Origin of the sequence: Methylobacterium mesophilicum (assembly GCF_022179445.1) — a bacterium.
GTDB lineage: Bacteria > Pseudomonadota > Alphaproteobacteria > Rhizobiales > Beijerinckiaceae > Methylobacterium > Methylobacterium mesophilicum.
Genome location: NZ_BPQU01000003.1, coordinates 1 through 225,560, shown reverse-complemented (window position 1 = coordinate 225,560; position 225,560 = coordinate 1). Strand labels below are relative to the sequence as shown.

General features: G+C 69.3%; 211 protein-coding genes, 3 tRNA genes and 1 pseudogene (1 of these 215 running past the window's edge). 106 read left to right on the top strand and 109 right to left on the bottom strand.

The window, feature by feature from the left end; genetic code table 11:
- From dctP to MFF40_RS05535, 4 genes are all read left to right on the top strand, one after another.
- Window positions 1-372, top strand: the final stretch of a protein-coding gene (gene dctP, locus MFF40_RS05550) for a TRAP transporter substrate-binding protein DctP (protein WP_147854124.1). Its footprint begins 651 nt before the window's first position; 372 of the gene's 1,023 nt are visible here — the last part of the coding sequence; its start codon lies off the left edge, out of view; its stop codon occupies window positions 370-372.
- A complete protein-coding gene (locus MFF40_RS05545) occupies window positions 369-1,058 on the top strand; it encodes a TRAP transporter small permease (RefSeq protein WP_147854125.1) in 690 nt (229 codons plus the stop codon). Before dctP ends, MFF40_RS05545 begins: the two co-directional genes overlap by 4 nt.
- Window positions 1,058-2,410: a TRAP transporter large permease gene (locus tag MFF40_RS05540; protein WP_147854126.1), complete on the top strand. Its 1,353-nt coding sequence runs from the start codon at window positions 1,058-1,060 to the stop codon at window positions 2,408-2,410. The genes MFF40_RS05545 and MFF40_RS05540 overlap by 1 nt, the downstream gene beginning before the upstream one ends.
- Window positions 2,411-2,485: 75 nt before the next feature.
- Entirely contained in the window at window positions 2,486-2,749 is a 264-nt protein-coding gene (locus tag MFF40_RS05535) for a hypothetical protein (RefSeq protein WP_147854127.1), read from the top strand.
- Window positions 2,750-3,246: 497 nt separating this feature from the next.
- On the opposite strand, the gene MFF40_RS28805 is transcribed toward MFF40_RS05535, so the two are convergent.
- Window positions 3,247-3,378 (bottom strand): hypothetical protein, encoded by a 132-nt coding sequence (locus MFF40_RS28805; protein ID WP_283206086.1) that lies wholly within the window; start codon window positions 3,376-3,378, stop codon window positions 3,247-3,249.
- A 59-nt stretch (window positions 3,379-3,437) separates the two neighbouring features.
- A complete protein-coding gene (locus MFF40_RS05530) occupies window positions 3,438-3,650 on the bottom strand; it encodes a hypothetical protein (RefSeq protein ID WP_147854128.1) in 213 nt (70 codons plus the stop codon).
- A 282-nt stretch (window positions 3,651-3,932) separates the two neighbouring features.
- Between MFF40_RS05530 and MFF40_RS05525 the strand changes: the two genes are divergently transcribed.
- A complete protein-coding gene (locus MFF40_RS05525; RefSeq protein WP_238259869.1) occupies window positions 3,933-4,400 on the top strand; it encodes a YbaK/EbsC family protein in 468 nt (155 codons plus the stop codon).
- A gap of 16 nt (window positions 4,401-4,416) precedes the next feature.
- Here the strand turns inward: MFF40_RS05525 and MFF40_RS05520 are convergent, their stop codons facing one another.
- The 7 genes from MFF40_RS05520 to MFF40_RS05490 form a co-directional block, all read right to left on the bottom strand.
- Window positions 4,417-5,052 carry a PIN domain-containing protein gene (locus tag MFF40_RS05520; RefSeq protein ID WP_147854130.1) on the bottom strand — a complete coding sequence of 212 codons (636 nt, stop codon included), beginning with the start codon at window positions 5,050-5,052 and terminating at the stop codon, window positions 4,417-4,419.
- Window positions 5,049-5,264, bottom strand: a complete 216-nt coding sequence (locus MFF40_RS05515; protein WP_238259868.1) for a hypothetical protein — start codon at window positions 5,262-5,264, stop codon at window positions 5,049-5,051. Before MFF40_RS05515 ends, MFF40_RS05520 begins: the two co-directional genes overlap by 4 nt.
- A 58-nt stretch (window positions 5,265-5,322) precedes the next feature.
- Window positions 5,323-6,135 (bottom strand): enoyl-CoA hydratase/isomerase family protein, encoded by an 813-nt coding sequence (locus tag MFF40_RS05510; RefSeq protein WP_147854131.1) that lies wholly within the window; start codon window positions 6,133-6,135, stop codon window positions 5,323-5,325.
- Between the two features lie 26 nt (window positions 6,136-6,161).
- Window positions 6,162-7,382, bottom strand: coding sequence for a CaiB/BaiF CoA transferase family protein (locus MFF40_RS05505; protein ID WP_147854132.1), 1,221 nt, complete (start codon window positions 7,380-7,382; stop codon window positions 6,162-6,164).
- Window positions 7,383-7,389: 7 nt separating this feature from the next.
- Complete coding sequence (locus MFF40_RS05500; protein WP_147854133.1) at window positions 7,390-8,682, bottom strand: MFS transporter; 1,293 nt, start codon at window positions 8,680-8,682, stop codon at window positions 7,390-7,392.
- Window positions 8,683-8,903: 221 nt separating this feature from the next.
- Window positions 8,904-10,148 (bottom strand): nitrate/nitrite transporter, encoded by a 1,245-nt coding sequence (locus MFF40_RS05495; RefSeq protein ID WP_147854134.1) that lies wholly within the window; start codon window positions 10,146-10,148, stop codon window positions 8,904-8,906.
- A 482-nt stretch (window positions 10,149-10,630) separates the two neighbouring features.
- Window positions 10,631-10,840, bottom strand: coding sequence for a hypothetical protein (locus MFF40_RS05490; protein WP_147854135.1), 210 nt, complete (start codon window positions 10,838-10,840; stop codon window positions 10,631-10,633).
- Between the two features lie 359 nt (window positions 10,841-11,199).
- Here MFF40_RS05490 and MFF40_RS05485 point away from each other — a divergent pair, with 359 nt between their 5' ends.
- Window positions 11,200-12,144 carry a L,D-transpeptidase gene (locus MFF40_RS05485; protein ID WP_238259867.1) on the top strand — a complete coding sequence of 315 codons (945 nt, stop codon included), beginning with the start codon at window positions 11,200-11,202 and terminating at the stop codon, window positions 12,142-12,144.
- 115 nt (window positions 12,145-12,259) lie between these two features.
- Window positions 12,260-13,215, top strand: a protein-coding gene (locus MFF40_RS05480; RefSeq protein ID WP_147856683.1) for an IS630 family transposase whose coding sequence is annotated in 2 segments (ribosomal slippage) — window positions 12,260-12,605 and window positions 12,605-13,215 — 957 coding nt in all. Because the reading frame shifts where the segments join, the coding sequence is not laid out codon by codon here.
- 12 nt (window positions 13,216-13,227) lie between these two features.
- Here the strand turns inward: MFF40_RS05480 and glpX are convergent.
- From glpX to MFF40_RS05465, 3 genes are all read right to left on the bottom strand, one after another.
- On the bottom strand, window positions 13,228-14,205 hold the full coding sequence (glpX, locus tag MFF40_RS05475) for a class II fructose-bisphosphatase (protein ID WP_147856682.1): 978 nt from the start codon (window positions 14,203-14,205) through the stop codon (window positions 13,228-13,230).
- Window positions 14,206-14,349: 144 nt separating this feature from the next.
- Window positions 14,350-15,666 carry a homoserine dehydrogenase gene (locus MFF40_RS05470; protein WP_147897908.1) on the bottom strand — a complete coding sequence of 439 codons (1,317 nt, stop codon included), beginning with the start codon at window positions 15,664-15,666 and terminating at the stop codon, window positions 14,350-14,352.
- Between the two features lie 98 nt (window positions 15,667-15,764).
- Entirely contained in the window at window positions 15,765-16,451 is a 687-nt protein-coding gene (locus tag MFF40_RS05465; RefSeq protein WP_147897920.1) for a ceramidase domain-containing protein, read from the bottom strand.
- A 133-nt stretch (window positions 16,452-16,584) separates the two neighbouring features.
- Between MFF40_RS05465 and xth the strand changes: the two genes are divergently transcribed.
- On the top strand, window positions 16,585-17,379 hold the full coding sequence (gene xth, locus MFF40_RS05460; protein ID WP_147857404.1) for an exodeoxyribonuclease III: 795 nt from the start codon (window positions 16,585-16,587) through the stop codon (window positions 17,377-17,379).
- Between the two features lie 338 nt (window positions 17,380-17,717).
- Here the strand turns inward: xth and MFF40_RS05455 are convergent, their stop codons facing one another.
- Window positions 17,718-18,332 (bottom strand): NIPSNAP family protein, encoded by a 615-nt coding sequence (locus tag MFF40_RS05455; protein WP_147857405.1) that lies wholly within the window; start codon window positions 18,330-18,332, stop codon window positions 17,718-17,720.
- 135 nt (window positions 18,333-18,467) lie between these two features.
- Between MFF40_RS05455 and MFF40_RS05450 the strand changes: the two genes are divergently transcribed.
- From MFF40_RS05450 to MFF40_RS05440, 3 genes are all read left to right on the top strand, one after another.
- Window positions 18,468-18,974, top strand: a complete 507-nt coding sequence (locus MFF40_RS05450; protein WP_147897909.1) for a peptide deformylase — start codon at window positions 18,468-18,470, stop codon at window positions 18,972-18,974.
- Between the two features lie 112 nt (window positions 18,975-19,086).
- Window positions 19,087-19,710, top strand: a complete 624-nt coding sequence (locus MFF40_RS05445; RefSeq protein ID WP_147855979.1) for a glutathione S-transferase family protein — start codon at window positions 19,087-19,089, stop codon at window positions 19,708-19,710.
- A 124-nt stretch (window positions 19,711-19,834) separates the two neighbouring features.
- On the top strand, window positions 19,835-20,458 hold the full coding sequence (locus MFF40_RS05440; RefSeq protein WP_147855980.1) for a glutathione S-transferase family protein: 624 nt from the start codon (window positions 19,835-19,837) through the stop codon (window positions 20,456-20,458).
- 31 nt (window positions 20,459-20,489) lie between these two features.
- Here MFF40_RS05440 and MFF40_RS05435 read toward each other — a convergent pair whose 3' ends face one another.
- The 10 genes from MFF40_RS05435 to MFF40_RS05390 all read right to left on the bottom strand — a co-directional run bounded on the left by MFF40_RS05435 (window position 20,490) and on the right by MFF40_RS05390 (window position 32,303).
- Window positions 20,490-21,392 carry a tetratricopeptide repeat protein gene (locus MFF40_RS05435; protein ID WP_147855981.1) on the bottom strand — a complete coding sequence of 301 codons (903 nt, stop codon included), beginning with the start codon at window positions 21,390-21,392 and terminating at the stop codon, window positions 20,490-20,492.
- Window positions 21,379-23,109, bottom strand: coding sequence for a dihydroxy-acid dehydratase (gene ilvD, locus MFF40_RS05430; RefSeq protein ID WP_147855982.1), 1,731 nt, complete (start codon window positions 23,107-23,109; stop codon window positions 21,379-21,381). The genes MFF40_RS05435 and ilvD overlap by 14 nt, the downstream gene beginning before the upstream one ends.
- A 494-nt stretch (window positions 23,110-23,603) precedes the next feature.
- Complete coding sequence (gene eutC / locus MFF40_RS05425; protein ID WP_238259866.1) at window positions 23,604-24,389, bottom strand: ethanolamine ammonia-lyase subunit EutC; 786 nt, start codon at window positions 24,387-24,389, stop codon at window positions 23,604-23,606.
- A complete protein-coding gene (locus MFF40_RS05420) occupies window positions 24,386-25,765 on the bottom strand; it encodes an ethanolamine ammonia-lyase subunit EutB (RefSeq protein ID WP_147854379.1) in 1,380 nt (459 codons plus the stop codon). Before MFF40_RS05420 ends, eutC begins: the two co-directional genes overlap by 4 nt.
- 65 nt (window positions 25,766-25,830) lie before the next feature.
- A complete protein-coding gene (locus MFF40_RS05415; protein WP_147854378.1) occupies window positions 25,831-26,691 on the bottom strand; it encodes a transglutaminase-like domain-containing protein in 861 nt (286 codons plus the stop codon).
- Between the two features lie 70 nt (window positions 26,692-26,761).
- A complete protein-coding gene (locus MFF40_RS05410; protein ID WP_147854377.1) occupies window positions 26,762-27,370 on the bottom strand; it encodes a LutC/YkgG family protein in 609 nt (202 codons plus the stop codon).
- Window positions 27,367-28,980 (bottom strand): lactate utilization protein B, encoded by a 1,614-nt coding sequence (locus MFF40_RS05405; protein WP_147854376.1) that lies wholly within the window; start codon window positions 28,978-28,980, stop codon window positions 27,367-27,369. Before MFF40_RS05405 ends, MFF40_RS05410 begins: the two co-directional genes overlap by 4 nt.
- A complete protein-coding gene (locus tag MFF40_RS05400; protein ID WP_147854375.1) occupies window positions 28,977-29,720 on the bottom strand; it encodes a (Fe-S)-binding protein in 744 nt (247 codons plus the stop codon). Before MFF40_RS05400 ends, MFF40_RS05405 begins: the two co-directional genes overlap by 4 nt.
- A 66-nt stretch (window positions 29,721-29,786) precedes the next feature.
- Window positions 29,787-31,517 (bottom strand): ubiquinone-dependent pyruvate dehydrogenase, encoded by a 1,731-nt coding sequence (gene poxB / locus MFF40_RS05395; RefSeq protein WP_238259865.1) that lies wholly within the window; start codon window positions 31,515-31,517, stop codon window positions 29,787-29,789.
- Window positions 31,518-31,703: 186 nt separating this feature from the next.
- On the bottom strand, window positions 31,704-32,303 hold the full coding sequence (locus MFF40_RS05390; RefSeq protein WP_147854373.1) for a cysteine hydrolase family protein: 600 nt from the start codon (window positions 32,301-32,303) through the stop codon (window positions 31,704-31,706).
- Window positions 32,304-32,614: 311 nt separating this feature from the next.
- On the opposite strand from MFF40_RS05390, the gene MFF40_RS05385 reads away from it, so the two are divergent.
- Both MFF40_RS05385 and MFF40_RS05380 read left to right on the top strand, forming a co-directional pair.
- The gene (locus MFF40_RS05385; protein ID WP_147854372.1) at window positions 32,615-33,007 is read left to right on the top strand and encodes a DUF2267 domain-containing protein; all 393 of its coding nucleotides are present in this window, start codon (window positions 32,615-32,617) and stop codon (window positions 33,005-33,007) included.
- Window positions 33,008-33,227: 220 nt separating this feature from the next.
- A complete protein-coding gene (locus MFF40_RS05380) occupies window positions 33,228-33,446 on the top strand; it encodes a hypothetical protein (protein WP_238259864.1) in 219 nt (72 codons plus the stop codon).
- Window positions 33,447-33,468: 22 nt separating this feature from the next.
- Here the strand turns inward: MFF40_RS05380 and MFF40_RS05375 are convergent, their stop codons facing one another.
- Together MFF40_RS05375 and MFF40_RS05370 are read right to left on the bottom strand one after the other, a co-directional pair.
- Entirely contained in the window at window positions 33,469-34,380 is a 912-nt protein-coding gene (locus tag MFF40_RS05375; protein ID WP_238259863.1) for a hypothetical protein, read from the bottom strand.
- Between the two features lie 84 nt (window positions 34,381-34,464).
- Window positions 34,465-36,540 carry a M3 family metallopeptidase gene (locus MFF40_RS05370; protein WP_238259861.1) on the bottom strand — a complete coding sequence of 692 codons (2,076 nt, stop codon included), beginning with the start codon at window positions 36,538-36,540 and terminating at the stop codon, window positions 34,465-34,467.
- A 184-nt stretch (window positions 36,541-36,724) separates the two neighbouring features.
- On the opposite strand from MFF40_RS05370, the gene MFF40_RS05365 reads away from it, so the two are divergent.
- The 3 genes from MFF40_RS05365 to MFF40_RS05355 all read left to right on the top strand — a co-directional run bounded on the left by MFF40_RS05365 (window position 36,725) and on the right by MFF40_RS05355 (window position 39,474).
- Entirely contained in the window at window positions 36,725-37,621 is an 897-nt protein-coding gene (locus MFF40_RS05365; RefSeq protein WP_238259859.1) for an extensin family protein, read from the top strand.
- Window positions 37,622-37,710: 89 nt separating this feature from the next.
- The gene (locus tag MFF40_RS05360) at window positions 37,711-38,814 is read left to right on the top strand and encodes a L,D-transpeptidase family protein (protein ID WP_238259857.1); all 1,104 of its coding nucleotides are present in this window, start codon (window positions 37,711-37,713) and stop codon (window positions 38,812-38,814) included.
- A 270-nt stretch (window positions 38,815-39,084) separates the two neighbouring features.
- Window positions 39,085-39,474 (top strand): response regulator, encoded by a 390-nt coding sequence (locus MFF40_RS05355; protein WP_147856550.1) that lies wholly within the window; start codon window positions 39,085-39,087, stop codon window positions 39,472-39,474.
- A gap of 72 nt (window positions 39,475-39,546) precedes the next feature.
- On the opposite strand, the gene MFF40_RS05350 is transcribed toward MFF40_RS05355, so the two are convergent.
- Together MFF40_RS05350 and rsmI are read right to left on the bottom strand one after the other, a co-directional pair.
- Window positions 39,547-39,924 carry a YraN family protein gene (locus MFF40_RS05350; protein WP_238259855.1) on the bottom strand — a complete coding sequence of 126 codons (378 nt, stop codon included), beginning with the start codon at window positions 39,922-39,924 and terminating at the stop codon, window positions 39,547-39,549.
- Between the two features lie 3 nt (window positions 39,925-39,927).
- Window positions 39,928-40,914, bottom strand: coding sequence for a 16S rRNA (cytidine(1402)-2'-O)-methyltransferase (gene rsmI / locus MFF40_RS05345; RefSeq protein WP_147856552.1), 987 nt, complete (start codon window positions 40,912-40,914; stop codon window positions 39,928-39,930).
- A 133-nt stretch (window positions 40,915-41,047) separates the two neighbouring features.
- On the opposite strand from rsmI, the gene MFF40_RS05340 reads away from it, so the two are divergent.
- On the top strand, window positions 41,048-42,334 hold the full coding sequence (locus tag MFF40_RS05340) for a penicillin-binding protein activator (protein ID WP_187278115.1): 1,287 nt from the start codon (window positions 41,048-41,050) through the stop codon (window positions 42,332-42,334).
- Between the two features lie 17 nt (window positions 42,335-42,351).
- Here the strand turns inward: MFF40_RS05340 and hemW are convergent, their stop codons facing one another.
- From hemW to rph, 3 genes are read right to left on the bottom strand one after another with little or no spacing between them, the layout of a single operon-like run.
- A complete protein-coding gene (hemW, locus tag MFF40_RS05335) occupies window positions 42,352-43,527 on the bottom strand; it encodes a radical SAM family heme chaperone HemW (RefSeq protein ID WP_187277769.1) in 1,176 nt (391 codons plus the stop codon).
- 38 nt (window positions 43,528-43,565) lie between these two features.
- Window positions 43,566-44,195, bottom strand: a complete 630-nt coding sequence (gene rdgB / locus MFF40_RS05330) for an RdgB/HAM1 family non-canonical purine NTP pyrophosphatase (protein WP_147855470.1) — start codon at window positions 44,193-44,195, stop codon at window positions 43,566-43,568.
- Window positions 44,192-44,905, bottom strand: a complete 714-nt coding sequence (gene rph / locus MFF40_RS05325; RefSeq protein WP_147855471.1) for a ribonuclease PH — start codon at window positions 44,903-44,905, stop codon at window positions 44,192-44,194. Before rph ends, rdgB begins: the two co-directional genes overlap by 4 nt.
- Window positions 44,906-45,071: 166 nt before the next feature.
- Here rph and hrcA point away from each other — a divergent pair, with 166 nt between their 5' ends.
- Window positions 45,072-46,127 carry a heat-inducible transcriptional repressor HrcA gene (gene hrcA / locus MFF40_RS05320; RefSeq protein ID WP_147855474.1) on the top strand — a complete coding sequence of 352 codons (1,056 nt, stop codon included), beginning with the start codon at window positions 45,072-45,074 and terminating at the stop codon, window positions 46,125-46,127.
- A 16-nt stretch (window positions 46,128-46,143) separates the two neighbouring features.
- Here the strand turns inward: hrcA and MFF40_RS05315 are convergent, their stop codons facing one another.
- Window positions 46,144-48,144: a methyl-accepting chemotaxis protein gene (locus tag MFF40_RS05315; protein WP_147855472.1), complete on the bottom strand. Its 2,001-nt coding sequence runs from the start codon at window positions 48,142-48,144 to the stop codon at window positions 46,144-46,146.
- 348 nt (window positions 48,145-48,492) lie between these two features.
- Window positions 48,493-49,320 (bottom strand): DUF1236 domain-containing protein, encoded by an 828-nt coding sequence (locus tag MFF40_RS05310; protein ID WP_238259852.1) that lies wholly within the window; start codon window positions 49,318-49,320, stop codon window positions 48,493-48,495.
- 240 nt (window positions 49,321-49,560) lie between these two features.
- Between MFF40_RS05310 and MFF40_RS05305 the strand changes: the two genes are divergently transcribed.
- The 3 genes from MFF40_RS05305 to MFF40_RS05295 all read left to right on the top strand — a co-directional run bounded on the left by MFF40_RS05305 (window position 49,561) and on the right by MFF40_RS05295 (window position 52,529).
- Window positions 49,561-50,925 (top strand): MFS family transporter, encoded by a 1,365-nt coding sequence (locus MFF40_RS05305; RefSeq protein WP_147853138.1) that lies wholly within the window; start codon window positions 49,561-49,563, stop codon window positions 50,923-50,925.
- A gap of 94 nt (window positions 50,926-51,019) precedes the next feature.
- Entirely contained in the window at window positions 51,020-52,192 is a 1,173-nt protein-coding gene (locus MFF40_RS05300; RefSeq protein WP_147896664.1) for an alpha/beta hydrolase, read from the top strand.
- A 55-nt stretch (window positions 52,193-52,247) separates the two neighbouring features.
- Window positions 52,248-52,529 (top strand): DUF2312 domain-containing protein, encoded by a 282-nt coding sequence (locus tag MFF40_RS05295; protein WP_058193308.1) that lies wholly within the window; start codon window positions 52,248-52,250, stop codon window positions 52,527-52,529.
- 21 nt (window positions 52,530-52,550) lie between these two features.
- Here MFF40_RS05295 and MFF40_RS05290 read toward each other — a convergent pair whose 3' ends face one another.
- Window positions 52,551-53,558: a phosphoribosylaminoimidazolesuccinocarboxamide synthase gene (locus MFF40_RS05290; RefSeq protein WP_147853136.1), complete on the bottom strand. Its 1,008-nt coding sequence runs from the start codon at window positions 53,556-53,558 to the stop codon at window positions 52,551-52,553.
- Between the two features lie 516 nt (window positions 53,559-54,074).
- Between MFF40_RS05290 and MFF40_RS05285 the strand changes: the two genes are divergently transcribed.
- Entirely contained in the window at window positions 54,075-54,827 is a 753-nt protein-coding gene (locus MFF40_RS05285; protein WP_238259850.1) for a Crp/Fnr family transcriptional regulator, read from the top strand.
- 14 nt (window positions 54,828-54,841) lie between these two features.
- Here the strand turns inward: MFF40_RS05285 and MFF40_RS05280 are convergent, their stop codons facing one another.
- The 6 genes from MFF40_RS05280 to MFF40_RS05255 all read right to left on the bottom strand — a co-directional run bounded on the left by MFF40_RS05280 (window position 54,842) and on the right by MFF40_RS05255 (window position 58,537).
- A complete protein-coding gene (locus MFF40_RS05280) occupies window positions 54,842-55,459 on the bottom strand; it encodes a PAS domain-containing protein (RefSeq protein WP_147853135.1) in 618 nt (205 codons plus the stop codon).
- Window positions 55,460-55,685: 226 nt separating this feature from the next.
- Window positions 55,686-55,895 carry a hypothetical protein gene (locus MFF40_RS05275; protein ID WP_147853134.1) on the bottom strand — a complete coding sequence of 70 codons (210 nt, stop codon included), beginning with the start codon at window positions 55,893-55,895 and terminating at the stop codon, window positions 55,686-55,688.
- Window positions 55,896-56,003: 108 nt separating this feature from the next.
- Window positions 56,004-57,053, bottom strand: coding sequence for a ketopantoate reductase family protein (locus MFF40_RS05270; protein WP_147853133.1), 1,050 nt, complete (start codon window positions 57,051-57,053; stop codon window positions 56,004-56,006).
- Between the two features lie 464 nt (window positions 57,054-57,517).
- A tRNA-Phe gene (locus tag MFF40_RS05265) sits at window positions 57,518-57,593 on the bottom strand.
- Between the two features lie 105 nt (window positions 57,594-57,698).
- Window positions 57,699-57,887 carry a DNA gyrase inhibitor YacG gene (locus tag MFF40_RS05260; RefSeq protein WP_147853132.1) on the bottom strand — a complete coding sequence of 63 codons (189 nt, stop codon included), beginning with the start codon at window positions 57,885-57,887 and terminating at the stop codon, window positions 57,699-57,701.
- Entirely contained in the window at window positions 57,884-58,537 is a 654-nt protein-coding gene (locus tag MFF40_RS05255; protein ID WP_147853131.1) for a Maf-like protein, read from the bottom strand. Before MFF40_RS05255 ends, MFF40_RS05260 begins: the two co-directional genes overlap by 4 nt.
- 522 nt (window positions 58,538-59,059) lie before the next feature.
- Between MFF40_RS05255 and MFF40_RS05250 the strand changes: the two genes are divergently transcribed.
- The 11 genes and pseudogenes from MFF40_RS05250 (at window position 59,060) to MFF40_RS05200 (ending at window position 69,575) form a co-directional block, all read left to right on the top strand.
- Window positions 59,060-59,269 carry a hypothetical protein gene (locus MFF40_RS05250; RefSeq protein WP_147853130.1) on the top strand — a complete coding sequence of 70 codons (210 nt, stop codon included), beginning with the start codon at window positions 59,060-59,062 and terminating at the stop codon, window positions 59,267-59,269.
- 162 nt (window positions 59,270-59,431) lie between these two features.
- A complete protein-coding gene (locus MFF40_RS05245) occupies window positions 59,432-59,677 on the top strand; it encodes a hypothetical protein (protein WP_147853129.1) in 246 nt (81 codons plus the stop codon).
- A 127-nt stretch (window positions 59,678-59,804) separates the two neighbouring features.
- Window positions 59,805-60,477 (top strand): annotated as a pseudogene (locus tag MFF40_RS05240) (phosphohexomutase domain-containing protein); the annotation flags it as partial.
- Window positions 60,478-60,742: 265 nt separating this feature from the next.
- Window positions 60,743-61,951 carry a polyhydroxyalkanoate depolymerase gene (locus MFF40_RS05235; protein ID WP_147853128.1) on the top strand — a complete coding sequence of 403 codons (1,209 nt, stop codon included), beginning with the start codon at window positions 60,743-60,745 and terminating at the stop codon, window positions 61,949-61,951.
- Between the two features lie 136 nt (window positions 61,952-62,087).
- Window positions 62,088-64,724 carry a TIGR02302 family protein gene (locus tag MFF40_RS05230; RefSeq protein ID WP_147853127.1) on the top strand — a complete coding sequence of 879 codons (2,637 nt, stop codon included), beginning with the start codon at window positions 62,088-62,090 and terminating at the stop codon, window positions 64,722-64,724.
- Between the two features lie 157 nt (window positions 64,725-64,881).
- The gene (locus MFF40_RS05225; RefSeq protein WP_147853126.1) at window positions 64,882-65,067 is read left to right on the top strand and encodes a twin transmembrane helix small protein; all 186 of its coding nucleotides are present in this window, start codon (window positions 64,882-64,884) and stop codon (window positions 65,065-65,067) included.
- Between the two features lie 169 nt (window positions 65,068-65,236).
- Window positions 65,237-65,863, top strand: a complete 627-nt coding sequence (locus MFF40_RS05220) for an acyloxyacyl hydrolase (RefSeq protein WP_147853125.1) — start codon at window positions 65,237-65,239, stop codon at window positions 65,861-65,863.
- A 94-nt stretch (window positions 65,864-65,957) separates the two neighbouring features.
- Complete coding sequence (locus MFF40_RS05215; protein ID WP_147853124.1) at window positions 65,958-66,530, top strand: cob(I)yrinic acid a,c-diamide adenosyltransferase; 573 nt, start codon at window positions 65,958-65,960, stop codon at window positions 66,528-66,530.
- Between the two features lie 196 nt (window positions 66,531-66,726).
- Window positions 66,727-67,476 (top strand): electron transfer flavoprotein subunit beta/FixA family protein, encoded by a 750-nt coding sequence (locus MFF40_RS05210; protein ID WP_147853123.1) that lies wholly within the window; start codon window positions 66,727-66,729, stop codon window positions 67,474-67,476.
- Between the two features lie 73 nt (window positions 67,477-67,549).
- On the top strand, window positions 67,550-68,503 hold the full coding sequence (locus tag MFF40_RS05205) for an electron transfer flavoprotein subunit alpha/FixB family protein (protein WP_147853122.1): 954 nt from the start codon (window positions 67,550-67,552) through the stop codon (window positions 68,501-68,503).
- A gap of 190 nt (window positions 68,504-68,693) precedes the next feature.
- Window positions 68,694-69,575: a 3-hydroxybutyryl-CoA dehydrogenase gene (locus tag MFF40_RS05200; RefSeq protein ID WP_147853121.1), complete on the top strand. Its 882-nt coding sequence runs from the start codon at window positions 68,694-68,696 to the stop codon at window positions 69,573-69,575.
- A gap of 61 nt (window positions 69,576-69,636) precedes the next feature.
- Here MFF40_RS05200 and MFF40_RS05195 read toward each other — a convergent pair whose 3' ends face one another.
- The 4 genes from MFF40_RS05195 to upp form a co-directional block, all read right to left on the bottom strand.
- Window positions 69,637-69,942 carry a flagellar basal body-associated FliL family protein gene (locus MFF40_RS05195; protein WP_147853120.1) on the bottom strand — a complete coding sequence of 102 codons (306 nt, stop codon included), beginning with the start codon at window positions 69,940-69,942 and terminating at the stop codon, window positions 69,637-69,639.
- 99 nt (window positions 69,943-70,041) lie between these two features.
- Window positions 70,042-71,055, bottom strand: coding sequence for an NAD(P)H-quinone oxidoreductase (locus MFF40_RS05190; protein ID WP_147853119.1), 1,014 nt, complete (start codon window positions 71,053-71,055; stop codon window positions 70,042-70,044).
- Window positions 71,056-71,164: 109 nt separating this feature from the next.
- Window positions 71,165-72,406: an ABC transporter substrate-binding protein gene (locus MFF40_RS05185; protein ID WP_187277599.1), complete on the bottom strand. Its 1,242-nt coding sequence runs from the start codon at window positions 72,404-72,406 to the stop codon at window positions 71,165-71,167.
- Between the two features lie 156 nt (window positions 72,407-72,562).
- Entirely contained in the window at window positions 72,563-73,198 is a 636-nt protein-coding gene (gene upp, locus MFF40_RS05180) for a uracil phosphoribosyltransferase (RefSeq protein WP_147853118.1), read from the bottom strand.
- Window positions 73,199-73,638: 440 nt separating this feature from the next.
- Here upp and MFF40_RS05175 point away from each other — a divergent pair, with 440 nt between their 5' ends.
- Complete coding sequence (locus tag MFF40_RS05175; RefSeq protein WP_238259848.1) at window positions 73,639-75,330, top strand: methyl-accepting chemotaxis protein; 1,692 nt, start codon at window positions 73,639-73,641, stop codon at window positions 75,328-75,330.
- Window positions 75,331-75,385: 55 nt separating this feature from the next.
- Here the strand turns inward: MFF40_RS05175 and MFF40_RS05170 are convergent, their stop codons facing one another.
- Together MFF40_RS05170 and MFF40_RS05165 are read right to left on the bottom strand one after the other, a co-directional pair.
- Entirely contained in the window at window positions 75,386-75,856 is a 471-nt protein-coding gene (locus tag MFF40_RS05170; protein ID WP_147853116.1) for a DUF2852 domain-containing protein, read from the bottom strand.
- A 57-nt stretch (window positions 75,857-75,913) separates the two neighbouring features.
- Entirely contained in the window at window positions 75,914-76,564 is a 651-nt protein-coding gene (locus tag MFF40_RS05165) for a TetR/AcrR family transcriptional regulator (protein WP_147853115.1), read from the bottom strand.
- 193 nt (window positions 76,565-76,757) lie between these two features.
- Here MFF40_RS05165 and MFF40_RS05160 point away from each other — a divergent pair, with 193 nt between their 5' ends.
- From MFF40_RS05160 to MFF40_RS05150, 3 genes are all read left to right on the top strand, one after another.
- Window positions 76,758-77,054, top strand: coding sequence for a hypothetical protein (locus tag MFF40_RS05160; RefSeq protein WP_147853114.1), 297 nt, complete (start codon window positions 76,758-76,760; stop codon window positions 77,052-77,054).
- A gap of 120 nt (window positions 77,055-77,174) precedes the next feature.
- The gene (locus MFF40_RS05155) at window positions 77,175-77,567 is read left to right on the top strand and encodes a thioredoxin family protein (protein WP_147853113.1); all 393 of its coding nucleotides are present in this window, start codon (window positions 77,175-77,177) and stop codon (window positions 77,565-77,567) included.
- A 112-nt stretch (window positions 77,568-77,679) separates the two neighbouring features.
- Window positions 77,680-78,855, top strand: coding sequence for a glycosyltransferase family 2 protein (locus tag MFF40_RS05150; protein WP_147853112.1), 1,176 nt, complete (start codon window positions 77,680-77,682; stop codon window positions 78,853-78,855).
- Here MFF40_RS05150 and MFF40_RS05145 read toward each other — a convergent pair whose 3' ends face one another.
- The 3 genes from MFF40_RS05145 to MFF40_RS05135 form a co-directional block, all read right to left on the bottom strand.
- Entirely contained in the window at window positions 78,856-79,812 is a 957-nt protein-coding gene (locus MFF40_RS05145; protein WP_147853111.1) for a helix-turn-helix domain-containing protein, read from the bottom strand.
- Window positions 79,813-80,032: 220 nt separating this feature from the next.
- Window positions 80,033-80,989, bottom strand: coding sequence for a helix-turn-helix domain-containing protein (locus MFF40_RS05140; RefSeq protein ID WP_147853110.1), 957 nt, complete (start codon window positions 80,987-80,989; stop codon window positions 80,033-80,035).
- A 550-nt stretch (window positions 80,990-81,539) separates the two neighbouring features.
- Window positions 81,540-82,316: a zinc-ribbon domain-containing protein gene (locus MFF40_RS05135; RefSeq protein WP_147853139.1), complete on the bottom strand. Its 777-nt coding sequence runs from the start codon at window positions 82,314-82,316 to the stop codon at window positions 81,540-81,542.
- Window positions 82,317-82,554: 238 nt separating this feature from the next.
- On the opposite strand from MFF40_RS05135, the gene ftsE reads away from it, so the two are divergent.
- The 3 genes from ftsE (at window position 82,555) to MFF40_RS05120 (ending at window position 85,147) form a co-directional block, all read left to right on the top strand.
- The gene (ftsE, locus tag MFF40_RS05130) at window positions 82,555-83,247 is read left to right on the top strand and encodes a cell division ATP-binding protein FtsE (protein WP_147853109.1); all 693 of its coding nucleotides are present in this window, start codon (window positions 82,555-82,557) and stop codon (window positions 83,245-83,247) included.
- Window positions 83,244-84,212, top strand: a complete 969-nt coding sequence (locus MFF40_RS05125) for a cell division protein FtsX (protein WP_147853108.1) — start codon at window positions 83,244-83,246, stop codon at window positions 84,210-84,212. The genes ftsE and MFF40_RS05125 overlap by 4 nt, the downstream gene beginning before the upstream one ends.
- Before the next feature lie 152 nt (window positions 84,213-84,364).
- Entirely contained in the window at window positions 84,365-85,147 is a 783-nt protein-coding gene (locus tag MFF40_RS05120) for a YdcF family protein (RefSeq protein ID WP_147853107.1), read from the top strand.
- Between the two features lie 225 nt (window positions 85,148-85,372).
- Here MFF40_RS05120 and MFF40_RS05115 read toward each other — a convergent pair whose 3' ends face one another.
- From MFF40_RS05115 to MFF40_RS05105, 3 genes are all read right to left on the bottom strand, one after another.
- Entirely contained in the window at window positions 85,373-85,693 is a 321-nt protein-coding gene (locus tag MFF40_RS05115) for a hypothetical protein (protein ID WP_238259845.1), read from the bottom strand.
- Window positions 85,694-85,698: 5 nt separating this feature from the next.
- Window positions 85,699-86,166, bottom strand: a complete 468-nt coding sequence (gene ptsN / locus MFF40_RS05110) for a PTS IIA-like nitrogen regulatory protein PtsN (RefSeq protein ID WP_238259844.1) — start codon at window positions 86,164-86,166, stop codon at window positions 85,699-85,701.
- 134 nt (window positions 86,167-86,300) lie between these two features.
- Window positions 86,301-86,897 (bottom strand): ribosome hibernation promotion factor, encoded by a 597-nt coding sequence (locus MFF40_RS05105; protein ID WP_147853104.1) that lies wholly within the window; start codon window positions 86,895-86,897, stop codon window positions 86,301-86,303.
- Between the two features lie 158 nt (window positions 86,898-87,055).
- On the opposite strand from MFF40_RS05105, the gene MFF40_RS05100 reads away from it, so the two are divergent.
- The 7 genes from MFF40_RS05100 to MFF40_RS05070 all read left to right on the top strand — a co-directional run bounded on the left by MFF40_RS05100 (window position 87,056) and on the right by MFF40_RS05070 (window position 93,854).
- Window positions 87,056-88,633 carry a glucan biosynthesis protein D gene (locus MFF40_RS05100; RefSeq protein ID WP_238259843.1) on the top strand — a complete coding sequence of 526 codons (1,578 nt, stop codon included), beginning with the start codon at window positions 87,056-87,058 and terminating at the stop codon, window positions 88,631-88,633.
- Between the two features lie 38 nt (window positions 88,634-88,671).
- Window positions 88,672-90,855 (top strand): glucans biosynthesis glucosyltransferase MdoH, encoded by a 2,184-nt coding sequence (gene mdoH / locus MFF40_RS05095; protein ID WP_438804097.1) that lies wholly within the window; start codon window positions 88,672-88,674, stop codon window positions 90,853-90,855.
- 194 nt (window positions 90,856-91,049) lie between these two features.
- Window positions 91,050-91,271 (top strand): DUF6894 family protein, encoded by a 222-nt coding sequence (locus MFF40_RS05090; RefSeq protein WP_238259842.1) that lies wholly within the window; start codon window positions 91,050-91,052, stop codon window positions 91,269-91,271.
- 43 nt (window positions 91,272-91,314) lie between these two features.
- On the top strand, window positions 91,315-92,229 hold the full coding sequence (locus tag MFF40_RS05085; RefSeq protein WP_147853376.1) for a LysR family transcriptional regulator: 915 nt from the start codon (window positions 91,315-91,317) through the stop codon (window positions 92,227-92,229).
- Window positions 92,230-92,349: 120 nt separating this feature from the next.
- A complete protein-coding gene (locus tag MFF40_RS05080; RefSeq protein WP_238259841.1) occupies window positions 92,350-93,096 on the top strand; it encodes an SDR family NAD(P)-dependent oxidoreductase in 747 nt (248 codons plus the stop codon).
- Window positions 93,097-93,129: 33 nt separating this feature from the next.
- On the top strand, window positions 93,130-93,528 hold the full coding sequence (locus MFF40_RS05075; protein WP_238259840.1) for a (R)-mandelonitrile lyase: 399 nt from the start codon (window positions 93,130-93,132) through the stop codon (window positions 93,526-93,528).
- Window positions 93,529-93,695: 167 nt separating this feature from the next.
- Window positions 93,696-93,854 (top strand): hypothetical protein, encoded by a 159-nt coding sequence (locus MFF40_RS05070; protein ID WP_238259839.1) that lies wholly within the window; start codon window positions 93,696-93,698, stop codon window positions 93,852-93,854.
- Between the two features lie 11 nt (window positions 93,855-93,865).
- Here the strand turns inward: MFF40_RS05070 and MFF40_RS05065 are convergent, their stop codons facing one another.
- Window positions 93,866-94,066: a hypothetical protein gene (locus MFF40_RS05065; RefSeq protein WP_147853379.1), complete on the bottom strand. Its 201-nt coding sequence runs from the start codon at window positions 94,064-94,066 to the stop codon at window positions 93,866-93,868.
- Between the two features lie 350 nt (window positions 94,067-94,416).
- Between MFF40_RS05065 and MFF40_RS05060 the strand changes: the two genes are divergently transcribed.
- Window positions 94,417-96,732, top strand: a complete 2,316-nt coding sequence (locus tag MFF40_RS05060; protein ID WP_147896671.1) for a Tex family protein — start codon at window positions 94,417-94,419, stop codon at window positions 96,730-96,732.
- Window positions 96,733-96,823: 91 nt separating this feature from the next.
- Here MFF40_RS05060 and MFF40_RS05055 read toward each other — a convergent pair whose 3' ends face one another.
- The 3 genes from MFF40_RS05055 to MFF40_RS05045 form a co-directional block, all read right to left on the bottom strand.
- The gene (locus tag MFF40_RS05055; RefSeq protein WP_147896672.1) at window positions 96,824-98,017 is read right to left on the bottom strand and encodes a flagellin N-terminal helical domain-containing protein; all 1,194 of its coding nucleotides are present in this window, start codon (window positions 98,015-98,017) and stop codon (window positions 96,824-96,826) included.
- Between the two features lie 669 nt (window positions 98,018-98,686).
- Window positions 98,687-100,774, bottom strand: a complete 2,088-nt coding sequence (locus MFF40_RS05050) for a tetratricopeptide repeat protein (RefSeq protein WP_238259838.1) — start codon at window positions 100,772-100,774, stop codon at window positions 98,687-98,689.
- Window positions 100,775-100,990: 216 nt separating this feature from the next.
- Window positions 100,991-101,080: transfer RNA gene (locus MFF40_RS05045), tRNA-Ser, on the bottom strand.
- A gap of 167 nt (window positions 101,081-101,247) precedes the next feature.
- Between MFF40_RS05045 and MFF40_RS05040 the strand changes: the two genes are divergently transcribed.
- Window positions 101,248-101,321, top strand: a tRNA-Gln gene (locus MFF40_RS05040).
- A gap of 262 nt (window positions 101,322-101,583) precedes the next feature.
- Here MFF40_RS05040 and fabF read toward each other — a convergent pair.
- The 4 genes from fabF to MFF40_RS05020 all read right to left on the bottom strand — a co-directional run bounded on the left by fabF (window position 101,584) and on the right by MFF40_RS05020 (window position 107,928).
- Window positions 101,584-102,873 (bottom strand): beta-ketoacyl-ACP synthase II, encoded by a 1,290-nt coding sequence (fabF, locus tag MFF40_RS05035; protein ID WP_378995463.1) that lies wholly within the window; start codon window positions 102,871-102,873, stop codon window positions 101,584-101,586.
- A 139-nt stretch (window positions 102,874-103,012) separates the two neighbouring features.
- Window positions 103,013-103,561: a TetR/AcrR family transcriptional regulator gene (locus MFF40_RS05030; RefSeq protein WP_147853383.1), complete on the bottom strand. Its 549-nt coding sequence runs from the start codon at window positions 103,559-103,561 to the stop codon at window positions 103,013-103,015.
- 177 nt (window positions 103,562-103,738) lie between these two features.
- On the bottom strand, window positions 103,739-106,846 hold the full coding sequence (locus tag MFF40_RS05025) for an efflux RND transporter permease subunit (RefSeq protein WP_147853384.1): 3,108 nt from the start codon (window positions 106,844-106,846) through the stop codon (window positions 103,739-103,741).
- Complete coding sequence (locus MFF40_RS05020) at window positions 106,843-107,928, bottom strand: efflux RND transporter periplasmic adaptor subunit (RefSeq protein ID WP_238259837.1); 1,086 nt, start codon at window positions 107,926-107,928, stop codon at window positions 106,843-106,845. The genes MFF40_RS05025 and MFF40_RS05020 overlap by 4 nt, the downstream gene beginning before the upstream one ends.
- Before the next feature lie 373 nt (window positions 107,929-108,301).
- Here MFF40_RS05020 and MFF40_RS05015 point away from each other — a divergent pair, with 373 nt between their 5' ends.
- The 8 genes from MFF40_RS05015 to MFF40_RS04980 all read left to right on the top strand — a co-directional run bounded on the left by MFF40_RS05015 (window position 108,302) and on the right by MFF40_RS04980 (window position 116,839).
- Complete coding sequence (locus MFF40_RS05015) at window positions 108,302-109,618, top strand: O-antigen ligase family protein (RefSeq protein ID WP_238259835.1); 1,317 nt, start codon at window positions 108,302-108,304, stop codon at window positions 109,616-109,618.
- A gap of 388 nt (window positions 109,619-110,006) precedes the next feature.
- Window positions 110,007-110,705 (top strand): glycosyltransferase family 25 protein, encoded by a 699-nt coding sequence (locus MFF40_RS05010; RefSeq protein WP_308447700.1) that lies wholly within the window; start codon window positions 110,007-110,009, stop codon window positions 110,703-110,705.
- Window positions 110,706-111,148: 443 nt separating this feature from the next.
- Window positions 111,149-112,831: a hypothetical protein gene (locus MFF40_RS05005; RefSeq protein ID WP_238259833.1), complete on the top strand. Its 1,683-nt coding sequence runs from the start codon at window positions 111,149-111,151 to the stop codon at window positions 112,829-112,831.
- Window positions 112,828-113,229: a DCC1-like thiol-disulfide oxidoreductase family protein gene (locus MFF40_RS05000; protein ID WP_238259831.1), complete on the top strand. Its 402-nt coding sequence runs from the start codon at window positions 112,828-112,830 to the stop codon at window positions 113,227-113,229. The genes MFF40_RS05005 and MFF40_RS05000 overlap by 4 nt, the downstream gene beginning before the upstream one ends.
- Before the next feature lie 205 nt (window positions 113,230-113,434).
- Window positions 113,435-114,196, top strand: a complete 762-nt coding sequence (locus MFF40_RS04995) for a LamB/YcsF family protein (RefSeq protein WP_238259830.1) — start codon at window positions 113,435-113,437, stop codon at window positions 114,194-114,196.
- Window positions 114,193-114,930 carry a 5-oxoprolinase subunit B family protein gene (locus MFF40_RS04990; protein ID WP_147896677.1) on the top strand — a complete coding sequence of 246 codons (738 nt, stop codon included), beginning with the start codon at window positions 114,193-114,195 and terminating at the stop codon, window positions 114,928-114,930. Before MFF40_RS04995 ends, MFF40_RS04990 begins: the two co-directional genes overlap by 4 nt.
- Window positions 114,927-115,943 (top strand): 5-oxoprolinase subunit C family protein, encoded by a 1,017-nt coding sequence (locus MFF40_RS04985; protein WP_147896678.1) that lies wholly within the window; start codon window positions 114,927-114,929, stop codon window positions 115,941-115,943. Before MFF40_RS04990 ends, MFF40_RS04985 begins: the two co-directional genes overlap by 4 nt.
- Before the next feature lie 107 nt (window positions 115,944-116,050).
- On the top strand, window positions 116,051-116,839 hold the full coding sequence (locus tag MFF40_RS04980) for an aldolase (protein WP_147854065.1): 789 nt from the start codon (window positions 116,051-116,053) through the stop codon (window positions 116,837-116,839).
- Between the two features lie 7 nt (window positions 116,840-116,846).
- On the opposite strand, the gene MFF40_RS04975 is transcribed toward MFF40_RS04980, so the two are convergent.
- Window positions 116,847-118,130: a lytic murein transglycosylase gene (locus MFF40_RS04975; protein ID WP_238259829.1), complete on the bottom strand. Its 1,284-nt coding sequence runs from the start codon at window positions 118,128-118,130 to the stop codon at window positions 116,847-116,849.
- A 236-nt stretch (window positions 118,131-118,366) separates the two neighbouring features.
- Here MFF40_RS04975 and MFF40_RS04970 point away from each other — a divergent pair, with 236 nt between their 5' ends.
- The 3 genes from MFF40_RS04970 to MFF40_RS04960 all read left to right on the top strand — a co-directional run bounded on the left by MFF40_RS04970 (window position 118,367) and on the right by MFF40_RS04960 (window position 120,628).
- Window positions 118,367-118,864 (top strand): SRPBCC family protein, encoded by a 498-nt coding sequence (locus MFF40_RS04970; RefSeq protein WP_238259828.1) that lies wholly within the window; start codon window positions 118,367-118,369, stop codon window positions 118,862-118,864.
- A 138-nt stretch (window positions 118,865-119,002) separates the two neighbouring features.
- The gene (gene pyk / locus MFF40_RS04965) at window positions 119,003-120,415 is read left to right on the top strand and encodes a pyruvate kinase (RefSeq protein WP_238259931.1); all 1,413 of its coding nucleotides are present in this window, start codon (window positions 119,003-119,005) and stop codon (window positions 120,413-120,415) included.
- Between the two features lie 84 nt (window positions 120,416-120,499).
- Window positions 120,500-120,628, top strand: coding sequence for a TFIIS helical bundle-like domain containing protein (locus MFF40_RS04960; RefSeq protein WP_092042423.1), 129 nt, complete (start codon window positions 120,500-120,502; stop codon window positions 120,626-120,628).
- Between the two features lie 56 nt (window positions 120,629-120,684).
- Here MFF40_RS04960 and MFF40_RS04955 read toward each other — a convergent pair whose 3' ends face one another.
- Window positions 120,685-121,872 (bottom strand): patatin-like phospholipase family protein, encoded by a 1,188-nt coding sequence (locus tag MFF40_RS04955; protein WP_238259827.1) that lies wholly within the window; start codon window positions 121,870-121,872, stop codon window positions 120,685-120,687.
- A gap of 442 nt (window positions 121,873-122,314) precedes the next feature.
- Here MFF40_RS04955 and MFF40_RS04950 point away from each other — a divergent pair, with 442 nt between their 5' ends.
- Window positions 122,315-122,842, top strand: a complete 528-nt coding sequence (locus tag MFF40_RS04950; RefSeq protein WP_147854068.1) for a GcrA family cell cycle regulator — start codon at window positions 122,315-122,317, stop codon at window positions 122,840-122,842.
- A gap of 10 nt (window positions 122,843-122,852) precedes the next feature.
- Here the strand turns inward: MFF40_RS04950 and MFF40_RS04945 are convergent, their stop codons facing one another.
- A complete protein-coding gene (locus tag MFF40_RS04945) occupies window positions 122,853-123,773 on the bottom strand; it encodes a TAXI family TRAP transporter solute-binding subunit (protein ID WP_238259826.1) in 921 nt (306 codons plus the stop codon).
- Between the two features lie 300 nt (window positions 123,774-124,073).
- On the opposite strand from MFF40_RS04945, the gene cysK reads away from it, so the two are divergent.
- The 5 genes from cysK (at window position 124,074) to MFF40_RS04920 (ending at window position 126,869) form a co-directional block, all read left to right on the top strand.
- Window positions 124,074-125,048, top strand: coding sequence for a cysteine synthase A (gene cysK, locus MFF40_RS04940; RefSeq protein WP_147854070.1), 975 nt, complete (start codon window positions 124,074-124,076; stop codon window positions 125,046-125,048).
- A 427-nt stretch (window positions 125,049-125,475) separates the two neighbouring features.
- A complete protein-coding gene (locus MFF40_RS04935; RefSeq protein WP_238259825.1) occupies window positions 125,476-125,973 on the top strand; it encodes a hypothetical protein in 498 nt (165 codons plus the stop codon).
- A 106-nt stretch (window positions 125,974-126,079) separates the two neighbouring features.
- Entirely contained in the window at window positions 126,080-126,406 is a 327-nt protein-coding gene (locus tag MFF40_RS04930) for a hypothetical protein (RefSeq protein WP_147854072.1), read from the top strand.
- Window positions 126,406-126,720, top strand: coding sequence for a hypothetical protein (locus MFF40_RS04925; protein ID WP_147854073.1), 315 nt, complete (start codon window positions 126,406-126,408; stop codon window positions 126,718-126,720). The genes MFF40_RS04930 and MFF40_RS04925 overlap by 1 nt, the downstream gene beginning before the upstream one ends.
- A complete protein-coding gene (locus tag MFF40_RS04920) occupies window positions 126,717-126,869 on the top strand; it encodes a hypothetical protein (protein WP_187193374.1) in 153 nt (50 codons plus the stop codon). Before MFF40_RS04925 ends, MFF40_RS04920 begins: the two co-directional genes overlap by 4 nt.
- Window positions 126,870-127,049: 180 nt before the next feature.
- On the opposite strand, the gene MFF40_RS04915 is transcribed toward MFF40_RS04920, so the two are convergent.
- Window positions 127,050-127,271 carry a DUF2188 domain-containing protein gene (locus MFF40_RS04915; RefSeq protein WP_147854074.1) on the bottom strand — a complete coding sequence of 74 codons (222 nt, stop codon included), beginning with the start codon at window positions 127,269-127,271 and terminating at the stop codon, window positions 127,050-127,052.
- A gap of 143 nt (window positions 127,272-127,414) precedes the next feature.
- A complete protein-coding gene (gene typA, locus MFF40_RS04910) occupies window positions 127,415-129,241 on the bottom strand; it encodes a translational GTPase TypA (protein WP_147854075.1) in 1,827 nt (608 codons plus the stop codon).
- A gap of 835 nt (window positions 129,242-130,076) precedes the next feature.
- Here typA and MFF40_RS04905 point away from each other — a divergent pair.
- The gene (locus tag MFF40_RS04905) at window positions 130,077-132,725 is read left to right on the top strand and encodes an ABC transporter ATP-binding protein (protein WP_238259824.1); all 2,649 of its coding nucleotides are present in this window, start codon (window positions 130,077-130,079) and stop codon (window positions 132,723-132,725) included.
- Window positions 132,726-132,810: 85 nt separating this feature from the next.
- Window positions 132,811-134,247, top strand: a complete 1,437-nt coding sequence (locus MFF40_RS04900; RefSeq protein ID WP_187277710.1) for a cytochrome P450 — start codon at window positions 132,811-132,813, stop codon at window positions 134,245-134,247.
- On the opposite strand, the gene MFF40_RS04895 is transcribed toward MFF40_RS04900, so the two are convergent.
- The 5 genes from MFF40_RS04895 to minC (MFF40_RS04875) form a co-directional block, all read right to left on the bottom strand.
- Window positions 134,237-135,121 carry an alpha/beta fold hydrolase gene (locus tag MFF40_RS04895; protein WP_147854820.1) on the bottom strand — a complete coding sequence of 295 codons (885 nt, stop codon included), beginning with the start codon at window positions 135,119-135,121 and terminating at the stop codon, window positions 134,237-134,239. The two genes, MFF40_RS04900 and MFF40_RS04895, sit on opposite strands and share 11 nt — an antisense overlap.
- Before the next feature lie 156 nt (window positions 135,122-135,277).
- Window positions 135,278-135,616: a cell division topological specificity factor MinE gene (gene minE / locus MFF40_RS04890; protein WP_147854821.1), complete on the bottom strand. Its 339-nt coding sequence runs from the start codon at window positions 135,614-135,616 to the stop codon at window positions 135,278-135,280.
- Entirely contained in the window at window positions 135,613-136,428 is an 816-nt protein-coding gene (gene minD / locus MFF40_RS04885; protein WP_147854822.1) for a septum site-determining protein MinD, read from the bottom strand. The genes minE and minD overlap by 4 nt, the downstream gene beginning before the upstream one ends.
- Before the next feature lie 30 nt (window positions 136,429-136,458).
- Window positions 136,459-137,187, bottom strand: a complete 729-nt coding sequence (minC, locus tag MFF40_RS04880) for a septum site-determining protein MinC (RefSeq protein WP_147854823.1) — start codon at window positions 137,185-137,187, stop codon at window positions 136,459-136,461.
- Window positions 137,188-137,563: 376 nt separating this feature from the next.
- Complete coding sequence (minC, locus tag MFF40_RS04875) at window positions 137,564-138,319, bottom strand: septum site-determining protein MinC (RefSeq protein WP_147854824.1); 756 nt, start codon at window positions 138,317-138,319, stop codon at window positions 137,564-137,566.
- 114 nt (window positions 138,320-138,433) lie between these two features.
- On the opposite strand from minC (MFF40_RS04875), the gene addA reads away from it, so the two are divergent.
- The gene (gene addA, locus MFF40_RS04870; RefSeq protein WP_238259823.1) at window positions 138,434-141,922 is read left to right on the top strand and encodes a double-strand break repair helicase AddA; all 3,489 of its coding nucleotides are present in this window, start codon (window positions 138,434-138,436) and stop codon (window positions 141,920-141,922) included.
- A 464-nt stretch (window positions 141,923-142,386) separates the two neighbouring features.
- Window positions 142,387-142,710 (top strand): thioredoxin, encoded by a 324-nt coding sequence (gene trxA / locus MFF40_RS04865; protein ID WP_007561219.1) that lies wholly within the window; start codon window positions 142,387-142,389, stop codon window positions 142,708-142,710.
- A gap of 118 nt (window positions 142,711-142,828) precedes the next feature.
- Here the strand turns inward: trxA and MFF40_RS04860 are convergent, their stop codons facing one another.
- The 4 genes from MFF40_RS04860 to trpA all read right to left on the bottom strand — a co-directional run bounded on the left by MFF40_RS04860 (window position 142,829) and on the right by trpA (window position 147,087).
- A complete protein-coding gene (locus tag MFF40_RS04860) occupies window positions 142,829-143,728 on the bottom strand; it encodes an outer membrane protein (protein ID WP_238259821.1) in 900 nt (299 codons plus the stop codon).
- Between the two features lie 206 nt (window positions 143,729-143,934).
- Window positions 143,935-145,260, bottom strand: a complete 1,326-nt coding sequence (locus MFF40_RS04855) for a bifunctional folylpolyglutamate synthase/dihydrofolate synthase (RefSeq protein WP_147857240.1) — start codon at window positions 145,258-145,260, stop codon at window positions 143,935-143,937.
- An 8-nt stretch (window positions 145,261-145,268) separates the two neighbouring features.
- Window positions 145,269-146,165 carry an acetyl-CoA carboxylase, carboxyltransferase subunit beta gene (accD, locus tag MFF40_RS04850; protein WP_147857239.1) on the bottom strand — a complete coding sequence of 299 codons (897 nt, stop codon included), beginning with the start codon at window positions 146,163-146,165 and terminating at the stop codon, window positions 145,269-145,271.
- An 82-nt stretch (window positions 146,166-146,247) separates the two neighbouring features.
- On the bottom strand, window positions 146,248-147,087 hold the full coding sequence (gene trpA, locus MFF40_RS04845) for a tryptophan synthase subunit alpha (RefSeq protein ID WP_147896891.1): 840 nt from the start codon (window positions 147,085-147,087) through the stop codon (window positions 146,248-146,250).
- Between the two features lie 191 nt (window positions 147,088-147,278).
- Between trpA and MFF40_RS04840 the strand changes: the two genes are divergently transcribed.
- The 3 genes from MFF40_RS04840 (at window position 147,279) to MFF40_RS04830 (ending at window position 151,192) form a co-directional block, all read left to right on the top strand.
- Window positions 147,279-147,515: a hypothetical protein gene (locus MFF40_RS04840; RefSeq protein WP_147854163.1), complete on the top strand. Its 237-nt coding sequence runs from the start codon at window positions 147,279-147,281 to the stop codon at window positions 147,513-147,515.
- An 83-nt stretch (window positions 147,516-147,598) separates the two neighbouring features.
- The gene (locus tag MFF40_RS04835) at window positions 147,599-148,264 is read left to right on the top strand and encodes an HAD-IA family hydrolase (protein WP_147854164.1); all 666 of its coding nucleotides are present in this window, start codon (window positions 147,599-147,601) and stop codon (window positions 148,262-148,264) included.
- 276 nt (window positions 148,265-148,540) lie between these two features.
- Complete coding sequence (locus tag MFF40_RS04830) at window positions 148,541-151,192, top strand: MGH1-like glycoside hydrolase domain-containing protein (RefSeq protein WP_147854165.1); 2,652 nt, start codon at window positions 148,541-148,543, stop codon at window positions 151,190-151,192.
- Between the two features lie 39 nt (window positions 151,193-151,231).
- On the opposite strand, the gene MFF40_RS04825 is transcribed toward MFF40_RS04830, so the two are convergent.
- The gene (locus MFF40_RS04825) at window positions 151,232-151,639 is read right to left on the bottom strand and encodes a Ros/MucR family transcriptional regulator (protein WP_147854166.1); all 408 of its coding nucleotides are present in this window, start codon (window positions 151,637-151,639) and stop codon (window positions 151,232-151,234) included.
- A gap of 304 nt (window positions 151,640-151,943) precedes the next feature.
- Between MFF40_RS04825 and MFF40_RS04820 the strand changes: the two genes are divergently transcribed.
- Window positions 151,944-153,041 (top strand): NAD(P)/FAD-dependent oxidoreductase, encoded by a 1,098-nt coding sequence (locus MFF40_RS04820; protein ID WP_147854167.1) that lies wholly within the window; start codon window positions 151,944-151,946, stop codon window positions 153,039-153,041.
- A 4-nt stretch (window positions 153,042-153,045) separates the two neighbouring features.
- Here the strand turns inward: MFF40_RS04820 and MFF40_RS04815 are convergent, their stop codons facing one another.
- From MFF40_RS04815 to MFF40_RS04785, 7 genes are all read right to left on the bottom strand, one after another.
- A complete protein-coding gene (locus MFF40_RS04815; RefSeq protein WP_147854168.1) occupies window positions 153,046-153,762 on the bottom strand; it encodes an LrgB family protein in 717 nt (238 codons plus the stop codon).
- A 3-nt stretch (window positions 153,763-153,765) separates the two neighbouring features.
- On the bottom strand, window positions 153,766-154,167 hold the full coding sequence (locus MFF40_RS04810) for a CidA/LrgA family protein (RefSeq protein ID WP_147854169.1): 402 nt from the start codon (window positions 154,165-154,167) through the stop codon (window positions 153,766-153,768).
- A 17-nt stretch (window positions 154,168-154,184) separates the two neighbouring features.
- Complete coding sequence (locus MFF40_RS04805) at window positions 154,185-154,646, bottom strand: tellurite resistance TerB family protein (RefSeq protein WP_147896889.1); 462 nt, start codon at window positions 154,644-154,646, stop codon at window positions 154,185-154,187.
- A 109-nt stretch (window positions 154,647-154,755) separates the two neighbouring features.
- Entirely contained in the window at window positions 154,756-155,409 is a 654-nt protein-coding gene (locus MFF40_RS04800) for a DJ-1/PfpI family protein (protein ID WP_147896900.1), read from the bottom strand.
- A 151-nt stretch (window positions 155,410-155,560) separates the two neighbouring features.
- Window positions 155,561-156,247, bottom strand: coding sequence for a thiaminase II (gene tenA / locus MFF40_RS04795; RefSeq protein WP_238259818.1), 687 nt, complete (start codon window positions 156,245-156,247; stop codon window positions 155,561-155,563).
- A 31-nt stretch (window positions 156,248-156,278) separates the two neighbouring features.
- Window positions 156,279-156,953 (bottom strand): response regulator, encoded by a 675-nt coding sequence (locus MFF40_RS04790; protein ID WP_007561188.1) that lies wholly within the window; start codon window positions 156,951-156,953, stop codon window positions 156,279-156,281.
- Entirely contained in the window at window positions 156,950-158,401 is a 1,452-nt protein-coding gene (locus MFF40_RS04785) for an ATP-binding protein (protein ID WP_246689916.1), read from the bottom strand. Before MFF40_RS04785 ends, MFF40_RS04790 begins: the two co-directional genes overlap by 4 nt.
- Before the next feature lie 436 nt (window positions 158,402-158,837).
- Here MFF40_RS04785 and MFF40_RS04780 point away from each other — a divergent pair, with 436 nt between their 5' ends.
- Entirely contained in the window at window positions 158,838-159,683 is an 846-nt protein-coding gene (locus tag MFF40_RS04780; protein ID WP_238259816.1) for a hypothetical protein, read from the top strand.
- 146 nt (window positions 159,684-159,829) lie between these two features.
- Here MFF40_RS04780 and MFF40_RS04775 read toward each other — a convergent pair whose 3' ends face one another.
- Complete coding sequence (locus MFF40_RS04775) at window positions 159,830-161,614, bottom strand: DEAD/DEAH box helicase (protein WP_147896887.1); 1,785 nt, start codon at window positions 161,612-161,614, stop codon at window positions 159,830-159,832.
- Window positions 161,615-161,900: 286 nt separating this feature from the next.
- Here MFF40_RS04775 and MFF40_RS04770 point away from each other — a divergent pair, with 286 nt between their 5' ends.
- Window positions 161,901-162,992: a calcium:cation antiporter gene (locus tag MFF40_RS04770; RefSeq protein ID WP_238259814.1), complete on the top strand. Its 1,092-nt coding sequence runs from the start codon at window positions 161,901-161,903 to the stop codon at window positions 162,990-162,992.
- Here MFF40_RS04770 and MFF40_RS04765 read toward each other — a convergent pair whose 3' ends face one another.
- Entirely contained in the window at window positions 162,993-163,730 is a 738-nt protein-coding gene (locus MFF40_RS04765) for an FAD-binding oxidoreductase (protein ID WP_238259811.1), read from the bottom strand. It lies immediately after the preceding gene.
- Window positions 163,705-164,310: a sulfite oxidase-like oxidoreductase gene (locus tag MFF40_RS04760; protein WP_147857793.1), complete on the bottom strand. Its 606-nt coding sequence runs from the start codon at window positions 164,308-164,310 to the stop codon at window positions 163,705-163,707. The genes MFF40_RS04765 and MFF40_RS04760 overlap by 26 nt, the downstream gene beginning before the upstream one ends.
- A gap of 163 nt (window positions 164,311-164,473) precedes the next feature.
- Here MFF40_RS04760 and MFF40_RS04755 point away from each other — a divergent pair, with 163 nt between their 5' ends.
- Window positions 164,474-164,779, top strand: coding sequence for a hypothetical protein (locus MFF40_RS04755; protein ID WP_147896884.1), 306 nt, complete (start codon window positions 164,474-164,476; stop codon window positions 164,777-164,779).
- Here MFF40_RS04755 and MFF40_RS04750 read toward each other — a convergent pair.
- The 3 genes from MFF40_RS04750 to MFF40_RS04740 form a co-directional block, all read right to left on the bottom strand.
- The gene (locus tag MFF40_RS04750; RefSeq protein WP_147857390.1) at window positions 164,749-165,714 is read right to left on the bottom strand and encodes a DMT family transporter; all 966 of its coding nucleotides are present in this window, start codon (window positions 165,712-165,714) and stop codon (window positions 164,749-164,751) included. The genes MFF40_RS04755 and MFF40_RS04750 overlap by 31 nt on opposite strands.
- Entirely contained in the window at window positions 165,714-165,989 is a 276-nt protein-coding gene (infA, locus tag MFF40_RS04745) for a translation initiation factor IF-1 (protein WP_007561169.1), read from the bottom strand. Before infA ends, MFF40_RS04750 begins: the two co-directional genes overlap by 1 nt.
- 312 nt (window positions 165,990-166,301) lie before the next feature.
- On the bottom strand, window positions 166,302-167,444 hold the full coding sequence (locus MFF40_RS04740) for a branched-chain amino acid ABC transporter substrate-binding protein (RefSeq protein WP_238259810.1): 1,143 nt from the start codon (window positions 167,442-167,444) through the stop codon (window positions 166,302-166,304).
- 259 nt (window positions 167,445-167,703) lie between these two features.
- Between MFF40_RS04740 and MFF40_RS04735 the strand changes: the two genes are divergently transcribed.
- The 3 genes from MFF40_RS04735 to MFF40_RS04725 all read left to right on the top strand — a co-directional run bounded on the left by MFF40_RS04735 (window position 167,704) and on the right by MFF40_RS04725 (window position 172,349).
- Complete coding sequence (locus tag MFF40_RS04735) at window positions 167,704-168,909, top strand: amino acid aminotransferase (RefSeq protein WP_147853743.1); 1,206 nt, start codon at window positions 167,704-167,706, stop codon at window positions 168,907-168,909.
- A gap of 4 nt (window positions 168,910-168,913) precedes the next feature.
- Complete coding sequence (locus MFF40_RS04730; RefSeq protein WP_147853744.1) at window positions 168,914-169,951, top strand: hydroxyacid dehydrogenase; 1,038 nt, start codon at window positions 168,914-168,916, stop codon at window positions 169,949-169,951.
- 286 nt (window positions 169,952-170,237) lie between these two features.
- A complete protein-coding gene (locus MFF40_RS04725; RefSeq protein WP_238259809.1) occupies window positions 170,238-172,349 on the top strand; it encodes a TonB-dependent siderophore receptor in 2,112 nt (703 codons plus the stop codon).
- Window positions 172,350-172,361: 12 nt separating this feature from the next.
- On the opposite strand, the gene MFF40_RS04720 is transcribed toward MFF40_RS04725, so the two are convergent.
- The 3 genes from MFF40_RS04720 to MFF40_RS04710 all read right to left on the bottom strand — a co-directional run bounded on the left by MFF40_RS04720 (window position 172,362) and on the right by MFF40_RS04710 (window position 174,981).
- Entirely contained in the window at window positions 172,362-173,159 is a 798-nt protein-coding gene (locus MFF40_RS04720; RefSeq protein ID WP_147896879.1) for a hydroxypyruvate isomerase family protein, read from the bottom strand.
- A gap of 3 nt (window positions 173,160-173,162) precedes the next feature.
- A complete protein-coding gene (locus MFF40_RS04715) occupies window positions 173,163-173,834 on the bottom strand; it encodes an aspartate/glutamate racemase family protein (protein ID WP_147896878.1) in 672 nt (223 codons plus the stop codon).
- Between the two features lie 106 nt (window positions 173,835-173,940).
- The gene (locus tag MFF40_RS04710; RefSeq protein ID WP_147853748.1) at window positions 173,941-174,981 is read right to left on the bottom strand and encodes a LacI family DNA-binding transcriptional regulator; all 1,041 of its coding nucleotides are present in this window, start codon (window positions 174,979-174,981) and stop codon (window positions 173,941-173,943) included.
- Between the two features lie 150 nt (window positions 174,982-175,131).
- On the opposite strand from MFF40_RS04710, the gene MFF40_RS04705 reads away from it, so the two are divergent.
- The 8 genes from MFF40_RS04705 (at window position 175,132) to MFF40_RS04670 (ending at window position 185,178) form a co-directional block, all read left to right on the top strand.
- On the top strand, window positions 175,132-176,439 hold the full coding sequence (locus MFF40_RS04705; RefSeq protein WP_147896877.1) for an alpha-hydroxy acid oxidase: 1,308 nt from the start codon (window positions 175,132-175,134) through the stop codon (window positions 176,437-176,439).
- Between the two features lie 13 nt (window positions 176,440-176,452).
- Window positions 176,453-177,514, top strand: coding sequence for a lactonase family protein (locus tag MFF40_RS04700; RefSeq protein WP_147896876.1), 1,062 nt, complete (start codon window positions 176,453-176,455; stop codon window positions 177,512-177,514).
- Window positions 177,515-177,554: 40 nt separating this feature from the next.
- Entirely contained in the window at window positions 177,555-178,850 is a 1,296-nt protein-coding gene (locus MFF40_RS04695) for an MFS transporter (RefSeq protein WP_147853751.1), read from the top strand.
- Window positions 178,851-178,865: 15 nt separating this feature from the next.
- The gene (locus MFF40_RS04690) at window positions 178,866-179,705 is read left to right on the top strand and encodes an NAD-dependent epimerase/dehydratase family protein (protein WP_238259808.1); all 840 of its coding nucleotides are present in this window, start codon (window positions 178,866-178,868) and stop codon (window positions 179,703-179,705) included.
- Window positions 179,706-179,734: 29 nt separating this feature from the next.
- On the top strand, window positions 179,735-180,436 hold the full coding sequence (locus tag MFF40_RS04685; RefSeq protein WP_147853753.1) for a molybdate ABC transporter substrate-binding protein: 702 nt from the start codon (window positions 179,735-179,737) through the stop codon (window positions 180,434-180,436).
- Window positions 180,437-180,585: 149 nt separating this feature from the next.
- On the top strand, window positions 180,586-181,911 hold the full coding sequence (locus MFF40_RS04680; protein WP_147853754.1) for an MFS transporter: 1,326 nt from the start codon (window positions 180,586-180,588) through the stop codon (window positions 181,909-181,911).
- A 133-nt stretch (window positions 181,912-182,044) separates the two neighbouring features.
- Window positions 182,045-183,676 carry an ABC1 kinase family protein gene (locus MFF40_RS04675; protein ID WP_147853755.1) on the top strand — a complete coding sequence of 544 codons (1,632 nt, stop codon included), beginning with the start codon at window positions 182,045-182,047 and terminating at the stop codon, window positions 183,674-183,676.
- Window positions 183,677-183,930: 254 nt separating this feature from the next.
- The gene (locus MFF40_RS04670) at window positions 183,931-185,178 is read left to right on the top strand and encodes a sensor histidine kinase (RefSeq protein WP_147853756.1); all 1,248 of its coding nucleotides are present in this window, start codon (window positions 183,931-183,933) and stop codon (window positions 185,176-185,178) included.
- Between the two features lie 3 nt (window positions 185,179-185,181).
- On the opposite strand, the gene MFF40_RS04665 is transcribed toward MFF40_RS04670, so the two are convergent.
- Window positions 185,182-185,529 carry an Hpt domain-containing protein gene (locus MFF40_RS04665; protein ID WP_187277648.1) on the bottom strand — a complete coding sequence of 116 codons (348 nt, stop codon included), beginning with the start codon at window positions 185,527-185,529 and terminating at the stop codon, window positions 185,182-185,184.
- Between the two features lie 164 nt (window positions 185,530-185,693).
- Between MFF40_RS04665 and MFF40_RS04660 the strand changes: the two genes are divergently transcribed.
- From MFF40_RS04660 to MFF40_RS04630, 7 genes are all read left to right on the top strand, one after another.
- Entirely contained in the window at window positions 185,694-187,157 is a 1,464-nt protein-coding gene (locus MFF40_RS04660; RefSeq protein WP_238259807.1) for a sensor histidine kinase, read from the top strand.
- A complete protein-coding gene (locus tag MFF40_RS04655) occupies window positions 187,142-188,551 on the top strand; it encodes a sigma-54-dependent transcriptional regulator (protein WP_238259805.1) in 1,410 nt (469 codons plus the stop codon). Before MFF40_RS04660 ends, MFF40_RS04655 begins: the two co-directional genes overlap by 16 nt.
- 147 nt (window positions 188,552-188,698) lie before the next feature.
- Window positions 188,699-190,024, top strand: a complete 1,326-nt coding sequence (locus MFF40_RS04650; RefSeq protein WP_238259804.1) for an MFS transporter — start codon at window positions 188,699-188,701, stop codon at window positions 190,022-190,024.
- A 20-nt stretch (window positions 190,025-190,044) separates the two neighbouring features.
- Window positions 190,045-191,346: a metallophosphoesterase family protein gene (locus MFF40_RS04645; protein WP_238259803.1), complete on the top strand. Its 1,302-nt coding sequence runs from the start codon at window positions 190,045-190,047 to the stop codon at window positions 191,344-191,346.
- 68 nt (window positions 191,347-191,414) lie between these two features.
- Entirely contained in the window at window positions 191,415-192,683 is a 1,269-nt protein-coding gene (locus MFF40_RS04640) for an arsenic transporter (RefSeq protein WP_187277641.1), read from the top strand.
- Window positions 192,684-192,756: 73 nt separating this feature from the next.
- The gene (locus MFF40_RS04635) at window positions 192,757-193,695 is read left to right on the top strand and encodes a DMT family transporter (RefSeq protein WP_147853627.1); all 939 of its coding nucleotides are present in this window, start codon (window positions 192,757-192,759) and stop codon (window positions 193,693-193,695) included.
- A gap of 330 nt (window positions 193,696-194,025) precedes the next feature.
- Window positions 194,026-195,039 carry an acyltransferase family protein gene (locus MFF40_RS04630; RefSeq protein ID WP_147896872.1) on the top strand — a complete coding sequence of 338 codons (1,014 nt, stop codon included), beginning with the start codon at window positions 194,026-194,028 and terminating at the stop codon, window positions 195,037-195,039.
- Window positions 195,040-195,077: 38 nt separating this feature from the next.
- On the opposite strand, the gene MFF40_RS04625 is transcribed toward MFF40_RS04630, so the two are convergent.
- Window positions 195,078-195,293, bottom strand: coding sequence for a hypothetical protein (locus MFF40_RS04625; RefSeq protein WP_147853625.1), 216 nt, complete (start codon window positions 195,291-195,293; stop codon window positions 195,078-195,080).
- Between the two features lie 168 nt (window positions 195,294-195,461).
- Here MFF40_RS04625 and MFF40_RS04620 point away from each other — a divergent pair, with 168 nt between their 5' ends.
- The 3 genes from MFF40_RS04620 to eda all read left to right on the top strand — a co-directional run bounded on the left by MFF40_RS04620 (window position 195,462) and on the right by eda (window position 199,368).
- Window positions 195,462-196,583, top strand: coding sequence for an asparaginase (locus MFF40_RS04620; protein ID WP_147853624.1), 1,122 nt, complete (start codon window positions 195,462-195,464; stop codon window positions 196,581-196,583).
- 305 nt (window positions 196,584-196,888) lie between these two features.
- On the top strand, window positions 196,889-198,715 hold the full coding sequence (gene edd, locus MFF40_RS04615) for a phosphogluconate dehydratase (protein WP_147853623.1): 1,827 nt from the start codon (window positions 196,889-196,891) through the stop codon (window positions 198,713-198,715).
- A 23-nt stretch (window positions 198,716-198,738) separates the two neighbouring features.
- Window positions 198,739-199,368 (top strand): bifunctional 4-hydroxy-2-oxoglutarate aldolase/2-dehydro-3-deoxy-phosphogluconate aldolase, encoded by a 630-nt coding sequence (eda, locus tag MFF40_RS04610; protein WP_187277640.1) that lies wholly within the window; start codon window positions 198,739-198,741, stop codon window positions 199,366-199,368.
- A gap of 78 nt (window positions 199,369-199,446) precedes the next feature.
- On the opposite strand, the gene MFF40_RS04605 is transcribed toward eda, so the two are convergent.
- The 3 genes from MFF40_RS04605 to MFF40_RS04595 all read right to left on the bottom strand — a co-directional run bounded on the left by MFF40_RS04605 (window position 199,447) and on the right by MFF40_RS04595 (window position 202,446).
- Window positions 199,447-199,743: a hypothetical protein gene (locus MFF40_RS04605; RefSeq protein ID WP_058194694.1), complete on the bottom strand. Its 297-nt coding sequence runs from the start codon at window positions 199,741-199,743 to the stop codon at window positions 199,447-199,449.
- Between the two features lie 119 nt (window positions 199,744-199,862).
- Window positions 199,863-201,974, bottom strand: a complete 2,112-nt coding sequence (locus MFF40_RS04600) for an ABC transporter ATP-binding protein/permease (protein ID WP_147853622.1) — start codon at window positions 201,972-201,974, stop codon at window positions 199,863-199,865.
- 151 nt (window positions 201,975-202,125) lie between these two features.
- Complete coding sequence (locus tag MFF40_RS04595) at window positions 202,126-202,446, bottom strand: hypothetical protein (protein ID WP_147853621.1); 321 nt, start codon at window positions 202,444-202,446, stop codon at window positions 202,126-202,128.
- Window positions 202,447-202,736: 290 nt separating this feature from the next.
- On the opposite strand from MFF40_RS04595, the gene MFF40_RS04590 reads away from it, so the two are divergent.
- A complete protein-coding gene (locus tag MFF40_RS04590; RefSeq protein WP_147853620.1) occupies window positions 202,737-203,369 on the top strand; it encodes a 2OG-Fe(II) oxygenase in 633 nt (210 codons plus the stop codon).
- A gap of 98 nt (window positions 203,370-203,467) precedes the next feature.
- Window positions 203,468-204,130 carry a peptidase inhibitor family I36 protein gene (locus MFF40_RS04585; protein ID WP_238259802.1) on the top strand — a complete coding sequence of 221 codons (663 nt, stop codon included), beginning with the start codon at window positions 203,468-203,470 and terminating at the stop codon, window positions 204,128-204,130.
- Between the two features lie 209 nt (window positions 204,131-204,339).
- On the opposite strand, the gene lpxB is transcribed toward MFF40_RS04585, so the two are convergent.
- From lpxB to MFF40_RS04540, 9 genes are all read right to left on the bottom strand, one after another.
- The gene (lpxB, locus tag MFF40_RS04580) at window positions 204,340-205,539 is read right to left on the bottom strand and encodes a lipid-A-disaccharide synthase (RefSeq protein ID WP_147896893.1); all 1,200 of its coding nucleotides are present in this window, start codon (window positions 205,537-205,539) and stop codon (window positions 204,340-204,342) included.
- A gap of 11 nt (window positions 205,540-205,550) precedes the next feature.
- The gene (locus MFF40_RS04575) at window positions 205,551-206,414 is read right to left on the bottom strand and encodes an LpxI family protein (RefSeq protein ID WP_147896871.1); all 864 of its coding nucleotides are present in this window, start codon (window positions 206,412-206,414) and stop codon (window positions 205,551-205,553) included.
- 10 nt (window positions 206,415-206,424) lie between these two features.
- A complete protein-coding gene (gene lpxA / locus MFF40_RS04570; protein ID WP_147896870.1) occupies window positions 206,425-207,243 on the bottom strand; it encodes an acyl-ACP--UDP-N-acetylglucosamine O-acyltransferase in 819 nt (272 codons plus the stop codon).
- Window positions 207,240-207,716 carry a 3-hydroxyacyl-ACP dehydratase FabZ gene (fabZ, locus tag MFF40_RS04565; protein WP_147855074.1) on the bottom strand — a complete coding sequence of 159 codons (477 nt, stop codon included), beginning with the start codon at window positions 207,714-207,716 and terminating at the stop codon, window positions 207,240-207,242. Before fabZ ends, lpxA begins: the two co-directional genes overlap by 4 nt.
- A 122-nt stretch (window positions 207,717-207,838) precedes the next feature.
- A complete protein-coding gene (gene lpxD, locus MFF40_RS04560; RefSeq protein WP_147896869.1) occupies window positions 207,839-208,909 on the bottom strand; it encodes a UDP-3-O-(3-hydroxymyristoyl)glucosamine N-acyltransferase in 1,071 nt (356 codons plus the stop codon).
- A gap of 50 nt (window positions 208,910-208,959) precedes the next feature.
- A complete protein-coding gene (gene bamA / locus MFF40_RS04555; protein ID WP_147855076.1) occupies window positions 208,960-211,530 on the bottom strand; it encodes an outer membrane protein assembly factor BamA in 2,571 nt (856 codons plus the stop codon).
- A 407-nt stretch (window positions 211,531-211,937) separates the two neighbouring features.
- Window positions 211,938-213,092: a M50 family metallopeptidase gene (locus MFF40_RS04550; protein ID WP_147855077.1), complete on the bottom strand. Its 1,155-nt coding sequence runs from the start codon at window positions 213,090-213,092 to the stop codon at window positions 211,938-211,940.
- Window positions 213,093-213,283: 191 nt separating this feature from the next.
- Window positions 213,284-214,867 carry a DHA2 family efflux MFS transporter permease subunit gene (locus MFF40_RS04545; RefSeq protein ID WP_238259801.1) on the bottom strand — a complete coding sequence of 528 codons (1,584 nt, stop codon included), beginning with the start codon at window positions 214,865-214,867 and terminating at the stop codon, window positions 213,284-213,286.
- 8 nt (window positions 214,868-214,875) lie between these two features.
- A complete protein-coding gene (locus MFF40_RS04540; RefSeq protein ID WP_147854625.1) occupies window positions 214,876-216,117 on the bottom strand; it encodes an HlyD family secretion protein in 1,242 nt (413 codons plus the stop codon).
- A gap of 138 nt (window positions 216,118-216,255) precedes the next feature.
- Here MFF40_RS04540 and MFF40_RS04535 point away from each other — a divergent pair, with 138 nt between their 5' ends.
- The 4 genes from MFF40_RS04535 (at window position 216,256) to MFF40_RS04520 (ending at window position 220,817) form a co-directional block, all read left to right on the top strand.
- Complete coding sequence (locus MFF40_RS04535; RefSeq protein ID WP_147854626.1) at window positions 216,256-216,894, top strand: TetR/AcrR family transcriptional regulator; 639 nt, start codon at window positions 216,256-216,258, stop codon at window positions 216,892-216,894.
- Window positions 216,895-217,106: 212 nt separating this feature from the next.
- Window positions 217,107-218,354 (top strand): MFS transporter, encoded by a 1,248-nt coding sequence (locus MFF40_RS04530; protein ID WP_238259800.1) that lies wholly within the window; start codon window positions 217,107-217,109, stop codon window positions 218,352-218,354.
- Window positions 218,351-219,055, top strand: coding sequence for a siderophore-iron reductase FhuF (fhuF, locus tag MFF40_RS04525; RefSeq protein WP_147854628.1), 705 nt, complete (start codon window positions 218,351-218,353; stop codon window positions 219,053-219,055). The genes MFF40_RS04530 and fhuF overlap by 4 nt, the downstream gene beginning before the upstream one ends.
- A gap of 10 nt (window positions 219,056-219,065) precedes the next feature.
- Window positions 219,066-220,817 (top strand): ABC transporter ATP-binding protein, encoded by a 1,752-nt coding sequence (locus MFF40_RS04520; RefSeq protein WP_147854629.1) that lies wholly within the window; start codon window positions 219,066-219,068, stop codon window positions 220,815-220,817.
- 64 nt (window positions 220,818-220,881) lie between these two features.
- Here the strand turns inward: MFF40_RS04520 and MFF40_RS04515 are convergent, their stop codons facing one another.
- The 4 genes from MFF40_RS04515 to MFF40_RS04500 all read right to left on the bottom strand — a co-directional run bounded on the left by MFF40_RS04515 (window position 220,882) and on the right by MFF40_RS04500 (window position 223,379).
- Window positions 220,882-221,766, bottom strand: a complete 885-nt coding sequence (locus MFF40_RS04515) for an NAD(P)H-hydrate dehydratase (RefSeq protein WP_147854630.1) — start codon at window positions 221,764-221,766, stop codon at window positions 220,882-220,884.
- 38 nt (window positions 221,767-221,804) lie between these two features.
- Window positions 221,805-222,569 (bottom strand): histidine phosphatase family protein, encoded by a 765-nt coding sequence (locus MFF40_RS04510; protein WP_147854631.1) that lies wholly within the window; start codon window positions 222,567-222,569, stop codon window positions 221,805-221,807.
- 84 nt (window positions 222,570-222,653) lie between these two features.
- A complete protein-coding gene (locus MFF40_RS04505) occupies window positions 222,654-223,142 on the bottom strand; it encodes a CinA family protein (RefSeq protein ID WP_238259798.1) in 489 nt (162 codons plus the stop codon).
- Between the two features lie 15 nt (window positions 223,143-223,157).
- Entirely contained in the window at window positions 223,158-223,379 is a 222-nt protein-coding gene (locus MFF40_RS04500; RefSeq protein ID WP_147854633.1) for a hypothetical protein, read from the bottom strand.
- A 136-nt stretch (window positions 223,380-223,515) separates the two neighbouring features.
- Between MFF40_RS04500 and MFF40_RS04495 the strand changes: the two genes are divergently transcribed.
- On the top strand, window positions 223,516-223,803 hold the full coding sequence (locus tag MFF40_RS04495; RefSeq protein WP_415623774.1) for a hypothetical protein: 288 nt from the start codon (window positions 223,516-223,518) through the stop codon (window positions 223,801-223,803).
- A 111-nt stretch (window positions 223,804-223,914) separates the two neighbouring features.
- On the top strand, window positions 223,915-224,187 hold the full coding sequence (locus MFF40_RS04490) for a hypothetical protein (RefSeq protein WP_147854634.1): 273 nt from the start codon (window positions 223,915-223,917) through the stop codon (window positions 224,185-224,187).
- A gap of 347 nt (window positions 224,188-224,534) precedes the next feature.
- Here MFF40_RS04490 and MFF40_RS04485 read toward each other — a convergent pair whose 3' ends face one another.
- Window positions 224,535-225,296: a DUF2076 domain-containing protein gene (locus MFF40_RS04485; protein ID WP_147899168.1), complete on the bottom strand. Its 762-nt coding sequence runs from the start codon at window positions 225,294-225,296 to the stop codon at window positions 224,535-224,537.
- Between the last annotated feature and the right edge of the window lie 264 nt (window positions 225,297-225,560).

Genomic DNA, 225,560 nt, shown 5'->3' with positions numbered 1-225,560 from the left:
TCCACCAGCCTGATCTCGTTCCGTTTGGAAGAACTCGCGAAGGCGCTGACCTCGGGCCGCGAGCGCTCCTACTGGTTCATGCTCGAGCCGATCATGATGTCCAAGACGGTGTTCTCCGGCCTGCCGAAGGATCAGCAGGACCTGATCATGGCGGTGGGCGCCGAGCTCGAAGCCTTCGGGCAGGCCGGCGCGAAGGAGGACGACACCCGGGTCGAGCAGATCTTCTCCAAGGCCGGCGCCAAGGTCTCGCAGCTCGACGAGCAGTCGCTGAGCCAGTGGCGGGAACTAGCCCGGGAGACCGCCTGGAAGGACTATGCAGGCCGCAACGCGAGCTGCGCGGAGCTGCTGAAGCTGGCGGAGCAGGTCGCGTGAGCCACGGCTTCGACGCCGCCACCGCGCTGCCCGACGCGAAGGGCGCCGAGGAGCCGCGCCTTCCCGGCCTGCTCGGCCTGTTCGACCGGGCGCTGCGCGGCATCAACCGCGTGATCCTCGGCCTCGGCGGGCTCTGCCTCGTCGGCGCCTGCCTGGTGCTGAGCCACAGCGTCGTGGTCCGCTACCTGCTCAAGGAGCCCACCGATTGGCAGGACGAGATGGCGGTCTTCCTGATCGTCGGGGCGACCTTCTTCTCCGCCGCCGGGGTCCAGGCCAAGCGCGGCCACGTCGCGATTGAGGCGCTGACCGGCCTGCTGCCGCCGGCGGTCAACCGGGTCCGGCTGCTGCTGGTGGACGTGATCAGCCTGATGTTCTGCCTGTTCTTCGCCTGGAAGAGCTGGTCTCTCGACCACGAGGCCTGGATCGACGGCCAGACCTCGCAATCGACCTGGGGTCCCCCGCTCTGGATCCCCTACACGCTGATGGCCGCCGGCATGAGCCTGTTGTGCCTGCAATTCATCCTGCAGATCGCCGAGGCTCTGGTCTACGGGCCGCGGGCGGCGGGCTGGGCCAAGCCGAAAATCGGCATCGGCGCCGACGTCAACAAGGATATGCGCGACGCGCCCGGGGTCACCCCCCAGGGGCCCGATCCGATGGGCCGGACCGTCGACGCGAGGGTCAAGTGATGAGCACGGCGGCGATCGGCTTCCTGTATGCGGGAGCCACCCTCGGGGCGATGCTGTCGGGCATCCCCATCGCGTTCGCGCTCGGCGCGGTGGCGCTGGCCTTCATGGTCGCGTTCATGCCGAGCGCCTCCCTCGATACGGTGGCGCAGAACGTCTACGAGGAGATGGCCTCGATCACCCTGCTGTCGATCCCGCTGTTCATCCTGAAGGGCGCGGCGATCGGGCGGTCCCGGGCGGGCCAGGACCTCTATTCGGCGATGCATGCTTGGATGCACCGCATCCCCGGCGGCCTCGGCATCGCCAACGTCTTCGCCTGCGCGCTGTTCGCCGCCATGGCGGGCTCGAGCCCGGCCACCTGTTCGGCGATCGGCTCGGCCGGCATCCCGGAGATGCGCAAGCGCGGATACTCTCCGGGCTTCGCCGCCGGGATCATCGCGGCCGGCGGCACCCTCGGCATCCTGCTGCCGCCCTCGATCACCATGATCCTGTATGCGGTGGCCTCCGAGCAGTCGCTCGGGCGCCTGTTCCTGGCCGGCATCGGGCCGGGGCTGCTGCTGGTCGCCCTGTTCGCGACCTGGGCGATGTACCGGTTCCGCTCGGAATTCTCCGCCGCCAAGGCGGTGCTGGAGCGCGGCGGGCCGGCCTCGCCGATCCTGGCCGACGAGCAGTACAGCATGGCCCAGCGCTTCTCGACGCTGCCGCGGGTGCTGCCCTTCGTGGTGCTGCTCACCGGCGTGATGGTGGCGCTCTACGGCGGCTACGCCACGCCCTCGGAGACGGCCGGTCTCGGCGGCCTGCTGGCGCTCGGGCTGATCGCCGCGATCTACGGCGTGTGGCGGTTCCGCGACGTCAGCCCGATCCTGATCGCGACGCTGCGTGAATCGACCATGCTGATGCTGATCATCGGGATGTCGCTGCTCTACGCCTACGTGATGAGCTACCTGCACCTGTCGCAATCGGCGGCCGCCGCGATCGTGGCGATGCAGCTCTCGCCGTGGGTGCTGCTGGTGACGATCCTCGGCCTGGTGATCGTGCTCGGCTTCTTCCTGCCACCGGTCTCGATCATCCTGATGACCGCCCCGATCATCCTGCCGCCCCTCAAGGCCGCGGGCTTCGACCTGGTGTGGTTCGGCGTGGTCATGACCATCACCATGGAGATGGGGCTGATCCACCCGCCGGTGGGCCTCAACATCTTCGTCATCAAGAACATCGCCCCCGACATCCCGCTCTCGGACATCATCTGGGGCACCCTGCCCTTTGTGATCCTGATGGCGGTGGCGATCCTGATCCTGTGCCTAGTGCCGGGCATCGCCATGTGGCTGCCGGACCTGCTCCTCGCGACGACGCGGTAGTGCCGGACATCCAAGCCAACGGCAGCGCCGGTCATCGTGGCTGCGTGACCGGCGCCGCTGCCCTATCTATCCGGGATGACCGACCTTCAGACCATCCAGATGCTGCACACGGCGAACGTGATCGCCGAGGACGAGATCGACGCCAGCGTCGAGGCGTTCCTCGCCGGGGCGGTGGGCGAGCCCTACCGGTTCCGCAGCGGCCACCGACTGAACCTCGTCAAAGCGGTGCGCAGCCACCCTGGTGCCCAGGAATTCGTCGGGCGCGCCAATATCGGCACGCAATTGAAGCGGCCGTTCGTGCGCGCGGCGATCCTGCAGGCGCGGCCGTTGAAGGGGTGACGCCGGGACGGGGAGTCTAGGGTCGGTTCGACCAGGCTGTTCCAACCCCATCCGGCCGTCCCAAAAGACGTGCCGTTGCAGGGCTCGGAAGGGTCGGCTGGACGTCCACGCGAGCCCTTGAGCGTATTGGAGTTCTTCTCCCGCGCGGGCAGGCGGATTCACCGATCGGGCCGGGCAGTACGGGCACAGGATTCAGCGGGAGTCGCCTTTCCGATGGGACTCCGGATCACTTAGCTTGGGATGTTCATCTTTTCAGCGGGTGGGAAAAGCTTTGTCTTTTCTCCATGCGGTGGCTGAATCGAAGCTGCCAAGCGCCGTCATCCCGGTGCCGCGCCGCGGTGCCCGGAATCCACGACGTGTCACGATCGAAGCTCAATGCACCGTCGATCGGAAGCCCCTCGCAAACGGATCTTGCGAGACGTGATTGACACGCCTCGCACCGCTGCCGGCGTCGCGCGAAGAGCGATGCCGCCGCGCGAAGCCCGATCCGACGGAATTCAGCGTCCCTCGGACTTCTTCACGGCCGCGGAGACGGGGTTCTTCTGCGAGGGCGCCGCCGCATTAATCTTCGGCACCGCCTTCTTGGGCTTCTTCGTCTCGCGGTTGCTACGCTGCTTCTCGGAGGCCATGCGGTCGATCCTTGGGTTCAAGACGGGTGACGTGACGGAGCGGTCGCGGCGGCGATGGCCTACGGTTTGACATGCGCGATGAAGCGCCCGCGGGCCCAGAGCTCGATGCGGTGACCATCGAGCAGGGTGGTGGCGTGGCGCTCGGCCGCGTCGTCGTCCAGGGCGTCCACCGGGACCGTGGAGCGGACGCTGCCGTTCGCGGCGAACCGGTAGGCCTGATAGGTCGTCGCCGCGCCGGACGGCGTGGCCGGGAATGCGAGGAGGGTTGCCATGTTTTCGTCCGCCGATCACAGGCGGGGACATGCCGTCCTCAGTCACCGGAGCCTGTTGCCGCTCTTCCGGTAATGCGGCGAGCCTGCGCCCAAACCGCCACGAAAGATAGTCGCTTCGCAGCGGCGCATCCCGATTCGGCGCGCAGTTGGCTGCAGGTCGAACCGCAGCGCTTTCTCGGCCACGCTCGCATCCTCTATGACCGGCGACGCGGATGGTCCGGATGCTTCGCTGATCTACCGGCCGCCCTCGCCGCGACCCGCGTTACTCGAAGGACACCTTCCATGAGTCTTGAGACGGTCCGTGCGTTCTTCGCCGACAAGGCGCCCGACATCACGGTCATCGAGCTGGCCACCAGCACCGCGACCGTGGCGGAAGCCGCAGCCGGCCACGGGGTCGCCCCGGCGCAGATCGCCAAGACGCTTTCGATCCGCATCGGCGATCAAGTCGCCCTGGTGGTGACCCGCGGCGACGCGCGCCTCGACAACAGGAAGGCGAAGGCCGTGTTCGGCGGCAAGGTCCGGATGCTCGATCTCGGCGAAGTCGAGTCGCTCACCGGCCACCCGGTCGGCGGGGTCTGCCCGTTCGGGCTTGCCGCGCCGCTGCCGGTCTATTGCGACATCTCGCTCCAGGCCTTCGACGAAGTGTTTCCTGCGGCCGGCAGCACGAACAGCGCCGTGCGCATCCCCCCCGACCGCATGGCCGAGTTGACCGGTGCCGCCTGGGTCGATGTCTGTCAGGAGCCGGGGTGAGCGGCGGCCCGGCGCATCAGGGATAGCGCTGGCGCAGCGAACCTGGGTTCGGCCGGCATCCGTTCGCGAGCCAAGCAACCGCATCGATCGGGTGGGCCACGACGAGCGATACACCGTCGGCGCGCTCATGGAGCAGGGTGAAGAGCTGGCGGGTCGTCCCGTTCGAGCGGCCGACGCGCTGCGTGTTGCGACGCTCGGAGTCGTTCGTGACGAAATCCACGAGGTTGTCGGTGACAAGCAGATCGACCCGGTCAGCGATGCAGAAGGCCAACACGCCCGCATCCTCGCGGTCGGTCATGGCGAGCTGGTCGCGCCCCGCCGTCAGCACGGCCGGATGCAGCCGTTCCGGACCGCAGCGCATCAACCCGTCGACGACCTGAGGAAACCCTTCGGCGAGGTGGTCCGGCAGGCCCTGCCGCTTCAGCACCCGTTCGAGGGTGCATAGCATCTCGCGCGAGACCGTCAGTTGAAGGGATATGTCTCCGGCTGCGTAAGCTTGCACCATCGCGACCAAGCGCATGGGTGCAGTACCGGTTCGGCCGCGCTGCAGAGCCAGCAGATAGGCGATCCAAACATTCACATCGAGACAGATACGCAGCACCGATCGCGGCGGCGCGCGGCCGCCATCGGCAGTCCCGATGCCTGCGCTCACGTCCTCTGGGTGCTGAGCGCGGTGGCAGCCTCGAGAAGGTCGAGGTCGCTCACAGCGTCCGTGTCGGTGTCCAGCGGGTTTGCGGCGGCGATCAGCGCGGCGACGCGCTCGAAATTTCGGCGCGCTGTCTCAGCCCGAGCCGCATCCTCCCCCGCGCCTGTTCGGGCATCGGGCTCCGTCGGGCGGGTACGGGGGAACTCGGACAGCGCCATAACAGAAGGGCCGTATCTCTCATGTGCCGCGCGAATGTAACGCTACGCGGTCAGGCATTCAACGGCCGCTCCAGTCCGGCGTGCGCTTGCCCAGGAACGCCTCCATGCCCTCGCGGAAATCCTGGCTCATGTAGCACAGCAGGATGAGGTCATCGCCGGGATGCGGCGCGCCGTCGGCGGTGGGCTCCTCCTCGGCGAGGCGGCGCAGGCCTTCCTTGGTGGCCTGCATGGTGAGCGGCGCGTGGCCGGCGAGGAGCTGCGCCAGGGCGTCGACCCGGTCGGTCAGGGCTGCGCGGTCGTCCACCACCTCGCCGACGAGGCCGATGGACAGCGCCTCTTCGGCTCCCACGAGGCGCGCGGTGAAGATGATGTCCTTGACCCGCGCCGGCCCGATCAACCCCGAGAGCCGCTTGAGGTTACCCTGGCTGAGGCAATTGCCGAGCGTCCGGGCGATCGGAAAGCCGAATCGGGCGTCACGGGTGGCGATCCGCAGGTCGCAGGCCGCCGCGATGGCGGCGCCGCCACCCGTGCAGGCCCCGGCGATCGCCGCGATGGTCGGGACCCGCAGCCGCTCCAGGGCGCCGAGCACCCGGTCCATGAAGCGCTCGTAGCCCAGCGCGTCCTCGGCGGTCTCGAAGCTGCGGAACTGGGCGATGTCGGTGCCGGCCGCGAAGGCCTTGTCGCCGGCGCCGGTGATGATCAGCGCCTTTACGGCCGGATCGGCGGCGATCGCCTCGCAGCAGGTGATCAGCCCCTGGTACATCGCGAAGGTCAGCGCGTTGCGGGCCTGCGGCCGATTGAGGACGATCCGGGCGATCCCGGCCTCGTCCGTGGTGAACAGCAGCTCGTCGGTGGCGGGCGTGGCACTCATCGCTGCGTCTCCGGGTACGGGAGGGATCAGGCCGCGGTCTCGCGGACCACGCCCCTGTCGATCAGTCCGTCGATCTCGGCGGCGGTGTAGCCCGCCTCGGCCAGGATCGCCCGGGAATGCTCGCCGAGCAACGGCGCCGGGCCGTGGACCCGGCCGGGCGTGTCGGAAAACTTCACCGGCAAGCCGAGCGTCTTCATCCGGCCGACCCGGCTGTGCTCGACCTCCACCACCATCTCGCGGGCGAGCGTCTGCGGGTCTTGGTGCATAGCGTTGACGTCGAGCACTGGCCCCGCCGGGACGCCGCCGGCTTCCAGGCGCGCCAGCCAGACCTCCGAGGTTTCCGCCGAGAAGATCGGCGCCAGGGTGGCCGCGAGTTCGTGGCGGTTGGCCATGCGGTCGCGGTTGAGGGCGAAGCGCGGATCCTCGGCCAGGGCCTCGGCATCGACCGCCCTGAGCATCCGCAGCCAGTTGGTCTGGTTGGCCGCGCCGATGGTGATCCAGCCGTCGGCGGTCTCGAACGCCTCGTAGGGGGCGTTCAGCGGATGGGCCGAGCCCATCGGCCCCGGCGCGATCCCAGTGGCCATGGCGATGGCCGATTGCCAGTAGGTGTGGGTGATGCCGGCCTCGAACAGCGAGGTGTCGACCGCCTGGCCCCGCCCGGTCTTCAGCCGGTGGGTATAGGCTGCGAGCACGCCCATGGCGGCCAGGATCCCGGCGGTGATGTCGGTCACCGGCGGCCCGCACTTCATCGGCGGCCGTCCGGGCCCCTCCCCGGTCACCGACATCAACCCGCTCATGCCTTGCGCGACGAGGTCGAACCCGGCGCGGTCGGCATAGGGCCCAGTGCGGCCGAAGCCCGAGAGCGAGCAGTAGACGAGCGCCGGAAACTCCTGCCGCAGGGTTTCATAGCCGATACCCAGGCGCTCCATGGTGCCGCCGCGGTAATTCTCGATCAGCGCGTCGGCGGTCCCGAGCAGGCGGCGCAGAACCGCCACGCCGTCCGGGTTCTTGAGGTCGAGGCTCAGCCCGCGCTTGCCGCGGTTCATCATCATGTAGGCGGCGCTCTCGCCCTCGAGCGCCGGCGGGACGGTGCGGCGGGTGTCGTCGCCGTCCATCTTCTCGACCTTGATGACCTCCGCGCCCATGTCGGCGAGCATCAGCCCGCAGACCGGGCCGGCCATGATGTGCGCCAGCTCGATCACCCGCATGCCGGCGAGCGGCCCGGAACGTCCGGCTGTCTCCACCATCGCGGCGCTACTCCCCGGCCGGCGCAGGCGCCACGGGGCCCACCGGCCCGGTGACGGGTTCAACGAATTCGCGCTCGGGATGCATCGTGAAGGCGAGGGCCGCCCCGAGCAGGCATAGGCCGACCGATCCGACGAACGGCAGCGTCCAGCTCCCGGTCAGGTCGACGATGAGCCCGAACACGATCGGCGAGACGATCGCCGCAATGGCCGAGCCGGTGTTCATCAGCCCGCTGGCGGTGCCGGCATATTTCGGCGCGATATCCATCGGCACCGACCAGATCGGCCCGATCACCAGTTCGGCGAAGAAGAATCCGGAGGACAGCAGCAGCGCCACCAGGGTCAGGTCGCGGGTAAGGAACACACCCGCCAGGCTCGCGGCCGCGCCCAGGAATCCGACGACGATCACCGACAGGCGGGCGAGCTTCACGTTGCCGGTGCGATGGAGGATCGAGTCGCTCAGCATGCCGCCGACCGTATCGCCGACGACGCCGGCGAAGAAGACCCCCGACGCGAACAGGGCCGAGTTCTTGAGGTCGAGGCCGTAATTCTCCTTGAAGAAGCTCGGCAGCCAGCCGAGGAACAGCCACAGGGTCCAGCCGTAGCAGAAATACGTGATTGTCACCGGGAGCATGCGCCGGGTGAGCGGCCCCCACGGCACCGATTGCTTCGCCCCGACCTTGCGAGGCGGCGGCAGCGCGTCGAGCTCCGCGGCGGTGATCTTCGGGTGATCGGAGGGGTCGTCGCGGAAGTACAGGTACCAGATCACCACCCAGATGAAGCTGATTCCGCCCAGGATCACGAAGCTGGCGCGCCATCCGAAATGGTACATCAGGAACGCCACGATTGGCGGCGCCACGGCGTTGCCGAGCCGGGCGAAGGCGTGGGTGATGCCCTGCGCGAAGCCGCGACGGCCCGGCGCCGTCCAGTTCTGCATGGCCCGGGTCGCGGTCGGGAAGGTCGCGCCCTCGCCGAAGCCGAGCAGCACGCGAGCCAGGAACAGGCTGACGAGGCCGCCGACCAAGCCGGTCAGGATCGTGGCCGAGGCCCAGATCATGCCGCAGACCAGCAGCGTGCGCCGGGCACCGAACTTGTCGCCGACCGATCCGCCGATAACCTGAAAGATCGCGTACGGGTAGGCGAAGGCCGACAGGATAAGACCGAAGTCGGTCTTCGACATGCCGAATTCGCGGATGATCTCGGCACCGGCGGTCGCGATGTTCACCCGGTCCAGATACGTGATGAAATACATCACGCAGAGCAGGCCGAGCACGGCGTTGGTGGCGCTGACGCGCTTCAACATCGACCATTCCTCCCTAGCAAACGCCGCGTTTCGCGGTCGCCTCGCGCCGCATCCGAAGGGACGTGCGCGTTTTGGTATTCGTTATTCAAACGCCTCTTGCACCGGAAGGCAACCATGCGTCGAGGGGGCTCGGCACGAATTCAATTTGAACGGCGGAAACGAAAAACGGGAGCCTCGCGGCTCCCGTCGGACGTTTGCGGGTCTGGATCGTGTCGACCCGCTCAGACCGTCGCCGGCTGGAGCTGACCGGTCTCCGCCTCGCTGCCCAGCGCCTTGCCGCGCGGACCGACCCAGCTGCCGACCCACTTGCGCTGCCACAGCATCAGGCAGCCCAGCACCGCCGCGGTGAACACCGCGTAGCCGACGAAGCCGAGCGAGAACGATCCGGTATACTGCTTCGACAGCCCCATGACGTTCGGCAGGATCGCGCCGCCGAGCGCGCCCACCTCACCGATCATCGAGCCGGCGACCGCCGTGTTGGCCGGCCAGCGCAGGGGCACGAGCTGGAACAACGCGCCGTTGCCGGCGCCGAGCGCCGCGAAGCAGAGCATGAACAGCAGCGTGGTCACGGCGAGCGAGGGCGTCGCCATCAGCGACAGGAAGGTCGCGATCGCCGCGAGCAGCACCACCGACAGCACCGCGATCCCGCCCATCCGGTCGGCGAAGTAGCCGCCGACGATCCGGATGCCCGAGCCCATGAAGGCCGCCAGCATGGTCAAGCGGCCGGCCTCGACCTTCGTGACCGAGAACTGCTCGTAGAAAAAGGTCGGCAAGAAGTTCGACAGGCCGACGAAGCCCCCGAAGGTGATCACGTAGATCAGCGAGAACGCCCAGCCGTCCTTGGTGAACAGGCAGGAGACGTGCTCCTTGAACGACTGGTGCGCGGTGTCCGGCGGCTCCTTGGCGAACACGATCATGACCGCCAGCGGAATGAGCATCACGACGCCCGCGAAGGCGTAGGTGGTCTGCCAGCCGTAGGCCTGCGCCAGCGGCGGAGCGAACAGCACGGCCAGCACGGTCCCGGAATTGCCGGCCCCCGCGATGCCCATCGCCAAGCCCTTGTGCTCCGGCGGGAACCAGCCCGATCCGAGGGACAGGGCCACGCCGAAGGAGGCACCCGCGATACCGAGCAGCACGCCCATGGCGAGCACGTCGTTGTACGAGGAGACCGCGAAGAAGCCGTAGGCCATCGCCATCATGATCACGGTCATCTCGGTGATCGCGGCGTTCTTGCGGCCGATATACTGGGCCAGGATCCCCAGCGGGAAGCGCATCAGCGCACCGGCGAGGATCGGCAGCGAGATCATGAAGCCGGTCTGGGCCGGCGTGAGCTTGTAGGTCTCGGTGATGAACGGGCCCATGGCGCCGTTCAGGACCCAGATGGCGAAGCAGAAATCGAAATAGAGGAACGCCGCAAACAGGGTCGGGGGGTGACCCGACTTCATCGCCGTCTTGAAGCTGGCCATAGCTGGTGCTCGTCTAAGTGAGGCGAACCGCCAAGCGGTCGCTCATGCCGGGGATCCGGACTCACACCGTCCGCTGTTTGGAGCGTCGTTGCTCCGCCGCCGCAGCAGGGCGCGGCGCTTCGGCAAAGCAGCATGCGTGCCAATTCGCTTGGAGGAAGGACGTTCTGATGAACGCGCCGGCCGGTACGGCCTCCGGTCGGCCGACGCCGTCTTTGCGAGCGCAGCGAAGCAACTCAGTGCGGCGCGCGGTCTCCGAACCTGGCGTTTCCCCAGGTTGCTGCGCTGCGCTCGCACTGACGAGGCGGATCGACGGGACGGACGGCAACCCAAACCCGCCATCCCGACGTCAGGGCTCAGATAGGCCGTCTTCTAAGATCGGAAAAAGTTGGTCCTGCTGCAGAACATGCTCTCGCCCGAATGCGGGATTGCCGCCGATACAGGCACCGCTGCTTCGGAATCGTGCGGCACCTGGAACCACCCCATCAGCGGCACGACACCACAGTACGGACGATCCAGCCCTCCTGGGGCACCCAGAACTTGCGGCGGGCGCGGCCGCAATCGCGCTCGGGCTGGGTCCCCGAGGTCCAGGTTCCGGCCGGCTCCGTGACCTTGGGCGGTTCCGCCGTCACGGCGCGGCGGGCCTGCGCGCCCGGTCCGAGAAGCAGGGCCGCAACCAGAATTGTAGCGCTCACCAACACACGCGCGTGCACGGCCAAGACCCTTCGCCCGGCGGGGATGCCGGTGGGTGGCATCAACCGGAGGTTGCCGGCCGGCGCAAGGCCGATGCCGCTCGGAACCGGATTCGTCCCGCCCGTTCCTGCATCAGGGTGAACGCGCGGGCAGGCGGTTGAGGCAGGAACGCAACACAAGTGCGGAGAAGTACACGCGGCGACATCAGACTTCGCCCGGTGAGGACTCGTGCAACTTGGCGATGCCGCGTGATCTTTGCTAAGGCCTGGAATGAGCTTGGCCGTGTATTCGTGCTGGCCTGCTCGATCGCGCGCCGCCGCACGCTCCCGGTGACGCCGCGCCATCCAGGGAAAACCGCGCCATGTCCGCCCCGATCCGCCGCCTATTCCTGGCCGGCTTCACCGTCCTCGCGCTCGCCTCGACGGCCCACGCCCAAGGTCGCGGCCCGGTCGCCGAGTCCGGGATCGACGGGCTCGGCGACGACGGCCAGCTCTATCAGGACCAGAACGGCGCGTTCTACGTCCGCCGCGGCGACCGTTATCTGCCCTATACCGGCCGCCCGCCGGTGGTCCGTCCCGTTCCTCAGGCCGCTCCGGCGCCGCAGGCGGCCCCGGTCTACGCGCCGGATTTCGACGACCCGACCGCGCCGCCCCGGCGCGCCGCCGGAACGCCCCCGGCCGAGGGTCTTTCGCCGATCGAGGCCGCCAAGGCGAAGGCCGTGCTGCGCGCGCCCGACGACGGGCCGATCGACTACGCCAAGGCGTATGGGCCGATCCCGGACGACGTGTTCCCGGTCCAGGCCTTCAACTACAAGAAGATGAACCCGGCCTATCTCCGGCAGGAGATCGCCTATAGCGGCCCCTACGAGCCGGGCACGATCATCGTAGACCCGCGCGCCCACCAGCTCACCCTGGTCGAGCAGGGCGGGCGCGCCCGCCGCTACGGCGTCGGCGTCGGCAAGCAGGGCTTCTCGTGGTCCGGCACCGCGACGGTGAATTCCAAGCAGGCCTGGCCGGATTGGTACCCGCCCAAGGAGATGATCGCCCGCAGCCCGAAGCTCGCCAGCGAGGTGGACAAGTTGCAAAGCGGCCTCGGCGTCGCCGGCGGTCTGCGCAACCCGCTGGGCGCGCGCGCCATGTATCTCTGGCAGGGCAACAAGGACACGCTGTTCCGCATCCACGGCACCCTCGAGCCGTTCTCGATCGGCAAGAGCGTGTCCTCGGGCTGCATCCGGATGATCAACCAGGACGCGATCGACCTGTTCAGCCGGGTCAACGTCGGCTCCAAGGTCGTCGTCCTGAACTGATCGCTCTCGGGGGCGCCGTCGCGCCTAGAGCCGTGCCCTGGCGGGTTGAATCGCGCGGGGTAGGCGATCTGGCTGGCGTGTGATTCACTGGATGGGCTTGTGATGGAGGATCGCCATGCCTTCAGCCCTGTCGGTGGATCTGCGCGAGCGGGTGGTCGCTGCGATTGAAGCGGGTGCATCGCGGCGTCAGGCGGCCAAACGCTTCGGTGTCGGGGCGGCCAGCGCGGTCCGTTGGTACGAGCGCTTCCGTCAGGACAGGCAGATCGCGCCCAAGCCCATGGGCGGCGACCGCAACTCGCAGCGTCTGGAAGCGCAGGCGGCCCTGATCCTTCGACTCAACGAAGAACACCCGCTCTCCTTCTTGCGGGAACTGCGCGACAGGCTCTCGGAACGCGGCGTCCGGGCGAGCACGAGCAGCCTGTCACGCTTCTTCGCCCGGCATGGGATCACCCGTAAAAAGGGGCTGTCCACGCGGCCGAGCAGGAGCGGTCGGATGTGAGGGCCGCGCGCGAGGACTGGTTCGATGGGCAACCCGATCTAGATCCGGATCGCTTGGTTTTCCTCGACGAGACGGCCGCCACGACGAAGATGGTCCGCCGCTATGGTCGTTCTCCGTGCGGTCAGCGCTGCCGGATCGCCGTGCCTCACGGGCACTACAAGACCACCACCATCACCGCCGCCCTGCGCGCCACGGGACTGATCGCCAGGACCGTCTTCGATGGAGCCACGAATGGTATGCGCTTCCGCGCCTACGTCACCGACATCCTGGCTCCGGTGCTGAGGCCCGGTGACACTGTCATCCTCGACAATCTGAACGCCCACAAGGTCGCCGGGGTGCGCGAGGCCATCGAGGCGGTCGGCGCACGGGTTCTCTACCTCCCGCCCTACAGTCCCGACTTCAATCCGATCGAGCAGGTCTTTGCCAAGGTCAAAGCCCTCCTCCGGACGGCTGCAACACGGACCGCCGCCGACCTGACCATCGCCATCGAGGACGCGTTCGCCGCCGTCCGACCGGATGAGTGCCGAAACTACCTCACCGCTGCTGGATACGATGCCTATGAGCCAACCTGAAAGGACACGGCTCTAGCTGCGGCGGTGCTCTCCCAGGATCCGCCGGACCGTGCCGGCCTCCGAGCGGTAGACCACCGTCTCGGTCTGGATCCGGTCGGGCCGGAAGCGGACGCCGCGGAGGAGCGCCCCGTCGGTCACGCCGGTGGCGGCCACGATCACGTCGCCGCTGGCGAGATCCACCAGATCATATTTCCGGTTGAGGTCGTCGATGCCCATCTCGGCGGCGCGGCGGCGGCGCTCGGCCGTGTCCAAGATCAGCCGTCCCTGCATCTGGCCGCCGATGCACCGCATGGCCGCGGCCGCCAGCACGCCCTCGGGGGCGGCACCGGTGCCGAGATAGATGTCGATGCCGGTCTCGCCCGGGCTCGCCGTGAAGATGATGCCGGCGATGTCGCCGTCCGAGATCAGCCGGACTGCGGCGCCGGCGGCGCGCACCTCCGCGATCAGTGCGGCATGCCGGGGGCGGTCGAGGATCAGCGCGGTGATCTGATCGGGCTCGACGCCCTTGGCCCGGGCCAGCGCCGCGATGTTGTCGGCGGGGCTGGCGTCGAGGTCGACCAGGCCGGGCCGGTAACCGGGGCCGATGGCGATCTTCTGCATGTAGACGTCGGGGGCGGCGAGCAGCGAGCCGCGCTCGGCCATGGCCATCACGGCGATCGCGCCCGGCATGTCCTTGGCGCAGAGGGTCGTGCCCTCCAGGGGATCGACCGCGATGTCGACCTCGGGCCCCTCCCCCTGGCCGAGTTGCTCCCCGATGAACAGCATCGGCGCCTGGTCGCGCTCGCCCTCGCCGATCACCACCGTCCCGCGGATCGGCAGGCTGTTGAGTTCCGCCCGCATCGCGTCGACCGCGGCCTGATCGGCGGCCTTCTCGTCGCCCTTGCCCCGCAGCCGGGCCGCCGCGATGGCGGCGCGCTCCGTGACGCGGGCGAGTTCGAGGGCGAGCGTGCGCGGAACGCCACGCGGTTCGGACTTGGGGGCCACGGCCATCGCTTCCTGCCTTTGTCCGGGTCCGATCTTGAGTCGGATCCCGGTTTGATCGTCGTCGACCAACGCCTGTCAGCCTACGCGCGCCGCAAAAGTATCACTTATCTTGCATCAACATTGCGGCACATGACGCGACTTTGTGCACTCTTATTCACGCTCGATGCGGATGACCTGCGGCGGCTCGGCCAGCAGCCCGTCGGCGCCGATCGCGTCGAGCGCGTCGCGGATGTTGCCCTCGGTGGCCGCGTAGGTGATCAGCACCAGGGGCACCGGCCGGCCCGAACGCCCGCGGGGATCCGTCCCGGCGCCCTCGGTGCGGCGCTGGAGGATGCTCTCCAGGGAGATCTCCCGCTCGGCCATCCGCTGGGCAACGCCGGCGGCGACGCCGGGGCGGTCGTGGACGGTCAGCCGGATGTAATAGCCGCCCTCGTGCCGCTGCATCTCCACCCGCTCGCTGGCGCGCATCGACGCCGCCGGCACCCCGAAGGTCGGGCGGACGATACCGCGGGCCACGTCGGCGATGTCGGCGACCACTGCGGAAGCCGTCGCCTCGCCGCCGGCGCCCGGGCCGATCAGCGTCAGCTCGCCGACCGCGTCGGCGTCGATGGTGACGGCGTTGGTCACGCCCATCACCTGGGCGATGGCGGAGGATTTGGGCACCATGGTCGGGTGGACGCGCTGCTCGATCCCGGCCTCGGAGGCCTGGGCGACGCCGAGCAGCTTGATCCGGTAGCCGAGTTCGTCGGCCATGCGCAGGTCGAGGGGCTGCACCCGGGAGATGCCCTCCACCGACACACCGTCGGCGTCGATGGTGGTGCCGTAGGCCAGACTCGTCAGGATCGCGAGCTTGTGGGCGGTGTCGAAACCCTCGACGTCGAAGGTCGGGTCCGCCTCGGCGTAGCCCAGCGCCTGCGCATCCTTGAGGCAGGCCTCGAAGGTCAGGCCCTCGCGCTCCATGCGGCTGAGGATGTAGTTGCAAGTGCCGTTGAGGATCCCGTAGACGCGCGCCACGGCGTTGCCGGGCAGGCCCTCGCGCAGGGTCTTGATCACCGGTATGCCGCCGGCCACCGCGGCCTCGTAGGCCAGCGCGACGCCGTTCGCCTCGGCGAGCGCCGCCAGCGCCGCGCCGTGGCGGGCGAGCAGGGCCTTGTTGGCGGTCACCACGGTCTTGCCGGCCTGCAGCGCCGCCTCGACCACGGCCTTGGCCGACCCCTCGGCGCCGCCGATCAACTCGACCACGCAGTCGACCTCGCCGGAGCGGGCGAGCGCCACCGGATCGTCGAACCAGGTCACGCCGGCCAAGTCGAGGCCACGGTCGCGGGTCCGGTCGCGGGACGACACAGCGGCGACGCGGATGTCGAGGCCGGAGGCGGTCAGGGTGTCATGGCGGCGGGCGATCATCCGGACGACGGACGCGCCGACGGTGCCGAGCCCGGCGACGCCGATGCGGTAGCTCACTGTCATGATTCCTTCCGTGCACGGGACTCGCGATGAGCCGGGTCACCGATGCGGCGCATCTGTGCAAGAATTCCGTCCGGCCCGCAACAAAACCGGCCGCGCCCTCACGGGACCGCGGCGCGGTGCCGGATCGCCGTGACCACGAGGGCGTAGAGCACGACGGCGTTCAGGACGTGCCAGAGCGCGTGCGTGCCGATCGGCAGCGCCGCGCAGACGGATCGGTCGAGGGTGCGCGCGGTCAGCGAGACCAGGAACAGCACGCCGATCTCCGTGAGCCTCCGGCCGGTGCCGACGAAGCGGTGCTCCGGACGATCGAGCGCCGCCACGGTGAAGAGGGCGAGCGCCGCGGGCACGTAGTCGATCGATCCATGGGTCAGGGCGGAGATGTCGGACCCGCTCAGTCCGTCGAGGGTGGGGACCAGCGTGAAGCTGAACAGGACGAAGCCCGCGGTGGCCGCCTCCACCCGGATGCGCGGCAGCCTCAGGAACCGGTGCAGCGCCAAAGCCAGGTAGGCGACGATGAACAGCGTGATCGGGATGATGTCGGCATACATCGCCCAGGTCACCGCCAGGGTGTGGAACAGGAACGAGCCGCACCCCACGACGGCGATCAGCCCGGCCAGCCCCAGGCAGGCGCGGTCCGGCGGCCGCGCGGCGTGCGCCCGGCGTGCCGCGGCCGCGGCGGCCAGCAGGAAGGCGGCGTTCGACGCCGCGTTGACCGGCTCGGCCCAGACCTCCGGCCCGGTCCGCTCGCAGTAAGCCATGACCGGCTCGAACCACCCCATCGTCATCCTGGCGTCTATATCGCCCCGATCTTGCGCCGCCATGGCCTTGTCAGCGCGGCGCGAAGCGCGGATGACGCTTCGGCCGCTCCGGGAACCACTTCGGCGGCGAGCGCTCCAGACGGCGACCGGAAGCGAGGCGATGCGGATCACGACCTGGAACGTCAACTCGATCAAGCAGAGGCTGCCGCACCTGCTCGGCTTCCTCGACGAGGCGAAGCCCGACGTGGTCTGCCTGCAGGAGCTGAAATGCCAGGACGAGGCGTTCCCGCGCGCCGAGGTCGAGGGGGCCGGCTACGCGGTCGAGACGCTCGGGCAGAAGGCCTATAACGGCGTGGCCCTGCTGGTGCGCGCGCCGCTGGAGATGAGCGAGATCCGGCGCGGTCTGCCGGGCGACGAGACCGACGAGCAATCGCGCTACATCGAGGCGCTGATCTCCGGCGCCGAGTCCAAGCCGGTGCGGGTGGCCTCGATCTACCTGCCGAACGGCAACCCGGTCGACAGCCCGAAATACCCCTACAAGCTCGGCTTCATGGAACGCCTGCGGATCCACGCGCGCATCCTCATGGAGGACGAGACCGCCGTGGTGCTCGCGGGCGACTACAACGTCATCCCGGAACCCGCCGACGCGGCCGACCCGGAGGCGTGGCGCTCCGACGCGCTGTTCCTGCCCGCCACGCGGGCGGCGTTCCGCGCCCTCCTGGCCGAGGGCTACACCGACGGCCTGCGCGCCTGCGATCCCCGCGACGGGCTCTACACATTCTGGGACTACCAGGCGGGCTGCTGGCAGCGGAACGCGGGCATCCGCATCGACCACCTCCTGCTGTCGCCGCAGGCCGCCGACCGTCTGGTCTCGGCCGCCGTGCAGAAGCACCTGCGCGGCCTGGACAAGCCGTCCGATCACGTGCCGGTGACGGTGGAGCTGACGGCTGGGTAGCGCGGATGCGGGTCGTCTCGCCGCGGCCTACGATGTCCAGGCATCGGCTCGTGCAGGGCGCAAACGCATGTTTGTTCGCCGGACAGGGAGCCGACCAACGTCGTCGCACACCGTCGTCCCGAGGCCGCCAAGCGGAGCCCGGGATCCAGAAGCACCGACGTTCCAGCGCCTTACACCGACAACGGTTATGGATTCCGGGTTCGCCCGCGGCGACCCGGAATGACGGTGCGGGGTGCCGGATCGGGAGGGGCAAAAGCTCGGGCGATGAGCTGACCGGGGTGCGAAACCCGTCCGCCTGAATCGCAGACAGGCATGTCCTGCACCCGCCGACCGGGAATTCAGCTTAGCGGCGACACCCCCTGCGGCAGCGCGATCACCGAGGTCGCTTCCGCGATCTGGTCGGGGCCGCCCTTCGGCGGCCAGACGCCGTCGCCATAGGCTTGAGCGCGCAACGCGGCCCGCTCCTGAAGGCTGGCGAAGGCCCATATATGCGTGATCCGCGGCGCCCCATCGAGGGCGTACAGGTTCACAACAAGATGTTCGGTGTAGGTTCGGGCCGGTTCGATGGCCGCCTCCCAGGCCGACAGCGTCGGCGCCAGGCCGCCGGGTTTGAGGCGGTAGGTCCGGATCTCGTACAGCCCGCCGCGCTCCCCGGTCCGGATCGGCGCCAGGAACGGGAACGGCGCGTAGCTGTCCATCTCCAGCGCGGTCACCACGCCGCCCGCATTGAACGGGTTGGCGCTGAGCAGGGCGCGTCGGCGCTCGGCCGTCATGTCCTCCGGCGCGGTGAACCCCCGCAGCACGATGAGCCGGCCCAGCATGCCGACTTCCGTCCGCCAGCAGCCCATGAGTTGTCCCTTGGCTTCGCTGTCGTCCACCCAGGCATGGACGCCCTCGGATGCGTGTCCGAGCGCGAGCAGGGGGCAGGAGAGCGTGGCGAGTTCGTACAGCATGGGAGCCTCAGTCTGTTCGAGGCTTCAAAGCCTGGAGCGGCCATTCGGTTTCCGACGCAGGAAGCGGTTGACTGCGCCCCGTGGTTCCGGTGGAGGACAGAGGGATCCCGAACCGTCACCGGTGGACTCCCCGACATGCCGGCCCGCCCCCTCGTCCAGTTCCCCGACCGTCGCCTGTCCCTCCCGGCCGACCCGGTCGATGCGTTCGGTCCTCGCCTCTCGGCCCTCGCCGACGACGTGCGGGACACGCTGCTGGCCGTCAGCGCCATCGGCCTGACGGCACCGCATATCGGCGTTCCGGAGCGCGTCGTGGTGATCCGTCTGTCGCCGGACGAGGATCTGCGCGTCTACGTCAACCCGGTGATCCTCTGGGCCTCCGCGGAGACGACGCCCCATGAAGAGGGCAGCGTCAGCATGCCCGGCGTGCGCGAGCGCATCACGCGGCCGAGCCGGATCCGCTTCGGCTACCGCGACCTTGATGGAGCCGCCCACGAGGAGGAGACGGACGGCTTTTCGGCCGCCGTGATCCAGCATGAAATCGATCAACTCGACGGTATCTTTTGGATCGACCGCCTCTCCCGTCTGAAGCGAGAGCGTCTCATCAAGCGGTTCGAGAAATCGAACGCCGCTTCATCAAGATGAAACCCGGGCCGAACACGATGAAATGGCCAACTCAACACGACGACATCGGCATCGATTGCACCGCTGCCGGCATCGGCTCTAGACCGATGCCGGTTCATCGGGGGATTCGACCATGATCGTCTACGGCAGCAGCCTCTCGCCCTTCGTGCGCAAAGTGCTCGTGGCACTGGCCGAGAAGGGTGTCCGGTACCAGCACCGGCCGGTGGCGCCGCAATCGGACGATGCCGCATTCCGGGCAGCGAGCCCGATGGGCAAGATCCCCGCAATCGAGCATGACGGCTTTCGGCTGGCCGATTCGAGCGCGATCCTCGATCATCTCGAGCGCCTCACCCCGCAGCCCGCGCTGATCCCGGCCGATGCGCAGGGGGCCGCCCGCGCCCGCTGGTTCGACAAGTTCGGCGAGGTCGAGCTTGATCGGAAGCTCTCAGTCGTGTTCGCGGAGCGCTTCCTGAAGCCGCGGGTGCTCAAGGTTCCCGGTGACGACGCGCTGGCGCAGCAGGCGCTCGACACGGATCTGCCGCCCCTGTTCGACTACCTCGAATCGCAGATCACAGGGCCGTTCCTGGTGGGCGACAGCTTCGGGATCGCCGACATCGCGGTCGCGGCGCCGTTCCACAATCTCCGACTCGCCAAGGTTCAGGTGGATTCCGCGCGCTGGCCGAAGCTCGCCGGCTGGGTCGCGCTGACGCTCGACCGGCCGTCCTTCGTGACGGCGATCACCGCGCCGGCCTGGTGAGACGACAGGGGCACGATCACGGAGCAGTGACCGTGACGCGGTCGGCGCACCGGCGATCGGCCCTATCTGCCATGCAGGGGCCGACGGATCGATATCCGGTCATCGCGTCCCCGATGGAGTTGTAATGATCGTCTACGGTACCGGTTACTCGCCTTACGTCCGCAAGGTCCTGGTCTCGCTCGCCGAGAAGAACGTGCCCTACGAGCACAGGCCGGTGATGTTCCACGCGCCCGATTCGGATTTCCAGGCGGCCAGCCCGTTGGGGAAGATCCCGGCGATCGAGGATGGCGGGTTCAAGCTCGCGGATTCCTCGGCGATCCTCTGGTATCTCGAGCGCAAGCACCCGACCCCGGCCCTGGTGCCGTCCGACCCGCAGGTTCTCGGCCGCGCGGTCTGGTTCGACAAGTTCGGCGATACCGAGCTGTTCGGGAAGCTGATCGTGCCGTTCGTCGAGCGGATCCTGAAGCCCAACATGATGGGCAAGCCCACCGACGAGGCCGCCGTCACGAAGGCGCTCGACGCGGATCTGCCGCCGCTGTTCGATTATCTGGAGCGGCAGATCTCGGGCCCCTACCTCGCGGGTGACGCCTTCAGCATCGCCGACATCTCGATCGCCACGGGCTTCTACAACTTCCACGTGGCCGAGGCACACATCGATGCCGGCCGCTGGCCCAAGCTCTCGGCTTATATCGCCGAGACCCTGGCGCGCCCGTCGTTCAAGACCGCGCAGGACGCGAAGAAGGGCTGAGGAAAGCCGGCGGCGGTGTCAGAGCAGGGCTCTAATGCCGCCGCCGGATCGAACCGACGGTCTGGAGCTGGCTCTGCGCCTCGGCCCGGTCGTCCTCGTTGGCCGCCGCCCAGTTCTTGTCGTAGAGGGCCACGATCCAGTCGTCCTTGCGGCCCTCCGCGCCCTCGCGGGCGAGCGACAGCCACATCAGGCCCTTCACGCGCTGGACCGGCACGCCGCCCAACCCGTTCATCAGCATGTCGCCGAGCAGAGCCTGCGCCGGGTGGTGCCCCTTCTCGGCCGCCAGGTTGAACCAGCGCGCCGCCTGCCGGGGATCCGTCTCCACGCCGGTGCCGTCGAGGTAGAGCCGGGCGAGGTTGTACTGCGCGTTCGGCTCGCCGTAATACGAGGCCGCGTAGTTGAACATGTCGTAGGCGCGCTCGGGGTTCGGGCGCACGTAGGTACCCTTGATCCCCTCAAGGAAGTAGGTGCCGAGCGCCGTGAACGCGCTGCCGGTGACCGCCGAGTTCTGCGGATCGGGGCCGTCGTCGGTGCTAGCGTCGGCGATCCGGGAAAAGAACTCGAACGCCTTCAGGTCGTCATGGGGCACGCCGTCGCCCTCGGCGTACATCCGGCCGAGCTTCCACAGGGCCAGGGCATGGCCCTGCCCGGCGGCGTATTCGAGGGCGCGGGCGGCGCCCTGCTTGTCGCCAGCATTGTACTCGCGGACGCCGGCGCGCAGCGCGTCCTTGGCCGACCTGTAGCTCTTGTCCGCCACCGGTACCTGGACCGGCGCGCGGACGCTGGCATCGAGCGCCCGCGGCGCCTCCGTGGGCAGGGCGAGCAGGATCAGGACGCCGGCCGACGCCGCGATCCTGGCGATCAGGCGGGACCGACCGGGATCGGCCCCGGCCGGCGCCCTGCGCCGGCTGAGGTCAGTCCTAGACGTCCGCATAGCTCTCCAGCTCCTTGGCGCCGCCCGGATGGGTGACGGCGCCGTACAGCGCCGGGCCGACGCCCTGCGCGTATTTCCACAGATACCCGGAGGTCGCCGTGTTGGTCCTGGGCGCCCAGGCCTTGCGGCGCTCGGCGAAGTCCTGGTCCGACAGGGCGACGCTGAGCGTGCCCTGGATCGCGTCGAGGGTGATGATGTCGCCGTCGCGGATCAGGCCGATCGGCCCGCCGACCGCCGCCTCGGGGCCGACATGGCCGACGCAGAAGCCGCGGGTCGCGCCGGAGAAGCGCCCGTCCGTGATCAGCGCGACCTTGTCGCCCATCCCCTGCCCGTAGAGGGCCGCTGTGGTGGACAGCATCTCGCGCATGCCGGGGCCGCCGCGCGGCCCCTCGTAGCGGATGACGAGCACGTCGCCTTCCTTGTAGGTCCGCGACTGGACGGCCTCGAAGCAGGCCTCCTCGCCATCGAACACCCGGGCCGGGCCGGTGAAGACCTGTTTCTCGGCCGGCATGCCGGCGACCTTCACGATCGCGCCCTCGGGGGCGAGGTTGCCCTTAAGGCCGACGACGCCGCCGGTCGGGGTGATCGGCCGGTTGGCCGGGTAGACCACGTCCTGGTCCGGGTTCCAGGTCACCCGGTCCATGTTCTCCGCGATAGTCCGGCCGGTGACCGTCAGGCAGTCGCCGTGCATGAAGCCGTGGTCGAGGAGGGTCTTCATCAGCAGCGGGATGCCGCCGACCTCGAACATGTCCTTGGCGACGTAGCGCCCGCCGGGCTTCAGGTCGGCGATGTAGGGCGTGCGCCGGAAGATTTCGGCGACGTCGAACAGCGTGAACTCGATGCCGCATTCATGGGCGATCGCCGGCAGGTGCAGGGCCGCGTTAGTCGAGCCGCCAGAGGCGGCGACGACGGTGGCGGCGTTCTCGAGCGCCTTGCGGGTGACGATGTCGCGCGGGCGGATCTGCTTGGCCAGCAGCTCCATCACCTTCTCGCCGGCGGTGGCGCAGAACTTGTCCCGGATCTCGTAGGGCGCCGGGGCGCCGGCCGAGTAGGGGAGCGCTAAACCGATCGCCTCGGAGACGGTCGCCATGGTGTTGGCGGTGAACTGCGCGCCGCAGGCCCCGGCCGAGGGGCAGGCGACCTGCTCCAGCTCGTCGAGGTCTTCCAGGCTCATGTCGCCGACCGCGACCTTGCCCACAGCCTCGAAGAGATCCTGGACGGTGACGGGCTTGCCGCGGAACGAGCCGGGCAGGATCGAGCCGCCGTAGATGAAGATCGACGGCACGTTGAGGCGCACCATCGCCATCATCATGCCGGGCAGCGACTTGTCGCAGCCGGCGAGGCCGACCAGGGCGTCGTAGGCGTGGCCGCGCATGGTCAGCTCGACCGAGTCGGCGATGACCTCACGCGACGGCAGCGAGGCGCGCATGCCGCCATGGCCCATGGCGATGCCGTCGGTGACCGTGATGGTGCAGAACTCGCGCGGGGTGCCGTGGGCGGCGGCGACGCCCTTCTTCACTGCCTGCGCCTGGCGCATCAGCGAGATGTTGCAGGGGGCGGCCTCGTTCCAGCAGGAGGCGACACCCACCAGCGGCTGGTGGATCTGCTCCCGGGTCAGTCCCATCGCGTAGAGATAGGAGCGATGCGGGGCCCGGTCCGGCCCCTCCGTGACGTGACGGCTGGGCAGCTTCGACTTGTCGTTCAACCGCGTGTCCATCAACCCGAACCAAGCCTTCGCGCCGCCAGTCCCGAGGGTGCAGGAAGCCGCGGCGCGTCGCCGTTCGCGATGCGCCGGATGGGCCGTCCGCGTGCTCGGGAAAACCTCGTTTCGAAACGGTAAATCGTTGTCGAACTTGCCGTTTACCGCGGATGGTGAGGTGGGCCCGGACTATGGCGGGATCGCGGCGTTTGCGGGCAGGTCTCGGGGCGGACCCGGGTTCGTTTTACGGTGTTGCGACCCCGCCACAGCCACGCTTGGGGTCCATTGCCGGCACGAGATTAGGTTAAGGATAATCCTTCGGTCACCTGCCCCACCGGATAAGGCTCAATCGACACGGGTTCTAAGGCTCAGTGCCGCGCCGTATCACCGGCACCGTGCCACCAACCACCCGCCGCCGTCATCTCCGGACCGCAGACATGGCCCTTGAACTGCTATCCGCATGACTGAACCGATACCCCGTTCGGCGCAGAGCACGAAACACGTGCCCCCGTTCAGCCGCGGCCCGGCTCCGGCAAGGCGGCCGACGCGGCACCGGTTTCCAGAGCACGGTCGCTCTCGTCCTTGAGGGTCACGCCGCTGAGGCCAAGGGTCAGCGCGCGGGCGAGCAGCCAGTGCAGCTTGAACGCCGCCTTCTCGTGGGTGAGGCCGGCCGTTCGCACGTTCGAGATGCAGTTGCGCTCCGCATCCGAGCGGCCGATTTTTGGATTCAATGTCAGGTAGATGCCAAGGCTGTCGGGGGAGGACAGGCCCGGCCGCTCGCCGATCAGCACCGCCACCGCCCGGGCCTTCAGGGTCTGGCCGACCGCGTCGCCGAGCGCCACGCGCGCTTGCCGGGCGATCACCACCGGCGCGAGGCGCCAGCCGGCCTTCTCGGCCAGGGGCTTGAACGCCCTGAGCAACGGCGCCGCATTCTCGTGGACGGCCCGGGCCGAGAGCCCGTCCGCCACCACGACGGCGAGATCGGCGGTATCCGCCGCGGCTTCGAGCGTCAGCAGGTCGTCCGGATCGAGCCGTCGGCCGAGATCGGGGCGGCGCAGGTAGGTCGCCCGGTCCGGGGCCTGCGAAGCCACGGCAAGCGTGGCGAGGCCGAGTTCCGCGATGGATGCGGCCAGCGCCTCCGCATCCATCGGCGCGTGCACGGCGTCCCGGGCCTGGGCATGGTCGAGGCCGAAGCGCAGCACCTCCCGGGTCGGCAGGCCGCTGCCGGCGCGGCCGAGCCCGATCCGGGCCGGCGTCAGCCCGGCGAGCCTGGCCCAGATCTCCCGCGAGTCGCTCACGCGGCGAGGTCCGGCGCGGCGGTGAGGAGCGGCGCGCCCGATCCCGGCAGCAGGGCGCCGGCCCCGTCGGTCAGCCCGATGCCGTGCAGCCAGGCCTCGAATTCGGGGGCGCGCTTCAAGCCCAGCACCTCGCGGAGGTAGAGGGAATCGTGGAACGACGTGGATTGGTAGTTCAGCATCACGTCGTCGGCCCCCGGGACGCCCATGATGTAGGTGCAGCCGGCCGCGCCGAGCAGCGTCAGCAGCGTGTCCATGTCGTCCTGATCGGCCTCGGCGTGGTTGGTGTAGCAGACGTCGACGCCGAGCGGCACGCCCATGAGCTTGCCGCAGAAATGGTCCTCCAGCCCGGCCCGGATGATCTCCTTGCCGTCGTAGAGATATTCGGGCCCGATGAAGCCCACGACGGTGTTGACCAGGAGCGGCCGGAACGGCCGGGCGACCGCGTAGGCCCGGGCCTCCAGGGTCTGCTGGTCGATGCCGTGATGGGCATCGGCCGAAAGCGCGGAGCCCTGCCCGGTCTCGAAATACATGCAGTTGTCGCCGAGCGGGCCGCGCTTGAGGGCGAGCGCGGCCTCGTGGGCCTCCTTGAGCAAAGCGAGCGTCACCCCGAAGCCGGCATTGGCCTTCTCGGTCCCGGCGATCGACTGGAACACGAGGTCGACCGGCAGGCCGCGCTCCATGGCGGCGAGCGTGGTGGTGACGTGGGTGAGCACACAGGCCTGGGTGGGAATCGCGTGCTTCCGGATCACCCCGTCGAGGAGGTGGAGCAGGTCGCCGAGCGCCTGGACCGAATCCGAGGCCGGGTTGATGCCGATTACGGCGTCGCCGCAGCCGAGGGTGAGCCCGTCGAGGATCGCTGCGGTGATCCCCTTCGGATCGTCGGTCGGATGATTGGGCTGCAGCCGTACCGCCAGCGTGCCCGGCAGCCCGATCGTGTTGCGGAACCGGGTGACCACCCGGGCCTTGCGCGCCACGGAAATGAGGTCCTGGTTGCGCATGATCTTCGAGACCGCAGCGGCGATCTCCGGCGTTACGCCCGGTGCGATCCGGGTCAGGACCGCCGGGGTGGCGGTCAGCAGGAACTCGCGGAAATCGCCGACCGTGAGGTGGGCGATCTCCCGGAAGGCGGCGGCATCGTGCGTGTCGAGGATCAGCCGGGTGACGTCGTCCTGCTCGTACGGGATCAGCGGCCGGGCCAGGATCTCGGAGAGCGGCACCTCCGCGAGGCACCAGCGCGCCGCCGCATTCTCCTCGGCGGATTCGGCCGCGACCCCGGCGAGCCGGTCGCCGGAGCGGACAGGCGTCGCCTTGGCCATCAGGGTGGCGAGGTCACCGAAGACGTGGGTGCGCGGGCCGACGACGTGGCGGTAGGCCATGCGGTTTCACCCCGTCCTTGCTTTCCGAGGATCACAGGATAGCGTGATCCGATGCTTCTGTCCGTTCAGGCCGCACCGGCATTCGGTGCGGGGACCTCTGTGGAGATGGCATCGACGGTGCGCGGCATCGGGCTGCCCTGCCCGTCCGTGCGCTGGATCCGGACCTGCTGGTTGACCGGCTGCATGTTGCCGAACGGCGTCGAGAAGGCGATCTCGGCGGCGTCGCGCCCGACGCCGATGCGCACCAGCCCGTCGAGATCCGCCTGACGGGTCGCGTCGAACAGCCACCAGCGCCCGTCGAGATAGGCTTCGAACACCGCATGGAAATCGCTCGGCACGAGGCCGTGCGCATAGCAGCTCACGAACCGGGCCGGGATCCCGAGCGCCCGGCAGAACGCCGTGCCGATATGCGCGAAGTCGCGGCAGACGCCGGCCCGCTTCAGGAGCGACTCGTCGGCCGTGGTCTCGCCGTCGCTCGTGCCGGGCTGGTAGGTGATGTGGTCGTGGATCCAGTTGCAGATCTCGTTGACCCGGCTGTGGCCCTTGGGCAGCGCGCCGAACTCGGCCTGCGCGTAGGGCGTCAGCCGATCGGAGGAGACGAACCGGCTCGGCAGCAGGAACGGCAGGATGTCGAGCGGCAGTTCGCCGATCGGGGTCTCGCTGATGGTCGCCGGGTCGGCCCGGTGGACGGTCAGATCGACCTCCGCATTATACTCCAGGGCGAACTGGCCCATCGGCACGTTGACGCCGAGATAGCGGTTCAGAAGGTCGGGCGTGGTGTAGAGATCGCGCTTCAGGTTCGGCGTGAGCACCAGGCTCTCGCTGAGGATCTCGACGCTTCTCAGCTTGGCCACCTCCAAATTGAAGATGAAGGTCGTGTCCGAGAGAATATTGTACGACAGGCTGCAGCCGAGGGTATAGCGCATCGGATCTCCTTGCCGGGCGACGAGATGATCGCTGTCCAAGCAAGGTGCGCGCCTTATCGGCGGTTCCGGCTCAGGAGACCGATCTTTCTGCGGCGCGCGGCAGCAACAGGACGGTGAGCGAGCGCACGCCCTGCGCGCCGTGGATCAGCACGCCCTCGATGTCGGCGGTGGCCGAAGGTCCCGTATGCAGCACCGCGTAGGCGGAGCGGCCGAATTCCGGTCGCTTGTAGGCCTCCTGCACGTTGGGGAGGATGTCGGCGGGATCGAGCAGCACGATCAGGTGCTGGGCCAGGTAGGCGACGGCGTTCACGATCAGCTCGCCCTCCGTGAACAACACCGAGCCGGTCTCGGCGATGCCGAACACGGCGCGCACCACCGCCACGTCGACGTCCTCGACCTCCTGCGGGTACCGCACCGCCCGAAGGTCGCGGTTGCCGTCGATCTCAGGGACCGCGGAGGCGATCACCTTCGATTCCGCCAGCCGCCCGCGCACGCCCGCCAGCGGGTCGCCGGTGCGACCGTCCTCGATCCGGCCGCCCATGCGCTTCAGCCGGTCGCCGAACTCCTCGATCAGATCGTCGCCGACCAGCGGCGTGAAGTCCGGGACGCTCGGCAGCGGATAATCGCCCGCCGGACGGTTCGCCTTAAGCGCCGCCAGGATGTCCGCGCGCGCGCTCATCGGGCCGTGTCCTTCGCAGCGGTCTCCTTGGCAGCGGTGTTTTTGACCGCCTTCTGCATCCGGTTCTGCTTGTACCAGGCGTGGAAGGTCTGGCGCGGCGCATCCGGCATCTCGCGCTTCTTCCCCCAGGTGTTGAGCGGGTTGTAGACGGCGAAGCGCGGCAGCACCTTCAGCGCCGAATCCGCGGCGCCGATCGCTGCCCGATAGGCGGCGGGCCGAGACAGGACCGCACCTGCGGCCTTCATCATTCCCTGCTTGAGCGCCGGGATGTGATGCTCCTCGACCAGGACCTTGCGCCAGGCGAAGATCTGCTCGTGGATGTTGATCTTGACCGGGCAGACGTTGGTGCAGGAGCCGTTCATCGTCGAGGAGAACGGCAGGGTCGAGTATTTCCGCTTGTTGAAGGTCGGGTCGATGATCAACCCGATCGGGCCCGAATAGGTCGCCCCGTAGGAGAGGCCGCCCGAACGCCGGTAGACCGGACAGGTGTTCATGCAGGCGCCGCAGCGGATGCACTTCAGCGAGGTCCAGAACTCCTCCAGCCCGAGCCGGGCCGAGCGGCCGTTATCGACCAGCACCATGTGCATCTCGGTGCCCTTGCGGGGTCCGCGGAAATGCGAAGTATACTGGGTGATCGGCGAGCCGAGCGCCGAGCGCGACAGCAGCCGGATGAACACCCCGAGATGCTCGACCTTGGGGATGATCTTCTCGATGCCGATCGAGTGGATCTGCAGCGGCGGGACGTTGCCGGACAAGTCGGCATTGCCCTCGTTGGTGCAGGTGACGACGGTGCCGGTCTCCGCGATGGCGAAGTTGCAGCCGGTCATGCCGGCATCGGCCTTCAGAATGTAGGGCCGTGTCGTCTCGCGCTGGCTTTCGGCGAGGTAATGGGCGTCGTCGTTGTCCGGGTCGGTGCCGAGCGTCTTGGCGAAGACTTCCGCCACGTCCATCCGGGTCTTGTGGACCGCGGGCGCCACGATGTGGCTCGGCTCCTCGTTGTCGAGCTGCTGGATGCGCTCGCCCAGATCGGTCTCGATGATCTCGATGCCGTTGGCCGCCATGTGGTGGCGGAAGCCGCATTCCTCGGTGAGCATCGACTTCGACTTCACCAGGGTCTTGGCACCGCGGCTGCGCAGGATCTCCAGGACGATGCGGTTGTGGTCGGCGCCGTCCGCGGCCCAGTGGACCTGCACGCCGTTGGCCTTCGCGGCGGCCTCGAACTGCTCGAGATACTGGTCGAGATGGGTGAGCGTGTGCGCCTTGATGGCGGAGGCGAGTTCGCGCAGCTCCTCCCATTCCGGGATGCCGTGGGCCGAGGTATCGCGCTTCTTGCGCAGGTCCCACAGGCGCTCGTCGTGGGCGGCCTGGTGGAGCGGCGCGGCGAGGAAGCGCTCGGCGGCTTCGGCCTGGTCGATCGGCCGGTCGCCCCGGATCTTGGCGCCGCGCGGCTGCTTCTCGCGGGTCTGCGGCGCGCGGATCGGCTTGGTCGCGGCCTCCGCGTGCTGGAGGCGGCCGCCATCCTGGCCGCGCTCGCTCTCGTCGTCGTCGGCGCGGACTTCCGGATGGATGATGCCCTCGCGGGCGCGCGGGTTCAGATCCTCGACGCTCATGCGGCGGCTCCGTTCAGCACTTGCGCGATGTGGATATAGCGGAGCGGCAGGCCGAGGCGCTCGGCGCAGCCCTTCTGGTGCATCAGGCACGAGGAATCGGCCGAGACCACGTACTGCGCCCCGGCCCGGTTCTGGTCGGCGACCTTGTCGTAGCCCATCTTGGCCGAGACCGCGGGCTCGAAAACCGAGAAGGTGCCGCCGAAGCCGCAGCACTCGTCCGGCCGGGCGAGGTCGACCAGCTCGACGCCCTTCACGAGGCGAAGGAGGTCGAGGGGCTTCGAGAAGTACGGCTTCACGATCTCGGACGGCCGCGCATGGTGGATGCCGCGTAGCGCGTTGCAATTGCCGTGATAGGCGACCTTGTGCGGGAACTCGGCCCAGGGCAGCGCCTCGATCTTCAGCACGTCGTGTAGGAACTCCACGAGTTCGTAGGTGCTGGCCCGGACCTTCTTGACCTCGTCCGTCTGCGGGATCGCAGTGAGGTGCTCGCGGACCTGGTGCACGCAGGACCCGGAGGGCGCCACCACGTAGTCGAAATCCGAGAAATTCTTTACGAACAGGGCCTCGGTGGCGGCGGCCTCGGCGTGGCAGCCGGTGTTGGCCATGGGCTGGCCGCAGCAGGTCTGGTCGAACGGGTATTCCACCGTACAACCGACCCGCTCCAGCAATTCCAGCGTGGCGATCCCGACTTCCGGCTCGAAAGCGTCGACGTAGCACGGCACGAACAGGCCGACCCGCATGGTCCGGAACCTCCCTGGATCGCCCGCTCCCTTGAACTGGAACGGGTCTAGAATACCAAGTGAGGTCTACCGGATGAGGTTGGTTTTGGCGAGGTCGAGAACTGCGTCACCGCGCCCATCCATCACGGCCCGCAGCACGTAGAGGCTGAAGCCCTTCACCTGCTGCCCATCGATCTTGGGCGGCATTGAGAGCTCGTTGCGGGCGGTTCGCACATCGAGCAGCGAGGGGCCGTCGAAGGCCAGGAACTCGCGCATGGCGCCCGGCAGCTCGGCCGGGTCCTCGACCCGCAGGGCGAAGATGCCGGCGGCCCGCGACATCGCGGCGAAGTCCGGATTGTCGAGCGCGACGCCGGTCTCGAGGTAACCCGCCGCCTTCATCTCCAGCTCAACGAAGCCGAGGGTGCCGTTGTTGAACACCACGACTTTCAGCGGTAGCCGATGCTGGCGGAGCGTTAGGAAATCGCCCATCAGCATGGCGAACCCACCGTCGCCGCAGAGCGCGATCACCTGCCGGTTCGGCTCCGCGGCCTGGGCGCCGATCCCATGCGACAAGGCGTTGGCCATCGAGCCGTGGACCCAGGAGCCGAGAAGGCGCCGTTTGCCGTTCATCGCCAGGTAGCGCGCCGCCCAGATCGTCGGGGTGCCGACGTCGGCGGTGAAGATCGCGTCGTCCGCGGCCGCCTCGCTGATCGTCTTCGCCAGATATTGCGGATGGAGCGGGCCGCCGGGCTTGGCCGTAGCGAGGTCGTCGAGGCCGGCGCGGGCCTTGGCGTAGTGCTTCAGGCTGGCATCCAGGAACGACCGGTCGGCCTTCGGCTTCAGGCGCGGCAGCAGGGCGCGGATCGTCGCGCCGACATCGCCCACGAGCCCGTGCTCGATGCGGCAGCGGCGGCCGAGTTCGGAGGGGCGCAGGTCGACCTGGGCGATCTTCGCGTCCTGCGGGTAGAATTGCTTGTACGGGAACCCGGTGCCCAGCATCAGCAGGGTGTCGCACGCCATCATGGCGGCGTAGCCGGACGAGAACCCGATCAGTCCGGTCATGCCGACATCGTAGCGGTTGTCGAATTCGACATACTCCTTGCCGCCGAGCGCGTGCACGACCGGGCTCTTGAGCGCCTCGGCGAGTTGCAACAGTTCGGAATGGGCGCCGGCGCAGCCGCGTCCGCACAGCAGCGTCACGCGCTTGCCGGCGTTGAGCAGGGCCGCCAGCGCATCGAGTTCGGCATCCGCCGGGCGTACGACAGGCTTGGCCGGGATAAGCCCGGCCCGGGTGGCCGGCGCGCGCTTGGGCGCATCGCGCAGCGCCACATCGCCCGGGATGACGATGACGGCGACGCCCCCCTCCCCGACCGCGGCGCGGATCGCGTTCTCGAGCACGAACGGCATCTGCGACGGGTCGGAGATCAGCTCGCAATAATGGCTGCACTCGCGGAACAGCTCGGTCGGGCGGGTCTCCTGGAAATAGCCCGAGCCGATCTCGGCCGACGGGATCTGCGCGGCGATCGCCAGGACCGGGGTCCGGCTCCGGTGCGCGTCGTAGAGCCCGTTGATCAGGTGCAGGTTGCCGGGGCCGCACGAACCCGCGCACACGGCGAGCTTGCCGGTGACCTGCGCCTCGGCGCTCGCCGCGAAGGCCGCCGCCTCCTCGTGGCGGGTGTGGATCCAGTCGATCTTTCCCCGCGCGCGCAGCGCCTCGGTGATGCCGTTCAGGCTGTCGCCGACAACGCCGTAGATTCGCGCGACGCCGGCCTCCTGAAGGGTCTCGGCAATCAGGTCGGCGACGTTCTCGATGCGCATGGTTCAAGCTCCGCATTTTCGGAGCCGAACTGTGCGGCCGGCGGTGATGTTCCGCCGCTCTCGGCCCGATGCTGCATCGCACACATGTCCGATGCAGCAGTCAAGGCGGCAGAACCGGAGATTTCGGAGTCTAACCCCGAATGTTCGCGCCCGGGTTTCGGAGAAAATACTATCCCCGTCGAACGATCAGGGGCGGACCGCGTCCACGTCGCGGGCGATCACGGCGAACAGGTCGCCGAGGCCCGCGAGGCTTGCGGCCTGTAGCTGGGCCGCCGGCACCACCGAGCCGTCGGGCGCCGGCAAATCGCGCGTCGCGGTCGCCGAGGCGACCACGGTGGGATGGAAGCCGAGGTTGAAGGCGGAACGCGCCGTCGAGTTGACGCACATGTGGGTCATGAAGCCGGCCAGGATGAGGTCGGTGACGCCTGCCCGCTTGAGCCGATCCTCCAGATCCGTGCCCACGAAGGAGCTCGGGAAGGCTTTGGTGATCACGGCCTCCCCGCCCTGTGGCGCGACCTCCGGTGAGATCTGTCCGATCTCCGCGGTGATGTCGTAGGGCGAGCCGGGGCCGGCATTGTGCTGGATGTGGAAGACCGGCACGCCGGATTCCCGGGCCCGCTTGAGAAGGATCGCGGCCTCCGCGACGGCCGGCTCGACGCCGGACAGGCGCATCACGCCCTCGCGATACGTGTTCTGGATGTCGATGAGGACAAGCGCGGCCTTCTTCAGGCTGGCGGGCTCGGGGCTGAGGCCGGAGAGGCCGCGTAGGGTCTTGAGATCGCTCACCCGTGTCTCCCGATGCGCGCGTGATCGATCCGCCGGAGTGGTCCCGATCGGGCCACGGCTGGAGCCGCGGCGGACCTTCCGAGGATCGACTCTGTTCCTGCCTGTTTCGCCGTCTACGAGGCCACGGCTCGCCGTGAGTCGCAATGCCGCGTCGGCGCCTGCGCTGACTCTCGGGGCGCCCGGATGTTCCGCGCATCGTCCGGGCCGGTGTTTCCCAGCGAAGTCGGGAGCCGCGCTTGATTTCCGGCGCCCCAGAGTCGAAGGACGTCTGGAAACGTTCCTAAGAGATCAGCGTCGAAGAGATCAGCGTCATGGAAGAATTGCTCGCCCGCGTCACCGCCCGCACCGGGCTCGACGCCGCGACCGCGCAGACGGCAATCGGGCACATCCTGGCCTTCCTGCAGAAGGAGGGGCCGGAATCCGAGGTGGGCCAGCTCATGGCCGCGCTGCCCGGCTCCGAAGCGCTCGTGGCCGAATCGAATGCCGGAGAGAGCGGCGGCGGCGGCCTCATGGGCATGCTCGGCGGCATGATGGGCGGCGGCGGCGTCATGGCGCTGGGCCAGAAGCTGATGGGCGCCGGTGTTCCCATGGGCCAGATGCAGCCGCTCGGCCAGGAGCTGTTCGCCTTCGGCCGCGAGAAGGTCGGCGAAGATGCCATGGGACCGATCATCGGTTCGATCCCGGGCCTCAACCAGTTCGTCTGACGAACAAGGTCCCGGGGGCGGGCAAACGCCTTCGGGACCCGGTTTTCGCCGGCGGCACGTGCGCCGCCGCACCGTTTTCGCGCCGTTCCTGAACGATCGTAAAAAAGTGGTTTCGCCGTCAGAGCTTGGCGGAACCCGTCCACGCGATCCCCGTTATTCGGGATGCAATTCGGGTCATCGCCTTCGGCAGGTGACCGGATTGCACTCAGGTAGGCCGGCCATGCCCGTCTTCGAAGCCAAGAATCTGGATACCGCCTTCGAGGGCCAGGCGCTGCTTGCGGCAATCCTGCACCCGACCCGAGCCGCTCAAACCCGCGCCCTGCGCCACGGTCGGCGCCGGGCCGAGCGCGCGTCCGCCTTGGCCGATCCGCTGACGATCGAACCGCGCTTCCCCGGCACCAGCGACGAACTCGCCTCGGCGACCTTCCAGGGACGCTGACGCAGCGTATTAAGCATCCGGCTTACCAGGGCTGGGACGTGACGAGGCCCTGACGGGTCACCACGACCCACTCCCGACCGCGGCGCTCGACGCCCTCGACCCGGCCGATACCCGGCAGCAGGTCTCCCGGCCCGACCTCGACGATGCGGCGGCGTCTGTTCTCCAGAATCGCCGCCCCGTCGTAGACGTCGCGGACAGCCCAGCCGTCGATCACCGGGGGTTTCTCGGCCGCGACCGCCTTCGGCTTGGCCTCCGAAGCCTTCGCCTCCAAAGCCTTAGCCTCTGCGCTCTTGGCCTCCGCGCTTTTGGCATCGACGGCTTTCGCCTCGGCGACCTTCGCGTCGGCCGGGCGGGTGTCGGCGAGGCTCCCGGTCTGTGTCGGCTCGGCCTTCACGGCCGACGCCGCGACGGACGCGCGACGCTCCAGTTGCGCAGCGAGGTTGGCGATCCGCCCACTGTGCTCGCGCTCGGCCTGCTCGAGGCGCTCGCTCAGGGCGGCGGTCTTGGCATTCAGGTTCTTATCGATCTGGGTCAGGCGCTCGCCCAGGGCGCCGCTGCGGCTGCCGGCCTCCTTGCGGGCGGTGTCGATGGCGGCGCGCAGGTCGGCGAGCACCTGATGGAGCTGGGCGATGTCGGCGCCGAGCCGGGCGGTTTCGGTCCGGCCGGCATCGACGGTCGTGCTCAGCGCCAGGACGGCGTCGCTCGGCGCGCCGCCGGAGCCGGGACGTGCGGCGAAGCCCAGAACCAGACCGAGCGCCAGGGCGGTGCCAGCGATCGCGTAGCGCCGGACCTCTGGACCTGCCAGGGACGGCATCGCGAATCGCGCTGCCGCAGGTGCGGCGACGGGCTCGGGCTTCGGAACCGCCTTGCCCGCCACGACGGCCTTCAGCAGCTCGTCGGGAGAGAGGGCCGGCTTGGCTTCCATCTTCGTCATCGCCCCCAACTCCGTCTGCAGGGTCCGCCTGCAAGCGTTCGTTAAGGACGTTTGTTTACGAAACCCTTACCGGCCGTCCCCGCCTCAGGCCGCGAGACCCCGCTTCTTCAAAAGCGGCGCGATGCTCGGCATCCGGCCGCGGAAGGCGGTGTAGGCGTCACGCGGGTCGCGCAGGTTGCCGGCGCCGTACACGAAGGTCCGCAGCCGCTTCGCCGTCTCCGGGTCGAAGATGTCGCCGGCCTCCTTGAAGGCATCGAAGGCGTCGGCATCCAGCACCTCGGACCAGAGATAGCTGTAGTAACCGGCCGCGTAGCCGTCCCCCGAGAAGATGTGGGCGAAGTGCGGCGTCCGGTGGCGCATGCTGATCTCGGCCGGCATGCCGATCCGCTGCAGGGCGTCCGCTTCGAAGGCCGGCACGTCGAGGCCGGATTCGCCGCCTGCCGAGAGGTGGAGCGTCATGTCGACGATCGCCGAGGCGGTGTATTCGATCGTGGCGAAGCCCTGGTTGAAGGTGCGCGCCGCCAGGAGCTTGCGCAGCAGCGCGTCGGGCATCGGCTCGCCGGTGCGGTGGTGCCGGGCATGAGCCTTCAGCACCTCGGGCTGCTCCAGCCAATGCTCGTAGAGCTGGGACGGCAACTCGACGAAATCGCGCGACACCGATGTCCCGGAGAGCAGCGGGTAGGTCACGTCCGACAGGAGGCCGTGCAGGGCGTGGCCGAACTCGTGGAACAGGGTGCGGGCGTCGTCGAAGGACAGGAGCGCGCTCTCGCCGGCGGGCGCCTTGGCGAAGTTCATCACGTTGACGATCACCGGCGTGACGGTGCCGTTCAGGCGCTCCTGCGAGCGGAACGCGCTCATCCAGGCGCCGGAGCGCTTCGAGGAGCGGGCGAAATAATCGCCCAGGAACAGCCCGACCTCGGACCCGTCCGGGTTGCCGACCCGCCAGACCCGCACGTCGGGGTGGTAGCGCGGCACGTCGGACAGCTCCTCGAAGGTCAGCCCGAACAGCCGGGATGCCGTATCGAAGGCCGCCTGGATCATCCGGTCGAGGGGCAGGTAGGCCTTCACCTCGCTCTCGTCGAGGTCGTGCTCGGCCCGCCGCAGCTTCTCGGTGTAGTGGCGCCAATCATGCGCCTGGAGCGCGAAGTTGTGGCCCTCCTGCTGGACGATCGCCTGGAGCCGCTCGCGCTCCTCGCCCGCCCGCGCCCGGGCCGGGGTCCAGACGTCGCGCAGCAGCTCCATGGCGGCGTCGGGGCTCGCCGCCATCGTGTCGTCCAGCTTGAAATGCGCGAAGCTGTCGAAGCCGAGCAGACGCGCGTGCTCGGCGCGCAGGCCGACCATCTCGACGATGATCGCGCGGTTGTCGGTGGTGCCGCCGTTCTCGCCGCGGCGGGTCCAGGCCGCGTAGGCCTTCTCACGCAGGTCGCGCCGGGTGGAGAACACCAGGAACGGCTCGATCAGCGAGCGCGACAGGGTGATCACGTGACCATCCAGGCCGCGCTCCCGGGCCGCGCTCTCGGCGGCGGCGCGCAGGAACGGCGGCAGGCCGGCCAGGTCGTCCTCGCCGGTGAGCGGCAGGGTGAAGCTGCTCTCGTCGGCGAGCAGGTTCTGGCTGAACTGGGTCCCGAGTTCCGACATCCGGGCGGCGATCTCGGCGATGCGTGCCTTGTCGTCCGAGCCCAACTCGGCGCCTGCACGACGGAAGCGGATGCGGTAGCGGTCGAGCACCCGGCGCTCTTCCGGCCCGAGCTCCTCCGCTTCGGCGTCGACGGCCGAGATGCGCGCCCAGAGCTGCGGGTTGAGATAGATGGCGCTGCCGTGCCGGGCGAGCTTCGGGCCGATCGCCCGCTCGATCGCCTGCAGATCCGGGTTCGTGTGGCTGCCGGTCAGGTTGTAGAAGACGCCGGCGACCCGCTCGAGGGCCTGACCGGCCCGCTCCATCGCCGCGACGATGTTGGCGAAGGTCGCGGGCGCCGTGTCGGCCGCGATGCCCTGGATCTCGGATTCGTGGGCGGCGAGCGCGGCCTCGAAGGCCGGCATATAATGCGCGGCCTGGATCCGCTCGAACGGCGGCAGGCCGTAGGGCGTGCTCCACTGGGCGTCGCGGAAGGGATTGTCCTGCGGCAGGCTCGGGAGCCCGGCATCAGCTACGTCCGCCATTCGATCCTCGGTGGTGCGTCGGCCGGACCGTGCCTTCGGTCCGCCCCGTGAGGCCGCGAGATGGGGTCCGCGGCCGCGTCCCGGAAGACAGAGGCCCGATAGGCGGCCCCGTCAACAGGGTCGGAGCGATCCGAATGCGGTTCCGTTCGTTTCCTCCCGTCCCACGCCCACGCTTCGAGGTCTCATGCCGCTCCTCCGACCGACGACTCTTTTGGCGCGCGGCGTCCTCGCGCTGGGCCTGTGGGCGCCGGCTGCCCTCCCCGGTGCGGCGGCCGAGGCGCCCGCCGCACTCCCGGTTCCGCCGCCGCTCCCGCCGGAACGGCCGGACGCGCTGAAGCCCGCACAGCCGGCGGAGCAGAAATCCGCGCCGACAACCGAGGCCGCAAAGCCGACGCCACCGGCCCGTCCTGCCGAGCTGACGCCGCCGAAGGACGCCGCCGCGGAGCCTCAGAAGCCCGAGATCCCGACACCGCCGCCGACACCGCCGGAGCGACCGCCGGAACTGTCCGGCGAGGCGGCGCTGGCCCTCAAGGTCGCGCCGCCGGACGACACCGCCTGCCGGGTGCGGCTCAAGCGCCTCGGCGTGGAGTTCGAACCGCTGCCGCCCATCGCCGAGGGCCAATGCACCGCGCCGCTGCCCCTGAAGGTGACCAAGCTCGCCGACGGCATCGCGTTGCCGGGGGGCGCGACGCTGACCTGCCAGGTCGCCGAGTCCTTCGCGCGCTGGGCGACGGAGGTTCAGGTCGCGGCCGAGCGCACGCTCAAGCATCCGCTCACCGGCCTCGAACTCGGCGGCACCTATGTCTGCCGGGGACAGAACCACGATGTCGACGCCAAGCTCAGCGATCACGCCTTCGCGGCCGCCGTGGACGTGATGGGCTTCGCCTTCGCGGGTCGCGCGAGCATCCCGGTCAAGGCGATGCTGGCGGGGTCCGAGGAGGCGGAATTCCTGACCTCCGTCCGCGGGAAGGCCTGCGGGTTCTTCCGCACCGTTCTGGGCCCCGGCACCAACGCGGCCCACGCCAACCACTTCCATTTCGACGAGCGCGAGCGCACCGCCGGACATCGGCTGTGCGAGTGATGGGGCGGAGTCGGTTCGGTGCGGAACGTTCCCGCACCCTCGAAGCTTGTGCGACCGGAGCGCGCCCGCTCCCGGAGACTATGACGTCGATGATGCGGAGACCTTCGTTGCCGGTTTGCGCGGCTCTGCTGGCAATCGGCGTCGCCGCGCCGGGTCACGCCGCTCCCTCCGACAAGGCGCCCGCCCTGACCGCGGAGGCGATCAACGGCGCGACCTTCAAGGCGCCCGATGCCGGGAAGCCGGACGAGACATCGGCCAAAGCCACGAAGGCCGACAAGAAGGCGCGGGCCGGCAAGAAATCCGATGCCAAGCCCGACCCGCTGATCGTGAAGGCGCAGGTGCTTCTGGACCGGGCCCGGTTCTATCCGGGCGCCATCGACGGCCTGAAGGGCGAGAACTACCAGCACGCCCTCTCGGCCTTCGCGGTGGCGCAGGGCCTGCCCGCGAGCCAGGACCTGACGCCCGAACTCTGGGACAAGCTCCAGGCCTCGAGCGACAAGCCGGTGGTGTCCGACTACGCGGTCACCGACGCGGACGCCTCCGGTCCCTATACCGAGACGATCCCGCCGAAGATGGAGGCGCAGGCCGACCTCAAGGAACTCGGCTACACCAACCCGCGGGAGATGCTGGCCGAGCGCTTCCACATGAGTCGCGACCTCGTCAGCGCGCTCAATCCGGACAAGCCGCTCGACAAGGCCGGCACGTCGATCACGGTGGCGGCCGTCGAGCCGATGGGCACCGACAAGCCCAAGGCGAAGGACCTGCCGAACGAGCCGAAGGTCGACCGGATCGAGGTCGACAAGGCGAGCCGCGACGTGCGTGCCTTCGGGGCGGACGGCAGGCTCCTGGCCTTCTACCCGGCCTCCATCGGCAGTTCCGAGAAGCCGGCGCCGAGCGGTGAGACCAAGGTCAAGGGCGTCGCGTTCGACCCGGACTACACCTACAACCCGAAATACGCGTTCAAGGGCGTGAAGACGAACCGCAAGTTCTCGATCAAGCCGGGGCCGAACAATCCGGTCGGCTTGGTCTGGATCGACCTCGCGATCCCGAGCTACGGCATTCACGGGACGCCCGAGCCCGAGAAGGTCGGGAAAACCGAGTCCCACGGCTGCATCCGCCTCACCAACTGGAACGCCCGCGACCTCGCGGCACATGTCTCCCGGGGCGCGAAGGTGTCGTTCAAGGACGATTGAGGCGGCCCGCGAATCGCCCTCCAAGGCCTGCCGTGTGGGAGAGGCGACAAAAATGTATCGTGAGTTAACATCGCGGCCACCATTGATGCCGGAACGGGCCGCGAACGCTTGACACGTCCGGTATTCCGGGCGACGCCACAGGTGGTCTCGCGGACCGTCCGGCGCGCCGCCCCGGCGCTTCCAAGCGCTGCTGCTGCGGTTCGCGAGGCGATACCAACCGCACGGCAAGATCCCCGGTGACGGGGGCGTTCGAAGGGAAGACGGCCCGGCGTGACTGCTGACCCCAACGATGAAGTCCTGAACGGCGTCCGCGTCCTCGTCGTCGAAGACGAGGCGGCGATCTCGATGCTGCTCGAGGACATGCTGCTCGACTTCGGCTGCGCCGTCGTCGGGCCCGCTGCACGCCTGTCGACCGCCCTCGAGATGGCCGCCCAGGAAACGTTCGAGATCGCGATCCTCGACGTGAACGTGGCCGGCGAACCGATCTACCCGGTCGCGGAAGCGATCGTGCAGCGCGACCTGCCGCTCGTATTCTCCACGGGCTACGGCGGCGCCGGAATCCGGGAGCCGTTCCGCGACCGGCCCGTCGTGCAGAAGCCCTTCAGTCAGGCCGACCTCAAGCGGACGCTGATCAGCGCGATCCGGGCCGCCCGCGGCTGACAGTCCACATCGTCCCGCCACGGGGCTGCCGCCTTCCGGCGCCCGTTGACGCGATCCGAAAGACCGGCCTCGTTACAAGCCCTCGATGGTGAAGACGCCCGGCACATGCGCCGGCCATGCGCCGTCGCCGACGAAAACGGCGTCGGCCCGAAGCGTCATGCCGGCGCACCAGGGATTGCGGCCGACCCACGCACGCACCGCACGGGAAAAGCGCCGACGCTTCGCGGCGTCGATCGCCGTTCGGGCATCGTCCAGCCGCGATCGCGCCTTGACCTCCACGAACACGATGGTGCGCGGACGGCGAACGATCAGGTCGATCTCGCCCCCGGCGAATCTCACCCGTCGGCCGATCGGCCAGTAGCCTTTGGCCAGCAACGCCGCCATCGCCAGCCATTCGGCCCGGTGCCCGCGCAGGTAGGCGGCGCGGCGCTGCAGGATGCGGTCCGGCACGGCTCAACCCTGGCTGTCCCGGGCCAGCGCCAGGGCCCGGGTGTAGATGGCACGGCGCGGCTGCCCGGTCTCGTCCGCGACGAGGCTCGCCGCATCCTTGATCGAGTGCCGTTCGAGGGCGGTGCGGATCAGCCCGTCCAGGGCGGCGTCCCCCTCGGCCGTACGCTCCGGCGCCGTCGCGGCGCCGATGATGACGACGATCTCGCCCTTCGGCGCGCCCTCCTGCCCGAACCGCTCGCTCAGCGAGCCGAGCGTGTCCCGGCGGATCGTCTCGTAGAACTTGGTCAGTTCCCGGGTCACCGCGGCAGGACGGTCGGCGCCGAGCACGGACGCGGCGTCGGCCAGCATCTCCGGCAGGCGATGGGGCGACTCGAACAGCACCAGCGTGCCCGGGACCTGGATCAGGGCTTCGAGGCGGTTGCGCCGGGCCCCGGCCTTCTGGGGCAGGAACCCCTCGAAGAAGAACCGGTCGGTGGGCAGGCCCGCGGCCACCAGCGCAGTCATGACCGCGGAGGGCCCAGGCACGGGCGTGATCGCGACCCCGGCCTCGATCGCCGCCTGGACGAGCTTGTAGCCGGGGTCCGACACGAGCGGCGTCCCGGCATCCGAGACCAGGGCCAGGGCCTCGCCGGCCCGGAGCCGGGCCACCATCCGGTCGCGGACAGCCTCGTTCGAATGCTCGTGATAGGCCAGCAACGGGGTCGTGATCCCGTAATGCGCCAAGAGCGTCCGGGTCACCCGGGTATCCTCGGCCAGCACGGCGTCGGCCGCCGCCAGGGTCGCGAGCGCCCGGATGGTGATGTCGCGCAGGTTGCCGATCGGCGTCGCCACGATGTGCAGGCCCGGCGCCAACGGCTCGGTCTCGCTGGCCAGGCCAAAGGCCGTGAACGTGGTGTTTCGCGGGCGGTCCGCACCGGGCCTCTGGGACGGGGGTGTGGAAGTCGGTTTGGTTGAGATCGCTGGCCCCGGGGCATCGAATCGACGGTTCATCGCGGGTGATCTTGCCACAGTGCCGGCCCCGCGTCGCGGCTGCGCGTCGAGTCCGGGGGCAAGTCGGCACCGGCGCGTTTACATTTGAAAAATGCTCGGTCAGGTTGTTCGAACCTGCCCGAAGGAGACCGCCATGGCGCGTCCGAAGTGTGGGCGGAACCGTCTCGTGCGAGTCACCGCCCTGACCGTTGCCCTCAGTGCCTTGGCGCTGGGCGGCTGCGTCGGCGGATTCGGGGACGGACGCGCGACCCGGCGCAGCGCACAGCCCCGGGCCGAACTATCGCCGCCGGCCGACGTGCCGCAGGGCGGCGCCCCATCGGTCGCGGCGGACCCGAACGCTGCCCCCCTCACCCCGGCGGCGGCCGGCGGCAACCGCATCGGCTCGGGCGCCGTGAAGGTCGCGCTGGTCCTGCCCCTGACCGGCACCGGGGTGGCCGTGGGGACTGCGATGCGCAACGCCGCGCAACTCGCTTTCGACGAGGCCCAGCAGCCGGACCTGACGATCCTGATCGAGGACGACCGGGGCAGCCCGGACGGCGCCCGGGAGGCGACCCAGGAGGCCCTGAAGGCGGGTGCCGACATCGTGCTCGGGCCTGTCTTCGCCGCCAACGTCCAGGCCGCCGCCGTGCCGGCCCGGGCCGCCGGCAAACCGGTGATCGGATTCTCGACGGATGCCTCCGTGGCCGCCCGGGGGATCTATCTCCTGAGCTTCCTGCCGCAGCCCGAGGTCGACCGGATCGTCGACGAATCCGTCGCCGACGGCCGACGCTCCTTCGCGGCCCTGATTCCGGAGACCGCCTACGGCAACGCCGTCGAGGCCGAGTTCCGAGAGGCGGTCGCCCGCAAGGGGGCCCGGGTCGCGGCGGTCGAACGCTATCCGTCCGGGGCGCCCGGACCGGCGGTGGAGCGGCTGGCGCGCGTCATAACGGGGGCCGGCGCGACCGCCGACACGCTGTTCATCCCGGATACCGCGGAGGCGATGCCGGCGGTGGCGGCGGCGCTGACCAAGGCGGGTTACAACCCCAGTCGGGTCCGGCCGATCGGTACGGCCCTGTGGAACGAGCCGTCGCTCTACGCGCTGCCGGCGCTCCAGGGCGGGCGGTTCGCCTCGCCGGACCGGAACGGCTTCTCCAGTTTCAGCGGTCGCTACCAGGCCCGATTCGGTGCCGTGCCGCCGCGTGTCGCATCGCTGGCCTACGACGCCGTTATGCTGTCGGCGGCGCTGAACCGGCAATACGGATCGCAGCGTTTCGCCGAGACGACGCTGACCAACGCCTCCGGCTTCTCCGGAACGGACGGCACCTTCCGGTTCCGGCCGGAGGGGCTCAGCGATCGGGCGCTGGCGGTCTACGAGATCCGCAACAACGCCGCGAGCGTAGTCAGCCCGGCGCCACGTGTCCTGGCCAAGCCCGGGACCTGAGAGAGCCGGCGGCCCGATCAGGCCGCGAGTTCGGCCACCAGGGCGTTGAGGACCGGCGCGCCCCGCGGCGTGGCGGCGATGCGCCCGCCGGGCAGGCGATGGAGTAAGCCGTCGCCGACCAGCATGCCGATCCGGTTGCCGTTGAGCGGTCGGCCCTTCAGGGCGGCGTAGCGCTCGGGATCGATCCCCTCAGTCAGCCGCAGGCCCATCACCAGGAACTCGTCGGCTTGGTCTGCCGCCGCCAGGGTCTCGGTCTCGACGATCCCCTGGCCGTCGCGCTCGACGCGGGCCAGCCACGCTTCCGGGTTGCGTTCGGTGACGGTGCCGATCCGCCCGGCCGGGGTGACCAGGCGCCCATGCGCCCCGGGCCCGATGCCGGCATATTCGCCGTAGCGCCAGTAGAGCAGGTTGTGCCGCGATTCCGCCCCCGGGCGGGCGTGGTTCGAGATCTCGTAGGACGGCAAGCCAGCCTGCCCGCAGACCTCCTGGGTCACGTCGTAGAGGACCCGGCCCACCTCGTCGTCGGGCGTCACCAGCTTGCCGGCGGCGGCGAGGCCGTGGAACGGCGTGCCCGGCTCGATGGTGAGCTGGTACAGCGACAGGTGCTCGGCGGCGCGGGCGAGCGCCTCGTTCAGCTCGGCCCGCCACAGGGCGGGGGTCTGATCGGGGCGGGCGTAGATCAGGTCGAACGAGGTCCGGTCGAACACCGCCTGCGCGATGCCGATCGCCGCGAAGGCCTCCTCGGCGTTGTGCAGCCGCCCGAGCTTCTTCAGGGAGGCGTCGTCCAGCGCCTGCACGCCGAGCGATACCCGATTCACCCCGGCGGTCCGGTAGCCGCGGAAGCGACCGGCCTCGACGCTCGACGGGTTGGCCTCGAGGGTGATCTCCACATCCCGCGCCACCGCCCAGTGCTCCGCCACCGCGTCGAGCAGGCCCGCCACCGTCGCGGGATCCATCAGCGACGGCGTGCCGCCGCCCAGGAAGACGCTGGTGACGGTGCGGCCGGGGGTGCGGGCGGCGCTGTGGGCGATCTCCGCCCGGAAGGCGTCGAGGTAGCGCGCCTGATCCACGCCCGCGTGCCGGACGTGGCTGTTGAAGTCGCAATACGGGCACTTCGCGGCGCAGAAGGGCCAGTGCAGGTAGATGCCGAAGCCCGCGTCGCGGGTCGGATGGTCCGGGCCGGTCGAAGTCATGATCGCCGGGATGTGAGGGTGCCGGCCGGGTTTGGCAATCAAGCCGCCGGTGCCAGGCAAGCGCGGCTCAGCAGCACGAAGGCCCGGGCGCGGTGCGACAGCCCCTCCCCCTTCTGCCAATCGACCCCGTGCTTCTCCTCGGCGCCCATCTCGCCGAAGGTGCGGCCATGGCCATCCGGCTGGAAGATCGGATCGTAGCCGAAGCCGGCATCGCCCCGCGGCGGAACGAGCGTGCCGAACACGCGGCCCTCAAACAGCTCGGTATGGCCGTCCGGCCAGGCGAGCACGAGGGCGGAGACGAAATGCGCCGTCCGGTCGCTCGCCTGACGCTGCTCCAGCTCCGCAAAGATCCGCGCCATCGCGCCGGAAAAGTCCTTGGCCGGGCCGGCCCAGCGGGCGGAAAAGATGCCCGGCGCGCCGTCCAGCGCAGCGACGCACAGACCGGAATCGTCCGCGAAGGCGGGTAGCCCGGTCGCCTTCGCGGCGGCGTGCGCCTTGATGGCGGCGTTCTCGGAGAACATCGTGCCGGTCTCGTCGGGCTCGGGCAGCCCCAGTTCGCCGGCCGAGACGGCCTCGATCCCGAACGGCGCCAGCAGCTCACGCATCTCGGTGAGCTTGCCCGCGTTGTGGGTGGCGATCACCACCTTGCCGGTCAGCTTGCGGCTCACGCGATCGTCTCCTTCTGGAGGGCCACCAGCCGGTCCGTGCCGGCGCGGGCCAGCCGCAGCAATTCGAGGAGCTGGGCCTCGGAGAACGGCTCCATCTCGGCGGTGCCCTGCACCTCGACGATGCCGCCCTTGCCGGTCAGCACGAAGTTGGCGTCGGTCTCGGCCGCCGAATCCTCGGCGTAGTCGAGGTCGAGCACCGGATTGCCCTTGTACAAGCCGCAGGACACGGCCGCGACGTGATCGCGCAGCGGGTCCACCGAGATGATCGAGCGGGTGCGCATCCAGGCGAAGCAATCGTAGAGCGCCACCCAGGCACCGGTGATCGCCGCGGTGCGGGTGCCGCCATCGGCCTGGATCACGTCACAGTCGACGGTGATCTGGCGCTCTCCCATCGCGGGCAGGTTGGTGACCGCGCGGAGCGAGCGGCCGATCAGGCGCTGGATCTCCTGCGTGCGGCCGGACGGCTTGCCGGAATTGATCTCGCGCCGGGTCCGGTCGTGCGTCGCGCGCGGCAGCATGGCATACTCGGCGGTGACCCAGCCCTTTCCGGAGCCGCGCAGCCACGGGGGACCGCGCTCTTCGAGGGAGGCGGTGCAGAGCACGCGGGTGTTGCCGAAGCTGACCAGGCACGAGCCCTCGGCGTAGCGCGAGACCGCGCGCTCCAGGGTGACGGGCCGCAGCTCGTCGGCGGCGCGCTTCGAAGGCCTCATCGCGGGCCCTTTCTGATGAGAGAGTGAGGGCCGGGCTCTTAGGCCGCGGAGCCTGCGCGGGCAAGCATCGCCGTACGGATTGATCCCCGGACACCGGGCGGACATGATCGCACGACAGGATGACCGCGTGACCGACTCCAACAGCCTCTTTCCGCAAGACCCCTCGATGCAGGCGCTGGCCGCCCTCAACGAGCGCGCCCGCGAGATCTTCCGGCAGATCGTCGAGAGCTATCTCACGACCGGAGAGCCAGTGGGGTCACGCAACCTGGCGCGCATCCTCCCGATGGCGCTGTCGCCGGCCTCGATCCGCAACGTCATGGCGGACCTGGAGCATTCCGGCCTGATCTTCGCGCCGCACACCTCGGCCGGCCGCCTGCCGACCGAACTCGGGCTGCGGTTCTTCGTGGACGCCATGCTCGAACTCGGCGATGTCGGCCAGGAGGAGCAGGCCCGGATCGAGGCGGAGATGCGCGCGGCCGCCTCCGGCCACACCTTCGATTCGGCGCTGGCCGCGGCCTCGACCATGCTGTCGGGCATCTCGCGCGGGGCCGGCGTGGTGCTGACCACGAAGGCGAACGTCCACTTGAAGCACATCGAGTTCGTCCGCCTCGATCCGGCCCGCGCCCTGGTGGTGCTGGTCTCTGACGACGGCTCGGTGGAGAACCGGCTGGTCGACCTGCCGCCGGGCCTGCCCGCCGGTGCGCTTCAGGAGGCCACGAACTTCCTCAATGCCCGGCTGCAGGGCCGCACCCTCGGCACGCTGCGCGCCGAGATCGAGGCCGGCCGCAAGGCGATGAAGCGCGAGCTCGACGCGCTGACCGAGCGCCTGGTCGATGCCGGCCTGGCGACGCCGGTTGGCCCGAGCGAGGCCCGGCAGCTGATCGTGCGCGGGCAGGCGAACCTGCTCGACGACCTGCGCGCCGTCGAGGACCTCGAACGCATCCGCCTGCTGTTCAACGACCTGGAGACCCAGAAGGACGTCATCGACCTCCTGGCCCGTGCCGAGGGCGGCGAGGGCGTTCGGATCTTCATCGGCTCGGAGAACAAACTGTTCTCGCTGTCCGGTTCGTCGCTGATCGCCGCGCCGTTCCGCGACGGTTCGCAGAAGATCGTCGGCGTCGTCGGCGTGATCGGGCCGACGCGGCTGAACTACGCCCGCATCGTCCCGATGGTCGACTACACCGCCCGGGTGGTCTCGAAGCTGCTCGACGGCGGCCGCTGACAGCTGCCCGTCGGGCTCAAGCGGCCCGGACGGTGTGCAGGAAGTCTGCGACCTCCCGAGTGAGCTGCGCCGATTGCCGCGACAGCGCGGAGGCCGCGTCCAGCACTTGATGGGCGGCCGTGCCGGTCTGCTCCGCGGCCTCGGCCACGCCGGTGATGTTCGTGGTCACCTCGTCCGTCCCGCTCGCCGCCTGGCTGACGTTGCGCACGATCTCCTGGGTCGCCGCGCCCTGCTCCTCCACCGCCGCCGCCACCGCGCCGGTCACCTGGTTGATGTCGCGGATGCGCGTGACGATCCCGCCGATCGCCTGCGTGGCGTGGTCGGTCGAACCCTGGATCCGGCCGATCAGGCCGGTGATCTCTTCGGTGACGCGCCCGGTCTGGGCAGCCAGTTCCTTCACCTCGGAGGCCACGACCGCGAAGCCCCGCCCCGCATCGCCGGCGCGGGCGGCCTCGATCGTCGCGTTCAGGGCGAGGAGGTTGGTCTGAGCCGCGATGCTGGAGATCAGCCCGACCGCGTCGCCGATCTTCGCGACGGCCTGGGCCAGGTCCTGCACCAGATGGCCGGTCTGGTCCGCCTCGCCGACCGCCGCCTGCGCCAGGGTGGTCGAGCCCTCCACCTGCCCGGCAATCTCCCGGACGCTGGCACCGAGCTGCTCCGCGGCGGCCGCGACCGTGCGAACGTTGGTGGCCGCCTCCTCGGCGGCGGCCGCGACGCTGGTCGATTGCGCCGCCGCCTGGGTCGCGCTCGCCGTCAGGGTCTGGGCCGTGGCCTCCAGCTCCGTGGCCGAGGACGAGACCATGCCGACGATCGCCCCCACAGCCTGCTCGAAGCCGTCGGCCAACGCGACCATCGCGCGCCTGCGCTCGGAGGCGGCGGCCTCGTCGGCCATGCGCTTCGCCTCGGCCTGGTCGCGCGCTCGCTGCGCCACCAGCGCCTTGATGCCTTCGACGGCCCGGCCGACCAGCCCGATCTCGTCACTGCGCCGGGCCTCGGCGATCTCGGCATCGAGCTCGCCCTGGCTCATGCGCTGCAGGACGCCGACCAAGCGGTTCAGCGGGCGCGAGACGGTGAGCGTCATCAGCCGGCCGACCACGATGCCGAGCACGAGCAGAACCAGCAGGGTAGCCGCCGCCAGGTTCGTCGCCAGTGCCGTAGTCGGAGCCAACGCCTCGGCGCTGTCGACCGAGAGGGCGATGTACCAGTCGAGCGACGGGGGCAGGTTCGGGACGCGGGCGAAGGCGGTGAAGGTCGCCCGGTCGCCCTCCCGCGTCTCGGCCAAGCCACCGCCGATCTTCGGGAGCGGCCCGGCAATCAGGTCCGAGAGAGGCTTGCCGATCAGCTCTGGGCGCGGATGGACCAGTACCGTTCCGCCGCCCGACACCAGGTAGGCGTAGCTTTTGCCGCCCGCTGCGACCTCTGCAATCATCCGGGTCAGGGCCGAGCTGTCGAAATCGCCTCCGATGACACCGAGGATCGCTCGATCCTCACCGAAGATTGGCCCCGCGGCGGTGATGGTGATGACGTTGGTTCCGGCATCGGTGTAGGGCTCGGTCAAGACAGCTTGCCCCGCCGCCATGGCATCCTTGTACCAGGGACGTTGCCGCGGATCGTAGCCGGCGGGCAGCTCGGATTGAGGCATCTCCGTGTAGAAGCCGTCCGGACGGCCGAGATAGGCACTTATGAAGAGGTCTCGCGCCATCGGCAGACCGAGGACGTCGTTCGCCTTCGGCCCGACGCCGACGAGCGCGATCTGCTGCGCCATGAGCTGCGTCACTTCGAGCTTGCCGCGCAACCAGTTCCCCACGCTCCGCGCCGATGCGGCGCTCAAGCTCGCCATGTTGGCATCGAGGTTGGCCCGCAGGGCGGTGGATTGCGTGGCGTAGAGATAGGCGGAACTCGCCCCGAAGGCGGCACAGACCACACCGAGGATCAGGAGTATGGCGCGGCCGGATACACCGAGGCGCGGGCGCCAGCCGCGCGCAAGTCGAGCCGCGTTGAGTCCCTGTCTCGACATGCCTTGCCCTCATCAGCCGATAATCGATCGATCACCCCGCAGGTACCGCACCCATAAACCGACACCAAATCCTATTGTCGATCACTGGAATACTGTCCGCGGGCACCGGACGTTCGATTTACATCGAGGCGCCGCAGCTGCTGATTCAGAGGCATCAACCGTGCCGACCGCTCTGCTATCCTTCACAGCTTTCGGTCGTCTTGCAATCGCTTGCTGCGCATCGCAGTGAGCACCAAGGCATTCTTGAAATCTCTTATTGCGCATTTTACCGCCGGGATTCTTCATCCCGGCGGTGAAGGTTTTCAGCGCCGTACACTTGAGCGCGAAGAGAGGCGACTATCCAGCAACTTACGCAGGAATCACGTCGACGATCTCGTAGGTATCGGGATCGATGATTACGATGTCGTCGCGCACGAGGACGAAGTCGTAGCCTTCGTACTCCGGCACGATCTCGATGATCGCGGGCGGCAGCCGGTGAAGCCTTACGGAGCGCGGAATTGCCGTTCCGATCGCGAGTCCGAACGCGACGTCGCGCAGCGGCGAGACGCCGAGCCGGGTGATCGAGCCGCGGAACTCCGTGCGCTGACGGGTGTCCAGACGACCGACCGCACCGCGGGCCGAACCGCCGCCGCGACCGCCGCGGACACCGTCGCGCCCACCACGATCGCCCCGCTCACCTGCCGCGCCGCGATCGCCGCGCTGGTTGGGGCCGGTCTCGTCCCGGCCGCCGCGATCGCCGCGCTGGCCCGGGCCGGTCTCGTCACGCCCGCCGCGATCGCCGCGCTGGCCCGGGCCGGTCTCGTCACGCCCGCCGCGCTGCTCGGCCGGGCCGCCGTCGCGGCCGCCGCCCCCCCCGGCCTGACCCGGCCGTCCGGGCGCGTCGGCACCGCGCGAGGCTGGGCCGCCGGGTTCGGCACCCCGCGCTCCACCGTCCGCGCCGCCGCGCATACCGCCGCCTTCGGCTCCGCCAGCCCCGCCGCGCATACCGCCGGCTCCCGGTCCCGCTCCGCCGCCCGGTCCCGCTCCGCCGCCCGCCGCCGGACCGCCACCGCCGCCGGGGCCACCGCCGCCACCGCCCGGGCCGCCACCACCGCCGGGGCCTCCCTGCGCAAACGCCGTCGCCGCGCCGGCGATGAGGATGGCGGCCGCCACCGTGTCCCTGAAGATCCGCGTCATGGCCTGTCGTCCCGTTGTGGTTGTGGCGCCTTCGGCACCCGTGCCGGGCCGCAACGGGGTGCCGCGCGAAACCGTTCCGTACACGGCGGCGGACGGGGCCGACGACAAATGACACAGTCAGCTGCTGTCCCAGCCAAAGTCCGATCACGGACTTGCGATCACGGTCGTCGCCTGTAACGTCGCCGCCATCGAAGAATAGGCCGGCTGTTACCGGCCGATGAACCACAAGACGGAGACGCCATGTCCGCCCTGAGGGACGATACGATCGGTATCGCACCGAGTGCCGCCGACGACGCGGCCGACCGCAAGCGACGGATCTGGGCGATCGTCGGCTCGTCCTCCGGTAATCTCGTCGAGTGGTACGACTTCTATTGCTACGCGTTCTTCGCGCTCTACTTCGCGCCGGCCTTCTTCCCCAAGGGCGATTCGACCAGCCAACTCCTCCAGACCGCAGGCATCTTCGCGGTCGGCTTCTTCATGCGCCCCGTTGGCGGCTGGCTGTTCGGGCGCATCGCCGACCGGGTCGGACGCCGGACCTCGATGGTCGTTTCGGTGCTGATGATGTGCTTCGGCTCGCTGCTGATCGGCATCCTGCCGACCTATGAGCATGTCGGCACGCTGGCCCCCGTCCTTCTGCTGCTCGCGCGCATGCTCCAGGGCCTGTCGGTGGGCGGCGAGTACGGCACCTCGGCGACCTACATGAGCGAGGTGGCGATCAAGGGGCAGCGCGGGTTCTTCGCCTCGTTCCAGTACGTCACGCTGATCGGCGGCCAGTTGCTCGCCTCGCTGGTCCTGGTGCTGCTCCAGACGGTGATGACCGCCCCGGAGCTGACCGCCTGGGGCTGGCGCATCCCGTTCTTCATCGGCGCCGGGTTGGCCGTGGTGGCGCTCTATCTCCGCCGCTCGCTCGCCGAGACCAAGGAAGCCGGCGACAAGGAGACAGCGGGCACCTTCGCCGAGCTGTTCAAGCACTGGCGGGCGTTTTGCGTCGTCCTGGCCTACACGGCCGGCGGTTCGTTGAGCTTCTACACGTTCACCACTTACATGCAGAAGTACCTGGTCAACACCGCCGGCATGCCCAAGACCTCGGCGTCGCAGGTCATGACCTGCGTGCTGTTCGTCTACATGGCGATCCAGCCGCTGTTCGGCGCGCTGTCCGACAAGATCGGCCGCAAGGCGAACATGCTGCTCTACAGCGGCCTCGGCACGCTGATGGTGGTGCCGCTGATGACGGCGCTCGGGACCAACAAGGACCCCTACCTCGCCTTCGCCCTGATCACCCTCGGCCTGTCGGTGGTGTCGTTCTACACCGGCATCAGCGGCATCGTGAAAGCCGAGCTGTTCCCCACCAACGTGCGCGCCCTGGGCGTCGGCCTCTCCTACGCGCTGGCCAACGCCCTATTCGGCGGCACCGCCGAGTTCGTCGCCCTGTGGTTCAAGGATGCCGGCATGGAGAGCACGTTCTTCTGGTACGTCACCGTGCTGATGGCGGTGGCGTTCGTCGGTTCGCTGATCATGCCGAACCCGAAGGTGCACGGCTATCTCGACGGTGCCGGCACCGTGGAAGAGGCGCTCGGCAAGAAGCGCCGCTTCGCCCACGCCTGAAACCGGTGGGCCGGCTGCCCGGATGAGGCGGCTGGCCCATACGTTTGACGGCCGGCCTCCCGCCGGTCGAGCGAGACGATGGCGGGAGGACACGATGCTCAAGATCGTCACTGCGGGCGCCCTGGCGCTGCTCTGTCTCGGGGCCGCGCACGGCGCCTGGTCCGAGGAAGCCGGGCCGTTCAAGCCGACCCGACCCGCCGGCTACTTCTTCGTCGGCGGCCGCTACGAGATCGCGAACAACCGGACCACCGCCCACGGGCAGATGTTCGTCGCGTATCGCGCGCCGGAGCGGGTCACGCAGCCCTATCCGGTGGTGATGGTTCACGGCACGGCGCAGACCGGGACCAACTTCCTCGGCACGCCCGATGGACGACCCGGCTGGGCCGACCGTTTCGCCGCCAAGGGTTTCGCGGTCTACGTGATCGATCAGGTCGGGCGCGGCCGGTCGGGCGGCGATGCGGAAACGTACGGCCCCTACGCGCGTCTGCCCGCCGAGGACCTGGAGACCGTGTTCACCGGCCAGGAACGCTCGGAACTCTACCCGCAGGCGAAGCTGCATACCCAATGGCCGGGTGGGCCGGGCCTGCGTGGCAACGCCGCCTTCGACCAGTTCTACCGCTCGCAGGTGCCCTACATCGCGAGTGCCCTGAAGAGCGAGGAGCTGGTCGATCCGGCGCTGATCGCGCTCCTGGAAAAGATCGGGCCGGCGATCGTGCTGACCCATTCGCAGGCCGGCGTGTTCGGCTGGGCGGTCTCGGATCAGCGCCCCGACCTCGTCAAGGCGCATGTGGCCGTCGAGCCGAACGGGCCGACCTTCTTCGATGTCCGGTTCAAGGGCGGCACCGACTGGTACGAGCGGGTCGGGGACGCCCGGGCCCGTCCCTACGGCATCACCCGCGTGCCGCTGCATTTCGAACCACCGGTGAGCAGCCCGACGGACCTGACCGTTGTCCAGGCCGAGCGCGCGGCCGGGCCGGACAAGATCCGCTGCTGGCTGCAGGCCGAGCCCGCCCGAGCCCTGCCGAACCTCGCCAAGGTGCCGGCCGTGATCGTGACCGCGGAGGCCTCGTTCCGGGCGACCATGGACGATTGCACGGCGGCCTTCCTCACCCAAGCCGGCGCCAAGCCGGACCGGCTGGCGCTGGCCGAGCACGGGATTCACGGCAACGGCCACATGATGATGCTGGAAACGAACAGCGATCAGGTGGCGGACGCGATCGTCGGGTGGATCGAGGGCCGGATCGGCGCCGGCAATCCCCGGCCTTAACCCCCTGCTTACCCTCTGCCGCGAGGGTACGGCCCGTCATACGACGAGGCTTTGCATGACCGACATGACCGACACCGTGGGCGTCGCGGGCGACCGTATCCGCTCGATCATCGAGCGCGTGGAACGGCTGGAGGAGGAAATCAAGGACCTGATGGAGGCGAAGAAGGAGGTCTTCGCCGAGGCCAAGGGCGAGGGCCTGGACGTCAAGATCCTCAAGGAGATCCTGAAGATCCGCAAGCAGGACAAGGACGAGCGCGACGAGCACGAGACGCTGCTCGACGTCTACCTGCGCGCCATGGATGCACCCGCCCCGGCCCCGATCAAGGCGGCCGCCTGACGAGACCGGAGGGGGCGGCGCTCAGGCGCCGTCCCGCGCTCGGACGATCGGCTCGGCCGCCAGATAGTCGCCGATATTGCGCCGGACACGGTCGAGCGGCACCTCGCCCGGGTCGGGGAGCGTGAAGCGTGCGCCGGTGATCGTCTCGTAGGCCCGGATGTAGACCGCAGCGGTTTCCAGCACGATCTCGGCCGGGATCTCGGGGATCGGGTCCTTATACGGGTCGCATCGGGCCACGACCCAGTTGCGCACGAAATCCTTGTCGAAGCTCTCTGGGGCGGTCCCGGCTTCGAAGCGCTCGGGGTAGCTCTGCGCGAACCAGTAGCGGCTGCTGTCCGGGGTGTGGATCTCGTCGGCGAGCACGATGCGCCCGTCCGGATCGGTTCCGAACTCGTATTTCGTGTCGGCCAGGATCAGCCCGCGCTCGGCCGCCAGTTCCTGGCCGCGGGCGAACAGCGCCAGGGCGGCCTCGGAGACGGTTCGCCATTGCTCCGGGGTGAGCAGGTTGCGCTCCAGGATCTCGGCTTCCGTCAGCGGCTCGTCGTGCCCCCCATCGAACGCCTTGGTGGTGGGGGTGATGATGGGCTTCTCCAGGCGCTCGTTCGGCCGCATGCCGTCCGGAAAGCGATGCCCGTACATCTCCCGCTCGCCGGCCCGGTAGCGCGTGAGCACCGAGGTCGAGGTGGTGCCCGCGAGATAGCCGCGCACCACCACCTCCACGGGCAGGATCTCCAGGCGGCGGCCGACCACGACGTTCGGGTCCGGGTAGGCCAGGACGTGGTTCGGACAGAGGTCGGCCGTCCGTTCGAACCAGTAGCGCGCGGTCTGGGTCAGCACCTGGCCCTTGAACGGGATCGCGGCGAGTGCCCGGTCGAAGGCGCTGATCCGATCCGAGGTGATCAGGATGCGCCGCCCATCCGGCAGGTCGTAATTGTCCCGGACCTTGCCGCGGTAATGGTTCGGCAATTCGGACAGCGTCGCCTCGCGCAGGACCTGGTGGGCATGCGGGGCGAGATCTGCCGTGTTCATCGGACCGTTCCGTCAGGCTGCACGGCGACCGCGCCGCATCGCGTGTGTGCGCGGAGAGGCGCGAGATTTCCAGCCCCCACGGCCCATTGCGCCGGGCCTGCCCGCCCGCCGGGTGACCGATCAGGCGGCCCGTACCGTGTCGAGGAAGTGCGCGACCTCGGCAGCGAGGTGCTATTGCTGGCTTGGCGATGCCGCGGAAGGAGACTCACTGGTCTGGCTGAGATGCTTCCCGCTTGCGCTACCGCTGTTCAGCATCCTGAATCCTTAGCCGTGCGATGTCTCGGGCTTCACCCTTACCGTCTACACCAACACGCACTGTATGCGGCCGCGCGGCTTGCGCGGGGCCTCGACCGACCGATGTATTTCGACGCCTTGGGGGGCGGTCCACCGGTGAACACCCGTCATCCGCCTATGGTCGAGGCCATAGGCTGCTGCTATGCCGTCCCCGGATCAGCCCTCGAACGCGAGCGCTGAGGGCTGCGAGACTGGATACGCTCGCCAGCCGGTGGGGGTATGATGACGGGAGCTCTCGACCAGACCAATCGCCATCCCTTCATCCGTCGCATCGAGAGCATCGCCCTCTTCACCTTGACGGATGACGAGCGGGCCGCACTGAACGCCCTGCCCATGCAGGTTGTGCAGTTCGAGGCCTATCAGGATATCGTGCGTGAGGGTGACCAGCCGGGGCGCTGCTTCGCCCTGCTCGAGGGTATCGCCTGCACCTACAAGTCCACGCAGGGCGGCAAGCGTCAGGTGATGGCCTATCATGTCGCGGGCGACATCCCCGACATGCAGAGCCTGCACCTGAAGGTCCTCGATATCAGCATCGCCACCGTCGGCCCGAGCAAGGTCGGCTTCGTCCAGCACGAGGCGGTTCGAGCTATGCTGCGCGCGTTCCCGCGGCTCGGCGATGCGCTGTGGCGGGCGACACTGATCGACGCTGCGCTCGTCCGCGAGTGGATGCTCAACACCGGGCGACGGGAGGCCTTCGCGCGCATGGCCCACCTGTTCTGCGAGTTGATCACACGTCTGGGCGTCGTGGGCCTCGCCCCCGATCTGACGTGCGACCTGCCGATGACGCAGCCGGAATTGGCGGACGCCCTCGGGATCACGCCGGTCCACGTGAATCGCACGATCCGCGACCTGAAGGCCGCCGGATTGATCACGCTGCGCAGCCGCCGCCTGACGGTTCACGATTGGGACGGGTTGCGGGCGGCGGCGGAGTTCGACCCGACCTACCTGCACATCACCGATCCGGACCCGGCCTGACGCGTCCGCGCGGCTCAGTTCATCTGCGCACGATGGGCACGCCGTTCCTTTTCGGCCAGCCTGCGGCCCAGATCGAGCAGGAGCGCGTCGGCCCGCGCCCGCAGGGCCGGATCCTCCAACTCGCAGATCGCGCGATGGGCCGCCATGGCGAAGTCCGCCGCGCGTTCCAATGGCGTCTCCGCCTCATGGTTATCATGCGCGCCGAGGGCCCCGGTGGCACGATCACCGCTCCGCACGTCGGTAATGTCGACGATGATCCCCCGGCCGCTGATAGGCCTTCCGCGATGATCGGCCAGGAACCGGCCACGGCCGAGCACCCACCGGGTGTCGCCGTCCGCCGAACGGACCCGGTATTCGATGACGTAGAGATCGCCGTCGCGGACGCGACGACGGAGGAGTCCCAGCACCCGGTCCCGATCTTCCGGGTGGATACCGGCCGCAAAGGCCGCTGCCGGCAGTCCCAATTCGGCCGCCTCGGGATCGACATTGAATAGGAGTGCCACGAACATGTCCGCGCGGACGCGGTTCGACGCACCATCCCAGGACCAGCTGCCGGTCACGTCGAGCGTGTCGAGCGCCGCCCGGAAAGGTGTCGCGCAAGTCTGGCATTCGAGCGGCTTGAATTTCGGCATCGCAGGATCTGGTTCCGAACCGGAATTTAACCTGGTTTAGTGGAACAGGCCGCAACTTCAATGAGCAAGAATCCGCATAAGCTCAACTTTTGCGTGTTTGTAACCGCTTGAACACACCGCGTGTTCCTCCGCGATAAAAGGGCCTTCCTTTCGTATCAGAGACGAAGGGTCACCGTCCGGCGGGTCGTCGACGGATGGCCCTGCGGCCCGCGATGCTCGGCCTCCGTCAACCGGTTCCGGTGCTCCGCCGCGCCAGCCGTTCGGCCTCGGCCCGCCAGGCATCGCGCTCGTCCTGGACCGCCTCGATCCGGGCATGCAGATGGCCCGCATCGATCGCCGTCTCCATCAGCATGTCCTGGGCGGCGGCGAGCTGCGCCCGCAGCTCGGCGTTCTCGGTGGCCAGCGCCAGGAGGAGAGCGGCCACGTCGTCGCCCATGCATGCCCCTCGCCGCACCCGTCAGAGCGAGCGGATCTACCTAAGCGCGGGGCCAGCCACAACCGTATCCGGCAAACCATCCAGTGATCGTACTGCCGCCGCGTCCGGTCAGCCCTCGATCACCCGCTCGTCGAGCTTCCGGTCCACGATCTGGACGGTGCGGTCGATCTCGGCATCGGGCATGCCCAGCTGGTGCGAGATCAGCTTCACCAGCAGGTCGACACGCTCGATGAACGGCGTGCCGTTCGCCACGGCTCGCGCCGCGGAGGACGGCTTGAGCAGGCTCTCGGCGGCCTTGGCGTATTTCTCGAACGGCACCTGGTCCTGCGGGTCCGCACCGAGCTTGCGCGCGATGGAATCGACGTGCTCGTAGATGGCGCGGGATTTGGCGAGGTCGCCGTGCACGGCGTCGCGGATCGATTGCGGCTCCTTCGGGGTGATGCACCGGTAATTGCCGGTGAGCAGCATCGACCATTTCGCCAGCGGGACGAACAGCGAGTCGAACACCTTGAGCTTCACCGGCACGTCGTGGCCGTCGAGGCGGACGGCGTCGATATCCGCCTCCAACTCGCGCAGCAGCCGGTTGTGGGTCTCGTCGGCGAAGGTCGCGGCCTTGAAGTTGGTGGGAAGGCCGACATGGAGCACGTTCGCACCCTCGTCCGGCGGACGGAACGCCTGCGGGTCGGGCGAGCAGAGGGACACGAGGCCCGGCTCGAAGCGATCCCAGACGCCGGCATTGGTGAAGGCGTTGTCGAGGTCCATCGCCGCCAGGGCCGGGATCCGCTTGAGATACGGCAGCGGCGGCATGTTCATGATCGACAGGCACGGCAGCCGGGCCGCGGCGATCTTGATCATCAGCACCCGGATCGTGTGGTTGTTGTACTGCGGCTCCTGCATGGCGAGACCGACGAGGTCGTAGCGCGACGGATCGATGTCCTCCGGCGGCGCGGCATCCAGGGTGCCCGGCAGGTCGCGCGAGTGGATCGCGCGGTGGTTCGGTTCGTCGCGCAGCTTGATGCGGACCTCCGTCCCCTCCTGGTTGATCAGGTCGGCGGTCTTGCGGCGGCACACCAGGGTCACGTTGTGACCGGCCATCAGGAGCTTGGTGCCCAGCAGGGAGCCGTATGAGGCGCCCAGGATCAGGATGTTGCGCGGCATGCTTCCACTCCCACCATTCGGCTTCGTCTTATCGCGCGACCGGCCCGCTGGCGTACGGGCTGAGGCGGTCTACGGGTCGGCTCGAGCCATGTTGAAAGCAGCGTAGCGAAGCTTGCCGGGAGATGCCACCGCACTGGTATACCAAATAATTTTCGGTGCGATGCACGAAACATTTTCGGTGGGTGACCGCCCGCGCGGCTTCCATGCGGGATCGAATCGCAACCCACCATGATCGCCGAGAGCGCGAAGGCGGACGATCCGGCGTTGTCGATGGTCCCGAGCGCTTACTCGGGCGGCTAATGCATGCCGACACGCGTCACGACGATCCAGGAGCCGTGAAGCTTCACCGGAGACGTTGAGCCTAGCGCCAAACGCGTCCGGCGGCCCGACGTCTTGCGAGGTTGGCGAAGGACTTGGAGCGAGAGAGTGATTACTTCGGCACCATCCCACGCCTAGCGGGATGATGGTGCCCAGGGGCGGGATCGAACCACCGACACTGCGATTTTCAGTCGCATGCTCTACCAACTGAGCTACCTGGGCGTCGTCCGGGCCGCTGTGCGTCTCGGACGCCGCGGGGTATAGTGAGGAGTTCGAGGCCTGTCCAGCCTTGCCGTGACATCGGTGTGACCTGGGCGCCGGAAAATTTCAGCCCTCGTCATCGGGCTCCGGCGGCGGAGCATCGGGATCGAGTTCCACCGGGATCGTGTAGCGCTCGTTGAGCCAGCGGCCGAGATCGACATCGGCGCAGCGCTGCGAGCAGAACGGCCGGAACGGCTCGGTGGAGGAGCGCCGGCAGATCGGGCAGCGCTCCGGGTTCGTCGGCCACGCGCTCATGCGAGGCTCCCCCAGGCTGCGCGGACCGGATACCCCTCGCCATCGAGCAAGCTCATCGTCTCGTAGAGCGGCAGGCCGACCACGGCGCTGTAAGAGCCGACGAGCTTCACCACGAAGGCACCGGCCAGGCCCTGGATCGCGTAGCCGCCCGCCTTGCCGCGCCACTCGCCGGAGGCGAGATAGCCCTGGATGTCGCGGCCAGAGAGGCGCTTGAAGCGCACGCGGGTCTCGACGATCCGCTCCCGGCGGCCGTTCGGCGACAGCAGGCAGATCGCCGTGAAGACCCGGTGCGGACGCCCGGACAGAAGGCGCAGGCAATCGGCGGCCTCGTCCGGCCCCTCGGCCTTCGGCAGGACGCGTCGCCCGACCGCCACGACCGTGTCGGCCGCGAGCAGCCAGGTCGGGATCTTATGGTCCTGATGGTGCAGGGCGGCTTCCGCGGCGGCGAGCTTGGTGCGTGCGAGGCGTCGGGCCAGTTCGCGCGGCGGCTCGGCCTTGCGCGGCGTCTCGTCGATGTCCGCGGGTAAGAGCGAATCCGGCTCGATGCCGATCTGCTGCAGCAGCGCCAGGCGGCGCGGCGATCCGGAGGCGAGCACGAACCGGGTGGCCGGCCCCTGCGTCGCACCGATCGCTTCGGGTATGGCGTCCATGGTGTTCCGCTCGCATATTCGGCCTGGAGCATCCGCCGCCGTCGGAAAGACCGATCGGCGGCAGGCGCATCACGACAAAGGCATGGTCCGAGAGCGGTACGGGTAGGTCGAGGCCGCGCCGCAGCGCGGATGATCGCGCGAAAGGGTGGCGCGTCCCCATTCCGCCGGGACCGTCTCGATCTCCCCCGCCTGATAAGGGATGGGGTCGGGCTTGTGAACCGGAGCAATCAGAACGCGCGCGACGACAGGGCCTTCGACGCGCACCGGATATCCGAGGCGGCCCGAGGCGCTAGCGTCTCGATTGTCATGCACGCTCCGCGAAAAACCGGCCGCCGGTGGATCGCCGAAATCAAGAGTCGTCGGGCCGGGGGTCGTGGAAGGTCTGGCGCCATCCAGATATCACCGGTCGGCCAAGGCATAGTTCGTCCGGCTCAAGACAAAGTGAAGGTTTGCGGTGATCGCGTAACCACGCGTTAACCAAACCCGGCGGAGTGTGCACGCACCGAAACGGGGTCGACACCGATGCTGAACGCTGATCCGCTGCTGGCACGCCCGAAGCTCGTGAATGCGACGCTGCTCGCCCACACGCTGGATGGGCTGAGGCCGCAGGTCAGATCCTCGGCCGAGATGTGGCGCGTGCTGACCGACCATTACGTGGTGGATCTGGACGACGTCGCGGCGCTACTGCCGGCAGCCGAACCCGAAACCCAGTGGCTTTCGGCCCGGGATTGAACCCGGCGAGATCCAGTCCTTCGAGAGCATTCGATACGGCTGGCACGCCGCGTGCTTAGAATCGGGCGGTATAGGCGAGGAAACACCCAGGCAACGACAACGCGGCGGCTCGGACGCCAGAGCACCCCGCGGACCCTTCGATCCACGAAGCCGAGGTCCGTCATGTCCGAACTGTTGTCCGTCGCCCTCATCTGTGCGGGCACCCTGCTGGCGCAGGATTGCTCCCGCGACACCGCCCTCGACATCATCATCGCGCCGGCGCACTCGCCGATGGAGTGCCTGATGCACGCCCAGACCATGGCGGCCCAGGCCGGCTTGCCCGGCGGCGGCGACCGCTACCTCAAGGTCGCCTGCGAGCATCGCCGGACCGAGGCCGAGCCCGTCCGGGTCGTCCGCCGCGCCTCGTAGGGCGGACGGACCTTTCCCCGGACCGGAAGCTTCGTTCGGCCCGCCGCAGATCTGAGGTCGAGCGGGGCCGAGCGATGTTTCCCAAGCCTGAAGCGGGCCTGGTTCCGAATACCTTCGCCTTCGAGCAGCTGCCAAGATCGGCGTGATGCTGGCGCGCGACCTCGGCAAGCTCCATCCCGGCTCGACCTTCGTGGTCGACGTGAAATCAACCGGTCTCTACCACACCGACCCGCAACTGCAGGCCCAGGCCATCAAGACCGATGACTGGAAGACCGGCCACAGCTACATCAAGCGGCGGGTGAACGAGCTCGGGGCGCTTGCGGGCTTCGAGGAGTCCGGCCACTTCTTCTTCAACGAGCCGATCGGGCGCGGCTACGACGACGGCCTGCTCACCGCCATGGCGGTGCTGGAGATGCTCGACCGCAACCCCGGGACGTCGATGGCCAACCTTTACCGGGCGTTGCCGAAGACCTGAGGCTCGCCGACCATGTCGTCCCATTGTGCCGACGATGTGAAGTACGGGGTGGTAGAGACCGTCACCGCGCGCTTCCGCGCCATGAAGGACGCGGGCGAACCGATCGCCGGCTCGAAGATCGTCGATCTCGTCACCGTCAACGGCGTGCGCATCACCACCGAGGACGGCACCTGGGGGCCTCGTGCGCGCCTCGTCCAACAAGCCGGAGCTGGTCGTGGTGATCGAGAGCTCGGCTTCCGAAGAGCGCCTGCACGCCATGTTCAAAGCCGTCGACGCGGTCTTGCGGGAGAATACCGAAGTCGGCGCCTACAACCAGACGATCTGATCCGGCCGGCACCTGACCTGATCCGCCGCGCGGTGCTTTTCAGGTCGGGTGCCGGGCCGCGCGGTGGGTGTCCAGTTTAGAGCTGGTACATCAAAGCCACGGCCTCCGCTTTCCTGTTGGAATGCACCCTCTGGGCGGTTGCAGCCTCCGTGCAGCGGGCAGATGCTCTCCGGCCATGCTGATGCATTCCTCATCCCGGCATCCGCCCGAGTTTGCCGTCCCGATCGCCCGCGTGTCGGGCCGGGCGCCCGCGAGTGCCCGCCCGATGATGTACGACGCGTTCGACCTGCAGACCGACCTCGCCGCCCAGACGCGGGCCTGGGGACGGATGTTGAACGATGCCTGGTCGCCCTGGATCCGCTGGAGCGAGCCCGCCCGTTGGATGTCGGCCAACGCGCGCATGATGATGCGGACGGGCCTGACCTTCGCGCGGCCCGCCTACGGGATCGACTCGGTCACGGTCGGCAACCGGAGCGTGCCGGTCAGCGAGGAAGCGGTCACGGTCACGCCGTTCGGCACGCTGCTGCACTTCAAGAAGGACATCCACACCGAGCAGCCCAAGGTGCTGCTGGTCGCGCCGCTGTCGGGCCACTTCGCGACGCTGCTGCGCGCCACCGTGCGCGTGATGCTGCCCGATCACGACGTCTACATCACCGACTGGCACAACGCCCGGGACATCCCCCTCTCGGCTGGCCGGTTCGGCTTCGACGAGTATGTCGCGCACCTGATCCAGTTCCTCCAAGTCATGGGCGAGGGATCGCACGTGGTGGCGGTCTGCCAGCCGACCGTGCAGGCGCTGGTCGCCGCCGCCGCGATGGCGCAGGCGAAGGATGCGGCCGCCCCGCGCAGCATGACGCTGATGGCCGGCCCGGTGGATTGCCGGATCAACCCGACCGGGGTGAACGAGCTCGCGACCTCGAAACCGATCGCATGGTTCGAGAAGAACCTGATCGCCACGGTCCCGTCGCGTCACAAGGGCGCCGGCCGGAAGGTTTATCCGGGCTTCGTGCAGGTCTCGGCGTTCATGTCGATGAACGCCAAGCGGCACGTGCAGGGCCACAACGACTTGTTCTGGCACATGGCCAACGGCGAGGATGACAAAGCCGAGGCGATCGAAACCTTCTACGACGAATATTTCGCCGTCCTCGACCTCGCGGCCGAGTTCTACCTGGAGACGGTCAAGACCGTGTTCCAGGACTACACGCTCGCCAAGAACGAGCTGAGCTACCGGGGCGAGCCGATCGACCTGGGCTCGATCAAGCGCACCGCGCTGATGACCGTCGAAGGCGAGCGGGACGACATCTGCGCCCCCGGCCAGACCATGGCGGCGCACGATCTCTGTACCGGGCTCGCCCCCTACATGCGGACGCACCACCTGCAGGCCGGCGTAGGCCATTACGGCGTCTTCGCCGGCAAGCGCTGGGAGACGCAGATCTACCCGCAGGTGCGCAACTTCATCCAGGCGCACAACTGATCGGCTGACAGACCGGCGGTCGCGCCGATTTGACCCGCCGACCAGCGCGGCCCACCATGCTAGCCTCGCGTTGTCGGAGCCCGGATCTCCTCGGGCACTTACAGCAAATCCTCGAGATTGAGGCGGAACGGTCGGCGTGAACGACAGGGACGGCTTCGACAGCAGCACCGGGACGGGACAGGCGGCTGCCGCGCGGCTCGACCGGCTCGTCGCCCAGGCCCGGGCGGCATCCCTTTGGGAGCAGGCTTGGCCGGTGCTGTGGCGCGGCCTCGGCGTCGGCCTGTTGTTCCTCGCTCTGTCCTGGGCCGGCCTGTGGCTCGACCTCGGCCCGCTCTGGCGGCAGATCGGGCTCGCCATTCTGGCCGTCATGCTGGTCGTCGCGCTGCTGCCGCTGGCGCATCTCGCGCGGCCCGATCGCCGGGTCGCCCTGGCTCGGCTCGACCGGGAGGCGGCCGCGCGCGATCCAGCCCTGCGTCATGGACCAGCCTCGGCGGCGCAGGATACGCTGGCGGTCGGCGCCGCGGATCCTGGCAGCCGGACCCTTTGGGCGCTCCATCAGCGCCGGGCCGCACAGGCGGTCGCGGCCCTACGGGTCGGATTGCCGCGCCCCGGCATGACGCGACGCGATCCCTATGCCCTGCGGGCCGGGATCGTGGTGGCCGCGGTGGCCAGTTTGTTCGTGGCCGGCCCCGAATGGTGGGCGCGCGTCGGAGCCGCGTTCGACTGGCACGAGCCGGTGGCTCCGGGGCCGAATTTCCGGGTCGACGGCTGGATCGATCCGCCGCTCTACACCCGCCTTCCGCCGCTCCTGATCGCGATGGATGGCAGCGACCAGCACCTGCGGGCGCCGGTCAACGCGCAGTTGATCGTACGCATCGCCGGTCAGGGGAAGGCCGCGGCGAACACCACGCTGACGCCGAATGCCGGGCTCAAGCCGATCCCCGGCCAGGAGGAACGGCCGGACCTGCGCGAGGAGCGCTATCGCATCGTCGGCGGGGCTGAACTTGTCATCGTCACGCCCGCCGGCCGACAGACGCTGACCGTGGACGCAATCCCGGACCGGCCGCCCGAGGTGACGGCCGTCGGCGGCCCTGAAGTGAACGGTCGCGGCACCTTCAATCTCACCTACCGTGCCAAGGACGATTACGGGATCAGCTCCGCGGAGGGTGTGATCGAGCCCCTGAAGGCCGGCCGCTCGCTGGCGCCGGTCCCACGGATCAACCTTGCGTTGCCGGCCGATGCCTCCGGCGAGACCGACACAAAAACCCTGGTCGATCTCACCGACAGCCCGTGGTCGGGCGCCCGGGTACGTTATCAGATCGTCGTCAAGGATGAGGCCGGCCAGGAGGGGCGTACGGCGTCCGCCGAGATCACGCTCCCGGCGCGGCAATTCCGGGATCCGCTGGCCCGGGCACTCGCCGAGGATCGCCGCCGCCTCGTCACGGCGCCGGATACGGACCGCCTGTGGGTGCAGGGTGCCCTCGACGCGCTCCTGGTCGCCCCCGACATGTTCACGCCGCAGCCGCCGGTCTTCCTCGGCCTTCGGACCGCAACGCAGCGCCTGCGCCGGGCGAAGTCCGATGCCGACCTAATCGAGGTCGCCGATCTCCTGTGGGAGATGGCGTTGAAGATCGAGGACGGCGACCTGTCGGATGCCGAGAAGCAGCTGCGGCAAGCCCAGGATCGGCTGAAGGAGGCGATCGAGCGCAACGCCCCCGACGACGAGATCAAGCGCCTCACGCAGGATCTCAAGCAGGCCCTCGACAAGTTCCTCTCGCAGATGGCGGAGAAGCAGGGCCGCCAGCCGCGCGATCCGGGCGAGAAGGGTCAGAGCAACCAGCAATCGAAGACGGTCACGCCCGAGGATCTCGACAAGATGATCCAGGACATGGCCGAGGCGATGAAGCGTGGCGACACCGCCGAGGCGCAACGCTTGATGGAGCAGTTGCGCAACATCCTGGAGAATCTTCAGACCGCGGAGAAGGGCGGCAAATCCGATCAGGCCAGCCGCGAGATGCAGAAACAGATGCGCGACCTCGACGCGATGGCGCGCGAGCAGCAGGGCCTGCGTGACGAGACCTTCAAGGACGGGCAGGAGCCCGGCAACGGCCAGCAGCGTCCGTCGAATCGCGGGCAGCAACAGCAGCAGGGCAACCGCGGGCAGCCGCAACAGGGCCAGGGGAAGCAGAGCCCGGGGCAGCAGGGTCAGCAGGGACAAGGCAAACCGGGTCAGAAGCAAAAGGGCCAGGGCGAGCGGGGCCAAGGCGAGCAAGGCAATGTCGGCGATCGGCAGCAGTCCCTGCGGCAGCGCCTGGAGGAACTCGAGCAGCGCATGAAGGAGAACGGCATGCGCGGCGAGCAGGGCCTGTCCGACGCCGAGGACGCCATGCGCGAGGCCGAGAACGCCCTGAAGCAGGGCGATGCCGACGAGGCGGTGGATGCCCAGGGCCGCGCGCTCGAAGGCCTGAAGAAGGGCGCCGAAGGCATGGCGCAGCAGATGCAGGAGATGGCCGAGGGCCAGGGCGAGGGTCAGCAGGAAGGCGGCCAACAGCCCGGTCAGCAGGGCCAGGCCGGCGCCCGCGACGACGACCCCCTCGGTCGTCCGACCAAGGGCCGGGACATGAGCGACGGCCGGGTCCGGGTGCCGACCGCCGACGAATCGGCCGTCCAGCGTGCGCGCCGCATCATGGAAGAGCTGCGGCGTAAGCTCGGCGATCCCACCCGGCCGCGGGAGGAGCTCGATTATTTCGAGCGCCTGCTCCGGCGCAATTGACTGCGAGGGCCGGCTTCCCCTGGGTTAGCCGGCCGTCGCGGTCGCCTCATGATCGGTGCGCCAGACCGGCTCCTCGTCGGCCGTGCGTGCCGGATGCTTCTCGTCAAGCGGCGGCGCGCCGGATCCCGGCGCCCGTCGGGTTCGGATTTCGCTTGCCATGTCCTCCAATCTGCTTGTCTTCGTAGCCTGTGCGGCAGTCGCCGTGGTCCTGCTGTTCGGCCTCGCCAACATGATGCGGGGTGGCAGCGCCAGCGTCTCGCAAAGACTGATGCGCCTGCGCGTGCTGCTGCAGTTCGTGGCGATCGTGGTCATTATGGGCGTGGTCTGGTGGCGCTCGGCCTGAACGCGGCTTCCGGATCCGACAGCCACATTTCGAAACGCCGCCTCACTGTGTCCATGTCGCCGCACCGCGCGCCTTTCGCGGGGGACCGGGATGAATTGGGCGCCGGCGTCCTGAGGGGGCGTGCTACGCTCGGTAGAGACAGACCGACTTGCCCAACCGGCCGAGCCCCATGATTGCCGCCCTCCGCACCTGCGTCGTCAGCCTGATCATCGGTGCGGCGATCCTGCCAGCCTCCGCGGCGGACGTTCCCGCCCTGCCTGCGGCTTACGCGGCGCCGGCCCAGCCGCTGAGCATCGTATCGGAGGTGCGCATCGGCGGTGCAGTGCAGGATCCGGGTAGCGCCGAGGGCAAGCTCCCGGGCTTCAGCAAGGCGAACGTCAACGGCGAGATCCTGTTCGCCAAGCCGCAGGTCAGCGCCGACCCGTTCTGGCAGGCCTTCGTACCGCGTCCGACGGTGGGCGGCAGTTACAACACCGGTGGCCGGACCAGCTACGCGTATCTCGGCGCGACCTGGACCGTCGATATCTTCCCCGAGACCCTGGGTCGGCGCGTGTTCCTCGACGGCTTCTTCGGCGGCGTCGCCCATAACGGCTATACCGGGCCGAAGGCGCTGACGCCCTACGGCTTCAACACGTTGGGCTGCTCACCGATGTTCCGCGAGGCGGCGGCGCTCGGCTATCGCCTGACCGAGCATTGGAGCGTCATGGCAACGGTCGAGCACATGTCGAATGCCGGCCTCTGTGCGAACAACCGGGGCCTGACCAATTTCGGCGGCAAGATCGGCTACACGTTCTGATCACCGGGCCGATTGCGCGGCCGACGGAAGGGCTCTAGGCCCTACGGGTCGCGAGCCCGCCGGGCTTCGCCAGCCGTTGTGAGGCGCAGGTCCCGTGGTCAAGCTCAACCGGATCTACACACGCACCGGCGACAAGGGCACGACCGCCCTGGCGGACGGGCAGCGCCGGTCCAAGGCGGACCTCCGGGTCGAGACCTACGGCACGGTCGACGAGACCAATGCCTGCATCGGGATGGTCCGCCTGCACACGGAAGGCGCCCTCGACGGGATGCTCGGGGCGATCCAGAACGACCTGTTCGATCTGGGCGCCGACCTCGCGACCCCGCCGAGCCCGGAGCCGCTGCCCTACGAGCCGCTGCGCATCGTCGCCAGCCAGGTCGAGCGGCTGGAGCGCGACATCGACGCCCTCAACGCGTCGATCCCGCCGCTGAAATCCTTCGTGCTCCCCGGCGGATCACCGGCCTCGGCGGCGCTTCACCTCGCGCGCACCGTGTGCCGGCGTGCCGAGCGCCTGGCGGTGAGCCTAGCCGACCGCGACGACGAGATCGTCTCGCCCCAGGCGATCCAGTACCTCAATCGCCTCTCGGACTTCCTGTTCGTGGCGAGCCGCACCGCCAACGCCGATGGGGCCGACGACGTGCTCTGGGTGCCGGGCGCCAACCGCTGAGGCGAATCGGAACGGGGCATCGCTGCGTCGAAGACCAGTCCGGCCCGGCAGCACCATTACCCGCCCCGCGTTGACAAGGCGGAAATGTGGCCGTTACGGTCCGCCCGCTTCGCGGACCCGCCGTCCCCACGCGTCGAACGTTCGAAGGCCTGGCGGGTCCGGCAACAAGAATCCACGGGGAAGGATCGAGACCGCCATGAAGGTGCTGGTGCCCGTCAAGAGGGTGGTGGACTACAACGTCAAGATCCGCGTGAAAGCCGATGGCTCCGGGGTCGAACTCGCCAACGTCAAGATGTCGATGAACCCCTTCGACGAGATCGCCGTCGAAGAGGCGATCCGCCTGAAGGAAAAGGGCACCGTCACCGAGATCGTTGCCGTGTCGATCGGCCCGCAGCAGGCGCAGGAGACGCTGCGTACCGCCCTCGCGATGGGCGCCGACCGGGCCATCCTGGTCAAGACCGACGTCACTTGCGAGCCGCTGGCGGTGGCCAAGCTCCTGAAGGCCGTGGTCGAGAAGGAGACGCCGCAGCTGGTGATCCTGGGCAAGCAGGCGATCGACGACGATTCGAACCAGACCGGCCAGATGCTGGGTGCATTGCTCGGCTGGCCGCAGGGCACCTTCGCGTACAAGATCGAGGCTTCCGAAGGCAGCCTCGACGTGACCCGGGAGGTCGATGGCGGCTTGCAGACCGTAACGCTCAAGCTCCCGGCGATCGTCACCACCGATCTGCGCCTCAACGAGCCGCGCTACGCCTCGCTGCCGAACATTATGAAGGCCAAGAAGAAGCCGCTCGAGGAGCTGAGCCCCGAAGCGCTCGGAGTCGACGTGACCCCGCGGCTCAAGGTGCTCAAGACCGCCGAGCCGCCGGGACGCTCCGCCGGCGTCAAGGTCGGGTCGGCCGCGGAACTCGTACAGAAGCTCAAGGTCGAAGCCGGCGTGATCTGATTTTTTCCGAGCTGAGCCGCGTTCCCGTCGAGGCGGTCGAGCGCGGCCAGCCGCAACCGAGGTTCACACGCACATGACGACACTCCTTTTCGTCGAACACGGCAACGGCCAGATCAAGGACGGCACCCTGAAAGCGCTGACCGCCGCCAAGGATATCGGCGCGCCGGTCCACGCCCTCGTGCTCGGCGCCGGCTCGAAGGCGGTCGCCGAGGCGGCGGCCAAGCTCGACGGCGTCGAGAAGGTGCTGAACGCCGAGGACGGCGTCTACGACCACGACCTCGCCGAGCCGGTCGGCGCGCTGATCGCGTCGATCGCCGGGCCCTACGACATCATCATCGCGTCGGCCTCGACGACGGGCAAGAACATCCTGCCGCGGGTGGCCGCCCTGCTCGATGTCGCCCAGGTCTCGGACATCATCAAGGTGATCTCGCCCGACACGTTCGAGCGTCCGATCTACGCCGGCAACGCCATCCAGACCGTGCAGATCCCCGCCGGCAAGACGGTGATCACGGTGCGTACAGCAGCGTTCAAGGCGTCGGAGCAGGGCAGCGCGGCAGCCCCCGTCGAGGCCGTCTCCGCGGCGGCGCCCGAGTCCGGTGGGTCCGCCTTCAAGGGCGAGGAAATCGCCAAGTCGGATCGGCCGGAGCTGGCCTCGGCGCGGATCATCGTGTCGGGCGGCCGCTCGCTCGGATCGTCGGAGAAGTTCCACGCGCTGATCGAGCCCCTGGCCGATGCCCTGGGCGCCGCGGTCGGCGCCTCGCGCGCGGCGGTGGATGCCGGCTACGCGCCGAACGATTGGCAGGTCGGCCAGACCGGCAAGGTCGTGGCGCCGGATCTCTACGTAGCGGTCGGCATCTCCGGGGCGATCCAGCACCTCGCCGGCATGAAGGACTCGAAGGTCATCGTCGCGATCAACAAGGACGAGGACGCGCCGATCTTCCAGGTGGCGGATTACGGGTTGGTCGGTGACCTATTCCAGGTTGTGCCGGACTTCCAGGCGGAGATCGGCAAGGCAAAGGGTCAGTAACGGTCGTGCTCGCCCGGCCTGGTTCACCGGGCGAGCATTGTCGCAACGCGCCTGCGGGCGGGTTCCTTCTGCGAACAAGAATGGTCTAGAAGTCAGGGACGGCCCGTCTTCGCGCGGGCCGCGGCGTTGGCGCAGTCCACCCCCTCGGGCAGTCGCGCAGCAACGGCCGTATGGGGGCACAGGTCGACAGATGGACATGGAGATCAAGCGGGTCGGCATCATCGGCGCGGGCCAGATGGGCAGCGGCATCGCGCAGGTCTGCGCCGCCGCCGGCCTCGATGTCCTGCTGAACGACCGCGACCCGAACCGTCTCGAGACCGGCCTGTCGTCGATCGACGCGGGTCTGTCGCGGCTCGTGTCCAAGGGCACGATCGAAGAGATTGAGAGCCGGGAGATCCGGTCGCGCATCAAGCCGGCGCACGGCTTCGCCGACCTCGGCCCCGCCGACCTCGTGATCGAGGCGGCCACGGAGAACGAGGCGACCAAGCGGGAGATCTTCTCGACCCTCTGCGCGTCCCTGCGCCCGGATGCGATTGTGGCGACCAATACGTCGTCGATCTCGATCACCCGGCTGGCCGCGGCGACCGATCGGCCGGAGCGGTTCATCGGCATCCACTTCATGAATCCCGTGCCGGTGATGCAGCTCGTTGAGCTGATCCGCGGCATCGCCACGGAGGATTCCACCTACGAGTCGGCCAAGGCGTTCATCGCCAAGCTCGGCAAGATCTCGACGATGTCGGAGGATTTTCCGGCCTTCATCGTCAACCGCATCCTGCTGCCGATGATCAACGAGGCGATCTACACGCTCTACGAGGGCGTGGGGTCGGTCGAGTCGATCGACACCGCCATGAAGCTCGGGGCGAACCACCCGATGGGGCCGTTGCAGCTGGCCGACTTCATCGGGCTGGATACCTGCCTGTCCGTGATGCAGGTGCTCTATGAAGGCCTGGCTGATTCGAAGTACCGGCCCTGCCCGCTTCTGGTGAAGTACGTGGAGGCCGGTTGGCTGGGTCGCAAGGCCAAGCGCGGGTTCTACGACTATCGCGGGCCGACGCCGATCCCGACGCGCTGAGCGCCGGGTCGAAGCGAACGGCTCATGGGACGGCGCCGGGCGCCGTCCCAAATCACCAGACTTACTTCGCCGTCCCGCCGTTCGCGTTCGGCTGAGCCGGCTGCGGGTAGGACGGGTTGCCCCCCGGGACCGCGCTGCTGTTCGACGGTGCGGCGCTCCCGGACTGACCGTTGACCGAGCCGGTTACCTCGCGCCGCGACGCATCCTGGCTCTGGCTGGCATAGTCCTTCGGAGAGTTGGCGCCGTTCCAGGTCAGCAGGCCGACCGTCGCGATCGCCAGCAGAACGAGACTGCCGACCAGGACCCACAAAACCGGCTTGCCGCGCTGGCCCTGCCGGCTCTCCTGCGGGTTCAGTTTCTCCACCATTCTCACACCCTCCCCACCCGGACGCGACGCACGCGACACGATTTCGTTACCGGCCGCCAACGCGGCGTCGCCGAAGCGGGTTCCTGTCGAGCGCGCCGGTTACCGGCCGGTGGTGAGGAGGATCTTGCCGAGGTGGGCGCTCGATTCCATCAGTTCGTGGGCCTTCTGCGCCTGCTCCAGCGGGAAGGTGGCATGGGTCACCGAGCGGATCCGGCCGGCCTCGAGCTCCGGCCAGACATCCTTGCGCAGGCCCTCGGCGATCACGGCCTTGTCGGCTTTCGGGCGGGGCCGCAGGGTCGAGCCCGTGAAGGTCAGCCGGTTGCGCATGATCGGGGTGATGTTCAGCCCATCCACCTTGTAGCCGCCCATGAGGGCGATCATCACCAGTCGGCCGTCCGGGGCCAGTGATTTGATGTTGCGGCCGAGGTAGCTCGCGCCGATCATGTCGAGGATGACGTCGACGCCGCGGCCGTCGGTGAGACGCTTGATCTCCTCGGCGAAGTCGGCCTGCTTGTAGTCGATCGCCGCATCGGCGCCGAGATCCTCGCAGAAGCGGCACTTCTCGGCCGAGCCCGCGGTGGCGAAGACCCGGGCGCCGACATGCTTGGCGATCTGGATCGCCGTCGCCCCGATGCCGCTCGACCCGCCATGGACCAGGAAGCTCTCGCCCTTCGCGAGACGACCGCGCTGGACCACGTTCGAATAGACCGTGAAGAAGGTTTCCGGCAGGCCGGCTGCATCGACCAGCGAGAGCGCCTTGGGGCGGGGCAGGCAATGGGAGGCCTCGGCCACTGCGAACTCGGCGTAGCCGCCGCTGATCACCAGGGCGCAGACCTCCTCGCCGATGGCGAGACCCTGGACCCCCTCCCCCAAAGCCGCGATGCGGCCGGCCACTTCGAGGCCCGGGATCTCGGTGGCGCCGGGCGGGGGCGGGTACAGGCCGGCGCGCTGCATGACGTCCGGGCGGTTCACGCCGGCGGCCACCACCTCGATCAGGACCTGGCCCTGTCCGGGGCTCGGCAGCGGCGCAGTCTCGACGGCGAGGACCTCCGGCCCGCCCGGTCCCGTGAAGTGGATCCGGCGCATGGTCTCGGGCAGGGCGGTGCTGGCCATCGAAGCGTCCTCAACGCGTGCGTGTTCCGGGCCACGCCCCTGGGGACGCGGTCCGGCTGTACTTGCGGCAACGGGCGCGCTTGGCAAGCGCGGCGCCGAGGCGGCCGGCCTATCGCACCGCCGCCTTCACGGCCGGGGGCAGAACGATCTTGCCTTGCGCCAGGCTCGTCGGCCAGATCGCGACCTGCTTGCCGTCCTGCCACTGCGCCATCAGCCCGGTGACGAAGCCCGGCCCGTACTTGATCGAGTGCGTAAAGGGGTCGTCCTTGCCGTAGAACTGCGTCCGGCCCACCGTGCCGACCCAGTCGGTCTTCTCCAGGGCTTCGACGAGCTTGTCGGCCTCGGTGGAGCCCGCCCGCTTCACCGCATCGGCCGTGTAGTAGACCTGATCGTAGGCCATGTAGCCGGCATAGGACGGATCGCTGCCGAAGCGCTTCTTGAAGGCCTCGCTGAAGGCCAGCGACTTGTCGGTGATCGCGGCGCCCGGCACCGCGATGCTCTGGAAGATCACGCCCTGGGTCGCCCCGTTGGTGTTGGCCCAGAAGGTCGAGGAGGTCGCCTGCGAGTTCATGCCGGTCATGGCCAGCGGCACCTGCTGGTTGCGCCACTGCACGGTCGGCTGCACCCCGACATGCGAGATGCCGGTGACGATCAGGTCCGGCTTGCCGGCCTCGATCTTGTTGTAGATCGGCGTGAAGTCGCCGGTATCCGGCGAGAACCGGATGTGATCGACCACCTTCACGCCGATCTCGGGCAGGCATTTCTCGTAGGCCGCGTCGAGCGGACGGGTCCAGGCCGCGTCCTCGCTCATGATCGAGGCGGTCTTCACCTTCATCAGGTCGAGGAGCATGTCCTTGGTCGAGTCGCAGATCGACTGGGCCAGAGCCGCCGAGGTGAGATAGCCGTGGAAGGTGTACTTGTTGCGGGCGTAATCCTTGTGGACCGCGAGGCTGATTTCGTTGGAGGCGGCACCCGGGGTGATCATCGGGGTCTTGAGCCGGGCAGCCCAGGGCATCAGCGCCAGCACGACTTCGGAGATGTAGCTGGCGATGACGACGTGGGCCTTATCCTCGGAGACCGCCCGCTGGAACGCCCGGACGGCGTCGGAGGCCGAACTCTTGTCGTCGTAGGAGACCACCTGGATCTGGCGCCCGTCGACCCCGCCCTTCGCGTTGATCTCGTCGGCGGCGAGCTGGACAGCCTGAGGGATCGAGGCCCCGACCACCGATTGCGCCTCCGCGATCACCCCGATCTTGATCGGGTCCGCCGCCCGGGACTCACCCGCGGCCAACAACCCGGCCGCTGCCAGCAGGGCCGCCGCCCGGCTCGTCACGCTGCGATCCATCGCCATGCTGATTCCTCCTCCGGGCCGTGCGGCTTTTGGCGCCGCATCGGGGGTCGGACGATTTTTGTAGCATTCGGCGAGATGAATACAATGTGCATCCAGCCAATGTGCGAAACAGCGGCGGACTGATCGATAGAATTGGCCCAGCCGGGGGCTGTTCGATCAGCGGGTGCCGTACATCCGGTCACCCGCATCGCCCAGGCCCGGTACGATGTAGCCGTGGTCGTTCAGATGGCTGTCGATCGCCGCCGTCCAGATCGGGACGTCGGGATGCGCGGCCTGGAACTTCGCCAGACCCTCCGGGGCGGCCAAAAGGCAGACGAAACGCAGGTCGGAGGCGCCCCGGGCCTTCAGCCGGTCGAGCGCCGCGATGGCGGAATTCGCGGTGGCGAGCATCGGGTCGAGCACCAGCACGGTCCGGTCGGCGAGGTCGGACGGGGCCTTGAAATAATACTCGACCGCTTCGAGCGTCTCGGGATCGCGGTACAGCCCGACATGGGCGACCCGGGCCGAGGGCACCAGCGACAGCATCCCGTCGAGGAAACCGACGCCCGCCCGCAGGATCGGTGCGAAGACCAGTTTCTTGCCCTGGATCTGTCGGCCTTCCATCGGCTGGATCGGCGTCTCGATGGTAACCGGTTCCAGCGGCAGGTCCCGGGTCACCTCGTAGGCGAGCAGCATGCCGATCTCGTTCAGCAGCTGGCGAAACCCCTTGGTCGAGCGGTTCTTGTCCCGCAGATAGGTGAGCTTGTGTTGCACCAGGGGGTGATCGACCACCGTGACCCGACTCGCCGGCATCGCACATCCCTCCACCCCAGAGGGGCAGGAATGCCGGAGCGAGCGCCGGGGCGCAACGTGACACGGCGCGAATACACCTATTCGAACCCGATCGAGGCCACGCGTTCACCGGACCCCGGAACTACATCGGCACGGGGCAGCGGTCGGGTGACGACGCGCATGCGCGCCCGACCCTCACAAAATCGTCCCCGGTTGCGGCAGAAACCCACGCTCATTTTTGCGTGATGTGATCACTATTCGATCGAACTATAAATTCCTTGATTTGTTTCCTTGATCTAACCGCCAAATATACAAACTCAATGTCATGATTGTTCTATAATATGCGAAACAAACTTACGCCCACTTGAAACATAAACTGCCCTCAAACATTTTCGAACGACTTTTCAAAGACACACCCGGTCTGCTAGCTGGCGCCATCACCGCGGTATCGGTTCAAAGCCATGCGCCTCACCGTTTCACTCAAGACGACGCTTGCAGCGATATTTGGATTGTTCGCCGTTATTGCGGCAGGTCAGGGTAGTCTATCGATTATCGAGCTAACCGACATTCGGCATGCGATGACGAAGGTCGCGAACAACTGGCTTCCGTCAGTGTCGCGGATCAACGAAGTCGAGGTCGCGGCCTCGGAGGTGCGGATCAAGCAATTCCGCCTGATAACCCTCTCCAAGGATCCCGACAGCCTCAGGGCCGGCGAGACGCAACTCGCGGCGACGCTCACGCAGCTCGCCGAGCGGCGCAAGACCTACGAGCGCCTGATCTCCACGCCCGAGGAGCGGGGCCTTTACGACGCGTTCGCCGCCCTATGGAGCCGCTATGAGCAGATCGACGGCGCGATGCGGCGGCTGATCGCCTCCGGCAAGCAGGCCGAGGCGCTCGCGCAGCTCGGCGGACCCGACACGGTGAAGATCTACGACGATGCGCGTGCCTCGCTCTCGCGTCTGGTCGCCCTGAACGAACGGAACGCCACCCGGGAGGTCGACGAGGCGGTGGATCGGGCCAAGACCGCGTCCGCGGCCGCCTGGGGCAACGTCATCCTGTCGGTCATCGCGGCGCTCGCGGCGGCGGCCTTCTCCCTGTTTCGGATTTCGCGTCCGATCCAGCGGATGACCGAGATCATGTCCCGGCTCGCCGGCGGCGATACCGGCGTGACGGTGCCGGCCCGTGACCGGCACGACGAGATCGGCGCCATGGCGGCGGCCGTGGAGGTGTTCAAGGACAACCTGATCCGCACCTGCGCTCTCGAGGCCGAGACCGCGCAGGCACGTGCCGCCGCCGAGGAGCAGCGCAAGGCCGGCATGCGCGAGATGGCCGACAAATTCGAGAAGGCGGTCGGCGGCATCATCGGTCAGGTCTCGTCCTCCGCGACGGAACTGCAGACCACCGCGAGCGCGCTGTCGGCCATGGCCGGGCAGATATCGGCTCAATCCGGCGCGGTCGCGTCCGCAGCCGAGGAGGCGGCCAGCAACGTCAACACCGTGGCTGCGGCCGCCGAGGAGTTGGGCTCGTCGGTACAGGAGATCGGCCGGCAGATGGACGCATCGGCCAAGCTGGCCCAGAGAGCCGCCGACGAGGCCGGGCAGACCAGTGCGCTGGTGCACGAACTGAGCGGTGCCGTGGCCCGGATCGGCGACGTCGTCGGGCTGATCTCGTCGATCGCCGGCCAGACCAACCTGCTGGCGCTCAACGCGACCATCGAGGCGGCCCGCGCGGGAGATGCGGGGCGTGGCTTCGCGGTGGTGGCGTCAGAGGTGAAGGCGCTGGCCGAGCAGACCGCCAAGGCGACCGAGGAGATCGCCGGCCAGATCGCCCGCGTCCAGGGATCGACCGGACAGGCCGTGACGGCGATCGGGTCGATCACCGGGCGGATCCAGGACATCAGCACCGTCGCGACCTCGATCGCCGCCGCCGTCGAGGAGCAGGGCGCGGCGACGCAGGAGATCGTCCGCAACGTCGGACAGGCCGCGATCGGCACCGGCGAGGTCACCAGCAACATCGCGGGCGTCGCAGAGGCTGCCGAGGCGACAGGACGATCGGCGGCGCAGGTGCTCGGCGCGGCCTCCGAGCTGTCGCGGCAATCCGAGCATCTCACCGCGGAGGTGTCCCGCTTCCTCGATACGGTGCGGGCAGCCTGAGACCTCATAAAAACGGGGCCCAGCCGTCCGGCCGGGCCCCGCATCTGGCTCGCGTTCAGGCCGTGTAGGAGCGGTCTTGGCCGCCCTCGCCGCGGCGCTTGGCCATGAAGGCGTCGAACTGTTCGCGGTCCTTGGCCCGCTTCAGCTCCTCGACGAAGTCGGTGAAGGCGCGGCTCTCGTCTTCCAGGGCCTTCCGCTGCGCTTCGAGCCGATCGAGCTCGGCCCGGCGATAGGCGTCGAACGCCGCATTGCCGGTTCCGCCACGGTTGGCGGCCTCGAAGGTTCGGGCGAAGCGCGAGGCCGAGCGTCCGCTGCCCTCGAAGCCGGCCACGCCCCGGCGTGCGGCGTCGCGCAGTTCCGAGAAGGCGGGATAGCCGGCGATCTTCCAGGCGACGAGCGCGAGGCCGACCGGCCACCAGTAGATGAACCCGACGACGATCGCGCCGATTTCGAGGGACCGACGGGGGAATGGGCCGGAGCGGCAGAGCTTGCCGGTCGCCCAGGGGGAAGAAGATTGCGTGGTCACGGCTTGGCTCCGCTGCTCATGTGAACGGAGTTAACATGCGGGTGCCGGGGCGCGCTTTCAAGACCGGGCTCGTTCACCTGGTTGCGCAACGCCATGGACCAGCGCCAGCACGCCAGCGCGCAGGAGTTCGTACTTGTCCGGAAAGCCCGGTCCCCGCGGCAGGTGCCCGGCGGCCGACAGGGTCGCGATGCCGTGTGCCAGCGCCCAGACCTCGAGGGCGATGAACCGGGGCGCCACGCCCCCGAACCCGTCCGCGAAGGTCGCCTGCAGCGCCTCGACGAGCAGGTCGAACGGAGATGGGCGGCCGGGCGCCCCCGCCTCCGTCTCGGACGGCTCGGCCACGGCGCCGCGGGTCTCGAAGATCGCCGCGTAATAGGCCGGCTCCTCTTCGGCGAAGGCGAGGTAGGCTTCGCCCATCCGGGTGAAGCGCTCGAGGGGCGTACCCCGGGAGGTCAGCGCCCTCGCCAGCCGGGCCGCGAGTTCCGCAAAGCCGCGCCCGGCCAGTTCTTCGAGCAGCGCATCGCGGCCGCGGAAGTGCCGATAGAGGGCGGCCGGCGTCACCCCGACCAGGCGGGCGGCATCCACCAGCGCGAATCCGCCGATCCCGCGCTCGGCGATGAACCGGCGCGCGGCCTCGATCAGGGCCTCCTTGAGGTTCCCGTGGTGATAGCTTCGCCGGTCACCCGGTCCGTCTCGCCAGGGTCGCAAGTTTTCATGTCCTCTGCGCGCGCGCAGGCATTACGGTCGAGCACGACGTTTGTTTCGGTCATGAACGGGGGCCGACTGCTTGACCCGCCCTGAAAGGCGCAACACGATCGGCTCGTAATCGGTCGAATCGCGTCGCACCCTCTAAAAGACGGGCATAGTACTGCCGCGTTCGCCACAGGGAAAACCATTCGGCATGGCTTTCGTGAGTCTGAAAGCGTGGCGCACGCGCTCGGCGGAGCGTGCCGGGATCGCCGCGCGTCTCAAGCAGGAGCTGATCGTTGCGCTCGGCCTGAGCGAGGCCGACGCGCTGGCCGTGAACGAGATCGCCTGCGCGGATCCCGGCTGCCCCGACATGGAGACCATCGTGCTGGTGATGCGGGCCGGTGTCGCCACGCGGGCACTCCGGATCCGGCGTCCGATGGACGCCGTGGACGCGCAGGACATCGCGGATCTGATCGAACAGGACCGGTCGGGCGATGCCTCTCGATGATGTGACAACGCGCCGGCGCCTGATCCCACCTTCGGCGCCGCGTTCCGGACCCCATCGTGTAACGACACCGGGGAGGACGCCGAAAGACCATCAAGGCCCTGGCGCCGGAGGAAATGCATCATGAAGAGCCGACGCGCCGCGCTTGCGCTCGCCTGTCTCGCCCTCGCCGCCAGCCTGTCGCCGGCCCTTGCCGGTGAGACGATGCCGTTCTCGGCGGCGTCGTTCGAGGCGGCGCAGAAGAGCGGCAAGCCGATCCTGATCGAGGTCAGCGCCCCCTGGTGCCCGATCTGCAAGACACAGAAGCCGATCCTGGCCAAGCTCGCCGGGGAGCCGCGTTTCAAGGATCTCCAGATCTTCGATGTCGATTTCGACAGTCAGAAAGAGCTGCTGCGGCGCCTCAATGTGCGGATGCAGAGCACGCTGATCGCCTACAAGGGCGAGACCGAGATGGGCCGCTCGGTGGGCGAGACCCAGCCGGAATGGATTGAGGGCCTGCTCGAAAAGACCCTCTGATCGATCGATCCGGGCGGTGCTGCGCTTTCCGGTTTCGTTCAGGCGGCGTCGGGCATAGCCGGGAGGCCCGCGTCCGGTCCCATCCGTGCGGGCCCAGACGGAGACCGCCCCGGTGACGCGCACCACCCAGCCAGCCGATTCCACGCCCTCCGCGATCATCGCGATCCCGGTGCGCAACGAGGTCGAGCGGATCGAGGCCTGCCTCCGGGCCATCGACGCGCAGGTCGGGCTCGCCCCCGGAAGCCTCGGCCTCGTCCTGTTCCTGAACAACTGCACGGACGGCACCGACGCCCTCGTGGATCGGCTGGTGCCGACCCTGTCGATCTCGGTACGGGTCGCGAACGAGGACTTTTCCGGCGCGCATGCCGGTTGGGCACGGCGCAAGGCCATGGATCTCGCCGCCGCCTGGCTCGGGGATGCGGGGAATACGGGGATGATCCTGTCGACGGATGCGGACAGCCGCGTCCCGTCGAACTGGGTCGCCCGCAACCGCGCCGCCATCGAGGCCGGCGCCGACGCGGTCGCCGGCCGGGTCGAACTCGACGCCGCGGAGGCCGCGCTCCTGCCGCCATCCCTCCCCGCCCGCGGGCGCCTCGAGGACATCTACGATGCCCTGATCACCGAGGCTGAAGCGCGGATCGATCCGGACCCGAACGACCCATGGCCCTGCCACCGGACCGCGATCGGCGCGACCTTGGCGGTGACCCGGAACGCCTACCGGGCGGTCGGGGGCATGCCGGAGATCCCGCTCGGTGAGGACGGTGCGTTCATCGCGCGGCTGATCGAGCACGGCCTGCGGGTCCGGCACGCCACCGATGTCTGCGTGACGATCTCGGCGCGGCTCACCGGCCGGGCTCCTGGCGGCGTGGCCGACACGATCCGCTCCCGCTGCGAGGAGCCGGACGCGCTCTGCGACGCCCGGATGGAGACCTTTCCGCGGGTGGTGCGCCGTCATCTCTGGCGGCGGCGGTTCCGGCGTTTGCACGGCTCGGGCAGCCTGCGGAGGAATGACGCTTGGGCGCAGGCCATCGGAATCGACCGGGCGGAGGCCGTCCGGATCGCCGAGCTCCCCCTCGGTCAGGCCATCGCGGAGGCGGAGCGCGCCAGCCCGCGTCTGGCGTACCGGCCGATCGGTCCGCGTCAGTTGCCGGGCCAGATCCGGCTCGCGCGGATAGGCATCACCGGGATCCGAATGGCGCAGCGCCTCGCGGGCCTGACCCGGTCGGCCGCCGGCGGGGCGACGGCGACGGCACAGCCGGTCGCCGATTCGCAGGCCGGGCGGATCTGATCATCCCTTCCCTTGAGCGAGCAGATCCCGGGGCGATAGACCGAAGCGCTGCCGGAAGGCCCGGCTGAACGCGGCTGCGTCGGTGAAGCCGCAACTCGCCATGATCGATGCGATCCGGGCGCCCGCCGTCCGCATCATGACGATGCGGTCGTGGGCGCGGTCCAGCCGTGCGTCGCGGATCGTCGCCGCGATCCCCTCCCCGCCCGAAAAGGCCGCGTAGAGCCGGCTTCGGGAGATCTGCAGGGATGCGGCCAGCGACAGGGGGCCGAACCCGGGCTCGTGCAGGCAGCGCTGGATGTGGGCCAGGGCCAGGGAGCGCACCGCGTCGGCGGACAACTCACCGTCCTCGGTCGTCCGCCGCCCATGGACGATGCCGCGGAGGATGTGGAGGGCGCCTTCGATGGCGATACCGGCCTGGGCTTCCGACATGCCGGAGACAGAGGTCGCGAAGGCGTCGAGATGAGCGCTCAGCAGCCCGCGCAACGGCGTGGCGCTCAGCTTCGTGCCGATGAGATCCTGCGGGTCGCCGACCTGCGCCGCGAAGATGGCGCGGGGCACCGAGAGGCGGATCTCATCGTAACCGACGCTGCTGCCGGCGATACCGGGCTTGCCCGTAGCGTGGAAGGCGACATCGCCGACGCCCAGGATCGCGCCGTTGGTGCCCTGCTCGATGAAGCCTCGCCCGGCCGCCACCAGCATGATCGCGATGTCGTCGTGCCCGTCGCGGCCGATATGACGCGCGGTGCGATCCACGCCGACCGGCGCGCTGACGGTGCGCAGCAGCGTCCCCCTCGCGGAGGGCGCGACCGTGCGGCTGGCCGAGAAGGCGGCGGCCGGATCGAACGGCGTGATGGTCGCGGCGCTGAGCACCGCGTCCCGCCAATATGCGAACGCATGCTTCGGCCCGACCACATCCGTCGTCTGAATGAAGATGGGGACCTTCGCCTCGACACTCACGGCGCCCTCGCCTCGCAACGCCCGATCCCGCCGACAACCCGCCGCGTGACGTGTGCTCCCCCGGTGGGAATCGTACTCGGCGGTCCGCTATCGGCTTCACCGACGCAGGAAGCAGCGCATCGTGCCGCCTCGAGCCGCGCTACGGTTATGAACCGGGCCGTCGCCCGTCACCGTGTCCGACCGCACCCTCGCGGACAGCGTCATGGCGGCCCGGACCCGTTCAGGCGACAGCCTGGGCGAGGAGGTCGCGCGGCGAGAAGCCGAAGCGCTGTCGGAAGGCGCGGCTGAAGGCGGCCGGGTCGGTGAAGCCGCAGGTCGCCATGATCGACGACACCCGGACCCCGGCCCTGCGCATCATGACGATCCGGTCGTGGGCCCGGTCGAGCCGCGCGTCGCGGATCGTCGCCGCGATTCCCTCTCCGCCGGAGAATGCGGCGTAGAGGCGGCTGCGGGAGATACGAAGGTCGGCTGCCAGGGCATCCGGGCCGAACGTCGGATCGTGCAGGCGATGCTCGATCCGCGCCAGCGCCAGGGACCGCAGCGCGTTGGCCGACAATTCGTTGTCCGCGCGGGCATTCTGGCCGTTGATGACACCCCGGAGCAGGTGGAGCGCACCTTCGACCGCGATCCCGGTTTCGGCATCCGACATCGATTCCACCGACCCCGCGAACGCGCGCAGATAGGCCGCGAAGAGTTCGTTCAGGGGGCCGGCGGCGAACTTCCTCGCGGCGAAGTCGTCGACGTTGCCGATATGCGCCAGGAAGGTCGCACGCGGCACGGCGAGACGGATTTCCTCGTAGTCGGACAGGCTCCCGCCGCCGCCCGGCCGTCCCCAGGTCTGGAAGGTGATGTCGCCGGCATTGAGCAGCGCGCCGTTGTTGCCTTGTTCGATGTAGCCGCGGCCGCGGGTGACCAGCATGATGCCCATCTCGTCCCGACCGTCGCCGCGGACGTGGTGCGGCTTGCGCTCCAGGCTGAAGGGTTGGCTGATCGTCCGGAAAATCGATCCGTGGCGGGATGCCGCGACCATGCGCGAGGCTGCGAACGGAACCTCCGAGTCAAGTCGTTCGAGGTCGGTGCCAGCCATGACGGTGCTGCGCCAATAGTCGAACGCCTGTTTCGGCTCGACGGCATCTGTCGTTCCGAAGAAGATCGGGACGGTTTTCTTGGCAACCACGGCGGACCCGCCCCACAACCTTAAATTCGAGTGCTGGCGATCGCTCGCCGTACGACAGCAGACCTAGAGTTTCAGATCCGTTCTCAAGAGGCAATAGGCAAGCAACAGCTTCCTTCCGACGCCGATCGCGGCGGAAGGAAACACTTTCCAAACTTTAAACGCCCCGTTGCGTCAGCTGAAATTCGACGAGAAACCCTCGACGAGTTTCGAAAACCGCCGACCGTTACAGATTACCGCTGCCGCCCAAATCTCGTCACATGGCATCCCTCGCGCGCGCTACCCGGACGACGAGATCAGGATCAGCCGTTCTTCGCCACCGACTGATCCTGTCCGTGGCAGCGGCACCGGAGACAGATCTAGCGCCGCCGCAGGCCGTGCGATGTGCGGATCGTTCCGGGGTGACGACAGAGAACGCCGGGCAGATGGATTTGGTCTGCCGTCCTGACGGGTCCGCAAGTCAATGGCTGCCAAGAGAATCCCGCGGCGGCGTCCCCACGCACGGTGTCGATCGATCCGACGCCCGGCCGACCGTAGCCAACTTCGATTCTCTTCAATGACCGCCGGTCGGGGTTCGGGCGTCGTCGCGCGCCGGTTCGGAATCGGCAAAGTGCAGCACCACGGCCCGGCCTGAGGCGGGCGGGCTTATCAGCGTGCCACGGAACCGCGCGGTCTCGGCCGTCCCGAGCACGGCCCGCGGCGGCGCGACCGGGAAGGACCGGATCACGCGTCCGGCGGCGTCGCGGATCTCGGCGCTCAACGTCGCCACCGGCACATCGGTCCGGGCGATTCCGACGAGGTCGCCCTCGACGACCAGCTCGGCCGGACGGCCGTCCTCGGACGGATTGCTGAAGGCCACGACATCGCGGATCTCGATGCCGCGGAGGTTCACCGGCAGACCGACCCGGGCGAACAGGGCGGCGCTCTGCGGGACCGCACGGACCACGCTGTCACGGGCGAGGCAGATCAGAGGCACCGCCGCCAGCAATGTCAGCCCGACGGCCAGGGACGGCGACAGACCCTGCACGCTGCGCCAGCCCTTGGCTCGGTCGGCCCGCGGCGGTGCGCGCCGGCGGACCCGCGGCGGATCAGGCGCGTCGGTTGCCGCCCGGACCGTGGCGGAGGCTTCCTGCCAGGCTGCGTCGGCGACCGGATCGGGCTCCGCCTCGGCCCGCTCGGCCAACTCGGCCTCGTGGCCGGCCAGCACGTCGGCGGGGGTGATGAACCACGTCTCGCGGCAGGCGGCGCAGCGAACCGAACGGCCCTCCATGCCGACCTTGCCGGCATCGAGCCGGTATTCGCTGGCGCAGCTCGGGCAGACGATCAGCATACGCAAGCCATTCGCTCAGGGCGCTCGCCTCCGGTCGGGCGGGCAGGTTCCATCCGGGATCGAGTCCCGCGTCCGATCATCCCGGACGGAGCCGGACGGCAAAATCGGTTGCGAAAGCGTGCCCGAACAGGGTTAAGCGTCAGTGAAAGCTGACCGGCCTTGAAAACGCCCGCCCATCCGGCGATTTCGGCACCATGAATCGGCGAAACCCGGCACGGCTTTGAACGTACAGGCGAGCATGAAGAGCCTGCTGCCAGGCGCGGAGCGGCCGGTGGTGCAGTTCGAGAATGTCGGCATGCGCTACGGCCTCGGGCCAGAAGTGCTGTCGGACGTGAGCTTCCGGATCGCGCCCCGCTCGTTCCAGTTCCTCACCGGTCCGTCGGGCGCCGGCAAGACGACGCTGCTGCGCCTGATCCTCCTGTCGGTGCGTCCGACCCGCGGCCTCGTCTCGATCTTCGGCGAGGAGGTCAGCGGCATATCCGCGAAGGCGCTAACCGGCCTGCGGCGGCGCATGGGCGTCGTGTTCCAGGATTTTCGCCTTCTCGACCACCTCACCACGTACGAAAACGTAGCGCTGCCGCTCCGCGTCCAAGGCCGGTCGGAGACCAGCTACCGGGCCGAGGTGGTGGAATTGCTGCGCTGGGTCGGCCTCGGTGAGCGCATGCACGCCCTGCCGCCCCTCCTGTCGGGCGGCGAGAAGCAGCGCGCCGCCATCGCCCGGGCGCTGATCGCCCGTCCGGACCTGCTGCTCGCGGACGAGCCCACCGGCAACGTCGATCCCAGCCTCGGGCGCCGCCTGCTGCGGCTATTCTTGGAACTCAACAAGCTCGGGACCTCGGTGATCATCGCGACCCACGATTTCGGTATCATGGACGCCGTCGACGCCCGCCGCATGGTGCTGGGCGAAGGCGGGCTGCGGATCGAGGAATGAGCGCCCCCGCGACGGCCCGGCCCAAACCAGACTCCGCGTCCGGACCGGCGGATCCGGTCCTGCCCACGGGCCTACGCCGCAACGCCGCCCTGGTCCCCACCGACACCGCGGCCGGGCGGTCGCTGGCTGCCGTCATCGCGATCCTGACATTCCTGGCGGGCCTGTGCGCGGGCGCCGCCGAGATCGTCGCCACCAATGCCGGACAATGGCAGGGCGACGTCGCCCAGGAAGTCACGATCCAGGTACGGCCCGGCCCCGGCCGGGAGGTCGACGCCGACGTCGCCCGGGCCGAGACCATCGCCAAGTCCGAACCCGGTATCGCCGAGGCGCGGGTCTTCTCCAAGGCGGAGGCCGAGCGGCTCCTGGAACCTTGGCTCGGCAGCGGCCTCGATCTGTCGGACCTCCCGGTTCCGCGCCTGATCGCACTCAAGCTCGCCGACGACCGGAGCGCGGACCTGAAGCGCCTGCGCACGCGCCTCACCGAGGCGCTTCCCGGCGTGGCGAGCCTCGACGACCACGCGCTCTGGCTCCAACGGCTCTCGACGGCGGCCAACGCGTTCGTGGGCATCGGCATCGGGATGGTGGTGCTGGTGCTGGTCGCCACCGGTCTGGCCGTCACATTCGCGACGCGGGGTGCCATGGCGGGCAACCGCGAGGTGGTGGAGGTGCTGCACTTCGTCGGCGCCGACGACGACTACATCGCCCGCGCGTTCCAGCGCCGGTTCTTCGGACTGGGTTTGCGCGGGGGTGCGATCGGCGCCGGCCTGGCGATCCTGGCCTTCGCGATCGCCGGATTGCTGGCCCGGGCGGCCCGTTCCGGCCCGGCCGGACAGGAGGTCGAAGCCCTGTTCGGCGCGGTCCAGGTCGGGCTGCGCGGTTATGCCAGCGTGATCCTGATCGGCGTGATCGCTTCGCTGGTCACGGGAATCGTTTCGCGGATCACCGTCCGGCGCTTCCTGTCCTGAGCGCGTAACAACATGGGCATGCAGGGGAAACAGGGGGTCACGGCAAACCGTTAAGGGTTGGGAAAGGTTATCGCGGCGGTGTGGATGTGGTCGATCGGGCCGCCTCCGGGCCGCCGCATTCGACGCCGATCCTCCGGAGGATGACCACGCGGATGCAACGCGCACCGGCCCCCTACCCGACGGACGCCCTCGGCTGGGCCTGGAACGAGTGGGTTCTCCCGCGCCGCGTCTTCGTACCGGCCCGGTCCCATCCCCGGCACCGGCTCGCCGTATGGGCCTGTGGCCTCGCCGCCGGCGCCGGCAGCCTGGCCCTCTTCGTCGGCTTCCTGATCTTCGTCAGCGCGCTGGCCCGGCACGAGCGGAGCCCGGCCGATCGCGCCGACGGGATCGTTGCGCTGACCGGCGGGGCGCAGCGGATCGGCGACGCGATCGACCTGCTGGCCGGCGGCTACGGGCGGCGCCTGCTGATCACCGGCGTCAACGAGCGCACTAGCCGCGACGAGATCACCCGGCTGAACCCCACCCAGCGCGCCCTGATCGCCTGCTGCGTCGATCTCGACTACAGGGCCCGCAACACGATCGGGAACGCCATCGAGACCCGTCGCTGGATGCGGGCGCACCGCTTCAACACCGTCGCGGTGGTGACCTCGAACTACCACATGCCGCGCACGCTCATCGAGCTGGACCATGCGCTGCAGGACAGCGACCGCGTCCTGCCGCATCCGGTCGTGACCGAGGGTCTGGATGCCGACCGCTGGTGGCGGAGCCCGCCCACGGCCAGGCTTCTGGCCTCCGAATACGTGAAGTTCCTGGCGAGCTGGGTCCGCACCCGCTTCGAGGAGGATCCGGAGCGCTCCCGGGCGGCGATCCTGATCGGCCGCGGCAAGCCGGTGAAGATGGTCGCCGAGCCGCTCATGATGCGCGGACTCGATTGAGGTTCTCCGGTTAGGTTTCGTCGGCCGATCGATCGAACCGACAGGGTCATTGCGCGGCGCCGCAGGCAAGCCCTGAATCCCGAGCCGCCGACCGAGCAAAACCTTGATCTGTCTCAGTTATGGATCCCGGGCGCCGCTGCGCGGACCCGGAATGACAGGGCGGGTTTTCGAGCGAGAAGCAGCTGCGGCGACCACTACCCGAGCGCGTGTTCTCGATACCAGACCTCAATGCGCGCCGCAGCGCGCCTTGATCGCCGCCGAGAATTCTCGATCCGAGCCTTGCACCTGGGCGAGGCTCTGGGCGCGCTCAGAACCCGAAAGGCACCGTCCGTAGACGCTCGCGACCCGGCGCATCGTGTCGACGTGACGGCGCCAAACGCGGCAGTTCTTGGCATCGTCGCCATCCGCCTGCTCGAGTTGCTCCAGGGCCTGTCGCTGCATCGATTGCGCCACTAGGACATCTCGGCCGCACGTGGCTTCCCCCTGAGCCAGCGCGATGCCGGGTGCTACCCCGAAGATCACGAGGATCACGGCGTGACGGAACATCGGCATCAGGCGGCCTGCGGCGCCGTCGAGCGGGTCAGCAGAGCGTAGAGCGCGCTGGCATCGCGGGCGGCGCGGATGTGGTTGAGCATGCCAGGCTCGCGCAGGATCCGGGCGACCTGGGCCAGCGCCTTCAAGTGGTCTGCGCCCGCGCCCTCGGGTGCGAGCAGCAGGAACGCGATGTCCACGGGCTGCCCGTCGAGGGCCTCGAAATCCACCGGCTTGTCGAAGCGTGCGAACAGACCGAACAACCGGTCGAGGCCCGGCAGCTTGCCGTGCGGGATCGCCACGCCGTCACCGATCCCGGTCGAGCCGAGGCGCTCGCGCTGGAGCAGCGTATCGAAGACCGGCCGCTCTTCGAGCGCCGGCAGCCGGCGCACGGCCTGTGACGCGAGTTCCTGAAGCACTTGCTTCTTGGCGCGCGCGCGCAGCGACTGCACGACCGATTCGGGGTCGAGGAATTCCAGAATTGGCATCGATCGACCGTTGCCCCGTCACCCATCCACGTCGGAACGGGCCTCGTCGCAGAGGCGTCTCGGGCGACGCCTCTGACTATCAATGGGCCGGAGAACGGGCCGGTTCCGGCTCCGTTCCTCCCGGTCCACACGCGTCAGTCGACGGCGCCCGGCGGGTCCACCCAGCCGATCGCGCCATCGCTGCGCCGGTATACGACGTTGACGCGCCCGGTGCCAGCGTGGACGAACACAACCACTGGGGATCCCGTCATGTCGAGCGCGGTCACCGCCTCGCCGATGGTCCGGCGCTGCAGGGTCTTGGTGCTCTCGGCAACGATCGGCGGGTGAGCATCGCCGTCCTCCGGCTCGTCCTCGTCCACCTCGTCCGGCGGGGCGAACACTGCGTAGGCAGCCTCGATCGCCGCGGGATCGTTGGGGCCAGTGGCGTGCTGCTTCAACCGATGCTTGTAGCGGCGCAGGCGCGTCTCGAGCTTGTCGGCGGTCTGCTCGAAGCTCGACCGCGCGTCGTGGGCGACGCCGACCGCCTCGATGGTCAGCCCCGACACGAGGTGCAGGACGCAATCCGTACGGTAGGCCGTTCCGTCGCGCCGGAGCGTCACGTGGCCGGTGCAGGAATCGCTCATGTGCGAGTCGAGATACTTCGTCAAAGTCGCGGACATCCGCTCATCGACACGGCCGCGCAGACTCTCTCCGAGATCCACGCCGTGGCCTGTGACCCGCAACGATCCCATGCTTCCTCCCCCGTGCGATTCAGTCCCGAGAATTAGAGAGCCGGCTTGCTCTAAGTCAACGGAGTCGGGTCCGTTCCGTCCGGACCGCGGCTTAACCCTGGGTTCAGCCGGCCTCCCGGTATACAGGCACCGTTCCGACACCTGAGATGCAGGCCCGCATGACCACCGCCGACGGATTCGCCGCCGCCCCCACCCGCCGTGCCCTTTTGGCCGGAGCCGTGGGTATCGCCGCGGGATCCCTGCCGGCGATCGCACACGCGGCCGAGCCGGCCGGCGCCAACCCGGCGACGACCCTGCCGGGCGCCGGCGCACCGTTCGAGGCCGGGACCCTCGCCGACATCGCCCGGGCCCGGGCCTCCGCTCCCTACGCGGCGCCGAAGACCGACGACGTGCCGGCGGTGCTGAAGGCGCTGTCCCGGGACGCCTACGAGGCGATCCACCCGGTGCCCGGCCGCGCGGTCTGGGCCGGCCGGGACTTCGGCTACGAGGTCGAGCCGCTGCTGCGCGGGTCGATCTTCGACACGCCGGTGTCGCTCTTCGTCGTGGAGAACGGGCTGGTGCAGCCGATCGCCTACGACAGGGACAGCCTGATCGCCGCCAACATCGCCCTGCCGGAGCTGAACGCCGACACCGCCTTCTCGGGGTTCCGCCTGCGCGCCCGCTTCCGCGACGGGACCGAGCTGTCGAACTTCGCGCTGTTCCAGGGCGCCTCGTTCTTCCGCCTCGTGGCCGAGGGCCAGGATTTCGGCATCAACGCCCGGGCACTGGCCCTGCGGCCGGCCGATTCCCGCGGCGAGGAGTTCCCGCTGTTCCGCGCCCTGTTCATCGAGGCGCCCGCGCCCGGTCAGCCGATCGTCGTGCACGCGCTGGTCGAGTCGGAATCGGCCGCCGCCGCGTTCAAGCTCACGCTGACGCCGGGCCGCGAGGCCTCCGTGGCCGGGATCGACGGCACCGTGTTCGCCCGGGCCGAACTCGACCATATCGGCCTCGGCGGCATGCAGGGCAGCTACCTGTTCGGTCCGCTCGACCGGCAGAAGGTGGACGACCTGCGCGCCGCCGCCTTCTCGGTGGAGGGGTTGGCGATCCGCAACGGCTACGGCGAGCCGATCTGGCGCCCGGTGCACAATCCCGAGGCGCTGCAGGTCTCGGCCTTCCTGGACCGGGGGCCGAAGGGTTTCGGCCTGATGCAGCGCGCCCGCTCGTACGACGACTTCGAGGACGACCGTCGGCACTGGGAGCGGCGCCCGTCCCTGTGGATCGAGCCGCAGGACGATTGGAGCGAGGGCGCGGTGACGCTCCTCGAGATCCCGAGCGATTCGGAGCTGAACGAGAACGTGTTCGCCTACTGGCGCCCGAAGGCCAAGCTCGCCAAGGGCGGCGAAATGCGCTTCCTCTGTCGCCAGCACTGGTCGAGGGGCTGGCCCGATCCGCTGCCCCCCGAGCTCGCCCGGGTGAAGGACAGCCGCTGCGGCCACGGCAGCGCCGGCAACCGGCGCCTGTTCGCGGTCGATTTCGAGGGTGACGGGCTGACCCGGCTCGAGGACATCGAGGTGGCGCTCAGCGCCTCCGCCGGGACGATCACCCGGCAGGATCGGTTCCCCTATCCCGAGCGCCGGACCCTGCGGGTGCTATTCGAGCTCGATCCCGGCAGCGAGCGGGCGAGCGAATTGCGCCTCGGGCTCCGGCGCGGACAGGAGCGGGCCAGCGAGACCTGGCTGTTCCGCTGGACGCCGTGATTTTCAATCGCCCATCACCCCGAGGATCACACCCCGCCGTGCGCCTGGACGAGACCACCACGTTGACGCCGCCCGCATCCAGCCCGGATGCCGGCACCGCGCGCCCTGAGAAGACTGCTGCGATGCCACCTGAGGCGCCCCTGGCGATGCCGGTGCAGGACCTCTCGACCTGGGATCGCACGGGCGGCCACCGGCCGGCGCGACCGCGAAAAAATCCCTGGGCGGCCCGGCTGTTCGTGTTCGGCGGCGCGCTGGCGCTCACCTTCTATGGCGGCTGGCAGATGGTCGAGACCGTGTCGGTCTCCGGCAGCCCGACCGCCTTGCAGCTCGTCCTGGTCGTGCTGTTCTGCCTGACCTTCTCGTGGATCGCCCTGGCCTTCACCAGCGGCCTGCTCGGCTTCGCGATGCTGCTGCGCCGGCCGCGCCCGGCCCCGGTCCCGACTGCGCTCCACACCCGTACCGCCGTGCTGATGCCGGTCTACAACGAGGCGACGGCCCGGACGTTCGCCGGCGTCGAGGCCATGCGCGAAGCCGTGGAGGCCACGGGGCTCGGCGACCACTTCGACTGGTTCGTACTCTCCGATTCGACGCAAGCCGACGCCTGGATCGCCGAGGAGCGCGCCTTCCTCGACCTGCGCCACCGCCTCGGCCCGGATGCCCGGCTGTACTACCGGCATCGGCCGAAGAACCATCACCGCAAGGCCGGCAATATCGGCGACTTCGTCACCCGCTGGGGCGGCCACTACGACCACATGCTGGTTCTCGACGCCGACAGCCTGATGAGCGGTCCGGCCGTGGTGGCGCTCGCGGCCGCCATGGAAGCCGACCCGGATTCGGGCATCGTCCAGACGCTGCCGCTGATCATCAACCGCAACACCCTGTTCGCCCGTCTCCAGCAATTCGCCGCCCGGATCTACGGACCGGTGATCGCCGCCGGGCTGTCCGCCTGGTCGGGTCGCGACGGCAATTACTGGGGCCACAACGCCATCATCCGCACACGGGCGTTCGCGCAGGCCTGCGGGTTGCCGGACCTGCCCGGTAAGCCGCCCTTCGGCGGCCACATCCTGTCCCACGACTTCGTCGAGGCAGCCCTGATCCGCCGCGCCGGCTGGGCGGTCTACATGCTCCCGCAACTGCCCGGCTCCTACGAGGAGAGCCCCCCTTCGCTGATCGACGTGGCGGTCCGCGACCGCCGCTGGGCGCAGGGCAACCTGCAGCACGCCCGGGTGATCGGCGCTGCCGGCCTGCACCCGGCCACGCGCCAGCACTTCGCCACCGGCATCGCCGGCTACCTCGCCTCCCCGCTCTGGCTCTGCCAGCTCGTGGTCGGTATCCTGCTGGTCCTGCAGACCGCCACGGAGCGGCCGGACTACTTTGGCGGCGCCGGGTTCTCGCCGGTCTTCCCGCGGTTCGATCCCGTCCGCGCGCTCCAGCTGTTCGGCCTGACCATGGCGGTCCTGCTGGCCCCGAAGCTCCTGGGCCTGATCCTGGCCCTCCTCGACGGACCGGTGCGGCGGGCCTGCGGCGGCGCCGGCCGGCTGATCCTGTCGAGCCTCGTCGAGGTCCTGCTGTCGGCCCTGGTGGCGCCGGTGGCCATGGTGATCCAGTCCGGATCGGTGATGGGTATCCTGCTCGGACGCGACACCGGCTGGAATCCGCAGCGCCGCGACGACGGCTCGATCCCGATGCGGGACATCGTGGCCCGCCATCGCTGGCATACGGCGCTCGGCCTGGTCGCCGGCATCGCGGCCTTCGCGCTCGCGACCTCACCGTTCCTCTGGATGAGCCCCACGATCCTGGGCTTGGTCCTGGCAATCCCGATCTCCTGGGCGAGCGGCCAGCTCGGCCTCGGGCTGGCACTCAAGCGCCGCCGGTTGCTCGCGACACCCGAGGAGGAGACCCCACCGGAGATCGCCGTCCGGGCCGGCATCCTGGCGGCCCGCAACGCCAGCCAGGGGCTCGACGAGGCCGATGCACTCGCCGCGCTCCACGCCGATCCGACGCTGGCCGAGGCCCATGCCCGCATGCTCCCCGTCGGCCTGTCACGGCCCCGGGGTGCCATCGACCCAGACCAGACCCTGGCCACCGCCAAGATTTGCGAGGCCGCGACCGTGACGGAGGCTCGGGCCTGGCTTTCTCCGAAGGAACGCATGGCGCTGCTTCACGACCGTGCCCTGCTCGATCGGCTGGTACGGCTGGAGCACGACAACGCTCGGGAATGACGGACCGGAATACTGGGACGCGGATGCTTCGGGCTCGAAGTCCTGAAGCACCCGCTCATAGATACCTATCGCCGCACGGGCGGCGACAAGGCGCTGCGTTACTGGTAGGATTGAGTATCGTCGGCTGACCGCACGAGCGCCGATGGCTGAGAGACTCGTCTGGACTCCCGCTCGAACTGCACGGGGGTTTGCCGATGCCGCGCTACTACTTTCACTACCAGGATCACGTGACCAGCCTCGACGATGACGGTCTGGAGCTTGCCGACCAGAACGCGGCTCGTGTCCAGGCGGTGGTCGCCGCCGCCGAAATGCTGAAGGATCTCGGCGGAGCGTTCTGGGATAGCCCGAATTGGCGGTTCTGGGTCACGGACGAGAGCGGCGCGGAGATCTGCGCGCTGCGGATCGCGCCCGGCTAGAACGCGATCCCGAACGGTGGCCGCCGGCTGCCGGGACAAGACGATGCGGATCAATCGGACCGATCTCGCCGACCTTGGAACCTTCGTCGCCATCGCACGCCACCGTAGCTTCAGGCGGGCGGGCCTTGCGCTTGGCGTCAGCGCGTCAGCATTGAGTCATGCGCTCAAGGCGATGGAGGCACGCCTCGGCGTCCGCCTCGTCAACCGCACCAGCCGGAGCGTGACCCTGACCGCGGCCGGCGAGGATCTGCTCGCTTCGCTCGACGCACCGTTCGCGGCGATCGGGAGCGCCCTCGACGTGCTCAACCGGCACCGGGAGCCGGCAGAGGCAACGGGGCGGATCCGCCTCAACGTGCTCGAACATGCGAGTACGCTTCTGCTCGCGCCGGTTCTGCCCCTCTTCCAAGCGCGTCATCCGCGGGTGGAGATCGACGTCCGGGTCTCCAACGATCTGCTCGACGTCGTGGAGACCGGGGCCGATGCGGGCATCCGCTATGGCGGAACGGTGCCCCAGGATATGGTCGCGCAACGCCTATCGGCCGATCTGCGCTGGGTGGTGGTCGGCGCTCCTGGCTATCTCGACCGGAATGGAACGCCCGACCATCCGTCCGACCTCTTGGCACACCGGTGCCTGCGCATTCGCCTCGGCGACGAGAGCCTCTACCGGTGGGAGTTCGAGAAGGGATCCGAGGCGCTCGCGCTCGACGTTCCGGGCGCGGTGACGATCGACAACACGCAGTTCGCCCTGACGCTCGCAATGTCGGGCGGCGGCCTCGCCTATCTCCCGGAGCCCTGCGTCGGACCGGCCGTCGCCCGAGGCGACCTGCGCATCGTGCTGGCGGACTGGGCCCCGACGGGCGCGGGGTTCCACCTCTACTATCCCGGACGCCGCCAACTCCCGACGGGATTGCGCCTCCTCCTGGACCTGATCCGCGCGGTGAAACCGCTCGGCCTGTAGAGGTGGCGCCACCCGGCGATGAGTTCGACTCATCGATCCGATGAGGAAGGGACGGCTGACCGGCGACCCCTCCAGAGTCTACGTCGAGCACCTCATCGAGGTCAGCGAAGAGATCGAGACATGCGCAGTTTCACCGGGAAGGTCGCCTTCATCACGGGCGCAGCCAGCGGCATCGGCCGCGCCGCCGCGCTCGCCTTCGCGCAGGAGGGCGGGCGCGTCGCGATCACCGACCGCACGGAGGCTCCGCTGGAGCAGCTCCGCGGCGAGATCGAAGCGGGCGGCGGTGAGGAAGTGGCGATCCGCTGCGACGTCTCGGTGCCGGAGGACGTGGAAAACGCGGTGGCCGCCACCGTCGAGCAATTCGGCAGGCTCGACTGCGCCTTCAACAACGCCGGCGTCGAGAACACGGCCGCTCCGGTCCACCAGATCGCCCTGGACGCGTGGGACCGGATCATCGCCATCAACCTGCGCGGCACGTTCCTGTGCATGAAGCACGAGATCGCGCAGATGCTGCGCCAGGGCGGCGGCGTGGTGGTCAACACCGCGTCCGGCGCCGGCATCCGGGGCGTGGCGGGCGGGGCGAGCTACGCCGCCTCCAAGCATGCCCTGATCGGGCTCACCAAGTCGGCCGCCCTCGATTATGCGAAATCGAACATCCGGGTGAACGCCGTCCTGCCCGGGAACATAGCGACGCCGATGATGGACCGCTTCACCGGTGGCGATATCCAGAAGGCGATCGACCTCGAGCCGGTCGGGCGGCTGGGTAAGCCCGAGGAGATTGCGGAAGCCGTCTTGTGGATGTGTTCCGACCTCGGCGCCTTCGTGACCGGTGCGTCGATTTCGGTCGATGGCGGTTGGTCGCTCTGAGGGACGTTTACGCGACGACGGAGGATCGATCGAATGGACATCAAGCGCAGCGGAAGCCAGCCGTCGGGCCCGGGACCGTCCGAGTGGTTCACCGGCACGGTACGGATCGACCCGCTCCAAAGCGCGCCCGATCCCGCACGCGTCGCCATCGCTAGCGTGACCTTCGAGCCAGGTGCGCGAACCGCGTGGCACACGCACCCCCTCGGTCAGACGCTGATCGTGACCTTCGGGCGCGGTTGGGTCCAGCGCGAGGGCGGTACGGTCGCGGAGGTCGCGCCGGGCGACGTGGTCTGGTTCGAGCCCGGCGAGAAGCACTGGCACGGTGCCACGGCGACGACGACGATGACCCATATCGCCATCCAGGAGCGGTTGGACGGCCAGGCCGTGACCTGGCTGGAACAGGTGGGCGACGACTCGTTTCACGGCCCGTGACGCGGTTGCTCGCATCACGGGCCGAGTTGCTCGGAGCCGAGCGCTCTGTTCGACACGCACGCTGTCGCCGGACCGGCCCTACATCCGCGGCGGTGTCGGATTGGCCCACGTGAGGGCTGATTAACCATTCAGCACCTAGGGTCGGCTCAGCCCAAACGGAGCTGTCCATGACCCTGGTGTTCGCGTTCCTGCTGCTGCCCCTCGCCCTGGCCATCGTGCTGGCCCGGGGGGAGCCGGTGCGCACCATCAGCTGCCTCGGCGCCATGGGCGTCGGCTGCTTCATCGCCTGCTGGAGCGTGATGGGATTGCTGCGTCATCGCGACTGACGCCCGGCGCGCTACAGGAAGCCGCTGGCCCGGGGAGCGCCGGCGAGATGACGTCCGGCCCGGGCAACGAGCTGCGCGAACGCCATCGCGGCCGCCGTGGCCTGCGCCCGAGACGGGAAGCCCCGCCGCGACTCGGCTATCGGCTCCTCGGTCTCGTTCATGAGAACCCAGGTCCAGCGCGTCCGGTCGGTGGCGCGGATCTCGAAGCGCATGGGCTGCTCGCCGGTCCAGAACAGGCCGCCCCGATTCCGGCACCGATCGGTGACGGGGTGATGACGGGCGGCGACGAATCCTCAGCCGACCGGCTCAGCCTCGCGCCTCGGACCCTGGGCAGCGTCGCCGGAGATGTTTGCGCGGCGACGGCGCCGCACGCGTTTGGGGATACGCTAGCGCTGCTGCATCTCGGGCGTTCGATCGCCAATCCGTCGTAGCGATCGCGCGTCCCGAACTTCATCCCCGCCGGCAATGCCGCGAGCGCTAATGGGGGGCGGCCGCCCGGCGCCTTGCATCCGACCGCGCGGAGGCTATGGCAGGGCCCCGCCCCTCGCCCGTCGGAGCCCGCATGATATCCGTGACCGCGCTGATCGCCCAGGAACTCGGGGTTGGGGAGGCGCAGGTCGCCGCCGCCGTTGCGCTCCTCGACGGCGGCGCGACGGTTCCGTTCATCGCGCGCTACCGCAAGGAGAATACCGGGGGGCTCGACGACACGCAGTTGCGCAAGCTCGACGAGCGGCTGGTCTACCTGCGCGACCTCAACGACCGCCGCACCGCCATCGTGGCGAGCGTGCGCGCCCAGGGGAAGCTGACCCCGGTGCTCGCCGCCGCCCTCGACGCCGCCGACACCAAGGCGCGCCTCGAAGACCTCTACCTGCCATTCAAGCCGAAGCGCCGCTCCAAGGCGCAGACCGCCCGGGAGGCCGGGCTCGAGCCTCTGGCCCAGGCGCTGCTGACGAAGCCCGAGATCGCACCCGAACGCGCCGCCGCGGCGTTCGTGTCCGCCGAGACGGGCATCGCCGACACCGAGGCGGCGCTGGAGGGCGCCAGGGCCATCCTGATCGAGCACCTCGCGGAGGATGCCGATCTGGTTGGCCGCTTGCGCGCGGATTTCTGGCGGAGCGGCCAGCTAACGTCGAAGATCCGCAAGGATAAGGTCGCGGAAGGCGCGAAGTTCTCGGATTACTTCGAATGGAGCGAGCGCCTGGAGCGGATGCCTTCGCACAGGATCCTGGCGATCTTTCGCGGAGAACGCGAAGGCATCCTGGACGTCGCCCTCACCGCCGACGGTGAAGAATCGGACCCCGGCCGCCCAGGCCCGTTCGAGACCGCGATCTGCAGCCGGCATCGCATCGCCGCGCGGGGCCGGCCGGCCGATGCCTGGCTGCTGGACGTCGTGCGGGTCGCCTGGCGCACCAAGATCCGCACCGGGATCAAGCAGGATCTGCGGACCCGACTGTTCGAGCGCGCCGAGGACGAGGCCGTGAAGGTCTTCGCCGGCAACCTGAAGGATCTGCTGCTCGCAGCTCCCGCGGGCGGGCGGGCGACGTTGGGGCTCGATCCGGGTTTCCGGAACGGCGTGAAGGTCGCGGTGGCGGACCGGACCGGGCGGATCGTGGCGGTGGAGACCACCTATCCGCACGAGCCGCAGCGGCGCTGGAAGGAGGCGGTCGCGAGCCTCGGACGGCTCTGCCGCACGCACAAGGTCGAGCTGATCGCCATCGGCAACGGTACCGCCTCCCGGGAGACCGAGCGGCTCGCCGCCGAGATCGTGGCGGCCAATCCCGACCTGACGCTCGCCAAGGTCACGGTCTCGGAGGCCGGCGCCTCGGTCTACTCGGCCTCGGAGATCGCCTCGCGGGAACTGCCCGATCTCGACGTGTCCCATCGCGGTGCCGCCTCGATCGCCCGCCGACTGCAGGATCCCCTCGCCGAACTGGTGAAGATCGATCCCAAATCGATCGGTGTCGGCCAGTACCAGCACGACATCAGCGAGGCGAAGCTGTCGCGGCAGCTCTCAGCGGTGGTCGAGGACGCGGTGAACGCGGTGGGCGTCGATGTGAACACCGCCTCCCCGGCCCTGCTGGCACAGGTCTCCGGCCTCGGCACGTCGATGGCGGACAGGATCGTGGCGCATCGCGACGCGAACGGCGCGTTCCGGACGCGCACGGCGCTCAAAGCGGTCCAGGGCCTCGGCCCGAAGACGTTCGAGCTGGCTGCCGGATTCCTGCGCATCCAGGGCGGGGACGATCCCCTCGACGCCTCGGGCGTCCACCCGGAATCCTACCCCGTGGTCCGCCGGATCCTGCAGGCGACCAAGAGCGACATCCGTGTGCTGCTGGGCAACGCTGCGGCCCTGAGCCAGCTCTCCCCCGAAGCCTTCGCGGATGCTCGCTTCGGCACCCCCACCGTGCGCGACATCATCAGCGAGCTGGAGAAGCCCGGACGCGATCCGCGCCCCGCCTTCAAGACCGCGAGCTTCGAGGAGGGTGTCGAGAGCATCGGCGACCTCCGCCCCGGCATGCAGCTCGAAGGCGTCGTGACGAACGTCGCCGCCTTCGGCGCCTTCGTGGATATTGGCGTCCACCAGGACGGGCTCGTCCACATCTCGGCGATGGCGCGCCGTCGCATCGCATCGCCCGCCGAGGTGGTCCGGACCGGCGAGGTGATCCGGGTGCTGGTGCTCAACGTCGATGTCCCGCGCAAGCGCATCGCCCTGTCGATGCGGCTCGACGACCCGATCGAGCCCGGTTCGCCGGTGCGGCGCCCCGGCGAACCGGCGCCGGACCCGAAGCGGATGCGCTCCGGTCCACCCGCGGAGACCGGGGGCGCCCTCGCGGATGCGCTCCGCCGGGCGGGGACGACGCCCGGCAAGCGAAGCTGAGAACGCCTTCGTCCGGACAGAACCGGACGCGGCACGAACGGAAACGGCCGGGGCGAGGCCCCGGCCGTTCCGATCGTGCGTGAGCCGAGGCTTACCGCAGGAGCTGCAGGATACCCTGCTGCGCCTGGTTCGCCAGCGACAGGGCCGAGATGCCCAGCGACTGACGGGTGGACAGGGCCTGCGAGTTCGCAGCCTCCTGGTTCAGATCGGCCGAGGTCAGGTTCGACGCGCCGGTATCGAGCACGTTGATCAGGTTCTTGCTGAAGTCCTGACGGTTCTGCACCACCGACAGGTTCGAACCGAAGGTCGAGGCGTCGGTGCGCAGCTGGCTGGAGGCGGTCGTCAACTTGCCCAGCGTCGTGTTGATGTCGGAATTGAGCAGGAAGTTGCCCTGCCCGATCGTCGACGTCTTCGCCGAGGTGCTGGTGATCGAGGTCAGCCCCAGACCGCTCGAGGTCTCGTCGGTCGCGCTGACCGTGAGGTTCGAGTTGCCCTTCGGGTTGAAGTTGATCGTCAGGTTGTTGTTGTCGCCCTTGCCGTTGATCAGGTTCGTGCCGTTGAAGCTCGAATCGCCGGCGAGCTGATCGATCTGGGTCAGCAGGCTGTTGTACTGCGAGGCGAGCGTCGCCCGGGCCGTCACACCCGACACGCTGAGGTCCGAACTCTGGCCGGCCGCGGCGGTGGTGCCGTAGGTCGGGCCGGAGGACGCCGTGCCGCCCGAGAAACCGAGCGCCGTCTGGTCGGCCGAGGTCTTGAATTCCACGTCCGAGGACGCGTTCATCACGATCTTGGTGCCGTCCGTGCTCTTCGAGAAGCTGCCGGCGCCGACCGCGGTGTTGAGCTTGGTCAGGGCCTGGTCGAGGGTGTCGGTCGTGGCCAGCGCGACGGTAGTCGCCGAGCCGTTCACGTAGAGGTTCAAGGTGGTGGCGGTGGCCGGGGCCGAGTAGGCGGTCGAGGCGGTGCCGGTGGTGGTGATCTGCGTGGACAGCGCCTGGTTGGCGACCGACTTGGCCTGATCGACCAGCTTTTGGATCGAGGTGATGCCCTGGTTGGCGGCCTGGATCGACTGGATCCCGTTCGAGATACCGTCGAGCAGGTTGCCGAGATCGCCCGAGCGCTGGCTGAGGGACTGGGAGGTGAAGAAGCTCACCGGGTTGTCGAGGGCCGAGGAGACCTTCAGGCCGGTGGAGAGCCGGTTCTGAGTGGTCGCGGTCAGCGAAGCCGTGTCCTGCAGGGAGAGCAGGTTCTGGCGGGTGGCGGCGGTGAGGGTGACGCTGGAAGACATCGGGACGATCCTTTTGATCGAGAAGCCGTCTTATTGGCGGCTCCTGCGATGTATCGCCCAACCGCTTGCCGAGATATTAATTCGATCTCTCAAAAAATGTATCTGCGCGGCATGGTTAAAAATATTTATCCGAGATTGAACGCGGGCGGTATTTTCAGATATTTGGATCGAATACTGTGATCGCGAAGTCAGAACTCCAAAATCGTTGCGGCAATAAGCACCATCCTCGGGCGACTATGTTCAGAATGTTGTTTGTTTTCGCACTTGGAGACGCCGTAGACCGTTTCCGTTATTGCTCTGGATATCATTCCCAGATTACCGCAAATCCGAACGTCGCCTCCTGACGCTCTGGTCCGTCACAGGCGTGCTGTCGTGAGCCATTGGCGGCCCGTCTGAACGACCAGCGAGTGCACGGCATGCGCTTCGAACAGTTCGATCTCAGAGCGCTCGCCGTTGAGAAGCATACCGGTTCGGCATCGGCGAACGGTTCGAATCCAGGACCTCGGGCCGCGCGCGCAGGCACTCAGCGCCACATAGGGTGACCGGTCCATCCCGATCATCGCTGCATTGCAGGACGGGAGGGCGCCTCGTCGCAATGCGGCCGTCACGCGGGACCGGAGACCCGGATCGTCAGCCGGCCATCGGAGAAGCCCGCTGCCGGCTGTGCCGTCAGACCTGCGCGCCGGACAGCCAGTCGCGCCACATGCCCCGGAACGCCGTCGCGACATCCTCGGCCAAGCTGGCGTGGTCCATGAGCGCGCTGCCATGCAGACGCTCGCGAAGGCCGTTCCGGATCGCGCGAAGGCGCTCCGGATTCGTCGCCAGGTCTCGGGCGATCGCCACGTAGGCGTCCTCGGTGTCGGCGATCAGATCGGGAAGGTCCATCGCCGTGAGCACCGAGACCCCGGTGCGTGCCGCCGCGTGTGCGCCACGCAGGGTCACGAACGGTACCCCCATCGACAGGGTGTCGTAGCTCGTGGTGCCGCCGTTGTACGGGTACGGATCCAGGGCGATATCCACCCTGTGGTAGAGTTCGTGATAGCCGCTGTTCACGCGCGGCTGGAAGTTCACCCGATCGAGGGGCATCCCGGCTGCGGCGAGGCGCTTATCGACCGCCTCGCGGACTTCCACGGTCCCGATGTCGCCCACCACCATGAACAGACGCGCGTCAGGCACCGCCAGCAGGATGTCGGCCCAGGTCTTCAGGGCCGCGTCGCACACCTTGGTCAGGCGGTTGAAGCACCCGAAGGTGATGTATCCCGCATCCTCGAAAGGCGCGCGCTCGCGGACGGGTGGCAGGTCGTCGACGCCCCTATAGGTCGCCGTGACCCGCGGCAGGCGCCAGAGGCGCTCCGCGTGCAGGGGCTCGGCCAGGCCGGGCGGGTCCGTGATCGGGTCGGTCAGGCGATAGTCGATGGCGGAGAGGCCGGTGGTGCCGGGATGCCCGATCCAGGTGACTTGGACGGGCGCGGGCTTGCGGGCGAACACGAGCAGACGGTTGCCGGCGCTATGCCCGGAGAGATCGACCAGGATGTCGATCCGGTCGGCCTCGATCCTGTCAGCCGCGGCGTCGTCGTCCAGGCAGGCGAGGTTGGTCCAGCCGTCGAACAGCGGCTTGAGCCGCTCGGAGACCGCGTCCTCGCTCGCGTGGGTCATGTAGGCCTGTATCGAGAAGGCCTCCCGGTCGGCGGCGCACAGGTACGGCTCGAAGAAGCGGACCAGCGCGTGGTTGCAGAAATCGCCAGAGATGAAACCGATGCGCAGCCGGCGCTCGGGGTCGCGATCGTTGGCGAAGGGGCGGCGGCGCAGCAGCGGATCCGCGTAGCGGCGGCCATAGGCCAGCGCGTCTTCGGCGTATTCCGTGTGCGGAATATCCGCAGCGTAGAGCTTTGCGAACAGGCGGTTGGAGGCGACGAACAGCTTCGACGGGTCGAGACCGAGGGCGCGGTCGAACGCCTCCACGGCCTCGCCCAGGCGCCCGAGGGCCAGCAGGGCGCTGCCGCGGTTGCTGTGCGCGCCGGCATTCCCGGGCTCGAGCACGATCGCCCGCTCGGCATGCTGCAAGGCCTCGCCGTACCGGAAGCGCCGTTGATAGACCCCGGCGATGTTGGCATGGGCAATCGCGAGATCGGGATCGAGTTCGAGGGCCTTCTCGAGTGCCGAGATGGCGCCGTCATGGTCGCCGCGGTTGGTCAGGACCGAGCTGAGCCCGCTGAAGAACAGCGGGTTCTTCGGCTCGCGGTAGAGCGCGATGCTGATCAGGTCGTAGGCCAGCTCCGGCCGGTTCGTCCGGGCCGCGATGGCGCCGGCGAGATAGGTCGCGTGGGCGTGGCTGTCGTCGAGGAGCAGAACCAGGTCGAGCAGGGCCTCCGCCGGACGGAACTCGCGCTGGTCGTAGCGGATCTGCGCCGCCGCGAAGGTACGCTCCATGAAGGCGGCGTCGAGCGGTTGCGCCTCACGCCCGAAACCCTGCGCCTTGTAGCGCTCCAGGATCGCTCGCGCATCGGGCTGCCGTTCGACGGCCAGCAACGCTGTGGCGAGCGCCAGCCAGTAGCCCGGCCGCTCCGGGGCACCTCGCAGCGCCGCGACGAAATGGGTCACGGCCTTTTCGGGCGCGCGGCTGGCTGCGATCTGGCCGAGTTCGTAATGCGCTTCGGGATGATTGGGCTCGGCATCAAGCACGCGGCGCAGGCTGGACTCGGCCCGATCGAATCGCCCCGAGGCGCGATGGTCCCGAGCCTTCGTGAGGCTGCGCATGGCAGCCGCCCCCGACGCAGCACCGCGTGCCCGCCCGCCATACTGATCGAGCATTCCGCGCCCTCCCGTCGCGCGGAGATTGCGAATGCATCGTTAAGGCCGCGTAAATCCGGCCCTGAACAGCTTTATCGTGCGTATCGGACCACATCGGATCCGCCGAGCGAGCCAGTGCAACGTATGTCCGGTGTCGAGGGTCCACTTCGCAGGCAGGCACGGTGGCGGAAGGGGTGGGATTCGAACCCACGGTAGAGTTGCCCCCACGGCGGTTTTCAAGACCGCTGCCTTAAACCACTCGGCCACCCTTCCCGGCCGCGCCTGCGGCACACCGGTTATGGCGGCCCCGGGCGCCGCGTCAACCGCAGAACGAGCGGTTGACCTGTCTCCGCATTCCGCCTATCTCACCGCCCACGCCTGAGCCGACACGTCGGCGCGGACGTTGCTCGGTTGCGCCGACCTTGGGCCGACAGACGCGATGGGGGATAGTTTAACGGTAGAACGGTGGACTCTGACTCCTCTAGTCCTGGTTCGAATCCAGGTCCCCCAGCCATCGAATTCAGCCCGCCCGGTCAGTGACTTGGCGGGTTTTTCGTTGCCTGAATGCGCTCAGCAGCCGGTTTGACAACATGTGCAGGTTTGCCACCGCCTGCAGCGCAACGCGGGCTGACTTACGCGCGATACCGCTGGAACACGAAGTCCTTGTTCATGGTGCCTCGCTCCCCGGTCACAGCATCGTAGACCCCTTATTCCTCGGCTCAATTTAGCTGAGATTGGAGTAAGCTCCAAACACCCTGGTATCTCTCCTCGAAATATCAGTATCCGGACGTCAACTCCCGAACGGCGCTCATCCGCTTGAGGATGATGCTGGCGTTCACGCCACCGAACCCGAAACCGTTCGAGAGCGCGTAGTCCACGGTGGTGTGCCGAGCCTCCGGTCCGATGAGATCCAGGCCTGTCGCGCCCTCGTCGGGATCGGTCAGATTGAGGGTGGGCGGCAAGATTCCTTCGCGCAATGCCTGCACCGTGATGATCGCCTCCAGCCCGCCGGCGGCACCGAGGAGGTGACCGGTCGCGGACTTCGTCGAGGAAATGGCCGGTCCGTCCTCGGCGAAGACGGACCTGAGTGCCGCCAGCTCCCCCGAATCGCCGACCGATGTCGCGGTCGCGTGCGCGTTGACGTAGCCGATGGCGGCGGGCTCCAACCCTGCCATGGCCAGGGCCGTGGTGATCGCCTGGCGGGCGCCGCTGCCATCCGCGGGGCCGGCGGTGAGGTGGTAGGCGTCGGCGCTTGTGCCGTACCCGACCAGTTCGGCCAGCGGGACCGCGCCACGCGCCTGCGCGTGCGTCAGCGTTTCCAGCACGAGGATGCCGGCGCCCTCGCCCATGACGAAGCCGTCGCGGCTTCGGTCGAACGGCCGCGACGCTGTGGCTGGCGTGTCGTTGAAGGCCGTCGAGAGGCTGCGCGCGGCGGCGAAGCCGCCGAGCGCGACGCGTGTGACGCAAGCTTCGGCACCGCCGCAGACGACGACATCGGCCTCGCCGGCGCGAATGAGGCGCATGGCATCTCCGATGGCTTGGACACTCGCCGCGCAGGCGGTGACGGGAGCCCCGAGCGGTCCCTTGAAGCCGTAGCGGATGGAGACATGGCCGGCGGCCAGGTTGACCAGGAAGGCCGGCACCGTGAACGGCGACAGGCGCTGCGCACCGCGGGTGCGCACGGTCTCCACGGCGTCCGTAATGGTCTGGAAGCCCCCGATGCCGGAGGCCACGATGGTCGCGGTGCGGACCCGCTCCCGCTCGCTGGAGGGTTTCCAGCCCGACTGCCGAAGCGCCTGTTCCGCGGCCGTCAGCGTGAACTGGATGAACCGGTCCATCTTGCGGAGGTCCTTGACCGGGATGAGGGCGCCCGGATCGAACCCGTCCGGATCCTCATCCCGGGACGGCACGAGCCCGGCAACCTTCGCATCGATGTCGGGGACGAGGTCGTCCGGCAAGCGCCGCAAGCCGGATTCCGATGCGACGAGCCGGCGCCACATTCCTTCGACGCTGCAGCCGAGCGGGGAGACGACGCCCATTCCCGTGACCACGATCCGTTCGCGCATCTTCATCCTCTCGCGGAGTTCTGGGTATGCCGCGGACGGCGCACGGCACATGCGGATCCCGGCAGGAGCGGTACGGTCGCGCGTTCAGGCGAAGAGGACGCACGTGCGGGAGATGCGGGCCGTGCCGGCCTGGTGGACGTCATCCGGTGACGGCAGACTGCGCCGCCTGGATCAGTTCGCTCGCGAGAGCCTCGTCGTCGACCGCCCGCGCCAACACGACGGCGCCGACGATCGTCGACAGCGTCGCCAGGGACCGTTGCCTACGGCGCTCCTTGGCTGCCATGGGCGTCAGGCCGGCGAGGATGTCGGCCAAATACCGGACGCCGTCGGTGAACCGGGCCCGGACGGGGCTGCCGATCGGCTCGCGCGCGACGTCGTTCGCCAGGGCCGCGAGCGGACAGCCTTTACCGGGCGTCTGGACGTGCCCGAGGGACAGGTAGTTCGCGATGAGGTCATCCAGACTTCCGAGGCGCTCCTTGGAGCCCGCGCGCGCGCTGTCGAACGCCTCGGCGGCAAGGGCCTCCTTGTTGGAGAACTGACCGTAGAACCCGCCATGAGTCAGGCCGGCCGACGCCATGATGTCGGCCACCCCGACGCCGTGGAGGCCCCGTTCCCGAAACAGTGCCGCGGCGACCTCGACGACGCGGCGGCGGTTGAGCTTGGCCTGCTCTTGGGAAACTCTGGGCATGACCTGATCCTTCGGCGTTCCTGCTACCGATATAGATGCGTCTGATCATCTAAAAAAGGGCGTGACCGGTTACCCGTCGATGGGGTCCGGCAACCGAGCGGCGCGCCCGACGACGCGGATCGAGAATTTCGATCGACCGCGCCTTCGATGCAGAACGCGCGGTCCGCGAAGTCCGGGCTACGCCTCGGACCGGATCGGCAATGCGCCGGAGCCGGCGGCGGCGCTGTCCGTGCGGGGTTCCCGGGCCACCCGGAACCACAGGGCGTAGAGCGCCGGCAGGAACAGCAGCGTCAGGAGCGTGCCTACGCCGACGCCGCCGATCAGGACGTAGGCGAGCGCCCCCCAGAACACCGAGTGCGTCAGCGGGATGAAGGCCAGCATCGCGGCAGCCGCCGTGAGGATCACGGGCCGCGCCCGCCGCACGGTGGATTCCACGATAGCCTCGTAGTCCGATAGGCCGGAGGCCCGGTCGTGATGGATTTGATCCACCAGGATCAGCGTATTGCGCATCAGGATCCCCGACAACGCGATCAATCCCAGGATCGCGTTGAACCCGAAGGGCTGCTGGAAGATCAACAGCGTGGGCACCGCCCCGACGAGACCCAGCGGCGCGGTCGCGAACACCATGAACATGGTCGAGAACGACCGGACCTGCAGCATGATGACCGTCAGCGTCACGATCAGCATCAGGGGGAAGACCGCCACCAGTGCGTTCATCGCCTTCGCGCTCTCCTCCACGGCACCGGCCGTGTCGATCCGGTAGCCCGGCGGCAGCTTCGCCTTGATCGGGTCGAGGAGCGGCAGCACCTGCGCGTGGATGTCCGGCGGCTGCTTGCCGTCGAGCACGTCGCCCTGCACCCGGATGTAGGTCTCGCGATTGTAGCGCTTGAGCACCGCATCCTCGTTGCGGCTCTCCAGATGCGCCACCTGGGACAGTGGCACCTGGCGCCCGTCATGGGTGGCCAGCGTGAGGTCGCCGATCTCGCCGAGCGAGCGACGCTCCGGGCCGGGGCTGCGCAGGAGCACGTCGACGGAGCGCAGGTTCTCGCGGACCTGGGTCGCGGGCGTCCCGTTGAGGTAGCTCTGCAGTTGCTGGCCAGCCTCCTTCGGGGTCAGGCCGATCAGGCGCAGGCGCTCCTGGTCGAGGACGAGGTGCAGGCTCGGGGTCTTGTCACCCCAGTCCAGGTGCACGAGCCGCATGTTCGGGTTGGAGGCCATGGCCTCGGCGACCTCGGCCGCGATGCCGCGGATGACGTCGAGATCCGGCCCCACCACGCGGAAGGCGACCGGAAAGCGGATGGGCGGCCCGAACACGATCTGCAGCACGCGCACGCGCGCCTCGGGGAAGAGGCCGTCGCTCACGAGCTTGCGGACCTTGAGCCGAAGGGCGTCACGGGCTGCGGCGTCGGCGGTCTGCACCACGATCTGCGCGAAGGCGGGGTCGGGCAGCTCCGGGTCGAAGGACAGCACGAAGCGGGGCATGCCCTGGCCGATGTAGCTGGTGATCTCGCGCGCCTCGGGCAGCTGACGCACGGCCGCCTCGACCTTCTTCACGCTGGCCTCGGTGGTCGCGAAGGCCGCGCCCGTCGGCAGGGTCACCTCGACGATGAGTTCCGGGCGCTCCGAGTTGGGGAAGAACTGCTTCTCGACCTTGCCCATGCCGACCACCGCCACCGCGAACAGCGCCACGGTGATGCCGGCCGCCATCCACTTGTGATCGACGGAGGCCCGCACGATCCGACGCAGGCGCTGGTAGTTCCTCGTGGCGTAGATTGCCGCGTGGCCGCCTTCCACCGTCTTGATATTGGGCAGGAGCTTGACGCCGAGATAGGGCGTGAAGGTCACGGCCACGATCCACGAGATGATCAGCGAGAAGCCGACCACCCAGAAGATGTTGCCGGCGTATTCGCCCGCCGTGGAGGCGGCGAAGCCCACGGGCAGGAACCCCGCGATGGTGACGAGCGTGCCGGTAAGCATCGGCGCGGCGGTGGCGCTCCAGGCATGGGTGGCCGCCTCGATGCGGTCGGCGCCCTCCTCCATGCGCACCACCATCATCTCGATGGCGATGATGGCGTCGTCCACGAGCAGGCCGAGCGAGATGATCAGAGCCCCGAGGGTGATGCGGTCGAAATCCCGCCCGGTGACCATCATCACCACGAACACGGCCGCGAGTGTGATCGGAACGGCGAGCGCCACGACGATGCCGACCCTGAACCCGAGGGCGACGAGGCTGACCACGATGACCACGGACAGCGCCGTGAAGAACTTCACCATGAACTCGTGGATGGCCTCGTCGATCACCTTGGCCTGGTCGGTGATCTTCGTGAACGTGATGCCTGTCGGCAACGCGTGGTGGATCGCCACCTCCTCGGCGTTCAACGCTTCGCCGAGCTGCAACCCGTTGAAGCCGGGCTTCATCACGAGGCCGAGCATCAGGGCCGGTTCGCCGTCGTTGCGGATCGCGAAGACCTTCGGATCCTCGTAGCCGCGTTTCACCTCGGCGATGTCGCCGAGCTTGAGGCTGCGGTCGCCCGCACTCACGGGCAGGTTTCGCAGGACGTCCAAGCTGTCGATGGCACCGTCGAGGCGCAGGTAGACCCGGGGTCCGGCGGTCTCGACGAAGCCTGCCGGGGTCACGTCGTTCTGGTTGGCCAGAGCGGTCAGGAGCTGCTGGCCAGTGATGCCGAGCGTCGCGAGGCGCTGATAGGAGATCTCGACGAAGATCTTCTGCGCCTGCTCGCCCAGGATGTTGATCTTCTCGATCCCCGGCACCCGCAGCAGGCGCTGGCGCAGATCTTCGGCCTTCAGCACGAGGTTCCGGTGCGGCAGACCCTGGGCCTGGAGGGCGTAGAGCGCGAAGTAGACGTCCGAGAACTCGTCGTTGAACAGCGGCCCCATCACACCACGCGGCAGGGTGGACGCCTGGTCGGACAGCTTCTTGCGGGCCTGATAGAACTCCGACTGGAGCTTGGCCGGCGGCATGCTGTCCTTGAAGTAGACCTTCATCAGCATGAGGCCCGGCCGAACCGTGGTCTCGACGCGGTCGTAGTAGACGAGTTCCTGCAGGCGCTTCTCCAGGGGGTCGGCCACCTGCCGCTGCATCTCGTCGGTGGTGGCGCCGGGCCATGAGGCCGAGACGGCCATCGTCTTGACCGTGAAGGCCGGATCCTCGGCGCGGCCGAGCTTCTGGAAAGCGAAGAAGCCGGCGGCCGTCACCGCGATGATGAGGAAGAGCGTGACGGCCCGCTCGCGGACCGCCAGGGCTGAGAGGTTGAAGCCGGTCATCGGGCGACTCCCGTCAGGCTCGGGGGCGCTTGGCGCACGGTCTCTCCGGCCTTCAGGAGATGCGCGCCGAGCGACACGATGCGGTCGCCGGGGCTGAGGCCGGACACGACCTCGGCATCTTCCTCGGACATGCGGGCGACAGAGACCGGTTGGGCGGAAACCGTCTTCGTGCCGGCATCGAACTTCCAGACGGCCGAGCCCTGCCCCAGGTCGAACAGGGCCCCGAGAGGCACCTCGACCGATGCGGAACGTCCGGTTTCCGCCGGCTTGAGCCGGAGCGTCACGGTCGCGCCCAGCGGCGCATCCTCGCCGCCGCCGGACAGGATGTAGCGCGCCCGGTAAGTCCGGGTGGCCGCGTCGGCGGTGGCCGACAGTTCGCGCAGCCGCGCCGGATAGGTCGTCTCGCCCTCGGCGTAGAGCGTCGCCGAGGCGGTGCCCCGTGCCAGGTGGCGGCTCGCCTCCGGCAGGAACACCTCCGCCTCGCGGGCACCATCGCGCGCCAGCTTGACGACGGTCTGGCCGGCGGCGACCACCTGACCGGGTTCGGTCGGAACCTCCATGACGACGCCATCGGCATCCGCCTGGAGTTCGGAGTAGCCGGCCTGGTTGGAGACCTGGCTCGCCTGGGCCTCGGCGTTGGCGAACTGGGCGATGGCGGCATCCGCCGCCGCCTTGTTCTGATCGTAGGTCTGCTTCGAGGTCCAGCCGTCGCCGACCAGCTTGCGGCTGCGCTCCTCGTCGGCCTTGGCCTTGATCATCTGGGCGCGCGCGGCCTCGACGGACGCCCGCGCCGCGTTGAGCGCCAGGGTGAAGTCGGTCCGGTCGAGACGCATCAGGGGCTGCCCGAGCCGGACGTGATCCCCCGGGTCGACGAGGCGCTCGAAGATCTTGCCGCCGACCCGGAAACCGAGATTGCTCTCCGTGCGGGCCCGGACGACGCCGGTGTAGCGCACGACCCCCTTCGTTCCCGGGGCGACCTCGACGGTCTGCACCAGCGGAGGTTCCTGAGGCACGGCAGTCTCGGCCGGCGAGCAGCCCACCAGCGCCGATGCGGAAAGCGCGAGCATCCATCTCACGTCCATGGCCCGCCTCCACATCGATCCGATCCTTCACAAAAATGATTGTCATCATCTATTGTGCGGGCGTGCTTTCGTCAATGGCGGAACCGGGATCCTGGCCGGGGCTCGGTTTGATTCACTGGTCGGTCCCACCCGCCGATCGCACCGACGCTGGCGAGCAGGGTGGAGTCGGTCCACACCGACCACGGCGGCGTGCATCCGTCCGTCCCAAATTCGGGGCGCCTCCCTATCTTCGGCGCGCAGCGCGGGGCCGGCTGGAACGGCCTACCTCGTTTGGCGGTATTGGACCGGCCGGCAGTTCGCCTTCAAGCGAAGCCGTCGGGAGCCTCGGCCGAGCGTCGGCGCGGAGCGCCTGGGACGTCGAAGGCTGAGGGCGATGGCGTTTCGTCGAGACATGGCGGGTTTCGGACCGGACGAGACCGGACCGGCCTGGCCTCCAACCGGCGGGCTCGATGAGCATGGTGCGTGGCATGCCGCCCGCCCGTCGCGCCGCAGGCTCGGCGCGCACGGTCTGCCACGGCTCAAGCCGGCCGCGATACTCTGGGTCCTGCTGATCCTGCTCGCGCCGATCAGCGGGGAGCAGGTCAAGCTCCCGGGTCTGGATAAGGCGGTCTGGCTGGGCGCCGATCTGGCCGCGCTCGCCTTCCTGGTCTTGCGGCGCGATCTCGCCAGCACGCTGTTCGGCAGCCGGCCCGTCATCCTGCTCTGGCCGGCGCTCGCCGTGATGTCGGCGGCTTGGTCGCTGACCCCGGACATCTCGGCCTATCACGGCCTCCAGCTGCTCGCCACGATCGTGGCGGGGATCGCGATGCGCGCCACGATGGGGCTTTCGGGCGTCGTCAGAATCGTCTTCCTCGGGCTTTTGGGCGGGCAGATCCTGTCGGTGGTGCTGGGCGTTGCCGCCCCCGGCATGACGCGCGGCCTCAGCGGGGAATGGTCCGGGATCTACTCGCACAAGAACGTGCTCGGGAGCCTGATGAGCCTCCAGCTCCTCTGCGCCGCCTCCCTGTTCCTCCAGGGCTGGCACCGACTCCTGACAGGGGCGGCCTTCCTGGGCGCCGTGCTGCTCCTCGTCTCGTCCCATTCCGCTACTGCCTTGGTGGCCGGCGCCGTGGGGCTCTCCCCGCTCTGCGTGGTCACGGCGTGGCGACAGGGGAACCTGGTGACCGGCTTCTGCCTCGGGATCGCCATCGCGCTCGCCGGCATCGGCATCCTGGTCGCCGCGACCTACGGGGCGGACCTCTCGGCCAGCCTGCTCTCCGACCTCGGCAAGGACACGACGCTCACCGGCCGCACGATCCTCTGGCAGTTCGGCATCGATCAGTTCTGGCGGGAGCCCCTCGTCGGGATCGGCTACAAGGCCTACTGGGAAAGTCCGATCACGACGGCGCCCTACCTCCACTTCACCACGAAGCAGAAGCTCTGGTTCTTCCACAACAACTTCATCGACGTTGCGGTGGCATTCGGCGTCGTCGGCCTGATCATCTTCACGGGCGTCTTGCTCGATACGGCGCGCCGCGTCATCTCGCACTTCGCCCGGTCGCCGGGCTATGTCGAAGCCTGGCCGATCCTGTTCCTCGCGCAGCTCGTCGTCTTCATCTGCTTCGAGTGCCCGCTATTCATGAATCACGGGATGCATCAGTTCCTGCTGGCGGCGATCCTTCCGGTCCTGCGGCAACGGCCGACGGCTTGACCAGGTGAAACCGAGGCCACCACGTGGCCGGCAGCAGGACGCGCAGCGTATGGTCCGGCCCGCGCATGCGGCCTTATACAGTATCATGCAAACATTTTTTGTGGATATGGGTCGCGCCCTGGGCGACAATTTTGCGATCGTCCGTTCTTTGCTCGAAAATTGATTTCCTGGCCTACTACCCCAACCGATTCGACGTATTTGTTATCCCGGAAAAGTCTGCAAGCCGAGACATTTGCTCATCGTGGAAATTTCAAACGAGGATTACTGAATTCGAACGTAAAATATGATTGCAAAACGGTTAACGTCAGCGCATCATTCCCCGTCGAAGGATGGTACAATGTGCTGCATTGCAATATCAATCCCGCGATTCCGCGAGAGACATGCTTATATTACGCGGCATCTCCATACGGTATGGGGGGCGGATTTCGAAATCCTCGGTATCGATGGATCTGTAGCGGGCCGTGACGCGTCGCCCGAATCCGATCTGAGCGCGGGACAGGTAGGCTGCGCCCTCTCGCACCTAGCCGCCTACGAATCCATGATCGATCGCAAGTTACCCTGGGCCCTCATCGTCGAGGACGACGCGGTGTTGCCGTCGGACATCCACGACATCCTGGTCCGGGTCGAGGCGACCCTGCGCCGGGGCGACGTCGTCCTGCTCTACAATCGGCCGCAGCATCGCGCCGCCTTCAGCACCGTGAACGCCGACCCGATCGGCGATTACCGGCTGTGCCTGCCCATGAACATGGCCGGACTCGGAACGACGGCCGCCTACGTGATCACCCGGCAGGCGGCGGAAGGCATCCTGAAGGTGAACCGGCCCGTCGTGGCGGCGGCGGACAACTGGGAATACTTCTTCGATCGCCAAGCCATCGCCCGGGCCCGGGTGATGTCCCCGAACCCGGTCTCGATCAAGCCGTTCGAATCGACGGTCTTCACATCCGGGTCCCGGGTCGGCGGCTTCCTGAAGAGCAATCGCCTGTTCCAACCGCTGCTGGCGGCCCGGCGCCGTTTTCTGACCGCGCGCATGGCGGGCCAGACGGTGTTCGTCGACGAAGTCTCACCCTACTCGACGATGTCCCCGTAGCAGCGGCCGCTGCAGGGCCGTTCTCCGCAACGGTCTTGACCGCATCCAGTCGGCCCCTCGCGTGCGGGATCGTCGGCAACGACACGTCGGTCGCTCCGGTGCAGCCTCCGGGTCCGACTTGCGCCGCTCGGGGCTCACTCAGTTCAGCGTTTTCAACGAACGCAGAGCGCCGACGATCCATTCGGATAAGCGAAGTACACGCCGCCGCGCGGGGCGGCTCGGATCCCGTGGCCGCCTCTCCTCCAGGGCCGGGGTGTGGCGGCCAAACCAGCAATACAACCCAAAGACGTAGCCATACGTACCCGAGTTAACCCTTGGCCCGCGCCGGTACCATGGCACTCTGGCTGTCGACGCGATGAGGGCCGCCGCCGCGCCCTCTGAAGCCACCCGGTCGCCGCGCTGCCGCTGCGGTCGCCATCACACTCCGGCAGCGAAGCGCGACGATGGGCAGATCTCTCTCAAGCTCGGATCCGACCAAGACCTTCCCGGTCCGAGAGTCCTGGCTGGCCGGACCGTTCTCGCTGGCGCAGGCCCGGCCGTACCTGATCCTGCTCGCGCAGATCACCGCACTCCTGATGGTGATCAAGCTGTCGCGGATCGTCGACGAGCGGAACAACTACTACATCATCGTGCTGCCGCTGATGCTGGCGGCCGCGATGCTGCGCCGGACCTACGCCGACGCCGACACCGCCGCCGTCCGGCTGCTCCAATTAATCGGCGTGATCTCCGGGGCCTACGCCCTCGTGCATTACCCGCTGTTCCCGGTGGTCGAGCATGGCTTCAAGGCGATGGCGACGCTGGGCGCCCTCGTGGGCCTCTGGATCGCCGCCGTGGCCTGCGGGATCCTGTGCCTGCGCTGGCCGTCGCTCGGCGTGGTGGGGGCGGCCTACCTGGTCTGGAGCAAGCTCGCCGTCAGCCGGGTGACGGGGCTCTGGCATGGGCACATTATCGACGTCGTGCCCCTGGCGGAGGTCAGCTTCTGCCTGCTGGCCGGTCTCGGCGTCGTCGCCCTCACAACCCGCGTGAGCGCATCGCCGAGCGTGCCCGCTGCCGCCAGGACCGACATCGCCACCGCCAGCGCGCTGTTCTCGAAGGTTCTCATCGCCGCCGCGATCAGCATCCACCTCGGGAACTACTACTCGTCCTTCCTGGCCAAGGTGACGCTGGATGCCGGCCCGACATCCTGGCTGCTCGCGAACGACCCCGGAAAGCTGTTCAGCGTCGGCCTCGACAACAACCACGTCTTCTACGCGGGCTGGGCCTGGCTGGTGGAGGGCATGCGGGCGATCCTGAGCCATGCCGGACCTCTCACGAACACGCTCATCCTGGTCGGACAAGGGGCGGCGCTGGTCGGCATCCTGATGCCGCGGCGCTGGCTCGTGGTCCTGCTGCTCGGCTTCGACGCGATGCACCTGTCCATCGTGGTCGTCATGGGCGCCAACTTCGCCCCATGGATCCTGCTGAACCTGGCGATCGGCGCCGTGGTGATCAGCCGGCACTACCAGCGGCCGCCGCTGATGGTCGGGGTGCTCTCGGTGCTGTTCATCCTGAGCGACAACAGCTTCATGACCCAGGCGCGGCTCGGCTGGTACGACACCGCCGCGAACAACAAGCTGTACTTCCAGGCGGTCGATAAGGACGGCGGACGCCACTACGTCCCGACGAACTTCTTCACCTTCTACTCATACCCCTTCGCCCACATGGCCTACGGATCGCCGGATGCCGAGACCGCCTTCGCTCTCGACAACCCGAATGGCGGAACCCAGGTCTACCGGAAGGTGCTCGCGTCGCTGTCCTGCGACGTTCCGGTCCTGACCGCCCGGGACGGCGCCGGGCAGGATCTCGCCAAGAACGAGATCGATCGGCCCGCAGTCGATGCCTATATCCGCGGCTATCACCGCCTCGTCGCCGGAATCGCCGACAGGCTGGGGTCGTTTCCCCATGCCTTCTACCCGCATCACTTCTTCGTCCCGCTCCAGCACGGCGCGAGCTTCGACGGCGTGGGCCTGCACGACATCGTCGCCTACATCTATCGGCGTGAATCCGTCTGCCTCAGCCTGCAGGACGGCGTGCCGGTCCGCCGGCTGGTCTCGGCAGCCGAGCATCGGATCGATCTGAAGCCATGACCGACGCAGCCCTCACGGTCGTCTACGACGGCGAATGCCCGTTCTGCAGCAACTACGTGCGCCTGATGGCCCTGCGCCGGTCGGTCGGGACCGTGGCTCTGGTCGATGCCCGCGAGGGAGGCCCGGTGGTCGAAGACCTGACCCGCCGCGGTTACGACCTCGACAACGGCATGGTCGTGCGCCACGGCCTGACCCTGTATTACGGCCCGGACGCCCTAGTCCTGCTCTCGACCCTCAGCGAGGACCGGGGCGCGATCGGCCGCGCCCTGTCGCGGCTGCTGCGCAGCCCCTCCCGCGCCCGCCTGCTCTATCCGATGATGAAGCTCGGGCGACGCGCGACCCTGGCCCTGCTGGGCCGCCGGCTCATCGCCCAGCCCGGATCCGGCCAACCTCACTGAGATCTGCGTTGCGCACGAAGGGCTGCCGGACCTCGGAGACGACTGCGCGGCATCGGCCTTGCTCGTGCCCCCATGCCTCCAGGCGGCCGGGCGCTCTCGACTTCTGAGCGTCGGCGGTGTGGAAGGAGCGTGATCCGGTCGCAATGCGGGCCGCCCTCCCGGCCTGCCTGCCCGGACCGGCGCGCAGCAGGAAGGGACGAGTCCGTTGGCCAGCGTGGACCTGAACTCCGATCTCGGCGAGGGCTACGGCGCCTACGCCTGCGGTGACGATGCGGCGATCCTCGGCGTCGTCACCTCCGCCAACGTCGCCTGCGGCCTGCACGCGGGCGATCCCGAGATCATGGCCAGCACTTTCGCGCTGGCGAAAGATCGCGGCGTGGCGGTGGGCGCCCATCCGGGCTTCCCCGACCTCTGGGGCTTCGGACGCCGCCGCATGCCGTTCACCCCGCCCGAGATCGAGCGGCTGGTCGCCTACCAGGTCGGTGCCGCCCAGGCGCTCGCAACTTACGCCGGCCACCGGATCACCTACGTGAAGGCCCACGGGGCACTCGCCAACCTCGCTGCCGAGGATCGTGCGGTGGCCGACGCCATCGCCAAGGCGGTCCGGGCGGTCGACCGTGACCTGGCGCTGCTCGCGATCGCGCTCACCGCACAGGTGGCGGCCGGCGAAGCCTGCGGGCTCGAGGTCCACCAGGAGATCTTCGCCGATCGCGGCTACACCGAAGCCGGCCTGCTGATCGCGCGCGACCAGCCCGGCGCGCTGATCACCGAGGCCGATGCGGCCGCGGACCGGGTCCTGCGCATGGTCGAGGGCGGGGCGATCCTCACCGCCTCGGGCAAGTCCCTGCCGACGCCGATCCGCTCGATCTGCGTCCACGGGGATTCCGCCCACGCAGTCGCCACGGCCCGGGCGGTGCGCGCCCGCCTGGAAGGCGCCGGCGTGACCCTGGCGCCGTTCCGCCGATGAGCGACCCGGTGAGCGAACCACGGCTGCTCGATTCCGGCGAGGCTGCCCTGGTGGTCGAGTTCGGCAGCACCGTCGATCCCACGATCAGCGACAGGGTCCTGGCACTCGACGACGCCCTCGGCGCCGACCCGCCAACGGGCCTGCGCGAGCGCGTGCCGACCTATCGCTCCCTGATGCTTCACTACGACCCGCTGGTGCTCGACCGCGAGACGCTGGCGGAGCGGGTCAGGACGCTGGTCGCCGGGGCCGTCGCCCGCGCCGGCACGCCGACCCTCTGGACACTGCCCTGCTGCTACGACGCTCCCCACGGCGAGGACATCGCGCAGGTCGCCGAACGCACTGGGCTCTCCGCCGACGCCGTTGTGGCGACCCATGCCGGCGCCACCTACCGGGTCTACATGTACGGGTTCGCGCCGGGCTTCGCGTATCTCGGCGGCCTGCCCGAGACCCTCGCGGTACCCCGGCGCGCGAGCCCGCGGCCCCCGCATCCGAAGAATGCGGTGGTGATCGGCGGCGGCCTCGCCGCGGTGGCCACGGTGCCGATGCCCACGGGCTGGTACGTGATCGGCGCCACCCCGGCCCGGCTCTACGCCCCGGAGCGCACCGAGAGCTTCTTCGTCGGCGCCGGCGACCTGATCCGGTTCGAGGCCGTGGACGTCGCGACCTTCGATGCCCTCACCGCCCGGGAGGCGGTGGGCGAGCCGGTCGCCCGCCGTGGGGAGGCCGATCGATGACCGCCCTCGTTATCGAGGCTGCCGGCCCCGGCGTGACGCTGCAGGATGGCGGCCGGCACGGCTACCTGCGCTACGGCATCACGGCCGCGGGCCCGATGGACCCGCTGATGCACGCCACCGCCAACCGCGCGGCTGGCAATCCCCTGGACGCCACCGCTATCGAGGTCTCCACCGGCGGCCTCACCGTCACGGCCGACGGCGGGCCGCTCGGGATCGCGATGGTCTCCCGGAGTTTCCGGATCACCCTCGACGGAGTTACGCTTCCCGACGCGGTGGCGCTGACCCTGGAGCCGGGCCGGACGCTGACGGTGCGCGCCGGCTCGTCCGGCGCCTGGGGCTACCTCGCCGTGCAGGGGCGGCTCGACGTGGCGCCGGTGCTCGGATCGACCGCGACCCATACCCGCTCCGGCCTCGGCGGCCTGGACGGGCGCGGGCTGGCGGCCGGCGACCGCCTTCCCGTGGCCGAGGTCCGGCCCGGCACGGCCTCGCCGCACCGGCTCCTGGCGCCCTGGCTCGACCGCGATCCGAAGGAAATTCGGGTCGTGCTCGGCCCGCAGGACGACTATTTCGCCTCCGATCAGCTCAATGCCTTCCTGGCCGGGCCCTGGACCGTCTCGCCGCGCGGCGACCGCATGGCCTGCTTCCTCGACGGCGCACCGCTCAGGCATGCCAAGGGTCACGACATCGTCTCGGACGGCGTGGCGATGGGCGCGATCCAGGTGCCCGGCAACGGCCTGCCGATCATCCTGATGGCCGACCGGCAATCCACCGGCGGCTATCCGAAGATCGCCACCGTGATCGGGCCGGATCTCGGGCGCCTCGCTCAGGCGCAGGGCGGGACCATGCTGTCGTTCCGGAGCCTCACCGTGGCGGAGGCGGTAACCGCGCGCCGAAACGAGCGCGAGGCGTTGCGGGAGCCGGTGCGGCGTGATCCGGTGGTCCGCACGGATTTCGCCTCCGATTTCCTGTTGGGCCTCAACCTCGTCGGCGGCGTCACCGACGGGCGGGCCTGACGGTCTGCACGCAACGGTGGTCCGCAGCCTGGCGCGAACGCGTATCATGTTGGGCTGCCTGATTCCGGCGGCCCGGATTCGAACCGAGAAAGAGAGAGCCTTCCCGCATGGCGCACGCCGTCACAGCCTCTGGCACGCCCCCCCTGCGCACCAACGAGCCCCTGAACGCGGACAGCGTCCGCCGCGCCCGCATCGACCTCTCCGCCTGCCTGCGCTGGGCTGCGCGCAACGGCCTCGAAGAAGGGATCTGCAACCACTTCTCGGCGGTGCTGCCGGAGCGTCCAGACCTGTTCCTGGTCAACCCCTACGGCCTGGCCTTCGCCGAGGTGACGGCGTCGAGTCTGCTCCTGTGCGATTTTCACGGAAACGTCGTCGAGGGCGACGGCCAGCCTGAGGCGACGGCCTTCCATATCCATGCCGAGCTGCACCGGCTGAAGCCGAACGCCCGGGCCGCCTTCCACACCCACATGCCCTACGCGACGGCGCTCGCCATGCTGGAGGGGCAGCCGCTGCTCTGGGCCGGGCAGACCGCCCTGCGCTTCTACGGCCGCATCGCCGTGGATGAGGATTACAACGGGCTGGCACTCGATTCGAGCGAGGGCGAACGGATCGCCCGGAGTGCCGGCGAGGCCGACGTGGTGTTCCTGAAGAACCACGGCGTCATGGTGCTGGGCGAGACCATCGCGGAGGCCTGGGACGACCTCTACTACCTGGAGCGCGCCGCCCAGGCGCAGGTGCTCGCCATGAGCACGGGCCGCGCCCTCAAGATCGTCCCCGAGGCGATCGTGAAGCACGTGGCCGCGCAGGAGGCGGCCGGCCGCGCCGAGAGCGCGCGCCTGCACCTCGAAAGCGTCAAGCGGGTGCTGGCCCGGGACGAGCCGGCCTTCCTGGCCTGAACGTCCGTCACGGCGCTGTGCGGATGCGGTCAAGCAGCACCGCGTCGGCGTAGCCATCCGCCGGCAGACCCTGCGAGCCCTGGTAGGCCCGCAGGGCCGCCCGGGTCTTCGGGCCGATCTTCCCGTCGACGCCGCCGGTGGCGTAGCCGCGCTCGATCAGCCGGGTCTGGAGGTCGCGGCGTTCGTCCCCGGTGAGCGGCCGGTCGCCCCGGGGCCAGTCGCGCGAGAGACCCGGATCGCCGCGCAGGCGGTCCGACAGCAGCGCCACGGTCAGGCCGTAGGCCAACGCCGTGTTGTAGCGCAGGATCACGGAGAAGTTCGGTCGGAGCAGGAAGGCGGGCCCGCGGAGTCCCGCGGGCAGGATCAGGGTCGCCGTCGCGGCCTCGTCCGGGAAGGGGCGATCCCGTGTGGGCTTCACGCCGAGGTCCCGCCACGCCGCAAGGCTGCGCGGCGTAATCTCGTCGGCGAGCGCGGCGTCGAACCCGTCCGGCAGCACCACCTCGTAGCCCCAGCCCTCGCCGGTTCGCCAGCCGTGATCGCGCAGGTAATTCGCCGTGGAAGCGAGCGCGTCCGGGGCCGAGGTCCAGATGTCCCGCTTCCCGTCGCCGTCGAAATCCACCGCGTAGCGCTGGTAGACGCTGGGCATGAACTGGGTATGGCCCATCGCGCCGGCCCAGGACCCGGTCAGGCCGCCGGGCATGCGGTCGAGGGGCGCCTCGCCGCGGGCGACGATCTGCAGGGCGGCGGTCAGCTCGTCGCGCCAGTAGGACGCCCGGGTGGGGTCCCCGCAGCTGAGCGTCGCGAGCGCGCGCACCACGGGCCGCACCACGGCGCTGTTGTCGAGCACGGCGCCGTAGCTCGATTCGACGCCCCAGAAGGCCACCAGGGTGTAGCGGTCGACGCCGTACTGAGCCTCGATGGCCGCCAGCGGCGCCGCCAGTTCCACGAGCTTGCGCTGACCGGCCTCGATCCGCGCCGGCGTCACGCTGGCTTCGATGTAGTCCCAGATCGGCCGGACGAACTCACCCTGATTCTGCGTTGCGGCCAGCACGTCCGGGTCGGGCTGAAGGTCGCCCAGCTGCGCCTGCGCGACGGCTTGTGGGACTTCGTGCGCGGCAGCCCAGGCAATGAGCTCGGTGCGGCAGGTTTCGAAGGACGGGGTCGGCACGGACGGCGGGACCGCCTCCGGTGCCGCGACGGCCAGCGCCGGAGCCAGCGCCAGGCCTGCGATCCCAAGCTTGAGAGCGCGAAAGCCCGTATGCCTGCCTCGCTGCGATGTGGAAGCCGACATGATGCGATCGTCCAACGGCGTCTCCGCCTCCAAGCCTGACATGCAGCTCAGATCAAACGCTGATCCGCCGTCATTGCGCGCGCAGCGACGAATCCCGTCGAGCAAGCCACCGGCTCGACCCAGCCGTCTTACCGGCTGAGCCCGGCGGTTTCCAGGGATCGGCGGCCGGTGTCCGCATGGGCTTCGTTCGGCAGGCACCCTACTTCCAACCTGCGACATCCGGCGGAGGCCCCATCGTGAAGCGACCCACCCCGTGGGCGATCTGCGCAGCAGGCCTGCTGGCGGCCGGCCCGGCCTGCGCCCTCGAAGTCACCCGCAGCCGCGACATCCCGGCACCGCCCGCCGCGGTCTGGGCGCTGATCGGCGATTTCTGCGCGATCGGCCTGTGGCACCCGCAGGTCGAACGCTGCATCCTGTCGCGCGAGGACGACGACGACGGCATCCGCGCACAGATCCGCGGCCTGGTGGCGAAGGGCGGCCTCGGTACGATCGTCGAGGTCGAGACCGCCCGGGACGAGGCGGCCATGAGCTACAGCTACAGCTTCATCCAGGGCCCGCTGCCGGTGCGCGCCTACAACGCGACCCTGGCGGTCCGCCCGAACGGCGCGGGCTCCACGGTGGTCTGGACCGCGACCTTCGACGCCGAGGGCATGAGCGACGCCGACGCCCTCAAGGATATCACCGGCATCTACGATGACGGGCTCGCCGGCATCGCCCGGGAGGTCGCCAGGTAGGAGACGGTCCGAACGGCGAATTTCTCCGGACCGCCAGAAAACGCTCGCCTCCGTGCTCATCCTTACCAATGTGGGGGCCATCGGCGGGCCCGATCGCCCGGCCGATTTCCGGAGATCGTCTTCATGGCAGAGGCCCGCATGCGCCGTCACCGCCACGCCAAGATCGTCGCCACCGTCGGCCCGGCCAGTTCGGCACCCGACCGATTGCGCGACTTGTTCCTCGCCGGCGTCGACACCTTCCGGCTCAACTTCAGCCACGGCGTGCAGGAAGACCACGCCAAGGTCCACGCGGCGATCCGCGCCCTCGAGCGGGACGTCGGCCGCCCGATCGGCATCCTGCAGGACCTGCAGGGACCGAAGATCCGCATCGGCACGCTGCAGGGCGGGCGCCAGGATCTCGTCGCCGGGGAGACGATCCGCTTCGTCCTCGAGGGGGCCGACGGCGACAAGCAGGCGATCCCGCTCCACCACCCGGAAATCTTCACCGCGGTGGTGCCCGGACAGGAACTCCTGATCGACGACGGGCGGGTGCGGGTCCGCGTCCTCGGGCCGGAGCGGGACGCGATCACCGCCGAGGTGATCACGGGCGGCGTCATCTCGAACCGCAAGGGCGTCAACCTGCCGGGAACGCTCCTGGACCTGTCGCCGCTCACCGAGAAGGACCGTGCGGACCTCGCGTTCGGGCTCGACCTCGGCGTCGACTGGGTCGCCCTGTCCTTCGTCCAGAAGCCGTCCGACCTGATCGAGGCGCGCGGGATCATCGGCGACCGGGCCGGTATCATGTCGAAGATCGAGAAGCCGCAAGCGCTGGAGCGGATCGACGACATCATCCGGCTTTCGGATGCCGTGATGGTCGCCCGGGGCGATCTCGGCGTCGAGATCCCGCACGAGGACGTGCCCGGGCGGCAGAAGGAGTTGATCCGCGCCTGTCGGCTCGCCGTGAAGCCCGTGATCGTGGCGACGCAGATGCTCGACTCGATGGTCCAGGCCCCCGCCCCGACCCGCGCCGAGGCGTCGGATGTCGCGACGGCGATCTACGACGGCGCCGACGCGGTGATGTTGTCGGCGGAATCGGCCACCGGCAAGTACCCGGTCGAGGCCGTATCGATGATGGACCGGATCATCCGCAGCGTGGAGGGGCACAAGCTCTACCACTCGATCGTGGCGGCCTCCGAGCCCGGCGAGGAGGAGACCCCACCCCATGCCGTGGCCACCGCCACCGCGGACCTGGCCGAGGCGGTGCGCGCCAGTGCGATCGTGACCTACACCACCAGCGGGACGACGGCCGCCCGGGTCGCGCGCAAGCGCCCCGCCTCGTCGATCCTGGCGCTGACCCCGAGTCTCGCCACCTCGCGGCGCCTGTGCCTGCTCTGGGGGGCACACAGCGTCCACACCGACGACGTCGATTCCTACGAGGAGATGACCGCCAAAGCAGGTGAGTACGCGCGGGCGGAAGGTTTCGCCAAGCCGAACGACATCATCGTCGTGACGGCCGGCATCCCGTTCCACACTGTTGGGAACACCAACAACATCCGGCTGATGCAGGTCTGACGCCGTTCAGCGGGGAACGCCGCGCGCGCATCGCCCGTTAATGGGCAAGCTGCGCCGTTTTGGCGCGAACGCCGGGAGAGACCCATGAGCCTGATCGGACGCATCGTCACCAAGCTTCTCGGCAACGAGAACCGCCCCCTTGACCGCGACGACCGGAACGCCAGCACCGCGACGCCGATCGGTCGCCTGGTCACCAAGATCCTGGGCAAGTAACCTCAGTCGCCGCGCCGCGCGCCCGCTCGGGTGCGCGGCGTTGCTGTTCGCATCCGTCAGTTCGCGACCGCCGCCGCGGTCTGCTTGAGCGTCGGCGAGGCCGGGACGGTGTGCTGCCAGAAGGTGCCGGTCCGGCCCTTTTCGAGACCCTCCTGATAGAGGGCCCGCATGTAGGCGGTGTCGAAGCCCTTCGCGGCCGAGGCCTTCGGGCCGTTCTCGTCGATATAGGTGAGGTTGAAGCTCATCCCGTTGCTGCGGGCCAGCGCGTAGGTCGCGGTCAGCGTGGCGCGTGAGCGGGCGCGGCTCGCCGTCGTGAACGAGCGCTCGACGATGGACAGGGTGTTGTCCTTCGTCACTTCGAAGTCCGGCTCCAGCCGGCCGTTGATCACCACGTAGATGTTGGCCTTGCCGCCGGTGCGGATCTTCCCGTCGCGCAGCAGAAGCGTCTGCGGCAGCGTGAAGACCGGGGTGACCACGGACCCGTCGACATGCATCTCTTGGAAGCGTGCGTCGGCGGCGGTCACGTCGATCATCTGTGGCGGGAACACCGCCGGGACGCTGGCGGAGGCGGCCAGCACGTCGCGGAACAGATCGAGGGCGTTCGGCGCACCGCTCGACGCGATGGCGCCCATGTTCCAGATCACCGAGCGCTGCGAATCGAGGTTGGTCGTTACGACCATGAGGCGGCGCCCCTTGGCGTGTTCCTCGGCGATGGCGGTGAGCAGTTCCGGGGTGACGTAGCGGGCGATCAGGTTGCGCAGGCGCCCGTCGCCGAACAGGCCGGAGCCGAACAGAATGTTTGAGATGCTGGGCGACGTCACGAGTTCGCCGGCCACGCCGCTGGTGTAGAACTCGGTCAGGTACGCGTCGTAGGCCGGCCCCAGGAACGCGAAGGGGGCGATCAGCGCCCCGGTCGACACGCCGGAGACCAGCGTGAATTCCGGGCGCGTGCCCGAGGCTGTCCAGCCGTTCAGGACGCCGGCCCCGTAGGCGCCATCGCCGCCGCCGCCCGACAGCGCCAGATAGTTGAAGCCCGCGGAACGGCGCAGCGGATTGCCGGCGAGTTCGGCGATCGTATCGACCGATGCGTCGGCGTAGACGCGCGCGCCCGGTATCCCGGGCACGCTGGCGAGCGCCGCCTGCTCGGCGGTGTAGGCGGTGCGCGGGACGCTGCCGCAGGCCGCGACCTGGCCGGCCAGCCCGAGCGCGAGCAACACGCGCAGACCCCCCTGACGGTAACCCATCGTCCTCACCTCGGAAAACAGCAACGCTTGCCCCTTCTGCCACAAGGAAGCAGCTCGGCCGTGACCTCGTTCCGGCTAAGCTTAGCATTCGGTACGATTGTGATGCGATTACGTCGGCCTGTGACGCCCGCGACACGTGACGTCGGGGTGTGCGACGCCCCCCGGCGGCGGTAACCACCTTCCGAGGCCGACCGGTCATTGCCGGTGGACAGGGGGCGACTCGGGCAACGGGCCGCCCTTGCAAGCGCCGCGAGCGCCGCGCTAGGGTCCGGCCGTGGCCTGACGAGACAGGGTGTCGCACGTGGTGCGGCAGCCGACGCGCACGGGTGACGCGCACGGGTGCTGTTCGCACGGCTCTTATGAGCTGCGAGGGTCTTGATCGGCCCGGAACGCATAGCGTCACCTCGGCAGAGCGCGCGGGCCGCAGGGGCGGAGGGGGACTATGGAAGCGGGCCTGAGCTGGACAGATGATCGCGTGGCGCTCCTGCGCCGGCTGTGGGAAGACGGGCAGAGCGCGAGCAAGATCGCGGCGCAGCTCGGCGGCGTCACCCGCAACGCGGTGATCGGCAAGGTGCATCGCCTCGGCCTGGGTGGTCGCGCCCGGGGTGCCGAGGAGGCTCCCGCTTCGACGCCGACCCCCAAGGCCGTCGAGATCGAGACCGCCATCGCGGTGGTCGAGACGCAGGCTCCCGAGCCGGTGGCGATCCTATCGCATCGTCCGGCACCGGTCTTCCCGACGCCCGCTCCCGCCCCCGAGCCGGTGGCGCTGGCGGTGTCGAAGCGGGTCACGATCATGGACCTGCGGGAATCGATGTGCCGCTGGCCGCTGGGCGATCCGACCACGCCGGAATTCCGGTTCTGCGGCGCCCGCTCGATCACCGGGCTGCCGTACTGCACCCACCACGCCGAGATCGCCTACCAGCCCGCAGCCGAGCGCAAGCGCGACCGCCGCGTCGCTTCGTTCCGGTAGGGACCGGGCGTCAGCGGACCGGAACGCCGGTCTCGTTGAGATAGCGCAGGGTGCCGGGGTTGAGCCGGGATGCCGGCACGACCCCGACGAGATTCCTCGGATGGGTGTCGGCACCTTGTGGATGCCGCGCGGCCATGTCGGTCCGGGCCAGGGCGCGGACGATCCGCAAAGCCGTCTCCGGTTCGAAGCCGGGCCGCGCCAAGATGAGACTCCAGGAGCCCACCGTCTCGATCGCGGCGGGCTGACCTGCGAAGCTGCCGGCCGGCACGGTCAGGCGCTTGAGGGCCGCGCCGGGTTGCGCGAGGCGCGCGATACCGGCCTCGGACGGCCCGAAGAAGCGCGCACCGCCCGGCGCTTTCGCCATCGCCACGAAACCCGGCCATCCCAGACCGCCGCCCCAGAGCGCGTCGGCACGACCATCCTGAACCATGGGCGGCCCGTCGCCCGCTCGGTCGAGCAGGATCGGGCGGATGTCGCGCGCCGGGTCGAGACCCGAGGCTTCGAGGACGCTGCGGCCCATGACGGTCAATCCGGAATTGTGCGTGCCCAGCACCACGGTTCGCCCGCGCAGATCCACGACGGCCTGGATCGGGCTTCCCGCCGGGACGGCGAACAGCCCCGGCGTGGGATACATCGGCGCCAGGACCGTGAGGTCCCCGGGCTCGGCCAATGCGGGATAGGCGTATTCTCCCTGGACCAGCGCCAGATCGACCCGGCCGGCCCGCAGGAGGGCGACATTCTCCGCCGATCCGCCGCTGGCGCGCGTCTCGATGGTCAGCTCGGGATCCGCCGCCTTGATCGCCGCCGCGAAGGCATCCCCGAAAGCGGGGAAGCCGCCGCCGGCCGTTGCGGTGGCGAGCACGACGCGCACCGGCTCCGCGGCCCGCGCGGTTCGGGTGACGAGAAGGCCGAGAGCCGCCGTGAGAGCCACGCGGCGAGTCGCTGTGGCACAATCGCGTTCCATATGGGACCTCGATCCGAAAGCTTACCTCGATCACGTCCGGAGAAAGATATTCCACAAAACGATTGCGCGTCAGCGACGGTCTCCCATATTCGCCTGCAATCCACGGAATCTGCAAAAAGAACTTTCGTGCAGGCCACTTAGCCCAATTGCCCCGGGTTCGGCGACGCGATATCGCAGCCTCCTGTCCGCCGGTCGGCCGAGGCACCCCTTGGCCTGGACCGCACGGACCCGACATCAGTTCGACCCGTCACCTGCAGGAGTTCCGCGATGGCCGATTCCCTCAACGCGCCGGCGAAGGTCGGCCACGGCCGTGTCTACGGCTCGATCACCGAGACCATCGGCAACACCCCGCTGGTGCGCCTCAACCGCCTGCCCAAGGAGCACGGCGTCGATGCCGAGATCCTGCTGAAGCTCGAGTTCTTCAACCCGATCGCCAGCGTGAAGGACCGGATCGGCGTCAACATGATCGACGCCCTCGAGGCCTCGGGCAAGCTGCAACCCGGCGGTACGCTGGTCGAGCCGACATCCGGCAATACCGGGATCGCGCTGGCCTTCGTGGCCGCGGCCCGCGGCTACCGGCTGATCCTGGTGATGCCCGAGACGATGTCCATCGAGCGGCGCAAGATGCTGGCGTTCCTCGGCGCTGAGCTGGCGCTCACCCCGGGCGCGCAGGGCATGAAGGGCGCCATCGCCAAGGCCGAGGAACTGCTGAAGGAGATCCCTGGCTCGGTGATGCCGCAGCAATTCTCGAACCCGGCCAACCCGGAGATCCACCGGAAGACCACCGCCGAGGAGATCTGGACCGACACGGGCGGCAAGCTCGACGCGTTCGTGGCCGGCGTCGGCACCGGCGGGACCGTGACCGGCGTCGGCGAAGTCTTGAAGCCGCGCCTGCCGGGCCTGCAGGTGTTCGCCGTCGAGCCGGTGGATTCCCCGGTCATCTCCGGCGGCCAGCCCGGTCCGCACAAGATCCAGGGTATCGGCGCGGGCTTCATCCCTGGAAACCTGCACACGGACATCCTGGACGGCGTGCTCAAGGTCTCCAACGACACCGCCTTCGAGACGTCGCGGGCGCTGGCCCGCCTTGAGGGCATACCGGGTGGCATCTCCACCGGCGGCAACGTCGCGGCGGCACTGGAGCTGGCGAAGCGGCCGGAGTTCCAGGGCAAGCGGATCGTCACGATCGCCTGCTCGTTCGCCGAGCGCTACATCTCGTCGGCCCTGTTCGACGGAATCGGCTGATCCGCCATCGCTGCGGCGCGCAGCCCGCGCCGCATCTTGGGTGTCAGGCGGCATTGGCTCTTCGGAGGCGGTGCGGCCTTTCTTTTCAAGGCGTCACCCTGGCACAGCGGATGGCCGAATGGCCGTTTCGTCATGAGAGTTTGCACGACGATCTCACCGCCGCCCGGCCAATTTTCCTCAATCACCTTAAGGCAGTATTGTTTTTTTATTTACGAGAAAATGGCTTAATTAAATAGTTAATTGCGCGCGATTATAAGTCTGACGCGGATCTATACAGTCAAACTACGTCTTCGCGTCATTGGTTGCACACGTGCCGCAAGAGGGCCATCACTTGCGGCAATCTTGGAAAACCTTCGCGCATGGGTCATCTGAGTCCCGGGTTGCTGGCGCGCCGCGGGCGGCCTGACGACAAGACGGATCTGTCCGCATGCGCTGGCTTCTCGTTCTCCTCGGCTGTCTCGTTGCCCCGGCCGCACAGGCGCAGGGCTTCGTCAGTCACGACCTCACGGGCTTCGTAGACCCAATTCGCGCCGCGATCGGCAGCAATGCGGCGGTGCAGGCGACACCGCTCGACCTCAACCTGACCTGCGCCTCGTGCAAGGGGTCACCGTCCGTCGAGATACAGGTCGGACGCTCGACTGACGGGACCGAGAAGCGCGTACGATCCGGGGAGACATCCCTGGCGAAACTCGAATCGCTCTGCATCAAGCAGAACCCCGATTGCCGCCTCTCGGCCCTGCCGGTCAGTCCGGCGGTCGGGTGGATCACCGTCTATGCCTTGGCGAATGGCGGGGGGTCGACCGCGGTGATCCTGCGCGACGGCGACCTGCTGACGATCCAGGCCCGGGCGGACAATCCCGGGCATGCCGAGGATTCGGTGCTGGCGCTGACGCAGAACGTTGTCCCGAAGATCGTGGGCCCCTGAGGCATAGGTCGCACGACCAACCCGAGCCGGAACGGCCGGCCCGACGCAACCCTGGTCACCCGCCCCCGTTGTCCCGCCACAGCGTGACGCACGAGAGGCATGAGCCATGGCAGATCAGACGAAACGGCCGTCGTTGAAGGATTTCGACGCTCATGCCGACCGCAACGGCCAGGACCTCGGCCAGGACTCGCCCCTCGACGTGGGATTGGCGGCCAACACACAAGCGGACCTCAAGCGTGATCCGGCCGGCGACGCGGAGGCAGCCCGGATCGCGTCCGGAACGCCCGGATCGGATGCCACGGATGCCACCGAGGCCGAGACCCCCCCGGAGAACCTGAAGAAGCTTCAGGGCGATTTCGGCACGGGCGCGAATATGACCAAGGCCATCGACCGTGCCACCGCGGCGGTCGGCCAGGACGACGGGAAGCGCTGATGGCCCGACTCACCAGCGATTCCGGCACGGTGACCCGCAAGCCCGACGATACGGTCGGCACACCGGGTGAACACCCTGCGGGTGGCGGTCATCAAACTTCCGAACAGGCGGCGATCACCGATATGGGCGGGGGCGGCGCGCCGAAGACCGAGCCGAAGGAAGGCTGGGGCAAATCCGGCGAGGCCGGACGGGCACCGCCCGCGGTCGGTGGTTCCTCAGGCGGTCATTCGGACCAGAAAGCGTCCCGCGGCCCCGCCGCCGATGAGAAAGTCGCGAACGGCCATTATCGCGTCGAGCAGGAGAATCAATCGTGAGCGAGCGCGAAGATCCGAAGCCGAAGAAGCCGGCCAACGTTGCCCCCGACGCGGTGAAGGACCCGAACGAGAAGACAGACGGAAAGCCCGGGATGGGGCCCCAGGGCGGAGACAGCCAGAACGACGAGACCGATCCGGGCAGCAGCTGAGAGCCCGTTCACGGAGAGGTGGCGATGGGATTGGGCCTCTTCGCCACCGGCAGATTGTCGCTAGAAAGTTACGGCGTTGAAGCGTGCCGGTCTGGTGCCGAACGTTTCGGGGCTAGTGAAAGTCGTAGCGGCCGGAGCGGACATCATTCACCGATCACGCAGCAGATGCGCCCCCGATGCTTACGACACGCCAAAACTGAGCGGCTCGACGGACAGCACGACCTCATCCGGACGGCAGCCGGTCTCGGCGCAGGCGTAACGGATGGCGTCGCGTTGGGTGCGGAACAGCCCCCCTGCCCTGCCGCCGATCTCTACGGCGATCCAGCGACCGTCTCCGTCCTGACCGACCCGAAAGGGTGCGGCGGGACAAACGTGCTGACTGGCATGCGTGGCGATGGGCATCGGTGTCACAGGGTTCACGCGGCCCGGACCGGACGGGCTGCCGGGCGATCTGGCCCGGTAGTGCCGTTCGGTGGGTCAACCAGGGACTAACCTAAAGTCCCGTCGGCAACCGGAGCTGAGTGCCCGGTTGCCGCGCATTCAGCTCAAGCGGCGGTGTCTTTCGAGGACCGCTCGACGCGCTTGCGGTCGTTCGGGTCCAGCACCGTCTTGCGCAGCCGAATCGACTTCGGCGTCACCTCGACCAGCTCGTCGTCCTGGATCCAGGCGAGCGAGCGCTCCAGGGTCATGCGGATCGGCGGCGTCAGGCGCACAGCCTCGTCCTTCGAGGTGGTGCGGATGTTGGTGAGCTTCTTGCCCTTGAGCACGTTCACCTCGAGGTCGTTCTCGCGGTTGTGCTCGCCGATGATCATGCCCTGATAAACCTTCCAGCCGGGCTCGATCATCATCGGGCCGCGGTCCTCGAGGTTCCACATGGCGTAGGCCACGGCCTCGCCCTTGTCGTTGGAGATCAGCACGCCGTTGCGGCGGCCCGCGATCTCGCCCTTGAAGGGCTCGTAGGCCTTGAACAGGCGGTTCATGATCGCCGTGCCGCGGGTGTCGGTCAGCAGCTCGCCCTGGTAGCCGATCAGGCCGCGGGTCGGGGCGTGGAACACGAGGCGCAGGCGATCGCCACCCGAAGGCCGCATCTCCAGCATCTCGGCCTTCCGCTCCGACATCTTCTGGACGACGACGCCGGAATGCTCCTCGTCGACGTCGATCACGACCTCCTCGATCGGCTCGAGAAGCTCACCGTTCTCGTCCTTCTCGAAGACGACGCGGGGACGGGAGACCGCGATCTCGAAGCCCTCGCGCCGCATCGTCTCGATCAGGATGGCGAGCTGAAGCTCACCGCGGCCGGACACGTAGAACGAGTCCTTGTCGGCCGCTTCCTCGATCTTGAGCGTGACGTTGCCCTCGCCCTCCTTGAACAGGCGGTCGCGGATCATGCGGCTGGTGACCTTGTCACCCTCGGTGCCGGCGAGCGGCGAATCGTTGACGATGAACGACATGGTCACGGTCGGCGGATCGATCGGCTGGGCCTGGATCGGGGTGTCCACCTGCGGGTCGCAGAACGTGTCGGCCACCGTGCCCTTGATCAGGCCGGCGATGGAGACGATGTCGCCCGCCTCGCCGATATCGATCGGCGCGCGCTCCAGGCCCCGGAAGGCCAGGATCTTCGAGACGCGGCCGGTCTCGACCACCTTGCCGTCCCGCGACAGCACCTTGATTTGCTGGTTCGGCTTGACGGTGCCGGAGGCGATGCGGCCGGTGATGATGCGGCCGAGGAACGGGTTGGCCTCCAGCAGGGTCCCGAGCATCCGGAACGGACCCTCCTCGACGCGCGCCGGCGGCACGTGCTTGAGCACGAGTTCGAACAGCGGCTTGAGGCCCACCGACGGATCCGCCTCGGGGGCGTCGGCCATCCAGCCGTTGCGGCCGGACCCGTACAGGATCGGGAAGTCGAGCTGCTCGTCGGTGGCGTCGAGCGCCGCGAACAGGTCGAACACCTCGTTCACGACTTCGTTGATGCGCGCATCCGGACGATCGACCTTATTGATCGCCACGATCGGGCGGAGACCGATCTTGAGGGCCTTGCCGACCACGAACTTGGTCTGGGGCATCGGCCCCTCGGCGGCATCCACCAGCACGATCACGCCATCGACCATCGACAGGATGCGCTCGACTTCACCACCGAAATCGGCGTGGCCAGGGGTGTCGACGATGTTGACGCGGGTGTCCTCCCACACGACCGAGGTCGCCTTGGCCAGGATCGTGATGCCACGTTCCTTCTCCAAGTCGTTGGAGTCCATCGCCCGCTCCTCGACCCGCTGATTCTCGCGGAAGGTGCCGGATTGGGCCAGCAGCTTGTCGACGAGCGTCGTCTTGCCGTGGTCGACGTGGGCAATGATGGCGATGTTGCGCAGATTCATGGTGGCCCGAAACGGGTTGTGCCGGCTCCCTGGCGGCCGCGCGGCGCGGCCGTCCGCGCCGGGTGAGGTACGGAGTCGTGGTGGTTGCGTCGCAATATAAGCCCGCGCGCCCCGCGGCAAGGCCGCCGCACGCATGCCGGTGTATTACGGAACGCCCATACCCCAATAAACCACAGGTCGCGACAGAGAATTCACTGGCGGGAGAAACCGGAAATCGCGCGCTCGCACACGTGTATCTTCGTGGACCCCGCGCTCGGTGATTTTCGGGCGCCGTTCCACTGGCGATTGGCCGTCGTCCGCGCGGACCGGCGGGCGGTGGCGATTCGCCGCCCCTCCCCGCTCTACGGCGGGCTTGGCATACGGGCCGAAACGCGCGGAGGCGACCACGATGCACGGAAAGGTAGCAGGCGAGACAGCACTCGGTAGCGGCATGGATGCGTCGGCCGCCCGCCTCGATTAAGCGCGGCGTCGCTCACGTTGCCCGCTACCGCTGGTGCGGCCGAGATGCACCGGCCGGAGCTTGCGCGTTCACGGCGACCTGACGCGGCCGCTCCGATCCGCGGCGGCGTACGGACATGCTGTCCGCGCGGGTAGCGGTTCCGTGATCGCTGGGTGCCGCCGCGCGGCCGGCATGCCCTATATGACGCCGCGATGACGCTGCCGGCCCTCCTCAGGTCAGCGATGTCACCGTGACGCCGCGCGGCCGATCTCGCGTGTCTTCGAGCCCGATGGATGGAACCGCGTCGTTCGATGGAGTTTTCGCTCAGATCTGTGCGTGCGCGCACACCCGGCTCGCATCGATTTCGCCAGGACGGGCTTTCACCGGACGGATCCGATGCGCGAGCTTGAGCCGCGGCTCTTCCCGTATATCTGGCGCTACTCGAAGGCCGACCAGCTCAAGATCTGCGCGGTGGTCCTGGCCTCGCTGCCGTTCTACTTCGCCTCCCTCGATCTGCCCAAGCGCATCGTCAACGATGCCATCACCGGCAAGGCCTTCGCGCACGGCGAGGCGACCGCTCCCTTCCTGGAGATCACGGTCGATTGGCCGGACCTGCTGGGCGGCGGGACGACGCGGCTGTTCGAGGGCTTCCAGTTCGACCGATTCGAGCTGCTGCTGGGCCTCTCGACCCTGTTCCTGACGCTCGTCCTGATCAATGGTGCCTTCAAGTTCTGGATCAACCTGCAGAAGGGAATTCTCGGCGAGCGGATGCTGCGCCGCCTGCGCTTCCAGCTGTTCTCCCTGATGCTGCGCTTCACCCCGGAGGCGCAGCGTGAGGTGAAATCCTCAGAGACGGCGACGATCATCCGGGACGAGGTCGAGCCGATCGGCTCGTTCATTGGCGACGCGATCGTGGTGCCGGTCTTCCTCGGCACCCAGGCGGCCACCGCGCTCGCCTTCATCATGATGCAGAACATCTGGCTCGGCCTCGCAGCCGGCGGGATGGTGGCGGTGCAGATGACCGTGATCCCGCGCCTGCGGCGTCAGATCATCCTGCTCAGTCGCCAGCGCCAGATCGCCTCGCGCAACCTCGCGGGCCGGGTCGCCGAGGTGCTCGACGGCCTGCCGGCGGTGACACTCAACGACACCGGACGTTGGGAACGGGCTGAAATCGGCGGCCGGCTGTACAGCCTCTACGACCTGCGCCTGCGCATCTACCGGCGGAAATTCGCGGTCAAGTACCTGAACAACCTGCTCGCGCAGGTGACGCCGTTCCTGTTCTACGCCATCGGCGGCGTGTTCGCCCTCAAGGGCGAGCTCGATATCGGCCAGCTCGTGGCGGTGCTCGCCGCCTATCGCGATCTCCCGCCGCCCCTGAAGGAGCTGATCGACTGGGATCAGCAGCGCCTCGACGTCGAGGTGAAGTACGAGACCGTGGCGGCGCATTTCGGGCCGCAGCGCCTCCAGCCCGCGGAGCGGGACTCGCGGGCGACGCCGCCGCGCCTGGGCGGACCGCTGCGCGTGGAGGCGCTGGCGCTACGGGATCCCCAGGGGGGGCTGCCGATCGAGACGACGGACGTCGAGGCCGCTCTGCCGGGCCGGCTCGCCCTGGCGCCGCCGGGACCGATCGCGCAGGAATTCGCCCGGGTCCTGGCCGGGCTGCGCGTCCCGCCCAGCGGCACGATCCGGATCGGCGACCACGACCTGTCGACCCTGCCGCGGGCCGTCCGGTCCCGCCGCATCGCCTTCGCGGATCTCGAACCGGTCCTGTTCCCCGGGACGGTGCGCGACAACCTGCTGTACGGGCTGCGGATCCAGCCGCTGCGGACCCGCGGCATCGACCTCAGCAAGGCGCGGATCAACGAAGCGGTGAAGACCGGCAACCCGGCCGACAGCATCGACGATCCCTGGATCGACTACGCCCGGTTCGGCGTCCGCGATGCCCGGGAACTCGACGAACGCCTGCTCGACCTGCTCTTCCGCCTGGATCTCGGCGACGACCTCTACCGGTTCGGCCTCGGTGCCCTCAGCACGGTGGTCCACGATACGCCCGCCGGCCAGCGCATGATCGCCGCCCGCGATCATCTGCGCGAACACTTCGCCAAGAGCGGGCTCGCGGACCTCGTGATCCCGTTCTCGCGCGGCAGCTACAACGCGCAGGCGACCGTCGCGGAGAACCTGATGTTCGGGGTGCCGCGCGACCCGACGCTGACGGATCCGCGACGGCTCGCAGGGGTGCGCCTGTTCCGCGAGGCGCTGGAGCGGGTGAAGCTGCTGGACGAACTCGACCGCATGGGCGTGGCGATCGCCCAGAACCTGAAGGACATCTTCGCCGACGTGCCGCCCGGCCACCCGCTGTTCCGGCGCTTCTCGCTGATCACCCCGGATGCCCTGCCCGATTACCTCCGCCGGCTCGCCCGCCTGCCCGCGGAGGGCCGGCTGGACGAGGCGGACAGCGTGGCGTTCATGGCGCTCGCGCTCGCCTACGTCGAGCCGCGGATGCGCTTCGGCCTGCTCGATCATCCGCTGCAGCTCCGGATCGTCGGGGCGCGGGGTGTGGTCCAGGCGTTCATGCACGGACACGACGGCTGCGACATCGAATCGTACGACCCGAATCGGATCAACCCGCGCAGCACCGTCCTCGACAACCTGCTGTTCGGCCGCATCGATACGGCGCGCATGCACGGCGAGGCGATCATCCAGCGCGAGGCCCGGGCGGTGTTCCGCGAGTTCGACCTGGAGCGCCCGGTCCAGCGGCGCGGCCTCGACAAGGAGGTCGGCAACCGCGGCCAGTTGCTCACCGAGCGCGTCCGCGTCCGGATCGGCCTGGCACGGGCGCTGCTGCGCGATCCGGAGATCCTGGTGGTCGACCGGGTGAGCGAGCAGCTGGAGCGCGGGGTCGACACGCTGCTCGACGTGACGGGGGCCGTGCTGCCCCAAGGCAGTCTCGTGGCCAGCCTGTCCAGCGAAGCCGAGGCGGCCCGCTTCCCGGCGCGATTGCAGCTTCGGCCGAACGAGTCCCGCCTGCGCAACGCCGCCGAGTGACCCAGGCCTGACGGTGCCGCAGCGCACGACCGGCGCGAGCCGGCGGTTTACAGTGCGGCGCGACTCCGGCACAGGATGGTCCGACATGCCCCCATCATCGGACGCGATCGCGACTTCGGACCGGACACATCCGAGCCTCGCCGGCCTGCCGCGCCTGGTGCCGCCGCACCCGGCCCTGGCGGAGCACGAGCTTCCGCTCCCGGACTACCTGCGCTCCATCCGCGATAACGGCCTGGCGGGCTTCCCCCGGCAAGCGTTCGAGGAGCCGATCACCCGGCGCGGCCTGCTCGGACGGTCGAGCTACGTCCTGAACGATCCCGAGGCGATCCGGCACTTCCTGGTGGAGAACCAGGCCAACTACGCCCGCACCACCGGGACGATGCGGATCCTGCGGCCGATCCTGGGTGACGGCCTGTTGATCAGCGAAGGCTCGGCCTGGCGCCATCAGCGCCGCACCCTGGCGCCGGCGTTCACGCCCCGGGCGATCGATGGCCTCGTGCCGCACATCGCCGCCGCCGTGAACGACGGGATGGATCGCATCGTCTCGGAGGCTGCTGCGGGTCCGATCGACCTGTTCGCCGCCTTCCATCGGCTGGCGCTCGAGATCGCCGGCCGAAGCATGTTCTCGGTCGGGATGGACCGGTACGGTCCGGAGCTGCGCGACTTCATCGCCGAGTACAGCGTCAAGATCGGGCGTCCGCACCTCCTCGACATCGTGATCCCGCCCGGCTGGCCGGTGCCGCTCGATTGGGCCCGAGGACGGTTCAGACGACGCTGGATCCCGTTCCTCGACCGGATCATCGCGGCCCGCCAGTCGGCGGCGCGGGACGAGGGCCATTCCGGCGACCTGCTCGACCTGCTTGCCACCGCCCGCAACCCCGATACTGGCGCGCCGTTCAGCGCGGCCGAATTGCGGGACCAGGTCGCGACCATGATCCTGGCCGGCCACGAGACCACGGCCGGCACCCTGTTCTGGGCCGCCTACATGCTGGCGCTCGCCCCCGAGTTGCAGGAGCGGCTCGCCGCCGAGGCGCAGGCCGCCGACCTCAGCGATCCGACCGGCTGCCAGAGCGACGGGCGACTGTCATTGATCCGGGCGACGGTGGACGAGACCCTGCGCCTGTACCCCGCGGCATTCGTGATCGTCCGGCGGGCGCTCGGCCCGGACATTCTTGCGGGCCATCCGGTCAGGAAGAGTGACATCGTGATGGTGAGCCCCTGGGTGCTCCACCGGCACCGGCTGCTCTGGTCGGACCCGGAAGCGTTCGACCCCGGGCGCTTCCTGCCCGGCGCGAAGCCGCCGGCGCGGTTCTCCTACCTGCCCTTCGGGGCCGGCCCGCGCGTCTGCATCGGCGCCCAATTCGCGCTGATCGAGACGGTGCTGTCGCTGGCCCGGCTGCTGGCCCGGTTCCGGCTCGAACTGGAGGACCGGGAGCCGATCCTGCCCCACGCCGTGGTCACCACGCAGCCCCAGCGCTTCGCGAAGTTCCGGCTCGTCCCGCGGGAACCGATCAACCCTTGATTCCCGTGATGGTGGTCGAGATCGCCCGCGGATCCCGCATCGGCCAGCGCCCGCTCTCGACCTGCGCCAGGAACTCGCCCAGCAGGCGGTTGTAGGCGTCGGGCTCCTCGACGCTGAGCGCGTGGCCGGTATTGGGCAGGATCGCCAGCGCGGCCGACGGGATGACCCGTTTCAGCATCAGGCTCGGAGCCAGGCAGGGCCAGTCTTCGTCGCCGGAAACGACCAGGGTCGGCACGGTGATCTGCGCCAGCGCATCCTGCAGGTCGTACAAGGACGGTCGTCCCTTCTGCACGCCCGCCTGGGTGTTGGCCGATCCGGTCGCCGAATGCTCGGCCAGCATGCGCTTGAACTCGGCATGCCCGCGGGGATCCTTTGTCTCGAACTGGACCCGGGTCGGTCCGTAGGCATAGCGCTCGGCGAAAGCCTCCATGCCGTCCCGCCGCAGGATCGTCGCGGTTGCCTCGGCCTCGGCGCGAAACAGCTCCTGTCGGTCGGGTTCTGCGCCGTAGCCGCAGCCGCCGAGGCAGAGGGACAGGGCGCGGTGGGGATGGCGCAGCCCGAAATGCAGGGTCGCGAAGGCGCCCATCGAGATTCCGGCCACGTGGGCGCGCGCAGCGCCGATATGATCGAGGATCGCCAGGATGTCGTCGGCGGCGCGGGCCTGCGAATAAGCCGAGACGGCGTCCGGAACGTCGGACGGCGGGTAACCCCGGGCGTTGAACGCTATGGCGCGATAGCGTCGGCCGAAATGGCGAAGCTGCGCCTCGTAGCTGCGGTGGTCTCCCGCGAACTCGTGCACGAAGATCAGCGGCGTGCCGCTTCCGCTCTCCTCGTAATGGAGGCGGATGCCGTCATCCGTGGTGGCGCTCGGCACGGTCTACTCTCCCGACGCGATCGACGACCGACCGCCGCCGCCGAATCGAGATGGGGCGCAATCACGCGCGGTCGAGACCGACATGACGAAGCCGCGCCCGGCTCGGCGGACGCGGCTTGCAAACGTTCGTGCCGGCGGCGACGATCCCGGTCCGGCTCAAGCGGCCTTCTTGGCGGCGGGCTTGCGCCCGCCCCTGTTGGCTGCGACCTCGGCCAGCTTGGCCGCCAGCTTCGCATCGAGCTTGGCCGAGACACCGAGCGGAAGCTCGATGTCGAGACCCAGCGTCGAGACGCCCTCACCACGCTCCAGGGTGACCTTCACCTTGTCGGCTTCCACCGAGACATGGTTGGCGATCACCGCCAGGATCTCGTCGCGGAGCTGCATCACCAGGTCGGGGCGGCCCGACTCGGCGCGCTCGTGGGCGAGGATCAGCTGCAGGCGGTCGCGGGCGACCGCGCCGGAGTTGCGCTTCTGGAAGATGCCGAGGATGCTCATGCCGCCCTCCGCATGAACAGCTTGTCCAGGAACGACTTCCGCTCGGTCGGCATGCTCATCGGCACGTCCTCGCCCTTCAGCCGGCGCGCCGCATCGGCGTAGGCCCGCGCCGGGGCACAGAGGGGGTTGTTGAGGGTGACCGGGCAGCCGAGGTTCGAGGCGCGCAGCACCTCCTGGCTCTCGGGGATGATCGCCAGCAGCGGGATCGACAGGATGTCGAGGACGTCCTCGGTCTTGAGCATGTCGCCGCGGTCGGCCCGCATTGGGTCGTAGCGGGTGAGGATGAGGTGCTTCTCCATCTCCTCGCCCTTTTCCGCCTTGGCGGTCTTGGAATCGAGTAGCCCGATGATCCGGTCGGAGTCGCGCACCGAGGAGACCTCGGGGTTGGTCACAACCACGGCCACGTCGGCGTGGTGCATGGCGAGCTGGGCGCCGCGCTCGATGCCGGCGGGCGAGTCGCACACCACCCAGTCGAACCGCTCACGCAGCTCTTCCATCACCCGGGCGACGCCGACATCGGTGAGCGCGTCCTTGTCGCGAGTCTGCGAGGCCGGCAGCAGGAACAGGGTGTCGAGCCGCTTGTCCTTGATCAGGGCCTGCGGCAGCTTGGCGTCGCCGTTGACGACGTTGATGAGGTCATAGACCACCCGGCGCTCGGCACCCATGACCAGGTCGAGGTTGCGCAGGCCGACGTCGAAATCGACGACGCACACGCTCTGCCCGCCCTGTGCCAGGGCCGCTCCGAGGGCCGCGGTCGTCGTCGTCTTGCCGACGCCGCCCTTGCCCGATGTGACGACGAGAACCTTTGCCACGCGTGGATCTCCCTGATTTCTAAGCTTGGATTAGTCTAAGCTTGCCATTCGGATGTTGCCGCCATCGAGCCAGACCTGGGCGGCCTTGCCGCGCAGGGCCGTGCCCATGTCCTCCGCCGTCCGCACGAGGCGGTCGATCCCCAGCAACTCGGGCTCGAACTTGCGGCAGTAGATTCGTGCGCGCGGGTTGCGCGCGGCACCGGCGATCGCGCGACCGCGCAGAGCGCCGTAGACGTGGATCGAACCGCCGGCGAGGATCTCGGCCCCTGAGGAGACCGACCCCATCACGGTGACGTCGCCGGTCGGGTTGATCACGCTCTGACCGGAGCGGACCGAGCCCTCCACGGTGATCGAGGTGACCACCTGCGGCTCCGGCTCGGCGGGCGCCGACGGCATCTCGACCGTGTCCGACGGACGCCCCTGCACCAGCAGCGGTGGAAATCCGGCCGCGACGGCGTCGATCCCTTCGATCCCCAGGACCGTGATGCCGCGGGCCTTGAGTTCGTTCATTAACGTTTCGAGCGCGTCCGGCTCGGGCTTGAACTGGGCGCAATCCAGGATGACGGCCCGGCCTTTCAGCAGGGTCGGCGAGCGCTTCAGCGCCGCATCGAGGCCCGCGAGCCACTCGGGAAGCGGCGGCTCGGGGGTGAGGGCGAGGCCCTTGAACGCCCGCCCGCGAAGGCTGAGCGGCCGGGGCGCAGGAGCCGCCGCGGGGGCGGTCTGCGGGTCGTCGATCGGCTCGGGGAGGGTTTCGCTCATGTCGGCCCGTTAAGAGTCCTTACCGGACCATTGACGGCTGGCATGGTTACCGAAGGGTTAAGTTTTGGATCCGGTCGGCAAATTCTGCCGGGATCCTGGTATCGGCGGATCTGTGCGGTCCTTGGACCCCGTCATCGGGGACACTCCGCACCTCACCGTTTGCGTCCCGGCCGTCGACACGCAAGCGCCTGACGGGTCCGGCCGATTCTTCTTAAACATCGACAGAAAAAAGGTTTTTCTCGCGGCGCTGTTTCAGGCCTCGCGTTTGCGATCGAACCGTCAAATCTTCGAATAGTCCGGCGTCAGACCATCCGGCAGGGAAATGGATTCCAACCGTTCGTCGGGCGGGCGCCCGGGAAGATGGTAAGCCGCTTCCTTACCCGCGCTCGAACAGACTGAGCTTGATCGCGTCCTCCACGAGCCGCACCTCCACGGCCTGCCCCTGGAAGGTCGGGTCGAGGTCGTCGGCCGCGCGGTAGAGGCCGTCGATCGCCACCAGTTCCGGCTCGAATCGACGGCACCAGATCCGTGCGCTTGGATTGCCGGCGGCGCCCGCGACCGCGCGGCCGCGCAGGGCGCCGTAGACGTGGATCGACCCGCCCGCGATCACCTCGGCCCCCGAGGCCACGGCGCCGAGCACAGTCACGTCGCCTTCGAGATGCAGCACGGTCTGGCCCGAGCGCACCGGCGCATCCAGGATCAGCGACCGGGCGATCTCCTTGGCGGCCGGCTCGGCGGGTGCATCCTCGCCCGGGGTGGCGACCTCGCCGGCGGGGCGGCCACCCGACAGGGCCGGCGGCAGTTCGGGGGTGAGGATCGCGGGCGGCGCGCCTTCGATGCCCAGGATCGCGATCCGGCGGGCGGCGAGTTCGGCGAGCAGGCCATCGAGGTCCTCCCGGGTGAGCCGCAGGCCGGCGAGGTCGAGGATCACCGGCCGGCCGGCGAAGAAGTTTGGCGCGCGGCGGTTCAGGGCGTCGAGGTCGCCGAGCCACTCGGCCACGGGCGGCACGGGGGCGAGAACGGTGGCCATGAAGGAGCGGCCGCGGAAGCGGATCGGCGGGCGCGCCGGCTCGGATGTCGGCTGGGTCACGGGCGTTTTCGGTGTCGCGTGGCGGGTGGCGGGTTGCTGCATCCATGCGGTGCGACCGCGCCGGGGGCAATCCCGCAACGCCTCGTGTGACGCCTTGCTCGGCCCGCAGGGGCGTTTCTGTTGTAGAGAGGTCCGACAGCCGATCCGGACGAGACCTTGAGCAGCGTACCCGCGCCCCGACCCTTCGTCGTCGACGACCTGACCCAGGCCAACCAGCGCCGGGCGGCCGATCCCCGCGCCTCGGCCTGGGTATCGGCCAATGCCGGTGCGGGCAAGACCAAGGTCCTCACCGACCGCGTCGTGCGCCTGCTCCTCGACGGGGCGCCCCCGGGCCGGATCCTGTGCCTGACGTTCACCAAGGCGGCGGCTGCCAACATGGCGATCCGGGTGTTCCGCCTGCTCGGCCGCTGGGTGACGTTGGACGACGCCGCGCTTGCGGCGGAGCTCACGGCGCTGACCGGCGAGCGGGCCGACGCGGAGCGGCTGCGCATGGCGCGGCGGCTGTTCGCCCGGGCGGTGGAGACGCCGGGGGGCCTCAAGATCGAGACTCTGCACGCCCTGTGCGAGCGGCTGCTCCACATGTTCCCGTTCGAGGCGAACGTGCCGGCCCGGTTCGTGGTGCTCGACGAGACCAAAGCGCGAGAGATCTTCGACATCGAGATGGCCAACGTACTGGCCGACGCGGTGTCGAATGGCGACACGCCGCTCAGTGAGGCGCTGGCGCGGGTCACCCCGGAGGCGACGGGCGACACCCTGCGGGCGGCGATCCGCTCCGCGTTGCGAGCGCGAAGTCTGATCGGCGACCGCGCCCGAATGGAGCGTTCCTTCGAAGAATTGCACGGGGCCCTCGGGCTAGCCGACGAAGAGAATTCGGAGGCTGTCGAGGCCGCGATCCTGGACGGCGGCCCAGGCTGCAGACCCGAGGACCGGGCGGCGCTGATCGACGGATTGCGCACCGGCAAGGCCAACGACGAGAAGCTGGCCGACGCCCTGGCGGCGGCCGAGGCCGAGCGGGCGCGATCGGAGGATCTGCCCGATCGGTCCGAGGCGCTCGATCTCTACCGTGGGGTGTTCTTCACCCAAAAGGACGAGCCCAAGGCTGATACCAGCCTCGGCACCAAGGGTGTCCCGGCGGACGTGAAGGCGTGCCTGATCGCCGAGCGCAATCGGCTGGAACCGCTGTTCGATCGCTTGCGCGCCGCACGGGCGCATGCCCGCACCCAGGCCCTGTTCCAGCTCGCCGCCGAGATCCACCGCCGGATCGAGGCGCAGAAGGCCCGGCTCGGCGCGCTCGATTTCGACGACCTGATCCACAAGGCCCTGGACCTGCTGGCCCGGGTCGGGGCCGGGTGGGTACTTTACAAGCTCGACCGCGGCATCGACCACGTGCTGGTCGACGAGGCGCAGGATACCAACCCGGAGCAGTGGGAGATCCTGCGGGCGATCACCCAGGAATTCGCCGCCGGCGAGGGTGCCCGGGCCGGGACCCGGACCCGGTTCGCGGTGGGCGACCCGAAGCAGTCGATCTACGGCTTCCAGGGCGCCGAGCCGCGGGAATTCGCGCTCACCCGGGCGGCCTGGATCCAGGAATCGCGAGCCGCCGGCCTGACCTTCGAGGACGTGCCGCTGACCCTGTCGTTCCGCTCGACCGGGATGGTGCTTCAGGCGGTCGACGCGGTGTTCGCCCTCGACGCGCACAACGAGGGCCTGTCGTTCGAGGACGTTGCCCGCCGGACCGTCCACGCCAGCGCCCGGCCCGACGCCCCCGGGGCGGTCGAGTTGTGGCCGATCGCCGAGCCCGAGCCGGCCCCGGAGCCGGATGCCTGGACGGCGCCCGTGGACGCGCCCGAGACCAGCGCCCCGGCGATCGTTACCGCGCGGCGTGTGGCGCAGGCGGTGCGGACCTGGACGATCCAGGGCGACGCCACCGGTCGGGTCTGGCGCCCCGGCGACGTGCTGATCCTGGTGCGCAAGCGCGGGCCGGCCTTCGAGGAGGTGATCCGGTCCCTGAAGGGCCTCGGCGTCCCGGTCGCCGGCCAGGACCGGCTGGAGGTCTCGGCCCATATCGCGGTGGCCGACCTCGTGGCCGCCGGGCGCGCTGGCCTGCTGCCGGCCGACGACCTGACGCTCGCCACCGCGCTCAAGACGCCGCTGGTCGGCCTCACCGACGAGGATCTCGTCCGGCTAGCCGCGCGCCGGGACCTGTCCGAGACCCTGGAGGATTCCCTCGACCGGCACGCAGAGGCCGGCGATGCCGCGGCGATCCGCGGGCTCGCTGCGCTCTCGGACTGGATCGCCCTGGCGGGTCTGCACGGCCCGTTCGGCTTCTACGCGCGGCTTCTCGGGCCGCAGGGCGGGCGGGCCAAGCTGGTCGCCCGGCTCGGGGGCGAGGCCGGCGACGCCATCGACGTCTTCCTCGCCGCCGCCGCCCAGGCCGAGACCGGCGAGGACGCGCCGTCGCTCGGCGGCTTCCTGGCCCGCTACGTCGGCACCGAGGCCGGCCACACGGTCAAGCGCGACATGGAATCGGGCCGCGACGAGGTCCGGGTGATGACGGTGCACGGGGCCAAGGGCCTGGAGGCGCCGGTCGTCGTCGTGATCGACGGCTGCGAGCCGCTCGGGCGCAACGATCCGCCGCTGCTGCCGCTGCCGGTCGGTCGCGCGATGCTGCCGCCGGTCTGGTCCAGCGGGAAGACGCAGGATTGCGCCGCCACCGGCGAGGCCCGCGCGGCACTGCTCGCCCGGGCGCGCCAGGAGCACAACCGCCTTCTCTACGTGGCCATGACCCGGGCCGCCGACCGGCTGATCGTGGCGCCGTTCCGGGGCCACGAGCGCGAGAGCGAGGCCGCGTGGTGCCGGATGGTCCGGGCCGGCCTGGAAGCCGCCCTCGGCGCCGGGCAGACCCTGGAGCTGCCCTACGGACCCGCGACGCTGTGGCAGGACGGCGCGGAGACGCAGCACCGTCCGCCGGACGTGCCGTCGCCGATCGCGGCGACGAAGCCGGAGCCGGATTGGCTGCGCAGCCCCGTACCGGCGGAACCCGAGATCCCGGTCCTCAACCCGTCCGGAGCCCTGCAGGCGGCCGACGGTGCTCGGGTGCCCCCGCCCCGCCTCGCGGACGCCCAGGCGCGGCGCCGGGGCATCCTGATCCATTCCCTGCTTCAGCACCTGCCCCGGGTCGAGACCGGGCGCCGGGAAGCGGCCGGCCTCGCTTTCGTGCGGGCCCGCGCCCCCGGCCTGCCGCGGCCGGCAACCTCCGGAATCGTCCGCTCGGTGCTGCGGATCATCGACGATCCGGACCTCGCCCCGCTCTTCGCACCCGACGCCCGGGCCGAGGTGAACCTGTCCGGCCGGGTGCGAGCCGGCGGTGGCGAACGGGTGGTGCAGGGCCGCGTCGACCGCCTCTCCGTCGCGACCGACACGATCCGGATCGCCGACTTCAAGACCGGCCGCCCACCGCCCGAGGACGCGCCGCTACCGCCTGCGGAAGCCGGACAGATCGCGCTCTACGCGCGCCTGCTCGGCGAGATCTATCCGGACCGGACGATTCGGCCGATGCTGATCTGGACCTCGGGTCCGGTGATCCGGACGCTGAGTGCGGACGATATCCGAGCGGCCCTCGACCGGGCGGGGATCGAGGGCTGACGGGCGCTTTTCCGAGTGAGCGAGCGCACCCGAGAACGACGAGTTTCCAGGCTCGCCACAGCGCGCGGGCGACGTGTCTGTGGATAGCTTCTGGCCGAATCATGCGCGCTTCACGCCGTCATTGCGAGCACGGCGAAGCGACCCGGTGATGCGCCAGCTTAAGATCGCGCAGCGCCCCGGGATTGCTTCGCTACGCTCGCCATGACGGTGGGGCGGGGGTGTCGAGGAAGAAAGCTGCAACGCGGCGGCATCCGCTGGAAGGGTCTTCTCTCGCACCTTTCCCCGCCCCTCCCCCACCCGACATGCGCCAGCGCCTATCGCAATGCGCCCCTGAAGACGCCCCCATGCAACGGCGGGTGGACTGCTTGACCGCGCGGCGGCCCGTCGCCAAGTCTGATCGAACCGCGCGGGCCCCTGCCCGTCCGAGGCCGCCCGATCGGCGGCCGGTTCTGAAAGGTGACGTTATGGCGACGGTCAAAGTAACCGACGCGAGCTTCGAGCAGGACGTTCTCAAGTCCGCCGAGCCCGTCGTGGTCGATTTCTGGGCGGAATGGTGCGGCCCCTGCCGCCAGATCGGCCCGGCGCTCGAAGAGATCGCCACCGATCTCCAGGGCAAGGTGAAGATCGCCAAGGTCAACGTCGACGAGAACCCGCAGATCGCCGCCCAGTACGGCATCCGCTCGATCCCGACGCTGCTGCTGTTCAAGAACGGCGAGCGGGTCGACCAGAAGGTCGGCGCCGCCCCGAAGGGCGACCTCTCCCGCTGGATCGGCGCGCAGGTCGCGTAAGCGCCTGACGCGTCCGATGTGACGCCAAAAAGAAAGCCCGGCCGCGAGGCCGGGCTTTCTCTGTTTCGAGACCCGATTTTAAGTCCCGGGCTTCGCGCCCGGGACCAAGCGTTCGATCTTAGTACGAGCCGAACTTGTAGTTCAGGCCGGCGCGGACGACGGCGAAGTCGTTCGTGTTGCGGCTGGTGTTGCCGGTGACGGCGTAGACCGGCAGGACGGCGCCGGTGTTGAGGGAGGCGCCGACCAGCGGCAGGCCAGTGCGGTTGCGGTCCAGGCTGACGTACAGACCTTCGACCTTGAACGTCACCGCCGACGAGCGGAAGAAGTTCAGGAACGAGTCGGTGGGGAGCGCGAACTCGGCGCCGCCGCCGACGGTGTAGCCGGTCTTGAAGTTGTCGCGGCTGCCAGCGAAGTTCTGGAACGCGACGCCCTGGGTGCCCTGGTCGCCCGTGGCGTAAGCGAAACCGCCGGTGGCGTACACGAGGGTCTTGTCGAAGGCGTAGCCGAGGCGGCCGCGCACGGTGCCGAAGAAGTCCAGCGTGTTCAGGGTGCCGTTGACCGGGATGAAGCCCGGGTTGATGGCGGCGGCGTTCGTGGCGTAGCGCGGACGGCCACCGAAATCGAGGTACTGCGCGTCGGCCTCGAAGCCGATCACGACGCCCGAGCCCGGGGTGAACTGGTAGTTGTAGCCGATCTGGCCACCGCCGGAGAAGCCTTCGCGGTTGTTGCGGTTGTAGATCAGCGAGGAGCCGTTCGGACGCAGCGCCTGATAGGGCGAAAGGCCGTTGGCGCCGAGCACGGCCGGGCTGCCGGCGGTCTGCACGAAGCCGCGGTTGCTGTCGGTGCTGCTGGCGTCGAACGCGTAGCCGGCGTTGATACCGAAATAGAAGCCGGTCCAGGTGAACACCGGGACGGGGGTGAACACCGGCGGCGGCGCGGCGCGGCGCGGCAGGTCGGCGGCGGAGGCTGCCGCGGTGAGCGCGGTGAACGCCGCGAGAGAGGTGAGAAGCGTCTTCATTACTGTGATCCCCAGCACAAGCCCGATCGCCGCCGAAGCTAGGCGATCGGTCCTGACGAGGATGTAGCTTCGCTGCCACAGCGGGGGGAAAGCGTAGCCTTTAGAGGCGATTCGCATCCCCGAATGCGGCGAATCGACGGCCATTACCGGGTCGCTAACTGAAACGCCGGAAAAAGCCAGCGCTCAAGACAAAGGCGCGGAGCGACTCAGACGGGGGGCGTGTCGTTGGCGGCGAGCACCAATCCGGCCAAGTACAGCGAACCACAAATCAGGATCCGCGGCGGCTGCTCGAAGGCGATGTCCTTCACTTGACCCAGGGCGGCCTCGATGCTCGGGGCGGTCCGGGTCGAGAGGCCGACGGCCTCGCCGATGCGCGCCACCTCCTCCGCCGGCCGCGCCGCCATCGAGGTGGTGATCGGGACCGCGATGAGCGCCCGGGCCAGCCCGACGAAGTTGCGCAGGAAGCCGTCAGCGTCCTTGGTGCTCAGCAGGCCGACGATCAGCACCAGCGGCACGTCGCTACGTTCGCCGAGATCGGCCATGGCGGCGGCGAGGATCCGGCCGCCGTCGATGTTGTGACCGCCGTCGAGCCAAAGCTCGGCGCCGGGGTCGAGCTGGGCGGCGAGGCGCCCACGACCGAGCCGCTGCAGACGGCCGGGCCAATCGACCTCGGTGAGGCCCCGCTCCAACGCGGCGTTGCCGATATCGCCGAAGCCGGCGGCCCGCAGAGCCGTGATCGCGGTGGCGGCGTTGACCAGTTGGTGGCGCCCGGCGAGTCGCGGACGGGGCAGGTCGAACAGGTCGGTCTCGTCCTGGTAGACCATGCGGCCGCGCTCGTCGTGCGCGGAGAAATCCTGGTTTCCGACCCGGATCGGTGTCGCGCCCACGGCTTCGGCGTGCCGGCAGAGTACGGCGTCCGCCTCGGCATAATCCTGCGCCGCGATCACAGCCGGGCAGCCGCGCTTGAAGATCCCGGCCTTCTCGGCCGCCACCGATTCGACCGTGTCGCCGAGATACTCGGCATGGTCGCGCCCGATCGGGGTCACGACCGCGCAGGCCGGCTGGGCGATGACGTTGGTGGCGTCGAGCCGGCCGCCCAGCCCGACCTCGAGCAGCAGCACGTCGGCCGGGCTCTCCGAGAACAGCAGCAGGGCGGCCGCCGTGGTGATCTCGAACATGGTGATCGGTTGGCCGTCATTGGCGGCCTCGCAGCGTGAGAACGCGTCGGCCAGCCGATCCTCGTCCACGAACTGGCCGCCGCCGATGCCGCCGAGCCGGATCCGCTCGTGGAACCGGACCAGGTGCGGCGAGGTGTAGACATGCGCCGCCAGGCTCCCGGCCTCCAGGATCGCCCGCATGAATGCGATGGTCGAGCCCTTGCCGTTGGTCCCGGCGACGTGGATCACCGGCGGCAGGCGCCGCTCCGGGTGGTTCAGCCGGGCCAGCAAGCGCTCGATCCGCCCCAGCGACAGGTCGATGGTGCGCGGATGGAGCGCGAGGAATCGCGCCATGAGGGCATCTGAGGAGGCCATGGCGCCGGCTAAGCCGCCGCCTGGGCAGGCGCCGGCGCCTCGGGCGTCGCGGCGTTGGTCAGCAGGCCGCAGATCCGTGCGATCGTCTCCTTCAGGGCGTGGCGGTGGACCACCTGATCGACCATGCCGTGCTCGCGCAGATACTCGGCCCGCTGGAAGCCGTCCGGCAGCTTCTCTCGGATGGTCTGCTCGATCACCCGGGGGCCGGCGAAGCAGATCAGCGCGCCCGGCTCGGCCAGGTGCACGTCGCCCAGCATGGCGTAGGAAGCTGTGACGCCGCCGGTGGTCGGGTTGGTGAGCACCACGATGTAGGGCAGGCGTGCGGCGTTCAGCCGGCGCACGGCCACGGTGGTCCTGGGCATCTGCATCAGCGACAGGATCCCCTCCTGCATGCGCGCCCCGCCCGAGGCCGAGAACAGCACGTAGGGGGTACGCTTCTCCAGGGCGGTCTCGGCGCCGCGCACGAAGGCCTCGCCCGCCGCCATGCCGAGCGATCCCGCCATGAAGCCGAATTCCTGCGCCGCCAGCGTCATGGGCAGGCCGCCGACCCGGCCGAAGCCGATCTTGAACGCGTCCTGCAGGCCGGTCTTGGCCCGGGCCTCCTTCAGGCGGTCGACGTAGCGCTTCTCGTCGCGGAACTTAAGCGGGTCGACGGCGACCTCGGGGAGCGCCACGTCGATCCAGGTGCCCTCGTCGAACATCATCTTGAGGCGCGCGGCGGCGCTCATCTTGAGGTGATGCTCGGAGCCGGGAATCACCCAGTGATTGGCTTCCACCTCCTTGTGGAACACCATCTGGCCGGTATCCGGGCACTTGACCCAGAGGTTCTCCGGCGTCTCGCGCTTGAACAGGGTCTTGATCCGGGGGCGCACCACCTCCGAGATCCAGTTCATCGGTTCGACCATCGACTCGCGTCCGTTCGCTTCAAGCTCGCGCTGATATCAGGTGCCGTGTTCGCCGCCGCCAGGGCGCGCGGTGATCCGGGGTTCAGGCCGCCCGGTCCGCGCCGCCCGCGCGCACGCCGGCCGCGAGTTCACGGACCAGCGCCGCCACCGCCGGGACGGTGCCGGCTTGCGGCCGACCCTCGGAATCCAGCCCGCGGACCAGGGTGTCCACCAGCGCCGAACCGACCACGACGCCGTCGGCGCCCTTGGCGATCGCCGTCGCGTGGGCGCCGGTCTTCACCCCGAACCCCACCACCACCGGCAGGTCGGTGTGGCGGCGGATGCGGGCGACCGCCTCCGAGACCTTGCCGAAATCCGGCGTCGCCGTGCCGGTGATCCCGGTGATCGACACGTAGTAGACGAAGCCCGCGGTGTTCGCGAGCACGGCCGGCAGGCGGCGCTCGTCGGTGGTCGGCGTGGCGAGCCGGATGAACGCGAGCCCCTTGGCCAGAGCCGGCAGGCACAGCTCGGTATCCTCCTCCGGCGGCAGGTCGACCACGATCAGACCGTCCACTCCGGCCGCCACCGCGTCGTCGAGGAAGCGGTCGACCCCGTAGGTGTGGATCGGGTTGAAGTAGCCCATCAGCACGATCGGCGTGCCGTCGTTCTCCGCCCGGAAGCGGCGCACGAGGTCGAGGGTGCCGGCGACACCCTGGCCGGCCTTGAGGGCGCGCAGGCCCGCGGCCTGGATCGCCGGGCCGTCGGCCATCGGGTCGGTGAACGGCAGGCCGAATTCCAGGATGTCGGCGCCGGCGCCGGGCAGCGCCTTCAGGACCTCCAGGGAGGTCTCCGGGTCGGGATCGCCCGCCATCACGTAGGTGACGAGGACGGCCCGGTTCTCCGCGCGGGCGCGGGCGAAGGTGGCGTCGATGCGGCTCGGCATGGATCTGATACGGGTTTTCGCGACGAAGGGACCGGGATCCGGCCCAGGATTATCTCCGCGCTACACCATCGGCGTCGGCCCGTGAAGCGCTCGGCCCTGCGGCCACGGCGTCCGTGCGCGACCGCCTTGTCGCGCCGATCCCCGACTCCATCTCCCGGCGTCCACACCCCCTGGAAGATGAGGAGCGCGACATGGCGAAGGCCGACAAGCACCACATGGGCCCGGGCGGTCAGGGCAAGAGTTCGGGCACCGGCGGCATGACCGAGCTTCCGGACGGCGTGCTGGGCGAGAACGAGGTCCTGAGCAACCGGGACAAGTCCCGCCACAGCGACGAGCGCGGGCTCGACGGCAAGGCGGTCCAGACCGACCAATACCAGGACCACGCGGCCAACCGTCAGGCGCCGGGCTCCGAGACTTCGGACACCTGACGGCAGTCAACGATGATCGGGCGGGCGGCGGCCGTGCGCGCGGCGCGGTTGTCCGCCCGCCCGTGCACGCGTAGCCATCGGGCATGACGACCCAAACCCTGCCGACGCGCCGCTTCGCCGCCTTCCTGTTCGACATGGACGGCACGATCATCAGCTCGATCGCCTCCGCGGAGCGCACCTGGACACGCTGGGCGCAAGCCCACGGCCTCGACGTGGCGACCTTCCTGCCGACCATCCACGGGGTCCGCTCGGTGGACACGATCCGCCGGCTTGGCCTGCCCGGGGTCGACCCGGAGGCCGAGGCCGCGGCGATCACCCGGGCCGAGATCGACGATGTCGGCGACATCGTCGAGATCCCGGGGGCCCGGGCTTTCCTGCGCGCGCTGCCGCCGGAACGCTGGGCGATCGTGACCTCGGCGCCGAGGGCGCTCGCCCTGCGCCGCCTGGACGCCGCCGCCATGCCGATCCCGGCCCTGCTGATCGCCGCCGAGGATATCGCCCGGGGCAAGCCCGCGCCGGATTGCTTTTTGCTGGGTGCCGAGCGTCTGGGCGTCGCGGCCCCGGATTGCCTGGTGTTCGAGGATGCGCCGGCAGGTATCCAGGCCGGCGAGGCGGCGGGCGCCGGCGTCGTGGTGGTCACGGCGACCCACCACGCGCCGATCGAGACGACGCACGCGACGATTCCGGATTACCGGGCGCTGACGGTCGATGCCGGGCCGGACGGGTCGCGCATCCTGTCCGTCGGCTGAGGACGCCCGATGCGGTCGATCGGGGCAATCGTATGTGGACATACGATCCGCCAATATTTCAGGTCTTACATCGCCGCATGAAGCATCGACCCCGTCATTCGGGGGTGCCGCAGGCGAGCCCGGAATGACGGGGGGGTTATCCTGTGGCCGCCGGAGCACCGCTTGCAGATCGGATGAGCGCGACCGAAGAAGCCGCGCACCGGAATTGACAACGCCCCGCCGAACCAGGGCAGTATCGCGGCGCAAATTCCATAAGAGCGCGGGAGCATCGACCGTATGACCGAGCCGAACGGCGTCCCCGGTCTCTTCGATACCGCCGAGGGACAGCGCCTCGTGCAGGCGCGGACCGATCCGGCCTGGCGGCGCTGGGGGCCGTATCTCAGCGACCGGCAATGGGGCACGGTGCGGGAGGATTACAGCGCCGACGGCGAGGCCTGGGATTCCCTGCCCCACGACCACGCCCGGTCCCGGGCCTATCGGTGGGGCGAGGACGGCATCGGCGGCTTCGGCGACCGGCACCTGAACTGGTGCCTCGCGCTCGCCCTGTGGAACGGACGCGACCCGATCCTGAAGGAGCGCCTGTTCGGCCTCACCAACGCCGAGGGCAACCACGGCGAGGACGTGAAGGAACTGTACTACTACCTCGACGGCGTCCCGACCCACGCCTTCATGCGGATGCTTTACAAGTATCCGCAGGCCGCATTCCCGTATCAACGCCTGGTCGAGGAGAACGGCCGCCGCGGGCTCGACGACCCGGAATTCGAGCTGCTCGACACCGGCCTGTTCGACGCGGGCCGCTACTTCGATGTCGAGATCGCCTACGCCAAGGCGGACCCCGACGACGTGCTGATGCGGGTCAGCGTGACCAACCGCGGGCCGGAGGCAGCCGACCTCACGCTCCTGCCGCAGCTCTGGGCGCGGAACCTGTGGTCGTGGAAGGCCGGGACCGCGAAGCCGGAGTTGGAGGCGGGATCGGACGGGTCGGTCTGGGCGCGCCATCCGGGCGTGGCGCCCATGCGCTTCTTCGCCGAGGGCGCGGCCGAACTGCTGTTCACCGAGAACGAGACCAACACCCACCGGCTCTACGGCAGCGGTCCCGAGGCGGGCTTCTATAAGGACGGGATCGACCGGTGCGTCGTCCAGGGCGAGGCCGGGGCGGCCAACCACCTGTCCGGCACGAAATGCGCCGCACGCTACGACCTGCATCTCGGCCCCGGCGAGACCCGCACGCTGCGCTTGCGGCTGCGCCCCGAGACCACCCCGGGCGAGCCCTTCGCGGATTTCGACGCGGTGTTCGCCACCCGCGCGGCGGAGGCGGACGCGTTCTACGCCGTCCTGCAGGCGTCGATCACCGATCCCGACATGCGGCTCGTCCAGCGGCAGGCTTTGGCCGGGATGCTGTGGTCGAAGCAGCTCTACCATTACGATGTGCGCGAGTGGCTCGCGGGCGATCCGGCCCAGCCGCCCCCCTCCCCCACGCGCCGGCACGGCCGCAACGCCGACTGGACGCATCTGCGCGCCAACGACGTCATCTCGATGCCGGATGCCTGGGAATATCCCTGGTTCGCTTCCTGGGACCTCGCCCTCCAGGCGATCGTGTTCGCGCTGTTCGACCCCGACTTCGCCAAGAACCAGCTGCTGCTCCTGGTCGATGAGGCCTACGCCCACCCGAACGCGGCGCTGCCGGCCTACGAATGGGGATTTGGGGACGCCAACCCGCCGATTCACGGCCTCGCCGCCTGGCGGGTGTTCGAGCTGGACCGGGCGCTGACGGGCATTCCGGACCACGTCTTCCTGAAGCGTATCTTCAACAAGCTGACGCTGAACTTCACCTGGTGGGTGAACCGGAAGGATTCCGACGACCGCAACCTGTTCCAGGGCGGCTTCCTCGGCCTCGACAACATCGGCATCTTCGACCGCTCGAAGCCGGTTGGCGACGGCGCGACCCTGACCCAGTCGGACGCGACCGCCTGGATGGCGGCCTACGCGCTCAACCTGATGCGCATCGCCATCGAGTTGGCGCTCCGGGATCCGACCTACGAGGACATGGCCGAGAAGTTCTTCGAACACTTTTTGCTCATCGCGGCGGCCACCGGCGACGGCGTCTGGGACGAGGCGGACGGGTTCTTCTACGACGTGATCGAGGCCCGGGACGGCGGTCGCCTGCCGATCCGGGTTCGTACCATGGTCGGGCTGATCCCGATCTTCGCCGTCACCACGATCAGCGCGCGCGACCTGGAGAAGTTGCCGTCGCTCCAGAAGCGGATGCGATTCTTCCTCGAGAACCGGCCGGACCTGGCGACCCTGGTCTCGCGCTGGAACGTGCCGGGCGAAGGCCAGACGGTGCTGCTGTCGCTGCTGCGCGGACACCGGCTGAAGGCGTTGCTGCACCGCGCCCTCGACCCGGCCGAGTTCCTGTCCGAGCACGGCCTCCGGGCGGTCTCGCGGGCTTACGCTGACCAGCCGTTCTGCTTCCCTTGGAACGGCCGCGACATGGGGCTTGCCTACGAGCCCGCGGAATCGCGCTCACGCCTGTTCGGCGGCAATTCGAACTGGCGGGGGCCGGTCTGGATGCCGGTGAACTACCTGCTGATTGCAGGCCTTGAGCAGTTCTACGGCTATTACGGGCCGGATTTCCGTGTGGAGGCGCCGACCCATTCGGGACGGACCTACTCGCTCCGGGAGATCGCGGCGATGCTGTCGCGCCGCCTCATCGGCCTCTCGACCCGCGGACAGGACGGGCATCGGCCGGTCTACGGGGACAGCCGGATCGAACAGGACGATCCGCATTTCCGCGATCTCGTGCTGTTCTACGAGTATTACCACGGCGATACCGGCCGGGGCGTCGGCGCGGCGCACCAGACCGGCTGGTCCGGTCTCGTGGCCCTGCTGATCCAGGAGATCGCGGCGGCAGAAGGCCGGCCGTGACGTGCACGGCCGGCCCCGGCAGTCCGGTCGGAGCCGTGCCTACTCGGCCGCCTGCTGCATCCGCAGCTTCTGGCCAAGCCCGATCTCCCGCGAGATCTTCGAACGCCGGGCGCTGTAGGCCGCGGAGACCAGCGGATAATCCACTGGCAGGCCCCACTTCGCCTTGTAAGCCTCGGGGGTGAGGCCGCGCAGGGTCAGGTGTCGGCGCAGGGCCTTGTAGGACTTGCCGTCCTCGAAGCTCATGATCGTGTCGGGCCGGATCGAGGCCCGGATCTGCGCCTCGGTCGGCCGCTTGACCGGCTGCTCCGACGGCGCGTCGAGGGCCGTGATCGAACGGTGGACTTCCGACAGGAGGCTCGGAAGGGCGCCGGCCGGCACGCTGTTCTTGGTGACGTAGGCGCTTAGGATCTTCGCGGCGAGTTCGACGCTCGGGGAGGTCGTCAGCATGGTCATCTCCTAAGGTTTCCTGTCCGAAGATGCGGCTTTGTCGAGTCGATAGAGGTGCTGTACTGCCGGGTGCCGGTGATGGCCGCCGGGGAGGAATTCCGGTCTGCCCTGGGGCAGCGCGTCATTGCATTATGCGCCCACTCACCGCGCTTACAACCGCTGCGCGTATCTATTGCCGCGCTGTTTCTACTTAGAATTGATAATTAGGGTCAACGCCGAATCAAGATCCGGGCCCTCATCCGGTCTCGGGTGCGGTATTGAAGACTCACCTGCCCTTTCGGGCCGGCAGCCGAGAGTGGTGCGCATGGAGGTTCTGGTCGTTGGCGCCGGCGTCGTCGGGCTGGCCGTAGGGCGGGCCTTCGCGCAGCGTGGGCATGCCGTCATCCTGGCGGAAGCGGAGGACGCGTTCGGGACCGGAGTCTCAGCCCGCAGCTCCGAGGTGATCCATGGCGGCATGTATTACCCGTCCGGTTCCGCGCGCGCCCGCCACTGCGTCGATGGCGCCGAGAAGTTGTACAACTTCTGCGCGAACCATGGGGTACCGCATCGCGCCTGCGGCAAGTTGATCGTGGCGGCCGACGACGCGGAAGCGCAGACGATCGCGGCGATCCGCCATCAAGGCGAGGCGAACGGCGTCCCCGGCCTGGTGCTTCTCGACGCCGCGGCGGCGAAGCGGCTGGAGCCGGCACTCGCCTGCACCCTGGCGCTGCATGCGCCCCGGACCGGCATCGTCGACAGCCACGCGCTGATGCTGGCCCTGCTCGGCGTCATCGAGGATCACGGCGGCGTCCTCGCCCTGCGTACGCCGGTGGAGCGCCTGTCCCGGCGGGGCGGCCAATGGCACGCGGCGTTCGGGGGCAGCGAGCCGGGGGAGATGGCCTTCGACGCGGTCGTCAATGCCGCGAGCTTCGGGGCGCCGGTGCTGGCTTCCCGCACGGAAGGCTATCCGGCCAACCGCGTGCCGGTGCTGCGCTTGGCGCGGGGCAATTACTTCGGCTGCACCGGCAAGCCGGCGTTCTCGCGGCTGATCTATCCGGCCCCGCGCCTCGACGGCGGGCTGGGCATCCACCTCACCCTCGATCTGGCCGGCCGCACCCGATTCGGCCCCGACGTGGAATGGGTCGACACGGTGGACTACCAAGTGGACCCGCGGCGGGCGGACAGCTTCTACGGCTCGATCCGCCGCTACTGGCCAGGCCTGCCGGACGGGGTGCTGTATCCGGACTACGCCGGCCTGCGCCCGAAGCTCACCGGCCCGGGCGAGCCCGCGGCGGACTTTTGGATCGACGGGCCGGCCGAGCACGGGCTGCCCGGGATCGTCCACCTGTTCGGAATCGAGAGCCCGGGCCTGACGTCGAGCCTGTCGCTCGCCGACGCGGTCGTCTGGCACCTCGACGGCTGATCGCTCAGAACAGCAGATGCAGCGCCAGGGGCGCCAGGATCGCGGTCAGGAACGCGTTGAGCCCCATGGCGATGCCCGCGAAGGTGCCGGCCGTCTCGCTCACCTGGAAGGCTCGGGCGGTGCCGATGCCGTGGGCGGCGAGCCCCGCCGCGAAGCCGCGAGCGCGCATGTCCTGGATCCGCAGGACGTTCATCAGGGGCGTCACCAGGATCGCCCCGATGATGCCGGTGAGGATGACCAGGATCGCGGTGAGCGTCGGGTCGCCGCCCAGCGCCTCGGCGATGCCCATGGCGACGCCGGAGGTCACGGATTTCGGCGCCAGCGAGATCAGGATCGGCTGCGGGATGTCGAGCAGGCGCGCCAGCGCGATCACCACCGCGAGCGTCGTGGCGGCGCCGGCCACCAGGGCGGCCAGCATCGGCACGAGGGCACGCAGGACCGTGGCCCGGCGCTCGTAGAGCGGCATCGCCAGCACCACCGTCGCAGGCCCGAGCAGGAAGTGCACGAACTGGGCGCCCTCGAAATAGGTCGGATACGGCGTGCCGGTCACCGCCAGGACGCTGCCGACCAGCACCACCGTGATCAGAACCGGGTTGGCGATCGGGTGGCGGCCGGTGGCGGCCGCGAGCCGGTCGGCCAGGACGTAGGAGGTCAGCGTCACGGTCAGCCACAGCAGCGGCGTGCCGGCGAGGTAGACCCAAAGCGAGAAGTCGCCGGCCACCGCTCAGGCCTCGCCGTCCGGCCGCCGCCGCTCGACCCGGGACGCGACCGCGCGGAACACCAGCACGGTCACCAGCAGCGACAGGGCGGTCGAGACCACCAGCACGATCGCGAGCTTGAGCCCCTGCGCTCGGAGCAGGTCGAGCCGCCCGACCACGCCGACTCCGGCCGGCACGAACATCAGCGACAGGTTCATCAGGAGCCCCCGCGCCGTCGATTCGAGGGTGCCGTCGGTCAGCGGCTGCGGCAGGATCCGGGGCAGGCCGAGGCGGCTGTCGCGCAGCAGCAGGAAGGCGAACATCAGCCCCATGCCGATCACCGGCCCCGGCACCGGCACCCCGGCGCCCCGGGCCAGGACCTCGCCGACGAGCTGGGCGAGCAGGATCAGCGCCAGGCTGGCGATCATCGTCCAGGCCCGCGCGGTCAGGCGGCGCCGACGCCCTGCTGCCCGGTCCGCCGGGCCGCGGTGACCGCCGCCTCGTCGAAGCCGAGCAACCGGCCGAGGCGCTCCACCAGCGCCTCCTCGAACTCGTCCACGATGCCGTCCGCGGCGGCCACCGACCAGGCCATGGTCAGCAATTCCTGGCGCTCAGTGATGTTGGCCTCGTGCGGGATCATCTCGACGAGGCTCGCCACGTCGCGGGTCTCGGCATCGATCGCGGCGGCGCGCTCGATCAGCGCCCTGGCCGCGTCCGGCCCGTCGGCGTAGCGGCCCTGCACGATCCGGGACAGGCGGTCGCTCTCGGCGGGTGCCAGGATGCCGTCGACCCGGGCCACGTGCACGAGCAGGGCGGTCGCGGCGAGATGCGTGTCGTCCACCGGCTCGGAGGCGCCGACCCCGAGAGCCTCGGTCGCGTAGGCGCGCAGGCGTGCGATCAGGGACATGGCGGCTCCGGCGGTTCCTGACGGCACAGTTCGGTTCGCGGGGCGCCCCGTCAAGGACGCCGCACAACGTCGGCGCGAAGCGTGGCGCGGCTGCATCGCTTTCGGGCCGTCAGTCCCCCCGGGCGGCCCGGGTCGCCCCCGCGACCAGCGGGGCCAGGATCTCGTCCGCCGCCCGGACGATCGCCGGCCCGGCCTGCCCGGGCGTGCCGGCCCGGAACGGCGGCTCCGGGGCGTATTCGGCGACGAGTTGCGCGGTGCGGGCATAGTCGGGGCCACGCAGGCGGGCGGCCAGCGCCAGCCCGAGATCGAGCCCGGCCGAGACGCCGGACGCGGTGACCCGATCGCGGTCGAACACCACCCGCTCGGCCACCGGCACGGCGCCGAGCAGCGGCAGCACCGCATCGCGCACGCACCAGTGCGAGGTGGCGCGGTAGCCCCTGAGCAGGCCGGCCGCCCCGAGGATCAGCGAGCCGGTGCAGACGCTCGTCAGCCAGGTCGTGCCGGGCGCGCGGGCCCGCAGGAAGTCCAGCAGGGCCGCGTCGCGCATCTGCTCGGGGGTGCCGTCGCCGCCCGGAACCAGCAGGACGTCGAGATCGGGCGGGCAGGTTTCGAACGTGTGGGTCGCCACCAGGCTCAGGCCCGTGTCGCTGGCGACCGGACCCGCGGATCGCGCGACGCAGTACAGGCTGCCGGGGGCCAGCCCGGCGAGCAGCGCCTGGGGGCCGACAAGGTCGAGGGCGGTCATGCCCGGATAGAGGATCATCGCGATCCGGACCGGGCGATCCTGCGGGATAGCTTTCGGCGCGTCCGCGGCTCCGGTGCGGACGCGCCCGAATGCGGCCGCGGCGGCCGTCGCCGCCAGGATTGCCCGGCGGCTGAGGTCCGGCGGCGGCGTCACGCCCGGTTCGGGATCGTCACAGCGGCCACGCCGCGTCCCGATAGGCGCTGTCCCAGAACAGCCATTCCAGTCGGGTGGCCTGCGTGAAGGCCTCGTGCATCCGCGCGCGTACCACCGGGGACGCCTGCTCCGCGGCCCGGTCGGTGGCGGCGATCATCCTGGCCACGGCCGTGGCGAACTCCTCGCCCGCGTAGGTGTCGATCCAGGCCCGGTACGGGTTGTCGGCGGCGGCGCGGGCGAAGATGTCGTCACCCACCGCCTTGTAGATCCAGAAGCACGGCAACAGGGCCGCGCAGAGCACCTCGAACGGCTCGGCATAGGCCGCGGCGAGGAGGTAGGAGACGTAGTGGTGGCAGGCCGGCGTCAGCGCGGTCGCCGCGAAGGTCTCCGGGCCGATCGCGTAATCCCGGAAGAACCCGCCGTGGAGCGCGCGCTCGACCACGATGGCGTCCTGCGCGGCGCGCGAGAATTGCACGATCCCGTCCGGGTCCGGCGCCTTCGCGGCGGCGAGGCTCAGCGCACGGCCGAAGCCGATCAGGTAATGCGCGTCCTGCACGATGTAGTGGCGGAAGCGATCCTGCTTGAGCGTGCCGGCGGCGAGCTCGGCGTTGAACGGCATCGACCGGATCGTCTCGTAGGCCACCGCGTTGCGCGCCCACGCGTCGCGGGAGAACGCGTTCGAGCCGGTGTCACCGTCGGTCAAAGGCAACTCCTGCCTGGTTTCTGTGAGGGCGTCAGCCCTGTCGCTGGGCGTGCGTGACGGCCACGTGGATCAGTTCGGCCAGCGTCCGGACGCCGAGCTTCTGGCGCATCTGCGAGCAGGCGTTGGTGACGGTCTTGTAGCTCACCGACAGGTCGGCCGCGATGGCGCCGTAGGAGCGACCCTGGGCCAGCCGCGCCAGGATCTGCTGCTCACGGGGGGTGAGCTGGGATTCGGGAGTCCGGCGGGCGTCGGCGCGTAGCATCGCGACCTCGGTGGCGAGCCGGCGGTCGAGGTAGACCTCGCCGACCCTGACCTTGCCGAACGCCTCGAACAGCTCCGCCGAGGCGTGGTCCTTCAGCACGTAGCCCAGCGCACCGGCCTCGAGCGCCCGCGCCACGATTACCGGATCGTTGTGCATGCTGAACACCAGGATGCGCGTCTCCGGGGCGACCGCGCGGATGCGACGGATCAGGCCGAGCCCGGCCATGCCGCTGCCCTGGAAGGTGAGGTCGCAGATCACCACCGGCGGACGCAGCCGGTGGAAGATCCGGTAGCCGCCGACCACCGTGGTCGCCTCCGCGATGGTCTCGACCCCGGAATCCTCGAGGACCCGGCGACAGCCTTGCAGGACGATCGGATGATCGTCGATCACGAGGACCGGTAAGCGTGTGGCGGCGGCGTCGATCTGGGAGGCGATGGCGTTCATGCGCTCGGCGCGTTGTTGTTCTCGTCGACCCGCTCCGGCGGAACGGGGATCGTGATCTTGACGATTGCTCCGGGGCCGGCATTGTCAAGGGCGAAGGTACCATCCAGCGCCTCGACGCGCTCGCGCATCCCCGACAGACCGAGCCCGGTGCGGTGTTCGAGCGGGATTCCCGTCCCGTCGTCGCGGATCGTGACGCGCAATAGGCCGTCCCCCTCTGTCGCCTCGGCCTCGACCCGGGTGGCGGCGCCGTGCCGCACGGCGTTGGTCGCGCTCTCCTGCACACAGCGGAACACCGTGAGGTCCACGAGGTCGCCATAGCCGCGGGCCAAGCCGTCGAACCGGCCGACGAAGGCGGTGCCGGGATGGCGCTGACCGAAGCCGCGCAGCATCAGATCGAGGCAGGTGGCGAGCGGCGCCTGCCCAAGCCCGTGCGGGCGCAGACGGTTCAGGAGTTCCCGGTTGACGGTCTGGACCTGCCCGACGATGGCGCTGATCTCGGCAGCCCGGGTGGCGAGCTTTTCGCGATTGGGCTCGGCCGCGCCCGAGGCGATCCGGGCGATCGACGCGGCATTGGCCTCAAGGGCGAACAGGCAGGGACCGAACTCGTCGTGCAGTTCGAGCGCGGTGCGGCGGCGCTCGTCGTCCTGCGCGGTGAGCAATTGCCGGTTGAGCCGGCCGTTGGCGGCGCGGACCTCGCTCAACGCGGCGGCGACCTTGTTGAACCGCTCGGCGATCACCGCCAGCTCCCGGGCGCCGGGGGGCTTCAGGCGCGCGGTGTAATCATGGTGCTCCAGCTGGGTCAGGCCGGCGCCCAGCCGCTGCAGGGGCGCCAGGATGCGCCCGAGGGCCAGATAGAGCGCGATCAGCATCGCGGCGTTGATCGCCAGCGTGGTCATCGAGAGCGCCCGGGCATAACCCCAGATCTCGTCGATCTCGTCCATCGGCTGGGTGGTGATCTGCGCGGTTCCGAGGGTCTGCCCGTTGACCACGATCGGCAGGGTGTGGCGCTCGATCGGCGGCATGATCAGGTCGGCGAACCAATGGGGCGCCTCGCGCTCGGCCCGGTGCGGTGGCATCGGTTTGCCGACCTGGTCGCCGTCCGCTTCCAGGACCGCGACGCGGACGTGCCGCAGGACCTTGAAGCGGAGGTCCAAGGTCTGGAGCAGCGTGTCCGGCGAGGCGGTGTCGGACAGGCGGATCGTGTCGGCGACCAGGGACTCGACGGTGGCCAGCGAGGCGCGGGTCTCGACCCGCACCGCGTTGCGCGCGTTGAGCACGATCACCCCGCAGGAGATCAGAGCCGCCAGCGCGTCGATGAACAACACAACCGCGACGAGCCGGGCCCGGGTCGACCAATCGGTCCACGACCAGAAGCCGGCGCGGTGCCTGTCGGGCGGTGCAGCCGAGATGGGAAGCTGAGTCGGTGTCGTATCCACGCCGAGACGCATAACGCATCGTCCCGGCGACCGGAACCGGCTCGATGCGCTAGCTTTTTGATTCCCATCGTCTTTTCCCCGTAAGCCAGTGGCCGCCTTCGGGAATTGTGCTCGCGCTGGCCTGTCGGCGAAGCCTCTGCCACCGGATCCCGCAAGTCGCTTCGGACGATGACGGCCCTGGCCCGGGGATCGGCGGCGCCCCGGCGCTGTCGAAGCCGTACCGCGGTAATCGAACCGACTACGGATTCTTAAGCGGCTTCAGCTTATCTTGTGGATAGCCGAGCCCAGATGGGCCGGGCACCCAATACGACGCGACATCTTTGCGCCGTATTGCGGTTTCTCTATCGACGGCAGAGTCGACCCATCTCCGCAACGATGGAGAACGGCGGCCGGTCGTGGGGGGCCCGGTCGCGCGCGTCGTGCACCGTGTCAGAGACCCCGGACCATGATGGACCTCGCCCTGGACCCGTCCGACACCCGGCCGCATCGGTCGCCGGATCTCCGTCCCGGACGCAAGCCCAGCCTGCGACTGGTCCTGGCCGGGCTGGTCGGTGTCAGCGCGCTCGCGGGCTTCGGCGTCGCCGCCTCGACCCTGATGGCAGGGCTCGCAGCCCCGACACCCGTCAAGCTGGGACCGTCGAGCCGGGCCGCGGACTGGCCCGAATTGAAGGACGGTCTTCCAGCCGTCGCCGGAATCGCTCCGGCCGTTCCCGTCACGCCGAAGCCGGCTGAGCCTGAGAAGCCGGCCCTGCGCATGGCCGTCCTGCCGGAGGCCTTGGCGCCAGCGCCGGCCGTCGCGAGCCCGCCCATGTCCGCGCCGGCCAGAAGCGTACCGAGCGCCCCACCGCCCGCGAAAAGCGTCGCCGTGCCCGAGGCGCCGACCAAGCGGATCCCGACGCCGACCCCGGTCGCGCCGATCGCCGCCGCCCGGCAGGTCGTGCCCCTCCCGCCTACCCGCACCGCCGTGCTGCAGCAGCCGCGGGCCTCCGAGATCGTCCGGGCGCGGGACGCAGTCGTGCCCGCCGCCGCGCCCGCGCCAAAGCCGGTCGCGGCGACACCGATTCCGGCCTCACCCGAGAAGCCAGCCCGCAAGGTGATGGCCGTCAGCAAGCCGCCGGTTGCGAAGAAGGCCGCCGATGCGGCCAAGCCCGGCGCCGCGACCGTGGCTCAGGCCGAGCCGGCCGACGAGGAGACCGAGGTGCTCGGTATTAAGCTCCCGTCCCTGGCGCCAGCCGGCCGGAAGCTGAAGGAGAGCGTCGACGCACTGGGCGATGCGATGAAAAAGGTGTTCTAGCACCTCCCGCCGGACGCCGGAGCGGTTCGATACGCATGCTCCGCTCTCCGCAACGTCCCTACCGATAAGCGGGCGGCTGCCGTTCTGGACGCCGCTTACGGGCTGCCCGGGGGCGCAGCAGCGCCCCCGTTCAGGATTCAGCCGGCTCAGCTGCGGCCTGTGTTCCGGCCGGGCTTGTGATCGGGCCGGGGACCGGACCGCTCGGCCTGGCGCTGATGCTTGCCGGCGCGCGGGCTCGCGAACCCCTTCGGGCCGCTCGGGGCACTCTTGCGCTCGGCCGGACCGGCATCCCCGGCCAAGGCCTCGACCTGGATCTCCGGCGAGCCGTTGCGGGCGAAGGCCTCGGCGAAGCGCGCGGCGGCGTTGCCGCGGATCTCGAACTTGGTCTCCCGGTCGAAGATCCGGATCGCGCCGATCTCCTGGCGGCCGATGCCGCCGCGGCGGGTCAGCATCGGCAGCAGACGGCGCGGGTCGGCGTTGTCGCGCCGGCCGAGATTGAGCCGGAACCACACCGCCGGACCCAGGGCGGCGATCTGCTCCGGGTTCATCGGGTCGTAGGGCGGGCGCTCGCTGACGCCGCGCGGCGCACGGCCCTCGCCGGGATCGCTGACCTCTTCGGGCGCCGGCAGGCGGGTGCGGTAGACCCGGGCCAGGAGGGCGGCGAGTTCTTCCGGCGTCTTGCCGGCGAGCAGGGCGCCGGCGAGCGCGACATCCTCCTCGGCCGGCGGCTCGGAGAAGAGCGGGTCGGAGAGCATGCGCTCGCCGTCGAGCTTGCGGATGTCGTCGGCCGAGGGCGGCCCCGACCATTCCGGGCTGACCTTGGCCATGGCGAACATCTGCTCGGCGCGGCGGCGCCGGGAGTTCGGGATCAGCAGCACCGAGGTGCCCTTGCGCCCGGCCCGACCGGTACGCCCGCTGCGGTGCTGAAGCACTTCGGCGTCGTGCGGCAGGTCGGCGTGGATCACGAGGCTCAGCGACGGCAGGTCGATGCCGCGCGCCGCCACGTCGGTGGCGACGCAGACCCGGGCACGCCCGTCGCGCAGGGCCTGGAGGGCGGCGTTGCGCTCGCCCTGGCCGAGCTCGCCCGAGAGCGCGACCACCGAGAAGCCGCGCTCGGTGAGGCTCGCCTGGAGATGGCGCACCGCGTTGCGGGTGTTGCAGAACACGATCGCGGTCGGGGCGTCCGCCTCGCGCAGGAGGTTGAGCACAACGTGCTCGGTCTCCCGCGGCATGATCCGCACCGCCCGGTAGGCGATGTCAGCGTGGCCCTTGCTCTCGCCCTTGATCGCCAGCCGCAGGGCGTTGCGCTGGTAGCGCTCGGCCAGGGCCTCGATCGCCTTCGGCAGGGTCGCAGAGAACAGGTAGGTCGCCCGCTCCGGCGGGGTGGACGAAAGGATGAACTCGATATCCTCGCGGAAACCGAGGTCGAGCATCTCGTCGGCCTCGTCGAGCACGACGGCGCGCAGGTTGGTCGGGTCGAGGTTGCGGCGCTCGAGGTGGTCGCGCAGGCGGCCCGGGGTGCCGACCACGATATGGGTGCCGTCGGCCATCATCCGGGCCTCGCGGCGGGGATCCATGCCGCCGACGCAGGCGGTGACGCGCCCGCCGGCCGGGGCGTAGAGCCACAGCAGCTCGCGCTGGACCTGGAGGGCCAGTTCGCGGGTCGGGGCGATCACCAGGGCGAGCGGCGCGCCGGCGGGCGGCAGCATCTCGGCCGCATCGGCCTCCTCACCCGCCTCGCGGCCGAAGAGCATGTCGGCCATGGCGAGCCCGTAGGCCACGGTCTTGCCGGAGCCGGTCTGGGCGGAGACGAGGAGGTCGCGGGCGCCGGCCGCCGCCTCCAGCACCGCGGCCTGGACCGGGGTGGGATCGGCATAGCCGCGCTCGGACAGGGCCCGCGCGAGGGGGGCGGGCAGGGTCGGGAAGGGCAAGTTTCGGAAACTCTCAACGGCCGCGCCGCGCCCGGCAGCGCGCCATCGCGCGGCGGAGGAATCAGGCACCGGACTTTATTCGGGTCCTGACAAGGTAGCGCCTACGGGGCCCGATGACCACTCCCGCCACGGCATGGGCCGGTTGCGCGCGCTCAGAGGGGCGCGGCGAGGCTGGTCCGCCCGCACTGACGCCACCGTAGGACGCGGGCTGACCCGGTCCAGGCCGGGCATGGACTCTCATTGGGTCCGACAGTACGCACGACCGCGCACGGAGACGACCAAGACCATGACGGGAGTCCTGCGGCTGGCGGTGGCGTGGGCGACGGTTCTCGCCTTCGCGTGGTTCGGGAAGTCCTGGCTCGGGGACCTGTCGCAGCCCTGGTTCGCGGGCGGCCTGTTCGCCTGGCTGCTCGCGGTCATCGTCTGGGCGGCCTTCGGGGTCGTACACGAGGCCGAGGATCTCGCGCATCGGCTCGGCGAGCCGCTCGGCACCCTGGTGCTGACCCTGTCGATCGTGATCATCGAGGTGGCGCTGATCTCCGCCGTGATGCTCTCGGCCAAGGACGCGCCGACGCTCGGCCGCGACACGATGTTCGCCGTGCTGATGATCGTGCTGAACGGCGTGGTCGGCCTCGGGCTGCTGATGGGCGGCCTGCGCCACCACCAGCAGAGCTACAACCTGCAGGGAGCCTCGGCTTTCCTGTCGGTGATCATCCCGCTGACCACCGTCGCGCTGATCATCCCGAACTTCACCAGCTCCACCGCCGACGGCACCCTGACCACCCTGCAGGCGGTGACCTTCTCGGTGTTCACCCTGGCGCTCTACGGGGTGTTCCTGCTGATCCAGACCAGCCGGCACAGCGACTTTTTCCAGGAGTCGGAAGAGGAGGCGGACAGCGAGGCCGGCTCGGGTTCGACCTCGCGCGGCGCGATCGCGAAGCACGTCGTGCTGCTGCTCGCCAACGTCGTACCGATCGTGCTGCTGGCCAAGAGCCTCGCGGCGATCCTCGACCACGGCATCGCGGCGCTCGGGGCGCCCTCCGCGCTCGGCGGCGTGCTGATCGCTGCCATCGTGTTCACCCCGGAGGCGATCTCGGCGCTGAAGGCCATCGCGCGCAACGAACTGCAGCGGGCGATCAACCTGTGCCTGGGCGCGGCGACCTCGACGGTCGGCCTCACGGTGCCGGCGATCCTCACGATCGGCCTGCTCACCGGCCAGACCGTGGTGCTCGGCCTCAAGCCCACCGAGATGACGCTGCTCGCGGTGACGCTGATCTTGAGCACGCAGACCTTCTCGGGCCTGCGCACGACGGTTCTGGAGGGCGCCGTGCACCTCGTGGTGTTCTTCGTCTACCTCGTGCTGATCTTCAGCCCCTGATCAGCTGCCGAACCGCTCGGTCCGGATCACGCCAGCCGGGACGCCCGCCGCCAGGATCAGGTCGGAGGCCGCGCCGACGAATCGGTTCGACCCGCAGAGGAAGACCTTTTCAGGTCGTCCGAGCCGCGCCAGGGCGCCGGCCACGAGGGCGGCGTCGATCCGCCGGCCGCCGGAATCCCGGGTGGTGGTGAGGTGCAGGGAGAAGCCGGTTCCGTCGGCGGCGAGGCGCTCCAGTTCGGGCAGCGCGATCGCGTCTGCGCGGGTGCGGGCGGAGTAGATCAGGGCCGCCGGGATCTGCGGGGCGACCAGCGCACGCCGGCGCAGCATCGCCAGCAGCGGCACCACGCCGGAGCCGCCGGCCCCCAGCAGCAGCGGGCCGCCATCCGGGCCGTCCCAGGAGAACGAGCCGCCGATCGGCCCGCGCAGCTCGACCCGGTCGCCGACCTCGGCGGCCTCCGAGAACCAGCCCGAGACCTCGCCGTCGGGCAGCGCCTCGACCATCAGCTCGAGGGTGCCGCTGCCGTCGGGCGCCGAGGCGATCGAGTAGCTGCGCTGAGCCTGGTAGCCGTCCTCGGCGGTCAGGCGGACGTCGACGTGCTGGCCGGCCCGGTAGGCCTGCGCGATGGCGCAGCGCAGCCGAAAGCTCTTCACCTGCGGGGTGACGGGCGCGATTGCGGTGATCTCGGCCTGGTGCCAGCGGAAGACGATCGGCTCAGTCACCAGTGTAGCGCTGCTCACGCCAGGGATCCCCGTACATGTGATACCCGCGCAACTCCCAGAAGCCGGCGGTATCGGTCTGAGTGAAGCGAAGGCCCTTCACCCATTTGGCGCTCTTCCAGAAATAGAGGTGCGGCACGAGCAGCCGCGCCGGGCCGCCGTGATCCGGGTGGATCGGCTGGCCGGCATAGCGCGTCGCCACCATGGCTTGACCGTTCACGAGGTCGGCCACCGGCATGTTGGTGGTGTAGTCGTCGTAGGATTCCGCCAGGAGATACCCGGTCGGCGCCGCGATGCCGGCATCGGCCAGCAGGTCGTCGAAGCTCACGCCCTTCCAGGCGGTGTCGAACTTCGACCACTTGGTGACGCAGTGGATGTCCCCCTGCCAGGTGGTGCGGGGCAGAGCCTCGAATTCTTCCCAGCTCCACGTCTTGATCGGCCGAGAGCCCTCACGCAGCGTGAACCGCCAGGTGGCCGGATCCACGGTCGGGTTGGGGCCGATCTGCAGGATCGGGAAATCCTCGGTGAGATATTGGCCGGGCGGGATGCGCGCGCCCGTCTCGGGCGGCTGCCTGCGCCCGACGAAGCCCCGTGTCACCATGCCGGCCTCCGCTCGCGGTTGTTGTTTTGATGCGTCCGATCCGGGTTTGGTGCGTCGGAACACCCCACGTCAAGTCGCGATGTGCGGCCGAACAAACGCCCCAAAGCTGAGGTGTGGTAGTCAGCCTACGCCTGACCGAATCGCACCCATCAGGGGGAATGTCATGAAGTACCTTCTCGCGACGAGCCTCATCGTCGGGAGCCTCGCCACCCTCTCTCCGGCCGCCCAGGCCCGTGACGGGATCGGCGCCGGCGGCGCAGCGGCCCTCGGCGTGCTCGGCGGCCTCGCGGTCGGCGGCGCCATCGCGTCGTCGGCCAACAATGGCTACTATCCGGGCCGGCCGGTCTACCGCGCCCCGCCGCCTGTCTACGTGGAAGAGGATTACGGTCCGGTCTGCCACTTCGAGCGCCGCCGCACGATCGACCCCTACGGCGACGTCTACATCCGGCGCGTCCGCGTCTGCGAATAAGCGGCTTCGGGGGTCGCCGCGGCGGCCGGCGCCGGCTTCAGGCGCTCGGCACAGGCGATCCCCCCGAGCACCAGGGCCAGGGCGACGGCTTGAGTCGCCCCGAACGGCTCGCCGACCAGCAGGACGGCGAGGCCCGCGCCGAAAATCGGCACGAGGTTGACGAACAGGCCGGCCCGGTTCGGGCCGATCAGTTCGACCCCGCGCATGAAGAACAACTGCGCCAGCAGCGACGGCCCAAGGCCCACGAAGGCGACCATCGCCCAGCCCGCCAGCCCGGGCCAGACCGCATGCCCCGTGGCCCACTCGACGGCGAGGGGCGGCAGCGAGGTCACGAAGGCGGCGATCGCCATGGCGGCGAAGAACGCCAGCGCCGTCACCTTCGGGCGCGTCGGCAGGAAGATCGTGTAGCCCGCGTAGAGCAGGCAGGCGCCGAACACGAGGACGTCGCCACGGTTGAAATCGAGGCGCGTCAGGACCGACCAGTCGCCGTGCGTTGCGGCGATGCCGGCGCCGATCAGCGTCAGGACCACGCCAAGCATCTGGCCGAGGGTGACCGGCACCCGGTAGGCCACGCGGTTGAGCAGGATCACCAGGACCGGGATCGCTCCCTGGAACAGCGCCAGGTTGACCGCTCCGGTGTGGACGCCGGCGGCGTAGAACAGGCAGTTGAAAGCAGTGTAGCCGAGGCCGCCCATCAGCAGGATGCGCAGCCAGTGGGGGCGCAGGAGCGGCCATTCCGCCACGAGCCTGCGGGCCGCGAACGGCGCGAGCGCAGTGCAGGCCACAGCCCAGCGCAGCGTCGTGATCACCTGCGGCGAGACGTGCCCCGGAGCCCAGCGGCTGCTGACCGCGTTTCCGGCCCAGAGCAACGCCGTGAGCGTGAGGAGCAGATAGGCCGGCGCGACCGAGGAAACCCGGGTCGCGCGCTCAGCCATCAGCGGCGGCGGAACTGACCGCCCCGCACCTGCGGACGCGGACCCGCGGAGCGCTCGTCCTTGTGACGGAACACCAGGCGGCCCTTCTCGAGGTCGTAGGGCGACATCTCGACCGTAACCCGATCACCCGCCAGCGTCTTGATGCGGTTCTTCTTCATCTTGCCGGCCGTGTAGGCGACGATCTCGTGACCCTGGTCGAGCTGCACGCGGTAGCGCGCGTCCGGCAAGATCTCGATCACGAGACCGTCGAACTGCATCAATTCTTCTTTCGCCATGCACCTTCTCCAGTCGGACCGTCCGGCAGCAGGCGTTCCGGCAAAACTTCAACGGCTGTCATCAAGCTCGGGAAACGCCGCAGGGCGCGGATCCGATCCGACGGACGGTCCGCGCCTGCTCAGCGACGCTGCCCGCATTTAGTCGTCGCACGATCCCGCGGCAAGTCACGCCGTGCCGATCGGACTGGATATCGAGCCCCGGATGATGCGCGCAACCGCTGATTTGGCATCATCTTTTCCAAAAAACTGGCGGCCATCTCAGGAATGCCGCGTCCGGACCGCCCTCGGATCGCGGTCCCGGGCGGCCCGCGCTCACGGACCGGAGACGTCGTTGCCGGCGTAGTCTAGGCGCCCGTCCGGCGTCCGCCGCCAGACCCGCAGGGTGACCGGACCGGTGATCCGGTCGCCACGTTCGTCGAAGCCGACCGGACCGAGGATCGTGCGCGCAGGCTGGGTGCCGTGCAGCGCCTCGGCGACTTTGCGGCCGTCCGGAACGCGCACGGCTTTCGGGTCCGCCGCGCGGGCGCGCTCCAAGCCTTGAGCCAGCACTTCCACCGCCGCGTAGCCCGAAGCCGCGACGCTCTCGGCCTCTGGGCTGCGCGCCGTCGCCTTGCCGCCCTTCGGCTCGGGCAGGCGCGGCGGATCGGGGGGCAGGGTCATCACGGTCCCCTCCCCGGCCGGGCCGGCGACGGCCGCAAAGGCGGGATCGAGGATGCCGTCGCCCGCCACCAGCGTTGCGCCGATGGACGCCTCGCGCAGGGCGCGAACCAGGGTGGCGGCCTCCGGCGCCAGCCCCCCGAAATACACGGCCTCGACCCGGGCCGCCTTCACCCGCCCAATGAGATCGGAGAGGTCGCGTGTGCCGCGGGGAAAGCCGTCGAACAGCACCTCCGGGGTGCCGGCCTCCTTCAGGCGCGCCGCCACCGCCTCGGCGAGGCCGCGCCCGTAGGTCGAGCGATCGTTGACGATGGCGACGCGCCGGCCGGCGAACGCCTTGGCGAGATAGCTCCCCGCCGCCCGGCCCTGCTGCGCGTCGCTCGGGCCCAGCCGGAACAGGTTCCACAACCCGCGGCCGGTCAGAGGCGTATAGGCGGCGCCGGGCGCGACCATCACGGCGCCGGCCTCCTCGTAGACCGGAGCCGCCGCCGCGACCGCCCCGGACTCGAACGGCCCGACCACGAAGCGCACGCCTTCACCGGCGAATTTCTTCGCGGCGGCGAGGGCTTGCCTGGGATCGCCGGCATCGTCGGCCGGCACCAGGGCGAATTTCGGACGGCTGCCGCCGGCGCGGTTCTGGTCGGCGACAGCCTGCTCGGCGCCCTGCCGGAGCCCCTGGCCCAAGGCGGCATCCGGCCCGGTGAGCGGCGCCGACAGGCCGATCCGCACAGGGGCCTGCGCGGCGGCCGGTGCCGCGCCCAGGAGGCCGGCGACGATCGGGGCGAGGATCTGCTTCATCGCCACACGTTATGGTCAGTCTCGCCGCACGGGAAGCGTGCAGCGCCGGGCCCGCGCATCGGCCCGAAAGGTGGCCGCCGGCTTTCGGATAAAGCGGTTTCAAAATCCGTTCATCCTTGAGTGGATCGGGATGCAGCTGCGCGCGGAAGCGCTGGCGGGCGGGCGCGATGTGGGAAATAAGGGCGTCGGCCAGCCCGCGACTTCGGACAGACCCGCCCGCGCGCGCCGCATCGAAGCCCCTCTGGGACGATTGACGATCATGACCTCGCTGTTCGCCGGCATCCAGGACGCGCCGCTCGACCCGATCATGCGCCTGTTCGAGGCCTTCAACGCCGACACGAGCACGAAAAAGCTCAACCTCGTGGTCGGGGTCTACACGGATGCCGAGGGCAAGGTGCCGCGCCTGCGCGCCGTGCAGACCGCCGAGAAGCGCTGGATCGAGAAGGGTCTGCCGAAGACCTACCGGCCGATCGAGGGGACCAAGCCGTTCCGCGACGCGGTCCAGGCCCTGCTGTTCGGTGCGGGCGCCCCGATCCTGACGCAGAACCGCACCGCGACGCTCCAGAGCATCGGCGGCACCGGCGCCCTCAAGACCGGCGCCGACGTGCTCGCGCTGCTCAATCCCGGCGCCACCGTGGCGGTGAGCAACCCGAGCTGGGAGAACCATAAAGCGCTGTTCACGCAGGCCGGCTTCTCCGTCGTCGACTACCCGTATTTCTCGGCCGAGACCGGCGGCGTCGACTACCCGGCGATGCGCGCCTACCTCGAGACGCTGCCGAAGGGCTCGATCGTGGTGCTGCACGCCTGCTGCCACAACCCGACCGGCGCCGACCTGACGCCCGACGAGTGGCGCGACCTCGCCCCCCTGCTCGCGGAGCGCGGCCTGATCCCGTTCCTCGACATCGCCTACCAGGGCTTCGGCGACGGCCTCGATGCGGACGCCGCGCCGGTGCGCCTGTTCGCCGAGTCGGGTCAGGAGTTCTTCGTCGCCTCGTCGTTCTCGAAGTCGTTCTCGCTCTACGGCGAGCGCGTCGGCGCGCTGACGATCGTCGCCGAGACACCGGCCCTGAAGACCAAGGTCGAATCCCTGGCCAAGCGTCTGGTTCGGGCGAGCTACTCGAACCCGCTGACCCATGGCGCCGCCATCGTCGAGATGGTGCTGACCGATCCGGAGCTGCGGGCTGACTGGGAGCGGGAGCTCGCCGAGATGCGCGAGCGGATCCGCGCCATGCGGGTGCGCATGGCCGACAGCCTGCAACAGCGCCACCCCGAGCGTGGCTTCGACGCGATCAAGGCGCAGAAGGGCATGTTCTCCTACACCGGCCTGACCCCCGCGGAGGCCACGCGCCTGCGCGAGGAGCACGAGGTCTACGCCCTGGAGACCGGCCGGATCTGCGTGGCGGCGGTCAACACCCACAACATCGACCACGTGGTCGACGCCATCGACGCCGTCGTGAAAGGCTGACCCGGTGGCAGCCCTCAAGCGCGTCTGCCGGTTCAATCTCTGGATCAACCCGGTCTTCGACGCGCGGCTGAGGGCCGAACCCGACATCGACCTGCAGGTCGGCGACCTGCAGGGCCCGGCGGAACCGCTCGAGGCCCTGTTGGTGCAGGCCCATGTCTTCCACATCTCACCGGCAAGGGACGAGCTGCCTCGCCGCTGGCACGTGACGGACGAACTGCTGGCCGGCTGCCCGAACCTGCTCGCGGTCTCCTCGGGCGGGGCAGGCTTCGACACGGTGGACGCGGCCGCCTGCACCCGGGCCGGCGTCGCGGTGGTCAACCAGGTCGGCGGCAATGCCCGCTCGGTAGCGGAACTTGCCATCGGCCTTATGCTGGCTGTTTCCCGCAAGATCTGCGTCTCGGACCGGCTGCTGCGGACCGCGCGCGGCTTCTCGCGGGAATCGCTGATGGGCCACGAGATCGGCGGCGCGACGCTGGGTCTCGTCGGCATCGGCCATACCGGCCGGGAGGTGGCCAAGCTCGCCCGCGGCTTCGACATGCGGGTCCTGGCCTACGACCCGCTGCTCTCGGCCGAAGAAATCCGGGCCCGGGGCGCCGAGCCGGTGGACCGGGCGCGGCTGCTCGCGGAGGCCGACATCGTCTCCCTGCACTGCCCGCTCGACGACACGACGCGCGGCAGCTTCGACGCAAAAACCTTCGCGGCGATGAAGCCCGGCGCGCTGTTCATCACCACGGCCCGGGGCGGCGTGCACGACGAGGCGGCGCTCGCCGAAGCCCTGGCCACCGGCCATCTCGCGGGGGCCGGCCTCGATGTCTGGGCGCCCGAGCCGCCGCCCCTGGATTCGGCGCTGCTGACGCTCGACACTGTGGTAGCGACCTACCACACCGCCGGCGTCACCCACGAGGCGCGCCGTAACGTGGCGTCCTGGGGCGCCGAGCAGATCATCGGCCTCCTGCGGGGCAAGACCCCGCCGCGGCTCGTCAACCTGGAGGTCTGGCCAGCGGTGCTGGAGCGCCGGGCGCGGCTGCTCGGGACTGCGTAGCGGAGCCGCATCCGCGAAACCGGTCTGAGTCAGCTGGCAAGAATGTTGCCGGGCGGCAACAGGTCGACGGTGCCGTGGAGCAGCTTCGAGTCTTCGTAAGCTAATCCGCAGCCAGATCGAAATCATTCCAAGTTTTGCGCCGCGCGGGCTTCGCTCGGCAAGCTTGACCCTACCGGTCCCACCCCACCATCTCGGCGGCCTCGATGTAGCGTGGCCTGAGAACGTGGCGAAAAATTCTTCTCAATCCGGATCGAATACTTCCTATTCGATACTCGCGGTTGCCGTCTTGGCCTTTTTTGTCGGACATGGCCCACTCCTCAACTGGGACTGCGCCTGGGCGAAACCTGCATCCGATCCGAATCAGGAAGTCATTCTTGAGGAGCTCTCCGTCACCGGCCAGGGTAGCGCCTCCCAGGCCCCGGAGGGCTACGCCCCGTCACGGAGCGTCAGCGCCACCCGCACCGACACGCCCCTGCGCGACGTCCCGCAGACGGTCGTGCCGGTGACCCGGCAGGTGCTGGAGGACGCCGCCGCCACGCGGATCGACACCGCCCTCGACCTGGCCGGCGTCGGCCGCTCCAACAATTTTGGCGGCCTCGGCCTGACCGAAGTCACGATCCGCGGCTTCTCCGTGTTCGACTACTATCGCAACGGATTCCCGATCAGTCGCGGATACCCGAACGCGCCGGACGTCGTCGTGATCGAGCGGATCGAGGTGCTCAAGGGGCCTTCGGCCTTCCTGTACGGCCGCGGCGATCCCGGCGGCACCTTCAACATCGTGACCAAGCAGCCCCTGGCCGAGCGGTCGCTGGCGATCGGCACGCAGTACGGCAGCTACGGCGCCAAGCGCAGCACCTTCGACGCCACCGGGGCGCTCGACGAGAGCGGCCAGGTCCTCGCCCGCATCACCGGCGCGGTGGAGGACAACGGCAGTTTTCGCGATTTCGTGAGCGGCGATCGCTACCACGTCGCCCCCGTCATCGCCTGGAAGCCCAGCGCGGACACGACCATCACCCTGGAGGGCGCCTTCGTCAGCACCGGCACGACCTTCGATCGCGGCATCGTCCCCCTCCAGGGCCGTCTGCGTAACGTGCCGCGCTCCCGCTTCCTCAGCGAGCCCGGCCTGCCGCAGAGCGTGGTCCAGGACGCCCTCGGCCAGTTGCGGATCGAGCACCGGTTCGACCAGGACTGGGTGCTCACGGCCGGCGCTCAGGTGCTCGGCGGATCTCTGAAGAGCTGGGGCGTCGGCGCAGCTGCCAACGGCTTCCTGCCGGACGGCCGCACCCTGCGCCGGAATCTGGAATGGCGTGACCTGACCTGGTCCGACACCGATGTGCAGGTCAACCTGGCCGGCAAGTTCGACACCGGCTTCCTGCACCACACGCTGCTACTCGGCCTCGAATACGACCGGTACCGCTACCGGGAGGTCTTCGACCGCTCGAACGCCGCGCCCTTCCCGTTCCTGCTCGACCTGCTGGCGCCGCGCTACGGCCAGGCGCTGCCGCGCAGCCTGCCCACCATCACCAACTTCCTGCAGCACACGGAGAGCTACGCGGGCTACGTCCAGGACCAGATCGACATCACCCCACAGCTGCACGCCCTGGTGGGGGTCCGGGTCGAGGATGTCGGACAGGACTCCACATCATACATCACCAATCGCACCACGATTCTGCGCGGCACGGAGGCGCTGCCGCGCTTCGGCCTGGTCTACGACGTGTCCGACGCAGTCTCGGTCTACGGAAACTACGCGCGCTCGTTCAAGCCCAGCACCGCCTTGGACCGGCGCGGCCAACCCCTCGCCTTCGAGGGCGGCGAGGGCTACGAGGCCGGCGTAAAGGTCGGCCTGCTCGACGGGCGGCTCAACGCCACCGCGGCCGTGTTCGACATCCGCCGCACCAACGTCCCGACCACGGACCCGGTCGATTCCGCCTTCAGCGTCGCCGCCGGCGTGGTGCAGAGCCGCGGCTTCGACCTCACCCTGGCAGGCGAGTTGGCGCCGGGGCTACGCGTGATCGGCACCTACACCTATGTCGATGCGGCGGTGACGCGGGACAACACGATCCCGGTCGGGACCCGACTGGCCAACATTCCTGCCAACAGCTTTGCCATGCAGGCGGTCTACGAGGTCCAGGGCGGCGCGCTGAAGGGGCTCGGCTTCGGGGGCGGGCTCAACGTCGTCGGCCAGCGCGTCGCCGGCACGGCCCTGTCGACCTTCACGATGCCCGCCTACACGGTGGTGAACTTGATCTCGTACTATCAGATCACGCCGGATGTCCGGATCTACCTCAACGTCGATAACCTGCTTGACGAGATCTATTACGACCGCGCCTTCCAGAACCGCTACGCCACCCCGGGCCAGCCGCGCACCATCATGGGCGGCGTCGCGGCACGGTTCTGAGGGCCGCCGACCCTACACCGAAGCCGCCCGCATCCAGCCGAGGCCGGCCTCGGTGCCGGCGGCCGGGTGGTATTCGCAGCCGATGAAGCCGGCATAGCCCACCGCCTCCAGGGCGTCGAAGATCGGGTCGAACGCGATGGTGCCGGTCCCGGGCTCGTGCCGGCCGGGATCGTCGGCGATCTGGACATGGGCGATCAGCGGCGCGTGTGCCCGGATCAGTGCCGCCGGGTCATGGCCGAGGCAGACGCAGTGATAGGCGTCGAAAAGCAGCTTGACGTTGTCCCGGCCCACGGCACGGATCGCCTCCACGGCCTTGAGCGGGTCGTCGATCACGTAATCCGCGATGGAGCCCGGGCCGATCGGCTCGACGATCACGGTCATGTCGCGGGCCTTGGCCGCGTCGGCCGCGAAGGCCAAGTTGTCGAGATAGGTTTCCCACAGCCGCGCGGGCTCGGCTCCGGCCGGCCGGACGCCCGCCATCGGGTGGACCATCCGGCAGCCGAGTTGCGCGACATAGTCCAGGGTCGGCTCGATGGTGGAGCGGAAATACGCGACCTTGTCCGGCAGTGCCGCGAAGCCCTTCTCTCCCTTGGAGGCGTCGCCCGCCGGAAAACCGGTCTGGACCAGGGACACGCCGGCCCGCTCGAGCCAGCCCGCGACCTCTGCCGCCGGCGTCGCGAACAGGTTCGGATGCTCCACGGCCCGGAACCCGGCCTTGGCCGCGGCGGCGAACCGCTCGGGCAGGGGCAGCTCCGTAAACAGGAAGCCGCAATGGCCGCTCAGGCGGTCGGAGAAGGCACCGAGCTTCATGGATCAGGCCCTCTCAGCCGTCTCGATCATGGCGCGCATCCGGTCCACCGCCGCATGGGGCGCGGTCAGGACCGGTATAGCGACGGCGGCGCGCACCGCCTCGGCCGCCCGGGAAGTCGAGAAATGCGCCAGCATGATCGCGTCGCAATCGGCCAGTTCCGGCGCCCGCTCGACGATGAGCCGGTTGTGGGTCTCGGCGTCGCCGGCGCGCAGGCGCGCCATGGCGTCGTCCACCAGGATTGTGCGCAGGGTCGCGAGCCGGCCAGACTGGCCGACGAACTCCTCGAACTCGTCGGTCATGGTGCCGATCGAAGGGCCGAAGGTCGCCAGCATGCCGATGCGCTGCCCTTGCGCGATGGCGGCGCGGAACATCGCCTCGTTCGGCTTGAGCACCGGCACCGGCACGGTCTCGATCAGCCGGTCGATGGCCGGCCCGAAGGCCGAGCAGGTGATCAGGATGCCGTCGGCGCCCATGTCGTGGCCGTAGCGCCCGAACCGGACGAACCGGTCGATCATGCCCTCGGAGATCTCGCCGGGTTCCTTGGCCCGGTCGAGGGACAGGCCGTCATCCAGCAGATTGACCGTCTCGGCCTCGGGCCAGCGCTCGGCGAAGGCCGCCTGGATCGGAGCCATCGCGACCGGCGTCGCGTGCAGGAGGACTATGCGGGGGGCCATGCTGTCTCCCGGGATGTGACGCGGTCGGGCATCCGTTCGCTGTTCAGCGTCTTGTAAGCGATTTCAAAGCGGTGGCAAGATATCGCCTATACGCTCGGTCACGGGCCTATCTTCGCGGCGGCGCCGTGCTGGCGCGTAGGATCAGCTCGGCGTCGATTTCGGTGAGCCGCACCACCGGCCGACCCTGCATCCGGGCGATGAGATGGTCGCCGGCGGCGTGGCCGATCTCGGCGGAATGGATCCGGATCGTGGTCAGCGCCGGATCAAGGAAGGGTGCGAAGTCGGAATCGTTGTGGCCGATCACCGAGAGGTCGCCGGGCACGTCGAGCCCCCGGGCGCGGGCCTCGATCATGGCGCCGAAGGCGATCTGGTCGGTGCCGCAGATGATCGCGGTGGGCGGCGGGCCCCCGGCCAGCATCTGGCGGAAGCCATCGCGGCCGCCTCCGATGCCGTAGGAGATCTCGATGTCGTGCTCGGGGGCGAGCGTCAGGCCGCGCGCCGCCAGCGCCTGGGCGATGCCTGTGACGCGGGCGCCCCCGCGGTCGTTGTCCTTGCGCAGGCCGGAGATCACCCCGATCCGGCGATGGCCCAGATCGATCAGGTAGTTCGCCGCCCGGGCCGCGGAGGCGGCGTTGTCGAAGCCGACGCAGGGGCGCTCCCGTGACAGGCTGAAGGTCTGCACCATCGGAATGCCGTGCCGGGCGATGCGGGCGTGAAGATCCGGGTGGTGGATGTCGCCGACCAGCATCAGCCCGTCGACGCCACGTTCCAGCAGGAAGGTCGCCTCGCGCAGCTCGTCCTCGAGGTCGTATCCGGCATTGGTGGCGACCAGGGTGTAGTCGGCCTGCCGCAGCCGCTCCTGGAAGCTCGAGAGGACGCGTACGAACGCCTCGTTCTCGATGTTGGGGACCACGGCGCCGACGGCCATGAACCGGCGGGTCGAGAGCGCCCGGGCCGCACCGTTGGCGACGAAACCGAGATCCTGCGCGGCGCGCATCACGGCGTCCCGCTTGTCGGCCCGGACCCCGGCGGAGCCGTTGAGCACCCGGGAGACCGTCGCGGTCGAGACCCCGGCGCGATGCGCCACGTCCCGCGCCACCGGGCTGCGCGACGGCGGTTCCAGGATCTCATCCGGCCCATCCAACACGGAAATTCGACTCTCCCCCGTACACGCCCGAACCATGCCCTAACCGGCAGTATATTGACACTCTCGGATGACCATGGCTATCTGAAAGCGCTTTCAAAAATGCTGTCGGCCCGCTGGCATCCGGGTCCGGCGGAAAACAGGGAGGAGCGGATGGCGACGTTCGACCAGCCCACTTCGGGTCTGGGGGCTCCCGAGCGCGAGGCCCCCACGGTGGGGCAGGCCGATACCGCGGCCCCCGGCATCGCCGGACCTCAGGCCCTCGTCACCAGCCTCAAGCGCAGCGACGCGGTCACGCCGTACCGGTTCCGCGACCTGCTAGCGCTCGACGATTTCGAGCGCCACGCCCGGCGGCTCCTGCCGCACATGATCTTTCAATACGTGGCCGGCGGGGCCGAAACCGGGGCGGCGCTCGCTCACAGCCGCGGCGCCTACGCCGATTACGCGCTGGTGCCGCGGCTGATGCGCGACACATCCGGACGCGACACCGCCACCGAACTGTTCGGCCACACCTACGCGGCGCCCTTCGGGGTCGGGCCGCTGGGCGGAGCCGCGTTCATCGCCTATCGGGGCGACATCGTGCTCGCCGAGGCGGCCCGGCGGATGAACCTGCCGATGATCCTCAGCGCCTCCTCGCTGATCAAGCTGGAGGACGTCTACGCCCAGAACCCGCAGGCCTGGTTCCAGGGCTACCTGCCCGGCGATCAGACCCGGATCGACCGCCTGCTCGACCGGGTGGCGGGCACCGGCTACCGCACCTTCGTGGTGACCGCCGACACCCCGACTTTGGGCAACCGCGAGCACAACACCCGCAGCGGCTTCTCGATGCCGATCAAGGTCACGCCCAAGGTCGCGTGGCAGAGCGCGACCCACCCGCGCTGGCTGCTTGGCACCGTGGCCCGGACCTTCCTGAAGCACGGCGCCCCGCATTTCGAGAACACCGAGGCGACCCGCGGGCCGCCGATGATGTCCCAGGGCGCGGTGCGCAACACCATCGCCCGGGACCAGCTCTCCTGGAAGAACCTGGAGGCGATCCGCAAGCGCTGGTCCGGCAACCTCGTGGTGAAGGGGCTGCTGGCCCCGGAGGATGTCGAGATCGCGAAAGGCTGCGGCGCCGACGGCGTCATCCTGTCGACCCATGGCGGCCGCCAGCTCGACCATGCCATCGCGCCCCTCGACGTGCTGCCGGAGATCGCCGCCAGAAAAGGCAGCCTGAAGATCATCGTCGACAGTGGCATCCGCCGCGGCACCGACGTGATGAAGGCGCTGGCGCTCGGCGCCGACTTCGTCCTGCTCGGCCGGCCGTTCATGTTCGGCGCCGCGCTCGGTGGGGCTGCCGGCGTCGAGCACGCCATGCGGATCCTCAAGGAGGAGCTCAACCGTGACATGGCGCTGATCGGGGTGAACCGCCTGTCCGAGCTGAACCCGGACTTCCTGCGCCGCGTCCCGCGGCGGAGCTGACCCGGAGACCGGCATGACCGACGACGCGCCCCGTCCGCCCCTCGGCCTCGCCTTCGTCGGCTGCTTCACCACCGCGCGCCGCCGGGCCCGGGGCCAGGGCATCGACATCTACCGGGTCGGGGCCGGGCTCGACGACTGGACCCATCTCGGCCGGGTCGATGGCCTGGAGAACCCGTCCTTCCTGGTCACCGATCCCGCCCGCGCGGTGCTCTACACCGTCCGGGGCGACGGCACGTCGGCCACCGCCTTCGCGGTCACGCCGGACGGCACCCTGCGGAGCCTCGGCAGCGCGGAGACCGGCGGCACCAACAGCGTCCACCAGGCGCTCGACCCGAGCGGGCGGTTCCTGATCGTCGCCAACTACGCCAGCGGCTCGGTCGCACTGATGCCGCTCCGACCCGATGGCGGGCTGGAGCCGGCCGCGCAGGTCCTGCCGATGCCGGGCGAGCCCGGCCCGCACCGGACCGAGCAGGCCGGCGCCCACCCGCACCACGTCGTCCTGTCGCCGGACGGTCGCCACGTGCTGGTGCCCGACAAGGGCCTCGACCGGGTCTTCGTCCTCCGCCTCGACGGCGACCAATTGGAAATCGTCACCGAAGCCGTGCTGCGCCCGGGCGCCGGCCCACGCCACATCGCGTTCCACCCCGGCGGTGCGCTCGCCTTCCTGGTCAACGAGCTGGAGTCCACCGTCGCGACCTGCCGGTGGGATGCGGGAACTGAGACGCTCACGCCCCGCCACCTCGTTCCGACGCTGCCCCCCGACTTCTTCGGCGCCAGCACGGCGGCGGCGATCGTGGTCACCCCATGCGGGCGCTTCGTCTACGCCTCGAACCGCGGCCAGGATGGGATCGCGCGCTTCCGGGTAGACGGCGCCCGCCTCGAACCGGCCGGCTGGACGCCATCCGGCGGCCGGGACCCGCGCTTCATGACCCTGGCGCCGGACAGTGGCCGCCTGCTGGTGGCAAACGAGCAGGGCGACAGCCTGACCGAATTCGCCATCGACCCAGGCAGTGGCGACCTCACCCAAACGGGTTCACGCCAGAGCCCGAGCCCATGCACGATCGCGTTCCTATAAAAATACACAACAAAAACATGATGCCTCCAGAGGAATCCCGATGTTCGCCAAACGATACAGGTTCCTGATCGCGGCTCTGCTGTTTATCGCCGGGATCATCAACTACATGGACCGCGCGGCGCTCGGCGTGGCCGCGCCCTTCGTCAAGCAGGACCTCAACCTGTCGCCTTCCGAGCTTGGGGTGATCTTCAGCACCTTCTTCTTCGGCTACGCCCTGTTCGCCTTCGTGGGCGGACAGCTGGCCGACCGCTACGGCCCGCGCAGCGTCTACACCTGGGCGGCGACCTCCTGGTCGGTCCTGTGCATGCTCACCGGCGCGGTGACCGGCTTCGCGCAGATGTTCGTGGTCCGCGCCCTGTTCGGCTTCGCCGAGGGGCCGATGAACTCGACCACGAACCGGACCATCACCACGTGGTTTCCCCGCGAGGAGACGGCGCGCACCATCGGCTTCACCTTCTCCGGGCAGACCGTGGGCAGCGCCATCGCGGCGCCCGTCGTCGGCCTGCTGGCGATCCAGTACGGCTGGCGGGTGGCCTTCGTCGCGATCGGCGCCGTGGGCCTCGTCTGGGTGGTGGCGTGGCGGATCCTGATGACCGACCGCCCCCGGGACAATCCCCGGGTCTCGGCGGAGGAGATCGAACTCGTCGAGCGCAGCCGGGCCGTGTCGCATCTCGCCGCCTCCGACCACGAGCGGTCCCTGCGCGGCTACCTGTTCCTGCCGAGCACGCTGTCGCTGGGTCTCGGCATGTTCGCGGTGAACTACACCCTCTACATCTTCCTCTCGTGGCTCCCGAGCTACCTCACCGACGCCCTGCACATGCCGGTGCAGCAGATGGCGTTCGTGGCCTCGATCCCCTGGGCCTGCGGGTTCGTGGGCTATGTCGGCGGCGGCATCGTCGCCGACCTGCTGTACAAGCGCATGGACGACAAGCTGGCGGCCCGGAAGATCACCACGATCGTGCCGCTCGCCATCGCGGGCGTCGCACTGATCACCGTCAACGCCGCACCGAACGCCGCGGCGGCGGTCGCGCTGATCGCGCTGGCGGTGCTGATGCTGACGAGCTCGGTTCAATCGTGCTGGGCGACGATCCACGAGCTGGTGCCGGAGGCGCGCGTCGGCGGCGTGAGCGGATTCATCCACCTTTTGAGCAACATCTCGGGCATCATCGGGCCGACCGCCACGGGATTCGCCGTTCAGTATCTCGGCGGCTACGCCAGCGCCTTCGTGATCGCCGCCCTGATCGCCGCGGCCGGCGTCGTCGCGATGGCGGTCTTCGTGAAGCGCCCGCACGACCCGCAGGCGGCCTCGCCACTCAAAGCGGTGAAAACCGCCTGATCCCGGAGCGAACCGATGAGCGCCCCCACCGACACGATCCCCGAAAAGCCCATCCTCCTCACCGGCGCCTCCGGTGCGCTTGGCCGGGTGCTGACGAAGGCGCTCGGCGCGCAGGGCTGGACGCTGCGCCTGACAGACCGGGTGCCGTTTCCCGATCCGCTGCCGGAGGGCGCGCGCTTCCAACTCGCCGACCTTGAGGACGGCCCGGCGATCCTGCGCCTGGCGGAGGGCTGCGGCACGATCCTGCATTTCGGCGGGATCTCGGTGGAGCACCCGTTCGAGACGGTGATCGGCCCGAACATCCGCGGGCTCTACCACGCGTACGAGGCGGCCCGGCGGGAGCGCGCCCGCATGGTGTTCGCCTCCTCCAACCACACGATCGGGTTCCACGAACGCAGCGAGGTCCTGGACGACGACTGCGCCCTCGCGCCCGACGGCTATTACGGCCTGTCCAAGGCCTATGGCGAGCTGATGGGCGGCCTGTACCGGGACAAGCACGGGGTCGAGAGCATCTTCCTACGCATCGGCTCCTGCTTCCCGGAGCCGACGGACGCGCGAATGCTGGCGACCTGGCTGTCCTATGCCGACCTGACCCGGCTGATCACCCGCGCCACCCTGGCTCCGAGCCTTGGGCCGAAGGGCTCGGTGGTGATCTGGGGTGCTTCGAACAACAGCCGCATGACCTGGTGGCGCCGGGACGGGCGCGACGCGATCGGCTGGGCGCCGCAGGACAGCGCCGATGCCTACGCTCCGGCCCTGGAGGGCAAGACCAGCGGCAACCCTGTGATCGAGCGCTACCAGGGCGGCGGCTTCACCGCCCTCGACTATACCCGCACCGCGCCGCCGGCCCGGTGATGACACACCCCGAGACGACCGGAGCCCGCATGGCGGACGACCAGAAAACGACGCGGCTGAAATGCGCCCTGGTGGTGCGGGGCGCCTTCGACGCCCATGTCGTCCCCGCCTTCGCGGCGGCGGGCGGCCGGGCGGCGATCGACTGGGCGCCAACCGCGGTGATCATGAAGGCGCTGCAGGGGGGCGAGACCGCCGACGCGGTGTTCGTGCTCTCCGACGCGATGGATCGGCTGATCGCCGCGGGGCAGGTCGAGCCCGACACCCGGGTCGATGTCGTGCGCTCCCGCTACGGCATCGCCGTGAAGGCCGGGGCGGCGCATCCCGAGATCGGCAGCGTCGAGGCGCTCAAGCGGACGCTCGTGGACGCGCGCTCAGTCGCCTATTCGCGCACCGGCGCCAGCGGCATCTACTTCGCCGGCCTCCTGCCGCGGCTCGGCCTCGCCGAGGCGGTCAACGCTCGGGCGACGATCATCCCGCAGGGTTTCACGGCGGAAAAGCTCGTCTCGGGCGAGGCCGACATTGCAGTCCAGCAGATCAGCGAGTTGATGGTCGTGCCAGGCATCGAGGTGGTCGGGCCATTCCCGGAGCCGGTGCAGGAGGTGACCACCTTCTCGGCCGCGATCCTGCGCGGCACCACCGACCGCGACGGCGCCCTGCGTTTCCTGGCCGGGTTGACCACGCCGGAGGCGGCCGCCGCCTACCGCGCCAGCGGTCTAGAGCCGGCTTTCTGAGACAGCTCGAGACACCTCCACCATCATTGCGAGCGCCGCGACGCAAACCAGGGACACGCATCGCTCGAAGATCGCGTCCTGCACCGGATCGCTCCGCTAGGCCCTCGATGACGGCGCAAAGATAAAACAACATAAAAAACGAGGAAATCATGGTCGCCAGCGAACAGGACCGGATCGTCCGGCAGGTGTTCTTCAGGCTGATGCCGCTGCTCTTCATCGGCTACGTCATGGCCTATATCGACCGGATCAACGTCGGCTTCGCGGCCCTGCGGATGAACGCCGATCTCGGTATCGGGCCGGCCGTGTTCGGGCTCGGCGCCGGGATCTTCTTCATCGGCTATTTCATCTTCGAGGTGCCGAGCAACCTGATCCTCGAGAAGGTCGGCGCCAGGCGCTGGATCGCCCGGATCATGATCACCTGGGGCCTGCTCTCGGCCGCGATGATGTTCGTGCAGGGCTCTACCAGCTTCCTGATCCTGCGTTTCCTGCTCGGCGCGGCCGAGGCCGGGTTCTACCCGGGGGTGATCCTCTACCTGACCTATTGGTTCCCCAAGGCGTATCGCGCCCGGATCTTCGGTGCCTTCGCAGTCGGCATCCCGGTTTCGCTGGCGATCGGCGCCCCGCTCTCGACCACGATCATGCAGCTCGACGGCACCCTGGGCCTCAAGGGCTGGCAGTGGCTGTTCCTGCTGGAGGGCATCCCGACTACCCTATTCGGCTTCGTGTTCCTGGCCCTGATCCCGGACCGGCCGAAGGACGCGCACTGGCTCGCGCCGGCCGACCGCACCGCCCTGCAGACCCTGATCGATTCCGAGCAGAGCAGCGTCGCCGGCACCCACGGGACCAGCCTGCGGACGGCCCTCTCGGATCCGCGGCTGATCGCGCTATCCTTCATCTACTTCGCCAACACCGGCGCCAATCTCGGACTGGCGTTCTTCCTGCCGCAGATCCTCAAGAGCACCGGCCTGTCCGACATGCAGACCGGCCTGATGACGGCAGTCCCGTACGTCTTCGGCGTGGTCGGCGGCCTCACGGTCGGCTGGATCTCGGACCGCTACGACGACCGCCGGATCACCTTGGCGACGGCGCTTGGCCTCACGGCGACCGGGCTTGCGCTCGCCGGCGTCGCCACCGGCTCGCTCTGGGCGGTGGCGTTCATGGCGCTCGCCGCCGCCGGGCTCTACGGGGCGAAGGCGCCGTTCTGGGCGCTCCCCTCCGTGTTCCTGAGCGGCAGCGCGGCGGCGGGCGGAATCGCGCTGATCAACTGCATCGGCAATCTCGGCGGCTTCGTCGCCCCCTCGATGGTCGGATGGATCCGCGAGACCACCGGAAGCTTCGAGGCCGGCCTGTACTTCCTGGCCGCGTTGGCACTCTCGGCCGTGGTGGTGACGCTTCTGGTGGTCAACGACCGCTTCGGCGACGCGCGCCGGTCGCCCGGTGTCGCAGCCATCCCGGTCGCGGCGCCCCGGACCTGACAGGGGGCGCCGCTGTTTTCGACGGCGGCTCTATTGTCGCCCTTGGGGGGCGCCCGGGCTTCGCGACCGCAAAAAAGTCCTTATGCTCGTGCTGTCCGGACGCCCAATCGTGTCCGAACGGATCGCCCCCTTCATGCTGAAGACAGCCTTCGTTGCCGCCCGCGACCGTCAGAGGCTGTCGGAGATCGCGTCGATCCTGATCGGCTTCGGCGTCACGCGCGTCGTGGACCGCCTCGGCCTGCGCTACCTGCCGCTGCTGCCGCGCCGCCGGCCGCGGGTCGACGTCACCCGGCTATCCGAACCCGAGCGCCTGCGCCGGGCGATCGAGGCGCTCGGCCCGACCTTCATCAAGTTCGGGCAGGTTCTGGCGAGCCGGCCGGACCTGCTGTCGCCCGCCTGGACCGAGGAGTTGCAGAAGCTCCACAGCCAGGTCGTGCCGGTGTCGTGGGAGCAGATCGGCCCGCAGCTCGAGCAGGATATCGGCGCCCCGCCCAACGAGGTGTTCGCCGAGTTCGACACCAACCCGATCGCCTCCGCGTCGATCGCCCAGGTCTACCGGGCGCGCCTGCACACGGGCGAGGACGTGATCGTCAAGGTGCTGCGTCCGAACCTGCGCAAGATCATCGAGGCGGATCTGCGCCTGATGGCCCACGGCGCCCGGATCGTCGAGAACGAGTGGCCGGACATGGCCCGCTACCAGCCGCGGGAGCAGATGCGCCATCTCGCCGACGGCCTCAACGGCGAGCTCGACCTGCTCAACGAGGCGCGCAACTGCGAGCTGCTGGCGCAGATCTTCGTGGACCGCGACGACATCGTCTTTCCGAAGATCCACTGGGAATATTGCTCCGAGCGGGTCTTGGTCCAGGACTTCATCCACGGCATCCCGCCCAACGACGAGGCGGCGCTCCGCGCGGCCGGGCTCGACAAGAAGCTGCTCGCCCAGAAGGGCACCGACGCCTTCCTGCAGATGGCGCTGATCGAGGGTGTCTTCCACGCCGATCCGCACCCCGGCAACATGCTCGCGATGCCGGGCAATAAGATCGGCTTCATCGATTTCGGCATCATCGGCCGGCTGTCGCAGCGGCGGCGCTCGCAGCTGCTGGTCCTGATCGGCGCGATGCTCAAGCAGGATGCCGACGGCCTGATGGCCGTGCTCCTCGACTGGACCGGCACCAGCAACCCGGACCTGACCAAGCTTCAGGTCTCGGCCACGTCCTTCGTGGAGAGCCACTCCTCGATCCCGCTGAACCTCGGGCTGGTGCTCACCGACTTCATGAACATGGCCCGCGAGAACGACCTCGCGATGCCCACCGACCTGGCGATCCTGTTCAAGGGCCTGGTCACCGCCGACGGCGTGATGCGCCACCTCGATCCGGATTTCGACCTGTTCGCCGCGGCCGGACCGACCGTCAAGGCGAGCATGCAGACGCAGTTCTCGCTCGGCGCCCTCAAGCAGAAGGCCGAGGCCCTGGGTGTCGGCCTCTACGGCGCGGCCTCCGAACTGCCGACCCTGATCCACCTGATGCTGGTTCGCCTGAAGCAGGGCCGCGTCACCGTCGAGATCGAGATCAAGGGCCTGGACAAGGTCACCCGCGGCATCGAGCGGGCTGCCGCCCGGGTCGCGGTCGCCCTGGTGGTGGCCGCCTTCGCCACCCAGCTGGCGCCCCGGCTGATCGACCTCGGCACGCCGGTCTTCGTCTCGATCGGGCTGGTGATCTTCATCCTCGGCATCGGCTGGCTGGTGCTGCTGATGCGAAACAAGTGATCGGTTTCGTCGCTATCGGACGCGGCGAAACTAGTTGTCGGCCGGTGCCGAATACACAGTTCGTTTGATTATCCGGAATCTCGTGTTAGCCTCGGGAACCCTTCGATTCGCGGGGTTGCGAGCGGGGTGCGCCACCAGAAGCGGTTCGATCCGCCGGCGCCTCCGGGCCTCGACATCGCGTCGCCGCACCTGGCCTTCGGTGGGTCCCCCATGGCGCGCGCCGCGGGGGTGGACGCTGAGATGGGGGGCGAGCGATGGATGCGGGCCTCATGCTGGCGCGCGCGGACGGGACGGATCGACGCCTGGACGCGCTCGAAGCGGAGAACATCCGCCTGAGGGCCCTGCTGATGCAGGCCACCGGCCAGGCGGATTCGGAACGGCAGCGCAGTCGGCGCCTCGGCCGCATCATCGAGGCCGCGAGCCGCGTCGAGGCCGGCCGCCTCGGCCGTGAGCCGTGGCAAGCCTCCGGGCCCCAATCGCTGCACCACCACGCCCTGGACGATGCCGCCGCGTGGTCGGCGCCGTCCTGGGCCGGTGAGCTGACCGCCCCCGGGATGCTCCAGGCCGCCGCGGATGTCCTGGAGGTGCTCGACCGCGACGGACGCGTGATCACCGCGGGCGAGAATGGCCCGGCCTGCCTGTGTGTCCGGAACCCTGCGGACACGATCGGGCGTCCCTGGATCGAGATCTGGACCCGCGACGAGGACCGCGAGGCGGTGGCAGGGGCCCTGGACAAGGCGCGCCTTGGCGGCGCGAGCCGCTTCCAGGCCAAGCTGGAGACCGGCCGGTCCGCCACGTGGTGGGACATCGCGGTCACCCCCGTGGGCGGCCAGCGTGGCCATCCCGAGCGGATCCTGGCCGCGTCCCGGGACATCACCGAGCTGAAGCTCACCGAAGCGCGCCAGACCCTGCTGATGCAGGAGCTGTCCCATCGGATGAAGAATACCCTGGCCATGGTCCAGGCGGTTGCGGCGCAGACCCTGCGCAACGCCGGTTCGCTGGAGGCGGCCGGGGAAGCGCTGGCCGCGCGGCTGCTGGCGCTGGCCCAGGCCCACGACGTGCTGCTGCAGGGCTCTTTCGCGGCGGCCTCCCTGGTCGGCCTGGTCGAGGGGGCGGTGTCCCTGCACGGCGACGGCGTCGCGGGCCGGTTCCGGGTCGAGGGCGAAGACCTCACCCTCGGCCCGCGTCACGGCATGGTGCTGGCGCTGATGTTGCACGAACTCGGCACCAACGCCGCCAAGTACGGCGCGCTCTCGGTGCCCACAGGACAGGTGCTGATCGCCTGGGAGATCGCAGGCTCGGGTGACGGCGCCACCCTGCGGTTCCGCTGGGAGGAGGTCGGCGGCCCGCCGGTCGAACCGCCGACCCGGACCGGGTTCGGGACGCGGCTGATCGCCCGCAGCCTGGCCCACAGCTTCGGGGGGACGGCCCGGTTGACCTACCCGCCGACCGGGGCCGTGCTGACTTTCGAGGCGCCGCTGGCCGCCGTGACGGCCGGCTGACGGTCAGCGGGCCGCGTGCGTTTCTTCGCGCAGATCGCGCAGGGCCGTGATAGTCTCGTCGCGCAGGCTTCGGAGATGTGCCAGTTGCGCCGCAAGGTCGCCGCCGCCGAGCTTCGCGGCCTGCTCGAAGGCCCGGCAGGCCTGGGACAAGTCCGAGCAGCCGAGCATCCCCGACATCGAGACGAGGGTGTGGGCTTCCCGGGCGTAGGCGGCCTCGCCCTGGTCCACGCCGTCGAAGGCCGTGGCGAGGCTCGTGGCGAAGCGATCGAGCAGGCGCGCGAGCTTCTCGGTGCCGATCACACCTTCGAGTTCGTCGAGCGCGGCCCGATCGACGCGGGACTGTGACACCATCTTCTCCGGCAGCGAATTTTCGGTACGCCTCGACAGAAGCGTGCAATCGCCGCGAGGTCCAGCGGCCGATTCCGATCGCACCGGTATGTGCCACCGTTTCCACAGCGTGCCCACCCGGTTATCGGCTGCGCGGGGGCGGCGGGCGCCCCGGAGGACCCTGCGCCGTGACGGCCTATAGCCTACGCGCCCGGCTGCTCGCCTTGTGGATCCTGCTGCTGGCCTCGGCGGCGGCCACCGCCTACCTCATGTTCGGGTTCTACAGCCAATCCACCGCCGTCCAGGTCGCGCAGGCGGAGGTGGCGGTTGGGCGGGCCTGCCGGGAGATCATCGACCGCTACGCCGCTCTGACCCGCCGGACCAAGGGTAACATCCCGCGGAGCGAGCTCGGCGGCACCGTCGGGGCGGCGCTCGAACTCTTCCCGGGCATTGAGGGTGGGGTCTGGAGCGCCGCGGACGGCCCTGTCGCCTACGCGTACCCGACCTACGAGGGCACCGGGCCGAAGACCGACCTCCCCGAGGCCGAGCGCGACAGCATCGCGGGGGTGAATGCCCAGGCCCTGCGGGTGGACCACGCCGTGGCGTTCCGCCGGCCGAGCCGCACGCAGGTGCTGCTGGTCCAGGGCTGCCCGCTGCACGGACCCGAACCCGGGCTGACCGCCTGGACCATGGGCCGCGCCCACGTCAACGACGGGCCCGCCTACACGCGCTTCCTTGCCGGCCTAGGCTTCCTGGCCGTGACCGTGCTGGGGTCGGCCGCATTCCTCGGATGGTTCCTGTACGGGTTCTCGGGCCGGATCGCCCGGTTGGAGGCCGCACTGGCCGCGCCCCGGCCGGACGGCGAGGACCTGCCGCGGTTGCAACGGACCGGCGAGCGCGAGCTCGACCGGCTGGTCGATGCCCTCAACGCCGCAGGCGGGCGCCTCCGCGAGGCGCAGGCGCGGGTGGTCGCCGCGGAGCGCCTGGCGGCCGTGGGGCGCCTCGCGGCCAGCATCGCCCACGAGATCCGCAACCCGATCGCGGCGATGCGGCTCAAGGCTGAGAACGCCCTGGCCAGCGGCAATCCGGAACGCGCCACGGTGGCCCTGGAGAGCGTGCTCGGCCAGATCGCCCGGGTCGATCACCTGCTGCGCGACCTCCTGAACCTCACCCAGGCCCGCACGCTCACCCGCAGCCCCACCGATATCGCCGCGTTGCTCGCCGATTGCGCGCGCCTGCACGAGGATCTGGCGAGCGCCCGAGCCGTGCGGATCGCGATCGCGGGGGACGCGTTGCCCGGAGCGGACCGACCGCAGATCGACGGCGCCCAGATCGCCCGCGCGCTGGACAACCTGCTGCTCAACGCGCTTCAGCACACGCCCCCGGGGGGCCGGGTCCGTCTTGCCGCCGAGCGGGTGACGGTCGCGGGCGTGGTACGCCTGCACCTGCGCGTGAGCGACACCGGCCCCGGCATCGATCCCACGATCCGCCCCGGGCTGTTCGAGCCGTTCGTGACCGGACGGCCGGACGGGACCGGCCTCGGTCTCGCAATCGTGCGTGAGATCGCCCTGGCGCATCGCGGCGCCGTCAGGCTGATCGATGGCGCGCCCGAGACCACCTTCGTGCTGGACCTGCCATGGCGACCATCCTGATCGTGGACGACGATTCCGCCCTGCGCGAGGGGCTGGCCGAGACCGTGGCCGATCTCGGCCACCGCCCCCTGCCGGCAGCCTCCGGGGCGGAGGCCCTGGCGCTTCTGGGGCAGGAACCGGTCTCGGCCGTGCTGCTCGACCTGCGGATGCCGGGCGACCTCGACGGCATGGCGACCCTGGCGCGGATCTGCGCCCTGCCGGCCCGGCCGCCCGTGACGGTGCTCACCGCCTTCGCGAGCCCGGCCAACACGATCGAGGCGATGCGCCTCGGTGCCCACGACCACCTGACCAAGCCGGTCGGACGCTCCGACCTCGCCGCCGCCCTCGATGCGATGCTGTCGAGCGTCAGGCCGGATCCGGACGACGGCGATCCCGAGGGCGGCCTGATCGGCTCGAGTTCCGGCATGCGCCGGGTCCAGAAGACGATCGGGCTCGTCGCCGACACCGCCTCGACGGTGCTGATCCAGGGCGAGACCGGGACCGGCAAGGAGGAGGTGGCGCGCGCGCTGCACGCTTATTCCGCCCGCCGGGGACGGCCGTTCGTGCCGGTCAACTGTGCCGCGATCCCGCCCGACCTGCTGGAGAGCGAGCTGTTCGGCCATGTCCGCGGCGCCTTCACGGGCGCGGTCGGCGACCGGGCCGGCGCCTTCCACCAGGCCGAAGGCGGCACGCTGTTCCTCGACGAGATCGGCGACATGCCCCCGCCGATGCAGGCCAAGATCCTGCGGGTGATCCAGGACCGCATGGTCACGCCGCTCGGCGGCCGGTCGGGACGCGTCGACGTCCGCCTGATCGCCGCGACGCACCGCGACCTGCCGGTGCTGGTCGACCAGGGCCGGTTCCGGGCCGACCTCTATTACCGCCTCAACGTCGTGCCGATCCTGCTGCCGCCCCTGCGCGAGCGCCTGGCCGACATCGTGCCGCTCGCCGAGCACTTCCTCGGTCCGTCGGGCAAGCGGCTGAGCGCGGGCGCCGCCTCACGGCTGCTGGCCTATGGCTGGCCGGGCAACGTCCGCGAATTGCGAAACACCGTCGAACGCGCCGCAGTGCTGGTACGCTGCGGGGTGATCGCGGCCGACGCGATCGACCTCCCGACGGCGCGTCCCGCGCAGCTCTCCGAAGGTGTCGGCGTCCCGGGGGGATGGCCGGCGGACTGGCTCGCGGGCGATCTACCCGGCGCAGTCGCCCGCCTGGAGCGGACCATGATCGCCGTGGCGCTTCGCGAAGCGGACGGAAACCGGGCCCGGGCCGCTCGCCGCCTCGGCATCCAGCGCCAGCTCCTCTACGCCAAGATCGAGCGCTACGGGCTCGCCACTCCGGGGACAGACCTGTCGGCAGAAGCGACGGTTGATGTCGCGAATCCCGACGCATCCGGCGAGGCCGAGGGTGGGTAAACCACTCACAGGCCTGAGAATCGTCCCCGAACGAGTCTTCTCGAACAATTACAGGGAACAGATGGATTAAGCGGGCGTCAAGCTCGTCACGTGCCGTCCCCGACCGGGTCCGGCCGCGGCGGCATTCGGGCGGGGGCCAGGATCAGGATGGACAGGACCGATACCGGAGCGGCGGCGCGCGGCGCGACCGTCCGGACTCCCTCCACCAAGGCGTTGCGCGGCCTCGACGCCCTCAACTTCTTCCTCGCCGACGTGCGCGACGGGCTCGGGCCCTATCTGGCGATCTACCTGATCGCAGTCCGGGGGCCGGACCAGGGTTGGAACGAGGCCACCACCGGCCTTGTGATGACCATCGCGGGCATCCTGGGCCTCGTGGCGCAGACGCCGGCCGGAGCGCTGATCGACGCGACCAACCACAAGCGGGCGATCGTGATCGGCGGTGCCATCGCGGTCACGGCGAGCTGCCTGATCCTGCCGTTCATCGCGAACTTCTACCTCGTGACCGCCACGCAATCGATCGCTCACGTGGCCGGCACCATCTTCCCGCCGGCGCTGGCCGCAATCACGCTCGGCGTCGTCGGCCCGAAGATGTTCGCCAAGCGGATCGGCCGCAACGAGGGCTTCAACCATGCCGGCAACGCTGCCTCCGCGGCCATCGCCGGCGGCTTGGCCTACTTCTTCGGTCCGATCGTGGTGTTCTGGCTGATGGGCGTGCTGGCCGCGCTCTCGATCGGCGCCATGCTGCTGGTCCCGGCCGCTGCCATCGACGACGAGCTCGCCCGCGGCATGACCGAGGCGGAAGCCAAGGCGGACGAGCAGCCCTCCGGCCTGAAGACGCTGCTTCAGAACAAGCCGCTGATGTTGTTCGCCGTGCTCTGCGCGATCTTCCACCTGTCCAACGCCGCGATGCTGACCTCGGTCGGGCAGCTGCTCACCCACCTCTCCGGAAAGGACCACGCGACGTCGCTGATCGCCGTGTGCATCGTCGCCGCGCAATGCGTGATGGTGCCGGTGGCGGTGTTCGTCGGCGCCCGGGCCGACATCATCGGGCGCAAGCCGATCTTCCTGGCGGCCTTCGGCGTGCTGGCCCTGCGCGGCGTGCTCTACACGTTCTCGGACAACCCATTTTGGCTGGTCGGCGTCCAGCTCCTCGATGGGGTCGGGGCCGGCATCTACGGCGCGCTGTTCCCGATCGTCGTGGCCGACCTGACGCGGGGTGCCGGGCGGTTCAACGCCGCCCAGGGGGCGGTGGCGACGGCCCAGGGGGTCGGCGCCTCGGTGAGCGCGACGCTGGCCGGACTGATCATCGTGTCGGCCGGCTATTCCACCGCCTTCCTGGCGCTGGCCGCGATCGCCGGGCTCGGCTTCGTCCTCTACCTGACGCTGATGCCCGAGACCCGGGGCGGGGAAGCCGCGAGCGGCACACCGGATAGCGGCTCCGGCCTTCCGCCGGCCGTGCCGGCGGCCGTCTGAACCGCCGACGGGAACCTCCGATGTCCGCCCCCGACCACCAGGCCGTGCCTGCGCGCGAGCCGCTCGTCTTCCTGCATGTCGGCGACTTGCACCTGCAGGATCCCGACGCGCAGAATGCCCGCGACCTCGCCGCGATCCTCGATCAGATCGCGGCGATCGCCCCCCAGGACCTGTTCGACTTCGTCTACCTGCCGGGGGATTTGGCCGAGAACGGCTTTGCCGCGGAATACCGCATCCTGAAGGACGCGCTGGACCGGCATCCGCACCTACCGCTGCGATTGATCCCGGGCGACCACGACCGCCAGCACGGGCGGATGGACGCGTTCCATGCCTTTGCGGCGAGCCTGGGTGCCCGGTTGCCGGAGCCGATCACCTGGGAGCTGGAACAGCCGCCATCCGGCTGTCCCGAGACGTGGCCGGTCCTGCCGATCTCGCATTACTGCGCCGCCGCCGACATCCAGGGCGTGCGCTGCCTGTTCGTCGACATGGTCAGCCCTGGCTTCGGCCGGAAAGGCATCGGTCTGGATTTTCGGCTCGGCGGTTGCCAGACCCAATGGCTGAGCGATCAGCTCACCGACGCAGCCGACAAGAAGATTCCCTGCGCCGTGTTCATGCACGCCTACCCGGACGACCTGCGCGAGCCGGACGACCGCCTCGACATCGGCGGCCTGTTCTGGGCGACACGGGTCCGCCTCGTGGAGATGGGCCACACCCACTACAACGAACTCGCCCCGGACGGCCGGACCCTCTACGCCGCCGCCCGCTCGGTCGGGCAGAACGAGGACGGCTCGGTCGGTTACGCGGTCGCGGCGATCGACGGGCCGGTGACGAGTTGGCGGTTCCGCGCGCTGGACCGGACCGCGCCGTTCGTGCTGATCACAAGCCCGGCCGACCGCCGCGTCGCCACGCTGCCGACGACGGATGTGACGTGCGGCATGGCGCTCGACGCCGACGGGCGGATCGCCGTCCGGGCCGTCGTGCTCTCGGACGCACCGCCGCGCTACGTCCATTGCCGGGTCGATACAGGCCCGTGGATCCTGATGCACCGCGCGGAGGGCGCGCGCTGCTACGAGGCGTCGCTGTCCTGGGACGGAGGCGGACGCAGCATCCAGGTCGAGGCGGTGCATGAATGCTGGCCCGGGCACGGCCCGGACTACGTCGACACCGACGTGATCGAGCCGGTGATCGCAGTCTCGGACAATGCGGCCGCGCCGCCGATGCCGGAAAAGCCTGGTGGCGACGCGGGCCGGATCCAGAGCTGGGTCCGGAAGGGAATCCGCGGCGATCAGCTCGGACCGAACCGCTACGGCCGCAAGTGGTGACCCTGACCAAGTGGTGTTCGTCGCAGAGTGGTGAGCCTCGCCACGCCTCCGGGGGGAGATAGTTAGACGTGTTCGCTGGATTGAGCCTGACACCGAATTTGGCGACCTGGGGCATCGCCGCGCTCGCGACCCTGGGCGTGATCGTGCGCCCGTTCTCGTGGCCGGAGGCGATCTGGGCGGTGCTCGGCGCCGCCCTGCTGGTCGTTCTCGGCCTGCTGCCCTGGCAGGTCGCCCTCGACGGCGTCTCGAAGGGCACCGACGTCTACCTGTTCCTCGTCGGCATGATGCTGCTGGCCGAGATCGCCCGGAAGGAAGGGCTGTTCGATTGGCTCGCCGGCCTCGCCGTGCGCGCCGCCAAGGGCTCGCCGACCCGGCTGTTCCTGCTGATCTACCTCGTCGGCACCGTGGTGACGGTGTTCCTCTCCAACGATGCCTGCGCGGTGGTGCTGACGCCCGCGGTCTACGCCGCCGCCAAGGCCGCCGACGCGGAACCCCTGCCCTACCTGTTCATCTGCGCCTTCATCGCCAACGCGGCGAGCTTCGTGCTGCCGATCTCGAACCCGGCCAACCTCGTGGTGTTCGCCACCGACATGCCGCCGCTCGGCCAGTGGCTGGCCACCTTCGCGCTGCCATCAGCGCTGGCGATCGTCGCCACCTACGCGGTGCTGCGGCTGACCCAGAACAGCCGGCTCAAGGGCCAGAGCATCAAGACCGACGTCGAGACCGTGAGCCTCGGCCTCGGCGGCAAGGTTGCGGGCCTGGGCATCATCGCCACCGCGGGCGCGCTGATCGGCGCCTCGGCCGCCGGCATCGAGCTCGGCCTGCCGACCTTCGTGGCCGGCCTCGCCACGACCCTGCTGGTGGTGGCGCTCAACCGTGGCGGCCTGGTCGAGGTGGTCAAGGACGTGTCCTGGGCGGTGCTGCCACTGGTGGCGGGCCTGTTCGTGCTGGTCGAGGCGCTGGAGAAGACCGGCGTGCTGACCCTGCTGGCCGACACCCTGAAGACCTACGCCCAGGGCGATCCCACCGCCACCGCCTGGGCGGGCGGCGCCCTCGTCGCCTTCGGCACCAACCTCGTGAACAACCTGCCGGCCGGGCTGCTCGCCGGCGCCGCCGTCCAGGCCGCGGAGGTCTCGCACAAGGTCGCGGGCGCGATCCTGATCGGCGTCGATCTCGGGCCGAACCTGTCGGTGACCGGCTCGCTCGCCACGATCCTGTGGCTCACGGCGATCCGCCGCGAGGGCGAGGACGTGTCGGCCTGGCAGTTCCTGAAGCTCGGCCTGCTGGTGATGCCGCCCGCCCTCGTGCTGGCGCTGGCCGCCCTCCTCCTCGTCTGAGAACCCGGTCTCCGGATCCCAGGACGACGCCGCACCGAACCGCCTCGCCCTCCCACGACCGGAGACCCCGATCTTGAACGCCGCCCTGCTCTATCCCTTCATCCTGGTCGCAGGCGCCTTGCAGGCGCTCGGCAATTCCATGAACGCGCGCCTGCGCGACGCGCTGGTCAATCCGTGGCTGGCGGCGACCTACTCGTTCATGCCGATCGTGATCGTTTTCACGATCCTGTTCTTCACCATGCCGACGCCGCTGCCGACGCTGCAGACCCTGGGCTCGATGCCCTGGTACGCGCCGCTCGGCGGGGTGGCCGGCGCGGTGGCGGTGTTCGGCGGCCTCGCCTTCGTGGACAAGGTCGGGGCCGGCCCGTTCAACGGCCTGACCATCACGGCCAACATCCTGACCTCCCTGGCGCTCGACAGCCTCGGCCTGTTCGGCCTCAAGGCCGGGGGCTTCAAGGCGATGCCGTGGCTCGGGGGCCTGCTGATGGTGGTGGGCATCGTGTTCATCGCCCGCGCCACCGGCCCGAAATCGGACGACGAGCAGGCCGAGTCGGGCAAGGGCGGCCTGATGGCACGGTTGCTCTACCCGTTCATCCTGGTCGCGGGCTCGCTCCAGGCGGTCGGCGTGGTGCTCAACGCGCAGCTGCGCGGTGCCCTGGTGAACCCCTGGCTCGCCGCCACCGTGTCGTTCATTCCGGTCGCGTTGGTCTTCCTGTTCGTGTTCCTGCTCCGCCCGACCCCTCTGCCGACCCGGGCGGACGTGGCCCGGGTGCCGTGGTGGGGCGCGCTGGGCGGCATCGCCGGGGCGGTGGCGGTGTTCGCCGGCCTGCTGTTCGTCGACAAGGTCGGAGCCGGCGCCTTCAACGGTCTGCTGATCACCGCCAACCTGTTCACCTCCATCGCCATCGACCATTTCGGTTGGCTCGGCATGAAGCGCGTCCGGGCCGGGATCGGTCGGCTGATCGGCGGCTTGCTGATGGCAGCCGGCATCGTGCTGATCTCGGTGTTTTGATCGCGCGCGGGGCGATGGCCCCGGGTCCACGCGTTTGCCGGAAGGCTCGAGTCCGGCGGGTGCCGGGGCCGTCGTTACGGCGTCCCGGAGCCGGGACGTCGGACGCGGAAACGCTGACGGTTCAATGTCTTGCGGTACCGGTCCTGCCGAAGCCCGGCCCCTCCCGCAGGGGTCGGGATCGGCACCGGTCCAGGATCGAGGCCCGTCGTGATCCTACGCCTTTCGAACCGCCGGTGGCACGAGCCTCGAGAGCCTACACCCTAAGATCATCTCGCTAAGCCGCGGCAGCGCGCCTCCAGACTGTCGAACCTGAGGTTCGAGAGGCGCCCCATGCCCCCGCGTCACTGGCCTTTCCTCGACGGGTGGCGCGGCTGTGCGATCCTGCTCGTGCTCGTCGGCCATTTCGGCACGACGCACGGCATCAATCTCGGCCGCTTCGGGGTGGAGTTCTTCTTCGTGCTCAGCGGCCGTCTGATGGCCGAGATCTTGTTCGAACGCGGCACGCCGTTGAAGACGTTCTTCCTCCGCCGGGCCGCCCGGATCTATCCGGCGCTGATCTGCTTCGTGCTGGCGATGACCGGGCTCGTCCTCGCCACCGGTCAGGACCAGCAACTTTACGGCTGCCTCGCGGCGCTGACGCTGACCTACAACTACTACCACCTGTGGTTGCCCGAGGTGCCGAATGTCGACCACATCTGGTCGCTCTGCGTCGAGGAGCACGGCTACATCCTGCTCGGGATGATCGCGTTCCTCCGTCGCCGGCACGCGTTTTCCGTGGCCCCGGTTCTGACCGTTCTCGCAGCCCTCGCTTGCCTCAACGGCGCGGTCTCGACCGCGCTCGGCGGCGACTACACGACGGTCTACTGGCGCAGCGATGTCCGGGTGGCGTCGATCCTGTTCGGGGCGTCCGCCTACTTGATGATCGGCCGGAGCGCGCCACGGACGTCGTGGCGGCCCGCATTCCTGGCGCTGGCCGGCCTCGCCCTGAACGTCGCGGTAGTGCCTGATCCGATCAAGTACAGCCTGGGCTCCGCGCTCCTGTCCGTGGCGGTGGCCTCGCTGCCGAGCGCACCGGCCCTCCTGCGCCGGGGCCTGAGTGCGAAACCGCTGCTGCTGTTCGGCGCGTGGTCGTACGCCATCTACCTGTGGCAGCAACCTTTCTACGTGCTGCACGATGGGATCGGCGGGACGGCCAGCAAAGCCCTGGTCCTGCCCGCGATCGCCATGGGTCTCGTGAGCCTGTTCCTGATCGAGCGGCCGGGGCGGCGGCGTCTCAACAGCCTGCTCGACCGGACGTCGTCGGGCCGGCGCGCTGGCACCGTGAAGCGCTTGGCGACGCCCTGAGGCGCAGCGAACCCTGCCCGGAGGCGCCAGGACTCGAATTAGACAGCGATGGCCATCTGCGGCGCGCCGCACAGGGCGGCACCCACGGGCTCCGGCGGTGCCTTGCGCGAGACGTAGTAGAGATCGACCGCCCGCCAGAATGCCGTCTGCTCCTCGACCGACCGTCGGGCGAGGGCCGATTCGAGGATCGCCATCGCAGCCCGCGCGGGCTCGCTCCGCTCGAGTTCGTCGAGCAGTCCGGCAAGATGCAGCATTGGGGTCTACCTCCGAACGAACAGCGTTTGAGTGCAACGCCCAAGCTTACGAAATGGATCCGTCGGTCAGCGTCGTCGCTGCATGAAACTTGCCTCGCGGCGAGCGGGGTCTACGATCCCGGACGCGAGCCCGACTCGCGATTCTTCTTCAGACGTCAAGGATCCCCGATGATCTCCTGCCGAAGCGGCGCGGCCTGTTCCCTGCGCGGAGCGACCCTGGCTCTGTTGTTGGCCGGCACGATCGGGGCCACCCCGTCCGGTGCCCGCGAGATGACCGATTCCAGCACTGCCGCGGCGGTGAAGAAGCCGAACGTTGTCATCCTGGCCACAGGCGGCACGATCGCGGGCGCCGGGGCGGACGCGGCCAACAGCGCCACCTACACGGCCGCCAAGGTGCCGGTGGACAAGCTGATCGCCGCGGTACCGCAGGTGAACACCATCGCGAACGTGCGCGGCGAGCAGGTCTTCCAGATCGCGTCGGAGAGCTTCACCGACGCGCAGCTCGTTCAGCTCGCCAAGCGGGTCTCCGCTCTGCTGAAGCAGGACGACGTCGACGGCGTGGTCGTGACCCACGGCACCGACACCCTCGAGGAGACGTCGTTCTTCCTCGACCTCGTGGTGAAGAGCGACAAGCCGATCGTCGTCGTCGGCTCGATGCGGCCGGGCACGGCGATCTCGGCCGACGGCGCCCTCAACCTGCTCGACGCGGTGACAGTCGCGGCCAGCAAGGAGGCGATCGGCCAGGGCGTCACGGTCACGATGAACGACACGATCCAGTCGGGCCGGGACGTGAACAAGCGGACCAACGTCGTCCCCAGCGCCTTCTACAGCCAGTGGGGGCCGCTCGGCATGGTGATCGAGGGCAAGACCTACTTCTTCCGATCCCTGTCGAAGCGCCACAACAAGAGTTCGGAATTCGACATCGACCAGATCGACAGCCTGCCGCTGGTGGGTATCGTGTACGGCTCGGGCAACATGATCCCGGGCGTCTACGACGCGGAGGTTCAGGCCGGCGCGAAGGCGATCGTCAACGCCGGGACCGGCAACGGCTCGGTGGCGGGCTACCTCGTGGACAAGCTGAAGGACATCCGGTCGAAGGGCACGATCGTGATCCGTTCCTCGCGGGTGCCGGACGGCCTGGTCCTGCGCAACGCCGAGCAGCCCGACGACACATACGACTGGGTGGTCGCCCACGACCTCAACCCGGCCAAGGCCAAGATCCTGGCCGCCGTGGCACTGACTAAGACGCAGGACACCAAGGAGCTGCAGCGCATCTTCTGGGAGTATTGAACACCCGTCATTCCCAAGCTTCCCACCCGCGACCTCATCCGGAGGTCGCGGCGCATAGCATCGCCCTCGAAGAAGCCCTCCAGTCAGACGCGCTCCCTGGAGACCTCCTTCGAGGCTCGCTGCGCTCGCGCCTCTGGATGAGGGTGTGATTGGGACGGCCATCGTCGGCAGCCGCGCTCGGCCGCCCTGCGCCACGACCGGGTTACATCGTCCCGGGCACCGCCTAGATAGCCCGGTGCGACGCGGTCGCGGCCGGGATCAGTGCCGGCCCTGCGATCCGCCGGCACCCTGACGGAGGAACGAGCATGACCGAGCTTCATCCCGAGGTCGCGGCGGTCACGGAGCGCGTCGTGGCGCGCTCCCGCGAGTCCCGGCGGACCTATCTCGACCTGATCGCCCGGGAGCGCGATTCGGGCGTGCACCGGCCGACGCTGGCCTGCGGCAACCTCGCCCACGGCTTCGCCGCCTCCGGCGAGGACAAGCCGGCGCTCCGCGACGGCCAGACGGTGATGAACATCGGCATCGTCACCGCCTACAACGACATGCTGTCGGCGCATCAGCCGTACGGGCGCTATCCGGATCAGATCAAGGTCTTCGCCCGGGAGCGCGGCGCCACCGCGCAGGTCGCGGGCGGTACCCCGGCGATGTGCGACGGCGTCACCCAAGGGCAGCGGGGCATGGAGCTGTCGCTGTTCTCGCGCGATACGATCGCGCTTTCCACCGCGGTGGGCCTGAGCCACGGCATGTTCGACGGCGCCGCGCTGCTGGGCATCTGCGACAAGATCGTGCCCGGCCTGCTGATCGGCGCGCTGCGCTTCGGCCACCTCCCGACCATCCTGATCCCGGCCGGGCCGATGCCCTCGGGGCTCGCCAACAAGGAGAAGCAGCGGATCCGCCAGCTCTACGCCGAGGGCAAGGTCGGCCGGGCGGAGCTGCTCGAATCCGAATCCGCCTCCTATCACGGTGCCGGCACCTGCACGTTCTACGGCACGGCCAACTCGAACCAGATGATGATGGACATGATGGGCCTGCACATGCCGGGCGCCTCGTTCATCAATCCGGGTACGAAGCTGCGCCAGGCGGTGACCCGGGCGGCGATCCATCGGCTCACCGAGATCGGCGCCGCCGGCAACGATTACCGGCCGCTCGGCCTGTGCGTGGACGAGAAGGCGATCGTGAACGCCGCGGTCGGCCTGCTCGCCACCGGCGGCTCGACCAACCACGCGATCCACCTGCCGGCCATCGCGCGCGCCGCCGGCATCGTCATCGACTGGGCGGATATCGACCGGCTGTCCAACGCCGTGCCGCTGATCGCCCGGGTCTACCCGAACGGCGCGGGCGACGTGAACCACTTCCACGCCGCCGGGGGCATGAGCTTCGTCATGGCCGCCCTGCTCGATGCCGGGCTGCTGCACGACGACATCCTGACGGTGGCCGGCCAGTCCCTGCGCGACCATGCCCGCGACCCGAAGCTCGACGGCGACGATCTCGCCTTCCAGGATGCCGTGCCGGAGAGCCTGGACGACACCATGATCCGCCGGCCCGGCAACCCGTTCCAGGCGGATGGCGGCATGCGGCTGGTGACCGGCAACCTCGGCCGGGCGACGTTCAAGACCAGCGCCGTCGAGGAGATCCGCCGGACCATCGAGGCCCCGGCCCGGGTGTTCTCCGACCAGGACGACGTGCTCAAAGCGTTCAAGGCCGGCGAATTGGAGCGCGACGTGGTCGTAGTGGTCCGCTTCCAAGGGCCGCGCGCAAACGGCATGCCCGAGCTTCACAAGCTGACGCCGCCGCTCGGCGTGCTCCAGGATCGCGGCCATAAGGTCGCCCTGGTGACGGACGGGCGCATGTCCGGCGCCTCCGGCAAGGTGCCGGCGGCCATCCACTTGAGCCCAGAAGCGCTCGGCGGCGGGGCCATCGGGCGGATCCGCGACGGCGACATCGTCCGCCTCAGCGCGGCCGAAGGCCTCCTGCAGGTGCTGGTCGACGACGCCGAGCTGGCCGCCCGGGAGGAGGCCGTTCAGCCGGTTCCCGAGGCCGGAACCGGCCGGGAGTTGTTCGCTTTCATGCGCCAAGGGGCCGACACCGCCGAACGGGGCGCCTCCGCCATGCTCGCCGCGGCCGGCCTCTGAACGTCGAACCGGAGAAGCCGATCATGAACGATCTGACCAGCATCGACGCGCTGATGCGCTCCGTGCCCGTCATCCCGGTCCTCGTCATCGAGGATGTCGCCCAGGCCAGGCCGATCGCCGAAGCTCTGGTGGCGGGCGGGCTGACCGCCCTGGAGGTCACCCTGCGCACCCCCGCCGCCCTTGAGGTGATCCGAGAGATGGCCCAGGTCGAGGGGGCGGTGGTCGGGGCCGGCACGGTCCTGAACCCCGGCGACCTCGACAGCGCCTTGGCGGCCGGGGCGGAGTTCATCGTCTCGCCGGGGCTCACGGACCCGCTGACCGATGCCGTCAAGGCCAACGGCGTGCCCTACCTGCCGGGCATCGCCACCGCCGCCGACATCATGCGCGGCCTGGACCACGGTCTCGACCGGTTCAAGTTCTTCCCGGCCGAGGCCGCGGGCGGGATCAAGGCACTGAAGGCGCTGACGCCCGTGTTCGGCCGTGTGAAGTTCTGCCCGACCGGCGGAATCACCGAGGCGACCGCTCCGGATTGGCTGGCCGTTCCGTCAGTTCTGTGCGTCGGCGGCAGCTGGGTCGTGAAGCCCGGGGTCCTCGACCGCGACGCCGTCACCCGAGCGGCTCGGGCAGCCTCGAAGCTGCGCCGGGCCGCGTAAGCATCCCGGAGCACGGGAACGCCCGCCTCGGCAGGGCCGGGCGGGCGTTCGTCGTGACGTCAGATGATGGAGCGGAGATCAGCAGTCGTCGCCGCCCTTGCCGGCCTGCGCGGCGGTCGGCTTGCCCTGCGACTGAGCCTGCACGTCCGACGGCGAGGTCGCGGTGCCGGCGTTGGTCATGGCGCCGACGGTGCCGGGCGACTCAGCCTTGGCACCCGGGGTGGTCGGGGTCTTCACGCTCGGATCCACGGTCGAGGCCTTGCTGGCTTCCTTGTCGCGCGTCACGGTCGTCCCGGTCGCGCACGGCGCCGCGAAGGCAGCAGTCGACATCAGGATGAGAGCGCCGGCGCCCGCGAGGGTCTTGATCTTGGTCATGCGTTCCTCCGATTTATTCAGCGCATGACAAACGGACCCCGCAGTCACAGGTTCCGTTCTTATTTCCATCTCGCAACTTCTACGGGGCATTTTCCCCGGCCTTCTGGGACAAAGGCCACTTATCTTGCCGGCTGGGGCTCCCGGCGCTCCCGGGGCGTGAACAGGTCGCCCTGGGGCTCAAGCACGATCCGCCGCTCGTGGAATGCATCGAGCGTGGAGCGGTGGCCGATCGACACGATGGTGGTGTCGGGCAGCCGCTCGCGCAGCATCCGGTAGATCTTGGCCTCGGACGGCTCGTCCAGCGATGCGGTCGACTCGTCGAGGAACAGCCAGGCGGGTTTGGCCAGGATCGCCCGGGCGATGGCGAGGCGCTGCTGCTCGCCGCCGGACAGGCGCCGCTCCCAAGTATCGGTCTCGTCCAGGCGGTCGATCAGGTGCGGCAGCTGGGCGGCGGTCAGGGCATCGCGGATCGCGTCGTCCGAGAACTGGTCGATGGTGTTCGGGTAGACCACCGCGCCGCGCAGCGTCCCCTGCGGAATGTAGGGCCGCTGCGGCAGCAGCAGCGTAGACTGCCCGGCTGGCACGTCCACCCGGCCCTTGCCGAACGGCCAGATGCCCGCGATCGCCCGGAACAGCGTCGATTTGCCGGAGCCCGAGGGGCCGGTGACCAGGGTGGCGCCGCCCCGGGCCAGGGTCAGCTCCGGTGCCGAGACGATCTCGCGGCCGTCCGGCAGGGCGAGCACCAGCCCACGGGCGGTGACGCCGTTGGCGGTCTCGTTGCCCTGGACCAGCCCGTAGCCCGCTGATTCCAGTGCCTCGGCCTTGCTCATCGCGCGGCGGAAGGAGCCGAGACGGATGGTGTTGGCCTTGTACGAGGCGAGGGTCGTGTACGAGTCTACGAAGAACGACAGGGAGCTCTGCACCTGCGAGAACGCCTGCGAGGTCTGCTGCAGGGCGCCGAGCGTGATCTTCTTGGCGAAGAACGACGGCGCGGCGAGCACCATCGGGAAGATCACGCTGGCCTGCCGGTAGCTGAACGTGAAGGCGATCAGCTTGATGCGCCGGAAGATGATGCCGACGTAGTTGTCGATGATCATGTGGAACAGCGAGCCGAGCCGCGTCGCCTCCGCGCGCTCGCCGCGCAGCAGCGCGATCTGCTCCGAGTAGATCCGGTTGCGGGCCAGCGAGAAGCGGAAATCGGCCTCGACCTGCTCCTGCCGGAAGTTGAGCCCGATCAGGGGCCGGCCGATCAGGTGGGTGAGCCACGTGCCGACCACCGCGTAGGCGATCACTAGCCAGACCAGGAAGCCCGGGATCACCGTGTCGGTGAACGGCACGACGAAGTCGCGCGACAGCGTCCACAGGATCACGATGAACGAGACGAGCTGCGCCGCCTGGCTGAGCAGCCGGATCGACAGGCTCGCGGTCTGCTGGATGAACAGGTTGACGTCGGCCTGGATACGCTGATCCGGGTTGTCGGCTTCCTCGTCGGTGAACGGGATGCGGTAATGGGTGCCGTTGCCCAGCCAGCGCTCGTATAGGCTGTGGGTCAGCCAGGTCCGCCAGCGGATGTGCAGCGAGGAATCGACGAACAGGTCGAACATGCCGATGGCGATGTTGAGCGTCGCCAGCGGAACGAAGATCCAGAGCAGCTGGTACCAGAACGCCGTCGCGTCGTATTCCTGCAGCGCGTTGTAGATGTCGCGGTAAAAGAAGTTGAACCGCAGGGTCAGCGCCACGTCGGCGAAGTTCACGAAGATCGACAGCGCGACGAGGTTGCGGCCGATCCGGCCCTCGGTGCTGCCGAACCAGCGGAACAGGCCGATCTCCTTGGTCGGCTTGTCGCGGTTGGCGAAATACGGGTCGGCGATGTCGGTGATCGCGCGGATCGGACCGAGATGCGAGACGGCGAGCACGATGGCGCCGAACACCACCGCGCCGGTGGCGGCGAAGTCCGGCGGCAGCAGTGCGGCCACCACCGGGGGCAGCAGGCCCATGGCGGCGATCGTCTTCAGGCCGGCGAGCAGCAGGTAGCCGAACCCGTAGACCGAGACGAAGACCTTCAGGTAGGCCGAGATGCCGTTGGCGGCGATCAGGATGCCGGCCATCACGAAGCCGGCGAGCGAGACGTAAAGCGGCGGGCTGGGGATCCCCGGAAGCGCCAGCAGGATCAGCGCGGCCACGGCCGTCAGCACGGCCTGGATCCCGAGCCCGGTCCTGATTGAAGCCACGCGTGTCTCCCGCCTAACGTGAGCGTTCATTCGGGAACGCAACCCGGCGGCCTTGGCCCTGGGTCGTGGCGAGAACGTGGCACTTCGCGGGCGCTGTCACGTGAAAGTTTCGTCACGAACCGGCCGAGGCGACGCCACGCCGCGTCCCGCGCTACCAGTTCCACTCCTCGAAGCCCGGTTCGCGGCAGCGATAGCCGATCGGGCATTGCGGATTGTCGCGGGTGGGGACGAAGCGGAGTTCGGCTATCTCGGCGCCGGTGCACTGGCCCGGGCCGCTGACGAAACGCTCCGGAGCGGTGCCGCCGGCGATCACCACGTCGCCCTCGCTCTTCACCAGCGCCATCGCCTCGGCGCAGCTCATCCGCGCCGTCCCGGCGGGGCGCGACGACCGCGACGATTGCGCGAACGCGCTCACCCCGGCCGCCATCGCGACAAGGTGAACGCACAGCAAGGCGAGGACCAGCGGCCTCATCGCGGACGGGTTCCGGGTACGCACCCGAGAAGAAAGTCCTCGGGCATCGCGCCATCCTGCACGGCCAGGCGCCCCGAGACTGTCACCGGAATGCGCCACCACACGGCTTTCGCCGTTGGACCGCCGCAATCACCGGATTATGGGATTCCAGGATCAGGGGAAGCGCTCGAGATTGGATGACCGCGGACGCCCCATGGGCGCGCCCGGCCCGCACGCCCCGATGATCCTCCGGCACGCGCCCCTGGCGCCGGCGTGCCGGCCGTCGCGCGCCGGAGACCAGGGACCCGCAGATGTCCGCCCTCTCGATCCTCGACGTTTCCGCGGTGCGTGCCGCCCCGGTGGCCCGCGAGCCCTACCCGTACACGCTGGGCACCAACGTCCTGAACCCGGACGCCATCGACGCGATCCGGCGCGACTTCCCGGACATCGCAAAGCCCGGCTACCTGACGGTGGACGAGGTCGCGCTCAAGGGCCGGTTCAAGGCGCTGATCGACGAACTGGAGAGCGATGCGTTCTCTGACATCCTCGGCGAGAAGTTCGGAATCGACCTGGTTTCCTGCCCGCGGCTGACCACGATCATGCGGAAGAGCCAGCTCAAATACGGTTCGATCCACACCGACGGCCCATCGAAGGTGCTGACGCTGCTCGTCTACATGAACGACGCCTGGGACGCCCCGGCCGCCGGACGCCTGCGGGTGCTCTACGACGGCCGCAACTACGCGCCCTTCGCGGTGGAGGTGCCCCCGACCATGGGGACGATGTTCGCCTTCCTGCGGGCCGACAATTCCTGGCATGGCCACGAGCCGTTCGAGGGTGAGCGCCGGGTGGTGCAGGTCGCATGGCTCAAGGACGCCGCGGAACTGGAGCGCAAGCGCAAGCGCAACCGCACCGCCCAGTTCCTGAAGGGGATCTTCGGACGCTGAACGACGCGGCAGTTCCCCCTAGCCTCTTGTTGGGGCATCCTTTTCCCCAGCGACCCGGCGACCGAATCGGCACCGGATGCCTGGATCAGGGGGTGAGGATGGGTGCGGTCGTGCTGGCCGATCCGGGTGATGAACCCCGTACCGGCTCCAAGCGCCGCTTCGTCGTGCCTGCGCTCCTGGTCCTCGGCTGGGCCGGGCTTTTCGGCTATAGCGCGATCTACCTCACCGAGGACATGCCGTTCCGGACCCAGCAGGCCGAAACCCGGCCCGCTCCGGCCCCGAAGCCCCCGGGCCGTCGGGTCGTGACGCTCGACGCGCTCGACGAGGCCGCACCGGCTGCGCAGGGTTTGGACACTGGGCCGCCAATGGCCTCCCAGGCGGCTCGGAGCCCGGCGGATCCAGGCACGCAAGGGGCAATCGTTCCCCCGGCGGCGCCCGTATCCTCCAGGCAAGCGGGCCCGGCCAATCCTGAATATGCCGGAATCTGGGGGCCGACCGCAGATGCCTGCTCGGCACGCTCCCGGCGCCGGGGCTACATCCCGGCCACCATCACGCCGGAGCGAGCCCGGGCCGGCCGCAAGATCTGCAATTTCCACGACGGCCGCCGCGTCGGCAACGCCTGGGTGGTCGCCGCCGAATGCAGCGACCGCGGCCGGCACTGGTCCTCGCAGGTGCGGCTCGTGGTCGACGGCGACCGCCTCACCTGGTCGAGCGGGCGCGGCACAGCGGCCTACGTGCGCTGCGGGCGGCGCGGGGGGTGACGAGCGGCAGGATGCGAACATCCTGGACCGGCGATCGTCGGTCCGCGCTCAAGCATCGCCTCGACGCCGGGACATGCTCCCTGTCGTCCCGGGGGCGCGGAGCCGAACCCGGGATCCATAACCGTCGGCAGATCAAGACCTAGGATTGTCGGCGGTTACGGGTTCCGGGTTCGGCTCCGCGCCCCCGGAAAGACAGGGAGATTGACCCGTTAAACCGCGCGATGAGCTTGAGGCGTCAAACGACTCCGATCCCGCGTCCCCACGGCGGCATCCAGCACAATCCGGGCAGCGGCCCGGCTCGGCGTGTCGTCCCCGGAAAGCCGCATCCTTCCGTCGATCCGGGCGAGCGCGTCGCTTTGCGCGTCGCGCTCCGGGCCGCCTGCCAGCAGTGGCAGCAGGGCCCGAGCCAAGTGCTCGGGCGTACAATCCGCCTGGACGAATTCCGGCATGGCGTTGTCGGCCAGGATCAGGTTCGGCAGCACGATGCTGGGGACCTGGATCAGGCGGCGGGCGATGAACTCCTCCGCGCGCGAGACCTTGTAGGCCACCACCATCGGGACGCCCGCCAGCGCCAGTTCCAGCGTGACGGTGCCGGAGGCCGCGAGCGCCGCCCGGGCGCCCCGGAACGCGGCGTATTTCGGCGCCTCGCCGGTCAGCACCTGGACGGGCACGGGCCAGTTCAGGGCCAGCCGCTCGATCAGGGCCCGGTGGCGGGTCACGGCCGGCAGGACCGCTTCCACCTCCAGGACGCGGGAGACAAGCTCGAGCGCCTGCCCGAAGACCGGCATCAGCCGGTCGATCTCGGCCCGGCGGGAGCCCGGCAGGACCACGAGGCGGTAGGGGACCGCCTCCCGCCGCCGGACCTCCGCCGCGGCGGGGCGCAAGTCAGGAAACCGCTCGATCAGCGGGTGGCCGACATAGGTGCAGGGCGGGCCGCCGAGACGCAGATGCGCGGCGGGCTCGAACGGCAGCAGCGCCATCACGTGGTCGATGAAGCCGCGCATGCCCTTGGCCCGCCAGGGCCGCCAGGCCCAGACGCTCGGCGACACGTAGTCGACGATCGGGATGCCGGGCGCCGCCTTCCGGACCCGCTGGGCGACGGCATGGGTGAAGCCCGGGCTGTCGATGATCACCAACACGTCGGGCCGGGCGCGCACCACCGCGGTCGCGGTCTCGCGGATGCGCCGCAGCAGCGTCCGAGCCCGGGCGAGCACCGGGAGGTAGCCCATGACGGCGACGTCATCGAGGGGGAACAGGGAGGTGAACCCCTCCTCGGCCATGGCCTCGCCGCCGACGCCGCCGAACACGGTTCCGGGCGCCGCCGCGCGCAGCGCCCGCATCAGCTTGGCGCCGAGTTGGTCCCCCGAATCCTCGCCGGCCACCAGCCAGATTGTCTTGGATGGGGACATAGCGGCAGCGCTCATGGCGCGGTTCCGTAGCCGACCAGGAACAGACCGAGGCGGTCGGCTTCGGCCGCCGTGGCGACCCGATCAATCACCAAAGTGCCGCCGGCTTCGAGCGCCAGCCCGACGCAGCCGGCCGCGGCGGCGTTGCGCACGGTCCGGGGGCCGATCGCCGGCAGGTCGATGCGCAGGTCCTGGCCGAGCTTCGGCGCCTTCACCAGCACGGTCGCGGGCAGCGCCCGTCCCCGCCCGAACGGCCTGCGGCCGAGCGCCCGGGCGCGGGCGAGCATGCGGTCGGTGCCCTCCGGCCCCTCGACGGCGATTACCCGCTCGCCGGAGACCGCCACCGCCTGCCCGAGATCGTAGGGCGAGAGCGCGTCGAGCACCCCGCGCCCGGTGCGGATCGACAGGTCGGCATCCGCGTCGGGCCCGAGGCGCCCGAGCCGGCCCTCCGGGCAGAGCAGATCCGGGGCGGCCTCGTGGACGCCCAGCACCCGGTGGCCTTCCTCTTCCACCAACGCCAGGGCGGCGCGCAGCAGCCGGTCGTCGCCGCCGCCGGCGATCGCCCGCAGGGTCTCGCGGTTGCGCAAAGCCGCGCCGGCATTGAGCAGCGCAGCCGGGCTCGGCCGGGAGACCCCGCCCGCCGGGACCATCACGGCCGGGCCCCAGGCGCGGAGCAGCTTGAGGATCGCGGCGAGGTCGAGGAGGTCGACGGTCGCGTCGGCCCGGGCACGCAGGGACCGATCGGTGAAGCCGCGGAGCGCAATCAGCCGGAACGGCCGGTGCGTCCGGGTCAGCGACTCGGCGACGAGTTCGGGCAGCCGGCCGGCGCCGGCGATCAGGACGAGCGTACCCTCGGGCAGTGGAGCGGCCTCGTCCATGCGGGTAGGCTCAGGCTGCCCCGATCGGGACCGGAAGCTCGCGCGGCGTGCAGATCGAGCGCTTGCCGCCGGCGCGGATGAAGGCGAGGATCTCGGACACGGCGGTGTGGGACTCGAAGGTCGCGGCCACGTCCTCGACCCGCTCCATCAGCGTGCCCTCGGGGGCGAACAGCAGGCGGTAGGCCCGCCGGAGGGCGTGGATGTCCTCGCGGGCGAAGCCGCGGCGCTGCAGGCCTATGATGTTGAGCCCCGAAAGATACGCACGGTTGCCGAGCACCATGCCGTAGGGGATGCAGTCGTTCTCCAGCCCCGAGAGGCCGCCGACGAAGGCGTGGGCGCCGACCCGGGCGAACTGGATCACCGCGGCGCCGCCGCCCAGGATCGCGTAATCGCCGACGCTGCAATGGCCGGCCAGCATCACGTTGTTGGAGAAGATGACGTGGTCGCCGACCCGACAATCGTGGCCGACATGGGAATTCGCCAGGAAGGTGCAGTGATCGCCGACCGAGGTCTCGAGGCCGCCCCCGCTGGTGCCGGGGTTCATTGTCACGCCCTCGCGGATCAGGCAATCGGCCCCGATCGTCAGCGTCGAGGCCTCGCCCCGGTATTTCAGATCCTGCGGCTGGTGGCCGATGGAGGCGAAGGGGAAGATCCGGGTGCGGGGGCCGATCGTCGTACGACCGGCCAACACCACGTGGCTGAGGAGCTCGCAGCCTTCGCCCAGCACGACCTCGGGCCCGACATGGCAGAACGGGCCGATCCGCACGCCCTCGCCGATCGCGGCGCCCGACTCGATCACGGCGCTCGGGTGGATCAGGGCGTCGCTCACTCCGTCACCAGCATGGCGCCGATCTCGGCCTCCGCCACGAGCACACCGTCGACCCGGGCCTCGCCACGGAACCACCACATGGTCCGGCGGTGGTTCATCTTCTTCATGTGGAAGCGCACCTGGTCGCCGGGAGTGACCGGCTTGCGGAACTTGCACTTGTCGATGGTCATGAAGAACACCTGCTTGGTGCGCAGCTCGTCCGTCCGGATGTGACGGCAGCAAATCGCGCCGGCGGTCTGGGCCATGCCCTCGATCAGCAGCACCCCGGGGAAGACCGGCATCCCGGGGAAATGCCCCATGAATTGCGGCTCGTTGGCGGTGACGTTCTTGATGCCGACGCAGGATTCATCGCGATCGATCTCGACGATGCGGTCGATCATCAGGAACGGGTAGCGGTGCGGCAGCAACTCCAGCAGCGTCTGGATGTCGGCTGTGCCCAGTTCCTCGTTGGTGTCGCGCGCCGCCTCGCTCATCGAATCCCGTACCTCGAGTCACCGCCATCGGGCGGACCGATATCCGCCCCCCATGACGGGCGGACGCCCTCTTCGGAAGAAATCAGCGGAGATGCAAGGGTTTCCGGGATGGCCGGCCGATATCACCCGGCGTCGGGAGCCGGATCCTTCTCCGGATCCTTGCCGGAGCGCTCGGCCAGCCGCGCCAGCGTCGTCAGCTCGCGGAACCACGCGCGCACCGGCTTGGCCGGCGTGCCGCCCCAGCGGCTGCCCGGCGGGACATCGCGGTTGACGTTGGACGAGCCGGCGATCTGCGCGCCGCGGCCGATGCGCAGATGGCCGACCACGCCGACCTGGCCGCCGAGCACCACGTAGTCTTCCAGCGTGGTCGAGCCCGAGATGCCGACCCCGGAGACGATCACGCAGTGGCGGCCGATGACGACGTTGTGGGCGATCTGGACGAGGTTATCGATCTTGGTGCCCTCGCCGATGACCGTATCGCGCGAGGCACCCCGGTCGATCGTCGTGTTGGCGCCGATCTCGACATCGTCCTGGACGATCACCCGGCCGATCTGGGGCACCTTGAGATGGGTCGCGCCCATGGCGAAGCCGAACCCGTCCTGGCCGAGCCGGGCACCCGGATGCAGGATCACCCGGTTGCCGACGAGCGCGTGGCTCAAGGTCGTGCCGGCGCCGATGGAGCAGTCGCGCCCGATCCGCACGCCCGCGCCGATCACCGCGTTCGGGCCGATGACGCTGCCTGAACCGATCTCGACACCGGGGCCGATCACCGCGCCGGGATCGACCGTGACCCCCTCCTCCAGCCGCGCATCCGGGTGGACATGGGCGCCCGGGGCGATGCTGCGGCCGCCGAATTGCGAGCCGGGGCGCATGGCATCCGGGTGCAGGCGCCCGAGCAGGGCGGCGTAGGCCCGGTACGGGTCCCGGCTGACCAGCGCGACGGTCCCGGCCGGGCATCGCGCCGCGAACCGCGGGCTCACCAGGCAGGCGCCGGCCCGGGTCGCGGCGAGCGCGTCGCCGTAGCGGGCATTGTCCATGTAGGCAAGGTCGTCCGGCCCGGCGCTCTCGAGCGGGGCCGCGGCTCTGAGCCTGCATTCGGGGTCCGCGCCCTCGGGCAGGGAAGCACCGGCTGCGGCGGCGACGTCGGCGAGGGTGAGGAAGCCGGTCGCGGCGAAGAAATCGGGATCTGACATGCAGGGCAACGCACCGGCCGGAGAAATCCGGCCGGTGCGCGTGGTTTTTATCAGAACCGCGAGCCGCCGGAGAAGCGGAACGCCTGGGTCTGATCCTTGCCGATATGGCCGACCTTGCCGAGCAGCGGCACGTAGACCGACTGACCCTCGTCCTTGGTCAAGGCATAGGCGTAGTCGAACCGGATGGGGCCGAGCGGCGAGTTCCACAGGATGGACGCGCCGATCGAGGATCGGATCGCGGCCGTGTCGCGGACGTTCACGCATTCCGGCTCGACGCCGATGTTGAACGCAGAGAAGTTGCACTTCCCGGTTTGCGGCGAGATCCCGTTGATGAAGCCGTCGCCGTTCACGTTGAAGTTGCGCCGTCCGCTATAGCCGAACAACGTACCGGCATCGGCGAAGACTGCGCCCTTCAGGCCCAGATCCCGCGGGATGAGGGGCAGCGGGAACTGCACTTCGAGGGTACCGCCGATGTAGGTGGATCCGCCGATGGCGTTGGAGCGGGCGTCGGCGATGCCGACGTCGCGCGGGCCGATACCGTTCGGCGCAAAGCCGCGGACCAGCGACGGTCCGAGGAAGAACTCGTCGGTGACGCGAAGCGGCTTGCCGTCGATGGCGTTGATGTGGCCGCCCTGGAACCGGACGAAGCCGATCACGTCCTCGAACAACTCCTTGTAGTAGCGCGCGTCCGCGGTGACGCGGAAGAACTTCGAGTCGCCGCCCAGGCCCGCGACGTCGGGCTTCAGTTCGGCGTAGAGGCCGTTGCGCGGCGCGCCAACCACGTCGAGGGTCGAGTAGGCGAGCGTCAGGCCGGCCAGCGAGGTCAGCGTGTTGCCCTGCGAGCCCTTGATGGCGATCGAGGCTTCACCGTCATACGCACAGTTCGGGTAGACCGACTGGCCGCCGATGTTGCGGCCGCTGTTCGGGTCGATCGTGCCGCCCGCGTAGGTCGCGGTGTAGCCCGGGATCGGCGTCGAGCAGTCGTTGTACGGCCGCTTGAGGGTGTTCGGCACCTTCAGCTCGGTGTTGTACAGCGAGTAGCGCAGGGTGATGCCGAACTCCTCGGTGATCGGCAGGCCCAGGCGCAGCTGGCCGCCATACACCGTGGTCTCGTAGCGCGAGTACCGGGTCAGGTCGGAGTACTTGTAGAAGGCGTCGAAGCCGGCGGCGAGCCGGTAGCCGAGGAAGTACGGCTCGGTGAACGAGAAGTCGACGCCGCGCGAGTACTGGCCACCCGTGCCGGCGAGGCGGACATACTGGCCGCGGCCGAGGAAGTTGGACTCGGAGACCGAGACCTCGCCGATGATGCCGTCCTGGGTAGAGTAGCCGCCCGCCACCGAGAACGAACCCGTGGGCTGATCCTCGACATCGATGTTGATGACCACGCGGTCGGCCGCAGAGCCGGGTTCGTTGGAGAACCGGACCTTCTTGAAGAAGCCGAGGCCGTTCAAGCGCCGCTCGGCCCGGTCGGTCAGCACGCGGTTGTAGGCATCGCCCTCGGCGATATCCAGCTCGCGGCGGATGACGTAGTCGCGGGTGCGGGTGTTGCCGCGGATGTTGATGCGCTCGACGTAGACGTGCGGGCCGTCCTCGACCACGAAGCCCAGGGAGACTTGGTGGGTCGCGGGGTCGCGCTGGCCGGTGGGGCGGACCTGGGCGAACGGGTAGCCGGCGCGGTTGACCTCGCGGGTGACGTTGTTGAGCGTCCGCTCCACGTCGTCGGCGTTGTAGACGTCGCCCACCGCGGCGGTGATGTTGCTGTCGAGCTTGGCGGTGTCGATCCCGGGCAGGCGGGAATCCACCGCCACCGCGCCGACCTTGTACTGCTCGCCCTCGTTCACCGTGACGGTGATGACGTAGCCCGAGCTGTCGCCCTCGACATAGCGGGCGTCGGCGCTGACCACCTGGAAGTCGGCGTAGCCGTTCTTCAGGTAGTAGCGGCGCACCTGGTCCAGGTCGGTGGTGATGCGGTCCGGATCGTAGACGTCGGAGGTCTTGATGAACGACAGGAAATTCATCTCGGAGGAGCTCATCAGCCCCTTCAGGGTCCGCTCCGAATAGGCGTTGTTGCCGACGAAGTTGATCGAGATGATGCCGGTCTTGTCGCCCTCGTCGACCTGGTAGATCACGTCGACCCGGCCGTTCGGCAGGTCCACGGTCCGGTAGGTGACCTTGGCGGTGCCGCGGCCGAAGCGCTTGTAGACGTCGCGGATGCGGGCGAGGTCGGCGTTGACGATGGCCTCGCTGTAGGGGCCCCGGGCCTTCGCCTCGACGATGCCCTCGAGCGTCGCCTTCTCGACCTTCTTGTTGCCCTCGAACACGACCCGGTTGATCAGGTTGTTCTCGCGGACGGTGACCACCGTGCGACCGCCGGACTGGGCGACCTTCACGTCCGAGAACATGCCGCTGGCGAGCAGGTTGCGCCGGGCCTCCTCGGCGGAGCCGGACGCCGTCCCGGTCACGTAGGACCGGATCGTGTCGGCATCGACGCGCTGGTTGCCCTGGACGACGATCTGCTGCGCCTGGGCGGCACCGCTCAGGACCAGGCCCGCACCGGCAGCGACTAGGACGATGGTCTTCCGCACCGACTTACGTCGGGGCTTCCCCGTCAACGACATCATGCAATCGCCCGTTTCTGTTCTGGTCGCGGGGGTTAGCCCGTCACAGGCGACCGTTGACCGGTCGTCCTGTCACCCTGGTCCAAGCGTGGCTTCAGGTCCAAGCGTAGCTCTTAGCGGGATTCCCCTGCCAAGCAAACGCGCGGGAGGCCATCGTCAGGGGATTTTGGGGGGTCGTGGCCTTCGCGCCACTTAACGGCGGGCGGACCGTGCGGGCAAAGCCCCAATCATGGTGAATGGCCTGTAAATCTTTGCGGCCACACCTGTTTTCGCGCCTACCAATGTTGGCGTTAACCCTGTTTTAAGCACCGGGCGGGGCGCCTTCGAGGCAGTCTCCGGGCGGTATCGCGGCGGGATTAGGGCACCGATTCCGGTGGAGATCGGACCGGTGCCCACGCGGGGTCCTTGGATCAGGTGTTCCGCCAGGACGCGCCGAGGTTGAGGATGTCGTTCCAGGCGGCGAACAGCATCAGCATCAGGACCAGGGCGAGGCCGATCCGGAAGCCGATCTCCTGGGCGCGCTCGCTGAGCGGACGGCCGCGGACGACCTCGAAGGCGTAGAACAGCAGGTGCCCGCCATCGAGCAGCGGCACCGGGAACAGGTTCAGGAGGCCGATCGAGACCGAGAGCAGCGCGATGAGGCCGACGAGCCCCCCGACGCCGCCGTTCTTGGCGACCTCGCCGGAAACCCGGGCGATGCCGATCGGACCCGACAGCTGGTCGGCCGATTCCCGACCGGTGGCGAGTTTGCTCAAGTAGGAGAAGGTCCGCTCCACCACGAAGTAGGTCTCGCGCACGCCGAGATCGAGGGAATCGAGCGCCCCGTACCGGACGAGCCGCGCCTCCGACCCTGCGGGCGAGCGGATGCCGAGCCGGCCGATCCGGTGGCGGCCGAAGGGCGTCTTCTCCTCATAGGTGGCGGGCGTCGCCTGGATGGTGATCGGTTGCTCGGCCCGCTCCACCGTGAAGGTCAGCGGCGTGCCGGCGCTGCCGGTCACGGTGCGGTACATGGCGTTGAAGTCGCCGATCTTCTCGCCGTCGATGGCGGTGATCACGTCGCCGGGTTGGAAGCCGGCCTGGGCGGCGACGCTGCCGGGCTCCACGGAGGAGACCCGGGCGGGCAGCTCGTAGCGCCCGGCCAGCCAGATCGCGCCGGCAAACAGCAGGATCGCCAGGATAAAGTTCGCCACCGGGCCGGCGGCGACGATCGCGGCGCGCTTGGCCACGGGCTGGGTCGGGAAGCTGATCGCCCGCTCGTGCGGGGACATCCGGGCGATCGTCTCCGGATCCGGCATGCTGGCGCCGTTGGCGTCGCCGTGGAACTTCACGTAGCCGCCGAGCGGGATGGCGCAGAGCTTCCAGCGGGTGCCGCGCCGGTCGTTAAACCCGAACAGTTCCGGGCCGAAGCCGAGGGAGAAGGCGTGCACGCCCACCCCGCACCAGCGGCCGACCAGGAAGTGGCCCATCTCGTGGACGAAGACCACCACGGTGAGCACGAACAGGAACGGGATCACGGCTCCGAAGAAGCCGCCGGCGGTCCCGCCCATCGCGTTGAGAAAGTCCATAAGCCGATCCCTGGCCGTCTCTGCGCCGGCTTCTCAGGCCGGCCATCCGGCCGGTCTAGCAGATCGGTGCGGTTGACCGCCAACGCAATCCTCCGGGCCTGAAGCGGGTGGTCGCGGGGCAGCGCGCAGCGCGGCGGCGCACATCGGGACAAACGATCCCCGCTGTCCTCGGCCCTACGCCGTACACACCGTCAATGCCCCCCACCCCCGCCAGCGGCCGCTCGGGGTCGGCGGATCAGCGGCACGGCGCAGGCCATCGCCAGGAACAGCACCGTCAGCGCGAGGAACACGTCCTCGAAGGCCATGACGAGGCCCTGGACCCGGACCGTATTGGACATGGCCTTGAGCGCCATGCTGGGAGCGGCGCTGCCATAGGAGTCGAAGCCGCGCTGCATGGAGTCGAGGCGCTCCAGGGCAGCGGTGTTGGCCCAGGTGAAGCGCTCGTGGAGCCGGGCGAGATGCAGGTCCCAGCGGGCGTTGAGTACGGTGTTGATCAGCGCCAGGCCGACCGCGCCGCCGAGGTTGCGGGTGAGGTTGTAGAGCCCGGAGGCATTCTTCATCCGGGCCGGCGGCAAGGTGCCGAGCGCGATGTTGTTGATCGGGATCATGCACAGCATCAGCGAGCAGCCGCGCAGGACCTGCGGCCACAGCAGTTCCCAGAAGTCCCAGTCCTTGGTGAGTCCGGTGACGATCCACGTGCCGCAGGCGAAGCCCACGAAGCCGATCCCCATCATGATCCGCGGATCGACCTTGCCGGAGAGCCGGCCGGCGATCGGCGCCGTGGCGAACATGCATAGGCCTGAGACGAACATGGTCTCGCCGATCATCAGCGCCGAGTAGCCGCGCACCCGGGCGAGGTAGACCGGGTAGATGTAGGTCAGCCCGTACAGGCCGATGCCGAGCACGAAGCTCGCGACGCAGCCGCTGGCGAAGTTGCGGTCGGAGAAGGCGCGCAGGTCGACGATCGGCTGCTTGGCCGTGAACACGCGCCAGAAGAACAGCAGTCCCGAGACCCCGCAGACCAGAGCGCAGGCGAAGACCGCTTCGTCCTGCAGCCAATCGTGGTTCGGCCCCTCCTCGAGGACGTATTCGAGGCAGCCGAGGAAACCCGCCATGAACGCCAAGCCGGCCCAGTCGAACGACTTCAGCAGGTCGTAGTTCGGCTTGTCGAAATCGATCAGGATCCAGGTGGAGACCGTCACGACGATGCCGGGCACGACGTTGATCAGGAACAGCCAGTGCCAGGACATCAGGTCGGTGAGGTAGCCGCCTATCGTCGGCCCGATGGTCGGCGCCAGCGTCGCCACCAGGCCGATCATCGGCGACACGATGGTGCGCTTGGACGGCGGGAAGATCGTGAATGCGGCGGCGAACACGGTCGGGATCATGCCGCCGCCGATGAAGCCCTGCGCGGCGCGCCAGACGATCATCTCGGAGATCGACGAGGAGGTCGCGCACATCACGCTCATCAGCGTGAAGCCGCCCGCCGAGATCGCGAACATCCAGCGCGTCGAGAGAACCCGCGACAGGGTACCCGACAGCGGGATCGAGATGACCTCGGCGATCAGGTAGCTGGTCTGGACCCAGGGGATCTCGTCGCCAGAGGCCGAGAGGCCGGCCTGGATCTCGTTGAGGGAGGCCGAGACGATCTGGATGTCCAGGATCGCCATGAACATCCCGAACACCATGCAGAAGAACGCCACCATGCGGCGGCGGTCCATCGGCGGCTCGGCGGCCGGGGCTCCGGCCGGAATGGCGGCGGCGGTGGCGGCCATGGTCGGGCTCAGCGGCTTGCGGCGTCGAACCGCCGGTTCGCGGCCTGGTCCAGGACCGAACGGTCGGTGCCGGTCCGGGTGTCGACCCGCACCTCGGCCGAGAGGCCGGGCCGCAGCAGCCCCTCGCGGGCGATCTCTTCGGGCACCCGCACCCGCACGGGCAGGCGCTGGACGATCTTGGTGAAGTTGCCGGTGGCGTTGTCGGGCGGCAGCAGGCTGAACACCGAGCCCGAGGCCGGCGAGAACGATTCGACAACCCCGTGGATCTCGCGGTCCGGGTAGGCGTCCACCGTCACGATAACCGGCTGGCCCGGGCGCATGCGCTGGACCTGCGTTTCCTTGAAGTTAGCGTCGATGCGCACGCTCTGGAGCGGGACCAGGGCCGCGACCCGGGTGCCCGGCGCCACGTAGGCCCCGGCCTCGACCGCCTTGTTGCCGACCACGCCGTCGAACGGGGCGCGGATCACCGTGAAGTCGAGGTCGCGCCGGGCGCGGTCGACGGCGGTGCGCAACTCGGCCGACAGGCGCTCGGCCTCGCGCTTCTGGGCCTGGAGCACGTCGACATTGGCCCGGGCCGCGAGCAGCCCGGCTTCCATGCCCTTCACAGAGGCTTCGGTGCGGTCCCGGTCGGCGCGGGCCTGGTCGATCCGCGACTTGGCGACGTAATCCGCCTGCATCTGGGTGGCGCGGGCAAAGTCGGCCTGGGCGCGCACGGCATCGGCGCGGCTCGCGTCGATCTGGGCAGAGGCCTGAGAGACCTGCGCCTGCGCGGCCTCGACCTGCCGACCGATCCGCACGATCGTGCTTTCCTGCGTTGCAAGCTTGTCCTGCGCGGCCTGAAGCGCGAGGCGGTAATCGCCGTCGTCCAGCTTGGCGATCACGTCGCCTTTCTTGACCGAGAGGCCGTTCACCACGGGCACGGCCTCGAGATAGCCGGAGACCTTGGCGGCCAGGACCGAGATGTCGGCCTGCACGTAGGCGTCGTCGGTCGAGACGAAGAAACGCCCGACGCTCCACCATTGCCAGCCCTCGTAGCCACCGCCGGCCAGGGCTGCGGCGAGAAGTCCGAGGAGCAGCATGCGCCGCAGCGGCCGCTTCCTGGCCGGCTCGGGTTCCGACGCGATTGGAGCCGCAGAGGCCACCGCGGCGGCGCGGGGCTGGACGGGCGCCGCCGCGGGGCCCTCGGCACGCTCTTCGTCCGACGGCTCGCTGTGCGAACCGGACCGGCCGCCATCCTCGCGAAGGGACATCGTGCGCCTCTGACCTGATGACCGAACCGTTCGGTCAACACACTGGACGCGCCTTGACGCACGTCGAATCTGTGTTCAGGGTAAATTGACCGAACGGTTCGGTCAAGCGAAACGGCGTCTCGGACGCGGAGCAGGGTGATGATTCAGGGCGCAGTGCTGGAACGGGGATCGTCACCGATCGAGAGCGACAAGCGGCGACAGATCCTCGATGGCGCGCGCACGGTGTTCCTGTCGGCGGGGTTCGATGGGGCCAGCATGGGTGAGATCGCCCGGGTAGCCGGCGTCTCGAAGGGAACGCTCTACGTCTACTTCGACAGCAAGGAGGATCTGTTCGAGGCGCTGATCATCCGGGAGAAGAGCAGCCTGGCCGAGGCCCTGTTCACCCTGGACGCCGACGATCCCGACGTGCCGGCGGTGCTGACGAAACTCGGCGCCAGCTTCCTGACCGAGATGGGTCGACCAGAACACGTGGCCGTGGTCCGCATGGTGATCGGCGCCTGCGAGAAATTCCCGCGCTTTGGGCAGGCCTTCTACGAGGCCGGTCCGGCCTGCGGCGTGGCGCGGCTGTCGGGCTATCTGGACGCCCAGGTGCGGGCCGGCCGGCTCCGCGTCGCCGACACCGAACTCGCCGCAAGGCACTTCCTGCACCTCTGCCAGGCCGGCCAGATGACGCGGCTGCTCTTCGCGGCCGGCGACGCGGCGAGCGCGGTCGAGATCCGCTATCAGGTCGACGGCGCAGTCCGGGTGTTCCTGGCCGGGTATGGGCCGGAGCGGTAGGGCGGGTCGATGTCGCGGGTCTCCGCGCGCATATTGTCCAGCATCGAAGGCTTGCCGGGTCCGATCTGCACGGTTTAAGCATGTATACCGAAAGAAGAATATTGAATTAGTTTGATTATAAACTGGCGCTACCGACACGGACCTCGATCGGGGCACGATGAGGCTTGGGGCAAAGATCCCGAGGCCGGACGGCGCATGCGATGCTGCACCCGGTGACCCGGGCAAGCGACGCCGAGGTCGGGGTGCGTCTGGGCGGGTCCCTGGCGGGCGTTCGCCCCCTCGCGCCGTTCTTCTGCCTGTACATGACCTTCGGGGCGACCCTCGGATTCCTCGCCGGCGGAGCGCCGCTGATCCTGCGGGTCCGGGGGCTCGATCTCGCCGAAGTCGGATTGCTGCAGCTCATCAACCTTCCGGTGGGCCTGACCTTCCTGTGGGCCGGCGCCATCGACCGGATCCGTCTGCCGTTCCTCGATCACCGGGTCGGATGGATCGTCGCCGCACAGGGCGTGACGGTCCTGCTGCTGGGCGCCCTGAGCTTCGGTGAGCACTGGCCGGTGTCGGCGCTGCTCCTGCTGGCGATCGCGGCCTGTGCCTGCGTCGCAACCATGGACATCGCCCTGGAGGCCCTGGTCGTCGAGACGATCCCGGCGAAGCGACGGGCGTTCGTCGCCTCCGCCAAGCTCTGCGGGGCGTCCCTCGGCGGCATCCTCGGCGTCGGCGTCCTGGTCGGCTCCTACGATATCCTCGGATGGCGGGTTGCCGTTCTGGCCTGCGCCGCGCTCGACGCCCTCTGTCTCCTGCCGATCCTCGGCTATCCGGAGGCCCGCCTCCACGGTTCCGGCGGACTGCCGGAACGGTGGTCGGGGTCGTTCGCCCGGCTGCGCGCCCTCGGCGCGCGGATCCTGGTGCTCGGCGCCTACTTCGCCGCCGCCTACTTCTTGTCGGGGCCGAACACGCTGGCGCTGCTCGATCTCGGCGTGCCCCTCGCGCAGGTCGGCTTTCTCACCGGAACGGTGCTGCCGGGGATCAATCTCGTCATGGCGCTGGTGGCGGGCGGCCTCGCCGCACGCTTCGGCACAGCCCGGCTGATCGCGGTCGGGGCGGTCGGCGTCCTCATCTCCGGCGGCGTGATGGCGTTCGCCTGCGCTGCCGGCGCAGTGGGTGTTGCTGTCGGGGCAACCGTCCTGAACTTCGTCTGCGGCGGGATCCTGGGGGTGCCGGTGTTCAATATGATCTACCGCTGGGCCCAGGGACCGAGGCCGGCCACGGACTACGCGCTGCTGTTCGGCGCAGCGTTCTTCGCAGCGATGCCGCTCCGGGTCGCCGCCCCGGCGCTCGCCGAGTGGGTGGGGTGGTCTTCCTACTTCGGCGCAGCGCTGCCGATCTACGCCGCCTCGGTGGCTTGGCTCGTGGTGACGGTCGATCGGACCCTTCGGGCCGACGGAGCGGGGACGCGATGATCGCGGCGGTCGCCGCGCGCGTCCCCGCGTCGCTGGAAGCGTACCGGGACGGCGTCGCCGTCGGGCCCGGCGGTCCCACGGCGCTTCCCGTCGCCGCGCTGCGCGATCCGGCCGTGTTCGACGCGACGCTGGCAACCTTCGGAGCCGGATACGGTGCCGTCGACCGGCGCGTCCTGGTCTCGTACTGGAGCCAGTTCTACCTGGCCGCCCTCGCGACGCCGGCCCTGACCGCACTGATCTGTCTCGGCCGCCCACTGCCGCTCGGCTTCGACACGACGCGTCTCGAACTCGATGATGCCGGCCGCCCCGCCCGCCTCCTGGTCCCGGCGGAGACCCCGGATTGCCGGTCGGATTGCGCGTCCGGCCTGGCGGGTCTGGTCGAGGGGCACCTGAACCCGTTCGTCGAAATGTGCCACGCCCGATGCGGCATCGCCCCCCGGGTCCTGTGGGGGAACGCGGCGGTGATCCTCGACTACGTCGCCGGGGAACTCGGCGGCGCAAATGAACCGGCCTGCGCGGCCGCCGCGAGCAGGCTCGGATGGCGCGGCCCGCTCGCCTGCGGTAGGAACCCCCTTGCGCAGGCCCTGTGCGCGGATGCGTCGGGCTGCCGGCGGCGGCGCGTCTGCTGCCTGCGCCACCGCCTTCCGGGCGTCCCGTCCTGCGGGGCGCTCTGCCCCCTCGAACGCGCCACCGAGCGTTGACCCGTCCGCCATGCTGAAGGCCTTCCTCGCTTATTACAGGCCGCACCGGACGCTGTTCCTGACGGATTTCGGCTGCGCCGTGCTGTCCGGCCTGCTGGAACTCGGCTTTCCGATCGCCGTGAAGGTCTTCGTCGACCGGCTGCTGCCGCAGCAGGATTGGAGCCTGATCGTGCTGGCGGCCTGCGGCCTCGCACTGGTCTACGTGGCCAATGCCGGCCTGATGGTGGTGGTGACCTATTGGGGCCACGTGCTCGGCATCAACATCGAGACCACGATGCGGGCGCGGGCCTTCGATCACCTGCAGAAGCTCTCGTTCCGGTTCTACGACGGACAGAAGACCGGTCACCTCGTCGCCCGGGTGACGAAGGATCTGGAGGAGATCGGCGAGGTCGCCCATCACGGGCCCGAGGACCTGTTCATCGCCGTGATGACGCTCATCGGCGCCTTCGCGCTCATGGTCTGGGTCCATCCGACCCTGGCCCTGATCACCGGCGCGATCCTGCCGGTCATCGCCTTCGTGAGTTTGCGCTACGGGGGTCGCATGACCCGGAACTGGCAGACGCAGTACGGCCGAGTCGGCGCCTTCAACGCGCGCATCGAGGAGAATGTCGGCGGGATGCGGGTCGTGCAGGCTTTCGCCAACGAGCAGCACGAGCGCGCCCTGTTCGCCCGCGACAACGCCCGCTACCGCGACACCAAGCTCGAAGCCTACCGGCTCATGGCGGCCAGCCTGTCGATCAACTACCTGGGCCTGCGCCTGGTCCAGATCGCAGTGCTGCTCGGCGGCGCGGCCTTCGTGGTCCGCGGCGACCTGACGGCCGGCGGCTTCGTCGGCTTCCTGCTGCTGGTCGGCGTGTTCTACCGCCCGCTGGAGAAGATCGGCGCGGTGATCGAGACCTATCCCAAGGGGGTGGCGGGCTTTCGCCGCTACCAGGACCTGCTGGCCACCGAACCCGACATCGTGGACCGGCCGGACGCACTCGATGCGGGCAGCCTGCGCGGCGACATCCGCTTCGAGGACGTGAGCTTCGGCTACGATGCGAGCCGCCCGATCTTCGGCGGCCTCGACCTGGCGATCGCCGCGGGGGAGACGGTCGCCTTCGTCGGCCCGTCGGGCGTCGGGAAGACGACGCTGTGCGCGCTGCTGCCACGCTTCTATGAGGTCGCGACGGGGCGGGTGACGATCGACGGCATCGACGTGCGCGCCCTCACCCTCGCCTCCCTCCGGCGGCAGATCGGCATCGTGCAGCAGGACGTGTTCCTGTTCGCTGGCACGATCCGCGAAAACATCGCCTACGGACGCCTCGACGCCACCGAGGCCGAGATCGACCAAGCCGCCCGCCGCGCCCGTCTCGGCGCGCTGATCGACAGCCTGCCCACCGGGCTGGACACGGTGGTGGGCGAACGCGGGGTGCGGCTGTCCGGGGGGCAGAAGCAGCGGATCGCCATCGCGCGGGTGTTCCTCAAGAACCCGCCGATCCTGATCCTCGACGAGGCGACCTCGGCCCTCGACACGCAGACCGAGCGCGAGATCCAGCAGGCGCTGGCGGACCTCGCGCAGGGGCGAACGACCCTGGTCATCGCCCATCGGCTGGCGACGATCCGCGACGCCGACCGCATCGTGGTGCTGGGCGAGGACGGCATCGTCGAGCAGGGGCGGCATGCGGCCTTGCTCGATGCCGACGGCGTCTATCGCCGCCTGCACGAGGCGCAGTTCGGGTCGGCTGAAGAAAACGGGATTTCCGCGACAGCGGCGGAGTGAGGCGCAGCGTTCGCGCCGTTCTCCGTCATCGCGAACACTTCGGTCCGATACTGCCGGCAAGCCGCTACGTCATGACCTCGGCCAGGATGAACGGGATCTCCCCTGGGATCTCGCGGGCCATGAACCCGATGCCGCCGTAGCGGCGTGCGAGCCGGCGCCCGGCCTCGCCGTGGGCGTACACACTCCACAGGGCGGCCGCCTCCGGCTCGGCACCGCGGGCGAGCAGGCCGACGACGAGGCCCGCGAGCGTGTCGCCGGAGCCCGACGTAGCCAGCCCGACATGGCCGACCTCGTAGCACCAGGCGCGGCCATCCGGGGCGACGACATGGGTGCGGCCGCCCTTCATGACCGTGACCGTCCCGAAGCGCTCGGTCGCGCGTCGTGCCGCCGCCAGCGGATCCGCCTCGATCGCCATGCGATCCTCATCGAGGAGTTGCGCCATCTCGCCGGCATGCGGGGTGATGATCGCCGGCTTGGACAGGCTCCGCGTCAGATCGGGCTCGGCGCGCAACGCGGCGAGGGCGCCGGCATCCAGGACGAGCGCGGCCTCGCCGGCCCCGCGGACCAGAGCCCCGGTGACGCCCTCGGCGTCGGCATCCTCGGACATGCCCGGTCCGACCAAAACCGCGTCCACGCGGGCGGCCCGCTTCGCGAGCGCCTCGGCGCAGGAGCGGGCGATGCCACCGTCCTCGGTCTGATCGAGACCGACGACCAGCGCCTCCGGCACCGCGATCCCGATCGGGATCGCCAGGTCCCGGCAGACCGCGAGTTGCAGCTTTCCGGCGCCGACCCGGAGCGCCGCATGGGCCGCCAGCAGCACCGCGCCCGGCAGGCCCATACACCCGGCAACGATGAGCACACGGCCACGTTCGTCCTTGCTGTCGCCGTCCGGCTCGGGCGGGGCCATGCTGCGGAGGATATGCTCGGTGACCGGCGTGACGGTGCTCATGGTTTCCCCCGGGCGCTGAGGCCGCCGTCGTGAACGACCTACGTCGTGGCGGCGCCGGCACCGGGTTCGGAGGTAACGGGGGTGCCCTCCGCCTCAAGGGGTGCGACGAAGTTGTAGCGGACCTGAACAAGCCCGCCGCCGGGCGCCGCGGAGGCCGAGAACGCGTATTCGGTCACGCCGCAATTCGGCACGTCCCCTTGGGCGTCGATCGCCAGGATCTCGGCCTCTGTCATCTCCTCCAGCAGGTAGCGCAGACACAGCACGACCACCTGGTGGGCGACCAGGAGGATCCGGCGCCCGTCATGGTGCAGGCCGATCGTGTCGAGGGCGCTGCGCAGGCGCAGGATCACGTCGCACCAGCTCTCGCCGCCCGGCGGGCGATGGTAGAACTTGCCGAGATCGCGCCGCAGTTCGGCCTGCTCGGGATGGTGTCGCTCGATCCCGATCCGTGTCAGCCGGTCGAGGATGCCGAACTCCTTCTCGCGCAGCCGTTCGTCCACGAGGAGCCGCGGCGTTCCGGAAGCGACGCCGCCCGCTGCGCGGATTCCCTCGGCCGTCTCGACCGCACGCCGGTACGGCGAGGCGAGGACGAGGTCCGGGCGCTCGTCGTCGGCGAGGCTCGCGAACCACCGTCCGAGCGCCTCCGCCTGAGAATGACCGAGCGCGCTGAGCGGCACGTCCACATCGCGCTCCGGAATGTCGATGCGCGCGGCGCCAGCAGCCTGGGCCGCGTCGCGGGCGACGTTCCCGGAGCTCTCGCCATGGCGCACGACCCACAACCGAAGCGGGTGTCTCTGAGGCACGGGGATCTCCTGGAGCGATGCCGGTTCGACAGGGCGGAACGTCGGGCCGGCAACCCCGTTCCGGCCCGCCGGCGTCCCCGCCGCTCAGTGTCCTTCCGTGAGAGCCCGGCCCAGCAAATCGAGGAGGCTGCCAGCGAAGGCCCGCATGTTCGTGATCCGGTCCGCACCGCCGGCCTCGATCGTGGACACCAGCGTGACCGGACCGCTGACGGCCAGGCAGCTATGCCCGGCCGCATCGCCGTAGCGGTTGCCGCTGGGGCCGGCGGCGCCGGTCTCGGCGATGCCCCAGGTCGCGCCGTGCCGCTCCCGGACCGTCCGGGCCAGGAGCCCGGCATAGGCCTCGGAGGCCGAGCGCAGGCCGGCCATCGCAGCTGCGTCGATGCCGAGAAGGCCGGCACGGGCCTCGGCGGCGTAGACGATGGCGCCGCCGAGGAAATACGCGCTGGCGCCGGGCACCGAGAGGAGCGCCGCCGAGACGAGCCCCCCGGAGGACGATTCCGCGACCGTCAGCGTCTGCTTGCGCGCCATGAGCAAAGCCCCGAGGGTCGCGGCCTTCGGCAGGAGGTCATGCATGGCCGATCCTCTCGATCACGCGCCGGATTCAGGCCAGACCGCGATCGTCGCGCCCGCGGATTGCAAGGTAACGCGGTGGGAATGCGCGTCCTCCCGGGTCTTGCACAGGTCGATCGCCGACGCGAACCGCGTCCGCGCGGCGATTTCGGTCTCGACATCCTCGGAGATGACCTCATGGTCATCGCGAAACGTGGTCACCCGGAAGGGTGGGCGTTGCTTCAGGTCACTGGCTTCCATGGATGTCGCCTCCCATCGGATCGTGTCGCGGTAAGCGCCCGGCGATCCGGATCGTTGCGCAGTCCCCCGCAGATCCGCCGGATCCGGGCACGGTTCGTTAAGCCTACGGTCGTAGCCCGATGGCTCCTCAACATGCGTGGGTGACATGCCGAGACTGGGCCACAGGATCATCGACGGGCTGGCCCTCGTCCTGGTCGGCACCGGGCTCGCCGCCATCGTGGCGGGATATCAGAGCAATCTGCCTGCGCCAGCGGTACAAGTCGCCGAACTCGCGTCGTCCTGGGCCGACCCGCTGACGACCGGATCGATCACGCCCGCGATCACGCCCACGGCCGCCCCGACTCGGCCGCCCCGGAAAAGCGATATCCCGGGCCATCCGACGACCTCCAGCCCACGGGTGTGGATCGATCCGCCGAGCCGCTGACCGCGCCGCTCGGATGCGCCGCCGCCGGTGGAGCCACATCCCCAACGAACGGACCGGGTCGGACCGCGTTGTCCAGGGAGCCCGAAGACGGGCCGAACCGAGGAAACGCACATGCGCATCAAGATTTACGGCCTTGCGGCCGCGCTCGCCGTCGCCCTGACCGGCACCGCCTATGCCCAGCAGCCCGCCGGCGGCGGCAGTGCGACCGGCAACATGAACAATCCCGGTTCGGTCAAGAGCAACAGCCAGAAGATGAACGAGGGCGCACCCGCCGCGACGACTGGCACCACAACGGGCGCGGCGGGTGCCGCGACCGTGCCGGGGACCGGCACCGCGCGACCGGGTGTCGGCGCCGGCACCAGCACCACGGCTCCGGCCCGATAGCCGCACCGTCGGAACCGAGGCCCAAAGCCTCGGTTTCCGGCCCATGTCACGCTTCCTGTTCCCCGTTGCCATCGTAATCATCCTCGCCAGCGTCGCCTTCGCCCACTGGGAGAATTCAGGACCAGAGCCTGGAGCGACTCCGACCACGATACAGGCTCCGGCCGCGTCGGATCGACTCAAGCTCGGGCGCTGACGACGACGATACCGAACGTCGGCGCTTCGGTCAGTCGCGCCCCGCTGACGGAGCGTTCGACATTGAGGCCGCTTCAGATAGCCATGCAAGTCGACACAAAAAACCCGGCCGCGCGTGAGCGCGACCGGGCATCGTGTCGGTATGGCTGGATCGATCAGGTCCAGTCGCTGTCGTCGCCGCCGCCGAGGTCGCCGCCGAAATCACCGGACGGATCGCTGAAGCTGGCATCCTGAAAGTCGCTGCCGCCACCACCGCCGTCGAGGGCAGAGCCGAGATCCTGGTTGCCGCCATCGCCGTAATAGTTGTTCACGACGGTCTCACCACCGCCGCCGAGGCCAGCTGCCGCAGCGCTGCCGAGGCTCGAATGCCCGCCCGCGAAAGCGTTCGACAGGGCGCTGCCGAGTAGCATGCCGCCGGCCGCGCCGGCCGCCATCGGTAGCGCGGTAGCCATGAAGCCGCCGCCCCGGGCCGGAGCAGCCTGGGGCTGGCCGCCCCACGGACCGCCTTGCTGCTGCGGCGGGTAGCCGGGCTGCTGCGGGTAACCCTGCTGGGGATAGCCCTGGGGAGCGCCGCCACCCCAGGGCTGACCGGCAGGCCGCTGCTGCTGCTGCCCGTAGCCGGGCTGCGGCTCCTGGCGCTGGCTACCACCGCCACCGAAGATGCTCGATAGGAACCCGCCACCGCCGGAGGACTGAGCCGGGGCCGCCTGGCTGCGGGCCTGCTCGAGCTGCTGGTTCAGGCTCTTGATCGCCTCTTCCTGCACGTAGATTAGCTGCGCCATCGCGTAGGGAGCATAGGGCTGGGTGCGGAGCTTGTCGGCGATGAAGCGCTCGGCCTCCGCGTCGCGGGGCTGAGTCTGGGCCTGCTCCAGACGCTGGAAGATACCGGAGATGACGTCGCGTTCTTCGCTATTCATGGAGTCGTCCTCCTCGAGTCGTACCCGCGGGCTCGAACGCGCCGCACGGCCGTAGAGGACATGGGTGTGCGGTGACGCTTTGTCAGGGGCGGTTGTGAAAACTTCATCTCACCGCGTGCCGGCCCCAAACACGAAAAAGCCCGACCTTTCGGCCGGGCTTTCTCAACCGTTCCAGTGAAGCCGGCGCGGGGAGCGCGCCGGGGATGGATCTTAGTACGAGCCGAACTTGTAGTTCAGGCCGGCGCGGACGACGGCGAACTCGTC

Excerpts from the sequence above, each read along its gene's own strand:
- MFF40_RS05540 (WP_147854126.1), top strand. The coding sequence starts at position 1,058 with ATGAGCACGGCGGCGATCGGCTTCCTGTATGCGGGAGCCACCCTCGGG.
- MFF40_RS05535 (WP_147854127.1), top strand. The coding sequence starts at position 2,486 with ATGACCGACCTTCAGACCATCCAGATGCTGCACACGGCGAACGTGATC.
- MFF40_RS28805 (WP_283206086.1), bottom strand. The coding sequence starts at position 3,378 with ATGGCCTCCGAGAAGCAGCGTAGCAACCGCGAGACGAAGAAGCCCAAG.
- MFF40_RS05530 (WP_147854128.1), bottom strand. The coding sequence starts at position 3,650 with ATGGCAACCCTCCTCGCATTCCCGGCCACGCCGTCCGGCGCGGCGACG.
- MFF40_RS05525 (WP_238259869.1), top strand. The coding sequence starts at position 3,933 with ATGAGTCTTGAGACGGTCCGTGCGTTCTTCGCCGACAAGGCGCCCGAC.
- MFF40_RS05515 (WP_238259868.1), bottom strand. The coding sequence starts at position 5,264 with ATGGCGCTGTCCGAGTTCCCCCGTACCCGCCCGACGGAGCCCGATGCC.
- MFF40_RS05510 (WP_147854131.1), bottom strand. The coding sequence starts at position 6,135 with ATGAGTGCCACGCCCGCCACCGACGAGCTGCTGTTCACCACGGACGAG.
- MFF40_RS05505 (WP_147854132.1), bottom strand. The coding sequence starts at position 7,382 with ATGGTGGAGACAGCCGGACGTTCCGGGCCGCTCGCCGGCATGCGGGTG.
- MFF40_RS05500 (WP_147854133.1), bottom strand. The coding sequence starts at position 8,682 with ATGTTGAAGCGCGTCAGCGCCACCAACGCCGTGCTCGGCCTGCTCTGC.
- MFF40_RS05495 (WP_147854134.1), bottom strand. The coding sequence starts at position 10,148 with ATGGCCAGCTTCAAGACGGCGATGAAGTCGGGTCACCCCCCGACCCTG.
- MFF40_RS05485 (WP_238259867.1), top strand. The coding sequence starts at position 11,200 with ATGTCCGCCCCGATCCGCCGCCTATTCCTGGCCGGCTTCACCGTCCTC.
- glpX (WP_147856682.1), bottom strand. The coding sequence starts at position 14,205 with ATGGCCGTGGCCCCCAAGTCCGAACCGCGTGGCGTTCCGCGCACGCTC.
- MFF40_RS05470 (WP_147897908.1), bottom strand. The coding sequence starts at position 15,666 with ATGACAGTGAGCTACCGCATCGGCGTCGCCGGGCTCGGCACCGTCGGC.
- MFF40_RS05465 (WP_147897920.1), bottom strand. The coding sequence starts at position 16,451 with ATGACGATGGGGTGGTTCGAGCCGGTCATGGCTTACTGCGAGCGGACC.
- xth (WP_147857404.1), top strand. The coding sequence starts at position 16,585 with ATGCGGATCACGACCTGGAACGTCAACTCGATCAAGCAGAGGCTGCCG.
- MFF40_RS05455 (WP_147857405.1), bottom strand. The coding sequence starts at position 18,332 with ATGCTGTACGAACTCGCCACGCTCTCCTGCCCCCTGCTCGCGCTCGGA.
- MFF40_RS05450 (WP_147897909.1), top strand. The coding sequence starts at position 18,468 with ATGCCGGCCCGCCCCCTCGTCCAGTTCCCCGACCGTCGCCTGTCCCTC.
- MFF40_RS05445 (WP_147855979.1), top strand. The coding sequence starts at position 19,087 with ATGATCGTCTACGGCAGCAGCCTCTCGCCCTTCGTGCGCAAAGTGCTC.
- MFF40_RS05440 (WP_147855980.1), top strand. The coding sequence starts at position 19,835 with ATGATCGTCTACGGTACCGGTTACTCGCCTTACGTCCGCAAGGTCCTG.
- MFF40_RS05435 (WP_147855981.1), bottom strand. The coding sequence starts at position 21,392 with ATGCGGACGTCTAGGACTGACCTCAGCCGGCGCAGGGCGCCGGCCGGG.
- ilvD (WP_147855982.1), bottom strand. The coding sequence starts at position 23,109 with ATGGACACGCGGTTGAACGACAAGTCGAAGCTGCCCAGCCGTCACGTC.
- MFF40_RS05420 (WP_147854379.1), bottom strand. The coding sequence starts at position 25,765 with ATGGCCTACCGCCACGTCGTCGGCCCGCGCACCCACGTCTTCGGTGAC.
- MFF40_RS05415 (WP_147854378.1), bottom strand. The coding sequence starts at position 26,691 with ATGCGCTATACCCTCGGCTGCAGCCTGTCGTACAATATTCTCTCGGAC.
- MFF40_RS05410 (WP_147854377.1), bottom strand. The coding sequence starts at position 27,370 with ATGAGCGCGCGCGCGGACATCCTGGCGGCGCTTAAGGCGAACCGTCCG.
- MFF40_RS05405 (WP_147854376.1), bottom strand. The coding sequence starts at position 28,980 with ATGAGCGTCGAGGATCTGAACCCGCGCGCCCGCGAGGGCATCATCCAT.
- MFF40_RS05400 (WP_147854375.1), bottom strand. The coding sequence starts at position 29,720 with ATGCGGGTCGGCCTGTTCGTGCCGTGCTACGTCGACGCTTTCGAGCCG.
- poxB (WP_238259865.1), bottom strand. The coding sequence starts at position 31,517 with ATGCGCATCGAGAACGTCGCCGACCTGATTGCCGAGACCCTTCAGGAG.
- MFF40_RS05385 (WP_147854372.1), top strand. The coding sequence starts at position 32,615 with ATGGAAGAATTGCTCGCCCGCGTCACCGCCCGCACCGGGCTCGACGCC.
- MFF40_RS05380 (WP_238259864.1), top strand. The coding sequence starts at position 33,228 with ATGCCCGTCTTCGAAGCCAAGAATCTGGATACCGCCTTCGAGGGCCAG.
- MFF40_RS05375 (WP_238259863.1), bottom strand. The coding sequence starts at position 34,380 with ATGACGAAGATGGAAGCCAAGCCGGCCCTCTCTCCCGACGAGCTGCTG.
- MFF40_RS05370 (WP_238259861.1), bottom strand. The coding sequence starts at position 36,540 with ATGGCGGACGTAGCTGATGCCGGGCTCCCGAGCCTGCCGCAGGACAAT.
- MFF40_RS05365 (WP_238259859.1), top strand. The coding sequence starts at position 36,725 with ATGCCGCTCCTCCGACCGACGACTCTTTTGGCGCGCGGCGTCCTCGCG.
- MFF40_RS05360 (WP_238259857.1), top strand. The coding sequence starts at position 37,711 with ATGATGCGGAGACCTTCGTTGCCGGTTTGCGCGGCTCTGCTGGCAATC.
- rsmI (WP_147856552.1), bottom strand. The coding sequence starts at position 40,914 with ATGAACCGTCGATTCGATGCCCCGGGGCCAGCGATCTCAACCAAACCG.
- MFF40_RS05340 (WP_187278115.1), top strand. The coding sequence starts at position 41,048 with ATGGCGCGTCCGAAGTGTGGGCGGAACCGTCTCGTGCGAGTCACCGCC.
- hemW (WP_187277769.1), bottom strand. The coding sequence starts at position 43,527 with ATGACTTCGACCGGCCCGGACCATCCGACCCGCGACGCGGGCTTCGGC.
- rph (WP_147855471.1), bottom strand. The coding sequence starts at position 44,905 with ATGAGGCCTTCGAAGCGCGCCGCCGACGAGCTGCGGCCCGTCACCCTG.
- hrcA (WP_147855474.1), top strand. The coding sequence starts at position 45,072 with ATGCAGGCGCTGGCCGCCCTCAACGAGCGCGCCCGCGAGATCTTCCGG.
- MFF40_RS05315 (WP_147855472.1), bottom strand. The coding sequence starts at position 48,144 with ATGTCGAGACAGGGACTCAACGCGGCTCGACTTGCGCGCGGCTGGCGC.
- MFF40_RS05310 (WP_238259852.1), bottom strand. The coding sequence starts at position 49,320 with ATGACGCGGATCTTCAGGGACACGGTGGCGGCCGCCATCCTCATCGCC.
- MFF40_RS05305 (WP_147853138.1), top strand. The coding sequence starts at position 49,561 with ATGTCCGCCCTGAGGGACGATACGATCGGTATCGCACCGAGTGCCGCC.
- MFF40_RS05300 (WP_147896664.1), top strand. The coding sequence starts at position 51,020 with ATGCTCAAGATCGTCACTGCGGGCGCCCTGGCGCTGCTCTGTCTCGGG.
- MFF40_RS05295 (WP_058193308.1), top strand. The coding sequence starts at position 52,248 with ATGACCGACATGACCGACACCGTGGGCGTCGCGGGCGACCGTATCCGC.
- MFF40_RS05290 (WP_147853136.1), bottom strand. The coding sequence starts at position 53,558 with ATGAACACGGCAGATCTCGCCCCGCATGCCCACCAGGTCCTGCGCGAG.
- MFF40_RS05285 (WP_238259850.1), top strand. The coding sequence starts at position 54,075 with ATGACGGGAGCTCTCGACCAGACCAATCGCCATCCCTTCATCCGTCGC.
- MFF40_RS05280 (WP_147853135.1), bottom strand. The coding sequence starts at position 55,459 with ATGCCGAAATTCAAGCCGCTCGAATGCCAGACTTGCGCGACACCTTTC.
- MFF40_RS05275 (WP_147853134.1), bottom strand. The coding sequence starts at position 55,895 with ATGGGCGACGACGTGGCCGCTCTCCTCCTGGCGCTGGCCACCGAGAAC.
- MFF40_RS05270 (WP_147853133.1), bottom strand. The coding sequence starts at position 57,053 with ATGCCGCGCAACATCCTGATCCTGGGCGCCTCATACGGCTCCCTGCTG.
- MFF40_RS05260 (WP_147853132.1), bottom strand. The coding sequence starts at position 57,887 with ATGAGCGCGTGGCCGACGAACCCGGAGCGCTGCCCGATCTGCCGGCGC.
- MFF40_RS05255 (WP_147853131.1), bottom strand. The coding sequence starts at position 58,537 with ATGGACGCCATACCCGAAGCGATCGGTGCGACGCAGGGGCCGGCCACC.
- MFF40_RS05250 (WP_147853130.1), top strand. The coding sequence starts at position 59,060 with ATGCTGAACGCTGATCCGCTGCTGGCACGCCCGAAGCTCGTGAATGCG.
- MFF40_RS05245 (WP_147853129.1), top strand. The coding sequence starts at position 59,432 with ATGTCCGAACTGTTGTCCGTCGCCCTCATCTGTGCGGGCACCCTGCTG.
- MFF40_RS05235 (WP_147853128.1), top strand. The coding sequence starts at position 60,743 with ATGATGTACGACGCGTTCGACCTGCAGACCGACCTCGCCGCCCAGACG.
- MFF40_RS05225 (WP_147853126.1), top strand. The coding sequence starts at position 64,882 with ATGTCCTCCAATCTGCTTGTCTTCGTAGCCTGTGCGGCAGTCGCCGTG.
- MFF40_RS05220 (WP_147853125.1), top strand. The coding sequence starts at position 65,237 with ATGATTGCCGCCCTCCGCACCTGCGTCGTCAGCCTGATCATCGGTGCG.
- MFF40_RS05210 (WP_147853123.1), top strand. The coding sequence starts at position 66,727 with ATGAAGGTGCTGGTGCCCGTCAAGAGGGTGGTGGACTACAACGTCAAG.
- MFF40_RS05205 (WP_147853122.1), top strand. The coding sequence starts at position 67,550 with ATGACGACACTCCTTTTCGTCGAACACGGCAACGGCCAGATCAAGGAC.
- MFF40_RS05200 (WP_147853121.1), top strand. The coding sequence starts at position 68,694 with ATGGACATGGAGATCAAGCGGGTCGGCATCATCGGCGCGGGCCAGATG.
- MFF40_RS05195 (WP_147853120.1), bottom strand. The coding sequence starts at position 69,942 with ATGGTGGAGAAACTGAACCCGCAGGAGAGCCGGCAGGGCCAGCGCGGC.
- MFF40_RS05190 (WP_147853119.1), bottom strand. The coding sequence starts at position 71,055 with ATGGCCAGCACCGCCCTGCCCGAGACCATGCGCCGGATCCACTTCACG.
- MFF40_RS05185 (WP_187277599.1), bottom strand. The coding sequence starts at position 72,406 with ATGGCGATGGATCGCAGCGTGACGAGCCGGGCGGCGGCCCTGCTGGCA.
- upp (WP_147853118.1), bottom strand. The coding sequence starts at position 73,198 with ATGCCGGCGAGTCGGGTCACGGTGGTCGATCACCCCCTGGTGCAACAC.
- MFF40_RS05175 (WP_238259848.1), top strand. The coding sequence starts at position 73,639 with ATGCGCCTCACCGTTTCACTCAAGACGACGCTTGCAGCGATATTTGGA.
- MFF40_RS05160 (WP_147853114.1), top strand. The coding sequence starts at position 76,758 with ATGGCTTTCGTGAGTCTGAAAGCGTGGCGCACGCGCTCGGCGGAGCGT.
- MFF40_RS05155 (WP_147853113.1), top strand. The coding sequence starts at position 77,175 with ATGAAGAGCCGACGCGCCGCGCTTGCGCTCGCCTGTCTCGCCCTCGCC.
- MFF40_RS05135 (WP_147853139.1), bottom strand. The coding sequence starts at position 82,316 with ATGCTGATCGTCTGCCCGAGCTGCGCCAGCGAATACCGGCTCGATGCC.
- ftsE (WP_147853109.1), top strand. The coding sequence starts at position 82,555 with ATGAAGAGCCTGCTGCCAGGCGCGGAGCGGCCGGTGGTGCAGTTCGAG.
- MFF40_RS05125 (WP_147853108.1), top strand. The coding sequence starts at position 83,244 with ATGAGCGCCCCCGCGACGGCCCGGCCCAAACCAGACTCCGCGTCCGGA.
- MFF40_RS05120 (WP_147853107.1), top strand. The coding sequence starts at position 84,365 with ATGCAACGCGCACCGGCCCCCTACCCGACGGACGCCCTCGGCTGGGCC.
- MFF40_RS05115 (WP_238259845.1), bottom strand. The coding sequence starts at position 85,693 with ATGTTCCGTCACGCCGTGATCCTCGTGATCTTCGGGGTAGCACCCGGC.
- ptsN (WP_238259844.1), bottom strand. The coding sequence starts at position 86,166 with ATGCCAATTCTGGAATTCCTCGACCCCGAATCGGTCGTGCAGTCGCTG.
- MFF40_RS05105 (WP_147853104.1), bottom strand. The coding sequence starts at position 86,897 with ATGGGATCGTTGCGGGTCACAGGCCACGGCGTGGATCTCGGAGAGAGT.
- MFF40_RS05100 (WP_238259843.1), top strand. The coding sequence starts at position 87,056 with ATGACCACCGCCGACGGATTCGCCGCCGCCCCCACCCGCCGTGCCCTT.
- MFF40_RS05090 (WP_238259842.1), top strand. The coding sequence starts at position 91,050 with ATGCCGCGCTACTACTTTCACTACCAGGATCACGTGACCAGCCTCGAC.
- MFF40_RS05085 (WP_147853376.1), top strand. The coding sequence starts at position 91,315 with ATGCGGATCAATCGGACCGATCTCGCCGACCTTGGAACCTTCGTCGCC.
- MFF40_RS05080 (WP_238259841.1), top strand. The coding sequence starts at position 92,350 with ATGCGCAGTTTCACCGGGAAGGTCGCCTTCATCACGGGCGCAGCCAGC.
- MFF40_RS05075 (WP_238259840.1), top strand. The coding sequence starts at position 93,130 with ATGGACATCAAGCGCAGCGGAAGCCAGCCGTCGGGCCCGGGACCGTCC.
- MFF40_RS05070 (WP_238259839.1), top strand. The coding sequence starts at position 93,696 with ATGACCCTGGTGTTCGCGTTCCTGCTGCTGCCCCTCGCCCTGGCCATC.
- MFF40_RS05065 (WP_147853379.1), bottom strand. The coding sequence starts at position 94,066 with ATGCGCTTCGAGATCCGCGCCACCGACCGGACGCGCTGGACCTGGGTT.
- MFF40_RS05060 (WP_147896671.1), top strand. The coding sequence starts at position 94,417 with ATGATATCCGTGACCGCGCTGATCGCCCAGGAACTCGGGGTTGGGGAG.
- MFF40_RS05055 (WP_147896672.1), bottom strand. The coding sequence starts at position 98,017 with ATGTCTTCCAGCGTCACCCTCACCGCCGCCACCCGCCAGAACCTGCTC.
- MFF40_RS05050 (WP_238259838.1), bottom strand. The coding sequence starts at position 100,774 with ATGCGCAGCCTCACGAAGGCTCGGGACCATCGCGCCTCGGGGCGATTC.
- fabF (WP_378995463.1), bottom strand. The coding sequence starts at position 102,873 with ATGCGCGAACGGATCGTGGTCACGGGAATGGGCGTCGTCTCCCCGCTC.
- MFF40_RS05030 (WP_147853383.1), bottom strand. The coding sequence starts at position 103,561 with ATGCCCAGAGTTTCCCAAGAGCAGGCCAAGCTCAACCGCCGCCGCGTC.
- MFF40_RS05025 (WP_147853384.1), bottom strand. The coding sequence starts at position 106,846 with ATGACCGGCTTCAACCTCTCAGCCCTGGCGGTCCGCGAGCGGGCCGTC.
- MFF40_RS05020 (WP_238259837.1), bottom strand. The coding sequence starts at position 107,928 with ATGGACGTGAGATGGATGCTCGCGCTTTCCGCATCGGCGCTGGTGGGC.
- MFF40_RS05015 (WP_238259835.1), top strand. The coding sequence starts at position 108,302 with ATGGCGTTTCGTCGAGACATGGCGGGTTTCGGACCGGACGAGACCGGA.
- MFF40_RS05005 (WP_238259833.1), top strand. The coding sequence starts at position 111,149 with ATGGGCAGATCTCTCTCAAGCTCGGATCCGACCAAGACCTTCCCGGTC.
- MFF40_RS05000 (WP_238259831.1), top strand. The coding sequence starts at position 112,828 with ATGACCGACGCAGCCCTCACGGTCGTCTACGACGGCGAATGCCCGTTC.
- MFF40_RS04990 (WP_147896677.1), top strand. The coding sequence starts at position 114,193 with ATGAGCGACCCGGTGAGCGAACCACGGCTGCTCGATTCCGGCGAGGCT.
- MFF40_RS04985 (WP_147896678.1), top strand. The coding sequence starts at position 114,927 with ATGACCGCCCTCGTTATCGAGGCTGCCGGCCCCGGCGTGACGCTGCAG.
- MFF40_RS04980 (WP_147854065.1), top strand. The coding sequence starts at position 116,051 with ATGGCGCACGCCGTCACAGCCTCTGGCACGCCCCCCCTGCGCACCAAC.
- MFF40_RS04975 (WP_238259829.1), bottom strand. The coding sequence starts at position 118,130 with ATGTCGGCTTCCACATCGCAGCGAGGCAGGCATACGGGCTTTCGCGCT.
- pyk (WP_238259931.1), top strand. The coding sequence starts at position 119,003 with ATGCGCCGTCACCGCCACGCCAAGATCGTCGCCACCGTCGGCCCGGCC.
- MFF40_RS04960 (WP_092042423.1), top strand. The coding sequence starts at position 120,500 with ATGAGCCTGATCGGACGCATCGTCACCAAGCTTCTCGGCAACGAGAAC.
- MFF40_RS04955 (WP_238259827.1), bottom strand. The coding sequence starts at position 121,872 with ATGGGTTACCGTCAGGGGGGTCTGCGCGTGTTGCTCGCGCTCGGGCTG.
- MFF40_RS04950 (WP_147854068.1), top strand. The coding sequence starts at position 122,315 with ATGGAAGCGGGCCTGAGCTGGACAGATGATCGCGTGGCGCTCCTGCGC.
- cysK (WP_147854070.1), top strand. The coding sequence starts at position 124,074 with ATGGCCGATTCCCTCAACGCGCCGGCGAAGGTCGGCCACGGCCGTGTC.
- MFF40_RS04935 (WP_238259825.1), top strand. The coding sequence starts at position 125,476 with ATGCGCTGGCTTCTCGTTCTCCTCGGCTGTCTCGTTGCCCCGGCCGCA.
- MFF40_RS04930 (WP_147854072.1), top strand. The coding sequence starts at position 126,080 with ATGGCAGATCAGACGAAACGGCCGTCGTTGAAGGATTTCGACGCTCAT.
- MFF40_RS04925 (WP_147854073.1), top strand. The coding sequence starts at position 126,406 with ATGGCCCGACTCACCAGCGATTCCGGCACGGTGACCCGCAAGCCCGAC.
- MFF40_RS04915 (WP_147854074.1), bottom strand. The coding sequence starts at position 127,271 with ATGCCCATCGCCACGCATGCCAGTCAGCACGTTTGTCCCGCCGCACCC.
- typA (WP_147854075.1), bottom strand. The coding sequence starts at position 129,241 with ATGAATCTGCGCAACATCGCCATCATTGCCCACGTCGACCACGGCAAG.
- MFF40_RS04905 (WP_238259824.1), top strand. The coding sequence starts at position 130,077 with ATGCGCGAGCTTGAGCCGCGGCTCTTCCCGTATATCTGGCGCTACTCG.
- MFF40_RS04900 (WP_187277710.1), top strand. The coding sequence starts at position 132,811 with ATGCCCCCATCATCGGACGCGATCGCGACTTCGGACCGGACACATCCG.
- minE (WP_147854821.1), bottom strand. The coding sequence starts at position 135,616 with ATGAGCATCCTCGGCATCTTCCAGAAGCGCAACTCCGGCGCGGTCGCC.
- minC (WP_147854823.1), bottom strand. The coding sequence starts at position 137,187 with ATGAGCGAAACCCTCCCCGAGCCGATCGACGACCCGCAGACCGCCCCC.
- minC (WP_147854824.1), bottom strand. The coding sequence starts at position 138,319 with ATGCAGCAACCCGCCACCCGCCACGCGACACCGAAAACGCCCGTGACC.
- trxA (WP_007561219.1), top strand. The coding sequence starts at position 142,387 with ATGGCGACGGTCAAAGTAACCGACGCGAGCTTCGAGCAGGACGTTCTC.
- MFF40_RS04860 (WP_238259821.1), bottom strand. The coding sequence starts at position 143,728 with ATGAAGACGCTTCTCACCTCTCTCGCGGCGTTCACCGCGCTCACCGCG.
- MFF40_RS04855 (WP_147857240.1), bottom strand. The coding sequence starts at position 145,260 with ATGGCCTCCTCAGATGCCCTCATGGCGCGATTCCTCGCGCTCCATCCG.
- accD (WP_147857239.1), bottom strand. The coding sequence starts at position 146,165 with ATGGTCGAACCGATGAACTGGATCTCGGAGGTGGTGCGCCCCCGGATC.
- trpA (WP_147896891.1), bottom strand. The coding sequence starts at position 147,087 with ATGCCGAGCCGCATCGACGCCACCTTCGCCCGCGCCCGCGCGGAGAAC.
- MFF40_RS04840 (WP_147854163.1), top strand. The coding sequence starts at position 147,279 with ATGGCGAAGGCCGACAAGCACCACATGGGCCCGGGCGGTCAGGGCAAG.
- MFF40_RS04835 (WP_147854164.1), top strand. The coding sequence starts at position 147,599 with ATGACGACCCAAACCCTGCCGACGCGCCGCTTCGCCGCCTTCCTGTTC.
- MFF40_RS04830 (WP_147854165.1), top strand. The coding sequence starts at position 148,541 with ATGACCGAGCCGAACGGCGTCCCCGGTCTCTTCGATACCGCCGAGGGA.
- MFF40_RS04825 (WP_147854166.1), bottom strand. The coding sequence starts at position 151,639 with ATGCTGACGACCTCCCCGAGCGTCGAACTCGCCGCGAAGATCCTAAGC.
- MFF40_RS04820 (WP_147854167.1), top strand. The coding sequence starts at position 151,944 with ATGGAGGTTCTGGTCGTTGGCGCCGGCGTCGTCGGGCTGGCCGTAGGG.
- MFF40_RS04810 (WP_147854169.1), bottom strand. The coding sequence starts at position 154,167 with ATGATCGCCAGCCTGGCGCTGATCCTGCTCGCCCAGCTCGTCGGCGAG.
- MFF40_RS04805 (WP_147896889.1), bottom strand. The coding sequence starts at position 154,646 with ATGTCCCTGATCGCACGCCTGCGCGCCTACGCGACCGAGGCTCTCGGG.
- MFF40_RS04800 (WP_147896900.1), bottom strand. The coding sequence starts at position 155,409 with ATGATCCTCTATCCGGGCATGACCGCCCTCGACCTTGTCGGCCCCCAG.
- MFF40_RS04790 (WP_007561188.1), bottom strand. The coding sequence starts at position 156,953 with ATGAACGCCATCGCCTCCCAGATCGACGCCGCCGCCACACGCTTACCG.
- MFF40_RS04785 (WP_246689916.1), bottom strand. The coding sequence starts at position 158,401 with ATGCGTCTCGGCGTGGATACGACACCGACTCAGCTTCCCATCTCGGCT.
- MFF40_RS04780 (WP_238259816.1), top strand. The coding sequence starts at position 158,838 with ATGGACCTCGCCCTGGACCCGTCCGACACCCGGCCGCATCGGTCGCCG.
- MFF40_RS04770 (WP_238259814.1), top strand. The coding sequence starts at position 161,901 with ATGACGGGAGTCCTGCGGCTGGCGGTGGCGTGGGCGACGGTTCTCGCC.
- MFF40_RS04760 (WP_147857793.1), bottom strand. The coding sequence starts at position 164,310 with ATGGTGACACGGGGCTTCGTCGGGCGCAGGCAGCCGCCCGAGACGGGC.
- MFF40_RS04755 (WP_147896884.1), top strand. The coding sequence starts at position 164,474 with ATGAAGTACCTTCTCGCGACGAGCCTCATCGTCGGGAGCCTCGCCACC.
- MFF40_RS04750 (WP_147857390.1), bottom strand. The coding sequence starts at position 165,714 with ATGGCTGAGCGCGCGACCCGGGTTTCCTCGGTCGCGCCGGCCTATCTG.
- infA (WP_007561169.1), bottom strand. The coding sequence starts at position 165,989 with ATGGCGAAAGAAGAATTGATGCAGTTCGACGGTCTCGTGATCGAGATC.
- MFF40_RS04740 (WP_238259810.1), bottom strand. The coding sequence starts at position 167,444 with ATGAAGCAGATCCTCGCCCCGATCGTCGCCGGCCTCCTGGGCGCGGCA.
- MFF40_RS04735 (WP_147853743.1), top strand. The coding sequence starts at position 167,704 with ATGACCTCGCTGTTCGCCGGCATCCAGGACGCGCCGCTCGACCCGATC.
- MFF40_RS04720 (WP_147896879.1), bottom strand. The coding sequence starts at position 173,159 with ATGAAGCTCGGTGCCTTCTCCGACCGCCTGAGCGGCCATTGCGGCTTC.
- MFF40_RS04715 (WP_147896878.1), bottom strand. The coding sequence starts at position 173,834 with ATGGCCCCCCGCATAGTCCTCCTGCACGCGACGCCGGTCGCGATGGCT.
- MFF40_RS04705 (WP_147896877.1), top strand. The coding sequence starts at position 175,132 with ATGGCGACGTTCGACCAGCCCACTTCGGGTCTGGGGGCTCCCGAGCGC.
- MFF40_RS04700 (WP_147896876.1), top strand. The coding sequence starts at position 176,453 with ATGACCGACGACGCGCCCCGTCCGCCCCTCGGCCTCGCCTTCGTCGGC.
- MFF40_RS04695 (WP_147853751.1), top strand. The coding sequence starts at position 177,555 with ATGTTCGCCAAACGATACAGGTTCCTGATCGCGGCTCTGCTGTTTATC.
- MFF40_RS04690 (WP_238259808.1), top strand. The coding sequence starts at position 178,866 with ATGAGCGCCCCCACCGACACGATCCCCGAAAAGCCCATCCTCCTCACC.
- MFF40_RS04685 (WP_147853753.1), top strand. The coding sequence starts at position 179,735 with ATGGCGGACGACCAGAAAACGACGCGGCTGAAATGCGCCCTGGTGGTG.
- MFF40_RS04680 (WP_147853754.1), top strand. The coding sequence starts at position 180,586 with ATGGTCGCCAGCGAACAGGACCGGATCGTCCGGCAGGTGTTCTTCAGG.
- MFF40_RS04675 (WP_147853755.1), top strand. The coding sequence starts at position 182,045 with ATGCTGAAGACAGCCTTCGTTGCCGCCCGCGACCGTCAGAGGCTGTCG.
- MFF40_RS04670 (WP_147853756.1), top strand. The coding sequence starts at position 183,931 with ATGGATGCGGGCCTCATGCTGGCGCGCGCGGACGGGACGGATCGACGC.
- MFF40_RS04665 (WP_187277648.1), bottom strand. The coding sequence starts at position 185,529 with ATGGTGTCACAGTCCCGCGTCGATCGGGCCGCGCTCGACGAACTCGAA.
- MFF40_RS04655 (WP_238259805.1), top strand. The coding sequence starts at position 187,142 with ATGGCGACCATCCTGATCGTGGACGACGATTCCGCCCTGCGCGAGGGG.
- MFF40_RS04650 (WP_238259804.1), top strand. The coding sequence starts at position 188,699 with ATGGACAGGACCGATACCGGAGCGGCGGCGCGCGGCGCGACCGTCCGG.
- MFF40_RS04645 (WP_238259803.1), top strand. The coding sequence starts at position 190,045 with ATGTCCGCCCCCGACCACCAGGCCGTGCCTGCGCGCGAGCCGCTCGTC.
- MFF40_RS04630 (WP_147896872.1), top strand. The coding sequence starts at position 194,026 with ATGCCCCCGCGTCACTGGCCTTTCCTCGACGGGTGGCGCGGCTGTGCG.
- MFF40_RS04625 (WP_147853625.1), bottom strand. The coding sequence starts at position 195,293 with ATGCTGCATCTTGCCGGACTGCTCGACGAACTCGAGCGGAGCGAGCCC.
- MFF40_RS04620 (WP_147853624.1), top strand. The coding sequence starts at position 195,462 with ATGATCTCCTGCCGAAGCGGCGCGGCCTGTTCCCTGCGCGGAGCGACC.
- edd (WP_147853623.1), top strand. The coding sequence starts at position 196,889 with ATGACCGAGCTTCATCCCGAGGTCGCGGCGGTCACGGAGCGCGTCGTG.
- eda (WP_187277640.1), top strand. The coding sequence starts at position 198,739 with ATGAACGATCTGACCAGCATCGACGCGCTGATGCGCTCCGTGCCCGTC.
- MFF40_RS04605 (WP_058194694.1), bottom strand. The coding sequence starts at position 199,743 with ATGACCAAGATCAAGACCCTCGCGGGCGCCGGCGCTCTCATCCTGATG.
- MFF40_RS04595 (WP_147853621.1), bottom strand. The coding sequence starts at position 202,446 with ATGAGGCCGCTGGTCCTCGCCTTGCTGTGCGTTCACCTTGTCGCGATG.
- MFF40_RS04590 (WP_147853620.1), top strand. The coding sequence starts at position 202,737 with ATGTCCGCCCTCTCGATCCTCGACGTTTCCGCGGTGCGTGCCGCCCCG.
- MFF40_RS04585 (WP_238259802.1), top strand. The coding sequence starts at position 203,468 with ATGGGTGCGGTCGTGCTGGCCGATCCGGGTGATGAACCCCGTACCGGC.
- lpxB (WP_147896893.1), bottom strand. The coding sequence starts at position 205,539 with ATGTCCCCATCCAAGACAATCTGGCTGGTGGCCGGCGAGGATTCGGGG.
- MFF40_RS04575 (WP_147896871.1), bottom strand. The coding sequence starts at position 206,414 with ATGGACGAGGCCGCTCCACTGCCCGAGGGTACGCTCGTCCTGATCGCC.
- fabZ (WP_147855074.1), bottom strand. The coding sequence starts at position 207,716 with ATGAGCGAGGCGGCGCGCGACACCAACGAGGAACTGGGCACAGCCGAC.
- lpxD (WP_147896869.1), bottom strand. The coding sequence starts at position 208,909 with ATGTCAGATCCCGATTTCTTCGCCGCGACCGGCTTCCTCACCCTCGCC.
- bamA (WP_147855076.1), bottom strand. The coding sequence starts at position 211,530 with ATGATGTCGTTGACGGGGAAGCCCCGACGTAAGTCGGTGCGGAAGACC.
- MFF40_RS04550 (WP_147855077.1), bottom strand. The coding sequence starts at position 213,092 with ATGGACTTTCTCAACGCGATGGGCGGGACCGCCGGCGGCTTCTTCGGA.
- MFF40_RS04545 (WP_238259801.1), bottom strand. The coding sequence starts at position 214,867 with ATGGCCGCCACCGCCGCCGCCATTCCGGCCGGAGCCCCGGCCGCCGAG.
- MFF40_RS04540 (WP_147854625.1), bottom strand. The coding sequence starts at position 216,117 with ATGTCCCTTCGCGAGGATGGCGGCCGGTCCGGTTCGCACAGCGAGCCG.
- MFF40_RS04535 (WP_147854626.1), top strand. The coding sequence starts at position 216,256 with ATGATTCAGGGCGCAGTGCTGGAACGGGGATCGTCACCGATCGAGAGC.
- fhuF (WP_147854628.1), top strand. The coding sequence starts at position 218,351 with ATGATCGCGGCGGTCGCCGCGCGCGTCCCCGCGTCGCTGGAAGCGTAC.
- MFF40_RS04520 (WP_147854629.1), top strand. The coding sequence starts at position 219,066 with ATGCTGAAGGCCTTCCTCGCTTATTACAGGCCGCACCGGACGCTGTTC.
- MFF40_RS04515 (WP_147854630.1), bottom strand. The coding sequence starts at position 221,766 with ATGAGCACCGTCACGCCGGTCACCGAGCATATCCTCCGCAGCATGGCC.
- MFF40_RS04505 (WP_238259798.1), bottom strand. The coding sequence starts at position 223,142 with ATGCATGACCTCCTGCCGAAGGCCGCGACCCTCGGGGCTTTGCTCATG.
- MFF40_RS04500 (WP_147854633.1), bottom strand. The coding sequence starts at position 223,379 with ATGGAAGCCAGTGACCTGAAGCAACGCCCACCCTTCCGGGTGACCACG.
- MFF40_RS04490 (WP_147854634.1), top strand. The coding sequence starts at position 223,915 with ATGCGCATCAAGATTTACGGCCTTGCGGCCGCGCTCGCCGTCGCCCTG.
- MFF40_RS04485 (WP_147899168.1), bottom strand. The coding sequence starts at position 225,296 with ATGAATAGCGAAGAACGCGACGTCATCTCCGGTATCTTCCAGCGTCTG.